The organism is Novipirellula caenicola (genome assembly GCF_039545035.1).
GTDB lineage: Bacteria > Planctomycetota > Planctomycetia > Pirellulales > Pirellulaceae > Novipirellula > Novipirellula caenicola.
In genome coordinates this window covers 634,388-865,073 of sequence record NZ_BAABRO010000002.1, presented here as the reverse complement: position 1 = coordinate 865,073, position 230,686 = coordinate 634,388, and the positions used below count along the sequence as shown (strand labels likewise).

The following is a 230,686-nucleotide window of genomic DNA, read 5'->3' as shown; positions in this document are numbered from 1 at the left end:
AATTTCACCGACGGCCCGAGCGGTTTGGCTTATTACCCCGGCACCGGGTTTGGCGATGACCTGAAGGACACGTTTTTGATTTGCGACTTTCGTGGCACCCCGAGCACCAGCGGCGTGCGGTCGTTCAAGTTGACTCCCCAAGGAGCCACGTACTCGTTTGGCAAGGAAGCACAACCGGTTTGGTCGGTGTTGGCCACCGATGTCGGCTTCGGCCCCGATGGCGCGATGTATGTCAGCGATTGGGTGGATGGATGGGATGGAGTCGGCAAGGGACGCATCTACCGACTAACCCATCCCGAACATCGCGAATCAGAGATTGTCGCCGAAGTCCAATCGATCTTGGCAAGCGATTGGTCCAAGCGACCGGCGGAACAGCTGACAACGGATTTGAGTCATCGTGACCAACGCGTGCGTTTGGAAGCGCAGTGGGAACTTGCCGGCCGAGGCGAATTGGCGGCGTTGTTAGCGGTTGCCACCGATGCCAAGCAATCGATGCTGCCGCGACTGCACGCCATTTGGGGTGCCGATCAAATCGCCCGGCTCGATAGCGCGAAAAAAGGCGAAGTGGTGTCCGCATTGATGCCGCTAGCGACCGACAGCGACGCGGTCCTCCGCGCGGCGGTTGCCAATGTGTTGGGCGAACGGGGTGATGCAAGCTCCGTCCCTGCGCTTGAGAAAATGCTATCCGACGATTCGCTCCGCGTCCGCTATTTTGCCACGATGGCGTTAGCGAAATTGAAAGCGGGATCGGCAATGCCGCTGGTGATTCAAATGATTGCCGAAAACAATCATCGTGATCCCGTGCTACGTCATGCAGGACAAGTCTATTTAGCGAACGGATGCACAGCAGACTCGTTGGTCAAATTAAACAAACACGAAAACGCTGCGGTGCGGCGTAGCGCCGTGGTGGCACTGCGGCGAATGAAGAGCGGTGAAGTCGCTAAATTCCTGGCCGACGAAAGCACCTTGATCACCCTCGAGGCGGCTCGTGCGATTCATGACGAACCGATTCCCGTGGCACTCGCTTCGTTGGCCTCGTTGATCGAAACGCCTTCGGCAAACCTGCCACTACTGCGGCGAGTCATCAACGCGAATTATCGTCTAGGCACTTCCGCCAGCGCGACGGCGCTTGCCAAGTTCGCTTCTCGCATGACCACTCCCGAAGCGATGCGAATCGAAGCGTTGGATGCGTTGGTGAATTGGACCAATCCCGACCCACGCGATCGCGTCCTCAATGACGTTCGGCCATTGACCGAACGCAACGCCGCCGATGCGGTGGCAGCGATCGAATCGCAAATCGACACATTGATGGCATCCAGCGAAGCGGTCCGCGAAAAGACCGTCGATGTCGCGTCGAAGCTTGGCATCAAGAAGATCGCTCCGACCTTGATCGCCCGTGTCAACGACACCACCCAGTCGGTGCGGGCTCGCGGATCGGCGCTTTCGGGGCTGGCGAAACTGGATCCGTCACAAGCCGTGAAATTGGCCAAAGAAATTCGCTTGGTTCCCCCCAGCACGCTGGCCGAAGCCGCGCTGAAGGTCCTGGCGGCACATGACTTGGGGGCTTCGACCGAAGTCTTTATTGCGGCGACTGAAAGCCGCGGCACCGCGCTGCAACAATTGGCGTGGGATACGCTAGCGAAATCCGACGATCCGCGGGCAATCGAAGCCATCCAAGCGGCGGTCAAACGCTATACCTCAGGCGAATTGGATCCCGAGGTACAACTGAATGTGATCGAGGCAGCCGAAGCGTTGCTTGCCAAAGGCAAGTTGCCCGAAACGGTTGGCGAGACATTAAAGAGCTACCAAACCACGCTCGCTGAAAAGGATCCTCTCGGCCCATGGTTGCCTTCGTTACAGGGGGGGAATGTAAACCGAGGCAAGGCATTGTTTGCCAAGACTGAATTATCGTGTGTCCGCTGTCACAAGGTCGATCGCGCCGGTGGCGAAGTCGGTCCTAATTTGACGACCATCGGCAAAGAGAAAGACGCCCGTTATCTGCTAGAAGCAATTTGTTTGCCCAATGCAGCGATCGCAAAGGGGTTTGAAACCGCGGTCATCGCCAACGAGGACGGACAAGTCGTGACGGGAATCGTCAAAAACGAAACCGACGATTTTGTCGAGCTCATCCAAGGGGATGGTGCCCTACAACGTGTGTTTCAAGATGAGATTGTGGCGCGTCGCACGGGAAAATCCGCGATGCCCGATGACTTGCTTAAACAGATGTCGGCACGTCAACTGCGTGACCTTGTCGCGTACTTGGCCAGTCTAAAGGTCGATCCTCGCTCACCAGGCGACGTCGAATAGCCGTGCAGGTGCTCGCGATGCAACTTGATTCTTCGATCTCCGCGGCAAATTTGTAATTTTGTTTGCGTCGTGTCTTAATGTGACTTAGGGTTCTGTAATTCGTTCCAAAGATCGCGAATAAGCGGGGGGGCCGTGCGGATCGATGATGTATTGGGCGAACCATAATGCCGCGGCAGTATTGCCGTGCATGTAACGTCAAGCCCTTTTCTTGACCCGATTGCTGATCGCAACGGAAGATCAGTTTGACGCAGTTTCAGGCGGAACCTTTTTTCCAATGACTTGCCACGAACTTGCTGAACGAATCCACAACCTGCGTCCGGAATTGTCACCCTGTGAAGTGGCCCGGCTCAGCTTGCTGATTCTGACTCAAACCGACGAAATCGACCTGCTCGTCGACGACGATGCGTTTATGCGTGTCTGGAAAAACGCAGCATTTCGGCTCGACGCCGCTGCAGATCAACACGCCGCGGTTGCAGATGAATTGGAACAAATGTGCCACAACGGCCCCGTCCAATTTACTCCCGATCAATTGTGGACACTGCTTCGTGCAGTCAAGGTCCAAAGCCAATTGTTGTCGCTGTATACCGACCAGCCCGCGTTAGCGTGACGGTGGTTACACACTGAAGACAGCCGGGACGCAGCGATTGTCACTGTGATCCCACCGTCTCGGTTTAATCCGCATAAGCGATCGAACCAGACGAAACATTGGATGATCTCGTTCGCGGCTTGTTCATTCAGCCCGCCGCCACCCGTGTCGGTCAATGATGCTAAGCGTTAGTTGACGAAACCGCTTTTTGGACATGGCGACCAAAGCGGACGATAAAAAACGGCGGATCGGCATTCTTTTTTCGACTCCTAGCGAAATTGAAACCTAAGTTTCAGCGTATTGTCTGAAATCTTTCACGCCGAGACTCGCTATGTCATCTGCTCCGATTCCGTGGAAACACGTTCGTAACGTCCTCGTTGTCTTTGCTCCGCTGTGGATGGGCGCGACCGTCTTGTTCGCGTTCGTGGGGGTTTGTTTCGCGTTGTTTAGTAGCGATATCTATTCAGCTCGCCTTCCGCTTGTCGTTCGCAACGAAGCCACCAGCTCGCTGGAACGACTGGGTCGTTTCAGCAGCCAAACGGAATTAAAGTCGGCTCAAGAAACGATTCTCGAGATGACCCAAAATCCCGAAGTGGTCGCCGCGGCGCTGCGTCAAATCGGCCCGGCTTCGGGTAAAGACGATCCCACGTGGCCGTCGCCCGAAGTGGTCGATCGCATCGCAAAGGACGCCGTCAACCTGCTTGCGCCGCAAGGATCCGAGTTTGGCAGCACCGAAGTGGTCTATTTGCAAGTCAAATCGACCGAACAACAACGTGCCGTCGAATTCTGCAAAGCGATGTTCGACAACTTGACGTTGCACCTGCGGAACATTCGCCGCGTACGTGCCGACAGCGTGATTTCGGAATTAACACAAGCCCGTGATCTCGCACAACAAAACCTGGATGCGGCAGCGGCTCGGATGCATGTCTATGAAGTCAAATTTGCCGCGGACCTTGGCGAGCTTCGCAATCTCAACGATGCGATCGCTGGGGATGGGACCAACCGTCGCACGCTCGAAGAAACCGTTCGCGAGCTGCAGATCGCCGAATTGGATCTCGAAAAACTTTACGCACTTCGCGAACTGCTGGTTGTCGGTTCGGAAAACCCCGACCATTTGTTGGCCAGTGGCAGCGACCTGCTGTCGCTACAACCATCTCTGCTTCGGCTGAAAGACGGTTTGATCGACGCTCAGATTCGCAGTAGCGAATTGGCTGCAAACCGCACCGCAAATCATCCGATCTTGCAAAACGCGCAGTCAACCGAACACGAAATCCGCAGCCGAATGCAAGAGGAAGCTCGATTGGCGGTCAAAGCGATGGAACCGACGCTGAAGCAAGAAGCCGAACGGGTGTCGCGTTTGAAAACTCGCAAAGAACAATTAACGTCACGCCTCGAGGCCTTGGCCGCGGCGCGTACCGACTACGCAAACGTGGATGCCGAAGTCAAACATCGCACGACACTGCTTGAAACCGCCGAACAGGCATTGGCCGAAGCTCAAGCCAGCCGCACCGCTGCTCTTTCAACGAACCTAGTCGCGGAACTCGGCCCGCCACAAGTTTCCGATAAACCAATTGGCCCCGGTGGCACGTTGGTGACGTTGGGCTCGGCTTCGGCAGGGTTGTTGTTTGGACTCGGCGCGGTATTCTTGATCGCCCCCGGTCCGTCTGAATCACGCAAAGGACGTCGCTGGAGTGACTACCTGCAACGTGGCGGACGGCGGCACAGCGATCAGGTTGGCAGCGTCGATGTCGCGGCAGTAGCCCCGACGGCGATCGCCGTCGAACGCCGAGCACCACGTTAGAGCGGACACGCGTGAGATCGAGCGCTGGCTAGAACGAATGGCGGGACCGAAATCTGTTTCACATTCATCCAGGACCGCGTGACCGCCACCGCAGGCTATTCCCCATCGCCGTCGGCTTCGTCGACGATGCCCCAGCCGGCTTTTTTGTCGATCACGTATTGAGCGAACGTGTTGTTTTCGATCGCTTGACGTGCTTCGGACATCACGCGTTGGTAATACGTCAAATTGTGAATCGTCAACAAAATTGGTCCCAGCATTTCTTTGGCAACAAACAGATGCCTCAGATACCCCAAACTGTGTCGACATGCTAAGCACGGGCAATGATCTTCGAGGGGCCGCGTCTCTTCGCGATACTTCGCATTGCGAATTTTGACGTTGCCGCGATCGGTAAATGCCATCGCATTGCGTCCATTGCGAGTGGGCATCACGCAGTCGAACAGATCGATGCCACGAGCGACACTTTCGAGCAAATCGATCGGCCGTCCGACTCCCATCAAATACCGTGGTTTGTGTTCGGGCAGATGAGGACAGGTTGCCGCGGTAATCCGATACATCTCGGATGGTGCTTCGCCGACGCTTAACCCGCCTACCGCGAACCCTTCGAAATTCATTGACGACAATTCGCTCGCACATTGAATCCTCAGTTCGGCATCCAAACCACCTTGGACGATGGCAAATCGTGCTTGATCATCACGCGTGGCGGCGTTCAAACAGCGGGCCGCCCAGCGAATGGAACGCTCCATCGCGTCGACAACTTCGGACCGCTTGGCCGGCAGCGCCACGACGTGGTCCAGCACCATCGCGACGTCGCTGCCCAGCGACTCTTGGATTTCGATGCTGTGCTCCGGCGTCAGTTGCACGATCGATCCATCGATGTGACTTCGGAATGTCGCTTGCTGCTCATTGATTTCGCGGATCGACTCGAGGCTGAAGATTTGGAAACCGCCGCTGTCGGTCAGGATCGGGCCTTCCCACAGCGTCATCCCATGCAATCCCCCCAATCGACGCACCGTTTCGTGGCCGGGTCGAAGCGCCAGATGGTACGTGTTGCCCAGAATCATCTCCGCGCCGGTGGCCGCCACTTGATCGATCGTGACCCCTTTGACCGTGCCCTGCGTTCCCACGGGCATGAAACCAGGCGTCTGGACCGTGCCATGAGGTGTCGAGAAAACACCGCGTCGGGCGCCGGTTTCCGCATCGCGATGTAAAAGTTCGTAAGAGAAATGGCTCATCTAAGCTCACGCGTGACTGGATTCAATTCTAGGGCGATGGATTCGGCAACCGGCAGCAGAACCACCTCAATGCGGTTGTGCTTAAAACCCAAGGCTGCCGCTAGCCTCTCGTTTAGATCTCTGTTTTGACAAACCGATCTAGATGTGGAAAGGTGAGCCAGCCAAGTTTTTCGCGTTCTGCCGCGGCCGTCTCGCACCCAATGCCATCCACTTTAGTAATGCCGGGTGATTTTCTCAGCGGTGCGGCGTGAGCCGCCCGGTCAAATTCGAACGTTTTACCCGCCGCATCGGGGCGTCCCTCGCCGCCCCCCCTAACCAAAGTGGATGACATAGCGCTCGGCCCCCTCGCGTCTTGGGATCCACTAGAATAGTCGTCCGCACCCCGCCGGCAGTCACACTGCTCGACCTACCTTTCCCCCCGCCACCTTCCTCCCAAGCGATGCTCCAATGAAGAACCGAATCTTTAACGTGGCCATCTTAGCCACCACGCTGACTCTCTTAGCGACTTCCACTGCTTTGGCTGAACTGCATGTGGGAGCGGCGATCGTCGATGTCTCGCCAACTCAGTTCCCGGTATTGGTCAACGGCGGGATGACTTCAAAAACCGCCGAGCAGATCAAGACCCCGGTCAGTTCACGCGCCATCGTGATCAGCGACGGCAGTGAATCGATCGCGTTGGTCGTGGTCGATAGCTGCATGATCCCCAAAGTCTTGTTGGACGACGCTAAAAACCGCGCCGCCAAACGCACCAAGTTGAAACCCGATCACATCATGATCTCGGCCACGCATACCCACACGGCGCCGTCGGCGTTCGGCGCGTTGGGGACCGACGCCGACCTGACCTACATCCCGCTATTACGAGAACGGATCGTCGAGTCGATCGTCAATGCCGAAGCCAACCTGCAGCCTGCACGAGTCGGGTGGGGGTCCGCCGATGCACCGGAATTCACGGCGCTTCGTCGCTGGATTCGCCGCCCCGACCGGATCGACGACGATCCCTTTGGCAACCCCACCGTGCGAGCCAACATGCACGCGGCACGCAACCCCGAAAACGTCACCGGCGAATCGGGACCTGAAGATCCCGAGTTGTCGATGATTGCGTTCGAATCGCACAAAGGGGTTCCCATCGCGGTGCTGTCGAATTTCTCGATGCACTACTTTGGCGACTCTCCGCCCATCAGTGCCGATTACTACGGACTGTTTTGCAACGGCATGCAAAACTTCATCCAGCAAAAATACCCGGACGCTAAGAACGTCGTGGCTACCATGTCACACGGATGCAGCGGCGATATTTGGCGACGCGATTATGCCGCGTCCGAACCAAGTCCCTATGAGAACATTGAAACCTATACCGACGCGTTGCTCGGCATCGCCACCGACACGCTCCAAACAATCGAGTACGCCGACGCGGATACGATCGACATGGCGGAAACACGGTTTCGTTTGAACTACCGAGTTCCCGACCATCAGCGGCTTCAGTGGGCGCAGCAGATCGTCGAAACGCTCAATGGCGAGTTGCCCAAAACCACGACCGAGGTCTACGCTCGCGAACAAGTCTTGCTGCATGATTTGCAATCGACCGAGGTGGTCGTGCAAGCAATGCGAATCGGCGATATCGTGATCGCAACCACACCGAACGAAACCTACGCGATCTCCGGATTAAAGTTGAAACAGCAAAGTCCGCTCGAAAAAACGATGGTGATCGAACTTGCCAACGGTGCCGACGGTTACATTCCGCCTGCAGAACAACATCCGCTTGGTGGCTACAACACGTGGGCGGCGCGATCGGCGGGACTTGAAGTGCACGCGGAACCCAAAATCGTGGCGGCGGCGATGCGGCTGATCGAACAGGTCTCAGGAAAACCGCGACGACCTCTCGCTCAATCCAAAGGACCAGCGTGCCAAGCCACCTTGGCGACGAATCCGCTCGCCTATTGGCGGCTGGACGAAATGGAAGCTCCGATTGCTCGTGACAGCACCGCGAATCACCGCGATGCGATGTACGAACCCGGCGTTGTGTTTTATTTAGAAGGCCCAGCGTCGACGTCGTTGGCGGCCGCAGGCGAAGTGAACCGCTGTGCCCATTTTGCGGGCGGACGATTGCGATCGGCAATCGGAAACTCGCAAGCGAACTACAGCGTTTCGATGTGGTTTTGGAACGGAATGCCCAACGATGCTCGAGCGATATCTGGTTGGCTCTTTTCTCGAGACCACGCCCATGGCATCACCGAGTTCGGCGAGCATGTCGGAATCGTCGGCAATGGCGAGCATGCGGGACGCTTGATTTTCAAACAGGGAACCGAAAACGAAACGCTGGTCGGCGAAACCGTGATCCCGCGTTGGACATGGAACCACCTCGTGCTCGTCCGCGACGGCTCGACCGTGCGAGTGTACCTCAATGGAAACGAGGCCCCCGAAATCGAGAGCGACTCCGTTAAGATTCCCTCAACAGCGGTCGACCAGATTTTTGTGGGTGGACGCAGCGACAACGATTCCAATTGGGAAGGCCGGCTTGATGAGGTCGCGTTTTTCGATCGCGCACTGAGCGCGGACGAGGTAAAACGACTCTCGGCTAAATGACGTCTCGGCTGAGTTGCGCGCCGCGACTAAGTTACGCCCCGCAGAGTAAACACCTAGCCAACAAGCGAACGCAACACGTTACCTCGGATGTTGGTGTGTGATGCTGTCCATTTCGTCACGCTCGCCGAAACAGGCGGGCGGGCTGGTGGCTTCGATCGCGACGATCGGCTCGATCACTCGATAGCGATGCGGAGCCCCTTCGGGCACAAGCCACGAGTCGCCGGCTTCCACGGTGGCGGTTCCACCATCCAATTCGATTTCGATCACCCCGCGCATTAAAAAGCCAACGGTTTCGTAATCTCGGCAATGTGACTGCGAAAATCCACCGGGTTCCGCTCGCCATTGCCGCATCGCAATTTGCTTTCCTGCGGCCAGATGAATCTGGCCCATCGTACCGGTAGCGCCATCCGTTTCGGATTGAACTTGGGGAATATCCATGGTCAATGTTCCATTGAAGAGTTTGGCGTTTACTGAAGAAAGGTCGGTATCGGAACAAACAAACTGCGGAACTAAGTCGTCAGTCGATCACTGCCACTTCGCGAAAACAACAGCAGCAGAACGACCGCGCCGACGATCGATCCGATCCATCCCGAGGCTTGCAGAGGTTCGCCTCCCATGATCAGGTAGCCTGCGAAGCCGCCGACAAACGAGCCGACGATTCCCAATAACATCGTCCGCAACAGCCCAATCGCTTGACGGCCCGGAACGAGGGCTCGCGCGATCAAACCGATGATCAATCCCGAAATCATCCAACCAATAATTGGTATCAACATTTTGTATTTCCTTTTAAGAAACAAGCGTGGTGTATTGCTCTACCTGTAAAGCGAATCATGTGCCGATTCGGATTCACAAGCAAAATGATTCGCTGCGGGCGATCCATTCGAATTCAGCCCGTTTCACCGCATTTTGCCCGCTTACTGCGATGGTCTTGCCTGCGAGTCACGTCGCACTTGCCACGCAAAATGCTCGCTAAAGATGCACGGTGCTTGACCAGCGAACAGGGGCGGTCAGCGAGAGAAGAACCGCTTGCCTTCGAACTTTTCGGCAAACCCCAACGCAGTTTTGGGTTGAGAACTTCTGTATCTAAGTCCGTTCAATCGATTCGACGACATGCACGGCATGATGTTCGGGACGCACCCCGTTGCCGTAGCGAACAGCGTAAACCTGGCTGCACTCAGCACCAAACAACGCGATCATCGATGTGTAGTAAACCCACACCAACAGCACCGCAATCGATGCGGCAGCAGAGCTCAATTGGGCACCGGGGGTGGCGAAGGAGAAATACCAATCCAGTGCAAAGCGACCGATCAAAAACAAAACGGTGCTGATCACGGCGCCCACCATCACTTCACGCCACTGGACCTTGACGTCCGGCATGAACTTGTAAATCGATGCGAACACCGCCAACACGATCAGCGCTTGCACCAGATAACTAAGTCCGCTGACCAAGCCCAACCGAACGCCCATCATCTCTGTCAATCGTTCACCGGCGGCCACGACCACCGAAGACGCAATCAACGACACAAGCAGCAGGAATCCCAACCCAAGAATCATCAAGAACGACGTTACTCGTTTGCGGAGCATGATCTTCATTCCCGACTTGTCGGGGTCCGGCCGGACCGCCCAAACCTGATTCAACGCGTCCTGCAGTGCCGCCACCACGCCGGTGGCTCCGAGCACGATCCCGGCGAAACTGAGCAATGTTTTCCACCACTTGCCCGACGTTTCATCGTTACTTTTGAGGATCCCAGAAATCTCTTGGCTGATCGATTCGTTCCCAATCAACTGCGCCGTCTGAGTGGTTAGAACCTCATGCGCCTCGGCCTTGGCCTGTTCCGAATCGTAAGCAAGCGACATTCCGAATGTCAGAATCGTCAACAACAAATACAGCAGCGGCGGCAGCGCAAACGCCGTGTAGTAGGCCAACGCGGCAGCGAGCGTTGTGCAACGATCCTGTGAAAATTCGGCGAAGGTCTGCTTCCAATATTCCATCGGATCCGTCGGGGATAAAAAGACATGTCATCGGCAACGTCGCATCGCCGTTCATTCGGCTTAGCAAAAAAACCGCAAACCGCATGCCGTGTCCCGAAGGTCAATGATCATGCTGATGTATCAATGTCGATTCACCCGAGCCAAATCGATCCTCGTCCACAATCATCCACGTATGATCGTCTCGCCGCGGTCGTATCACATGCGTTCCGGTGAATTCGCCGATCGCCGGCAAGACAAAACAACGATTGGAGAGCCAAAAACAGGGCAGTTTGCCAAAGTCCTCGCCACCGACAGCAAAACGAACCGCCGGATGAAGATGGCCACACAACAACAGCGATGCCCCTGCGGGCACTGCCGTGGGATGGTGTCCAATCGCGATCGGCCCAACCCGCTGGCCTGGGTTCACCACCTCGATCGGCCACGACGATGGCAGTGGACCGACCTGCGTGTCGTGGTTGCCCCGCACCAAGGTGAACTGGATCTGACCATGCTTCGCAAAAAAGGCTTCCAATAATTCGCAAACTTTGGGCGTCAGCGAGGATCGTGCATGAAACATGTCTCCCAAAATGATCAACCGCGTCGCCTGCGTTTTTTCAAGCAACGAATCGATTTTGCCCAACGTCCCGGAGGTGCTGCCACGAGGCACGGGAATGCCGTGACGCCGAAAGGTTGCCGCTTTTCCGAAATGAGTGTCCGCGACAAACAACGCCCGCTGCTGTCGCCAAAACACGGCTCGCTCGGCATGCAATTGCAATTCGATCCCCGCGACGTCCACATCCATGGTTTGCGTCATCCTCGATCACCCCTTGTCCGCTTCTTTTTCCAACTGCGACTGCAATCGCCGAATTCGATCCGCTAGTGTTTCGCTGCTGATGCGGTCTCGCAACTTATCGACTAGCAAAGAAAACGAAAGCGGAGTGACCTTCGGCGGCTCCATGACCACAATCTCGCTTCGTTCGATCCGATCGAGTGCATCGAGCATGCGAGATGACTCGAGTTGAAACTCGAGCACCTCGCGGCGGCTCTGCTCTAACAACAAATTATCGGGGTCGTACTGGCTGAAAACGTCGAAAAACAGATTGCTGCTGGCTTGGATATGGCTGGTGCTTTTGCCTTGTCCGGGAAATCCTTGTTGAATCAACCCGGCCACCCGAGCGATTTGCCGGAATTGACGTTTCGCCATCTCCGTCGAATTCATGCTATTCATGATGTCGTTGACAAGCGAGTCGGATGAGAAGAGTTTTCGTTCAATTGCATCATGGATGTCGACCGCATGCGGCGACTGCAAAACGATGCCATAGTCGTTGCACGCCATCGTGAACGTTGTTTTTTGAAATCGTGATATTCGATATGCAAACAACGCGGCCAACCCTTCGTGAACCAGTCGTCCTTCGAACGGGAACAAAAACAATTGATGACCGCCTCGCGTTTCAATCCGTTCGATCAAAAATTGGTCACCTCGCGGCAGCAGGCTCCAACGCTGTTGGATTTCGAACAAACGTCGCAACGCTTTCATCTCGCGTCCCACCAAATTGCCCGTCGACGCTTGCTGGATTTTCAATCGCAGTTCGGCACTTAGCTCACTGGACAACGGCAACCGGCCGCCCATCCAACGGGGCACGGAATCGGGTTCTCCCGATGCGCGGCGAACATACGCGACATTGTCACGAACTCGAACCAAGGCAACCAAACGTCCCGCAAACAGAAACCGATCACCAGGATTCAGCTTCGACAAAAAATGCTCTTCGGCGGTCCCCAGCGTCTTGCCTTTCATGAATTTGACCTTCATCGAGGCATCCGAGACGATCGTCCCGATGTTCATTCGGTGGGCAGTGATCCGCCGTCGATCTTCGACGATGTAACGACCGGCATGCACATTGACTCGGTGAAAATCGGGATAGGCTTCGAGCGAGCTTCCGCCACGTACAACAAAATCCAGCACCCATTGCCACTCATGATCGCTGAGCGTTTGATAGGCACACGTCGTCCGCACCTCGCGTAGGAGTTCATCCGCCCCGAATCCGCCGCCGATCGCGATCGTCACAACATGTTGTGCCAATACGTCAAGCGGTTTACGCAGTAGCGGTCTGGCTTCGAGATGTCCCTTGCCAATGGCATCTTGCGCCGCGGCTAGCTCGATCAACTCGATCGCATTGGTGGGCACGAACGCCAAGCGGCTTTCGGCATCGGGTTGATGACCGCTGCGACCGGCACGCTGCAGCAATCGAGCGGCACCTTTGGGACTGCCGATTTGAATGACCAGGTCGACCGCCGTAAAATCAACCCCCAAATCCAAACTGCTGGTACAGACCACCGCTCGCACCGATCCATCACGCAATCCGTTTTCGACCCAGCGACGAACGCTCGCGTCGAGCGATCCGTGGTGCAGTGCGATCTCGCCGGCCCAATCAGGTCGCTGCTTCAAAAGATGTTGGTACCAAATCTCGGTTTGCGAACGTGTGTTGGCAAACACCAAAACACTTTTGACCTTGGCAATCAACTCCGCCACTTGGGGAACCATTTTGGTCCCAATGTGCCCTGTCCAAGGGAACCGTTCCATGTTGGCGGGAATCAACGATTCGAGTTTCAATCGCTTCTTGGTATACCCTTGAATTAAACGAACCTGATTCGGCGGGTCAACGCCGAATAACGATTCTTGGGCTTCGTCTAGATTGCCCAGCGTTGCCGAGACACCCCAGGTGCGAAGCTGAGGATTGAGTTTCCGCAACCGCGCCAATCCCAATTCAGTTTGAATACCACGCTTCGTCCCTAACAACTCGTGCCATTCATCGACGACGACCGCTTCGAGTCCCTGCAATTGTTCGAGCAGCCGCTGATGCGTCAACATCAACGACAAACTCTCGGGGGTCGTCACCAACGCGGTAGGCAAACGTTTATTCTGTCTCGCTTTCGCACTTGCCTTGCTGTCGCCGGTGCGTGATTCGAGCAACCACGGTAACCCAAGCCCTTCGATCGGAGCGCGCAGCGACGCCTCGGTGTCGCCAGCCAGTGCTCGCAGCGGTGTGATCCACAACACGCGAACCGGCGGCGGACGTTTCGGGTTCCATTTCGTGCGATCGGGGTTCTCTTTGATCCATTTCAAAATTGGCCCCATCCACACCGCCAACGTCTTGCCCGTTCCGGTGGCCGAGTGAACCAGTCCGCTGGCGCCATTGGCGTAGGCCCGCCACGCCGATCGCTGGAAACGGAACGGTTTCCAGCCGATGGATGCAAAGTAGCGATCCACCGCTTGCGAGGGCGTTTCGGTTTGCGGTCGAGGTTGCAGCATTGTGAATGAAAATGGGGTAAACGGCTTGTTGATTTAATCCAAATGTAATTCGCAACAGTGAGCCGTGGGCCGTAAGGCACCGGGGCATGCGTGGGCCCCGGCCGCTGACGCGTCGCGGCTCCGAAAATCAACAAGCCGTCAAGACTTTTGCGACGGGGGATTTAGTTTGGCAACAGGGCTAGTAGTTCACTCAATTGGTTCGCGTCCTCGGGTTTCTTGTCGTGACGCCAGCGAACGATTCGCGGGAAGCGAGTCGCGATGCCGCTTTTGTGTCGCGGCGATCGCTGCAGTCCCTCAAACGCCAACTCCATCACCAACGTCGGCGTCACGCTACGCACCGGCCCGAACGACTCCTTTGTATTGCGGCGGACGAAATGATCGACTTTCCGGATCTCTTTGTCATCCAAACCACTGTACGCTTTGGCAAAGGGCACCAGCGTCCCCCCATCCCACAACGCAAACGTATAATCGGTATACAAACTTGCTCGTTTCCCGTGACCTTTTTGGGCATACAGCAGTACCGCGTCGATCGTGTACGGCGCGACTTTCCACTTCCACCACGTTCCTCGTACGCGGCCGACATCGTACTTGCCGTCTTTGCGTTTCAGCATCAATCCTTCGGCATTTTGGTCTCGACTGCCTTCGCGAATTTTAGCCCATTCGTCCCACGACGCGGCATCGATCAAGTTGGTCACACACAAACTTGGATGCGTCACATCGCTTAGCAGTGTTTCCAATGCAGCACGTCGCTCGATGAACGGACGGTCGCGAACATCGACACCGTCCTGTTCAACAACGTCAAAGGCATGAAAGACGACCGGGACCTCTTCGAGCAATTTTTTGCCCACCGTTTTTCGGGCGATTCGTCGTTGCAATTGAGCGAACGGCAGCACTTGTCCGTCCTCTCTCGCCGCTAAAATTTCACCGTCCAGCACCGTGCCATTGGGCAGTAACGCCGCCGCCGCTTCGATTTCCGGCCACCGATTCTCCATCAATTCTTCGCCACGCGACCAAATGAACGTTTGGTCGCTGCGACGAATCACTTGCCCGCGAATACCGTCCCATTTCCACTCGGCCACATAGTCCTGCGAATGGCCAAGCGTCTCGGGGCCTTCGTGAATATCGATCGGATGAGCCAAACAAAATGGATAGGGATGGCTCGCCACGGTGTCTTGGACGTCGGGATCGATCAACTTCTCAAAGAACGCTGCAGTCGGTTTCCAATTTCCCATCAAGCGATGCGAAATCACATCCGCCGAGACTCCCGATTGCATCGCGATCGCCCGCGTCACCAACCGTTTGCTCACTCCGACTCGAAAGGCACCGGTGACCAATTTCATGATCACGAACCGCATTGTCGGGGTGGACTGACGCCAAATCTTGGTGATCGCTTCACGCTGTTCGGCTTCGTCCATCGATCGAAGAGGCAACAAGCGTGTTTCCATCCAAGTGGCGAGCGACAAATCATCAACCAACTCGCCGGGCGGCACGACGAGGGCAAGCGATTCCGCCAAATCGCCCACTGCATGGTACGACTCCTCAAACAACCACAATGGGATATTCGCTTCTTCGGCTGCCCACAACCGCAGCAGTTTTGTCGGCACCAATTGACGCGGTTTATTGCCAGCCAAAAAGTAGGTCGCCCAGGCTGCATCGGCAGCGGACGCCTTGGCAAAATAGTCCGCCATCGCGGCAATTTTCTCGTTGGTCTTGGTCGTCGAATCCAAGGCAGCGAATAGGGCTGCAAATCGAATCATGACGAATCCTCTTGGTCCATAGCCGCCGCAGCAGCGTCTTCATCGGTTTCGCCGCGACCTCGCGAATCGATCACGCGGGCGGCACGACCGTTCTCTTGCAAATAGCGAGCCACCGCGGCGGTATAGCCGTGCGTGACCCAAACCATCTCGGGATCACACAACTGAACTGCCTGTAACAACGAAGGCCAATCCACGTGATCGCTGAGCACAAATCCACGATCGACCGACCGTCGCCGCCGTGCTCCGCGTACCGCCATCCATCCGCTCGCCATGGCCGTACGAACGCCACCGAACCGGCGCATCCATGGAGTCCCATGAGCACTCGGCACCGCCACGACCATCGCCCCACGGTAGTCATGTTTCCCCTGAACCGAGCCGACGTACGTGGTCGGCGGCAGCGACACGCCGGTTCGGCGGTATGCCTCGGTCCCCTTTTCAACCGCGCCATGCGTATAGATTGGTCCGATGCTCGGATCCAGCCCCGCGATCAATCGTTGGCTCTTTCCCACCGCGTAGCCATATAACACACAGCATCGTGCTTCATCGCGGGTTTCACGCCACCACTGGTTGATCAACGCGAACGTCGTCGATTCGGGGTCCCAGCGGTAAACAGGCAAACCGAACGTCGATTCAGTGACCAACAAATCGCACCGGATCGGTTCCCACGGTTCACAGGTCGGATCGGTTCCAAGTTTGTAGTCGCCCGTCACCACGGCAACTTTGCCTCGATGTTCCAACCGCACCTGAGCGGAGCCGAGCATGTGACCGGCGGGATGAAAGCTGACATTCACCCCTCGGATCGTGATCGATTCACCATACGGAAGGAATTGGAACTCGGCATCCTCGTTCATTCGCATCCGCAACAAATGTTCGCTTGGCTCGGCGGCCAAGTAACGACGACAGCCCCAGCGAGCGTGATCGGTATGCGCATGCGTGACCACCGCGCGATCGACGGCTTGTTGCGGATCGACGAAAAAATCGCCTGCCTCGCAATACAATCCTTTGGGTGTGGTTGCTAATAATTCGTTCATGTTTTTCTCATTGGTCGCGTCCGCAAAACGGGGGGCTTATCATCAGTAGGTAGGCATATTCCGTTCCGCAAATTTTGTTTAAAGGATGCGATCAGCTAGTTTTCCCGACAAATCCTGACGCGACGGGTTTTGATGAAATTGAAACTTCAATACTCACGCGCCGGGTTGTATTTTTTATTGCCGGTCGCACACGTGTCACGGCTCCGAACTCAACCTGCTTCACTGTCTATTGATCGAGTGTCAAAGCTAGGTCGGCAATAAATTGTTGGTGCTTCTGAGCTCGTCGATCCGGATTGGGCATCCGCAGAATTGCGGCCGGATGCCACGTTGCGATCGTGCGAGGGCACCAATCCGTAGCGATCACCTCACCGCGCCGCTGCGTAACGCGAAAATCGCGTCCGAACAACGCCGACGCAGGCGTCGCGCCCAGACAGAGGATCGTGTCTGGACGGATCGCCGCAATTTCCGCTTCCAACCAAGGTCGGCAGGCAAAAATTTCTCGCGAGTTGGGTTTCTTGTGCAGACGCTGTTTACCGCGTTCGGTGAATTTGAAATGCTTGACCACATTGGTGATGTAAACTTCGTTGCGATCGATTCGAAGCGTTTGCAAAGCCTCGTCAAGCAGTTGCCCTGCAGGTCCCACAAACGGTCGTCCTTCGATGTCTTCACGATCGCCCGGTTGTTCGCCGACGATGACAATCCGTGCGGACGGGGTGCCTTCGCCAAACACCATCTGCGTTGCGCATTGATGCAAATCGCAGGCACGACAATGTCTCGCAGCCGATCTCAGTGAATCCAGCGAACCGTCGGTGGGCATGTAGTGCGCGGCAGTTTCCGCGAACCCTTCGTTTTTCGCGATCATCTCGCTGACACGCGTGGACGCTTGCTGAAGCAAGTCAGGAATCAAATCGGTTTCGGGCAACGTGGCCCAGTGCCGCACCGGCATCTCGCGCTTCATCATTGCCACTTTGACACGTGCAGGATTAAAGATCGATGCGTAATAGGTCTTCCAAAGATCCTCGAGCGAATCCGCATCCGGCGCCTCGCTAACAGGAACCCCCGGTCCATATTTCAGTTCCAATTGATCCCATGAAACCGATTCGTCCGGCGTCAATATCGTCCAATTCATCGCCTTAAAACGGCGTGCAAAAAAAGGAGCGGCCAACGATACGATGCGGTGGTCTGGGCGATGCCAAGCAATGTAATTGGTCAGTGCCTCGGGTTGCGTCTGCGTGTCTTGCAAATCCGAGGACGCAACCACTTTGCGAAACCGCACAAACGCTTTCATTTTATGCACATCGCGAGTGACGGCTTTCTTCATTTGATTTAGCGCAAATACATCCTCATCGGTCGACATCTCCAGCAGATGTCGCTGGCCATGCGTCAATCGCCACAGCGTGCGGTACAACAATTCCCACCGATTGGCGTCTCGATGACATGCAACGTGCTTGGCCATTTCAAGAAACGCGGATGGCACCGTGGGCGCGACCTCGTTGGATTTAGCCGGCATCTCTGGTGCGGCAGCATCAAACAGCGACGGTTGGTCGGCGCCACTCGAAAAGTGAACCTCTGACGGTGCGACGCCGCGGACCAACAACGCACGTGCTTCCTGACGCCACTGGGTGAACGTTTCGACATGCAAGAAAAACGTCATCGCCCCGATTACACCTCGCCTGTCAACGCCGAACTTGCTGCATCAAACAACATCAGTTGTCTTGACTTTGGAGCGACCTGTTTTCCCAGGTTCAACTTGTCCAAATCTGCAACGCCCGGATTGTGATCAGCGGTCAACACAAACACTTTGGCTCGATTCCATGCGACTCGCAATTTTCGCAGGTCCGCAGTCCGAAGCGGTCGGTGCCGACGCAGGCTTACAATCCGTTGCACGTTCCGCACCCCAATCCCAGGGATCCGCAGCAATTCTTCTTGGCTGGCCCGATTCACATCGACAGGAAAAAAGTGGCGATTCGCCAACGCCCAAGCCAACTTGGGGTCGATCTCAAGCGACAGATTGTGGTCCTTTTCGGCAACAATCTCGTTCGCACTAAAACCATAAAACCTCATCAACCAATCGGCTTGATACAATCGGTGTTCGCGAATCAGCGGTGGTGATTGCCCAGGCAGTCGTGCGTCCGCATGCGGGATCGGACTGTATGCCGAGTAATAAACACGTCGCAATTTTTGCCCCGTGTACAGCTCCGATGCAGTTTTTAGCACTTCCAAATCGGGCGTCTCGGTCGCTCCGACGATCATTTGGGTACTTTGACCAGCAGGCGCGAACGAAGGTGGCTTGAATCCAGATGCCTGCTCGTGTTTCGTTTCATCGATCTTTTCGCGAATACCGTGCATCGCACTAACAATCTGAGGCTTTTTCTTTTCAGGAGCCAGTTTGTAGAGGTCGCCTTCGGTGGGCAGTTCAATATTTACACTTAACCGATCCGCCCATTTGCCCGCCTCTTCGATCAACGATTGTGACGCGTTGGGGATCGTCTTCAGATGGATGTAGCCGCCGTAGTGTTGGTCGGTGCGGAGCGTTTTAGCGACAGCAATCAACTGCTCCATCGTGTAGTCCGAATTTTGGATGATCCCCGAACTCAGAAACAAACCTTCGACGTAGTTGCGTTTGTAAAACTCCATCGTCAACGACACGACTTCCTCGACCGTAAAACGAGCCCGCGGCGTATCGCTCGAAACGCGATTGACACAGTATTGGCAGTCGTAGATGCAATAGTTCGTCAGCAGGATTTTTAGCAGCGAAATACAGCGTCCATCTGGGGTGTAGCTGTGACAGATCCCCATGCCCTCGGTGCTGCCGATTTGGCTACCGGCGCGAGTGCTCTTGGCACCGCTGCTGGCGCACGAAGCATCGTATTTGGCTGCGTCAGCAAGGATCGCGAGTTTGTCGCGTACGTCCATGGAAACTCGGTCAGATGAGGGCGAATGAGCAGACAGCAAGGCAGCGCAGGGGCGAACCCCGCAAGCACAGCATTGTGCGAAGGAGGCAAATGCCGAGCCAAAAATACCGGCACGAGACACATCAGCGGCGCCGCAGCGCAATCGTGCCATGGCGTCTTAACCGCAGATCGCGGGGGGAATTCACGAAGCGAAGAGTGAATTTGGAAAAAATTCACGAGAGTCGACGCGAGCAAGAAGCAAATCACAATCCGAAATGTGAATTTTGATGTTGTGCCATCGTTGTTTTTCCCAGCAGATCCCAACCCGAAGCGTCAGTTTTGAAATTGCGCTTTTAGACGTTCTTCGGGCCAAAAGGCCCAGCAATTTGCCTAGCCGCCCTCATTAAGTCCCAGTAAACGGACGGACCTTTGGCCCTACAATTCAATGGTTTTCTTGGTCCCAGCCCGTTGGGCTGGGCTAGGTAAACGTCCGGGGCTTTGCCCCTAAGTACAAACGCGCAACTTCGAAACGCGTCAGCGAGGGAGCACGCCCAGCTTCGGGGGAAGCATCTCCCAAGGCAGAATCTCTGAAGGCATCTGCGACGCATAATCACCGAAGCCCCCCGGCCGGTCTACCAGCGGTCGATGGGACGGTCGAGAATCTCGCGGAGCAAGACCGCTTGCTGGATCCCTTCGGGACTTTGCAACAAACGAATCAGATCAGCGGCGACATTGCCCGTCATTTGCGGTCCGGGGGCCATTGGAGCTGGCGAAGCGGTGCCTCCCTTTTTGACCTTTGCAAACGCTTTGGCGGCCGCGGATTCGGCTTCGGCGGCTGCACGTTTTGCTTCCTCGATCTTTCGTTGACGCTCCTGCCAAGGACTTGGTTCATCCTCGACCACTTCGGCGACATAAATTTCTTCTTCGACCTCGCGGACCATTCGCTCGGTGCGATGGTTGCTGTACTGAGGCCGCTTACGCTGCTCGGGAACTGCAGGGTGGGACGCGGCAGGACGAGCCGCCGGCGGCTGGTTGCGATTCCCCGCGTTGGCTTGGCGTCGTTGGGCGGCACGCCGCAAAAAGTCTTCGAGATCACCCGCCATGTTCGTTTCTTTGGTTTCTGAGTTTCTCGGTTTTGATTTCGCTCGGGTCCGCGCCGACTCGGTTCAACAAGTGGGCGAGCTGAACGGACTATCCGTCTGATACAGCTATCTTACCATCCCGGCGAACGGGTCAGGGGGCGAAAAATGGAGCGTGATCGCTGACTGCAATGAATGCCCGCCAAGGCAATCAAATCCTTCACCGCAGCGAGAAACCGGCGACGCGTCCCGTCGTCGTCCGCGTCCGGACCGTCGTCCCGCTACCGGCCCTTAGTCTTTACCGTAGTTGGTTTCGACCACGTGGCGTCCTGTGCCGGCAATCGTTTTCCGCATTTCGGTGTCGGCGCTGACGTTCTGTAGTTTGTAGTAATCCAGGATATGCAGGTTGCCGCTGCGGAATGCTTCGGCCATTGCCTCGGGCACCGATGCTTGAGCCAAGACCAACGACGCGCGGCTCTCTTCGATCTTGGCCTGCATCTCTTGTTCTTCGGCCACTGCGGATGCTCGTTTGCCTTCGGCCCGTGCTCGTGCGACTTGCGTGTCCGCTTCGGCTTGGTCCGCCTGCAAGCGAGCGCCGATGTTCGCCCCAACGTCGATATCTGCGATGTCGATTGAAACGATCTCGAATGCGGTTTGCGAATCAAGCCGTTTGGCAAGCACCGCTTTACTGATCACGTCGGGGTTTTCCAACACCGCTTTGTGGCTGGTGGCACTACCGATCGCGCTTACGATCCCTTCACCAACACGTGCGATGATCGTTTCTTCGGTCGCACCGCCGATCAATTGCTGCAAGTTTGCCCGCACCGTCACCCGTGCTTTGACTTTCAACTGGATACCGTCTTTGGCGACCGCATCCAGCGATGGTTTGACGGCACCACGCGGCGGGCAATCGATCACCTTTGGATAAACACTGGTTTGCACCGACTCTAAAACATCACGTCCGGCCAAGTCGATTGCCGTGGCTTCACGAAAGGTCAACGAGATTGTCTTTGCCTTCTTTGCCGCGATCAGCGCTCGGATGACTTGCTGGACATTCCCGCCAGCCAAGTAGTGGGCTTCGAGCGCTTCGCCGGTGATCTCTGGATCTTCGAGTCCCGCCTGAGTCGCCATGATTTTGCTACGGACGATGCTGCGAGCGTTAACCTTTCGGAACGTCATCCCCAACAGATTGAAGATCGAGATGTTCGCACCAGTCAGTTGCGATTGAATCCACAAACCGAAATAGCTTGCGAATACAAAGAGCAGCACCATCATCCCGGCGAACAATACCAGCGCACCGATCAAAATTGGCACGGTCGCGCTAGGCAATTCTTGAGCGAGAAGGGCAAGTTTCAACATCGGGTGCAGTTCCAAAAGGGAGGCAAGCTCAGGCTAAAACACTTGCGGTGTCAGAGCAAATCGATCAAGGAGGCATCACTGCCCCCTAATGTCCCGCTCCGCGAGAGCAATGTCAACTATAGCAATGCCCTGGAACGCTCGATCTAGCAAGCTTCCATGCCACGAGAACCGAATCAATTGGGGCTCGAATCGAGATCCATCGTATCAAAATCGAACGATTCAGGTGGATTTTCAAGCGACGGTGGAGACACCGGCGGTTCCGATGCATTTGGCGAGGCCGCGGCCTGTTCCGCTGCCGCACGTTCGGCTTCACTGATCGGACGAACGTAGACCTTTCCCGCATTGACCTTGGTCACAATGATCGACTGCCCCGCGTCGATCGGCATCCCCAAACTGACGGCGTCCAACCGCACGTCATCCACCTTGACCAACCCGCTTGGCAACAGATTGGTTTTGGCGATTCCAATGTGCCCCACCAATGCATCCAGCGGCGTGCCATTGGAAAGCGTCCGCTTGGCGCGTCCTTCGCTCGTCTGGCCCGGTCGCCGATTGAGAATGCGGCGACCGATCGGCGTGTGGGGCCAGACGCGGATCACGGCAACAAAAATCAACGGCGTTGTGATTGCGACGATGATCAACAAGGTAAACCCGGCGGTCATGCTATGAGCAAACGCGACTGCCAACGCCGAGATGATCGTCACGACCGCAGCGATTCCAACCAATCCGCCCGTCGGAATCATAAACTCCAAGACCAGCAGAATGTAGAACAGCAACAGCAGTCCGTACGCGTAGTAGAGCGGCATTAACTTTCTACCGCCTCGACCACGATCCGCGTTCCATGGATCTCAAATACTCGCACCGGATCCCCCGCTGCGATCGGAGTCCCATCACTGACCACTTGCACGATCTGGTCACCAAACCGGGCCTTGCCCGCCGGACGTAGCGGGGTGGTGGCGGTTCCCATCTGGCCTTGCAAATGAGTGTAATCGGCAAGCTTTTCGGCTTCGTTCACCGCTGCGGTATCGGGCGGTTCCATCGTCAAACCGCCCAGCAGCGGAACGTGCGGCATCAACATCCGAAATGCAATAAACCCGCCGATCAAACCGAAACCGGCAAACAATGCGGTCCAGATGCTTTGCGTTAATACTTGCAACTGATAGACGTTACGCGGCACGATAAACGTCTGGCTCATCAACACAATCCCCAGCACAGTCAATCCGATACCGCCGATTCCAAACACCCCGAACCCCGGCACCACGAACACTTCGATGGCGATACAGATCAATCCGAGTGAAAACGCCAACAGTTCGAGCCATTCGGCGGTCCCCGCCAAAAATTTGATCCAAAAATACATTGCGAAACAAATCACGGCGACGAATCCGGGGATGCCCAAACCAGGAGCGTTGGCTTCGGTCGACAACGCTGCAAAACCGATGAACAACAGCAAAAACGCCAAGGCATGACTGCGGCCCAGCTTTTCAACGAAACGAACCATCTTGCGATCGGTCACCGGTGGCGGCGTCCCGCTCAGTCCGACGCGGCGCGAAACATCATCGACCGACGCCGATTCACCATCGGCTAACCCCAACGCAATCGCTTGCGCCGACGTCAAACCCGCAGCCAATTCGATCCGTTCGCCACGTTGCCATCGATCGCGTTCGACTTCCACGTCGGCCGCGCCTTCGATCAAATCCGATTCGGTCGCATAACGAATTCGCCCCGTTTTTCGATTGGTGTAACGGTAGACCTCGAGATTCGGGTCCAATAACCCACGGATCAAAGCCGCTGGCCGCTTGCTCGCGCGGGCAATCTGCTCGATCAATTCATCATTGCGAATGACCATCGCCGCATCGATCGCTTCGGCGCCGGGACCGCCAAGTTTGGCGTTGGGGTTCATGTACATCGGCCGACACGCAATCGCAATTAACGCCGCGTCACCACGCGCCTCGCCTTGCACATATCCCGCTACGGTCTGCAGCGGAGTTTCGGGTTGAGCGAACCAAGCGGCCAAGGTTGCACTTTGGCTGAGACTGCCGCCGGGTGAGTCGATGGCGACGACCCACGTATTGATCTCACCCGATTCGAGCGTTGCCGTTAAATTGCTTTGCCACCGGCGTGAGCGGCCGGAATTGATCGAACCGACCATTTCCAATAACACGCCAACCGGATCCCCAAGCGTCTGTTTCGCATCGAGCGGATGAATCGCGGCAAGGTCAAGCAGTTCGGCAGCCTGGTCGTCGCGATTGACGATCCCCGATGCAATTCGTGAGGCACGGAGTTGATTGGCATCGATCCGCAGCGGACTTTCCGCAGTGGACCAAATCGCTTCGCTGGTGATCTGCCCCCCGGCACGCAATTCCGCCAACGCTTCGCCAGCGGCAAACACCTCGCTGCCGTCGAGCTTGGTGACGCGAGCCAATTCCATTCCGGGATCGACCAACGCACTGACCACCTCGGGCGGAAACAACCCTCGCCGCGCCGCAATCGATCGATAGCTGACCTCGATCGTTTCATCCGTACTCGTTTCGTTTTTCGTCGCATCGGCGATCACCCCGGCGGCTGAGACAATCAAAAGATCCGACGCCAAAATCGGCAGCACCAAATGCCCCTCGACCGTCCCTTGGACCCACGAAACCACACGCACGCGGCGTAGGTCGGGCCCCGTCATCGCTCGTGCTAATCGCAGTGCGTCCTCGAACCCCGTTTCGCCGGTCAACGTTTGGCGATCGTTGTCGTCACCCGCAGCGTAGCGAATCACCACGGTGACCCGAGACTCGTCGCTCGACGATTCAGCCAAACGATTCAGCTGAGCCAAAATCGATGCGGTGCCATCGGCCGTCAAACTGGCCGGCATGTCGATCACATACCCGACTTTGACTCGATTGGCTTTGGAATCCGGGTCATCGGCTTTTGCATCGGCTGCCCACGCCGCCGATGACGCAAGCGTCAAAAGCCCAGTCAATAGAAAAGGCACGATGCCCCGCCCTAGGGCAACGCAAGCGGAAATCGTCTCGCCCCATTTCGTTGCATCTTTCATTGCTGCTTTTCCATCAATCGACGAAAGACTCCAAAGTCGCCACGGGTCTACGATTTCCAGAGCCGCACGGCCCGGGTCCCCCTCGCTGCTGAATCTGCTCAGCTCAATTATAGGACCAAAGCCAACCAACGGGTAACCAATCGCCCCGCATCCGACGCACGAAATCGAGGACTCGCGAATCGGTCCCAAAAAAACACTCGGTTTGGCATCGGGGTCGGTCGCCACCGAACGAAAGTCTTGACGACTTCCGCTACGCTAAACTTGCGCAAACTGTATAAGAAAAATGCGTCGCCGGGACGGCCAAAACGGCCGGCGTGATCCGTTGTCTGAGAAATAAGCGGGAGAAGACGTCGCTACCACGGCCCTTCCCCCACTGGTCTGGCGGCGGAAGAGGCGGATTTCGGTGATTCCACGGAAAGAATTGTCGCATTTAGCCCCGCGGCAATGCGTCCGCTGGTACCGCTCGTGAAAAATCCGGCATAGGATGGACGCTTGCAAGCCGACACGTCGTCCAATGCGATGCCACGTCCTAGGGCGTTCGAATGAAACAAATCATCACCACGGTACGTCCCCATCTTGCCGAGCAAGTGCTGGCGAGCCTGCGTCGCGCCCCGCTGGAAGCCCTCAGCGTGATGGAAGTCAAGGGTTACGGCCGCCAAAAGAGCTATTTGAACGAATACAAAGAAACCGAATATTCGCAGGCCTTTGTCCCTAAAGTGGAAATCACGCTGTGGGTCGATGATTCTCGCTGCGAAGAAATCTTGCAGAAAATCGTTTCGGTCACCCGCACTGGCCGCATCGGCGACGGCAAAATCTTGGTGTTGCCGGTTTCCGAATACCTGTAGATCCGTCAAATGCACGCGGTGAAGGGTTTTCGGGTGGCTCGCTTCACGCGAAAATAGAGATTTGCGTCACTGTGGCAACCATCCACCCGCTGGCCAGCGTGGCAACAAGCAATCATGCTCTCGCGAGCGTGGCTTCAAAACGCGGGGCTCTCCGCTCAATCCGTCCGGGGGGATGGGCGTGGCGACCGTCCCAAACCACCTTGACGCGGCAGCCCGAAACTCTTTACTAAACGCTGCCCTCCGTTTTCGCTAACGCGGTCGGCCGAGTCCGTTCGCTGCTCTCCCAACAGCAATTTCCTTCCTTTCAACGCAGGATCGCAGATGTTCCGAATGTTCATGATCGCAGTCGCTTTGACCATGCTTCCCACCGTTGTTTCGGCGGCACAACCGCCACACACAGCGGCAACGATGACGCCCGCGAACGAAATCGTGCGTTATCAATTGAAGGATTGGAAGGCAAAGCATATCCACGATGCCAAGAAAGCCGACACGATCGCCAAAACGCTTAAAAAGCTTGGTTGCGAAGTCAAAACCGATCAGCACAACGGCCACCTGGACGTCAAATATCGCTGCCCTGAATGGCACGAATTGAAACTGGATTCGCACGAAGACGCTCATAAGTGGGAAAAATGGCTCAAAGAATTCCACTTCACCACTGAACACAAGCACTGAGACAGTCGATTGACTTCCCCCATTACCACGGCGCGGCTCGCGATCGAAGCGGCAAGTTTTGCCAGCCAAATGGTTGGCGAACTGGCTAGCGGCGTGTCCAACGCGATCGGATTCGACGAAGTGCTGCAGAGCGGTTCGGCGAGTGACGAGCCCGTCAGCGAATCGAAACTGCGCTTGATGATCGATCAGGTCGCCTCCGCGATCCGTTCGCGGCTCGAGGCGGCCGGGATTGGCGTGAACCCGCCGGTCGAAGTCGCTGTCAGTGATCCTGGGCAAACCGGCGGTAGCAGTGTGACGGTTTCTTCGTCTCACGATCGAGCCGCCGAGATCGAATCGATGTTGATGTCCGAATCCACCATCGTGGATCAACTGCAGCGAATCCGGGCTGCGTCCGGCATCGATCGAATCGTCGTTTCGGATCGCAGTTAAGCCGTGCCGGTAAAATTGGATCGGAATCAAAATAGCAGCGTCAGCCACACTTGACGCAGACCGTAATCAAAGCGAATATACCGCGTAGCGATCAAAATCGCAGAGCCGGAGGATAAGCGAATGGCTAGCAGGCTGATTCGAAATCAGTTGCCCGGAAACGGGTTGCGGGTTCGAGTCCCGTGTCCTCCGCTTTAAAAGAAAACGCCCCGTGAGACCATGTGTTTCGCGGGGCGTTTTTTTGTTGGCACCGAATTTTTATCGGCAGCCGTTCGTCGCCCGGATGCCTGGGCGTCCCCACCATCCTCTTCCAGCTTCCCGAAACGGGAATCATTCCCTCTCTGCCCGCGGCGATCCAGCGCGACTCACGCAGGCGGCTTGGAAAGCCGTGCGACGGTCACCCGACTGAGACAGCAAGGAGGACTGGGGTGATCGTGCCGGTTTTGGCGGCTTAGGGGACGTGCGTTGCCAATTTGCAACGGTTGTAGCGTCAAATAAACAGACCAGGATAAATGGCGAATTTAGCCGTCGCCACAGCGAGCAAAAGTGTGTTTTTTTCGGTGTTTTGACTACTTTTTTCTCAAGTCTTGCCTACTCTTGAAGGTGGAACCTAAACATGCGATTGATTGCGGGGGTGTGCTAGTACCACGCCTGGATCGGAATTGGTACAAAAAATGTACCGACATGCCCTCATCAAAAGCTCCATACAGTTGATCCACACAGTGACTGATCTACGCAGTGACTGATCCATACAGTGACTTCGTCCTTCGAACGAAAATAATCATGAAACGACGACTCTTCTTAACGACTCTCCTGTTCGCAACCGCTTCGACTTGGTCGGCTGCGAATGTGGAAGCTCAGGATGCGTGCTGTTTTGAACCCACTTACCGGCTGCAGTGCGAAACCGTCATGCAACCCGAGACGGTTCAGCGGTTTCGGCTGACCTATGAAACCAGTTACGTCGAAGAGGAAGTTACAAGTTATCGCCCGGTGCTGAAGACGCGGACCGAGGAACGTGAATACAAGGTCGCCAAACCGGTCGTCGAAACCAATTACCGCGAAGAGCGATACACGCTTTGGAAACCCGTGGTCGAGACTTCGTATCGCGATGAAACCGTAACCCAAACTCGTTACGTGACCGAAACGTCCGAGCGAGAAGAACAGTACACGACCTATAAACCCGTCGTGGAAACCAGCTATCAACAACAACAGTACGCGGTGCAGCGGCCCGTTACCGAAACGCAGTATTACGAGCAAAAGTACGCGGTTCAGCGACCGGTCACCGAAACACAGCTGCAGACTCAGCAGTACACCACGCTGCGTCCTGTCACGACGATGCAAACGCAAACCGTCGATGCCGGTGGCTATGTTGCTCAGCAAGTCGTTACGCCGGGCCAACTGCAATATGGCACTCAGTACATTCCAAACGCGTATGCAACCCCAGGTCCGCTAGGCATCTTTGCTCGTGTTCGTGGTGCCTATGCGGTCACACCGATGGTCACGCCACCCACTGTGCAAACCCAAATGGCGTATCGGCCGAACTACATCCAACAACAAGTCGCCCAGACGAGCTACGTGCCTCAGGTGCAACAGGTGCAAGTTCCGGTTCAAGTGCAACGCATGCAAACCGAAGTTGTGACCCAAAAAGTCCCCGTCCAAACGACTCGCATGGAAACCGAGATGGTGACGCAAAGCGTCCCCGTCCAAACCACTCGCATGGTTCCCACGACCGAGGTTCGCAAGATCCCTGTGGTCGTTCAGCGTCCGATCACCGAAACCACCACTCGCAAGGTCCCCGTTGAGCAAAAGCGCTGGGTCGCCGAAGAACAAGTGCGAAAGGTGCCAGTGCAAACGACTCGCATGGTCTACGAAACACGGCGCGAGCCTGTGGAAGTGCAGTACTACGAACAGGAAGCCTACACTCACAAAGTCCGTCGCCCTGTGACGATGCAAAAGTATGTGCCGTACACCGAAACACGTATGGTACCAAAACAAGTCGTTCAGCGGGTTCCGCTGTCCTACTACGATCCGTTTAGCCCCGCGATCGTTAGCGGCTATTCGTCATTCTCGGTGCCAAGCACGATCAGCAGCACGCCGATCATCACCACTCCGTCGGTAAGCTCGCCATCGGATTCTCAACCAACCGAAGCACGTCGCCCGGCGGATGAAGATTCCAACGGTCACTCGGTGCTGTCGCCGCCGAAGGACGATAGCGAGATGGACGAACCCAAAACGCGATTGAAGAGTATCGAAATCGGCCCTCCCACCAATTCGCCAAGCGATGCGAACTCGAGCGACACCGATTCAAGCGACGACGCGGATTCGAGTTCCGATTCGGCGATCGATCCCGAGGACGAAGAAATGCTGCCGGCACCGTCACTGAACGCAAGCGAGGCAGGGTTCCGGATCAAGTGGAATCCCGTCTACGCTCGCGAAACCTAATTCGGCAGTCACAATTCGTTGCCGATTTGATCGGGGGCTCTTCAAGCGGCTTGTAGCACGCCGTGACTGGTTTCCAGCAGACCATCTTGCATGCGATAGCACACGTCTGCTTTTTCTGCGATCGCGTCATCGTGCGTGATCATCACGATTGTCAGGTTTTCTTGTTGGTTTAAATCCACCAACAAGTTGAGGATCGATTCGCCTGTTTCGGTATCCAGGTTCCCTGTCGGCTCATCGGCAAGCAGCAGCGAAGGATCGGTCATCAACGCGCGGGCAATTGCCGCACGCTGCATCTCTCCGCCACTCATTTCCGCCGGACGGTGGGTGGATCGGTGGGCGAGCCCGACGCGATCGAGCATCTCTTCGGCACGGCGGCGAATTTCTTTGCGGTTGCGGAAATAGCCCAACAAACTCTGGCTGATCATCATCGGTGCCAACACGTTTTCGAGTGCCGTCAACTCGGGCAGCAAATGATAGAACTGGAAAATGATTCCGATGTCATGGTTGCGATACGAATCGCGTTCGGCTCGCGAGGCGTTGTCGATCCGCTTGCCTTGGAAATAGATCTCTCCGGCATCGGGGGTGTCCAATGTAGCTAACAGATGCATCAGCGTGCTTTTGCCGCTGCCGGATCGTCCCACCAACGCGTTGATCTTGCCCGCGGTGATATCGACGTCAACGCCGCGAAGCACGGGGACTTCGATCTTGTTTTTGTGATAGCTCTTGTAGATGCCGCTTGCTTGAAGGACAAATTCAGCGTTCATGTGGGAGTCTTCTGAGGAGGGAGGGGCAAAAAGGCGTCGGACACCCTTTTTCTTATTCGAAGCGAAGGGCTTTGACCGGATGCATACGAGCGGCCCGCAGTGCCGGCAAAACGCTGGCAAGCGCCGCGATCGCAACCGCTCCCGCCATCACCCAGCACAATGTGAACGGATGGATGATCGTGGGGATCTCGGTGAAGTAATACACGGTCGGATCAAAGACCTCTTGCCCGGTGACTTTTTCGATCACCGCCGCAATCTCGTTGATCTTGCTGACAAAAATCAATCCGCCGATCAGCCCCGCACCACTGCCGACAAACCCCAGCAGCAGTCCGTAGCTTAGAAAGATGCTCATCACTCCCTTGCCCGAGGCTCCGAGCGCTTTCAAGGTTCCGATGTCGCGAGTTTTTTCGACCACGATCATAAAGAAGGTGGCCAGGATGCCGAATCCAGCAACGGCGATGATCAAGAACAGCAGGATATTCAAGATCGTGGTTTCCAATCGCACCGCAGCCAGCAGCGGTCCTTGCATGTCACGCCACGTTTGGATGTTGTAGGCGAACATGTCTGGTGGGAAGCGGCGACGAAGCGCGTCACGCACTTCGTTCAAGTTCGCACCTTCGATCAGCTTTAATTGAATGGTGGTTACGCTGCGGGTTCCGGTTTGCGGATCGATCATGCCCCGGAACGTTTGCAGTTGATCGAGACGACAAAACGCAAACGTGCTGTCGTATTCGCTCATACCCGATTCATACAAATCGACAACGGTGAATTTTTGATTGACGACCTTGGTGTTCTCAGATGCATTTGGAAACATCATCCGTACATCGTCGCCAGGGCGGCAATAGTAATGATCGCGAACGACATCGTCGGCGTCCCGCATCTTGCTGCTGCAGGTCGAAATCCCAAGGATGATGCCAGGATATTGCTCTTCGGCCGGATTGAATACTTTGGGGGCTTCGCCACCGCTGTCTTGTAGCAGTTCAGGCGAAAAGACGGCCGAAAACGTCGGCTCATCCTGACTCGGGGCTGCGGCTGGCGAAGTCGTGGGTTCTGAACCAGCGGACGTGTTATCGCTGGCCAATTGAGGCGTGGTCTGCTGAGTTTGTTTTGCTTTCAAAGCGTCGATGCGGTCACGTTCAAACTGCAGCGCTTTTTCGTAGGCGGCACGGGCGCGGCGATAACGCCATCCGGATGCAGGAAAGCCATCGCGGTCCGGCGCAAAACCGTCTTCGCGAAGATCAAAGCTGACGCCGGTTTGGTTTTCCGGGTGCAGCAGGAATTGCCCAAACTGGCTGACGGTGTTGTACGTTTCGGGGTCGAGTCCGACGAGATTGACGTGCCGGGCAATTTGTTGCCCGTTGAAATCGATCCCCAGCATACTGGGGACATGCACGCTGACCGAGGCGCCGGCGATTTGGTCACCACACACCTTATTGATCTCGCGCAAATGCCCTTCGGGATCAGGCATCCCACCGCTGGCGTGGCATTCGATCAGGATGTCCGACGCCAAACCGTGCAGCCGATCATGCATTTCGGCTGAAAACCCCGCCATCACACTGTTGACCACAATCAGCGTGGCGACGCCGAGCGTGACACTGATGATCGAAGCTAACGCGATATAACGAGTCCGCAAGTAGCGAAAACAGAGCAACCAACGATACATAGCCGTTCCTTCGGCGGGGAATTTACAGGCATCCTTCCTGAATCTTCGCAGTCTAGAGCAACAGGGTGGTTAGCGTAAACGTCAATCGGAGGCGGTTTCACGCGACTTCCGCAATCCAGGGTGACACCGCTATACTTTTCAGCATGAAACAACGCAATGATTCGAATCGACGCAAGAAAAACGTCACTTCCACCTCCGCACGCGGTGGCTCTGGAAAACCGCGATCCGCTGGACGGTCACGCTCGGAGCTGAAAAGCAACAAGGCCAACGCGACAAAATTGCGGGTCATCGGCGGCGATATGCGAGGACGCCACATCTTTTATCACGGCGAGGCGTTCACGCGGCCAATGAAAGATAGCGTTCGTGAGAACCTGTTCAATATTCTTGGACGAGCCGTTCGGGGGGCAATCGCATTCGATTTGTTTGCCGGCACCGGAGCGTTGGCAATCGAATCGATCAGCCGCGGCGCGGTCGAAGCCGTGGCGATCGAGCAATCCAATCGCGCCGCCGGGCATATCCGCGAAACCAGCAAATCGCTGGGCATCGAATCCAAAATGAAAGTCCTGGTGGGCGATGCATTCCGCTGGAGCGAAACTTCGCTGGTCGCTCCCGAAGACCCCGACGATCCCAAGATTGGCGTCCCCTGGATCGTCTTTTTGTCGCCTCCCTATGTGATGTGGGAAGAAGAACTCGACAAGCTCAATGCCGTGATCAACCAAGTGCTACGGCAAGCGCCCCCCGGCAGCGTGCTGGTCGCCGAGACCGAAGATACGTTTGACGCGACGCGATTGCCACCAGGCGAATGGGACCTCCGCGTGTACGGCAACGTCCAGTTGGCATTTATCGAGCCGGCGACCCAGTGCGGGCTAAGGTGCTAAGCGAGTCGCCGCAGCTAAATTGCAGTTCGCCGTTTTGGCCAACCCTGGAAAAGCCTTTCGTAGCGAAACTCGTCAAGAGTTTCGGGGGGGCATACGTTAATCGAACGAAACTCGTCAACGGCTTGTTGAATTAATCCAATTGCAAATCGAAATGGTGAGCCGTGGGCCGTGAGACACCGGGTAACGCGTGGGACCCGGCCGCTGACGCGTCGCGGCTCATTAAATCAACAAGCCGTCAAGAGCTTCGTGGTCATTCGTTAATCGAACGAAAGTCGTTGACGGCTTGTTGATTTAATGAAGTTTCCTTCGGCGAGGGGTGCAGGATGGACTTTCTAGTCCGTCGATGACGTATTCGACGGACTCGGAAGTCCATCGTACGACTAAAACAACAAGCCGCCCGCGACTTCCGCTACGCTGCACGCGCATAAAAAATGCTCGGCCTCCCCCCGAAGGCCGAGCATTAAACTTCTTAACGCTTTGATCATGACTGCGCCGGGCGAGTCAGCGGCTTTGCTGGCGATCGTCTTGAACCGAAAACACCGGCTCCCGATGGTTCAAAGACGATTCGTCAAGCCACTCGCGTGACGCAGACTTGATTAAGACGATGCCAAGAAGTCCCGCTTTGAAAGTGCGGCGGTTAACAAGCCAAAGTTAAAGTCTTCGGCCGATGTCTGCTCATCTAATCCCAGCGATGCAAACACATTGTCGACGTCATTGATCGTCGACGTGGCGTTGGTTCCGGCTTGCTCGCCACCATCTCGCAAGTTCGATGGACGATCAATTCGTTGCAAACGATACGCCGACCCCGCTAACAAATTCTCAAACGAGTACTGTCCGTTGGCGTCGGTTGTGTCCGTCAAATTGACGGTGTTGCCAAACGCGTCGGTTCCAGTCAATTGGATCTGCACCCCTTGGACGGGTGTTTCGCCCGCATCAAAGACGTTGTTGTTGTTCGCATCGACAAACACGAACCCGTCGATTCGCGATGTCGCCGGATCAACGTCGGTGGTGGCGGTTGCGGTGTTGTTGGCTGTATTCGAATCACTTGTCGACGAGCTGACTGTGACCGTGTTGACTTGGTCCGCAGTGACGCCTGTATTCACCGTCGCATTGATCGTGAAGCTGAAACTGGCTCCCGATGCAAGCGTACCACCGTTCACGGTCACCACCCCATTGGTAGCGGACAACGTGGTGTTATTGGGGCCGGTGCCACTGACAAAGGTGACTCCCGCCGGCAGCGTGTCGACGGCTTGTACCGATGCCGCAGGCGACGGGCCATTATTGGTTACCGTGATCGTGTATTGAAGCGAATCTCCGATTTCGGCGTTGGCCTTGTCCACCGTCTTGGTCACGACGATATCGGCAACCGGAGTGACCGTGATCACGGCGTCGTCGCTGTTGTTCGTGACGTCGTTCTCACCGTCGGCCGACAGATCGGGCACTTGAGCGGTATTCACGATCTGGCCGCTGGCGGTTCCATTGACCGTAAACGTCAACGTCGCTGTCAACGCGTTGCCAGTCCCGGCGAGCACGTCCATCGCTGGGAAGGTGATGTTCGATCCAGTCAACGTCGCAGCTTGGCCGTTCATCGTGCCGCTGACGAAGGTCAATCCGGTCGGGACCGCGTCACTGAGCACGACGTCGCTAGCGAGGCTCGGTCCTTCGTTGGTCACGGTAACCGTGTACGTCACCGTGCTGCCCGGTGCCGGGGTGGCATTGTTGACCGTTTTGTCGACGATGATGTCGAAATCGGGTTGAACCGTGACAGCGGCAGTATCCGAGTTATTGGTGATGTCGTTTTCACCTGCTGCAGCCATATCCGGAACACTTGCGGTGTTGGTGATTTGGCCAGTCGCTCCCGCGTTTACCGTGAAGGTCAACGTGGCGACCTTGGCATTGGCAGTTCCGCTGTCGATGGAAACACCAGGGAACGTCACGATCCCGTTGGAAAGCGTTCCCGCGACCCCATCGAGCGTTCCGCTGACGAACGTCAATCCCGTCGGGACAACATCGGTCAGCACGACGTTGGTGGCCGCACTTGGGCCTTCGTTGGTCAATGTTACGGTGTAGACGATGGTTTCATTTGGCCTGGGCGTTGCGTTATCGACGGTCTTGTCGACAACCACGTCAAAGTCCGGATCGATGGTTAACGTGGCGTTGTCCGAGTTGTTGGTGACGTCGCTTTCGCCATCGGCGGACATATCAGGAACACTCGCCGTGTTGACGATTTGTCCTGTTGCGTCGGAGTTGACCGTGAAGGTCAGCGTCGCCGTAAGCGCATTCGCTGTTCCATTGTCGATCGAAACCGCAGGGAACGAGACGGTGCTTCCGTTCAGCGTTCCGGCTTGACCGTTGAGCGTGCCGCTGACGAACGTCAATCCCGCAGGCACCGCATCGCTAAGAACAACGTTCGTCGCGGTGCTTGGCCCATTGTTGGTCAACGTCACGGTATAGGTGACCGTGTCGTTGGGCTGAGCATTGGTGACGTCAGCCGTCTTGTCCACGACGATGTCGAAAACCGGCATGACGGTGATGGATGCGTCGTCCGAGTTGTTGGTGATGTCATTTTCACCATCGGCCGACATGTCCGGTACACTCGCGGTATTATCGATCGTACCGCTGGCGTCTGAATCGACCGTGAACGTCAACGTCGCAGTGACCGCGTTGGCGACTCCGCTGGCGATCGAGACGCCTGGGAATGTGATGTTGCTGCCGGTGACGGTTCCATTGGTGCCATTCATGACTGCCGAAACCAGCGTCAAGCCACTAGGAATCACGTCGGTCAGAACGACGTCGTCGGCAGTGCTGGGGCCGTCATTGGTCAGCGTGACCGTATAGACCACCGTGTCGCCTGGACGCACCGTGGTCACATCTGCGGTCTTGTCGACCACGATGTCAAAGTCCGGAGTCACCGTGATCACGGCATCATCCGAGTTGTTGGAGATGTCGTTTTCACCATCCGCCGACATGTCCGGCACGCTGGCGGTGTTCGTGATTTGGCCGACGGCCAACGCATCGACGGTGAACACCAAGGTCGCGGTCACGGCATTGGCCGCACCGGCGCCGACAGTGATTGCAGGGAAGGTCACGGTGGAACCGCTGAGCGTTGCAGCGTTGCCATTCATCGTACCGCTGACAAACGTCAATCCCGTCGGAACGATGTCGCTAAGCACCACCCCGTCGGCCGAACTAGGACCGTCGTTGGTCAGGGTTACGGTATACGTCACCGTGTCGGTGGGCTGGACGGTTGCGTTGTCGACCGTTTTGTCCACGACGATATCAAAGTCAGGATCGACAATGACATCCGCATCGCTGCTGTTGTTGGAGGTGTCAAAATCGAATTCCGCTCCCGTAACCGTCGCGGTGTTGGTGATGTTGGTCAATCCATCCACGTCCACCGTCGTCACGACTTGAAAGGAAAGCTGGCCGCTGGCAGGGATTGTTCCCAAAATGACTTCGAGGCTCGATCCGTTGACATTTTGTGACATGCCCGCGGGACCGTTTTGCGTCCGCACAAAAGTCAAACCGCTTGGAATGACGTCTTGAACGCGAACATCGGTCGCGGTTAAAGGTCCGTTATTGGTAACAACAATGTCAAAGACCGCGGTGCTGCCCGCGGTGACATTCGACGGCGGAGCCCCTTCGAGTGTTTTGCTGATATCGAGATCAATCTGCGGAACGACACCAAAGTCGAGAGTCGAGTTTGTGTTGGCATCGTCACCGTCATTGGTCGGTTCGGTTCCACTGGCAAGCGTGATGACGCCGCTCGCGATGCCAGCACCTGTAACGCCGGTTCCATTGTCATCGGAATCAACGTCGTCGTCGGGGTCGGCTGCGGGATCGTTCCCCGTGCTCGAAGCGAACCCGACCAACGGGCCGCCTGCATCAAACATCGATTGTGGAATTACGACAAAGTAGTTGCCGGGAACGATATTGGCAAACGAATAGGCGCCGCTGGACGTGACGGTCGTTGCCACAGGAGTATCGGTGCCCGCTGTTTGGCCTTCTTGGTACAATTCGACCGTGATCGGATTGGTTACCAGCGGCTCGCTTGCATCGCGAACTCCGTTGTTCTGGTCAGGGGCCGTACCGTTATCGACAAAGATTTCTCCGGCAAGTGCGAGCGGCTGAATGTTCGCCAGATTGGTCACTTGTGCATCGGGACGCAGGGCTTCGACGATCGAAACTCGAATGTCGTTGTCACCGGTCAAGTTGCTCAATGCTTCGATCGCACCGACATTGCGGAAATCGGCTCCCGTTCCGCTGGCTACCGTGAACGAATCAAATCGAACAAAGGTCTCTAGAAAGCTGGTGGCGTCCACCGGGACTGGCACCACGGTTTCGGAATAATTGGTCGCATCGGTGTAGACGCGAATCGTCAATTCTTCCCCCGCATCCGCCGCACGCGTCCGTACGAACAATCCAGCACCTGGATACGCACGCTGCGTCCCCGAGGGATCCAGCGGATCCAACGGCAACTCACCTGACAGCGAAACGCCACCCAAGCCAACGGCATCCAATGTGATGTCGTTGTCGATACCGTCGTACTGCACCAACGCAGTGCCGACACCGCCACCACCCGAGGAGATGGTCAGCGCGTCTTGGCCTGTGTCGACTTCGACCAAAATGTTGCCTGATCCGCTCGTGCGGACGGCTTGGATGTCACGGCTGCCGCCGATCGCTTCGGACGCATTGGTTGAATCGGTGTTGGTAGGATTTGTTGCATTCGCTAGTACCGAAACCGCAGTCGTCGCGAAATCGTCAATCAACTGTGTTCGAATCCCGTCGTCATCCGTATCGCTAATCGTGATCAACACGGGATCCGGAGCGGTTTGCCCGGGCACTGCACTTTGAACGACAAAGTAGTCACCCGGTGAAAGGCCTTCGAAACGAAATTCGCCTGGAACCTTGACTGGTTGGCCAACACCGGCGGGCGTCGAGTTATCGGTGATGTCGGTCGACACCAATGGGTCAGCATTGGCTCCGGTCGTCACCAGTGTTCCGGTGTTCCCCGTCCCGCTGTCACGGAACAATTGGACCTGGACGTCTTCGAGTCGTACTTCGCCTACATCCAATTGACCGTTGCCATCGGCGTCAGTAAACGCAATCCCGCTGATCGCCCCCAAATCCGAAGCCATCAACTCACGGCGTGCCAAATGTTCCAACAACAAACGGCGATTCGACTTCTTGCGGGTGACGTTTTTTGATTTGCGACCGAGACGGTTGATAAGTCGTTCAAAGACCATCATCGTTGTCCTGTTGGGGGCGAAACGCCGCGGGCATCGTCTCGACGTCATCGGTCGGTGGACGGTGCCTGGGCATCGAACGGTTGATTTTGCTGGCGCGCAATGGATGAGTCATCACAGCGCGATGTGTACAAAGTTATCGGATGTCCATTGCAGTTCGCTTGACTGTTACCGCCAAAATCGAACCTCACAGCCTCGGTTGCAGCGGGCAACTCCGCCGTCAGCAGAGCCCTACCAACGGTATTCCAAGCCGGCGTTGATTCCTTGAGCCCAGTAATCAACCGAGTCGAATGCGAAACCAGGTCGCGCGGCCCCCGTTAACGGGTCCTCGGCCGGTGCCAATTGGCTTGGGTTTAGGTCACGCGAGATCTGCTCTCCGGGACGGACCACGTTGGACCAGTACAGGAACGTGTAACCGACCATCACCCGCCAGTTCTTGTTCAAACGGTAGCCAAGATTGATATCAAACTCGGGAACCACTGCGAATTCATCGCGTTTGTACGTTCCAATGTTCGACGCTTGAGCTAGCAAGCCGCCTTGGTAAGTCTGGCTGCCCGCTGCGGTCGGGTCACCCGAAATTGTGGTTTGACCATTGATCGAAACGGTTTGGTGAGTTGTCCCCAAAGCCAGACGAATGGTGCTGTCGAGCGTCCAATTGCCACGATTCTGAGTGTAGAACCAACCAAGGTCGACGCCATTGAACTGGTTTCGAGTTCGGAAACTATCATTGATATCAAAGTTGCCGACAGGGTTGATTCCGGTCAAACGCTCTTGGATGACCACGCCTTCGGTAAGTTGCAAGTGACGGTATCCGATCAACGCTTCGGTACGTGAGCAGAATTGTTGCGGGCAACCAAACAATCCCCATGTGTTGCAGCCTTCGTTAGAAGCTCGCAAGTTGCGAAAGTGGAAGCCGGCACCGAGCAATTCGCTTTCCGCTACCGCCGATACCGAACCCGAAACACGAACGTTTCCCGTACCGCCAAAAGCGACCAATTCCGAGTCTTCACGAGCACTGCCGGTCGTCGGATTCACATTGAAAAAGGGGCGAGCCAAAACGGGGTCGCCATTGCTGTTTGCGAAGAACGATTCGCTTTCGCTACCAATTTTGAAGTATTCACCGGCGATCGCCCAGGTGTGACAGCGGTCCAACCACAGCCCCATACGCAAGCGGCCACCATCGAATTGATCCGTCAAAACCTCGTCGCCGCCAAACAGGATACGCGTGGTCGATTGACCAAGGACACCGGCTTGAGCTTGAGCCACGTTGGCATCGGTGCTTGTCGTCACCAGCGGAGGCAGACTCATGCCGTCTTGCCACCACGATAGATATTCAAACGAAACCCAGCCGTCTTGCGGAACGCACAGCGTCACGCAAGGACGCCAACCATTGGCTCCGCACGGTTCCTCGCATGCACCATAACCGCAGCTGCCCATCGAATCGCAGCCGCCATCACAGCTCATCGATCCGCAACCACATCCAACGCCGCCGGGCATGGCGTCGCACGCCACCGAGCCGCCGTGGAAGGGTTCCAATTCGACATAGCCGTCGCTAGGACCGTGAATGATCGGTTCTTCGATAATCGAATGCGGTGGGTAGGATGGATCGATCACCTCATGACCGGTTTGCTGAACATGACTCGCCTGACGAACAGCCGAGTTGCTAGCAGCCGGTGAGGTCTTCTTGGCAGTTGTTTGGGAAGCCGATTTGCTTGCACTAACGAAGCCCGCATCGGCGTCGGTCAGATTAGACTTTCGCACTGGCTGCCAATTCGCTCGTGCAGTTCGCTCGTTCTTGCGAAGTGTACGTTGGCTTGAGCTGGTGGTCTGAGCGTCGGCGTCAGTCGCGAGCAGCGTCCCCAACATCAACGTGGCGACGAAAAAGGAGAGTTGTCTAACGGAAGGCATTGGCTTCACCAATTAGGATCCTGGAAAGCGAAACGCAAGCAACCTGACTACAAGCTTTACAGGTCGCCAGCGAATCATCGCTGAAGTGGTATCACCCCCCCGGGTTAACCATTGTTCCCATGGACGCCGAGCACGCTCGGTCCAGGAACAGGTCGTTCCTTAGCGATATCGACCCGAACGACAGAAACACTAAAGCCAATTCCGGAAAAACCGAAAAAATCCTCAGAGTCAGCCTAACCGGTAAAGTTTAACAGGAGGTTGATCGTGAACTTGGTGCGGCCAACCAGACTTCACCCTCCTTGTGGGAGGGTCGGCCGCACGAAGCGGCCGGGGAGGGTTGGTGGCACTACACAGGCATCGTCCATTTCTAACACCGCGAGCCCCACCCAGAGCCGGCTACCGCCGACTCTGACCTCCCCAAAGGGGAGGTAAAGCGGAGTTCACCCTCCCTCCGGGAGGGTCGGCCGCAGGATGCGGTCAGGGAGGGATGGTGACTTCTCGCTTGCACCGACCACTTCCAACACCGCCCCCCCCAAGAAACCAAACAACCAAAACTCATTGCGTCTCCGACGTGCTCTGGTGTTTCGTGCGGGATTTAATGAACGCGAACAACGCTTCGGCCAGTTCGGCCGCGGTTTGGTAGCGATAATCCACCGACGGATGGAGCGCCCGCAACATGATACGCTCGAGCGTTTTACTGAACGTCGACTTGACCTTGGTAGGGCGACGGACGGGCCCATGCGCGATCTCGGCAATCGTCTGCTGACGATCCTGGGCAGTGATGTGATGCGGATGCTGTTTCAACAGCAACATGTACAAAATGATCCCCACCGAGTAGATGTCGCTGCGTTGATCCAGTGACGCGATTTCGCCGCGGGCCTGTTCCGGCGACATGAACAACGGAGTGCCAACAACACATCCGTCCACGGTGCGTGACAGATCTTCGCTGGGCGCCACAAACATCGATTTGCCCAACCCAAAATCGACGAGCTTAGGCTCTCCCGATTCGGTCACCATGATATTAGACATTTTTACATCGCGGTGGATGATGCCACGCTCATGAGCGTGTTGCAGCCCCATGCAAACTTGGGCGATCAGCCGAATCACCGCCAACGGGGCGAGTTGATGTTGACGAACGTACTGGTACAACGTCCCTCCGTTGACCAAGTCCATTGCGTAATAACCGAGTGTCGAATCGATATGGCTATCGTAGATTTTGGCTAGGTAGGGATGATCGAACTCTTGCATCACCTTGATTTCATTGGCAAATCGGTTGAACACTTTTTCCGTTGCCAAATCGACTCGCAATACCTTCAGTGCCACCGGTCGCTGAGTGGCCACTTGCACTGCTTCCCAAACGGTCGCAAAGGCGCCTTGGCCGAGGACTTGCTTGACTTCGTAACCCTCCACTCTTGGCCGTGACCATCCTTCCGGTGGAATCGCTTCGATGATTCGTCGTGCTGCCGTGAGTCGCCGTTTTAGAAGATCCAAATCGGCTGGCTTGGTCATGTACTCATCCGCACCTGCATCCAACCCCGTGACGACGTCCTCTTTGGTATCGCGACCGGACAACAGCATGACGTAGGTGTACGGTCGCGCTGAGTCTTCTTTGATGCGGCGGCAAACTTCGATGCCATCAACTTTGGGTATCTGCCAATCCAACACGGCGATGCGAGGCGCATCATCGCTTGCGAGATGTCGCAGCGCCTCTTCACCGTCTTCGGTAACCACAGGAACAAATCCCCATGACCGGACGTTGGTCTGGATCACCTTTAACCACAACGGATTGTCTTCTGCAATCAATAGCTTCATGCCGCATATTGTATCGCATGCCATCCAATGCAAGCAGTAGCAATTCGTTGAATTCGATGTCGAAGTTCTAGACGTCGTCCACCGCAACATGCCCCGAGCAAGAGCAGAGTGAGACACGGCGAAATCAAATCGATAGCGCGGTGGGGTGACATGATTAGCCGGATGCCGTCGGCTTCGAGGTCCACCGGACGAGTCGCAGAATCCATGCCTACCGTTTTATTCGGTATGCTCTTCCGCCAAATAGTCGTTCAACGCGTTGGACAATCCGGCAGTCATCCGGCAAACCACTTGGAACTGAGTTTCGACGTGACGAAGTTCGTTTCGCTCGCCCATCTTCTCCAGTCTCAAAACTTCCTCGATACACCCAGACGCTCCAAACAACGCGACGGATCCTTTGAACACATGCGCCGCTGATTTGATCATCTGACCGTCGCGTGCTTCGACCGCATCGGCAATGGCCGACAGCTGGCGACGCGATTCAATTTGAAACATCTCAATCAACTTGCGTACAAACACACGATCTCCACCCGTGTTCTGCAACATTGCATCACGATCAAAATCAACCGAATCAGTGCCTGGTTTGTCCGGCAACACGCTGTCTCTCTTTTTTCTACTATTTAGGATTGATTCAATCGCCACACGCAACTCGGTCATCGAAACCGAACTCAGCAACCGGTGCCGAATCCAATCCGTGGATGGTTCGGAGGGCTCAGGATTATCATCGGCAGCCGCCACTAGGATAACCGGTACTTTGCCGATGGTTGGGTCGTTCTCGATTTGTTGAACCCATTCACGCCCCATTTCCTCTAAAACGCCCGCACTTAGCAGCACCAAATCGTACTCGGCTCGGGCTTCTTTGACACGCCGCAATTCGCGGACCAGCGTCTTGCCGCTGGCGCAGGGAATTGTCGACAGCGACCACTGCGACAATCGATCGCACCACCATTGCGATTGGACGAGATCGTCGCCCACCACCAACACGTTTCGGCCCCGGAATTTTGAGATACATTGCCTCCTTTAGGCATCGCTCCGCCGTGCTTGTTCGGCATAGATTCGCAATTGTTCGATCAACGTCCCCAGCTCGCGTGCGGCTTGAGGCAGCAGCGTATCGCAGTGCTCATTCATATCCGCAAGCGGGCCTCGCAAGTCGTCGCAAACCTTGGACACTTCAATCGTCCAGGAACGAAGTTGCCGTCGTTTGTCTTCGCAATAGCGGAGCCGGCGTTCGGCCTTCTGAACACGAGCGACCGCCTCGCTGGCGGCCGGGCGGTCTTCGGGGCGAAGTGAAGCTCGTTTGCGAGCGAGATCATCTTTGGCCTCGTTGATCTCACGCTCGGCCAATTGCAATTGATGCCGCCAATACTGAGGTTGAGTCTGCGAAAAATATTCTTCCGCACGCTGGACCATCGACCTCAATTCCTGGACCGTCTTGGACCAATCGTCCGACAACCGCACCATGCCAGCCTGCATCGCGGCAAGCGAATCGATGTTGCGGACATTACTGGCGGACATGATTGTCACCGATGATCAGAGAAATAGGGGGCGCCAATGTTCAAAAACGGCTAGCGTCCAAGGTAGGCATCAATTTGTTCTGCTTTCCGCATCAAATAAGGCACATGTTCTTCGGTCGATTGGATCAATCTCGAAATTTGACGCATCTGAGTCGTGAACTCTTCGCCAAATTTGCGTTGTTGTTCGTCACGCCACGTTTGTTCGAGTTGGTTCATTTGAGATGCAAGCATGGTCGAACGCTGCTTCATCTCTTCAGCGAAACGATGCAGGTGCGCTGCAAATTGACGCAACTGTTCGGGATCGACAACGGCTTGATTCATTACGATAGACCTTCGAGTGCAGAGACCATTAAGCGTGTTTCTTCTTTGCTGCGGCAGAGAGTTTGGCGATGTCCTGTTGGACGATCGCCAAGTGTCGTCGGTAGTGCTCGAGCGTCAGATCCAATCCAAGTCGTTCCGCGGTTTCGCACAACAGTTTCAGCGCGGCGAATCGAACCGGCAACGGTCCCACGACGGCGCGGCGAAGTCCAGCAGCACGCAGCGCTGCCATCGCTTGCACATCCTGACCGAGACTGAGTAAACACTTTCCCTTCAATAAATAAGCCTGCGGTGAAAACTCGTCATACTGCACGAGTTCATCAATCTCGTTGATCGCTTTGTCATGTTGGTCCGAATCGATGTAGGCTTCGGCTAACACCAAACGCAGGTGACGCAGCGATGGATCACGAGCCAAACGAGCGTTACAGACTTCGATGCGGCGATACGCCCAATCCTCGCGGCTTCGCTTCATCTCGCGTTCGACTTCGCTTGTCTTCAAACGCGCCGCCAAATCGCTAACCTCGCGATATTGTTGCAGCGAGCGAGCTAGCTTTGCCTCTTCCAATTCCCACAACAACGACATGTCTTCGGGAAAGATGCGTACCGCTTCGGTAAGCACGCGTTTGGCCTCGTGCGGCCGATCTTCTTTGCGATAGATCGCTGCCAATTCGCGGAACGCATCCTGATCTGTCGGGCACGATCGCAAATGGACTTCGAGTTCTTGGCGACGCTGGCGAATCAATTTTGGGTTGTCTGGCAGCTCACTCGGCGACTCGTCGACAACCGCATTTTTTCGCAAAAGTTCCTCCGGTCGCACCGGTCGCCACTGTCCGCCATCCATCGGGTTCGATTCTGTGGTGACCGCAGGACGAGTCTCGCTGGGCAAGGCAGCGGCAGCAGTACCCGACGCAGGCTCTTCGGCTGACGTACTCGGTGATCGTTCTTGATCGGATCGCTCCGTGGGTTGTGACATGCCGATCCGCACCCTTGCGATGAATTGATGAAGCGAGAGAAGATGCGTTCATTGTGATCGATTGGCAGCCTAAGAGCAACTTGCCCAATCTCGCCCGCCGCTCACGTGATCCGAAGGACTAACGGTTCTTTCGCTGGTCCGGTCGTGGTCAGAACCAATCCCCCCAATTGCTCGAGCAATCGCGGCTAGGATGCCATTTCCGGCCCCGCCGCGAGTTCCTGAATTGATGACGAGTGGTTTGCGTCTCAATGGCTAGCGATTTCTGTCACGAATGATCGCGAATTCACGCTTGCGCGGCGACCATGTTTTGCATGCTTTCGTCGACCAATCGCTCGACCCCCGGTGAATAGTCAAACACTTCGACGCTGACCCAGCCGTCATACCCCACCTTGTCCAGCGTGGCAAAAAGGGGACGGAAATCAATTTCCCCCATCCCCGGCCCCAGCAAATTAGGGTCATTTGCGTGAAAATGGATCATCCAATCCGCGTTGTCTTCAATCACCTTGGTGATCGGATCCGGCTCGGTGCTCATCGCTTTGACGTCCAAATGCAACCCAACCTGCGGGCTGCCGATCATCGCTTGCAATTCCCTCGCCTCGGCAGCGGTGTTCAAAAAATTGCCTTCTTGAGGCCCCAGCGGTTCCAACGCAATTTTAACGTCCAGCTCTTTCAACAAATCGACGCATCCGGAAATCACCTCGGCTGCATTTTCCATTGCCTGCTGCATCGTTTGCCCCTCGGTCAAATTCCGCTGCTGCGGCGACCCCAACACCATCAACCGTCCTCCCAGATCGCCACACAACTGAACCAGATCCCTCATGTAGGCCGCAGTTCGTTTGCGGGTTTCCGCATCCGGCGTGGTCAGGTGGTATCCTTCGGTTTTGGCTAACAACCAATGCAACCCGACGATCTCGAGCCCCGCCGAGGTGACGGTGTCGCGATAGGCATCACGCTGGTCCTTGCCGAACGAACGGATGTCGTCGGCCAGCATAAAGGGAGCGACCTCCCACCCTGTGTATCCCGCCTCCTTGGCATACTGCACCGCTCGCTCGAGAGGCCAATCTTGGAACGTTTCATTACAAATTGCGTAGCGTCGCGTCATTTCCATCCTACCTATCCCGGCTGAGTGAACTCGTACGAAAGTATCTTGCCGTCTGAAAAGCGATAGCGATACCCCCAGCGATACCGCGTTCAATCGCAGCCACCCCGTGGGTGCAAACGATCCAGCAAATCGCTCCTTCGGCAACCCGAAATCATCCAGTGCGGTGCTAGCGTCCTGCCATCGACGTTTGCGCGACACGGGTCGATTTGGTCGCGGAGTGTTAGCAAGGTAGATGGCGTTGGGGCCGGCCACTCAGACCGCCCGCACCGAGGCCTATTTACCCCAGTGTCCCTTGCTCGCAAATCTTTTTCCAAATTCCGACCAGATTTCTAAATCAATTTATCTTATGCTAGCAAAATTCACTAAACCTTAAACAGCAAACCACTTACGGATTTTTGGCCAGCAAAAAGGGCATCCGACGGCTTGCGAAGGGATGTTTGTAAACCATTGGCCAGTCATGACTTAACGATCAATCAAAATTCGGTTTGACACGCCTCTCGCAATCCCTAAGATTCGCGAGTCGCCCACATGTAGTGTGGTTTCGCCGCATTCGGCACTACGGGTAGTGATGGCATTAACGTTTATAGTGACACTGCGTCACGAGCTGGGATAACGGGTTGAACCGGTTAATCCCCCCGATGAACGAAAAACAGGCACCACGCTCTTGTAGGCGACAAAAGTTCATTTCTCATATCAATTTGGTGAGTATCCGACGTTTCGCGAGGATCGCGACAAAATCTTGGCGATCGGTACAAGCCCCACGGACGAACCCCTCTAGGAGTCTCAAAGCGATGGCATCGGTTCTATCTGAACGCACCCACGAAAGCTCAAGCTCGACCGCGAATGACCCTGCATTGCAGCGAGTCAACGAGCAGCACGGCGTGGAGTATGCGCGATCAAAGTTTGGCAAAAAGCTCCGCTCGCGAAACGGTGCCGATGTCTCGGAGGGGCTGAAAATCGATTCCGTTTTTTGTCCCGATGACGGAGAGACGCCGTTTGCGACAACCCGTTGGGAATTGCGAAGCGCGACGATCAAAGACGAAAGCGGCAGTGCGCTGTTCGAGCAGAACGATTGTGAAATCCCTGCCAGCTGGACTCAGCTCGCCACCAACGTCGTCGTTTCGAAATACTTCTACGGCGACCCCAAAAACCCAGGCGAGCGAGAGCGAAGTGTTCGCCAACTGATCCACCGCGTCACCCGGACCATCACCGATTGGGGACTCGAAGACGGATACTTTGATTCGCCCGAAGACGGCGAACGTTTCTATCGCGATTTGACTTGGCTTTGCTTGCATCAGCATGGTGCGTTCAACAGCCCCGTCTGGTTCAACGTCGGCCTGCATGCCCAATACAACGTTGTCGGATCCAAGTGCAATTGGCACTGGAACGAAGCCGAGCAAGACACCGCTCAACCCGAAAACCCCTACGAATATCCTCAGGGCTCGGCATGTTTCATCCAATCCGTCGATGACAACATGGAAGACATCATGCGGTTGGCGTGCAGCGAAGCGATGCTGTTCAAATTTGGCAGCGGCACCGGTACCGACTTGTCGACCATCCGATCGCAACGTGAAAAACTTTCGGGCGGCGGAACGCCATCGGGCCCGTTGTCGTTCATGCGAGTTTACGACTCGATCGCGGGCGTCGTGAAGAGCGGCGGCAAAACCCGTCGCGCTGCGAAAATGCAGTCGCTAAAGGTTTGGCATCCCGATGTCCTCGAGTTCGTCGAGTGCAAATGGAACGAAGAAAAGAAAGCTCACGCGTTGATCCGCGAAGGCTACGAGTCGAATTTCAACGGCGAAGCCTACGGCAGCGTTTGCTTCCAAAACGCCAACCTTTCGGTTCGTGTGACCGACGATTTCATGGAATCGGTTCGCGACAACAAGCGTTGGCAAACCCGCTGGGTTAGCGACAAGGTCACCGACACCCCACCCGAGTACGATGCGCGTGAACTGCTGAACAAGATGGCCGAATGTGCATGGCACTGTGGCGATCCAGGCGTTCAGTACGACACCACGATCAATAAGTGGCACACCTGCCCGAATAGCGGCGCGATCAACGCCAGCAACCCATGCTCGGAATACATGTTCCTGGATGACACCGCATGTAACCTGGCTTCGATCAACTTGATGAAGTTCGTCAGCAAGACCGACGGTACGTTCAACGTCGAGCGTTTCCGAGCGGCTTCGCGATTGTTCTTCATCGCTCAAGAAATCTTGGTCGACCACGCCAGCTACCCGACCGAGCCGATCGCTCGCAATAGCCACAAATATCGTCCTCTCGGACTCGGTTATTCGAACCTCGGCAGCGTGATCATGACGTCGGGCTTGGCCTACGATTCGGACGCGGCACGCGGTTTGTGTGGATCGTTGACCGCACTGCTGCACGGCGAAGCCAATCGCACCAGTGCCGAAATCGCGGGGGTTGTCGGACCATTCGAAGGCTACGCGTCCAACCAAGAACCGATGCTTGGCGTCATGCGGATGCACCGCGAGGCGTGTGACCAGATTCACGACGATGGTCCACCTGAGCTCAAAGAAGCCGCCCGTGAACTTTGGGACCAAGTGCTCAAAATCGGCGAGAAGTACGGCTTCCGCAACGCGCAAGCCACCGTGCTCGCTCCGACCGGCACGATCAGCTTCATGATGGATTGTGACACGACCGGAATCGAACCCGATATCGCCTTGGTCAAATACAAGCAGTTGGCCGGTGGCGGCATGCTAAAGATCGTCAACCAAACGGTTCGCTACGGACTGGAAAAACTCGGTTATGACGAAGCTCAAATCGAAGGCATTTTGGCCTTCATCGATGAAAACGACACGATCGAAGGGGCTCCGGATCTGGATCCGGAACACTTGAAAGTGTTTGATTGTGCGTTCAAACCCAACGGCGGCGTTCGCAGCATCGCATGGCAGGCTCACGTCACGATGATGGCGGCGGCTCAGCCTTTCCTATCCGGTGCGATCAGCAAGACCGTCAACATGCCGACGGACGTCACGGCCAAAGACATCGCGGACGCGTATTTCTGGGGCTGGGAACTGGGACTCAAAGCCATCGCGATCTATCGCGACGGCAGCAAGCAGTCGCAGCCGCTGAACACCAAGAAGAGCGACGAAAAGGGAGCCGCGGAAGCGGCAACCACGATCACCAAAACGATCGAAAAAGTCGTCTTCAAACCGCGTCGCGAGCGTTTGCAAGACACCCGCCAAAGCTTGACCCACAAGTTCAGCATCGCTGGTCACGAAGGCTACTTGTGCGTTGGTTTGTATCCCGATGGACGCCCTGGCGAGATCTTCATCACGATGGCCAAAGAGGGATCCACGATCGGCGGCATCATGGACAGCTTCGGCACCGCGCTTTCGATCGCACTGCAATACGGTGTGCCACTCGAAGTACTGGTGAACAAGTTCAGCCACACTCGGTTCGAGCCGATGGGGATGACCAGCAACAAGGACATTCGTATCGCCAAGAGTGTCGTCGATTACATCGCCCGATGGTTGGGATTGACCTTCATGAGTGGTCACGGTGACTATTCACCATCGGCGGTCACAAGCGAAGCGGGCGACACGACCAGCAACGGGAACGGTCCCGTTGTCGCATCGCCGAATCGGGCAACGCAGGAGTTGAAAGAAGACGCCGGAGCCGCAGTGGCGATTGTCGAACGAGCGACGTTTTTGGCAAGTCTGCAAGATTCCGGGGCCACCAATGGCAACGGACACACGCAAACCGAAACGACTGCGGCGTCCCAGGAGCAGCAGTTTGCTCGCTTCCAAATCGACGCTCCCTCGTGTGACAACTGTGGCTCGATCACGGTTCGCAACGGCAACTGCTACCTCTGTCACAACTGTGGCAACAGCATGGGCTGCAGCTAAGTCGATCGCAGCCAACGGCCCCCGGCAACCTGAGCCGCGGGCCGTCAGGCCAATAGCGCTAAATTGACATATCTAAAAAGTCGCATTTCCCCGCATGATTGTGGTGTCTAAGCCCAATCCCGCAAAGGAAATGCGACATGTTTTAGAATGTTGAGCCGTCACTGAAGGATTCCGCCCGACTTCGTGGTCTCGACGCGTCCTCTCACAAAAGGCGATCCAGCGTAGCATCCGCGACCATCTTAAAACTCGCTACTGCTAATGTCGACAACCAACAGCTGGTCTGGCTCATCGTGGGCTTGGGGCTCTTTCCTGCGAAGCAGTATCGACAAATCTTCCGGCTTTTGGCCGCTCACTGGGTGCCCGTCCCCTCTTCGGCCACGATCACGATGGCACGCAAACGACTCTCCGCCAGCGTGTTGGAAAAAGCTCGGCGTGTCGGTCGTCAAGCTTTTAGCAAGCTCTCCAGACGAGCGTTCATTTGCCTACGACAAGGGCCTGCGGATGATGGGCATTGATGGCACGCTGCTGGACTGTCCCGATACCGATGCGAATCGAAAAGCCTTTGGCCGGCCGTCCAATCAAACCTCTAACGGTGCCTTTCCCAAAGCCCGCGTGGTCTCGTTGTGCGAACTGGCAACCCGAGTACTCTGGCGAAGCGTCATTGGCAGCTACCACCAAAACGAACAGAAGCTGACGCAGGCACTGCTGCAGCATCTGACGCCCAGCATGTTACTGCTGGCGGATCGACACTTTGGTGTCGCACCCATTATCTACCCGCTTCTAAAGCGGCGGATTGAGTTTCTAATTCGAGCGAAGAAATCCCAGCTTTTTGTAGTCGAAAAGCTGCCGCCGCGGGCAAATCGAATTAACCCCCGCAAGGTGTGGAAACGCAGTCAAGCTTGGCCCACCAAACGCGACTGCGACCGCAATCCGCCTCCGCCCAATGGCACCTTCGCCGACCAGGTGGAAATGTCGATTTAGCGGTATTGGCCTTACGGCCCACGGCTCACCGTTGCGAATTGCAATTGGATTAAATCAACAAGCCGCGAAGACTTTCGGTCACGTTGGGCGGACGTAAGAGAAGCAATTGAGAGCGGACGAAACTCTTGGCGAGTTTCGCTACCTCGAATTGGCTTTTTTACTGCGCCGCTTCGCCTTCTTTGACGCTTGCGAAGTCGCCTGCGATCGCCATCACCAACTTTTCGGGTTGGATGTAGTTTCGAATCGCTTCGTTGACCGATTCGAGCGTTGCTGCTTGAATCTGAGCCTCGTGCTCGGCTTCATACGCCATCGTTCGTTCATTGAACAACGTGCTGAGCAGATCCGATGCAAGCGACGAATCGTCCGCGCGGCTCACTCGGTTTCGCTGCAGGTAGGCCTCTTTGGCCTTGGCGAGTTCATCCGAGGTGATGCCGTCTTTGCGAATCCGGTCGATCTCTTCGCGAATCACGCGAATCAACTTTTCGCGATTGGCGGGATTGGTGATCGCATAGAGCGTAAAGTCGACGCGATTGTCTTTGGCTCGCGCGATCACACTGCTCCGCACACCGTAGGACAAACCTTCCTGTTGACGCACGCGATCCGCTAATCGGCTGCTGAGGCTGCCGCCGCCGAGGATGAAGTTGCCCAACACAAGCGATGCGTACGACGGATCGGCGTCACTCAGTTCGTATTGCTCACTGGAGTAGAAAAACGCGTTCGCTTTGTCCGGCGTTTCAATCAATTCCAGCGAACCTTCGATGCCAGGATACGGGTTGCGATCCACGCGAACATACGGCTCGTCGACTTTCCAATCCGCAAGTTCGCTTGAGAGCATCGATTTGAGCTGTTCGGCATCAAAGTCACCCACCGCGGCGACTTCGCCTGCGTGGTTGCCGATGAAATTTGCATGCAGTTCTTGAATCTGCTCGGCAGTCACATTCTTGTACATCTCGATTTGTTCATCGATCGATTGCACGTACAGCACATGATCGGGATCGTAGGGTGACAATCGTTTTCGTACCGAGAGTGGTGCGAGGGCTTGCGGCTCATTTTCGCTCTGCTGCAAACTGGTCACGACTTGACGGCGAATCACTTCGAGTTCGTCGGCGGACAGTCGTGGATCACGCAAAACGTCGCCCAGTAGCTCCACCACTTCGGGCAGAAATTCGCGTTTCGTTTTGACTTGAAGCTGCAGCAGACCGACGGTGCTGTTCATCGTCAATTCAGCACGCAGACGCGTCAATTCGTCTTGGAATGCTTGGTAATCAAGCTCTTTTGTGCCTTTGGACATCAACATCCCAAGCAGTTCGGCCGCACCGACCCGCCCCTTCAGCGTGTCGCCGGTTCCAAAGCGGAACGTCATGTTCAGCGTGACCGCTCCACCGCGAGTTTTCTTGGGCAGCAGGGCATAACGAATCCCGCCGACCAAATCGCCTCGCTCGGTGCGTTCTTCGATCGCCAGTGGCGACGTGTCGATCATTTCACCCGCGGCGATCGCTTCACGGCCTTCGTAATCTTTAAACAGCTCGGCCAAATTAGGCGACTCGGGGATCGAGACGCGTTGCGATTCTTCGCTTGGGATGAACAATCCGACGGTGCGGTTGTTGCGGACAAAGTAGCGCTCGGCAGCCTGCTGGACTTGCTCGACCGTCAAGTTTTCAATCCGGTCGCGGTACAACAGGTACAATCGCCAATCGCCTTGAGCGGCCCAATCGCTCAGCGCCACCGCGATTTTGTCGGTATCAGACGCAGCCAGTTCACGCTCTTTCAGAATCTGTTGTCTGGCGCGTTCAACTTCCTGCTCCGTGATGGGGTTTTCCGATAGCGATTTCTCGATGACATCCAACAGCGTTTGACGAGCTTGCTCGATTGAGTTCGCTTTGGGGATCTCGGCGATTGCCATGAACATGCCAGGTTCGGTCAACCCGTACGCCAACGTGAACACGTTGCTGGCGATCTCGGTTTCGACCATTTGTTTGTACAGACGGCCGCTCGGTTCGTCGCCCAATACGTACACCAGGGTTTTCATTGCCGCGTAGTCTTCGTGGCTGCCCGAGGGAATGTGGTACGCCGAACCGACGTATTGCACATCACCCACGCGTCGCAGCACGACCGTTCGTTCGCCATCCTGTGGCGGTTCGGTCGTGTAGGTTTGGTCGATCGGAGTGTCGGGCGACTTCAGAACCCCAAATGTTTCTTGGATCTGTTGCAGCGCAAATTCGGGATCGAACTTGCCCGCCACAATCAGCATCACGTTATCGGGGCGATAATACTTTTTGTAGAATTGGCGAAGCTTCACCACAGGCACTCGCTCGATGTCGCTGCGATTGCCGATCGTGGATTGACCGTAATTGTGCCAATCGTACGCAGCCGATTGCATTCGCTGCATCAACACGCGAATGGGCGAGTTTTCGCCGCGTTCAAATTCGTTGCGAACGACCGTCATTTCGCTCGCCAAGTCTTCGCCACGCACAAAACTGTTGAGCAGTCGGTCGGATTCAAGTTCCAATGCGAAGCGAAGATTTTCCTCGCTGGCGGGCAGTGTTTCGTAGTAATTTGTGCGGTCCAACCAAGTCGTGCCGTTGAAACGAGCCCCGCGATCGGTCAACGCCTTGGGGACTTCGGGAAAGGTTGGCGTTCCCTTGAACAGCATGTGTTCCAACAAGTGAGCCATCCCGGCTTCGCCATAACCTTCGTGTCGCGATCCGACAAACAGCGTCATGTTGACCGTCACCACTTCCTTGCTGTCGTCGGGAAACAACAGAACGCGGACTCCGTTGTCGAGTACGTATTCGGAGATTCCTTCGAGTTCGATTACTTTTTTCGGCACAGGGCTGTGGCTTTCCGTCGAGTTGGTTTGAGATTCTTTTGAGTCGGAGGGAGTGTCGGCAAAGCTGGGAGACGCCGCCGCGAACGCCAGCAGCATCGTCATCACGCCAAGACTCGTCGTTAGGCTGCGACTCTTCATTAGGCTAAGACTCTTCATTAGGCTAAGACACAGTGAGCTTGTGCGGTGAACGCCAGCCAAGGGAAGGCTGATTGAGTGAGGACCGGTCAAGGGTGGTATCGCCGAGCGAGTCGTGGCCGTGTGAGAAACGGCCGCTTGAGAACCGCCGCTCAGGCAGGCTCGGATCGAATCAACGGGGTGTCTGAAATCCATCGCAACAATTGCTCCGTGGGGGCGTTTCCATGGGTTACCTAAGATTGCGGTTAATTGTAACGTTTGATTCGGATCGTTGATAATGGGCTATGGGAGCCTGCCGAACGCCCCCTCGAGCCCCCATCGGCTCGAGAGTGCTGTGCATTAATAAGGCTCCGGCCAATAAAAATACGGCCTGGCCAATCCGTAGGCCCCTTCATTCACAAGATTGTCCGCAGCAGAAAATCGGCGTCCCAAACGCTACCGCTACGAATCATTTGAGGATCATTGGATGCAAAATCACGTGCACAACTGGATCGATGTTGCGGCAGAAGAGGATTGTGTCGAAGGCCACGCAATCGAGGTGTTGGTCGAAGGCGAATTGATTGCGGTTTTTCACGACCAAGGCCAATGGTATGCCATGGACGGAATGTGCGCGCATCAGGGTGGTCCGATCGCGCAAGGCCACGTGGCCGATGGTTGCGTGACCTGCCCGTGGCACGGTTGGCAATATGAGTTGTCGACCGGAATTCAAACCATCAACCGTCAACCGCTTCAAAAAACGTATGCGGTGCGTGCGATTGATGGGCGAGTCGAAATCGACATGAATTCGTAGAACTCTCTGAACGCTGGAATCGCAAAACGCTCGTTTCAAGCCGCCTGTGTTGCAACGCACCGCTTCGCAGGTTCACCGGCGAACGTGTTCACCGGCTAACGTGGCGGTGCTGGTTCGGCAGACGGAAGTTGGTGGACCAGTTGTCGAAGAAAATACCGATGGGGGGGCAGCATGAGCGATAGGAAGGTCGACCGGATTGCACCGACGCGGCGACCTGCCGGCCGCAGTGATGGTACCCAATCGTGGCAGTCGCTGTTGTTCATGCATTGGCGAGTCCCGGTCGAAACGCTGTCGCGGGCGATTCCAGCCTCTTTGGAACTGGATACGTTCGACGGCACCGCCTACCTCGGAATTGTGCCGTTTCAAATGCGAGACGTCCGGCCTCGCTGGCTGCCAAGATCCATGGCGTTCAATTTCTTAGAGACGAATGTTCGCACCTATGTCGTCCACCGCGGGCGTCCGGGCGTCTTTTTTTTCTCGTTGGACGCCAGTTCACGATTAGCGGTCATGGCAGCCCGTTTGGGGTGGTCGCTGCCGTATTATTACGCCCGAATGCGTCATCACATCGATTCGGGTACGATTCGCTATGAAAGTTCTCGAGCGTCAGGGGTAAAGCATGAAGTGTCGTTTCGCTTTGGCAACGACGAGGCGGTTTCCCAGCCCGGGACGCTCGAGCATTTTCTATTTGAGCGATACTTATTGTTTGTCGAGCGTCGCGGCAAAGTCCATGTCGGGCAGGTCCATCACGATCCGTATCGCGTCCGCAGTGCTGAAATCGATTCCGTCCGCGATGACCTCGCTCGGGCGGCCAGAGTCGTGCTGCCTGAGGGGATGCCTGACCTTGCCCACTATTGTGACGGAGTGGACGTCGAGGTGTTCGGAATCCAGCCCGCTGCCAATTAATCACGCTCCAGCGCGGCACGAAACGGGGTGAGATCCCCGCCAAACCTCATTTTGAGACGTTTGGGCGATGGCGATCGATCGGAAACGCCGTCAAAGGTGGGGGGCGGGAAACGGGCGAGCTAGCAAATAAGAGCTGGCCAGGGCCCGAGACATCGGCGTTTGGGCCTTCCATCTAGGGGGTGACGCGTAAATTCCCAGTTCTATCGGGGAACTTTCGACGACGCAACTCGTCCAAAGCTGCACGCGATTATGTGGATTTTTCCGCCACCATGCTGATTCCGTCGGGGGGCTGGGGGAATCGTTCCCGCTTGGATGCCCTCATTTTCGCTACGACCTGTTTGCACAACCTGGATAGGAAAGTGACCAGCAATATGCCTCCAAGCATTTATTTGAAGGCAAATATCGCGCAACTATACTCGGCCAAAGGGTTTCGAGACTCGGCTGCGCGCAGCGGTGCGCGGCAGGCCGGGTTGCGGGGTTCCACTAATCGTTTTTTAACCATTTGCCTCGTCGAACGACCTATGTTTCGTCGGGGCCAGACTCAACTTACATCATCCTCCATCTCCCTAAAGCACAACGGAATTGGCTTTGGGGTTCGCCCGGAAGGTTCGGTCTATGACCTCGCGTAAGCGACATTTATCGTCATCGTCTTTGTCCGTTTCGAAATCAGAACTTCAGCGATCTGCTAAGAAGTCGAAGTCTTCGCATAAGAATTCGCGAAAGAAGGCTCGTCGTCAGCACATTCTGGAGACGCTCGAATCACGTCAATTGTTGGCTGGGCCACAGTTGATCGGCATTCAGCCCAACGATGGTGATTTGATCGTCGATGGTTCGGTTCGTGACAGCGCCCCGAGCGTTTTGACGTTCCGATTCGACCAAGATCAACAGATCGACGCCAATACGCTCGATGGCATCCGGATCACCCGTCCTGGCGAAGACGGCATCTTCCAAACGGCGGACGATCTACAGATCACGCCGGGTTTGGTCACGCTGGGCGATCCCAACGAAAACGAAGTCGTCGTCCGCTTTGCCGAATCGCTGCCGGATGATGACTATCGCGTCGAGGTCTTTGGGTATGACGATCCTGGGTTGGGGATCAGCGGGCTACGCAACATCGAGAACGAATTTCTCGTGCCTCGTACCGCGGGTCAGCGATCCGAAGTCATCAATTTCAGCTTGCGTCTCGGTGCTTTGATCGAGGCCGTGGTGCCGCAGCCGGTTGTTCGGCTCGCGGACGGTTCGCTGCAACAGAACCGCAACGAGATCGTCGTTTACTTCAATGAAGATCCGTTGTTTGTTGAAAACGACGACAATGGAAATCCAACAGAGCGATCGGCCGAGAACCCTCGCTTCTATCAGCTGTTGCTAACCGATGAAACAGCGCGAACGACCGACGATTTGTTGTTCCACCCCGATTCGGTCGAATACGACGCAACGACGCATACCGCCCGCTTGTTCTTTAGCGGCGATATCAACGATCTTCCCGGAGTACCGCTCGGCGGCGGCACGTTCCGTTTGCGAATCGGTTCGGCGGTCGACAATCGAGTGGATTTGATCATCCAGCCGACCGACGTGGCAGTGGCTCCAGTCGCGGTCAGAGATTTTGGCGTTCAGGGGCTTCGCGTCAGCTTTGTATCCAAGTCGATCGGTGAAGCGGCCTCAGGTCGCAACGTGCGATTCGAAGATGTCGGAGCCGCCGGGCTATCGGTCCGCGCGGAAACCGACGGTACGGTCGTGTTCAATTTCGGCGGCGACTCGCCAACGTTGACGGATCTGCGAACCGTGGTATTAAGCGAGCCAACAGTCAACTCGCTGATCGAAGTCAAATGGACGCTCAATGGCAACGCGAATCAAGGCGGCAGCACTTTGGTGCCACGCAGTCTGATCGGGGCTCCTGCACTCGTGCTGAGCGCTGTTGGCGACACGCTCGGTACCTCGCTTGACATCGGTGTGTTTGGTCGTGACGAGCAATTGACCAGCTTGATTTTCGAAGAATCGATCGATGCGCAACCGTTCTTGATCGAACTGCCAGGCGGCAATGATGATCCAGGCCATCGCGAGTTGGACGAGGTCGCTGGTGCGCTGCTGCAACACATCAACGATAACTTCGGTCCCGATACTCAGAACGGGATCACCGAAATCGCGTACAACTTTAGCCCGATCTTTGACACCAGCCCGACGGGCGTCCCGTTCCAAAACCAAATCACCGAGCGGCAAAAGACTCGCATCCGCGAAGCGCTTGGGTTGTGGGCGAGCGAGATCGGGGTACAGTTCCGCGAAACTGCCGACAGTGGGATCACGTTTGCGTTGGGCGACGTTTCGAATTTGCAGGCCGGTGCGTTGCCTGATACCTCGGTCGTGTCGCAAAGCGTGCTCAATGCGCGGGTTCGCATCGATCCTACCTTTACCGAATCCGCCTTGGTGTTTAGCAACCAGGTGACGTTCAACACCGCCTACGGCGAAGACTTCCTTCGCAAAGCGACCGCCGGGATTGGTTTGATCTTGGGGCTCGAACAGACGCCGGACTTGCCATCACAAACGTTGATGAGTCTGAACAGCACCTATTTGAACAACTCGATCAATTCACGCCCGGATGAAGAACCGGTGTTCCCGGGCAACTTCGACGTGCTGCATGGCCAATACGTACATCGTCCCGACAGCATCGATGTCGACCTGTATCGATTCCAAGTCGACTTGGATGACGTGGACCGCCTCGGCCAATTGACAGTCGAGACCTTCGCCGAGCGTTTGCCGGATTCAAGTTTGTTGGATACCACGCTGACGCTGTACCAAGAAGTCAAGGCATCGGCCATGACGGATTTTGGTGTGGGTGGTGATTTGCAAGTTCGATTTGATTCGTTGCTCGAAGGCCGTTTGGGCAACAATCTGCGAATTGACTTCATTCAAACTGATCGTGCCGCCGGCGATACCGTCGTTCGCGTCACTCAGCCGACCGATTCGACCGGCCAACCGATTGCCAATGCGATTTTGGTGGATCTGCCACGCCGTGGCGCCAATGTTTCCAGCGTGCCGGTGCAATCGATCGTTGATGCTGTGAATGCCAGCCCCTTCGCCAGTTCGATCGTGCGAGCTACGCGAGTGGCCGGAGCGGCAACAACCGATGTCAGCGGCAGTGCACTGAATTTCTCGCCGATCTTGTTGAGCGGTGGCGGGATCGTGCAATTGGGCCGAAACGACGACTACTTTAGCGAAGATTCTCGTTTGACCGCGTCGCTTGGCGAAGGCACCTACTACGTCGGTGTCGCAGCGAGTGGAAACGACAACTACGACCCGACGATCGCGGGCAGCGGGTACGGCGGATTGACCCAAGGCAAGTACGAATTGCATGTGAAATTCGAGCCGCAGGTCGATGAAACCGACGTGATTCGCGATTTGGACAGCGACCGTGTCGGGGTGCCTGGCACGATCCTTGATGGCGACGGCGATGGACAACCCGGCGGCGCTCATAACTTCTGGTTCCAAACGCGTCCGCTGAATCGAACCCTAACCTTTACCGACAACGGTGACGCAATCACCATCGGTCAAACGATCAAGGTCACCGGTGCGGCCGGAGTGGTTCGTACGTTTGAATTTGTGCCGATCGGTAGCACTGCGAAACCAGGAAACGTGGCTGTGCTGTACAGTCCCGGCAGCCCCAATTTCCCGACCCCATCGGGCACGTTAGCGACGACGCTGCAAACGGCGATCAACAGCCGCCAAAACGAAACCGGTGTGACCGCGACGATCAGCGGCAACAGCGTCATTTTGATGGGCGAACGCGAAATCGAACTGTCGACCAATACGCGGGCGTTGGAAGCATCCGGCCGCAATATCTTTGTCGACAAGACGGCAGGACCAAACGCCGACGGTAGCTTGGATCATCCGTTTAATAACATCAGCAACTCCAACGTGGCGAACGCCTTCGATGCTGCGTTGCCCAATGACATCGTGCGGATCGTTGGTAACGGTGGTGTTGATAAGAATATGGCGACCGAAGCCGACAACTTTAGCTACAAGATCGGTATTCCGGACGTCGGAGGTGGATTCCTCGAAGACGGCCGCGTGATGGAAGTGCCCAAAGAGGTCACGACCATGATCGACGCGGGAGCCGTGTTCAAGGTGCGTGGATCATGGATCGGCGTGGGCAGTAGCACGGTTCAAGTCGATCGCAGCAATGGTGTCCTGCAAGTCTTGGGGACGCCTCGTTTGGTTGATCTGAGCGATCCGAGCACCACGACGTTGTTGGGCAACGATGACGCCGATCGCCCAGGCTACGATGACGGTAGCGTCATCTTTACGAGTTTCCGCGATCGCAACGTCGACGCGTCGGCGGTCGGTAACAGCCCCGCAGTATCGCCTGGGAACTGGGGTGGTTTGATCTTCCGCCGAGACATTGACCAAGCCGAAGGGCGTCAAAATCTCGAAGATCAAGGCATCTTCCTGAACCAAGTCAATCATGCTGAGATCCGCTACGGCGGCAGCAGCAACGTGTTGATCGATTCGGTTCAGCAATTGGTCAATCCGATCCAGATCGTCAATCTGCGGCCAACGATCTCGTTCAGTGAGATCACCAGCAGTGCGGACGCGGCGATCAGTGCGTCGCCCGATAGTTTCGAGGAAACCAGTTACCAATCGCCTCGTTTCCAACAAGCCGGCGCCTACACCGCCGACTATGACCGTGTCGGTCCCGATATTCACAACAACCAACTGTTTGAAAACAGTATCAATGGATTGTTCGTTCGTGTTGGCACGACATCGATCGATCCGCCACGGGCTTTGACCGTGGCTGGGCGTTTTGATGATACCAGCGTGGTTCACTTCGTTGCCGAAAACATCGTCGTGGCCGCCAATCCCGGTGGTTCGATCGAAGATGGTTTCGCTCCGTCAACTTCGTTGATTTCCGCGCAAGCACTACGCGGTGGAACGTTCACACCCGGAACGTATTTGTACAAGATGACGTTCGTCGATAGCGATGGATTCGAATCGCTCGCCAGCACGGATCAGTTCTCGTTCACCGTCAGCAGTTCCAACACCTCGATTGAATTGACCGGGTTGCCGCAGGTTCAAACCGGGTCGGGATATGTTTCACGTCGTCTGTACCGCGCTGTCAACGTGGGTGGAACTCCGGTCTACAAGTTGGTGGCGGATTTAGATGCGTCGTCGATTTCCTACATTGACAATGGCTCGTCAACCGACGGAGTGCTGGACCTTAGTTTGCAAGGCATTCGTGGGCGGCTCGATGCATCGTTGGTGATCGATCCAGGCACGGTCGTGAAGATTCGCGGCGCACGATTCGAACTGGGCTACGGAACCCAATTGTTGGCCGAAGGTACCGAGAGCAATCCCGTTGTCTTTACCAGCGTGTTTGACGATCGTTTTGGTGCTGGCGGAACGTTTGATACCAACAACGATGGACAAGGCAACGGCGGTGGAACGTCGCCGAATTACGGCGATTGGTCGGGGATCTACGCAGGACCAACGTCGAATGTCAGCTTTGATCACGCTACCGTGGCGTACGCGGGCGGCATCAGTTTGCTCGAAGGTGGGCAGGCACGCGGCTTCAACGCGTTGGAATTGCAACAGGCCGATGGACGGATCACCAATTCCCGATTCGAATTTAACGAAGATGGGCAGGACGGTGCGGGGCCGGCGGGCCGATTTGGTCGTTTGATCAATACGCCGTCGACCATCTTTGTGCGTGGTTCTCAACCGATCATCGTGGGCACGACGTTCACCGATAACCGCGGTTCGATCATTGACATCGACAGCGAATCGATGACCGGCGAACGTTTGATCGATGCCGGCCGACAAACCGGAAACAGCGATCGGCTCAGCGAGTTGGACGACAACTACGGTCCGATGATTCGATTTAACCGTTACGAAGACACGGTTACCGAAGGCAATTCGACACTACGCCAATTGTCAGGATTGGAAATTCGTGGCGGTACGCTGACCACCGAAAGCGTGTGGGACGACACCGACATCGTGCATATGTTGTTCGACGGATTGACGGTTGAAAATTTCCACAGCTCCGGCGGTTTGCGATTGTTGAGCCGAGTGGATGAAAGCTTGGTTGTGAAATTGACCGGGGCGGGCACTGCCAACAGTGCAACGCTGGGGACCGGCATCACCGCAACCGGTTCGATCGGTGACATCCAAGACCGCATTGGCGGTGCGATTCACATCATCGGCCAACCTGGTCGACCCGTCGTTTTGACTAGCCTTCAAGACGATACCGTCGGTGCTGGATTGAAGCCGGATGGGTCACAGTTCACCGATACCAACGGCGATGGCATCCAATCACGCCCTGAGTCCAACGATTGGCGAAGCGTTTTCTTGGATCAATACAGCAACGACCGCAACGTTGACGTGATCACCGAGTTTGAATTGCCGACCGAAGTGGCGCCGGGGCTCAACGGAGCGATTGAAAACGCTCAGCTGCTCGGCGAACTGGCTCCGAATCTGTTCTCGGGTGACGAAAACCTACGACACGGATTCGAGGTCGAAGGTTATCTCAGCAGCGAAACCGATGTCGATACCTATACCTTCACCGGAACGCCGGGAACCGAGATCTGGGTCGACATTGATCGCACCACTTACACGCTCGATTCGGTCATCGAATTGCTTGACGAAAATGGTCAAGTCTTGGCGCGTAGCGATAACTCGTTCGAGGAAACCTCGGGCGATGCGTCGGTGGTCGTATTGGATCCGAGTTTGCTCAGCAGTACCACGTCGCTGCAAGCGGCGGCCGAAGAGTACACCGAGCGTGGTGCGGGTGGATTGTATGAGGACTTTGGTTCGACCAACCCACGTGACGCCGGCATCCACTTTACGTTGCCTGGCAATTCGGCCAATCCTTCGGCGCGAAGCGTGTTCTTCTTCCGCGTTCGCAGTGCGTCGGTCAATCCTGACGACCTTCAAGGGGGTTTGACCTACGGTGGCTATCGTTTCCAAGTGCGTTTGACCGAGGAACAAGAGTTCCCGGGCAGCGTGATTCGCTATACCGATATTCGCTATGCCAATCACGGCATTCATACGCGCGGATTACCGAGTTCGTCACCGTTGGTCGGTGAAGCGGGCGAAAACGAAGGTCTCGGTTTCTTCAACGCCAGCAACGACCGTATCGACACTTCGCCAGGTTTGTTCAGCGACAACACGCCGCTCGGACAACGTCCACAGAACATCGGCAACTTGGTCGGCAACAAGAACGGCGTGATCAGTGTCGCGGGTTCGCTAAGCAGCACTTTTGATGTCGACTTCTACCAATTCGACGTCGACTACAGCGTGGGTGACGGATCGTTGCTGCGTTCGACTGTGTTTGATATCGACTATGCCGATGGATTCAATCGTCCCAACACAACCGTCAGCGTCTTTTACGATCCCGATGGCGAACAAGGCATTCAATTGCCACGTTTGGTGCTGTTCGGTGAAGACGCCAATATTCTGGACGATTTGACAAGTCCTAACGGCGAGAACTCGTCGCTCGAAAAACTGCTGCGTGGTTCGATCGGAAACGGAGATGCCTTTATCGGTCCGGTTTCGTTGCCCGAGGGAACGTATTACGTCGCGGTCACCGCCGATGGAACGGTGCCGTTTGAATTGACCAACAACGACTTGGTGCGTCGCGAACCGATTAACTCGGTGCATCGAATTGTCGAAGATCGTATCAATCCCGCGACGCCAAGCACCGCGACCCAGGCCGATCTGATCAAACTGTTCTCGGATGCAACGATCGCCGCCGGTGGTTTTGTCGAAGAGATCGAAACCAACCCCGGGCATGGTAAACCAACCCACTTTGATGGTTCCAACGGCGTCACGTCGACGGGAGCTCCGCGGATTCCAGAATTTACGGTTGCCGGTGGCGATGCGCCCAACAATGTCGGCGGGGGCAACGCAGCGAATCTCGACGCACTTGATTTCTCGTTGATCGATGACTCGGAAATTGGCGGACGCTTTATCGGTAGCCAATTCTCGGGCGGCGTCTCGGAAAACACTTCGGTGTACATTCCTCACGTTTCGATCGCCGGGAATCTGCAATCCGATTTGGCGGATTTCTACCAATTCACGCTCAATGACGATGGTCATCGCGTGATCATCGATTTGGACAACGGCTACAATCCGTTCCAAGGAGTCAACGACACGGATCCGCTGACGCCAACGTACAATTTTGATCCCACCAGCGTGGATACCGACTTTGTCCTTTTGCGACTCGATCCGGCCAACCCAGGCCAGTTGCAGTTCGTTCCTGGGACAGGCCGTATCACCACGTCCAGCGCCGACGATGGTCGATTAGGAAGTGCGCCGGGCGACAATGGTGGCGCCAGTTTGGACCCGTTCATTGACATGACGCTCAACGCGGGCACTTACTTCATTGGCGTATTGCCGTCGAACACGACGTTCGCGTTTAACCAGAATGGTGGAACGACGCTCACGAACGACGCGATTAGCAATAACGCACAAACCTATACGCTGCACGTTTCGATCGAAGACCATGTGTTGCCGCTCGGAACCGGCGTCAATACGGCGCTGCATTACGACCGTTTGACGAACTCAACTCCGGGCACGATCACCAGTGAACCGTTTAGTTTGGCGGGTTACGTTGCTGCGGACTTGCCGACGTTCTACTACAACTACAAATTTGATCCTTCCTCGGGCGACTCCGTTTCGCTACGAATTTTCAGTGCTGAAAATCCGGTGGGGGTGACCACGAATGCGACTCCGAATTCGGACGCCGAGTGGTATCAAAATCGGCTTTCGCTTGAACAGTTCGCAGGCCACACGGACATCCAGTTCGAATTCACTTACACGCCAAACGGCGGCGGCACGGTGATTGGCACTGGCGAAGGTTTGTTCTTGGACGATTTTATCGTCGGCTTTGCCGAGCGTGGTGAAACTATCTTCAACGCTCGCAGCGGCGAAGATCGATTTACAGGATTCGGTTCGGGTGAATCGGGCGAATACCAATTAGAGATGCGTCCGGGAACTCAGTACGCCACGCCGACCGCGGCGGGCACCGTGCTGAATCTTGATTTCGATACCAACGATCGTCACAGCGAAACGATCACGATCGTCGCTCCGGCGGGCGACCAGATCGTCGATGGGGACACCTTCATCATCAGCGATGGCAGTGTCAGCCAGACGTTTGAATTCACGACGACCGCGGGAACCGTCCGCTTTGGCAACACCCCGGTGCTGTTCTCGGCCAGCGATGACCCGAGCGACGTTGCCCAGTCGATTCGCACCGCCATTCGCACGCAGACGCGGATCAGTGTCGAGGCTTCTTCGGCTGCCGGACAAGACACTAACGGGATGACCGATGGCCGTTTGGCATTGGTCGGCGCTCGCGGGGGTTCGTTCGTCGGCGTCGCCAACGTCAACCAAGTACCACCTGCGGGAACCCGTTTGGACTTGGATGCCAATGGCAATTTGGAATTGCCGGTGATTTTCAACCAAGGTCTCGGCGACTTCAATTACGAACGACGTCAATCTCAACTGGTGATTCAGAACAACAAGATCAGCGACGTCCATGCGATCGGAATTTGGAGCGAGCCTGGATTGCGTGATACCGATCCAGAAGATGTTCGTCAGGATCCACGTTTTGGAAACTTCAATCCGTTCAACCCGTCGACGATCACCCAGCCGCATCCGTTCATGCAGCAGCCACCGGTTGGCAATCCGCAGCCCGGAGTTGCACGAAATCTACCGACGCTCAATGACGAAGTGATTGGTGGTTTGATGCCGGGCGTTGTCGTTCGCAACAACACGATCGACCAAGCCGGTTACACCGGGATCAAAGTCGAAGGGGAAACGCGTCCTTGGATGATTGAAATTGGCGACGGTGATGACGTTGCCGATGGCGTGACCATGGCGATTGACTCGGGTGGAACGCGTGTCGTGTTCGAATTCGAAGACATCGGTGGTACCCCGACGACTGCCAGCGGTTCGGGCGTCCAAGGTGGTGACGGCGTGGCCGATGGACACGTGCCGATTTATTATCGTCGAACGCACGCATCGAACTTGACCTACAACGGTCGGGCCGGTGCCAATGCCTACACGTCCATCGAAATGGCGATGGCGATCATGCAGTCGATTCAAGGCAGCATCTTGGTCACCAACGATGCTGCGGAATTGGTCACACCGTATGTCGGTCCATCCTTGTTGACCGATGACGAATTTGCCAACGCGAACGCTCGTGTGCCGATGGACTTCACCACGGCTGCGGTCTATCTAACCGGCGTCAGCAATATCTATATCTCGACACGAGTCGCGGAAACGCCACGTGTTGCAAATATCACCACGACGTTGGCGCCTGTGGCGGAACCGCTGCAGCCGTTTTCACGGATCGTCAATAACACGATCTACGGTGCCGACGGTACCGAAGGCTTGTTCCCTGAATCGGCTGATCGCGAAGGCGATGACACGATCGCCACCGCGATTGATACCAAGATCGGTCGCAGCCATGTCGGCGCCTATGTCGACACCGGAACGATCGGCGACAACAGTGGGCCGATTGGTGCGGCCGGCGATGTCGATTTCTACCGAGTCGAAATGGAAGTCGGCGATCGTTTGATTGTCGATATCGATACCAGCAATGCGCTTGATACCGTGTTGCAAATCTTTGACGCGGGCGGAGTCGCTCAGACCTTGGCGAATGGTTTGACCGTGATGGATAACGCCACGGCACCGAGCTATTTGAATCCTGGTTCAACGGTGGCCAATCCGACCAACGATGTGGTCAACAACCGCGACCCGTTTGTTGACTTCACCGCCTTGTCGACCGGAACGTACTACATCGCGGTCAGCAGCAAGGGCAACGAGTCGTTTGATCCTGCTGATTTGTCCGGCCGACAACTGGGGACCGGTGGCACCGGCGACTACACGATCTCGATCGAGAACTACACGGCGCGTGGGTTCGTGATGAGCATCAACAATGGTGCCATCAACGATGGTGGCGGGGTCCGAGGTGCTGATTTGGTTGGAACCACGTTCACCGTGACCCAAATTCCGGACGTGCCCAATGCTGCGACCAATCAAGTCACGTTCACCTTCTCTAATACTGGCGGCGTCGGCAATGTTGTGGTGGCGGACGGCGATCATATGCCCGATATCATCACGGCGATCCGCACGGCGATTAACAACCATCCGTTGTTGGTCAACCACACCCAAGGCAATGGTCCAGGCGGAATTAGCGGTCCGATCCAGCACGCTTCGGCATTGGCGCTGGGCGGCAGCGACGGCGACAACGGTGGCATCGAGAACTTGACGCTGCGTTATCCTGGGCCGCTATTGCTCGACACGCTCGGATCCAGTTCGGGATTGGCCCCGGTATTGAACGAAAAGGGATCCTCGCTTTGGAACAGTAACGATCTGGATGAATTGCCCGAACGCAATCAATTGCCTGGAAATCGCATGCTTCATGCGTTGGCCGGTAACACGACCGATTTCCAATCGGGCTATGGTCACAACCGTTTGTCGACACCTGGGAACGGGACGACCGAGTTGTACGTGGCCATCAACAATGTTGCCAAGATCGAACTCAGTGCCGAGGCACAAAACGCCGGCTTGACGCTTGATCCGGTAGCCGGACGGGATACCGATCAAGTGCTAAACGAAACCGGGGTGATGATCGCGGGCGGTTCAAGTCCTGCGATTTTGAACAACGTGTTCGTCAATCTGCACGAAAGCGTCGTGATCGAGGAAACCAACGCGCTTGGGTTTGGACAAAACATCAATTCGCATCCTAAACCGATGACTCAGGACACGGTCGTGGTCGGTTCGGTGTTCCAATTCGATCAACCGAACCAAACGGCATTCAACAGTCAGATGTCGTTTATCGCGAATTCGACTGGAATCACGACGGGCAACAACGAGCCGAGCAACCTAAATGGTGGCACGGACGACTTTAACGTGACGCTGGGTAATTTTGATCCATCGCTCGAATACGCGGCCGGAAATAACTTCCTGCCGATCGGAGACTCGCTGCTGGTCGATTCGTCGGTCAATTCGTTGACCGATCGGGATACGTTCAAAGCACTCAAAGCCTCGGTGGGCATCCCCGAGAGCAACGTGCTGGCACCGATTCGTGATGTCAACGGAATCTTGCGAGCGGACAACCCGTTCTTCCAGCCGCCGGGTACCGTTGGCGAATCGATCTTCCGTGATCGTGGCTCCAACGAACTTGCCGACTTTGTGGGCCCCGTCGCGATTGCCGAGATCCCACGCGATAACGATGCCGAAGGCATTGATTCGGATCCCGCGGTTAGCTTCATCAATTTGACCGGGGGCACTTACAAAGAATTCCGAATCCAATTGCGTGACAACGGCGATGCTTCGGATCCGTTTCCTGGTATCGGAATCGATGACAACACCGTCGTGGTGCCCGAGATCGAAGGGCTTCGCCCCAGCGGTGCGAATGTGACGCTATTCGAAGATGATCGTTTGCTCGAAGAAGGCATCGATTACATCTTCAGCTATGACGTGACGAAGAACCTGATCACGTTGACGCCATTGGCAGGAATTTGGCAGGACGATCGTTCGTACCGCATTGCACTGAATAATCGCGACCGTACTGTGTTGTCGGCGCCGGAGGGACGAAGTCTCGCCGACGGTGATCAGATCACCATCACCGACGCTAACGGTGGTGACATCGTTTTCGAATTCGAAACGGGTTATCAGCTGCAGTTGCCTGAAACGATCTCGCTGATCGTGCCTCAAGTGGGCACCAATTTTGGTGGGCTCAGCGATGGGGATATCTTCCAGATCGATGACGGTGTCAATCCGGTCGTCGTCTTTGAACTTGATAGCGATGGAGCTCAGTTGCCAAGCAGCGTTGTGGTTCCATTGCCATCGGAACGACCACCAACCGATCCGGCCGCACTGCGTACGTTCCTAAACGGAATCGCGCTGAACATTCAAGCCGCGATCGATGCCGAAGTGGCCGCCGGTCGTTTGAATGTCGAAACCAAGGTGGATTCACTTAGCGATCCCAACGGCGATCCGTTCCGCGTCGTGATTGGAGCCGAACCCGGCACCACCGCGACCACTAGCGGAAGTGGGTTGCTGCAAGATGCACGAACGCTTGCGTTGCGTGTCCCTGAGGTTGGTTCCGCATTCGGCGGTGTCGTCGATGGTGACACCTTTGTGGTCAATGACGGCACGCAGGCGATCACGTTTGAGTTCGAAATCAGCGGTGGCCTTGTCGACCCAGCGAACACGGCGGTCGCGATTGCCAGCGATTTGACGGCGAACCAAGTGGCCGTGGCGATCCAGCAAGCGATTTTGGCTTCGTCCTTGCGATTAAACGCTCGCGTCGATGCGGACTCGGTCTACTTGAACCTGCCGGTGGACGGTTCGGCGAATGTTCCCTTTGGTCAATTGACGCTAGTGGGACTCAGTCGCACGCCAACCGATGGCGACTTGATCACGTTCTCGCCCAACAATGGTGCTGACCCGATCAGCATCGAGATCAATCGTACCGACGAGCCCAGCGCGGTACTCGGCACCACGATTGACGATGGCGTGACGGTGCCAAATATCCCAGTAAACATCACCCGTTTGACAACGGCGAGTGAGTTGGCTGAAAAGATTGTCGCCGCGATCCAGTCGACCAAGGTCAACGGGGTTGACCGCATTGTTGGGCTCGACACCGATCAAGTGACCGTGATCGACGGCAGCCAAGTTTCGATCGGCGGCGAGCAAGGTCTCGGCGTCGGTGTGACCGGCACCTCGCTTGAAGTCGTGGGCAGCCCGGATGTTACCGGTGCGTCGACGATCGAGGTGTTTGGACCGCTGTTGTTGAATCTGCCGCTTGTCGGCGGTGGTGGTTTCCAAGACGGCAGCGTGCTGATCTTGCGAGACAACCTCGGCAACGATGTGGTCTTTGAGTTCAACCTGATCAACACTCAGCAAAGCGTTGCCAACGCGATTCCAGTCACGTTCAACACCTTTGATACGGTCGACATCTTGGCCGATACGTTGGTGACGGCGATCAATGGTTCGACCGCCGGTATCACGGCACAGAACCTGTTGAACGGCCGCATCTCGCTAGGACGTATCGCTGCGGATCGAGTCGATCTCGATGGGATTCCTGCTGATCCAACCATTCCTGGCTCGGGATCGCCTGGGGTTTCGCAGATCGCGATTCGTCGCGGCATCGTCAGCGACGGCGAAGTGCTTACGCTGCGACAAGGCACCGTGTCCGTGTCGTTCGAATTTGAATCGGTCAACAATGGGGGGGGCGTTGTTCCTGGAAACGTCGCGATTCCATTCCAACCGACCAGCACGATTGGGGACATTGCGGTTTCCTTGGCTGCGGCGATCAATAACAACCGCGGTTCGCTGCGAGTCTCGGCGACTGCCGATTTGGACTTGCAAGGCGAACCGACCGGAACAGTATCGCTTGACGATTTGCCGGGAACCGTCGTCGATGCTTCGCAAGCACCGACGTTGAATGTGATCGGGGTGCCGGGCGGAGCGATTGCGATTCCGATCGAGCCCAACTTCACCGCTGAACAGATTAAGACGGCGTTGTTGCAATCGATCAACGGTGTGAATCAACCGGGACAACCGGCGTTGACGAACCTGGTGGCCGAAGACCGCGGCGGAGGAACCTTCTTTGTCGAAAACGGACAAATCTTCCAAGGACCGATTTCAACCTTCTTCTTGCCTGGCATCAAGGATCAAGTCGGCAATCCGCTGGAACCGAACCGTGACGATCAAAGCACTCAGTTCACCATTTTGATGCCCACCGTGGGACTCGATTTCGGTGACGCTCCGGATCCGGTCAGCGGCATTGCGGGACGTTATCCCACGACGCTTGCCAACGATGGTCCTCGCCACGTCGTGGGCGACGAGATCATGCTTGGAACCAAGGTCGACGTCGATGTCAATGGAATGCCCGGCGCTGCCGCCCGTGGTGACAACGATACGATTTCGGCTTCGACCACCGGCAGCTTGTTTGCTGTGAACATCGTCGATGGCCGTGTCGAAGTCACGGTAAACGCCAGCGTCGATGCATCGACACGTGATGGCGATACCATCACGATCGACACCGGCGTGGACATTGTCACGCTTGAATTCGATATCAACGGTCGCTTTAACGAGGACCATTTCGCGATTCGTGCGACGACGAATACGCCCGAGGCGATTGCCGCAGCGATCGTGGCTGCCATCGAAGAAAGTCCGCTGCGTCCGGCCGCCGTGTCTAGCGAAGGAGCGGTCGTCACGGTTGATGGGAATGACGAAGATGGTGTCGATTTTGTCAGCGATCTGAATCCCAACGGAATTCTCAATCGCAGTGTCGGTGTGACTCGCGTTGACGCAAATGGTGATCTGATCCTTGACGACAACGGCAACGTTGCGATCTTCATGCCGATCAAGGTCACGGGAACCGGAGTGTTGGATGCCTGGATCGATTTCGCCGCCGATGGCGATTTCACCGACGTGGGCGACCAAATCATTACTGGCGCGATCCTCAATGGCGAAGAACAAACGTTCTACGTTCCATTCCCGTCTAATGCACCTAATCCGGTCACGGCAACGGACACCTATGCTCGGTTCCGCGTGTCGCGTAACGGTGGGTTGCAACCGACCGGTTTGGCACTGAGCGGTGAAGTCGAAGATTATCGATTGCGTTTGTTGCCTGGATCGGCTCCGGCCGTTGGCAACCAACAAGCCAATCGCACTTACACGGTCGAAGAAAATCGTCCGCTTCAAGTTCTCGATAGCACCGGATCGTTGACCCCGTCCAACTCGGGTGATGACGGCATCTTGGTAGGCGTCGTCGACGCGGACAACGATGACGTGGCCATCTATGCTCCGGACGTACGCCAAGAAACGCTGTTCGTCAGCGGTGTCGAAGCGGGGGAATTGGATCTGCGTAGCGATGGAACGTTCACGTTTGTGCCGGCACAAGATTTCAACGGGCAGGTCACGTTTAGCGCTCGGGTGACCGACGTGAAACCACTGAATCCGGCAAGTGAATTGCTCAGTGCACGGCCGATTTTGGTGACGATCAATGTCACGCCAGTGAACAATCCACCGGTGCTGATTGCCCCCAACCCAGGCACGTCGGTGCGGATCGACGAGGACACGGTGACAACGTTTACCAAGGCCCAATTGATCGATCCGTTCTACAGCCCCGGCCCGGCGAACGAAGCGAACCAGCCATTGATCTTCCAATCGGTTGGTAGTGTGCGTGGCCCATTCTTGTCGTCGCTCGGCGGGATCATTGCGATCTCCAGCGACCAACAAAGTTTGATCTACACACCGCCGGTTGATTACAACGGATCCCAAGCCGATACGTTCACGTACGTGGTCGCGGATGTTCCCGGTACGGGACAGACGCCCGAAAACGCTGCGGTTCCTGGGGTGGTCACGATCAACTTCAACTCGGTGAACGATGCACCTCGATTGGTCAACGACACCTACACCGCACAGGAAGATCAAGCATTGATCATTCCACTGCGAACGACCGACAACCGAGGCATTTTGGATAATGACGCTGCGGGGCCGGCTGACGAAGTCAATCCGCCGCAAAGTCAAACGATCAGCTTGGTGACGTCCAACTTCCCGCAGCGGACTTTCCGAGGCGGCAATGTGGTGCTCGAAAATGGAAATCTTCGTTACACGCCGCCAAGCCAATTCAGCGGTGTTGACCAGTTCAACTATTCCGTTGTCGATAGTGAAGGAGCGTCGTCTTCGGCACTGGTGATCATCAACGTCGGCGGTCAAAACGATGCACCTCAGTTCATCGGCATCAATGGAAATGCCAATGAGACCTCGTTGACGTTTGACGAGAGCAAAGACGACGCGAGAACGGTGCAGTTCGATTTGTCGACCTGGTTTAGCGATCCCGAAAACGACGAGATCAGCTATACCGTGACGTCATCCAATTCGTCGATCGTCGCCGCACGCGTCTTGGCGGATACGTTGATCTTGGATCTGCCGCCCTATGCGTTTGGCAATGCGACGCTCAGCATTACCGCGGTCGACACCAGTGGTGCGACCGTCGTCACCCAAATTCCGGTGACGGTCAACGATACGCCGGATCCGCCGACTTTGGTGGGTACGTTCAATCCGCTAAGCGGTGTCGAAGACCAATTGGTGACCGCGAATTTGTCGACGGTGTTTGCTGATCCCGATGGCGAGCCGCTGAACTATTCGGTTGCTCGGATTGGAAACATCACAAACCCAACCACGGCACAAATTGCACAGCACCCGTTGGTCCAATCGGTCAGTTTCGTCAACGGCGAAATGCAAATCCAATTGAAACCGAACCAATCGGGCAGCGTGGAGCTTGAAGTTGCCGCGACCGATGGCAGTTTCCGGATCAGTGACGCGTTCACCTTGACCGTCACCGCGACCCCGGACGCTCCGGTCGCCCGCAACGATGGCTACAACGTTCCGGTTGGAACTCAGTTGCAGGTGCTTAACCCTGCGGAAGGTTTGCTGGGTAATGATGTTGATGCGGACGGCGATACGTTGTCGATCGATCTCAATTCGGTAACGCCGACGAGTGCTGATTTCAACCTGAACGCCGATGGAACGTTTACCTTCAAGGCGAGCACAGGCAATGTCGGTGATACGATCACGTTCTCGTACAACGTGGTCGATTCGACTGGGTTGGTTAGCAACACCGCAACCGTCACCTTCACGTTGAACAAATCGCGTTACCAAAACCCGATTGCTTCGTTGGTGACGGACGTGAATGCCGACGGGGCCATCTCGGCGCTGGATGCGTTGCGAATCATCAACCTGTTGAACCAGCGATTGACCGGTTCTGCGTCGTCCTTGCCAGTCGAGGCGATCGGCACCCCGCCGCCGGACTATGTCGACGTCAGCGGTGACGGTTTCGTCTCGGCGTTTGACGCACTGTTGGTGATCAACGCGTTGGAATTGCGAGGCGGTCAGCCGATCGGCCAAGGTGAAGCGGTTGCCGAAGGCGAATTTGCCGTGCAAACCGACGCCGTGACGACCGACGCCAACCTTGCCGCCTCGGTATCCTACGCTTCGCCATCGGCGGCCAACCTGCCGGTTCGCAACGCGGTTGCGGTCGCGGCCGAGGGGGAATCGGCGACATCGATGGTCGATCCACGCGATGCGATTTTGCAAGCCGGATTCGAAATTGGCCGCTCGGTAGTTGAAAACGTCGTCGATCAATTCGGAGACGTTGATTCGGACGCCGCGACTTCGGATTCTTCGAGTGTCGATTTGGCGATCGCATCGCTGCTAGAAGACTCCTTTATCGATGGAGATTTGCGGTGAGTCGTACTCCAAAATCCCAGGCTGGCGAATTCGCCAGCCGAGTTTCATCGCCATTGCCCCACGATTCGGTTAGAACGGTGGTAGCAGCCGGCAAATTCAATCAGGGCAAATTCACTCATGGCATCATCGAGAACGCAAATGCGATCTCGGGGTCGCCCATGGAATTAGCCTTGCGATCATCCCCATTCCGCTTTGACCGCCCTGCGGTCGCTGCGGTTGAGCCTTAGTAAACACGTCGTGATTCCGTTTAGCCGTCGAGACTTGACCCGCGATTGACATTGACCCCGGCTAGACACCACGCATTTGACTTTTATTTTTTTCACGACTGTCCCAATATTCCTTCCAATACGATCCCTCGAGGTTCGGGCGAACATGACTCAGCGACGAAACTTTCGCAAATCCTCCCCGCTGTCGAAAAACACTTCACGTCGTTTGCATCACGAGACGCTTGAGCGTCGCGAGTTGTTGGCTGCTGAAATTGGAATGGTGGGTCAGAGCGATACCAAGGCTCTTGTTTCCTTAGCCCAAGCGTCCAACGATTTGACTGGCTTTGATCCGGTTGCCTCGTTCGCAATGGAATCGTCGCAAGGCGGTCTCGATGCCACCGCAAGTGGTTCGTCGGTTGCATCGGCAAACTCGCTTCAGGTGCTTGATTCAAGCGGTACTCAGATTGCCGTGGGGACATCGTTTGACGACATCACGCTACACCCCCATGCGATCTTTGCCGAAGGGACTCCCGACGACGTGGTCGAGCGGTGGGAAGACCACACAAGTGCCGGTCACAGCAGCAACGGGATCAATGTGCCTGGGGCCCGCTGGAGCACGGCGGCCAGCGGGACGAGTGCCATGATCGGGGATTCGATCACGTTGACGTGGAGCATCGTGCCCGATGGAACCCCGACCTCCGGTACCGATACCCCTGGTGCGACGAGCAACTTGATCGCCTTTCTCGACGGGATCTACGGTGGTGGCGGAAACACCGTGGCCGAGCGTCCGTGGTTTCCGCTGATTCAAAAGGCGTATGACAGTTGGAGTGCGCTCAGCGGAGTCGAATTTGTCTACGAACCCAATGATGATGGGCTCGCACAAAGCGGTGCTGCCGTCGGCGAACTCGGAGTCCGTGGTGATTTTCGTGTCGCCGGTTCGTTGATCGATGGCGACTTTGGGGTGTTGGCGTTTAACTATTTCCCCGGCGGAAGTGGGCTGTCGGGTGATATGGTTATCGACACCGGCGATATCTTCTATCAAAACAATTCCAACGGAGCGACCGGCGACAATCTTGCGTTGTACAACGTGCTGATGCACGAGATCGGTCACGGTTTGGGGCTTGGGCACGTTCAACCCGTCGAGCAGACGAAGTTGATGGAACCGTTTGTGAGCACCCGTTTCCGCGGGGCGCAGCATGACGATATTCTCGCGGTCCAAAGTTTGTATGGCGATCGATTCGACGATAATGACGTTGCCGCCAACGCGATTGACATCGGTGTCGTTGACACGACGGCGCTTCGGGTCAATGACGTTTCGTTGGACCGAGACAGCGATGTCGATTGGTACAGCTTTGACGCGGCGGCTGATTCCGTCGTCACCGTCATCCTTGCCCCCGATGGGCAAGTTTACAATATCGGTCCCGACGGAGGGACGATTCGTCCGTTTGATTCCACGCAGTTGAGCGATCTGCGATTCGAGTTGTATGGACCCGATGGGTTGCTGATCGAGAGCGTGGATGCGGGACTGTTGGGACGGCCGGAATTCATTTCGGGCGTGCGGTTGAGCGAAGCGGGAACCTACAAGATCGGCGTTTTCGGCCGCTCGGTCTATGGGCCCACGCTCGATGACGTGACCGAATCGCAGCTGTATTCGCTGACGGTCAGCCCCAGCAATGTGTCGGATCCGCGGCTGATTGCGGTCGCGCCTAATGGCAGCGATTTGTTCGATCTCGATCCCTCGGACCAACCCAACGCAAACGTTCGTCAAACCGCGCCGACCGAATTGTTGTTGACCTTCGGCGGGATCGATTCGATCGATCCATCAACGCTCGATGCGATCGAAGTCTATTACAGCGAGACGGGGAACTTCGAGGCGAATGCGGAATTGGTTCCGATTGGCTATCGAGGCGTCGAGTCCGATGGACACAACGTCACGCTGCGGTTCGCCGAGAATTTGAAAGATGGTTTCTACCAGCTGTCGATTACAAACGATTTGACCAGTGTCGCGGGCGCATTGTTCTTGCCGACCAATCCGCAAACCGTTCCTGGTGATCCGACCAAGATGCGAGACGTCATCGGATTCGAATTGGAATTGGGCGGCAAGGTCACCGCGGTTGTACCACAGCCAATCGACAACGGCGTTTCGCGACCTGATCAAATCGACGTCTACTTTGACGACCTCGATTTGTTCCGGGGTGGATCGACCGTCGATAACCCTGCGTTTTACCAACTGATCAATACGCAAGGGACCGTCACCAGCGAAGACGATGTCGTGATTCCCGTCGCCAGCGTCACCAAGGTTGATGCTGAGCGTAAAGTCACGTTGACCTTCGGCGACAACCTCGACACCAATGTCAGTGGCGGCAGTACCCTGCGGCTGCGAATCGGTGACAGCACCAATTTGAGCGCGATCAGCGTGACCGAGCATACGGTTGCCAACACCATCGCCACCGATCCTGGGTTGACCGCTGCCGGTGCGAATACGATCCCGACCGCGTTGACGGGAAGCTGGTCGACCGTGGTCGTAGGTCAAGAAATTCGCAACACAACTGCTCGCGGCATTTCACCATTGGTCGATAATGCGGGCGGCATTCAAGAGCCAGGCCACCGCGATATCGAAGTCGAAGACCATTATCTGTTTCCTGGGTTCCGCGATTTCGATAACTCGATCTCGGCGATGCCCTACACGTTCTTGCACAACACGTCCTACGGAACCAGCAGTAGCGGCAGGGCGTTGTTCACGGATATCACTCCGGACCAGGAAGAGCGATTCCGCGAAGTGTTGGAATTGTATGAGTCGATGTTAGGAATCGACTTCTATGAAACCGAAGCAACCGGGTTGGCCTTGATCGTCGGCGACCTCAGCACGGCGGATCCTACGATCACCAGCGGGGTTGGTGGCGTGTTGGGTCTGGGCGGTCCGGGACGCGTCACGATGGACTCGCTTGATTTTCAAAACCAAGCATCCAATCGCTTTGGCGGATCGTTCTTTGAAACGGCCTTGCACGAAGTTGGCCACGCCATCGGTCTGGGGCACACTTACGATTTGCCGCCGGGAACGATTCAGGGGGCCGAAAACGAGTACCCCGATACCGATCGCTCCGGTCCGTTCATTCCGGAATGGGCATTCCCAGGCGACAACGATCTAGTCCATGGGTTGTACCTGCATCAACAGGAATCGCTCGATGTCGATCTGTACCGCGTCAATGTCACCGAGACGGGCGTACTGAAGGCGCAAACGTTTGCTCAGCGTTTGTCCGATTCCAGCACCTTGGACACTCGTTTGTCGCTATTCCGACAAGTGGGGTCAAATCTTGAATTGATCTCTAGCAACGAAGATTACTTCGGCAGCGATTCGTTTGTGGAATTCGCCGTCACTCCGGGGACCTACTTTGTTGGTGTCGCCGCCGAGGGCAATGACGACTATGACCCCAATTCAGGCGTCTCATCGGCTGGCGGTGTGAGCGAGGGTAAGTATGAATTACGCGTTGATTTCAGTTCCGATGTCGGGCTGGCGATCACCGATGCGGGCGGCAGTGAATTGGATGGCGATCGCGATGGTGTCGCCGGTGGCAATTATGACTTCTGGTTCAAACCGTCTGGAGCCAACACGGTCTATGTCAATAAATCGTCCGGCGCAGGAAGCGGATTGCTCGGTTCGCAAACGAACCCGTTCGACAACATTCCCGACGCGCTTGCCGCCGCCAAAGCGTTGGTTGACGGCGGTGCCAAAGATGTCGTCGTGCGTTTGCTGCCCAATGGAGGTGCCGATGCAGACATCAGCACGCCGCTTGACAATGTGGCGTACGAAATTGGAGCCATTGATGCGTTAAGTCAAACGCTTGACGATGGCCGCAATCTCGTACTGCCCGGCGGAATCCAGCTCGTGATCGATGCTGGGGTGGTGATGAAATTCTTGGACAGCCGAATTTCGATTGGCAGTGATGACGACGGCGTCGATCGCAGCCAAAGTTCAATCCAAGTTCAGGGTAAACCTGATCTGCCCGTCTACTTCACCAGCTACAACGACCGCAGTTTGGGCGTTAACAGCAATCCGCTTTTGACGGTGCAACCTGCGTCGGGGAACTGGGGCGGGATCGAAATCCGCAACGACGTCGACCGCCTGCAAGGTCGTAGCGATGCCGAACGGCAAGGCATTTTTGACAACTACATCAATCACGCTCAGTTCACGTTTGGCGGTGGCGAGGTTTCAACGATCAATCGAGTGATCGATCCAATCCATTTGTCGGAAGCTCGCGCCGAGATTTCCTACAACGTGATCGAGCAAAATTCGCGAGCCATTTCGGCGGATCCAAACACCTTTGCGATCACGACCTTCACCGAGCCGCGGTTCCAAAAACAATCGATTTCCGGAGCCGGATTTGCAACTGACTACGTTCGTGTCGGTCCAAGCATCCATGGCAACTTGATCACCGAAAATGCGACCAACGGGCTATTCGTTCGTATCGATACACCCACCGGCGGGTCGCTTGAGCAATTGGTCGTTCCGGCTCGCTTTGACGATACCGATATCGTTCACGTGTTAGGCGAAAACTTGCTGCTCGATGGATCGCCTGGCGGATTGTTCGAAGAATCGACCCGTCCGAGCCCGATCATCGGCTTGGCCAAACAGCCTGGCGCCGGTGCGTTGCCCGCTGGGAATTATCAGTACAGCTATACCTTTATCGATGCCTACGGATTTGAAAGTCCAGGTTCGCTTGCCCAATCGGTAACGAGCGTGGCATCCGGCAGTGCCGTCAAACTGTCCAACATTCCCGCGGCGACGGGCAATTATGTCGGTCGAATCCTGTACCGCAGTTACAACGGTGGCCCATTCCTAAAGGTCGCCCAGCTGGATAAATCCTCACGCGATTACATCGATACCCTGGCCACCCCGGCCGCTGCCGCGCCGTCCTTGGACGTCAGTATCGCGACGGTGCGTCAAGGCCGCTTGGACGCTAGCTTGGTGATCGATCCAGGCATGATCATCAAGAACCAAGGCGCGCGAATTGAACTCGGTTTCGGTACGACCTTGTTGGCCGAAGGCAACGAGGGGAACGAGGTCATCTTTACCTCGCGTGCGGACGATCGCTACGGTGCAGGCGGTACTTTCGATACCAATGGTGACGACTTCGGTACCGGCAGTGCCGGCCAGTGGGCAGGCATCTACGCTTCGCCAACAAGTCGGTTGAGTTTGGATCACGCGTTGGTTGCATTCGCAGGCGGGATCACCGGAGTCGGCGGCGGAACAGCGGCGTTCAACCCGATTCAAATACATCAAGCCGAAACCCGTATTGCCAACAGTGTGTTTGAGCAGAATGAGGATGGGACCGGCGGCTCGCAAATTGGGGCTCGGAATGCGTTCGCACCCAACTCAGCGGCCACGATTCATGTCACCGCAGCGCAGCCGACTTTGGTTGGCAACACGTTTGTCGACAACAACGGCGCGGTGATCGATATCAACGTCAATTCATTGAATTCCGAACTCAACAGAGACCGTGGGCGTCAAACCGGTTCGATTGACCTGTACTCGATCCCGCCGGCCAACCAGGGGCCCGTCGTTCGTGGCAACCAGTTGGAAAACAACGAAATCAACGGGATGGTGATTCGCGGTGAAGTGTTAACCACCGAAGTCGTCTGGGATGACACCGACATCGTTCATGTCCTGGACAGCGATATCGAAATTCCCGATCTGCATACCTATGGCGGGATGCGACTCGAGAGTAGTTCGACCGAGTCGTTGGTCGTCAAAGTGGACGGCGCCGAGATTTTGGCGACCGGGCGATCCCTTGATATTGACGATCGCATCGGTGGTCGCTTGATGGTGCTCGGCCAACCCGGTTTCCCGGTCGTGATGACAAGCATCAACGATGATACGGTCGGTGCCGGTTTCACCCCAAGTGGTGCGGTGCAAACCGATACAATCCGCGGCGTGGGATCTGCCAGTCCTGGCGATTGGCAAGGATTGAAATTTGATCCCTACAGCCACGATCGAAACGTCGCAGTGGCGACTGAGCGTGAAGGTCTGATTGGCGGTGTCGGCGACTTGAACGCCAATATCGGACAACACCAAGAACTCGGAACGTTGGCTACCGATGAAAAGTCGGGCGACGAAAATATCCGCCTTGGTTTCGAAGTGCACGGCGCTATCGCGGCCCCCCGTGACCAGGACTTGTATAGCTTCGAAGGCACCGCAGGTACGATGGTTTGGTTCGACGTCGATCGCACCGACGCTCAGCTCGACACGGTCCTCGAATTGCTCGATGGCCAAGGGCGTGTGTTGGCATTGAGCCAAAATTCGCGGTTCGAATCTCAAAACGGTCAATTGACCTATGTGAATAGCTCGCTGGTGCGGGACGGCTACGCGTTGCCGATGCAGTTGGACCATGACGCGCAGCTCAATGTGACCGGCGAGTATCGCGATCTGTACAGCCAAAATGACGGCGATTCAGGGATGCGAGTCGTGTTGCCGGGTACCACGGGAACGCGGAATACGTTCTATGTGCGAATTCGCAGCAGTAACCCTGCAGCAGACCTGACGACGCTTAACGGAATCAATGCAAGTCTATTGACCGGCGGTACAACCCAAGGTGGATATCAATTCCAAATTCGACTGAGCGAAACCGACGAGTTCCCCGGCAGCGTGGTTCGTTATGCCGATCTTCGCTACGCCACCGATGCGATTGTTGCAATTGGGTTGCCCGCTCACTCGCCATTGGCTGGCGAGCTGTTCAATCCAGGCGGCACGATTGACCTAGGAAGCCTTAGCAATACCGATCGCGGCGCCATCTCGATCGCCGGGGTCGCCGATAACACTGTCGATGTTTATACCTTCACCGTCGATCGTGACTCGTTGCAAGGACTCGATCCGACGCCGAACAAGGTTTCCACGGTGTTTGATATCGATTGGGCCGATGGTTTGACCCGACCCGATACGAATTTGTATTTGTTCGACGGTAACAACCTGATTGCGATCGGAACCAACTCGAACATCTTGGACGACCAGATCACTCCGATCGTGCCGGGGCAACCGACGACCGAGGCCGATTTGTCGCGTGGCTCTCAGGGCACGCGCGACGCCTACATCGGGCCGTTGGAATTGAACCCCGATGGCGATTATCAAGTGATCGTCGGGACGACAGGCCAAATGCCTGCGGATATGACGCAGTTCACTCAGATCAATCCCGTCAATACCAATGCTCGGCTCGAACCGCTCGATCCGACCGTGCTGATCATCGACGATCGCTTTGATTACGCTCCGACCACCAACAACAGCGCAAACGAAGGAACGCCGGTTCAGCCGCGTTTCGATCAAGAGACTGTTTCGTTGCAAGTTGGATTCGAAGATGACGGCAGCAACATCCTGCCATGGCAATTCGGTGACATTCCACTTCTGGCGATTCGCGAGAATGTCAATGCAAACGCCGCCTCGCGGTTGTCGATTTACAATCCATTCACCGGACGTCACGATGCAATTATCGAAGAGGCGACTTCGGTTCCCATTGGCGCCGTGGCCCAATCGGCTCGTGGCGACATCATCGCCATCCGCAACGAAGGCAACGCAACCCGAAACGATGGCAATACGTCGACCACCTATAGCGTTGACGCCGAGGGCGTCTTTACGGCGATTGGGGCGACCGGAATCGAAACTTACGAATGGGCGCTTAACAACGCAAATCCGCCGGTCGCGGTCAACAATCGCGACAACGAAGGGATGGTGTTTGATAGTCTGGCTTATTACAGCAGCGGCACGACGGAGGCTCGGTTCCTATATGGACTCGCCAATCGTGGCACCTTTACCGGAACCAATGTCGGCACGAATGGAACCAATGATACGATCGGGGCGGCGGAACCGAATCTGGATGCTAACAACCTGATTTATCGACTCGACCCCAATGATGGAACGGCGATCAGTCGTGCGGGTCGCGATATGACGGGTGGCTTCGAATCGGCCAACCCGCTGGATCCACGGATCCAGAACAACTACAACAACTTCAATTTCCCCGCGGAAACGCCTTGGGCCGGTACCAATATCGTCGCCCAAATTCAGATCCCAACGATCTCGCCCAACACGTTGTTGCCCACCGGCAACGTCACCGATTTGGTAACCGACATCAATGGTGGCCAATTTTTATATGCCTTTACCGACACCGGGGCTGTGTGGCGAGCTAGCTTCAGCGAAAACAGCAACACCACCTACGCCAGCGGGGACATCCGCGGGTTTGCGACACTGATCGTCGATCCGACCGCCGCCGATGTACCGGGAGCGCACGAAGGTGTCGATTACGTAGCCGGCGTCGATTTCATTACCGATTCGAACGGTAATAAATTGGTGCTCGAACGCGTCAGTGTGGGACCCGAGAATTTCCGCGACATCAACGACACGATCGGAATTTCGAATCTTTACTTCGGTGTCGGACGCGCGACAACGCCTGGAACGCCGGTCAATTCCTCGACGCCTCTGCGTTACTACGCATTCGATTTGACGACCCGCACGGCACAACCGATCTTTGAATTTGGTGCCGACAGTATTTTGGTTGACAACACGGCGACCTCTGGCGAGTTTGCTGGTTTGTTCTTTAGTTCGCTCGATTCGACGCTGTGGCATCTGAGCGACACGCTACGAAGTGAGCCTGGACATGGCGTGAACGCGCTTGATGACCGTGCCGGTCTGATCGGTGGCGGATCCATTCGATTCGGGTTCGATGACTTGAGCGATGATTTCAATCATCTGTCGCACCTTGATTTGGATGGCGACGGCCGAGTGAGTGACAACTCGGACGGCAACAACGATTTGGATGCCGACGATCTTCAAGGTTTCTCGGGATACAACTTCCTGGGCGGTGCCCACGGTAGCGTGCAGAGTAACTCGCTCGATCTTTCCGGATTCTCCGCGAATGATCTGCCGATGTTGTACTTCACCTACTTGCTTGACACCGAGAACACCAACGCGGACGACAATGTCACGACCAACAGTGACGCTGGTCTTGATGACGTCATGCGTGATTCGCTGCGTGTGATGGTGGCCGGTGACGACGGTGAGTGGCAACTGGTTGCAACGAATAACTTTGATGATTCGATCAACAACCGCGTCTGGGACGATATTCGCGGTCCCGAACACGAATACGACCCGGTTGGCAGCAATGGGTATACCAACGTCTTTGAACAACGATTCGTGCAAGAATTGTTTGACGACGACGTCTTCCGCCAAGCACGCATCGACCTTGGTCCTTGGGCGGGTCAACAAGATGTGAAGATCCGCTTTGAGTTTTCAACCGCCGGAGAGGCGCGGCCGGACCAAAGCGAGATTCAAGCGATCGCTGGCTATAAATTGACCGACGGACAAACTCTAATCGTTTCGGGCGAGATGCCTGATCGGCTTGTGACCAATCAGGGCGACGCGTTGCCAACGCTGAGCAAATCGTTCGAATTTGATCTTGGTTTGGTGGTCCAGATGCCTGCGGGCAGCCAGGTCACCGCGCCTTTGACGCTGCAGCGACCCGATGGCAGCACGATTGTTGAATTGGTGCCTGGCATCGCCGGCCTCGGTCAAATCAGCGTTTCGCCGCTGGATACCGCGACCGACGTGGCGCAAAAAGTGGCCCAGTTCATCGCACTGGATGGCGATCCGGCGACGACCGCGGTCACCAGTGCCAACAAACCGGCTTGGGTGAATTTCACGAGTGAAACTCAATCGGGAACCTATACGTTTGATGGATTGGAATCGCTGATCGAAAGCACGCCTGGCGTTGGCACGGGTGCGGTTGCTATTGATGTTGATATTTCGATGACTCCCGTCCAAGTGCGGGACGCGATCCAATTCTCGTTGGCCAACGAGATCCATTATCTCGATGCTCTGCCAAGTCTTGCAGCGTTCCCCGTCGTGGGCACCACCAACGCGGTTCGTCTGTACGACTTGGCCATTAGTCAAGCAAGCGGCCAAGGAATCATTTCGCTGCCTGGAAACGACACGCTCGGGACGGCGCAAAATCTAGACGGAGAATCTTGGAGTCTGTCGCTTAATACCAGCATCGCCAACAGCCTGGCTCGACCTCACGTCACCGTGAACGGCGTCGGCGATGGAACGTACGACTATTTCTCGTTTACCGTCGACAACCCTGGTACGACGGCGACGTTTGACATCGATAGCTCAAGCGATGACTTCCAATTGTTCCTCTATGATTCGTCGGGTAATCTGCTTGCCGCAAATGATGATGCTGGGAATGATCCGGGAAGCAATAGCTCGCTCGATCCGTACATCACGTATACCTTCACCCAGCCCGGCACCTACGTGATCGGTGTCTCAGAGTTTTTCTCGTTTGATAATCCGCCCAATGGGATCGCTGGTGCTACGGTTTCAACCGGCGACACTTATAGCTTGCATGTTTCGGTCGATGGAAAGCCGGTTGCTTCGACGAACAGCTTTACTCCGTTGACGCTGATCAACGGAGAAAACGCTGGTGGATCCAATCTGCCTGGTTCTGACTACGGTGTCTACAGCGGCAGCCGCAGCGTCTCGGGACTATTGCGAGCCGGTGAACGCTCGCGTGGCCTTGGCGGGGCACACGGTGTTTACATCGACGATATTGTGATCGGATTGGCCGAACGTGGCGAAAGCTTTACCGGCGGCACGCAAGGCACCGCGTTGGCGGACAATCCTTACTTTGAAGCTCGATACTACAACCCGATTACCGGGATCGTTGGTCCGGTTCAACAAGAGATCACCGCAGGGGCGTATCAGCTAGAAATTCGCTTGGGACAAGAGTACCTGGGCCCTAACAATATTGGCAAAGACACTCGATTCGATGTGAATCAGCGTCTTGCCGACGGTTTGAATGTGATTGTGCAAAGCAGCGGTAGCGACATCATCGATGGTGATACCTTTACCATTTCGAACGGCTTCGAAACGTTGCGGTTCGAATTCAACGATATCACCATTCCTTCGCTGACGACCCCAGCGGATACCGACAATGTGGTCATTGAGTATCGCGTTTCGGACACCGCAGCCCAGGTGGCCCAGACCATTCGCAACGCGATCAACAGCGGATCCGTTCGCGCGGCACTCGGTATCGAAGTCACAACCAGTAGCGGCACGCTTGCCGATGGTACCGATCCGGTGATCGTGTTCCACGGCTATGCCGCGGCAAACAACCTTGGCAGCAGTGATTTCAGCTCGCCCGAAAGCGGACGGATTCATTTGTTGGGAGTCATCACGGGCCAAGATGTTGTGCTCGGTGAGGACAACGGCGACCGAAATCGGCATCGTGATCAAGGTCAATTCATTGTGGATTCGAACGTGATCAGTTTCTCGTCGGGAACGGCGTTGAATCTATCGGCCGGCGATACGGCGGCTGGTAACAAGGTGCCAAGTGAAGGCGATCGTCCTAAACCAGGAGCGGTTCAGCATTTCCCGACGCTCAACAGCGAGCAACTGATTCCCGGCGCGATCGTCCAGAACAATCTGTTGATCAATAACAACAACGGGATCTTGTTAGCGGGCGATACGTCCTCGGGCGCACCTTCGGCGTTCTCGCGTGTCGTCAACAACACCATCGTCAATTCCTTCTTGGGGATTGAAGTTCGTAATGGTGCCGCGCCGACGCTGCTAAACAATGTTTTGGTTGGCAACGCGATCGGTCTGTTCGCCCAAAATGCTGGGCCGACGGTGGTGCGAGGAACGCTGTACCAAGGTAACGGCGCGCCAACGATCGGAATCGGAACGGGTACCGAAGCGATCGTCAATCCGCCAGGACCGTTGTTTGTCAATCCCAACGTGGGCGTGTTTGATTTGGCGGCGGGCAGCCCGAACTTCTACCCGGCCGCCGGCAGCCCCTTGATCGATAGCAGTATCGAAAGCCAAGTGGATCGGCCTTCGATCGTTTCGGTGAAGAATTCGGTGGGGATCTCGCAGAGTCCGATCGTGGTGACCGAACGTGACTTGGCGGGACAGATTCGCAAGAATAGTTCGACCAGCACTGGACAAGGTAACAACGTTGATATCGATCGCGGTGCACTTGATCGCTCCGATACAACCGGACCCAAGGCACAGCTGATCTCGCCCAATGACAACGATGCAGAGAATATCGATGTCGACCCGAGTCAGACGTTCTTGCAGTTGACCCGCGGGGTTTACGAGTTCTTTGAAATTCTGATCACCGAAGGCTCGGGAATTGGTCCTGATGCGTCGACGATCAGTTCGGATCAGATCCGTTTGATTGAAAATGGAATCGAGTTGCTTCCAGGAATCGATTACACGATCGGCTACAACACGGCAACTCGCACGTTGCGGTTGACGCCAATCAGTGGTATTTGGCGGCCTGATGCGACCTACCAAATCATTTTGAACAATGAGGATGCGTTGCAGAGCGACGGCACCACGATCCGAGCAATCTCGGACTTGGCGGGCAATCCGTTGCAACCGAATCGGGCGACCGGCGAGACTCGCTTCACCATTTTGATGCCGGACGTCAAGTTGGACTATGGCGATGCACCGGTGTCCTACGGAACGCTATTGAGCGACTCGGGAGCCCGGCACACGCTCAATAACGATCGTCAGCCTCGACTCGGCCAATACGTCGACGTCGACATCAACGGCAATCCGTCACCGGCGTCCGATGACGATTTGGTATCGGTGTCGGTCACTTCATCGAGTTCGGTATTTACGATTACCGGTTCGGCTGCCAATGCGACCCAAAGTGTAACGCTCAATGCGGTTCCAACCGGTGGCGAAGTGCTGACGATCGACATCGATGGCGTCGTCACGAAGCTCGAGTTGATCACCGGTTCGCTCGTACCAAGTTCCAACAATGTTGCGGTCGCGTTTGATGTGACCGATACCGTCGACGAAGTCGTGGGCAAATTGTTAAACGCGATTCTGACTCGCGTCGCCGCATCGGGCGATTCCGTCGTGGTCGCGCTCGACAGCAGCCAATCCGCTACGTTGACGATTACCGCTATTGACGACGAAGACGGCGTTGCGACGGGGATCTATACGGCCCCCAACGGCTCGGCCGTTCGCGTCTTTACCATTCCGGGGGCAGGTCCCGGTGCGGTTACCGCAGATGAAACGCTTGGTTACATCAATCCGCTGGATCCCGCAGGCACCAACGTGTATGTCGAGGTCATCGGCAGCGGACTGCTGGACGCATGGATCGACTTCAACCAAAATGGCACCTTCGAGACGAATGAACAGATTTTCGCCGGCACCCCGGTGATCGAAGGCGGCAACTTGCTGACGATTCCAGGCGATTCCGCAGCGTATGCGGCGGCCTTTGATGGCGAAACGTGGATGCGATTCCGCATCAGTGCCGAAGGAAACCTCGGCCCAACCGGAGTGGCCGTCGGCGGAGAGGTCGAAGATTATCCAATCTCGGTGCGTAGCATTGCCCTGCCTACCCCGATCGACGATACGTTCAACGCGGTTGAGGATACCGTGCTTGACGTGTTGGCCGGTGGAGCACAGGGGACACTGTTTGACAACGATACCGGTTTGTCCGGCCAATTGTTCCCGGTTCGCTATTTCCTTGGGGCGTTGCCACAAAATGGAACAATCGAGATCGTCGACCGCTTTACCGGCGAATTCCGTTACACGCCTAACGAGGATTTTTATGGTGAAGACACCTTCACCTATCGGTTGAGCACGCAAGAGAACATCAGCCAACATGCGACCAACGTGTCGACGTTCGCGACAGTGACAATCAACATTGCTCCGGTCAATGATCCGCCGGCGGCGATGGATCAATCGTTCGTGACGACCGAAGACAACACGTTGATCATCACCGCAGCAGAATTGCTTGTCGGTGCAGCGGGGCATGAAAATCCGGCGATCCCACAAGCTCCGTTTGATGAATCCAATCAAACGCTGAGAGTGATTTCGATTACCGGAGGCGATCTTGCCACCGGAACCACGATCGACCAATCCAACGCATCGACCACGGCGATTACTGTCGAAGGCGGAACGTTGACCGCGACGTTTGACGTCGATGGATCACTCATCGAGGTCCAATACACGCCGAAATTGAACTTCAACAGTGACAACCTACCTCCGAATCCCGGCGAGTTCCGGTTGGACGAGTTCCTGTTCACGGTCGAGGATGACGGCGTCCTGGTATTGCCCGACGGATCGATTGATCCCGCCTTTCCTAATCCACTGACCACGGTGGCAACCGCTTCGATTCGGGTCACGCCACAGAACGACGCACCGTTCTTGGCGACTGACTCCGTATCGATCGACAACCCTGCGTTCGTCGACTACTACACCACGCGTGGTTTGACCGCTCCGGTACCAACCGAAGATCAATCGTTGGTAATTCCGGCTGAATTCTTGTTGGAAAATGACTTGCGAGGCCCACAGGATGCCGCGGACGAAAACCAAGCCATTCGTGGTAACGATGGTGTGATCAGTTTGGTTGGCCCCGTCGGCTTGGTGGACCCGAGCTTGGGAACGCTGACGATCAGCGCCGGCGGTGACTTGTTGTTCACTCCGACAGCGGATGTTTATGGCGAGGTGTTGTTCACCTACACGGTGATTGACCAAGGTGTTGACGAAGCGGTCGATGGAACGCGAACCAGTGCTCCGTTGACGTCCACCGTGACCTCGACGATTTTCCTCGAGCCTGTCAATGATGCCCCTGTGGCATTTGACCGGTCGTTGACTTTGGACGAAGTCGCCGAGCCTGCTGCTCCGGCTGTGTTGACATTCACCGCCGACAATCTGATCAACGGCACGGTCGGTGAACAGCCGAGCGTCGGCGGCAGTTTTGCGGCCTCGTTGCCGGCTCCGTACAACGAGACAAACCAAGCACTTCGCGTGGTCGCGTTCAGCTCCAATTCGAACACCGTTGATGTGGACAGCTTGCCGGGCGGAAGTGGCCAATTGTCGCTGACGACCAGCATTGGTGGGGTTTTGACGTTCAATTTCGCGAACGGTGCATTCGTCGACGGTACCTACCAACCGCCAGTCGATTACAACGAACGTGCTCCGTTTGATCCCAACGACACCTTCACCTTTACGATCGCCGATGACGGAGCGACCGTGTTCGGCGGGGCTATCCCTGATCGCGACCTAACCGATGTTCGTTCGACAACACCGGCGACGGTGACGTTGACGGTCACCGAGACCAACGATCCGCCGGTTTTCCAAAACCTCCCTGTGGTCGACATTCTCGAGCGTGATGATTCGCTCTCGACCACCGTGCCTGCGTTTGTGTTCAACCAAGCGGCCGGTCCTGCGACGGCACTCGACGAAATCGACGTGCAAACGCTGACGTTCACGATTGTTGATTCGCTTTCAACCGTTCCGGCGGGATTGATGTTGCAAAGCCCTCGCGTGTTGGCCGATGGCAGCTTGGAAGTGTTCCCCGCGCCCGACCAATTCGGCACGGCAACCTACGTTGTTCGAGCAACCGATGCGGAACCGAACAACCCATCGTTTAACGATCCACGATCGACCGACAAAACCTTTGTCTTGAACGTGCGTCCGGTTAACGATGCTCCGCGATTGAACACCAGCGTGCTCGGTACCAGCGACCAAGTCGTGCCGGCAGGAGCCAACCCGATCATCGACCAAGCGTATGCGGTCGCCGGGGACGGCACGATCACGTACACGCTGCGTGAAGACAATACGCAAGCACTCGGCGACACGTCACAGCCGTTCTTCATTCCGATCAACCGCCCGTCGGCAACTTCGGGTTACAGCCAAATCGGATTGTTGGATGTCTTTACTCCCGGACCGAGCAATGAAATCGCTGCACTGCCCGGCGGATCGCAAACGCTCGAGCTGTTCGATTTCCCTGAAACCACCGACTTGGGCGGTCAATTGACCAGCGTGTTTAGCGGCGGCGTGCTGATCGGCGTGAACTATATCCCGCCGACCAATTTCAATAACGTGATCGGCGCCGCCGATACGTTCACCTACACCGTGCGTGACAAGAGTGGTACCGGTAACGAAACCTACTCGCTCGCCGCAGGAGCGTTGGTGCCGGATCGATTGACTTCGATCAATCAAGTGCGGTTGAATTTGAACCCGGTCAATGACCGACCCGAGTTCGAAATCAGCCGACCCGTTATCGAAGTCCCCGAGGATGGTGCGGCCGTAACGATCAATAACTATGCGTTCAATATCAACGCCGGCCCGCCGTTCAACGCGTTCGACGAAATCGACCCGAACACGGGACAAAACGTCACGTTTACGGTGACTGCATTGGGCATGCCGACCAACCAAGCGGCACAGTTCTTTTCGCAGTTCCCATCGATTGATTCCAACGGACGTTTGACCTTCCGTCCGGCAGCCAATGTGTTCGGCGAGTTCCAGTTCGAAATTGTCGCCACTGACGATGGGCCTGGAAACGCAACACGTGGCGACTTGATTTCGTCGCTTGCGAAAACCATGACGATTCAGGTTCAACCGGTTAACGATCCGCCTCAGATCAACCCCGCCGTCAACCCGCTTCAATTCACGATGCTGGAAGATGGCGAAATTGAAATCCGCGTCCGCGGCGACAGCACGAACCCAGGCTTGTTGGACGTGTTTGCAGTCGGACCGGCCAACGAAGCCGCCAATGTGACGCCTGGTGGCAATCAAACGTTGTCGCTTGGTACCCCGATTCCGGTCACTTCGCTTAATGGCGGAACGTTGACACAAGTGCTCGGCGGCAATGGCGAAGTGATCGCACTTCGCTACAAGCCTCGTGCGAATTACTCAGGGATGGACTCGATCATTTACACCGTCACCGACGATGGGGTGACCGTCGATGTGGGCACCGGCGGGGCCATTCGAAATAACCCTCGAATTGCCTCCAACACCGTTGCCATCAATGTGTTGCCGGTCAACGATGCACCCATCTTCAGCGGTGCAGGTGACGTGGTGTCAATCGAAGATCAAGACACCGGTCTCGGACGCGGCGTGGTGCAGGTGCCCGATTGGGCGACCAATGTCCAAGCCGGACCGTCCACCGCGCTGGACGAACTTAACGGCACCGCAACCGTTGCCGCTCAGCAGACTGAGTTTGTGATCACGCAGATCAGCGGAAACACTTCGCTGTTCTCGGTCGCACCTCACGCGATCATCAACGGATCGTCCGCAACGTTGGCTTACACGTTGGCACCGGATGCAGCGGGGCAAGCGGTCTTCACGGCCCAGTTGCGTGACAACGGACCGACCGACGCCGCGATCGGCGACGATGCCGTTGGCGACACGCAAACGTTTACGATCAGCGTGACGGCGGTCAATGATCCGCCGACGTTTGTGAGTGCGGGCGATGTTACCGTCGACGAAGATAGCGGTCCTTACAACGCAGTGTGGGCATCGCAAATCTCGCCGGGACCTGCGGACGAAAGCAGCCAAACGGTTGTCTTCAACGTCACGATCCCCGACGCGTCCAAGGCCCTATTTGCATCGCTTCCCGTGATTAGCGAATCCGGTGTGTTGCGATTCACGCCGGCATTGAATGCGGTGGGCACGGCTACGATCGAAGTCAGTGCAACCGATAGCGGCGACGCCACTTCGTCACCCATCACATTCCAAATCACGATCGGCGAGGTCAACGACCCGCCACGACCGTTGTCGGATGTTTTGAATCCATCGGATGAAGACACCGTGCTGACGATTTCTGCTGATCAATTGCTCGCCAACGACGGGGATCCCGACAAATTGACCAACCCAAGCGAAGTGCTGACGTTGGTGATGCCTGCCGAATCGACCTCGGTCAGCGGAGCAAGTGTGAAGTTTAATGCTGCGACCAAGACAATCACCTACAATCCGTTGACATCATCGGTCTTGCAGGCTCTCGCACCCGGTGAGAGTTTGACTGACTCGTTCTCGTACACCGTGCGTGACGCCGCGGGCGTGACCAGTGCTCCGGTGGTGGTTCGCGTCGTGATCAATGGAATCAACGATGCCCCAACGTTGGTGGCGGATAATCCAGTGCTCGCAGCTTCGGGAGCCACGATCATTCGTCCATTGGACAATGATTCGGATATCGATGGCGAAATTGATTCGACATCGGTTCGTCTCGAATTGCAGCCCGTGTTCGGCTCGGTGCAAATCGACTTGAACGGAGTGATTACTTACACACCATTTGCCAGTTTCTCGGGCAATGACACGTTTTCGTATAGCGTCGCGGATAATCTTGGGCTGCGAAGTCAGCCTGCGGTGATCACGATTGATGCCAACCCGGCACCAATCGCCAAATCGGACGTCGCAGGCACGTTTGTCGACGAAGCCGTCGTGATCAACGTCGCGGCTAATGACAGCGACGATGTGAATGGATCGCTGAACCTCGCGAGCATCCGAATCGTCACCGCGCCAAACCGTGGTGAAGCGGTACCGCTCGGCGATGGTACGATTCGCTACATCCCGGCCTCTGGGTTTGTCGGACGAGATTCGTTTACCTACTCCATCGCGGACAACGAAGGTCGGTTCAGCACGCCTGCGACCGTTTCGGTTCAGGTCGTCGCAAGCCGACTGCAGAACCCCAATGATTTCTCGGACGTCAACGCCGACGGTGACGTGTCCGCACTCGATGCGTTGTTGGTCATCAACAAACTGATGCTGGCCGGTGGCAATGTTTCGAGCATCCCGGTACAGCCTGGAGATCGAGGCCCGAACTACTTTGACGTCTCCGGTGACCGCCAAATCTCGGCACTTGATGCGTTGCAAGTCATCAACCAATTGATGCTGCGTGGGCCGGTACCGGCGAGCGGTTCAGGTGAAATGGCACAAGGCGAAAGCATTGCCGCCGCTGCGGTCACTGCAACGCCGTTTGCGATGATGACGAGCGAGACTGTGGCAGTGATGGCCGAGCCTGATTCGGCGTTCGCGCTCGCCCCAGGGCTTGATAAACAGTTTGCCAACGCAAACGACGACGTGCCGGTCGTGGAGGTGCTTGATTCCAGTGTGGATCTGGACGCTTATGACTGGATCAACAGCGATACGGTCGATCTGATCGCCGACGACCGAGAAGCGGACAGCTTGGCAGATGATTCGCTTTCGGCTCTCGATTCCGCTCTGTTGGAGTTCGAGTGATCAGAGGAGCCATCGTGATGTGTTTCAAGCGAGAGCATCACGACGGCATCGTGTAAATAACCGAGGGGGGCAGACGTCGTGTGGCGTCTGCCCCTCTTTTTCATGCGCGAATCATTCGCATAACCACTGCGTCAGTTTAGGTGGCGCTGTTAGGCCCCCCCACTGCATGGTTCGGCAAACGGAAATTGCAAGGAAATTTCTAGTTTGGTGGGAACTTTTACAGTTAATGCAGCGTCGCGTGCGGATTTTGGTCGGAGGCCAATTGTATCTTTTTTTTTTGTTGTAGGAATCAAACGGTGGATTTCCGCCCCACCCAATTACTCTATAGTGCAATAAATATGTTGTAATGGACGACTTCATCTCGTCTCAAAAATAGTATCCCCCGCAATTTTTGATCCCCCCGGAATATAGATCCATGACCCTCCGACCTTTTCGTTCGTTTCTCGGAAAAAAAGCCCCTCGTCGATCTGCCCGTAAAAATCAAGTTCATCGCGACCAATCACGCAAGATGCTCACCCAGCAGCTTGAAGATCGTCGCCTGTTGGCGGGGCCCGAACTGATCGCAATTCGGCCGGACGCGGGTGCTCTGTTGCAGTCGGGTGATACGCTGAACATCGCACCTCGCGAGTTCAATTTGTTGTTCAAAGGAGGCGCGGATCTTGCGGAGTCGACGATCAACGCCAACTCGGTTCGTTTGGTTCGCAGCGGTGGGGATGGAACGTTTGGTGACGGTAACGAACAACAGATTGCGTTGGGGTATGTGGGGCTCGACGAACCCGGCAGCACGGATCCGGACGCGTTGCAGCGGATCGTGTTCCGCACCGCCAGTTCCGCGTCGCACAATCCCACAGACGATCTCACGGATCCCGCGGCGGTTTTGAATTCGTTCCCCGATGACACCTATCGCATCGAGATCATCGGTGCCGGCGGAAACGCACTGGAGAACAACGCCGGCGAAGCGTTCAACAACGGCGTCAACTACGCCTTGCCGTTTACGCTTGATCGCGGCCCGCAAATTGTTGCGGTCGTGCCGCAACCAATCGAACGGACTCCCGTTGGTGTGGGAGTCAATGCTCGGCAAACATTGGTTCAACACAGCGACAAGATCGTTGTTTACTTTGACAATCAAGTTCTCGATCAGGACGATGCAGAAGATCCTCGGTTTTATCGGCTGATTGATACATCGACGACAATCGCAGCGGGGGATGATGTCACGTTGATCCCAAAGAGTGCTGTCTATGATCCGACGGCCAACTCAGTAACCTTGACGTTTGATAGTGATTTGCCCGAGGGAACCTATCGGCTCGATGTAGGGTACGCGGTCGACGGAAACGTTGCTAACAACGGCGACGTTCAAGTGGGCAGTTTGTTCAGTGATAGTGCATCGACAAGTAGCGGGGTCAGCAGCGGATTTGTTGTCAACAGTTTTCTTGGGGACCAGAATGGAAGCAACAACGACTTAAACGACGTCGATACTTACGCTTTGCGTGTCGAGAATGCAGGGGCGACCATCAATGCCCAGGTCAAGCCTCAGCCAGGATTGGCTGTCAAGGTTTCGCTGTTGGATTCGACGGGGGCATTAGTGGGTGTGCCGGTTAGTGGTGTCGATGGTGCTACGGTGTTGTTATCGACTGCGGTCGCAGCCATTGGTACCTATACGGTCAAGATTGAAAGTAATGGCGGCACACGGGGAACGGGGTCTTATGTTCTAAATACAAACTTGGCGGCTGCCGGTTTGGTCATTAATGATAACAACTCGGACGTTGCCAACGCCACAAAACTGGGGCTGTTGGGCGCCGCCGGGATCAAGGTAAGTTCGACCATTCAGCCTCAGGGGGCATTGGGTATAACGTTGCCGCCCTATCCGGGCGGCAACGACGAACCTGGCCATCGAGAGATTCAGCGTGAAGCACATATTAATTCTACTGGGACCACGTTGACGTCGCCGACCGCGATTACGACAAGAGGATATTACTTTCCCGACAATATTGGCACGAATTCCGTCGGCCAACCTTTCCCCAACCTGATCACCGAAGAGGAAAAGCGGATTGTCCGTGGCCTCTTTGATGTGCTGGCGAAAGTATCAGGTTTCGAATTTGTTGAGACGACCAATTCTGGTGGGGGCGGTACGTCCATCGGAGTCGGCGACTTGCGTGCCATCGATCCGACTCTCAGTCCGACGGCCGTCGCTGGTAAGGGCGGTCCAAGTCAAGTTGTAGTTGATCGCGCTACGTATCCAGGACAATCCGAGTATGGCGACGGTTTTACCGACACGATGCTGCACGAAATCCTGCACGCACTCGACTTGACTCACGCCTACGACTTGCCAGCGGTGATGAGCGATATCCCGCTGCCTAACGACGTCCTTCCCGGTGATCATGATGTCGTGCACTTGCAGCGTATCGTTCCGCCCAACAGCACCGATGTGGACCTGTACCAATTTGAGCTTCAAGAATCAGGCAAGTGGTCGGCGGAAACCGTGGCCGAACGGCTTGAAACGAGTCCCAGCAAACTTGATTCGGTGCTCACGTTATATCGACGCAATGATAGTGACCCGAACAAGTATGATCTGATCGCCCGCAATGACCGCTACTATGGAAACGATTCCTTCTTGGAATTGGAACTCGGGCCGGGCACCTATTTTGTCGGTGTCACCAGTACCGGTAATGATCAATGGGATCCTAAAGTTCCTAATTCAGGGTACGGCGGGACGACTGACGGTGCCTATGAATTAAAGCTTTCGTTCGAAGCGGATCGCGGAGATGCGGGACTGCGCGATGCCAATGGTACACCGCTCGATGGCGACGGCGATGGTGCTCCTGGCGGAGTTCATTCGTTCTGGTTCCAAGCCAGCGATCAAGCATCGACTATTTTTGTGGACCGCACAAACGATAACAATCTAAGCAGTCCGGATGGCGACGGTTCCATCGGCAATCCTATCGACGAGATTGACGCAGCAATCGATCTTGCCAAAAACCGCATTGTGGTGCCGAAGGATGCGGGCACGAAAATCGTCGCCGGTGATTCGTTCACGGTCAACGATGGCGTCAATCCAGTGGCCACCTTTACCTTCGGGAGCGGAGCAGGAGAGATTGCCTTTGCGGGGCTGACTCCATCGCAAATCGCTGCGAACATTGCCGGTGCGATCAATACATCCGCTGCCGGGACTGCATTGTCGAGTTCGGTTAACGCTGCAATCGGTGCGAGTGGCCGAGTGGTCCAGATATCGGGAGTCGATTTGATCGATGTCGAGGGTACTGAGACACTCATCAACGCGCCGAACCTGATTCGCGTCGTCGGCAATGGTGGCTTGGATGGCGATATCAGCACATCTGGTGACAACGTGCCCTATTTGGTGGGTGTCAAGAGTGACAATTCGGCCTTGCGAGACGGCAGAGATCTGTTGGTTCCACAAGGAACGACTTTGATGATCGATGCAGGTGCGCTGATCAAATTGCGAAAAGCGAATATCGACATTGGAACGTCGTCAATCAACATCAGCCGCGCTGGATCAGCAATTCAAGTTCTTGGGACGCCTGAAGACCCCGTCTACATGCGGTCCTACAACAATGACGCGTTCGGCGGCGATTCAAACGGCAATGGTAGTGCAGGGCCTGGAGACTTTGGCGGGGTGGTCATTCGTGATGACTCGGATTTAGAGGATCGAGGCATCTATCTGAACTATGTCAACCATTTGGATATCAACAATGGTGGCGGCAAGGTATTTGTAGATGCTGACGAATTGACGTTTACTCCGATTCACGTTACCGGTGCGCGCCCCACAATCAGTTTCAACCATATTTCCAACAGCCAAAACGCAGCCATCTCGGCAAGCCCCAATAGTTTCGATGACTCGATGGGACGGATCGGTCCAGACATTCATGGAAACTTTTTGGTCCAAAATAAAATCGATGGCTTGAATGTGCGTGTCAATATTTCGAACGGTTCGCCGATCGAGCGTTTGACAGTGCCTGGTCGTTTTGACGATTCCGACATCGCTCACGTTTTGACACAGAGTTTGATCATCTCTGGTAATCCCGGCGGTTTTGAGACAAACGCCAGCGGTGCTTTGACAGCGCGGGCGGCGGGGCGTTTGATGATCGACCCCGGCGTGGTGGTCAAACTCAGCAATGCACGAATTGAGGCAGAGCGAGGCGCATCGGCTGTGATCGCCGAAGGAACTGAGAACCGTCCGATCGTCTTCACTTCGTTGTTTGATGATCGCTTTGGGGGCAGTGGTACTTTTAATACCGATGGCGGCGCTAGCAGCACAGGCACCGCTGGCGATTGGGCGGGGCTGTTTTTTGGTGAAGTCTCCTCGGGCAACATCGACCACGCATTGATCTCTTTCGCAGGTGGTGATTCGCCAATCGAAGGTGGTTCAGCAAACTTCAATCCAATCGAAGTACATCAGGCGGAGTTGCGGATTGCCAATTCGGTAATCAAAGACAACGCTGCCAATGTCAACGGGACACGTAACGGGCGTGGGGCAAGCCAAGCTGCGACGATCTATGTTCGCGGCGCTCAGCCGATCATCGTAAACAATATGATCGTCGATAACGCCGGCACCGCGATCAGCATCAATGCCAATGCTTTGCGTTTTGAAACTCAGGTGGATGCGGGAAGATCGACTGGAGGAATTGCGCGTTACAGTCAGTTCGACGACAATTCGGGGCCATTGGTTCGGTTGAATCAAATGGACAATAACGAGACGAACGGGATGACCGTGCGCGGCGAATTTTTGACGACGGAAACCATTTGGGATGATACGGATATTGTTCATGTATTACGTAGTGAAATCACGGTTGACAACCATCACACCTATAGCGGGCTGACGCTTCAAAGCAGCAATTTCGAAAGTTTGGTAGTGAAGCTTTTCGACAATAATGCTGGTTTTACGGCCACCGGTACTCCGATCGAAACGATTGATCGCATCGGTGGTACGATTCATGTTCTCGGAACTCCAGGACATCCTGTGGTGCTCACGTCGTTGATGGACGACACCATTGGCGCCGGTTTCGCCCCGGACGGAACCGTGTTGAAGAACACCAACAATTCGCCCAATCCAACCGTTGGCTCAGCGGGAGACTGGCGTGGTTTCAAATTTGATGAATGGAGCAATGACCGAAATGTGGCAGTCGTCCGCGAACGTGAAAATCCACTAACCGGCGGTCGCGATGTAAACGGCAACCGTGACAATGCCCAACCGCTTGGTGCATTGGCACGTGATGAAAAGAGCGCCGATGAAAACGACCGAGTCGGATTTGAAGTCAACGGTTTCATCAGTCCTGATGATCCGAACGACGTTGACGTTTACAGCTTTACCGGCCGAGTCGGAACACCAATCTGGATTGATATCGATCGTACCGATACCGCACTGGATGCGATTGTTGAAGTGGTAAACTCGGTCGGCACGGTTGTAGCGCGATCGGTCAGTTCGAGCAACCTTGCGAATCCAGGCAATGTCAACGCCTTGCCGTTGACGCAGAACCCGCTGCTTGGTGGGGATTTTTATACTCAGAATTTCCGCGACCCGGGAATGTATTTCGAGTTGCCCGGAACTCCCGGCAGCGACGGTATCTTTTTTGTGCGAGTTCGTTCCGCACCTAGGGGAGCGAATGCCGCATTGATCGACGGCCAAAGCAGCGGCAAATACCAATTGCAAATCCGTGGACGACAAGTCGACGAATTTCCTGGTTCCACAGTTCAGTTTGCCGATATTCGAGACGCCATTACCGCGATCGATGTACGAGGATTACCAGCACATAGCCAACTGGTGGCCGAAGCTGGGGAGATTGAAGGTATCGGTGATACGTTCGCGAGTGCTCAAAATCTCGTCAATTTGCTTGAAACCGACCTAGCTGCGATTGGACTCTCGGGCCGTTTGTCCAATGACACCGACGTTGATTGGTACAAGTTCAATCTTGAGCATACCGGTATTCAAGTGATTGCCGGCGTCAACGACGCTCCCGGTACGGTGGCGATTGTTTTGGATCTTGATTATGCCGACCAAGCGCTTCGCGCTGATACGACGGTCGCAGTCTACGATGATAGTGGTCGATTGATCTATGTCAGTCGCGAAGGTGATATTGAAGACGACCAACCTGTTGGTGCGGGCCCGACGCTTGATGATTTGAGTCGCGGATCGCTTGGCGACAAAGACCCGTACATTGGTCCGATCCACATTACGCCCGTCGCTGGAGTGGACAATCATTATTATGTCGCAGTGATGAGCAATCGAAACCTGCCCACATCACTGATGGGTGCATTTCAAGGCGACATGACCAACGATGCCAATCGGTTAGTACGACTTGAGCCGGTCAATTCGGTCACTCGCATTGTCGAAGACCACATTGGATTCCAAGGCTACCGATCACAGGGTGGCGTGATCGAGCCAATGGTTGCCCAAGGGATTTTGGATATCAGCAGTGAGTTGAGTCTCGAGAATCACGTCAAGCCATTTGATCTTTCCAATGTCGTTACCTACGTGATCACGGATGCTCCCGGAGATAGCATCGGCGACGATTTATACACTGCGAGTATCCGTGAAGCTCAGAATTATCTGACAAAAGTGCGAGATAATATCTCGGCTGGCAATGACGACTTTCAAGATCTAGTCGTTCGTTCTGACGGGGCAATGTTTGCCTACCGTCGACTGAGTAACGGCAACGGTTCGGTGGGTCAATTAGTTCAGCTTCGAAACAACGATTCCGTTCCTGTCACCGAGCCAAATTATGGGCAATTGATCGAAGACAACTCGCAGAATGACAATATTGCGGGCGATGGAGTCACTCCGAATGTCAATGTCTACAATGCCTTCACCGTGCCTGATCGGGCAGAGCAATTTACGACGTCGGATGATGTGGACGCCGTCACTTTCCAACGTCGCGGCGACACCGGGACAAGCAGTCCTGATCCGTTTTACAGCGTCTACTACAGTGTCCGTGAATCGGATACCACATCCAAGCTCTATCGAGGACGCGAAAACGGTGACGCGACACCGCTGAACGCGACCGGCGGTAATCCACGCTATGGCTACCTCGGCGATATTCAACCTGCGGGTGTCACGTTTGCGACCCTCGAGTGGACGGTCCGTGACCGTGCAACTCCCAACAACAATGTTTCGACCATTCGGTTTGAGTCAAAGCTTCCTGGTGAGCGAGGCAATGATATTCGTATCAATGTCACTTATCTACAAGCCGGTGCAACATCGGCTACGGTGACAAACGCAACGTCCGCAAATTCAGTCAACCCGACCATCAGCCTCACATTGAGATATACCGTCGACAATAACGGTGTCATAAATGGCATGCCGACGGCTGGTGATATCGCGGATGCCATCAACAACGATACGGGGACCGGAACCATCGCGCGTGATCTTTTGACGGCGGTGGTTACCGGCGGGAACTCGGGAACACAGGCCCTTAGCGGGATTCCGACCACAGGCTTTCCTGTCGCATTGACCGGCGGCCAAGACGGAGCAGTGGGGCCTCTGGCTGGTCGCGTCACCGGGCTGTCGTACAACAACTTCAGCAGCACCGGCAATTTGTACGGAGTGACGAACGCGGGCGAGTTCTTGGAAATCAATCCTGACAATGGTCAAGTGCTTAATGTCCGGGTCATCTACGATTCAGCCGGCCAGCCATTCAATTTTCAAGGTCTCTCGCTCGGTCCACAAAACGTTAGTGATGGAGTCGATTCGTCGACGCGTGGCATTTATAAAAACACGATGTTTGCGGTCACGAACTCGGCACAGATCATTGCACTCGATCGTGCAGGCGATCCGATCTTCGCGTTTGATTCGAACAATAGCTCTCAATTGATCACGGTCACGGGCAGCCCCGACAATGACAGCTACTTTACGTTGACATTCGATCGCAATGGCAATCGACAAACAACCGAGCCAATCAAATCCGATGCGCCGTACACGGCCAGCGTCAATGAGAAACAGACGATCTCGACCGTCGCATACGGCGGTGATTTCACATTGACGTTTGAGAAGAACCAGGGCGCCGCCAGCGCACTGCTGACCGCGATCACCACCGCGCCGGCGCCCGGCACCGTTGAGAACATTCAAGTTCAAAACGTGTCGGATCAAGCGTTTACTGAACAATGGCCGGCGACGCCGTTTGTAATTCAGGTGGGTAGCGAACAGATGCTCGTTACTAACATGGCGGGCAACACGTTCACGGTTGAGCGTGGATTCCACGGTACTGCCACGGCAGCACACCCAGACACGACAAGTGTGTACGAGGTCGTTACGTCAATTTTACAAACGTCAATGACCCAAACGGCTAGTTCGCCGTTGACGTTGAGCGAATTGTTGACCGTTAGCACTCCGCTGACGATCAGCTCGCCGCTGACCAACACAATTTCCAGCTCAATCTTGCGATTGACTGTTGACGATATCTCTGCGTTCCCTGCCGCACCATTTACGATTCGCGTTAACAATGAGCAAATGCTCGTCAGCGCCGTCAACATTGCCGCAAAAGAGTTGACGATCACTCGGGGTGAAAATTCGACAACGGCCGCGCAACACCTTGCCGGCAGCCAAGTTCAGGTCGTGCCGCCGCAAATTGGTGGTCTTTTCGGCATCGATAATCAAGCAACCAGCACGACGCTTCGCGTCGTCGACGCGTCAGTCTTTCCTACGCTTCCGTTCAGTATCCAATTGGATGCGGAAGAGATGACGGTCACTGGAATCGACCCTGCTACAAATGAATTGACGGTCGTTCGAGCCGAAAATGGTACCGCTATTGCCAATCACAACATCGGAGCATCTGTTCGCGTGTTACCGATCGCTGGAACGACGGTCGGTGCAAGTATTACGCCAACGGCTACGGTGTTCGAAGTCGTTGACGCAGGAACCTACCCAACTGCGCCGTTTACCATACGTGTTGCAGACGAAGAGATGCGGGTAACTGCGGTTGATACGACGCTGAATCTTTTAACCGTAACGCGCGCTCAGAACGGTACCGTTGCTGCGACGCATGTTTTGGGCAGCCCAGTACAGATTATCCCGACTCCGGGTACTGGGTTCCCGGCGATGGATGCGTTGCAGACTACGCTGCGGGTCGTCGACGTAGACGAATTCCCCCCCACGACGCCGTTCAACATCCGCATCGGTGACGAAGTAATGGTCGTGACTGCGGTCGACCCAATCTTGGATGAGTTGACCGTCACCCGAGGCGCGTTAGGAACAAGTGCAACGACGCACGCGTTGGCGGATCCGGTCGAGGTTCTGCTGGCGCAATCGAGCGCATTGACGGTCGAGATTGACAACAGCCAGTTTTCCAACACGATGACTGTCTTTGATGCCACGGTATTCCCGGCGACACCGTTTACCATCCGAGTGAACGAGGAGGAAATGTTAGTCACTGCGGTCAACACGACGACCAATGAATTGACCGTGGTGCGAGGTCGTAACGGTACGGCGATTGATTTCCATTACGTGCCGCAGGTTGCCGAGGTGGTCAGTGACACATTGACCGTTGTCAGCGACGCACCGTTCCCCACCGTCACTCCGTTTAATATCCGTATCGGCGACGAAGATTTGCGTGTGATTAGCCGAACGGGCAACCAGTTCGATGTGATCCGCGCCATCAACGGTACCCAGCGGGCCGAACATCTAACAGGTGAATTGGTTCGTAACATCCAAACCACTGCTCCGATTCCGTACAATGCGACGGTCGATCAAGTCCGTGCTGCACTTGTTGGATTGCAGGAAATTCAGACGGGCGATATTACCATCTCGCCATTTGATGGTCCCTTGACCGGCGACGCATCAGGCTCGATCACAATCGAGTTCACCAATAACTTGGGCAAAAAGGATCTGCTGCCGCTGACGACGGATCCGACGGGATTGCGGGCTAACGAGCTGCAACAGATTACGCTTGATCCTGCGATCGAGTCAGGGACGTTTGTGCTTCGTTTTGCAGGCCTAAACACTGCGCCGATTGCATATGATGCTACCGCTGCGGATGTGCAAAGTGCGCTCGAAGCATTACCCAATATCGGTCGAGGCAATGTGGTCGTCACCGGAGGGGATCTGCCGGGGACGCCGCTGTTGGTTGAATTCGACGAGACGTTACGCAACCAGAATATTTTGTCGCTGATCTCGATTCCGCCCGCGACTGAACTTTTGGAAAACAACGAACGATTGCGTCTCACACTTACCGGCGGGCCGACGGGCGGCAATTTCAGGATCAATGCCAGCGGGGGTGGGTTAACTGGGAGCTCGGGGGATATTGCTTGGAATGCGAATGCGGCGGCCGTGCAATCAGCACTCGAGAATATCAACGGCATTGCGGCTGGCGATGTCGTTGTTACGGCGCTATCCGGCACCAATTTACCTGGAGCCGTATTTCAAATTGAATTTGTTAACGGACTTGCGGATACAGACGTCGCCGACCTCACGACTTCGGATACGTTGACCGGAGGAACAGGTCCCAATGCCGCATTGACGGTTTTGGTACAGGGCGACGTAAAACCAGCCACCGTAACCGTACTCGATGGCTCAGCTGTTTCTGCGACGATTACGCCTGAGGTCGACGGTGTCCGTAGTGTGCGTGATGCCATTGTTGGATTGACCAACATTGGCGACACAGAGGTCCAGGTCGTAGGCGACTTGCAGGGGGCCGGCGTCGTCGTTCAGTTCACCGGCGGACTAGGGGCAGCCGATTGGCCGTTGTTGCAGGTGGATAATGCTCAAATGACGGGCGGGATTGTCAGTGTCTCGGAAAATGGTGTCGTCGGCGACGGTGTTCCGGATGCCTTTATCAGCGGTGTGACGGGATTGGATGCAAGTCCGCGGGGCATTGCATTCTCGCCATTGGATTTCAACCTTTGGCACGTGACGACGCGGCGTGGTAACGATGCGGGGCACGGGGTCAACGCGGCGGCCGATGGCAGCCGTAATCCGGGCAGTGAGGCAATTACAGTCACCAACCCTGGTGATCAGCCCGACCGGACTCGCAGCGAAGCGAATGGTGGTGCTAGTTTCTACTTTGGCTTTGAACAATGGGTGCAAAATCCCAATAGCAATACCAACAGCTACGTGACGTATCAGGGAGGCACGAATGCTCAGATGGGCATTCTCAACACACTTCAGCATGCTGACCTCAGCAGCAACCCTGATATTGTCAAGGCAGGCGGAACCGGCACATACAATTTCCTTGGTGGAGCACTTGGATCGTTAGAAACCAATGGTTTCAGTTTGGCATCGGCGAAACCGACGGATCGCCCTACGTTGTACTTCAATTATTTCTTGGAAACCGAAAATGATGACGGAGCGCGTGACGATAATAACGCGAACGATCCGTTCCGCGATTCCGCGCGTGTGTTTGCCTCGCGTGACAACGGTGTGACTTGGGAGTTGTTGGCCACCAATAATTCGACTCTCAGCGCCGCGAGTCCTAACGGTGCGAAAGCCGAGTTGCCAGGATTCCTATCGCACCTATCCGACGCCGGACTCAATGCCAGTGTCGAGCGAGTTGAGAGCCACCAGTTGATCCAGGAAATGCACGACAATACAGGCGTGTGGCGTCAGGCTCGCATCGATCTGTCAACATTTGCCGGAGAAACAAACGAAATTCGTTTGCGTTTCGATTTCAGCACCGCTGGGGCTATGAACGACGCTTCGTTGCGTGACGGGATAGGACGTTCGTTGGAAGCCAACTTTGGTGAATATCGCAATGACAATCGTTCCATTGGAAGCCTAAGTAATCATTTTGAGGGCTTCTACATTGACGACATCATCGTCGGTTACGCCGAGCGTGGCGAAATGGTCACCGGGGCGCCGGTAGACACCTCCATTACTGATCTAAACCAGGGACGAACTAACGACCCCGATACCTCTCAACCCGACATTCTCAATGGCCCTTACCAAATTGAGATTCGGCGGACAGGGGAATACGCCGCGATGGACGAAGCGGGAATCAGTATTGCCACGACGTTTAATACGAATGATCGGCACGTGGTCGAACCGAGTGAGGTTTCGCTCCAGGATTTCGAAAGCGGATTCACTCCGTGGGCACCTCCTGCGGCGGGCTACGAGTTACTGGGGACCAACATCCCTGCATTTGCGATAGTGCCTTGGAGCGTTACCTCCAATATGCCGTTCGCGGGAAGCAACAGTTTGCAATCCGGTGTGATTGCCGGGACTCAGCCGGTGTCGATTTATGAAGCGACTACAGCGGATCTTGGCGGCACCACAGGGGCCGGTGTCATTCAATTCACGTTCAAAGTCGACTCCGTTGAAGACGAATATGGTCTGCGGTTCTTTATTGACGGTCGTCCGCAGACGCTGCTGCCCACTGCCAGTGACGAAAATACGGTTGTGAGGGATCTGACCTTCGCGTCAGGCGACTTGGGCTATCGGACCATCAGCATTCCTTTCAGCAGTGGTGCCCATACATTTACGTGGGTCCATATGCCTGCGAATGGCACCGTGGGCATTGGCGGCGCTGGCAGTGCCTACATCGATAACATCGCATTGTTACAAGGTGGTACGGGCCTTTTGGCTGATCGCAACCGTGAACGTGTCCAAGGCATGTTCATTATTGATTCGAACATTATCCGCAATTCATCGACCGTGGGGATCAATGTTCAGCCCGGTACCGCGCAAGGCCAAGGAGGTGGTTTACCACATCAAGGTTCCACGGTTAACTTTGCCCAACCCGATTCGAAACGGCTGATCCCAGGCGTCGTGATCCAAAACAATATTGTCACCGGTGCATCGGCAATTCGATTCGCTGGTTCGAACGGAGTCGATCCAAGTTTGCCGGTTCCGTTTGGACGTATTGTCAACAATACGTTGGTCGGCGATGGGCCTGCCGCCGGAACCGGGGTTGCAGTGGTTGGCTATGCCAGTCCTACCATCATGAACAACATCATCACCGGCTTTAATCTCGGCATTGCGGATCCACAAATCAGCAACGTGGATGTGATCGTCCGGTCAAACTATTTCCAAGGAAACAATTACAATGGTGCCACCGGTACCGATTCGCAAATCGCAGCGAGTGGTACGCCGTTGTTTGTTGATGCTGCGAATGACAATTATTATTTGGTCGACACCTCGGTAGCACTCGATAGTTCTCTCGATCAATTGGAAGATCGATTCGACTTTGTCAATTTCAAGAACCGACTTGGCTTGGCGGCTTCCAATATCGATTCGCCCGATCGCGACGTGTTTGGCCAACTACGCATCAACTCGTCCAACAATCCCGGTGGTGGTGGTACCAGCGTATTTAAAGATCGTGGTGCGGTTGACCGTTCGGACTTTGATCAACCGTTTGCAGAGTTGACCGTGCCCGTCGATTTTCTGAACATTGACCGCGAGGATGCGGATCCGAATGCTACGGTTGTGCATTTGAAGCAACCGATCGTTAACAATTTCTCGATCCTGCTGAACGATGGCCAAGGTATCAACGCGCCCTTCGAAGGCACCGGAATCAACCCGGCCACGGTCAATTCGTCGACCGTGACTGTGCGTCGAAACAACGTGACTTTGGTTGAAGGGGTGGACTATACGCTCGGGTACAACGAGTACACCGGCGAATTGCGACTGACTCCCTTCTCGTCGCTTTGGGAGCCTGCGGGCGTCTACGAGATCATCCTCGACAATAACGTGATCGCCGATAACGCCGGCAATTTGCTGCTCAACAATCAAGCCGATGGAACGACGAAGTTCACGATCATTCTGCCCGAAGTGCCTTTGGACTTTGGCGATGCTAAACTGAGCGGTAGTGCCAACGTGTATGGCACGCTGCTGGTCAATGACGGTGCACGGCATGCGATCATCAACGATGCATCGCCGCGTTTGGGCAGCTACGTCGATTCGGAAAATGATTCGGCTCTGCTCGCCGGCGGGCTCGATGATACGCCAGCGACCGTCGTCGCGATCTCGCCAAGTGCGTCGGCGATCTTCGATATCCAACCGCATGCAACGGCGGTGGGCGGGACCACGATCCGCATCGATTCGATCATCAATCCGCCCATGGCCGGCGATGTGATCTCGATCGATATCGGTCGCGTTGCCAAGCAGTTCGAGCTTGTTCCAGCCGGAATCGCTCCGGGCGTTGGAAACATCGCGGTTCGCTTTTCGGCAAGCGATACCGCGGATCAAATCGCTGCGAAACTGATCGCCAAAATCAATGAGGAAATGAACGCGGCTGGCGAATCGTTGGTCGTCCAAACGGTTGCGGGAAGTCCCGATACGATCGAGATCTTCAATCGTGATGATGAAGACGGTGTCAATGTCGGCCGCTACAACGATGGAACCACCAATTACATCGTCTTCTTGAAGCCTGGAGTGACGGGCACCACGACGAATAAAGAGGACATTCTCGGTTTCTTGAATCCTCAAGACCCCACCGGCGCCCAGATTCCGGTCAGCGTTACTGGAACGGGGTATGTCAGTGCGTGGATTGACTTTGACGGTAACGGCGTGTTCCATCCGACGCTGGAAAAAGTGATCGACAATGTGTTGATCAGCGATGCTGCGAATCCGACGATCTTCAACGTCGTCACACCGGCGGGTACGACGGACAAACTGACTTGGGCACGCTTCCGAATTTCACCCGAAGGTGGATTGCAGCCGACCGGATTGGCCGTCGGTGGGGAAGTCGAAGATTATCAGGTGCAGATTTACAATGCACCGCTGCCAGTGCCAGTGGATGATCCCGCATCGCCATCGACGCTGTACACGATCAACGAAGATAGCACGCTCGATACGAACGATTCGCCCAACGTCATCCCGTCGGTACTCGATAACGACGTGATCAGCCCGTTGGTGTTTACGCCCGTTACCGTGATACTCGATCAAGATGTTGCCAACGGTACTTTGGTGCTTGATTCGGCAACCGGTAACTTTGTTTACACGCCGAACTCCGATTTTGTCGGAATCGATACGTTCACCTATCGGCTAGCAACCCAGCAGAGCGCGATCGATACAGCATTGCCGTCGACTTTGTATGGGACGGTGACCATCGAGGTTCAACCGGTTAACGACGCGCCTCAGGCGGTCGATCAAACGATCGTATTGCTCGAAGATACGACTCGAACGGTGTTGGAGTCCGAGCTGTTGGCCAACGCGACCGCCGATGCGGTACCTTCGTATCCCGTGGGGGCGCCAACGTCGCCTTGGGATGAATCGGGGCAAGTATTGCACGTGGTATCGCTGCATGTTGGTACCACGACGATCAATGCGGCCACGCCGATTGGCGATTTCCCGATCGCCACGTCGCGAGGCGAAATCCTGTCAGCGACATTCGATACGTCGGATCCAGCGAATCCTTTCCTGGTCAGTTTCGAATACCGAGCCAACGAGGACCTGAATCGCGACAACCTGCGATTGCCTGCCGGCCCGGCGATCTTTGATGAGATCACGTACACGATCAGCGATGACGGCAAATCCGATGACCCGAACGTCTTGGGCGATGGCGGAACCGATGATGAGATTGGCGTCCTCGATCCTGTTAACGGACGATTGACCCACACCGCTAAGATCTCGTTTGACGTACGGCCGCAAAACGATGATCCGATCGCCAATGACGACGCGATCAGCAAGACGTCGACGCGGTGGATGTCGTATTGGTCCGGGCAAGGCTTGCCGATGCCGGTTCCGACCGAGGATCAATCGCTAACCATTCCAATCGAGTTCCTGCTATCGAACGACGTTAACGCGCGTTCAACTGCGGCAGACGAGCTAGCCGATCTGAATGACGGTTCGTTAGTGATTCCCGACCCTGGCACCGTGTTGACCACGACGCTCGGCGGCACCGTGACCTTTAATAATGACGGCACGTTCACCTATCGGGCGCCTGATCATTTCTACGGCGAAGATACGTTTACCTACACCGCGCAAGACGTCGGAATCAATGAAGACGTCAGTGGCAACCGCGTTAACGGATTCCTAACGGACACCGCTGTGGTGACGATTTTTGTCGAACCCATCAACGACAATCCCGTTGCCTTCCCACGTGAGTTGCTAGTCGATGAGGTCGTTGAATACGATGCATTTGGGAACCTTGTGAACAACGATCGCAAGGTTGCGTTTGACGCGGAATTCTTGCTGCAGCAATTCGGCGTGAACCCCGTGCTGCCCGGAAGTCCGGACACCGGCTTGATTGCTCCATACGACGAGTCGAATCAAACGCTCCGCGTGGTCGCGTTTACCGACGCCGACGAAACGGTGGATGTGCAAACCGACTTGGCGGCAAGCGGAGGCACCGGAACGCTGACAATGACCACGCCAAGCGGTGGAGTGTTGTCGTTTAACTTCAATGCCTTCGCATTTGTTGACGGGTATTACGAGCCGGCCGTTGACTACAACGGATTGGCGCCGCACGAAGCTGATCCGCTGAATCCGCTCGAGTTCTTCAACTACATCGTTTCGGATGATGGCACGGTCGTGCTGCCACCGGTGCCACCGGGAACGGCCTACACGCCTGATCCGTTCGTCGAAGCTCGCTCGTTACCTACACGCGTTTCGTTGACGGTGGCGGATAAAAACGATGCTCCGGAATTCCCCGCCTTCGCGACGGTGACGTTCCCCGAAGACATCCAAGCCGACGGAACCGCGGTCTACTATGACATCTACGCGGGCGCTCGGATCGCCAACTACGATCCGTTGACGCCGCGGCCCACCGTAATTTTCCCAGGGCTTAGCACCGCACGCGACGAACGCGCGACCGAGTCGTTGTCGTTCAGCTATGTGACGACCTTCGAACCGGCTGGGATGTTCTCGGCAACGCCCGTGTTGGATCAATTCGGGGTGTTGACGCTGAAACCAAATCCGGATGCATTTGGGTATGCGGTGTTTGAAATCACCGCGACCGATAATGGTCAAAGCTTCAATGCGACCACGGGGCTGTACGAAGATGATTTCCGCAGTACGACTCGCACCTTGACCGTCCACATCACCCCGGTCAATGACCAACCTGTGACGCAGGATCGTGCGTTGACGGTGGCCGAAGTGGTGGACACTGATCCATTGACGGGATTGCCCAATGGCAATCAGGCCATCCTGCCGATTCTGCCCGAAGACTTGCTGCGTCAATCGACGGTCAACGATCCTGCGATCCTCACACAGCAACCGTCACGTGAAAGTGATTTTGCCGATGGTTCGCAGTCGATCTACGACGAACATGAACAGGATCTGCGGGTAGTGGTCTTTGGAATTCCCAATGGATTTGGCGGATTCACCACGGTAACGGCTGCCGATAGTGGCACGGTCTTTACGACCATCAATGGCGGAACATTGATGTTCAACTTTGATGCTTCGGGAGCCTTCAGTGGTGGTGAGTATCGTCCTGCGGTCGATTACAACCGTTTGCCACCGTTTAACCCAACCGAACTGTTTACGTACATCGTCGAAGACTTCGGTGCGACGACGATTCCGGGTGCCGATCAAGTCACGCCTGCGGCTCAGTCGCCGATTGACTATACCGCCGTGCCCGATCCGTTTGGCAACGTCAACAATCGGTCGGTTGCCAAGACCGTTCAAATCACGGTGACCGAGGTCAATGACCCGCCGTTCATCCCCGACTTTGATACCGGAGCGACGATCGTTGATGGCACCCTCATCGATTACACTCCGAACTCCATCTCGTTTGATGAACGCGAGCGTACCGATGCTCCGTCGATGACGTTTGATCTCTACCAGATTACAGGAGTGGAAATCAAACCCGGGCCGCTGACCGCGCTGGATGAACTTGCTTCCCAAAGTCTGACCAGCATCATCATCCAACCTGCGGTTGACCTTTCGGGGAATTCGCTAGTCCCAGCGGGGATGATGGCGACGAATCCGATCTTGACCGCAGATGGACGCATCACCATTTCGCCGACGCCCGACGCGTTCGGAATTGGCGTCTTTGACGTGATCGTGACCGATAATGGATCGGGGGTCGCCCCCAACCAGAACGTTTCGATTCGCAAATTGACGATCGCGATCAACGCGGTTAATGATGTTCCGCAGGCCGCCGACCAAACGCTCGACCTTGTGATCGAATCGGTCGAACGTGACAGCAATGGCGACGTGATCACGCCTGTGCCGGTTTCGAGCATCACGTTTGACAAGGCTCAATTGTTGCGAAATGCCGTTCCCGGCGTGTTCGCGCCGACGTTAAATCCGAGTTTCAACGAGAGTGAACAAGAGCTGCGAGTGGTCGCGTTCCGTATCCCTGGGGTGCCCGCCATGGTGGACGCCTTGGTGGACGAACCCGGACTTTCCGGAGGCAATGGAACGGTAACCCGTACCACGCTTACCAACGCAACCCTGTCCTTCACGTTTGCCGGCGGCGAGTTCGTTAGCGGTACCTACACGCCGAGCGTCGATTACAACCGTCGCACGCCGTTTGCCGCCGAGGATCAATTCGAGTTCAAGATCGAAGACCGCGGCTTGGTAACGATTCCTGGATCCAATCCGCTCGTAACCGAGGATACGGGTTCGTTGCGGTCGGCCTATGCCAACGCAACGATCACGACGATTGAGCAAAACGATCCTCCGGAGTTCAACTTCCAGCCGGTCGTCAATGTGCTTGAACGCGACGACAACGGTGAGACGGTCGTGCCGAATTGGGCAACGGATATCCAAGCCGGACCGTCCACGGCGCTGGATGAACTGGAACGAGAATCGGTGCAATTTACCTTGGTTCCGGCGTTGTCGACCATTCCACAAGGCTTGTTCCGGTTGCCGCCCAAGGTTGCCAACAACGGCACCCTGTCGGTATTCCCATCACCCGATGCCGTAGGAACAGCCACCATTGTGATCGAGGCGACGGATCTCGATCCGTCCACGCCAGGGTTTGTTTCCGCATCCCACTTCGTGACGTTCACATTGAATGTCCAACCCGTCAATGATGCACCGCGATTGAACCCAGCGGTCATCAATACATCCGATGTGTCGGTGACCGATCCCGATTTGTCGTATTCAGTAGGAACCGATGGCACGATCACCTACACGCTGCGTGAAGACAATACTCAGCCGGGCGGCAATGCCACGACGGCATACTTCATCCCGCTGGTTCAAGGTGCGGTGCCGTCGCCGAATGGATTCGACTCGCTGGGACTGCTGGATGTTTTCAATGTCGGGCCGGCGAACGAGGCGACTGGGGCGCCAGGTGGATCACAGATTTTGCAGCTTGCTAGTTTCCCGCGAACGACTCAGCGTGGGGGCAGTTTGAGTGAAGTGTTCCAAAATGGCCAACGTGTCGGACTGAACTACACCCCGCCGATCAACTACAATTCGGCGATCGGAGCCGATGATGGGTTTACCTATTCGGTGAACGACAACTCGATCGTCAACGGAGATCCGACCGCTGGCGAAACGTATTCGTTGACCCAAGGCACGTTGTTTGAAGATCAACGCTCGGCGGTGAATCGCGTTCGCTTGCGAATGAGTCCCGTCAACGATCGACCAGAATTCGAAACGTCGACCCTCAGCGTCGAATCGGCGGAAGATGCCGGATTGGTCACCAAGAACGGATTCGCATTCAATATCACGGGTGGCCCACGAACGACCGCCACCGACGAATCGGTACAAACGTTGACATTCGACGTCCAACCGGTTGGCAATGCGAATACCTTCTTTACGACGGCGCCAACGATTTCGCCGACCGGACGGTTGACCTACCAAGCGGCTGCAGATGTGTTTGGGGCGTTTGAATTCACGGTCGTGTTGCGTGACAACGGAGCGGTGCAAACCGCAACCCGTGGCGATTTGTTCGAAAGCGTGCCGGTCACGATGACGATCAACGTGCGACCGGTGAACGATGCTCCGGTTCCGGTCAACAACGCTCCGAATTTGATCTACCAGGTTGGCGAAGATGGTTCGGTCGTGATTCCGTTTGTCGGGAACGCAGCGGACAACCCAGGTCTGTTGGACTTTTTCCGAGTCGGACCGAGTAACGAAACGTCGGCGCTCGTTGGCGGTGGTCAATCCATTGACGTAGCAACTCCCTATCCTGCCACTTCCGTGGGCGGCGGTTCTCTTGTACCGGTGCTTGACGGAAACAACGTGGTGATTGGACTGCGATACACCCCGACGATAAATTTCGCTGGGACTGACAAGTTCACCTACACCATCACCGACGATGGCGTTACCGTCGCACTGGGGTCCGGCGGTGTCGCGACTAACGATTTCAAATCGGTCACCAACGAAGTCACGATCAGCGTGATCTCGGTCAATGATCCTCCGCAATTCAGCGGCGGTGGTGATGTGAATTCGGTCGAAGACCAAGGCCCTGTGGTGGTTCCAAATTGGGCCACCGCGGTTCAAGCCGGACCCGATGATGCGATCGACGAACTACAAGGCGACGGAACGAATCCGGCACAAACCGTGTCGTTCGTGCTGAATCAAATCAGTGGCAGCCCGTCGCTGTTCGCAGTGCCGCCGACCGTCACGATTTCCGGCAGCACCGCTAGTTTGTCCTACACCACCGCAGACGATGCGAATGGTGACGCGACGTTTGAAGTGACGCTGCAAGATAATGGCACGCCAAGCCAATCGGTGACCAAGACGTTCACGATTAGCGTGGCTCCGGTCAATGACGCACCAACCTTCACACCCGGCGGTATCGTCAACGTTGACGAAGACAGTGATGTTTACTCGGAAGTTTGGGCTACCAACATTTCGCAAGGACCGGCCGACGAGACAGGACCCCCGGTTCGTTTCGAAGTCACCGTTCCTACTGCATCGCAAGGGCTGTTTGAAACGCTGCCGACGATTGATTCCAACGGCGTGCTGCGGTTCAAACCTGCAGAAAATGCCAGCGGTTCGGCTAGCCTGCAAGTGACTGCGTTTGATTCGCAAGACGCCGCATCGGCCGTGGCAACGCTGCAAATCAACATCGGCGAAATCAATGACCGCCCGGTTGCCGTCAGTGACCAATTGGATACCGACGAAGACGCCATTGTTTTGATCGATAGTATCGATTTGACCGAGAACGATGTGGATCCCGATTTGGCGTCCAACCCGTTGGAAACATTGACGGTTGTGCTGCCCGCAAGCTCCACCACACAGCTAGGGGCACGTTTGACCTACGATTCGGTAAGTGGCCAGATCACCTACGATCCAACGCTTGCCGAGGCACTGCAACGCATGAAGCCCGGCGATGTCCTTGTCGATACGTTCTTGTATTCGGTCAGGGATGCCAGTGGCGCAGAAAGTGATCCTGTCGAAGTCACGGTCACGGTCCAAGGTGTCAATGATGCACCCGTCTTGACCCCCGACACGGTCGTCGTCAATGCCACCGGTACCACCCAGTTCCGGCCGCAGGATAACGATGTCGATGTCGACGGTACGATCGTGCCAACCAGCATCGTGATTACTTCGCAACCGACTTCGGGCTCGCTTTCGATCGAAGAGGATGGAACGCTCGTCTATACCCCGTTTGCAAGTTTCAATGGTCAGGATCAATTCCGCTACACGGTCGCTGACAACTTGGGACAACAGAGCCAGCAAGCAACCGTGATCCTGACGATAAGCCGGCAGCCAATCGTGCCCGACTTTGAGGATGTGATCGCCACGTCCAAGGACACCACGATCGTGGATGTCGGGGCTGCTGCTCAAGCTGTCGAAGGCCAATTAGATTTGACCAGCCTGAGCATCGTCTCGGGACCGGCAAACGGAACCGCTACGGCGAACGCGGATGGAACGATCTCGTATCGAGCCAACGCAGGACACCTGGGGCCTGATTCGATTCAGGTCACCATCACCGACTCGGCTGGCCGGGTTAGCGAACCGGCGACCATCCAATTCAATGTGGTGGCGTTCCGATTGCAAAATCCGAATCCGTCACTGTTTAGTGACGTCAACGGCAGCGGTACGGTGACCACGCTTGATGCGTTGTTGATCATCAATCGTATCGGGCTGGCTCCGAACAATACGTCTAGCATTCCTGTCACCGCGGCGGATCGTGGTCCGTTGTACTTTGACGTGAATGGTGACGATATGATCTCGGCACTCGATGCGTTGCAGGTGATCAACCAGTTGTCGTTGCAGGGTTCGCCAGCGGTTAGCGAAGACGCCCGCGGTCAAGGATCCGCAGAACAAGTTCCTCTGCTATCCTCGTTGGCCCAGTCGGCGGTTTCGCAATCCTCGACGTTCGATGTGGCTCCACCGGTTGAAACCATCGAAACGCCTGCCAAGGTCGTCGACAGCTCGCTACCAAACCGCGAGCCTAAGGACTTCTTGGATTTGATCGCCGAAAGCCATGAAGCGACCGAGGGCGATGAAAACGAGGAACGCTTGAGTGCCTTGGACGTCGCGTTTGCCGATCTGCTGTAATGCGGATCGCCCTGGGGGGGCGACGTTGGTCGCCCCCCGCGGTTTTGGCATCGCTTCGCGGCGTCTCGGACGCCCGAATGGATGGGGTGTGGCATGAATACGAATGCCACAATCAACTGCCGGCGATGGCGATCACGGTCCGGTTTTGCCGATTAGGTTAATTGTGCCGACGAGAATGCCGATAAAAGACTGAAGGTACGGTTCTTTCGGTCAATTGAGACATCGGTATGGGCCTTCTCGGCACGATCCAGCAATCCAAAGGCGCACTCGATGCGGCCCAAATCGGCCTTCAGGTCGTGGGCAACAACGTCGCCAATGCGAATACTCCTGGCTATATTCGCCAGGAGCTGCAGCAGGCGTCTGCGGTAGCCGTTCGCGAGGGCAACTTGATCTCCGGGCACGGAGTTCGCCCCACGGGCATCGTCCAAGTCGTTGACGAAGCGCTGTTCGAGCGGATGATCGACGCCAAAACCGCGTTGGCCGGAGCCGAATCGCTCGAAAGTGCCTATGCTCAACTCGAAGAGCTCTCGACCGACCTGGACAATACGGGGCTGAGCCAGCAGTTTTCGTTGTTTAACAACGCGGTTCATGAATTATCGACCCAACCGGGGGACGCCTCGCTCCGTGAATTTGTGATTTTGCAGGGCCAGACGTTAGCGGAAAATATTCGCAACGTTCGCAGCAAAGCGACCGATCGCCAACAAGCTTGGGATGGCGATCTAAAGGACGCTGCTAGCGACATCAATCGTTTGACCCAACGCATTGCTGAGCTGAATCTCGAGATTGCCACGATCGAAGGGGGCGGGCTAATCAATAGCGACGCCACCGGGCTAAGAGATCAGCGATACAGCTATCTCGAAGAACTTGCGTCCTATGTCGATTTGAATATCCAGGAACAGCCAAGCGGAGCCGTTTCGGTATTTGTAGGGGGCGATTACCTCGTCAACGACGGAATCAGCCGCGACGTCTATAGCCATTACAGCGAGGAGTTCGAGGCCCAGGAAATCCGGATCATCGAAACCGATTCGCCGCTCGATGCGACCGGCGGTCAAGTTGGCGCGATTGTCAAAGCACGCGATGAAGTCTTTGGTGACTACATCACCGGGATCGACCGTATGGCTTCGGCGTTGATTCGCAGTGTCAACGAAGTGCACTCGCAGGGACAAGGTCGAGAAGGGTTTCAGGAATTGCTTTCCAGCGTCCGATCAGACGCCTTTGTACCGCTGGATCAGGCCGGTTTGCCGTGGACGCCCACCAACGGCACCTTTGACATGAACCTGGTCGATGCATCGGGCGATGTGATCTCGACTCACCGAATCAAAGTAAGAAATCTAGGCGATGTCACCGATTCGACAGTCAATTCAATCGTCGCCGATATTGATGCGATTGATGGTATTTCGGCCAGCGTGACCAGCAGCGGGCAAATCGAAATCCTGTCCGACTCGCCAACGTCGTCGTTTACGTTCGGAGAAGACACCAGTGGTTTCTTGGCGGCTGCTGGCATCAATACTTTCTTTGTCGGTCGCAATGCCGTTGATATCAATGTCAACGACACGCTGAAAAACGACAGCGATTTTCTCGCGATCAGCGCAGGCGGTATCGGCGAAGACACCGACGTGTTGTCCAGCATGTTGGACTTGGTGGACCGGCCGATGTCGGAGCTCGAAGGTCGATCGATTCGAGGGATCTATGAATCGACCATCGCCACCATGGCTCAGAAGATTAGCTTGCAAGGAAGTGAGGCCGATGGTCTTCGCGACTTTTATGCCACGCTTCAAAGCCAGCATCTTGCCATCACCGGGGTCAATATCGATGAGGAATCAATCAAGCTGATTGCCTACCAGCGCGCGTTTCAAGCTTCGTCGCGAGTGATCGCGACCGCCACCGAAATGCTCGACATCTTGATGACGCTGTAGCCGCCACGAATGCGGATTGGGCCGCCGACCCAATGCCATCGACTCTTTGCCCAAGTTTTGAAGCTGCACGTTTCTCCCAACTGATGCGTGAGTTCTGAAGTTGCGCGCTTAGACGTTCTTCGGGAAAAAGGCCGGCCATTTGCTAGCTGCCCTCATCAAGTCCCAGCAAACGGCCGGACCGTTGGCCCTACAATTCATTGGTTTTCTTGGTCCCAGCCCGTTGGGCTGGGCTAGGCAAACGTCCGGGGCTTTGCCCCTAAATACAAACGCGCAACTTCAAAACGCCCACGCCGGGATGTTGTCTTCGCGGAGCGTTAACCCAAGCCGATGCCAATGGCCGCCAGCATTTCGTGTGCTCGTGATGGAGTGGCAACCTCGATCAATCAATGCTTTCTTTGACGCGGTCACAGCGAGTGCCGGATCCGAATTGCAGCGAAATCTCGTTCGCTTTGCGGCGATGACTCGCCTCCGTCGCCCCGCACCCTCATGTTCGGAAAACAGAAGGTGCATTGTCGGTTTAGCACCCAAATAGCCCGTCTGCGTCTTCATAATCGGGCATTTTTGCCAATGGTTAAGGTGGCTGGCGATCGCATAAACGTCATAAAACGCGGGATTATAGGACCCTTGGGCTTGGCGGACGCCGATTGTTAAGAGAGCGTTAATTATTGGTTAGCAAAGGTTCCGGCGGGCGAATGGGGGGACTACAACTGGGCTCAAAAGTTTCAGATCGCCTCCCCGGTAACCAGTAAGAGTCCCATTGTGAACAAAACAGCGTTTCGCTTTTGTTGTCTCACCGCCCTCACGGTTTTGGTCGGTTGCAACGCTTCGAGCACATCGAGTTCCTCGCCCGGCGGTGACTCTGGTTCGGCAGCCCAGAACATCAAATTGCAAGGCTCTGGGGCGAGTTTCCCTGCTCCGCTGTATGGTCGTTGGTTCAAAGAGTACAGTGCCGCGACCGAAGGCGTGAAGGTGGATTACCAAGCCAAGGGAAGTGGCGGCGGGATCAAGGATTTCATTGGTCACACGGTTGATTTTGCAGCCAGTGACGCGGCGATGAACGACAGCGAAATCGCTCAAGTCGACGACGGCGTGGTATTGCTGCCGATGACCGCCGGTAGCGTGGTGTTGGCTTACAACCTGCCAAAGTTGAAGAAGCCTTTGGTGCTGTCGCGAGACGCCTACAGCAAGATCTTCTTGGGCAAAATTGCCAAGTGGAATGACGAGGCGATCACCGCGACCAACGAAGGAGTGGATCTTCCTGATTTGCCCGTCACGGTCGTCCGGCGTGCGGACAGCAGCGGAACCACGTTTGTGTTCACCAACCATCTTAGTGCCATCAGCAAGGAGTTCGCAGACGGCCCCGGCGTTGGGAAATCGGTCAGTTGGCCCGAGAGCGATAAGTTTATCGCCGCACCGAAAAACGATGGCGTCACCGCAACCATCATGCAAACCCCTGGTGCGATCGGCTATGTCGAGTTCGGTTTCGCCGATCAAGCCAAGCTGCCAATGGCGACCTTGCAGAACGCTGCAGGAAAATTCATCGAGCCCACGCTCGAAAACGCAACCGCAGCTTTGGCAGGCGTTGAGATGCCCGAAGATTTGCGTGCTTGGTTGCCAGACCCTACCGGCGATAACGCGTACCCGATTGTTAGTTACACATGGCTGCTGTGCTACGAAAAGTACGAGGATTCATCCAAAGCCGCGGCGCTGAAGAGTCTTGTCAAATGGTGTTTGCATCAGGGGCAAGAGTCGAGTGCGGAAATGGGATACATCCCGCTGCCGGAAAACGTCGTCGCAACAGTGACTGAAAAACTAGAGAGCATCCAATAGTTTGCCAGCCCAAGATGCCGTGATGGACGACTCGTCCATCACGACAGTCGATCGCTAAAGCGATTGATTTGATTTTGTTGTTCTTTATCTAGGCGATCTCATGGCCAATGCCACGCTTTCCGATCTGGCGGAATCGGCGTCAATCTCCTCGCCTCCATCAACGATGGAGATTGCGAAGGATCGTGTGTTCCGTGGATTGACACGCGGCTTTGCTTGGTTGACGGTGTTGGTGGTGTTTTTGGTGGTGTATGAAGTTGCCACCAAAGCCATGCCGGCGATCAGCGAGCACGGGTTCCGTTTTGTGACCTCGTCGACTTGGGATGTGCAGAACGAAGAGTTCGGCGTATTGCCCGAGATTTGGGGGACGCTCTACAGTTCGCTTTTAGCGCTGCTGATTGGCGGTTTCTTTGGCGTTTCGATCGCGATCTTTCTAACGCAAGACTTCTTGCCGCATCGGGTCGAGTGGGCATTCAAGAACATTGTTGAATTGTTGGCCGCGATTCCCAGCGTGGTTTACGGTTTGTGGGGCATCTTTGTCGTGATCCCGATGTTGCGTCCGGTGGCCGGTTGGTTGCACGAGAACTTGGGCTGGATTCCATTCTTCAAAACCTCGCTTTCCGGCCCAGGAATGTTGCCGGCCGCATTGGTTTTGTCGATCATGATTTTGCCCACGGTTTCGGCAATTTCTCGCGACGCGTTGAGCAACGTGCCGCGGAAATTAAAAGAAGCGGCCTTTGGGTTGGGGGCCACACGCTGGGAAGCGATCATCGGAGTGATCGTCCCCACGGCATCGACCGGCATCTTCGGAGCTCTGGTGCTTGGGTTTGGCCGAGCTTTGGGCGAGACGATGGCGCTGGCGATGTTGGTCGGAAATTCCAATCAGATGAGTCTGTCGCTCTTTTCGCCTGGAAACACGTTGGCTTCGCTGTTGGCGAACCATTTCCCCGAAGCCGGTGAACGCGAAGAACCGGTGTTGATGTACGCCGCGTTGATCCTGTTGGCGATCACGTTGTTGGTGAACATCTGCGGCGCGTTTGTATTGAAGCACGCGTCGGCTCGCATGCGTGGAGCTACAAAATGAACACGGCCGAAATCGCGACCGAATTTAGCGATGTTGATTTCCCTCGTCTCGAGCGTTCGCTGCGTCATCCGCGAACCTTGTTCAGTATCGTATTGAGCATCGGAACCGGGGTGGCCACGATCATCGCGTGTGTGCCTCTGTTCAGCGTGTTGATCATGTTGATCTATCGAGGTGGCAAAAAGCTTTCGCTGGCCTTGTTCACCGAATTGCCCCCGACGGCATTCGAAGAGGGGGGGGGCTTTGGCAACGCGATCGTCGGCACGATCGTGATCGTATCGATCGCCGCGGCGATCGCGATTCCCGTTGGTATCTTGACCGCCGTTTTCTTGGCCGAGTTCGGTCCGCAGAGTAAGACAGCGTCGATCGCTCGTTTCTGTGCGAAGACGTTGACCGGGTTGCCGTCGATTTTGGCAGGCGTGTTCGCCTACGCCGCGATCGTGCTAGCGACTGGCGGTTATTCCGCGCCGGCCGGCGGGGTGGCATTGGCGTTACTGATGTTACCGACCGTGATTTTGACCGCCGAAGAATCGATGCGAATGGTTCCGGTGAAAATGAAAGAGGCGGCGATTGGGATGGGCTGCACCCCGACTCAGGTGGCTTGGAAAATCGTCTTGCCCACCGCATTGCCCGGCATCTTGACCGGCGTGATGTTGGCCGTTGCCCGCGCCGCCGGAGAAACTGCACCGCTGCTGTTTACCGCATTGTTTAGTAATTACTGGATCTTTGAGGACGGAAGTTCTCAGGTCATGGAGCCGACCGCCTCGCTTGCTGTGTTCATTTACAACTTTTCGGGCATGCCGTTTGAGAACCAAATCGAAATGGCATGGGCCGCATCCTTGATCTTGGTGTTGATGGTTTTGACGATCAACATTATCGGTCAAATCATTTCGAGTCGCGCCAAAGTCTCCTAGGAAAAAACACGTGATTGCTTCAGCTAAAGTTGAAAACGATGTCCTCGCCAACGGCAATGGTTCGTTGTTGTTGGACTGTAATATCGAAAATTTGTATTACGGAAACTTCCGTGCGGTTCGTGACAGCCGGATTCCGATTCATCGCGGTTCGATCACCGCGTTCATCGGTCCGTCGGGATGTGGCAAAAGTAGTGCACTGCGTTGCTTGAACCGAATGAACGATTTGGTACGTGGGTTTCGCTTTGAAGGCCATGTTCATTTTCGTGGCAAAGACATTTATCACGCCAAAGTCGATCCGGTAGCAGTGCGTCGTTATATCGGAATGGTGTTCCAGCAACCCAATCCGTTTGCAATGAGCATCTATAACAACGTGGCCTTTGGTTTGCGATTGAATCGCTATCGCGGCGACATCGCCGAGAAGGTGGAAAAGGCATTGCGAGGTGCGGCGCTGTGGGACGAGGTCAAGGATAAACTGAAAAACAGCGGTCTTTCGCTCTCAGGTGGACAACAGCAACGGCTTTGTATTGCACGTGCGATTGCGACGGAGCCCGAAGTGTTGTTGATGGATGAACCGTGTTCGGCGCTGGACCCGATCGCCACACGACGCATCGAGGATTTGATGCAAGAATTGAAAGAAAACTACACGATTGCGATCGTGACCCACAATCTGCAGCAAGCGAAGCGTGTGGCGGACCAAACCGCTTTCATGTATGTCGATACCAGCGGCGGTGGACGAACCGGTTACTTGGTCGAGTTTGGCGAAACCAACGAACTGTTCGATTCGCCACGCGAAGATGCGACAAAACAATACATCAGCGGCGAGTTTAGCTAAGATGATGGGGGAAGCACTGTATTCACGTATCCGAGACGAGATCTTGGATTCGATTGATGAAGAGCTCGAACTGGAACGCGAAGATGCGATGACCGAGGACGCGCGTCCCAATTTGGCGGACCGTAAGTCACGGTTTCGCCGTCGCTACTTTGTCGAGCTGCTAAGGCTGCAGGAGGAACTGGTCAAGCTGCAAGATTGGGTGGTTGCCACCGGCACGCGTGTCGCCGTATTGTTCGAAGGGCGTGACGCGGCGGGCAAAGGAGGCGTAATCAAGCGAATCACCCAGCGATTGAATCCACGCGTGTGCCGTGTCGTCGCGCTGCCGGCCCCCAACGAGCGAGAAAAGACCCAGTGGTATTTTCAGCGTTACGTCAACCATCTTCCCGGCGCCGGTGAAATCGCCCTGTTCGATCGCAGTTGGTACAACCGCGCCGGAGTCGAGCGAGTGATGGGGTTTTGTACCGACAACGAATATGAGCATTTTCTTCGCACTGCTCCCGAGTTCGAACGAATGTTGGTCGATTCGGGAATCATTCTGATCAAATACTGGCTTTCGATCACCGACGAAGAGCAGCAGTTTCGCTTTCAATGCCGCATTCACGACCCATTGAAACAGTGGAAATTGAGTCCGATGGATTTGGAATCACGCAAACGCTGGGAACAGTACACGATCGCAAAAGAAATCATGCTCGAGCGAACGCATACCGCTCATGCACCATGGTGGATCGTGGATGCGGTAGACAAGAAGCGAGCAAGACTTAATTGCATCACCCACTTTTTGAGCCAAGTGCCCTACACCGAGGTGCAAACCGAGAGTATTGAATTGCCGCAGCGCGAACGAAGCGACGATTACCAACGCATCCAAATGCCTGAGCGAATGTTTGTGCCAAGTCTGTTTTAAGTGGCAGCCGAATTCCGCCCAGCGCGTCCCATGCGTGTCCGGCGCTAACGTACGCGGCGCATGTAGGTCAGAAATTGTTTGTCGAGCTTTTCGAGCGTGGTGTCAAACGCCGTTTCAAACATCGCAATGCGTTCGCGTTTACTTAACTCGACAAGCGGTTTGACTTCGCTGAGCTGTCGCAGGTAGTTGACGAATTCTTCGCGGTGCGTCTTGAGCAGGAAATAGGTCAACGCCCAGCCTTCGCCATACGCATCGGCGGCTGTGGCGGGGCTGCGGAATCGCGAGTCATCGGCGATCAGCGTCGCCAGCGATTCATCGGGGCGGGTTGGCAGATAGCTGTTCCAGCGTGCTAGGTTTTTTTGGTTGACGCGTCCAATGCCTCGCCATCCCTTCGCATTACGACGGTCGGGTGATTCAAAAAACATCGCCAAGCCTTCGCTGACCCACATCGGGTTGTCAGCAAAACGCCGCTGCAGGCCACAGTTGTAGGCGAGTTGATGGGTCGCTTCATGAATGATCGTGGCAATGTTTCGCTCCCAATTAGGAACATTAAACGTGGTCATCCGGTTGCTGGCGAGATGGTAATAACCGATGACCGAATTTGCCGATTCACCAATTTCGTTTTTTGCGTGCTGTAGGAACGAATCGTGGTCATCCAACAACAACGCGACCAAGGGAAACCGCGGTTCAGGCAATTCCCACCGCTGATTTTTCCAGTAGGAAAAAAAACTGCGATACAATTGTTCGAACAAACTTCCCACCAACCGGGCGTGATTTTCGTCAGTGTTATGAATGATCAAATAGTTTGCCGTTTGATAAACCGAAAATCCCGGCGGCATCTCTTTGGTCATTCGCTGGATCATCTGCTCGTCACTGATCGGGACGAGAGGGTCTGAGTTGCTTGTGCGTTTGATTAAATTTTCGGGCTGGATCGTCCAGATCCGTCCGTCGTCTGCCTGAACCAACAGCCCCCCATCCTGTGCCTCGACCAACAACTCCCCTACCACCGTGCGGGGCGGAGCGGTGTCATCGGATCCTGTCCCAGGTTTGAACTGGATCGTCTCGAAGCCGCACGCATTGCCGCTGCCGAGCATGATCAGGAGAGAGCCGATGAATAGAAGTGGGGTGACGGTTTGAAGCATCCGTGACGTGTTCCTTCGATGACCTTGAAGACGAGCAGCGAAAGCTTGATCAGCGAACCGATCAAGCGAACTCTACCTCATTGTAGTCGTGGTCACGTCGATCTCGCCAGACAACCAAGTTGTGGGGGGAACGCAGGCGGCATTGCTGAGAGAAATCCGTGCAGCGAAAATCCGCGATTTTTAGCGTCCGTTCGACAAATCGTTGGAAAATGTGACGCCCAGGTCCTCGTTTTTTATCTCCGAAAACTCCGCTTTCCACTGTTCCACATTGCTGCCGCTGATCTCCATTTTCTGCACTCGATTGGCGGCCATTGCCGCGATTTGGGACATTTCGGTGAACTTGCTGATGTTCAGCAAATCGGGAGCGTCACGGTTTGTAATCGGCAGATCTGCCAAAGAGAGTTTGTTGACTCGGTCGTTGAATAGGCTGGCCAGTAGCGACCAAGCGGCTGATTCCGCTCGGCCGTGGAGCGTCCATTTCGCGGATTCAAACGCAGGCAATGTCTCAATCGCCTGCAACGCTCGAAGCACGTCATAAATTTGCATTCCCGCTGCGGTTTGGCCGAGCAACATGAAACGTCGGCGGATGTGAGTCCGGCGAACCGGATCACGTGTCCATTCGGTGAATCCCACCCCGCGAGGAGCCACGTAGACCGTGGGCGCGACTAGCGAGTCGTCTCGCAATTGTTTCCACGTTTCGTTATCGGCTGTGACGCCGCGAAACCGCTGCGGCATCGCAACGGCCAATCCCGTGGCGACGCGTTGCCACGATTGTTGGTCCAAGACAACCACGTTCACCATCGTCGCCTGTTCCGATGACGCTGGGGCCACCGTGAACAGGGGCAAACGGTAGGGCGACTGCGAGGTGAACTCGATTGCAGCGACGTTCATCCCATCGATTTGTTGTTCTGCGATCGTTTTCGTATCGAGCGATTCGGCGACGGCGGGCCAACCGCCAAACGTTTTGCTTTTCAAAAGTGAAATGCACTGATCATGCTGCTCCGATGTTGACTTGTTGGTTTTTCCAGAGGTTTTGGAATCCCATTGGGGGACAAATGTTTCGTCGATACTGGTAACCCGCTCATCGTGCGGCAGCGAATCGAACACCTTTAACTGCTCGATTTCAAACAGCGGCGTCGCGGTCGTGTTGATCAGCGCGTTGTCAGATCTCAGATGGCGATTGAACCACCGAAACGCGTGGATACGAAGTTCCTGAGTATCGGTGTGAGGGCCTTCGGTGATGTGCAACCCAATGTTCTTTTCCTGGTCGTATAGCTTGTAGATCGAACGTACCTTGGAATAGACGTCGACTACTCCGTCGAGCGGAAAGATCGAGTCTTTGTCGGTATTCGAGATCAACAACGGACGTGGCGCGATCAGCGCGGCGACCATCGGATAATCCCATCGGTAGGTGTTGACCATGTACATGCAATCGCAATGACCTTCGACACAACCATCGACAACATGATTTTCAAGCGAGGTGATGCCGGCCACGGGGACAGCGGCCTTCACGCGTTCGTCCAAGGCGGCGATGTACCACGAATAAGCCCCGCCTCCGCTGCGACCTGTCACCCCTAGCCGTTCGCCGTCGACCTCAGGCCGAGACTGTAAATAATCCAGTGCCCGAATCCCGTTCCAAGCTTCGACACCGGCGGGGGTGTAGCCGCGATTGTTCCACCACCACGCCCCTTCACGATACGTGCCATGATGAATCCCTTCGATTTCGCCCAACTGAATCGTGTCGATGGTCAAACATACATAGCCGTTACGGGCAAACCAGCCGCCATGATATTGGTAGTAGGTTTTGTTGCCGTAACTGATTCCGTCCTTCTTTACTTTGCCATGCCCGCAAACGTACAGGATCGCTGGAAGTGGGCCGTCCTGTTTCGCGGGCCGGTAAAGGTTTCCGGTCACGTACAGGCCTGGCATCGATTGAAAATGGACATTCTCGACCACCACGTCCTCGGCGGTCGCTGAACCGGTGACCACAGGCGATAACGGCGTGCGTTCGGGTAGCGGCGAGAGTCCGAGCATCTCGTGCAGTTGATCGCGGTAACCATCACGGCGTTGTTCCCAATCGTCGAGTGTTTTGATGTCCGCAAACGTGGTGGCACTGATGAATTCGGTTTCGCGGCGAAAGTATTCATTGACAAGTTGATCGCCACGACCGGTGTCCACGATTGATTCAGTGTCTACGATCGTTTTAGTGTCGGGCTTGTTCGCGGTATCACGGGGATCGGCTGCGTTGGCGTAAGCAGCGAAAAAAAGCAGGCAATAGGCGGCTGCGGTGCGAATTCGTGAGTGCATGGCGAGTCAGATTGAAGGAAGGGGGGAAATTGGAACGATAGGACCGGCAAAGAGCAGGACCGGCCAAGGCAGGATTTGGAGGAGGCTGGATTGGGGGAAATAATGGCGTGCGGCAAGCTCGGGTAGGCCAATCGGCCGAAAGTCTATACACCACGGTTCATTGGATTCTATCAGATCGGAAGCGGGTCAAGGTGCGAACCAGCGTGATCCCAAGCCCGATGAAGCCTAGATACCACAGCGCCAACGCGGCTTCCTGGTATCGAGCCCCGCTGTGCAGCAATCCAAACAGCCGGGTTCCCACGGTCGACACCCCGGGCGGAGCGACTGGCAACGTGACCGGAACGTCGCCCGATGCGATGATGCCTGCGGCCAGCATGGCAATGACGACGCTTCGCGCCATCAAGGGGCGATCGACCTGCCAGACCCGACGCCCGAGACTCAGGTCCAATCTCGCACTAAGCCATACGCTATCGGCAATGCCGTGGTAACCGGATCGCAGAATCCAATAGGCAATCGTGAGGGCGCGGACCGACATCGCCAACACCGTCGGCAGGATCGTGGTTTCATAGAGAAAGCGAAAACCGGGGATCGGAAACTGAAACGTCTGGACAACCAACATTCCAATCAAGGGACCGGGGATACAGAAAAGCAGGATCGTCAATGCGTCGACAACGGATTCGAAACGGGGGCGTTGGCGACCGACCGCGGCAAGCGGCCAAGCGATCAGCGTGGCGAAGATGCCGGTGCAGATTCCCAATATCGCCGTCCATTGATATTCCGAGGCAAACGTTGTCGGCGCGGCAGCCAATTCGTGCAGCGATCGCGACATCGACCAATAGGCAACCCGTTGCTCGCCATCGACAATCACATCGTGCCCCACTTTGGCTACCAATCCGGCGACTGGTAACACAAACATCACAACGACGCACATGGTCAAAATGACCGCTGCAATGATTTGAACCCCGCGTGACGGGCGGTCGAACAGATTCGGTGTGCTGGGCCATCTGCCATGCTCGCCGCGATAGTCCGTTTGGCGTGTTCGCATGCGACCAAGCAGCACGGTGACTAGCGCGACCGCAAAACCGAGCGGCAGCGCGGTGGTGGTAGCGATCGAAACGAGATCCGGATTGACGGCATACAACAGATAAAATTGGTCGGCAATGGTGCGATAGCTATACAGATTGACGACGGTCATCTCGGTAGCGGCAAGCGACGCGTTCAAAATCGTCGCGGCGAGCACCCAGGGCCACGCCAGCGGCAACTGGATCGTCCACCAACATCGCAGCGACGTGGTATCGATCGACGCGTTTTCGAGAATCGATACGGGGACCCGCGATGTGCCGTGCCATGTGGCGATCGCGACAATCGCGGCACCAAAGACGCTATGGATCCAACCGCAAGCGACCAGACCTGCAAATCCGCCCCACGACTGCGTTGCCGTTTGAGTCAGCGGCAGCCAGCCGAATTTTCCCGCCGTTGCTTCCCAGGCGGCGGCATGCAAAATCATGGGAATCGCGATCGCCGCGATCGCCGCCATCACGAACCCCTTGGCAACAATCTGGCCCGACCGGCCGCAGCGGGCCAGCGTCGACGCCGCCCACGCCGCGGGCACCCCGATGGCGAGCGAACCAACGATTGTGACGGTTATGAGCCGCAAAGTCGATAAAAGCGGTTCCCACCAATCCAAAGACAAGATCTCCTGTTAAACAGCGAATGGTTTTAGAGTGTTTCACATTAGAATGGTGTGAATGTAGCAAAGTCCCCCTAGGCAGTGGGAATGGTTGGCGTTTTGCCACCGCTGCCCCCCGTTTTCCTGCGCATCACTTTCCCTCACCGATCGGCGTTTCGTTTTGTTAATGAAAATCACTGCCATCCCGCAGCTGTACCGCAATTTGAAGCGGTGGCGAGAGATCTTGGCGGTGCTGCGTCGCTATGGTCTGGCCGATTGGCTGAGCCGTTATCAAAGTTTGCCGTTTCGCGATTCGTTCAAGGATTCTAGCGGAGTACCGCTGTCGCAATACTCGAGCGAAGAACGGGTGCGGATGGCGTTGACCGATCTTGGCCCGACCTTTATCAAGCTGGGCCAAATCTTGGCGGCACGACCCGATATCGTCGGTCCGCAGTTGGGGAACGAACTAAAGCGACTGCGCGCGGATGTTCAGCCTGATGCGATCGAAAAAGTGCGTCAGACGCTGACCAAGGAATTGGGCGAACAATACCTTAGCCAATTTCAATTCATCGATCCCAATCCGCTTGCCACCGCGTCGATCGGACAAGTCCATCGCGCAACGCTGAACGATGGTCGCCACGTCGTGATCAAAGTCCAACGCGCCGATATCGAACGCACCGTTCGGCAAGACATGGAAGTGCTTGGCGGTCTTGCCCAGCTCGCCGAACGGGTCGAGGGGTTCGCCGCTTGGGGGCCATGCCAAATGGTGTCCCAGATGTCCACCATGTTGCAGCGTGAATTGGACTTCGGACGCGAACGACAAAACCTCGAGGTATTCGCCGAGATGCTTTCGTCGCAAAGCACCAAGGTGGTGGTTCCAAAGCCCGTCCGCGAACTCTGCACCCGACGCGTGTTGGTGATGGACGAATTGGCTGGCGAGCCACTTTCGAAAGTTTTGTCCGACAGCCATCACGGGGGTGTATTGACGGTCGATGCTACGCTTGATGGTGAGCGGCACCAGCTTTCCGAATCGATCGCCCGCATCTACTTGACGATGATTTTTGATGAGGGGCTATTTCACGCGGATCCTCACCTCGGAAACCTGTTGTTGCTCCGCGACGGGCGGTTGGGGATCCTCGACTTTGGGATGGTCGGCCGCATCGATGAAACGCTTCGCGAAAGCATCGAAGAGATGATGGGCTGTATTGCCACCGGTGACCAGAACCGGTTGACTCGGTTGATTCGCCGTATCGGAGACGCTCCGCCCACGTTGGACGAATCGTTGTTAGCGATTGACGTTGCCGAATTTGTGGGGACGTATGGGCGGCAACATCTAAGCGACTTTGATTTGACCGGTGCGTTAAACGAATTGAGTGACATTTTGCATCGGCATGCAATTCAATTGCCCAGCCAATCGGCGTTGTTGTTGAAGATGTTGATCTCGTTGGAAGGGACGCTACGCGAGTTGGGGGCCGGATTTGACTCGCTCGATATCGTGCACCAATTTGTTCGTAAATCGATGCTGCGACGACTCAGTCCGCGGCGACGAGTGCGTCAAGCAAGACGGATCTATCTCGAAGCCGAGCACTTTTTCGAGGTGGTTCCGGACGAGGTGCTGACGCTGCTGCAGCAAGCACGCCGAGGCGAAATGCGGCTGACGCTGGAACATCAACGGATCGGACCAACAGTCAACCGGATGGTGTTGGGGTTGATGGCAAGCGCGGTGTTCTTGGGATCCTCCCTGCTTTTGGCGATGAAGGTGCCCCCACTGCTGTTCCCCGAGCAATCAGTGTTGGGTATGAAAGAAATGAGCGTTTTCGGTTTGCTGGGGATGATGATGAGTTTTTCAGTGATGATGTGGTTGTTGTTGGCGATCAATCGAAGTGGCCATTTGACTCGCAGCAACGAAGATTGATCGCCACTGTGGCAAAATATTTCTTATAATGGAAACGCCAACCTACCCGCGCTCTCCCCATCCCACCCTGCGAGTACGAATGATCGAGTTCGTTTTCAATACGATCGCGAATCGGCTTCCTATGGCCGGTCGGCGAATCAGTCTGGTCGTGATCGCGGTCTTATCGCTTGCGGTTTCGGTTGACGCCGACGATCCGTCCAATGAAGCGACGTTTCGTGATGACTTGATGCCGCTGTTACGCACGTATTGTTTTGACTGTCACGATTCGGGCAGCGAGTTGTCGTTGGTCGATGACGATTCGGCAGCCAAGATGCAATCGAATCGCAGCTTGTGGAAACGCGTGATCGCGCAAGTCCAACTCGGCAGCATGCCGCCCGAAGATGGTGACGTCATGGACGCGGCAACGCGTCAGCGAATGATCACGCTATTGGACCAGGTCGCAAATGCGGTCAACTGTGTGCAAAATCCCAACGCGGGAAAGGTCGTGCTGCGGCGGCTGAACCGTCAGGAATACCGAAACACGATCCGAGATTTGACGGGAGTGGACTACCAACCGGCTTTCGGATTCCCCGGAGACGATGTGGGGTATGGTTTTGACAATATCGGCGATGTGCTCTCTTTGCCGCCGATCTTGTTAGAAAAATACTTGGACGCCGCCGAGACGATTTCAGGTGAAACCATTCGCACGCCGTTGCCGCCCCGAATCTATGAACTCGATGTGGCCGCGACCGCGTTGGATGGAGCGGACAAGTACAAACGTGGTCACCGGATCAGCATGTCCAGCCACGGTTCGGTGACGCTCGAAGTTGAGGCTCCTTTTACGGGACAGTACACGTTGACGCTTTCCGCAGGTGGAGATCAGGGCGGCGACGAACCGGTGAAAATCAAGGTCGATGACGGCAGGAAAAGCCAAGTCGTCGATATCCCTAGTGAAAAGATGGAGAAGTATGACGTCGAGTTTCGTCTGATCCGCGGCACGCGAAAAATCGAGATCAGCTTTATCAACGATTTTTACGTGGCGGGCAAAATCGATCGCAACTTTCATCTGTATCACGTGCATGTGTCTGCTCAAGAGGAATCGTCGCTGCCGGTTTCCGTCGGTGAGTTGCCGGCGATGCACAAGAAAATCATATTCACGCGGCCGAGCAGTAAGGTTTCGCCCGAGCAAGCGACGGCTCAAGTGTTAGCCCCGTTGGCCAGCCGCGCGTTTCGACGTCCCGCGACCAAGAACGAAGTGTGGCGGTTGGCCGAACTTGCCGCGCAGGTCCGTGCCGACGGAGGCAGTTTTGAAGAATCAATCCAAGTAGCGCTGCAGGCAATTTTGGTGTCGCCGCACTTCTTGTTCAAAGTCGAACGACACGCGGTGCCCGATGCGTCGGGCGAACTGCCGCTGATCAATCAATACGAATTGGCAACCCGCATTTCGTATTTTTTATGGAGCAGCATGCCGGACGACGAGTTGTTGTCGATGGCCCATCAAAACAAACTTCGTGACCGCCGCGAGCTGTTGCGTAAGGTGGGTGACATGATTGTCGATCCTCGTGCGAATCAGTTCATTGAAAACTTTGCTGGACAATGGTTGCAGCTGCGAAACCTCGACGCGGTCAATCCGGATGAACGTCAATTCCCTGAGTTCGACGATGAGATGCGGCACTGGATGCGGCGAGAAACGCTGACCTTTGTCGCTGCGGTGATGCGAGGTAATCTGCCCGTGACCACGCTGCTCGACGGCAAGTTCAGTTACATGAACGAGGATCTGGCAAAATTTTATGGAATCAAAGGCGTCAGCGGATCTCAGTTTCGCAAAGTCTCGCTCGAGGGCACTCCACGCGGCGGTTTGTTGACCCATGCAAGTGTGTTGACGGTGACCAGTAACCCAACGCGAACCAGTCCTGTCAAACGAGGCAAATGGATCTTAGACAATTTGCTGAACACCCCGCCACCGCCAGCGCCCCCAAACGTTCCCGAGTTAGACAAAGGCAAATTGAGCGGCACGCTGCGTGAGCGGATGGAACAGCATCGCGAAAACCCCGCCTGTGCCGCGTGTCACAACATGATGGATCCGCTGGGGTTTGCGCTCGAGAATTTTGATGCGATCGGGCAATGGCGAACTCGCGACGGAGGCGACACGATTGATCCATCGGGAAAATTGCCCGATGGAACTCAGTTCAATGGTGTGGACGATCTTCGCAAACTGCTTTCGAGTCAGCGGAGTGAACAATTTGTTCGCTGTTTGGCTGAGAAGATGCTGATTTATGCGACCGGCCGCGGCACCGAATATTATGATAAATGCGCCATCGACAAGATCGTCCAGGAATTGAAGGACAATCAATACCGGTTCGCTTATCTGATGGTCGCGATCATCCAAAGCGAGCCTTTCCAACGGCAAGGTTCACGCGAATAGCGACCTTGGTTTTTGCAAGCGTACACGTTCCCACCCTACTTAACGAGAAGCGATCCAAAATGTTGAAATCACTTTCGCGACGAACGCTGTTACGCGGCATGGGCGCCTCGATGGCACTTCCGTTATTGGATTCGATGTCATCGACGCGGTTGTTGGCGGCGACATCCAATCCTGCGGACGTCCCGCTCAGGATGGGCTTCTTCTACGTTCCCAACGGGATGCACATGCCGGATTGGAAACCGATCGAAGGAGGCGACAAGTACACGATGACGCCGACGTTGCAGCGGTTGGCCGAACATCGATCGAAATTCAATGTGTTGACAGGTTTGACGCTTGATGGCGCTCGGTCGCATGGTGACGGTGGCGGCGATCATGCGCGCAGCGTCGCTGCGTTTCTAACCGGAGCTCATCCTAAAAAGACTAACGGCGCGGATATCCAAAACGGTGTCTCGGTCGACCAAGTGGCGGCGGAACAGATTGGCGGTCAATCGCGATTCGGTTCGCTCGAACTCGGACTCGAAGCAAGTGCGCAAGCAGGCAATTGCGACAGCGGTTACAGCTGTGCGTACGCATCGAACATGTCGTGGCGAGGTCCGACCAATCCGATGGCCAAAGAAGTGGATCCCGGCGCCGTGTTCGATCGGCTGTTCGCCGGACAAACGACGAAAGAAACTCGCCGAGCGAAAAGCGTTCGTGAGAAGTACCGAAAAAGTGTGCTCGATTTTGTGCTCGAAGATGCCAAGCAACTGCACAAGACACTTCCCGAAATCGATCGACGAAAATTGGACGAATACTTGTACGCCGTCCGTGATGTCGAAAAGCGGTTGGCGGGTGCCGAACGACTGCGTATTTCGGAGGATGGAGTCCCCGACTACCCTCGACCCAGCGGGGTGCCACAAGAGTTAAAGGAGCACTCCGAATTGATGATGGATATGATCACGCTTGCGATTCAAACCGACAGCACACGAATCATTTCGTTCATGTTTACCAATGCCGGCAGCAATCGAAGCTATCCCGACATTGACGTCAAAGAGGGCCATCATGAATTGTCGCATCATGGCAAAAGTGAACACAAGCAGGCACAGATTGCCAAGATCAATCGATACCATATTGATCGATTTGGCTACCTGCTCAAGCGGTTGAGTTCGATCAGCGAAGGCGATGGAACGCTCTTGGACCATTGCATGTTGGTTTACGGCAGCGGGATCAGTGACGGGGATCGGCACAATCACGATGACTTGCCGATTTTGTTGGCCGGCAATGGCAATGGCCGGATTCAAACAGGGCGTCACATCCGCTACGAAAATCACACGCCGCTGTGCAATCTGTATCTATGGATGCTGCAAGAGATGGGCGTCAAGGCGGACAAGTTTGGCGACAGCAACGGTGTGCTGAAGAATCTCGGCTAACGCATCGTTATCGTAGATGAAATCGAGGCAAACCAAGGTAGCGAAACTCGCCACGAGTTTTGTTCGTCGCATTGATTTCGCCAATGCCTTTTTTCGACGACTCGCGAATCTCGTAGGCAGGAATCAGAACCGTCGCTCGGTGACCGCTTCGTGTCCAAGCGGCGTTCGTCCGATCGCGACCGCTGATAGCGCCCCAGCGGCAAATCCACCGATATGGGCCCACCATGCAACGCCGGTTGCCGCACCACCGGCCACCGCGCTGATGCCGCTGTACGTTTGCAGCGCGAACCATATTCCCAAGAACAAGGGGGCCGGCACCACGATCACGTAAAAGATGATGATCAACGGGATCAACGCTTGGACTTTGGCATGTGGATACAGCCATGCGTAGGCCCCCATCACCCCCGCGATCGCACCGCTTGCGCCAATCGTCGGCATCGGGCTAGCAGGATCGGTAATGAAATGGGACAGCGACGCTGCGATCCCCGTACCGAGATACATCAACGCGTAACCGAAGTGCCCCAACCGGTCTTCGACGTTGTCGCCAAAGATGTACAGAAACCACATGTTGCCAAGAAAGTGCATCCAACCGCCATGCAGAAACATGCAAGTAAGCAACGTCATCCATGCCGGAATCGGCGACGGCGCTAGTTCGCGGGTGATCGTACGGACTTCGATCCCAAACGGAGTTTGGATGCCGACGCGTTCGCTGATCACGGGATCGACATCAGCGTTGGACAATCGCGCGGGCACCATGCCATAGCGTTCGGCGATTCGGCCGCCACGGCCCTCGGACACCAATTGGGCCATAAACGAAGCTGTGCATAACACAATGATCAGGTAATTGATCACGGGTATCGTGCGGCTCGGTATGCTGTCGCGTAGTGGTATCATCGCTTTTGATTATCATGGGATGTCAAGCAAAGACAACCCTCCCTCCATCTCCCTCCAACAACTTGCCAAGGAACCACACATGCGAAAAACAGTGGTCGCTTTCCCAGGCCCCATTCTAGGGCGAATTCTGTTTCTGGTTCTGCTGATTGCGGCAACCCCCGCGCTAGCTGCCGAGTCGTATCCGCTACACCCCGACTCGCAAACCCAACCCGGCGTTCCCGAAGGCCGTGTCGAGTCGTATCGCTTCACAAGCAGTCGGGTGTTCCCCGGAACCGAGCGTGACTATTTCGTCTACGTTCCCGCTCAATACGATGCCGACAAGCCTGCGGCGTTGATGGTGTTTCAAGACGGTGGTGGGTACTTCAAGCGGAATGGGAATTGGCGAGTGCCGGTCGTGTTTGACAACTTGATTCACAAAGGCGACATGCCCGTTACGATCGCGGTGATGGTCAACCCCGGTATCGTGCCGGGCGGTGATGACGCGCAGTCGCGTTTCAATCGCAGTTACGAATACGACAGCGTCAGCGATCGCTACGCCACGTTTTTAATTGACGAATTGTTGCCGGTCGTCAAGCAAAAATACAACATCACGGACGATCCAAATTTGAGGGGGATCGGCGGCAGCAGCAGCGGCGCGATTGCCGCATTTGGAGTTGCATGGCATCGACCCGATCAATTCCGCCGCGTCTTCAGCACGGTTGGGACGTACGTGGGATTGCGTGGCGGTAACGAGTATCCAACGCTCGTTCGCAAGACCGAACCGAAGCCGCTTCGTGTCTTTTTACAAGACGGTCGCAACGATCTCGACATCTACGGCGGCAGTTGGTGGAACGCCAATCAAACCATGCTCTCGGCGCTGCAGTGGGCCGGGTATCAAGTCAAGAACCAGTGGGGTGACGGAGGTCACAATGGCAAGCACGGTGCGGCGATCATGCCGGATGCGTTGCGTTGGCTTTGGCAAGACGTTGACAAGCCGATCGAGGTCAACATCGGCGAGCATCCCGAATTAAAAGATCGTTTGATTCCCGGCGAGACATGGGAACTGGTGAGCCAGGGGCATCGCTATACCGAAGGCCCCGCGGTTGCGCCCGATGGTAGCGTCTATTTCGTTGACGGCCCGGCCGGAGAGATATGGAAGGTCAACGCCGATGGCAAAGGTGCCTCGAAATTCGTCGATGGCATCAGCGGAGTCAGCGGGTTGATGTTCGATGCCAAAGGCAACTTGTACGCGGCGCGAAACGGCGAGCGAAAGATCTCGCGGATTGCACCCGATGGAACGCAAACCGTGATTGCATCAGACGTCGGCTGCAACGACCTTGTCGTGCTTGACGATGGAATCTATTTCACGGACCCCTTGAAGCCTGCGGTTTGGTACCTGCCTCACGGCGGCAAGCCGGCCGTGGTCGCCGGCGGCAAGTCAGACGCGATACCCGGCAAGCCCAACGGCATTGCCGTGACGCCCGATAAACGTTTCTTAGTGGTGGTCGATGCGGTGGGCCGTTACGTGTGGTCGTACCGGATCGAGCAACCCGGAAAATTGTCATTTGGTCAGCCGTACTACTACGTTCACCAACCCCAGGATGAGTTGAATACCGGAGCCGATGGCGTCACGATGGCCAAAGACGGTTCACTATTGGTTGCATCATCGCTTGGGGTGCAAGTGTTTGATCAACCGGGACGTGTGCATGTCATCATCGACCGGCCGCATTCGCAAGGCCGTTTGTCCAATTGCGTGTTCGCGGGACCGGATGCAAAGACGCTGTACGTGACATGTGGCACACGGGTATTTCGCCGCAAGACACAGATCGAAGGGTTTGCGCCGTGGCAAGATTCAGTCGTGCCAGCGAAGCCGCGATTGTAGAGTGAGACGCCGGTAGAGAGACGTCGCGGCAAAAAAAAACGCGAGCTGGCATTGCGTCGTGCGCCGCCAGCTTCGCGATTTACTATTCGACGTTCGGGTCGGTTGGTGATCCTTCGCCAATCGATCGTGCGTCTGTCGTGTTGAATAACAATGAAGCCGTAAACGATTTCGATTCAACGCAACGAAACAGTAAAAAAATGGGAGCGACATCCATGTACATGAGTTGTGGGCGACTCATTTCGCAATCGATCCATCAGTGGAAGCTCCCAATTGCTTGTCGTTAGGTTCCTTCTTAACGATTTGCGATACCCTGATTCATTCGGGGTACGTAGTTATCTGAGTTGGATTTCGAAGTAAGGGGTGATTCAAACACATCAACGCAACGCTAAGTCCTTCGCTTTGTTTGATGGTTCTAGGCAACCCTGCTAGTGATTAGTTGTGGTCGATAAGGGGTGATCCGAGTGACAAGTATACTTAGATCATTCTGACGCTGCATCAAGAGCTGTCGGACAAATTGTTTAAGAAAAGTCATGTGCAAGCAACTCTTAATCGTCGTGTTGATCAGTGATGTTAAGTCAACGTTCAGATCGAGCGTGAATGTGGCGACACTCGCTCGCCATGTCAACAACAATCCGGAAAGAGTTTTGAAGAGACACCGCTGATGATGACGAAAGTTCCGCAAAATACACGTGTTGATCACACAAACTTTTTTTTGGATTGTATGCTCTACAGAGTTCGCTTGATCCGTGGGACGAAGTGCATTCAAAACCGAACTGCATGTGTTGACATGACGACCCTGGGTGCAGTCATGCTTTGATGACAAAGATTCGCGATCAGCGTTACTTAGAACATGAAAGCTAGCAGCGCGAGCGTGTCGTTTTTTATCAATCATGATTGTGTTTATTCGGCCGTGAATCCGAGTGCGGTTCGTCAGCGTGTCAAACAACGATGGCAATGGTTGTGGCGGCATGGTCGTCACCTCACGATCCTGCGGCGTCACTAAAGCATAGCGTCATTAAATTGGGTTTTGTTGATGGTGAAATTTTTTTTCGTGAATGCCAACCCAAGCAGCAAGCCACTCGCTATAAATGTGTCCGCGGTGCTATATCTGTCGTTCATCAACGGTTCTTTGGTTGGTGATACTGTGCGGTCATGCAAGTACGGTCATGCAAGTGCGGTGATGCGACAGGGAAGTCGGTTGATCGTGAGTGCGTCGGTCGCCGCTAAGCCCGACGTGTGTCTGTTGTTTGTCGGTCGGTTGATCTACCCTCTGGTCTGCTTGTAAGTGGCTTCCGTCAACACACTGCATCGCAACATTGTGCATCACATGACGTGTACCCCACGCGAGGTTTGTCGTTACATGTTTTGTAACAAAGATGGGTTGCGATGGAGGTGCGGATATCCGCAAACTGACTGGCTTTTTTGGGCCTGCGAAACACCTTCAGGCACAGCAAGCAAACGTTCCGCACGTAGTGATCCAGCAGTTCACACCGACCCATTTACAGGCGACGGCGCCGCATTGACGCCGCGAGCGACTGCAACGGCGAAGTCCTTGGTTGCGATTCTGTGCAGCGGAGCGTGTCGACTGTCCGCGTTTCATCGCAACACACTCGCGATCGCTTGGTTCGCATCCGAATCCGCGGTCCGTAGGTTCGTCTTCCTCGCGTCCAAGCGAGTCTAATCAGCCAGTCCCCGATCGCCATAAAGCGTCGCGATCAAAACGATGTTGCCTGAGGGGTCACGGCTGCCACTTGCGAGGGGTTTTGCGGCGTTGGTTCGGCGAAACAGGGGATTTTTGTGCATTCCGTTCTGTCGGGGGGAGGGAGGAAAGTTGCCCCGGGTGAGCCGAAAGTCGCGAAATGCTTGACCCTGCTCTTCGCGGGCGGTTAAAATTTACGAAGCGGCAATGCGGGAACACGTTTCTTCTGCTCCGTGTCATACCTGCACCTATTCTCACCCTATGCCGTCGCGTTGTTCACATTCACGGAGGCTTTCCATGGCTACAGTCGTATCGACCGTCAGTTCAGCGAAGAAGACGCTCGTGGTCAATTCCGCTTTTCTTCAGGAGATTAAAGAGAGTCATCCTGAATTTTGGCATACGCTTCACCATGTGCGTCAAATTTGTGAAGACGTGGAACAGCCTTCCCATGTCACGCGAGATTTAGTTCGGTTGTTGAATGAGCTTCGAGATAAGATGGCTCTGCAGTTTGCCCTTGAAGAGGCCTACGGGTATATCGAAGTCGCACCCGAGTTTAGTTCGTGTAAAGTGAATGCGGCCGAAAAAATAATGGCCCAGCATTGTTCCCTGTACTTACAATTAAGCGAATTGATCGAGAAAGCCGAAGAGCTTCAGTATCGAGGTGCGATTGCGGCTTGTGTCCAAGAGCTGGTTGATCAAACTCAGGCGTTTGACGCAAAATTGCAAGAGCACGAGCAAGCCGAGAATGGATTGATCGAGAATTCGCATCACGCGGGTTGAACCCGTTTCACAAGATTAAATATTGGAGCTTTTTTCCATGCATTCAGGCTCACGTTTCAAGCCGATGGAGATCTTGTTGGTCGAGGATGGCCTAATGGATGCACGTGTTACGATTCATTCACTTCGCCGTAGCCAGGTTCATCACCGATTGACGTTGGTGCGGTGTGTCAGCGAAGCGATCAAATTTTTGCGACAAGAAGGGGTCTTCGCACGTGCACCAAGACCGGATCTGCTGTTGCTCGATCTCAATCTACCCGACGGCTCGGGAATCGATGTGATCGAGTTGTTGCAAAACAGCGACGTCAACACCGACGCGCTGACCACGGTGGTTTTGACGGCGAACGAAGATGAGTGCATTCGCCAGCGATGCAATGCCCTTGGTGTCCACGATTACATTCGCAAACCGGTGCATGAGGACGAGTTCATGCGTGTGGTGCGTGATCACAAGCGATTGATGGTCCACTCGACGCCAGTGCTGGCGTAACGCAGACGCGGCGATCGCGGGTTATTTTTCAAACCACTTGCGGATCGCGTACAGCGTGGTGGCACGGCCTGTTCTGGCAATCGACGTGGTCAGCGGAATTTCTTTCGGGCATACCGCCACGCAGTTCTGAGCATTGCCACAGACCTGGATCCCGCCTGGTCCGGTGAGCGCTTCAAGGCGTTCATCGGCAAGCGTTTTTCCGGTGGGGTGGTTGTTGAATAGCATCGCTTGCGAGATCGCATGCGGGCCGACAAAGCTCTCGTCGAATTCGGCATCCTTGCGTGCTTGGTAGGCTTCGTCCGATTCCCCCTCTTTCCGTTCCGGTTCCACCTTCAAAAATTGCGGGCAAGCTTCCAAACAGCAACCGCAGCTCATGCATTGGCTCAGTGGATAGTTTCGTTCTTGGTCTTCGCGTGATACCCGTTCGCCGGGGCCCATGTCGTAATAGCCGTCCACCGGCACCCAAGCCTTGACTCGCGACAAGTTGTGGAACAGACGTTCTCGGTCGACTTGCAGGTCACGGATGACCGGAAACTTGCTCATCGGTTCGAGCACAAGTTCGTCACCGTTTTCCGCCAGCAGGCGATCCACCAACGCACTGCAGCTTTGTCGTACACGGCCATTGATGACCATCGTGCATGCGCCGCAAACCTCTTCGAGGCATCCGCAATCCCACGCGACTGGATTGACCTTTTTGCCGTCGGACGTCTTGGCCTGAGCAGCGATCCGCTGCAACACGCTGATCACGTTCAATTCGGGTTCGTACTTGATCTTGTGAAGTTCCCAGTAGGGTTCTTTCCCCGGAGCGTCTTGGCGACGAACGCGAACGTTGATGAACTCGGGACGTTTCTTCAAATTGGGTTCGAGGGCATTCATCCGTCGATCCTAACAATGGCAAAAATGGTGAATTCGAATTTCAGTGAGACAATAATATTCTAGCTTGGCAATCAAGTCATGCAGGTTCGCGGTGACGCCGATCCTGACTCGCGTTTCCACGCGATCGAGCGGTCAATTGCACGTTGCGTGCGGTGTGGTTACTGGGCGACCGCGGCTTTGGCTCGCTCGTTCCAAACCTTTTCGATCTCTTCGGCGCCAACCAAACCGTACAGCCGTGGTCGCGGCGGAATCAGTGAGGTGTCGACGTCTTCGTAGACGATGTCGGGCATCTTGGTGTTTGCATTCCACGATGCCACTGTCGACTTCAGGTACTTGCGGTTGTTTTCTTCAAACGCATCACACCAAGCCTCGGCTTGCTGACGTCGCTCGACGGGATCATCCGATGTTAGGGACGGTTTTTGGAAGTCGGGTTTGTAGTGGGCTCCGCGGCATTCGTCACGCTGCAACGCACCTTTCAAGATTGTTTTCGCAAGCGGGAACATGTCTTGAAGTGCTTTGGCAAAGATCACGTTCTGGTTGGTCCAGCTGCCGGTGTCCGATAGATTCACTCGCATGGCACGCTCGTGTAGCGTTTGGATCTTTTCGATCGCATCGGCGAGTTGGTCGTTGCGGCGAACCACCGTCGCGACGCGTGTCATCAAATCGCCCAATTCTTGATGAATTAGGTACGGGTTTTCATCGCTGCCGGGGTTGCCGTTTAGCAAATCTTGGTGTCGTTTCTTCTGAGCATCGACTGCCGCATCGATCACCGCCGCAGGCACGTCGTTGCCGCCGCTGGTTTGGCTGTTGGCGTAGTTCAAAATCGATGGGCCGGTGAACAAGCCGGTGAAGATGCATGACAGAAGCGAGTTGGCACCGAGCCGGTTTGCGCCATGGTAGTGGTAATCACACTCACCAATCGCGTACAAGCCAGGGATGTTGGTCATGTGATTCTGCGGTGCACCGGGTTCGAGCCCGCCGTTGTCGCTCTTGACATAATCGGCCCACAATCCGCCCATGCTGTAGTGGACGGCGGGGAAGATTCGCATCGGTTCGTCGCGAGGGTCGACGCCTTGGAATTTTTCGTAGATCTCTAAGATGCCACCGAGTTTACGGTCAAGTTCCGAGCGTTCGATGTGGGTCAGGTCGAGGTAGACGCACATCTTGTCGGGGTCAACGCTCAAACCATCATTGACACAGATGTCAAAGATTTCGCGGGTCGCAATGTCACGCGGAACAAGGTTGCCGTATTCAGGATAGCGTTCTTCGAGGAAGTAGTAACGCTCGTTTTCAGGAATCTGTTTTGGTTCGCGAGGATCTTGTGGTTTTCGCGGAACCCACACCCGTCCTCCTTCACCACGCGCCGATTCGCTCATCAATCGCAGTTTGTCACTGCCTGGGATGGCGGTGGGGTGAACTTGGATGAATTCGCCGTTCGCATACTTGGCACCTGCTTGGAAACATCGGCTTGCGGCGCTGCCGGTACAGAAGACGCTCATCGTGCTGCGGCCGTAGACCAATCCGCAGCCACCGGTCGCGACGACGACCGCATCGGCTGGGAACGCTTTGATTTCCATTGAAACCATGTCTTGCGCGACCGCGCCGCGGCAGCGTCCGTCATCGTCTTTGATCGGAGCAAGGAAATCCCAAAACTCATACTTCTTGACCATGCCGTCGTTTTCGGCGCGACGCACTTGTTCGTCCAACGCGTACAGCAACTGTTGACCCGTGGTTGCACCCGCGAACGCGGTTCGCTTGTAAAGCGTGCCACCGAAACGCCGACGATCGATAAAACCTTCGCCCGTACGGTTAAACGGGACGCCAAGACGGTCCATCAAATCGATGACTTTCGGAGCCCAATAGGCCATCTCTTTGACAGGCGGTTGGTGATTCAAAAAGTCACCGCCGTAGACGGTGTCATCCAAGTGTTTCCACTCGTCATCGCCAAGTTGCCGAGTCGCGTCGTTGCAGCTGTTGATGCCGCCTTGCGCACACACACTATGCGAGCGTTTCACCGGAGTCAGGCTGAGCAAATCAACCTTTACCCCCAGCTCCGTCAACTTCATGGTGGCTGCGAGTCCGGCAAGTCCACCACCAATTACGACAACACGATGCTCAGACATAATTCAAATCAAACAGTTTTTTGTGGAAGTTGCTTAAGGGGTCTTGCGACGCCAACTTGGATGGGGATGGTCAAGTTGCGTCATCGAGGATTGGGGCGATTATTGAACGGAATCCGTCTCGCTTGCGTCGGCGTCCGCCGTGGGGGATGATGTCTCGGGCGTCAACGAAGCTTCGGTCGCCGGTTCTTCATAGCGTTTTTCGGGAATATCCGAGATCACGCCCGACTCGAGGTTTGCCTCGTACATGCGGTTTTCGATCTCACGGTATCGAACCGCGTCTTCGGGGCTTGGTGCCACTGCGGCCCACCATGCGCTCAAAGCAATAACCGTAAGAACGGCACCAAACACCACCGAAACTTTTGATGCTCGCTTCTGTGCAGCGGGTGTGATCCACAGACCCCAGGTGATGCCCGCGGTCCATAGCCCGTTTGCCAAGTGATAGACGCAGCACATCACGCCAACGAGGTAAAACGCAGGCCACACAAACCCGCCCCATTGGTTCATCGATTCAACCAGGGTGCTGGCGGCGTTGTAAGGCTTGAATGCGGCAAACTGCAGCGGGCGGATGACTTCCAAATAGGGGCCAAAGTGGAACCAGCCATGCAAATGCAAAATGTGAAAGAACAAATACACTAACGCGACAATCCCGGTGTATCGCTGCCATGCATAACGGCGGTTGCCAGTAAAACGATAGTGGCCAGTGTTCAGTTTGGCGTTTTTTGCGATCCACACGCCAAGAATGCCGTGGAACAACAGTGGAATAAAAATTCCAACCCATTCGATGAGCGGCAACGCCTTGCCTGCGCTGTGGATCATATAGACCGCACGCTGAAAGCTTTCAGGGCTGTTCATCAGGCTGGCGTTGGTCGTCAAGTGAATGACCATGTACAGCCCGAGAGGCACGATCCCAATCAAGGAATGGAATCGGCGAATCGCGAACTCGTGCCGAAGATAGAACGATGGGTTGGTAGTCAAGTTAGCCACGTCGGTCGTCTTGCTTTGCATGTGAAAGAGGTTAGGCCGCAACAAGTGCGATTTGACGGATTATTGCAGCATTCCGTCTCTGCTTGACAAATATCGTAGCCGCTTCGCAACGACCTGCCACGTAATGGTAGGATGGGCACGCTTGCTCGTCCTATAAGGGTGAGCAAATGGGCTCACCCCACATGGCAACTCATTTTTCGGTCGGTTTGCTAAAGCGTCGGACGACGCTGGCAAGCGACGGCGGCACGCGGTTGCATGTCGGGTGTTCTGCGGCTTTTTGTACTGGAATTCCAGTAGCCGTGTCAATTTAAGGCGATACGGCACCGTCGCCAAGGACAGCATCATCCCAGGAAGTCGATATTGGACACAATGCCACACATGTTTGGTCAATTATTTGCGCATTCGGGCACCGCGATCGCAAACATCACCGCTTCAGCAATAGACGTCTGCGAGCCGATTTCCGCCCAGGCTTCCGGATGGAACACTGGAATCGATGTTTGGTGGGTGGTCGCCTTTTCGGTGGTGGTCGTCTTGGTGGCCATTCTGGTGTTTCGTCTTCACGCTTTCCTCACCTTGTTGTTGGCCGGTTTGTTGGTGGCGAGTTTGTCGAGCCACGCCAGTTTGGATCGTTATGCCCAAACGCAACTTGCCAGTGGTAAAATGACCGCAAAAGCAGCGGAATCATTCACAGCCCAGTCGCCACAATCTCGTTTGGCGACGGCGTTTGGCGAGACGGCAGGCAAGATTGGGATCCTGATCGCATTGGCCAGCATCATTGGTCAATGTCTGCTTGAATCGGGCGCAGCATCGCGAATCGTGGATTCGATTCTCAGTATGACAGGCCAACGGCGAGCGGCCGAGGCGATCGCGGCCAGCTCGTTTGTGATCGGGATACCCGTTTATTTTGATACGGTCTTCTATCTGATGGTCCCGCTCGCACGGTCGCTTCGCCGCAAACTTGGCAAAGACTACGTGCTTTTTCTGATGGCGATTATGGCGGGCGGATCGATCGCACATTCGTTGGTGCCGCCCACGCCGGGGCCACTGCAAGTCGCTGAGATTATCGGGGTCGATATCGCAACGATGATGATTGCCGGGCTTGCGATTGGCGGTTGCAGCAGCGTGTTCTCGTTGATGGCGGCCCGTATCATCAATCATCTCGTGGATGTCCCGCTGCGATCGATCGACCAGGGGGATTCCGACGCCTCTGAGGATGAACTCTCAAACGTTGATCGCGAAACACCACGCCCCTCATTGATCGCGTCGGTGTTGCCGATCGTTGTTCCGGTAGCGATGATTGGCATCGGATCGGTGGGTGGCTATTTCAGCGAAGCCGGCTGGATCGAATCCGCTGGGGTTGCTCGGTCGCTTGAGTTCCTGGGCGATAAAAATATCGCGATCGCGGTGGGGGCGGCGTTGGCGATGTCGCTGATTCGGTATTGTCCCGATGGACAACGAAAATCACTCGTGAATCGTTCGTTGAGCTCTGCTGGGAATATTATCTTGATCACCGCAGCCGGCGGTGCCTTCGGAGCGATGCTGTATCAAGCCGGAATCGCACAAGCGGTCGCGGAGTTGGCGGGCGATGTGCCTGGGCTGCTGTTGCTGCCGCTCGCGTTTCTTGTCACCACGTCGATTCGCACGCTGCAGGGATCGGCGACCATTGCCATGATCACGGCCGCAGGAGTATTGCAAGGGTTTGCAAATTCCGATTCGCTGCCGTTTCATCCGGTCTATTTGGCGATGGCCATTGGTGCCGGAAGCAAGCCGATTTCGTGGATGACCGACAGCGGGTTTTGGGTGATCACCCGCATGAGTGGGATGACTGAATCCGAGGGACTTCGCGTGATCTCGCCGATGTCGGCAGCGATGGGGATTTCGGCATTGTTTTTTACAATCCTGTTCGCCTATTGCTTTCCGGGCATTAGCTAGCGATCAGATAAATTGTTAGCCTAGAGGTTGCTCCCCAGCTCATCTAAGTTTTCAGTTCCTGCTTCTCGCTCCTTTAACGTTTCTTTGATTATGAATGCTTCCGTTCTTGCTGGCTTTCCCAATAAAAATCCGTCTCTGTACCGACGAATTCATGTGCCATTGGGTGACCCCGCTGCCTGGGTCGACTTGGGGGGGCACACGATTGCCCTGGTCCGCGATCTTGAAATGGATCGAGTCCGCAAACACAGTGGAGTTGATCATGTGACCTGCCCCGCCGAGCACGAGCCCCCGCTTGGGTTGAGTGCGGACCGCGAAACCGCAACCGCGCAAGCGCTGGTTCAAGTGTTGCGATCCAAACGCGTTGAACGCGTCAGGGCAGACCGTTCGTTGCCATTCATTTTTGCCTGGCATCTGCAGCAGGCCGAAATTGAATTAGAGTACGACGAAGATCTCGGTGTGCTCGATCGACGGGTGAAATCGGACCAGGAAATCGAATACCTTCGCAAAGCTCAAGCGGTCACCGAAGAGGTGATGCGAATGATGTGCGAGCGAATCGCCAACGCGAGCGTCAATGCGCAGGGCCAGCTCTACCATGGCGGCGAAGTGTTGACCAGCGAATCGATCCGAAGCCTTGCAGCGCTCGAGTTCATGAAGCGTGGCTTCAGCATGTCGCACGGTGCGATCGTGGCATCGGCACCCGAAGTTGCCGATTGTCATCACAGCGGAACCGGGCCGCTTTTGACCGAGCAGCCGATTATCGTCGACCTGTACCCGCGTGATGAAACAACCTATTACAACGGGGATTGCACGCGGACCGTGGTCAACGGTCAAGTGTCGGAAACCGTCGCGGCAATGCACAATGCGGTCGTCCTCGCTCGAGTCAATTCCGCGAAATTGTTGGTTGCCGGCAATTCCGCGAACGACGTCAATCAAGCAGCTGAAGACGTGTTGAAGCAGCACGGCTACAAGCTTTCACGCGGCAAGATCACGGACGAAGCGAGCATCCAGCATGGTTTGGGGCACGGCATCGGGCTGGATGTTCACGAGCCCATTCTGCTTGACCACGGCGGAGGCGAATTGCTCGAGGGTGAGGTGTTCACGATCGAACCAGGTCTATACGGTCGCAAAGTCGGCGGCGTCCGAGTGGAGGACATGTTGGTTGTCACCGAAGGCCAACCGGAGTGCTTGAACCAGTTGCCCTATGGGCTTGATTGGACGACCTGATTCACTCGCCGTTTTCGGCGTGCAAAACCTTGTGACGTAAAAAATTTGACCTAGCGAGCTCGGGTGGGTATCCTTTGCTTCTCGCGGCAGGGGACGCCTGTTTGCGGTTCGCTCTCAGGTGAAATGTTATGTCGCAATTTGCGTGTCCTGCGTGTCGTCGTGTGCTGAAGTCCAAGCCCGAATTGGCGGGAAAGCAAGTCAAATGCACTTGTGGGCAACAATTTCGCGTCCCCAGCGTCGGCGGATCCGCGGGCGCTGGATCGGGTGCGATTCGTAACGTAGCCGCGACCAACGGTAAATTGACGCAATCGTTCGGGTGCGGCAAACGCTTGGCGGCTCCGCTGTCAGCGCGTGGCAAATCGGTTCGTTGTCCCTGCGGCCAAGTCAACAAGGTGCCGCTCGGGGACGCTCACGCGGGCTCGGTTGCCGTCGCCGCCCCGGTGGTGGCGACTTCTCCGGCACCGACTTCCCCAGCGCCGACTTCTTTGGCCGCGGCTGCCAGCAATGACTGGTTGGACGATCTGCCGGTCCATCCGGCTGCGGCTTTTTCATCGGCCTCAGGCATGGCGATGCAGGCTCATGCGAACCCATACGCCAGTCCAGCTGCAGTGCACCCGGGATCTTATGCATCTCAAACTCCGGCCAGCGCGACCGCCAATTCGCACCTTGCCGAGGCGCAGCGGCAGATTGCCAAAGATCGCCGAAACGGAAGTAGCGGCGACCGCGGTGGCAGCTCGTTTTTTAGCGGCGGTACGATGGGCGGGCTGTTGATGATGATCATCGCGTTGGTCTGGTTTTTTGGTGGGCTCGCCGCAGGCGTGATCTTCTTTTACCCACCTGTCTTGTTTGTGCTGGGCTTTATCGCGTTAATCAAAGCCGCGATGGGCGATGATTGATTTGCGATGATTGACCTGTCTGTAGGGCAGTCATTCAGTAAAGCACCACGGGGGCTGTTGAAATCGGGCATCCGTTGACGTGATCACGCTTCCTCGCCTTGTCGAGAATAGTCTTGACCGATCGGTCTATACCCGTATAGTGAATGGGGCCCGCAAATTGGCTTTGGCGGGACAAGGAGCCGAGCATGCGAGCGAGACGCGAGGTTCCTCCCTTTTTTTACCCTGGTTTTGACCGACCAGTCAAATTGATTTGGAGATAGAAGCGATGACCGATTTTGCAGTGCACTCGATCGAAGACGCTGGTGAGAGCAAGCCTCTTTTGGAAAAAAGCAAGAAGGCGTACGGATTTGTACCGAACTTGCATGCGGTAATGGCGGAATCGCCGGCGCTGCTGGAAGCGTACCGAACGGTTGCCGAGATTTTTGACAACAAGACGAATTTGAGTCCAACTGAGCGCCAGATCATTGCCATGACCAACAATCGGCTCAACGGATGCACGTACTGCATGGCCGCTCACACGTCGATCATGCAGGGATTGAATATCGACGAAGACGTGATCACCTCGCTTCGCGAAGGCACTCCGATCGCGGATCCCAAGCTCGAAGCCCTGCGGGTTTATGCCGAGAAGGTCAACCTCAGTCGTGGTTGGCCCGACGAAAGTGACGTCGAAGCCCTATTGGCCGCTGGCTACACGAAGCAAACGGTTTTCGATGTGATTGTCGGCACCGCGTACAAGGTATTGTCGAACTACACCAATCACGTTGCGCAAACGCCGCTTGATAAAGCGTTTGCCAAGAACCAGTGGAGTGCCGACGCGCAACCCGCCAATTGAACACGGGGTAGCATCGCAAAAATCGACAAGCGTTTCGGCCGAGGCTGATCGCGGCCGCAATGACGTCCAAGTCGATTGAATCAGCCTTGGTTCAATCCGAAGCGAACCAAAATTGGGAAAGCTGTTTTTTTCAAAAATGTCGAGCGTGTGTGTCGGATGCAAGACGGCTTTCCTCATTGAACCAGAACCATTGGGACCACGTCCCAATCGCGGTGGCCCAAGTCTTTCGTTCATGGAAGGCCGATTTTGGCACGAGGGTTCGACGATTCACACTTACTCGCACGAAAGAATGGCATGAAATTTAAAATTGCATTACTGGCTCTTGCTTTATTGGCTTTGGAATTTACCGGTAATGGCACGTCGGCGCAAGTTGCCGTTGCTGATGAAGGCGTCGAGCATCAAGCTAAATCAGAGTCAGTCATGCCTCGGCCCAAGGTGATCATCTTTGATGTGAACGAAACGCTACTTGATCTTGCTCCGCTGAAAACATCCGTTGGAAAAGCGCTCGGCGGCCGCGAAGATCTATTGCCGCTGTGGTTCTCGACGATGCTTCATTATTCATTGGTCGAAACGTTGAGCGGCGAGTATCACAGTTTCGGTGAAATCGGCACCGCCGCGCTGATGATGGTTGCGAAAACACAAGGGATTGACCTTGAGTATGATCAAGCCAAAACGGCGATCGTGACACCGCTTCGCTCGCTGCCACCACACCCGGATGTTGTCGCGGGGTTGCAGACGCTCAAGACCGATGGCTACCAAATCGTCAGCCTGACGAATTCGTCCTACATGGGCGTTGCAACTCAATTTCAAAACGCCGGCCTGACCGAATTTTTCGAGAGGCGATACAGCGTCGAGTCCATCAAAAAGTACAAACCGCACCCCGACACTTATCGCATGGTTCTTGCCGATTTGGATGTCGCACCGGAAGACGTGTTGATGGTGGCCGCTCATGCCTGGGACTTGGCTGGAGCCAAGAACGTCGGACTGCAAACCACCTTCATTGCTCGCCCTGGCAAGGCACTCTATCCGAACGTGGCACGTCCCGACTATGTCGTAAGCGATCTACAGGAGCTTGTCGATGTCCTGCAGAAAGCCGATCCATCAGCTCGCGGTGAGTGACACGAAGTAAGCGTCCTACACGCCTTCTTCTCCTCGCCCCCTCGCGTCTCACTCGCCTCGGTTGACGCGAGACATTTCCTTCGCAGCAGTACGGAGCTGGATCGATCGCATGGCCCTGGACCACTCGCAAGGCACGCGTTGCCGCGTGTTTTGCGAATTGGCATGGCAATTGCTTCATTGGCCTATCATCAAAACATCGAACCCAAAAACATGGTGTAGATGGAAGGAGGGTAAAGTCATGCCAGATGGAAAACGCAAACGACGACACAGTCAGAATCGTGCGAAACGAGCGTGGTACGCATACTATCGCGCCTTGCGATTTAATCATCGATTCGGCTTGGTAGCCTGAATGCCGCGAGCCTTAATGTCGTGACTTTACTGGGCTGCCGTTTTGGTGGTACTCGCTGCGATGATCGGCTCCGCAGCCGATCATTCCAAAATTCGCTCGAAATTTTTGGGGCTTCATCAACTTAGCATCGACTCAGCAAATCTTGATCGGTTCACTGTGACGCTGTGAAGCCTTTTTTGTAGCTACCTTCACCAGAAGGTGGTGAATCACCTGTTCTTGTAGCTACCTTCGCCAGAAGGTGGTGATTTGCTCGTCCGTGATCAAACTGATCGTTGAACAAGTCCATCGGTCATCAAAATCGCGTCGGCGAGAATGGGGCCGCATCGATGTGGGGCGGTTGTTCGGTAACCAGTTCTGTGATCAGTCGTCCCGTGCTTGGTGCTAAGCTCAAACCCAGCATGTTGTGCCCGGTCGCCAGAAACGCGTTGTCCAAATTGGGCGTAGCACCGATGATCGGCAGACTGTCCCACGTCATTGGTCGCCAACCGTACCAGGTTTCTTTTGCTTCGCCATCGACCGAAGCCACCAGGTACGGACGGGCCGAGTCACGAAGTTGGTTGATGCGTTGGCTGCGGATCGAAGTGTCGTAGCCAGCAAACTCCATCATCGATCCAAGACGTAGTCCGGTTTCGAAAGGCGAAACGCCCACTTTGTGTTCTGGAAACAGGATCGGATGCGTGGGCAGATTCTCGACTCGGTTCATGGTCACCGAGTAGCCTTTTCCTGGTTCGATGGGAATCGAACAGTGCAGTTCATTCGACCAACGTGTGCTCCATGCCCCCATCGCGAACACATAATGATCCGCTTGCAATTCGCCATGCGTTGTCGAAAGGTGGGAGATGTGTCCCGCGGATTTGTCCACGTGGGTGAGCTCGCAGTGTTCGATAAACTGCACTCCGTTGGCACGTAAGCGATCGGCCCATTGTTGGTTCAATCGGTCCGGTCGAACCGAGGTGTCTTTGGGGTAGTGAAACGCGCCGGCGAGTCCCGATTTCAATCCTGGCTCGAATTCAGGAAGCTGGTCGCCTTCGATTCGATTTGCTGACACACCAAAGTGTTCGGTCAGCATCTTGTCGTTTTTGGCAAACGCATCCATGCCACGCTGCGTTTGCAAGACATACAGCAGTCCGTTCTCTTTCCATTCACAGTCGAGTGATTCTTGTTGAACCAGATTTTGATATTCGTCCATCGACGCGTCGAGGATCATCTGCAGGTGTTTCCCTGCAGTGAGGACTTGGCGGTGATTGCAGCGACGAGCAAATTGCCACATCCAATTCCACATCGCCGGGCTTAATCGCGGCTTCACCCGAAACGCGGCTTGCGGGTTAAACAGCGACTTTAAAGCGACGGCAAACGCGCCAGGTTCGGTCAACGGCGGCACGTGGCTCGGACAGATGTATCCGCAATTTCCATGCGAGCAGGCCGACGCAACCGTGCCGCGGTCAATGACCGTGACTTTCAATCCTGCCTTGTTTAGATAGTGAGCACAGGCGATTCCGATGGTTCCTGCGCCGACGACGATCACCGACCCTCCGTATGCGTTGCGGATCATACAAGCCTTTCTTCGGATTCATTTGCGGCGGTGCATCGAATCCCGCTGGTAAACGGATCGAGTGGTTGACGTATCAGGTTGCCTTCGCTGCAGATGAACGCATGCCCCATGACCGTAGGCACGATGTTGTGTTCGTCGATTCGTGCATAGTTGGCGGTGAATCGGCTGCCAATGATGCTTTCTTGGATCCATGGCTGGCCGGGCTGCAGTTTGCCATCTGCGGCCAAGCAAGCGAGTTTCGCGCTGGTACCCGTTCCGCAGGGTGACCGGTCATATTGGCCGCCGGGACAGTACACAAAGTTCCGGCTGTCGGCGTCGGCGGCGTGCGGTGGTCCAAAAAATTCGATGTGGTCAATCTCGGCACCATCGGTGCCGGTGATTCCATTGCGGTGCAGTGCGTTTCGGATGCGGCCCGCTGCGGTGGTCAGCGCGTCGACGTTATCAAGGATCAGTTCGGCAGGGCTTTCGCCAATCAAAAAGAACCAATTGCCACCCCAAGCGACGTCGCCGACCACGGTTCCAATGCCGTCGACTTCCACTTCGACGCCGCGGTGAAGTCGGTAGCTCGGTACGTTCTCGATGGATGCTCGGTTGGGAGTTTGCAAATCAATTTCGATGATCCCCACAGGGGTTTCGAGACGATGGCGTCCGAGATCGATTTTGCCGAGGTAGTGAAGCGCCACGGCAACGCCGACCGCACCGTGGCCGCACATTCCAAGGTAGCCGGCGTTATTAAAAAAAATCACCCCCGCAGCGCACGTTGGATCAGTCGGTTCACACAACAATGCGCCGACGACCGCGTCCCAGCCGCGTGGTTCAAGGATCACGCATTGCCGGAAATCGTCCGCGGACTTGGCAAAGCGAGCCACTCGCTCGGGCAGCGGTCCGTTGCCTAGCTCGGGACCACCATCGTGGATGATCCGCGTCGGTTCGCCTTCGGTGTGAGCGTCGACAAATCCAATCTTGTTCAAGATTCTCTCCCGGACCAGTTGTCCCACCAAGTGCGGAACAGTTTCCATTGGCCTTCGAGGAATGCTCGTTGCGACGTCGACAATGCGTCAGAGGGATTCAGTTGCAGTGCGTATTCCGGGCTGCCTTCTAAAACCATTAGATATTTGTAATGAAGGACCAAGTCCGGTCCATCATCAAACTTCGCCAACACGGCAAGCGCGTTATCGAGTTCTTCGGCGAGTCGTCGTGCTTGGACGTCGCCTGCGGCGGCTTGTTGGCACAGTTCGACCAATCGCAAGATCGGGCCTGGCAGCGCGTTGCCGACGCCGGTGATCGCGCCGGCGGCGCCACAGCGAACAAAACCGTGGAAGACTTGCGTGTCCACGCCAACCATCAGCGTCAGATCGGGATCGCCGCTGGTGATGTGTTCGGCGGCATAGCTAAGTGAGGCGGCTCCGCCAAATTCCTTGAATCCGACGAGGTTAGAAAACTCGGCGCGTAAGTCAAAAAACAGATCGGCCTTGGTTTCAAACCCATAATACGGGCTGTTGTAAATGACCGATGGGATGCCCTCGCCTGCCTTCAAAATACCGGCAAAGTGAGCACGCTGGGCCGCCGGCGAGGTGCCCCGGGAAAGCACGCGTGGAATGACCATCAACCCCGCCGCACCGACTTGCTTGGCGTGGGCTGCGTGTTCGGCAGCAAGCTGAGGATTCTGGGCGCCGGTTCCGACGACGACGGGAACGCCTGCTTCGGCAAGCAGTCGAACGCCCTCTTGACGCTGTGCATCGGTCAACAGCGGCCAATCGCCCATCGACCCGCAATAAACCACCGCGCTCATCCCCAAGTCGATGAGTTCACGACCTTTGCGAACAAGTGCATCAAAGTCGGGTTTGCGATCGGCATTGCAGGGGGTCATCAACGCAGGTATGCAACCACGAAAAATTGTTGATCGATCAGGCACGCATCTCTCCAGTAAATTTTTTTTGAGGACGCCGCGAGGCGTTCAGTGGGATTCAAATAATGACGGGGGTGGCTATCAAGTCAGTGGCTTCAGCCATCAGGCGAAGCCGACGCTCTAGGATAGGAACGCCAGCCTTGATTTGCTTGGCGTATTTCGTCTGCGAATATAACGATTCGCGCATAGTATGTAGACACGACAAACCAGCGGTCGCTACGACTCGCGGGTGTAGACACCGTTGACCATTCGCATGATGCAACGCGGATTGGCGTCTTGTAGTTCGGGGGGCAAGTGATCGTTCGGGAAATCTTGGAAGCACAGTGGGCGAGTAAAACGCTTGATCGCTGCTGGCCCGATCGACGTGAAGTGAGCATCGCTGGTCGCGGGATAGGGGCCGCCATGGACCATCGCGTGGCAAACTTCGATGCCAGTGGGGAAACCGTTGAAAATCAATCGGCCCACTTTGGTTTCAAGCGATCGAATCAGCGATGGATGCTCGGATAATTCGCTGTCACTGCCATGCAGCGTGGCGGTCAGTTGTCCTTCAATGGCTTGTGCAACTTCGACCATTTCGTCTGCGTTTTCGTAACGAACAATCGTCGAACAGGGGCCAAAAATCTCTTCCATGAGCGAACGCTCGCGTCGGAGTGTCGCAACGTCGGTCACCGCGATGGTGCAGCACGCTTGATCGCTCGGTCCTTCGGTCTGTGATAGCAGCTGCACACCGCTGGTTTCCTTGATGCGGGCAACTCCCTTGTTGAACGCATCGTGGATCCCCGCATGCAGCATCGTTCCTGGTGCCGCCGCGGCGGCATTCGCTGCAATCAATTGGATTAATCGGTCGCCTTGTTCGCCGCTGGGGATCAGGATCAAACCGGGGTTGGTGCAAAATTGGCCCACGCCCATCGTCAACGAACCAATAAACGCTTGGGCAATTTGTTCCGCGCGTTCTTCGATCGCGCCGGGCAAGACAAAAACGGGATTGATGCTGCCCATTTCCGCATACACGGGAATGGGATTGCGTCGGCGGTTTGCGGTGTCAAACAACGCTCGGCCGCCTGCGATCGAGCCCGTGAACGCCACCGCTGCGGTCGCCGGATGTTCGACCAGGGCGTGTCCGACTTCGTGAGACTGTCCTTGCAGCAACGAAAAAATTCCGGCAGGCAAACCAGTCGCTTTGACAGCATCGGCGATGATGTTGCCAATCATTTCGCAGGTCCCGGGATGGGCCGGATGCGCTTTGCAGACGACCGGACATCCTGCGGCAAAGGCCGTGGTGGTATCGGTTCCGGCGACCGAAATCGCCAACGGAAAGTTGCTGGCTCCGAAAACAACCACGGGGCCGATGCTGATCAGCATGCTGCGAACATCGGGTTTCGGAGCAGGAGTGCGGTCGGCGTCGCCGTGGTCGATTTTGGCTTCGACCCACGACCCCTCGCGAATCATTTCGGCGAACATGCGGGTCTGGTTGACCGTTCTCGCTCGTTCTCCGACCAGCCGATTCATCGGAAGAGCGGTTTCCGCGTGGCAGCGGTCCAGAAGCTCTTGCCCCGCGTCCATCAACCCGTCGGCAATCGCTTCGAGCAGTTTTGCACGGGTTTCGTAGGAAGTGTTCGAGAAAAATTCCGCCGACTCGCTCGCCAGCGTCATCGCGCGATCGACTTCTTCGCCGTTTGCTTCATGAAAGGGGGGATCCAGCGGCGTACCTGTGCCAGGGTTGGTGGCAACAAACGTTTTGGCGTTCGTGGCAGACCCCTCGGCACCGATCAGCTGTTTCCCTTGGATGCGTGCAGTTGGCATGTTTATGGTTGTCATGTCTAGAGGACGTTTGTGTTCAATTCGCTACGCTAGTTATACTTCCAAATCGCGCATCGTTGATTGCCAGTGTGTAAAGCAACCGCTGGAAAATGCGCATAGTTTCGCAATAGGGTGTGGGCGATGATTGCTGAAGTTTTAAGTCAGTTGGGAGAACCGTTCACGGGCGAGGAGTTGTTCGACCATCTCTCGGATTGTGTGTTCTTTATCAAAAATACCGAGGGGCAGTATCTGGTGGTCAACAAAACGCTGGTGGATCGTTGCGGGGTCCAGAGCAAGCAAGATCTGATCGGACGTACCGCCGAGCAATTGCTGCGTGCTCCGCTGGGAGCTCGGTTTACGGACCAAGACCAGCGGGTGCTTCGCACAGGGAAGCCGTTATTGTCCCAATTGGAACTGCACGTCTATCCGTCCGGGGCGGTCGGGTGGTGCATGACCACAAAATTGCCGTTAAAGAAGCCTAGTGGTGCGGTGGTGGGGCTTGTCGGGGTGTCGCAGGACCTCCGTGTGCCAAATAACGAAGCGGAAGAGTACAGCCAGATCGCCGCGGCACTGAAGCATGCAAAAGAAAACCTATCGGCGCCGCCTTCGGTGGCAGCGTTGGCATCGATTGCGGGTATGTCGCGGTATCAGCTCGATCGACGGATGCGCCGAATTTTTGGGATCACGGCCGGGCAATGGTTGATGAAGGCGCGGATCGACTTGGCCGAAGGTCTGCTGGCGGAAACGAACACTCCGATCGCCGCGGTTGCGTTAGAGGCTGGCTATTCCGATCAAAGTGCGTTCACGCGTCAGTTTCGTATGACCACGGGCCTCTCTCCGCGTGAATATCGCGTGGCAAGATCGTCGAAAGAATAACATCGCGGACGGTGGCCTGGTGCTAGAACGCGGTTTTAGGGTCTAGGTTCTGTTTAGGATCTAGGTCCTGCCTTCGGCGATGTCGATCAGTACGTTCATTGCTTCGGCGGCACGTTCGCTCGGTACAAAGAGGTGATCGTGAAAGTAGGCTGAGATTGCATTCACGCTGATGCCTCGCTGGGCGAGTTTATCGGTCACCACAGCCAAAAATCCAACGGCTTCGAGGCTGGAGTGGACTTTCAAGGTGATCATTCTGCATGGAAACGCGAAGTCGAGTCCCTTGGTTTCGGCTTCATCTTTCGCCAGGATCAGCGTCAGGCCTTCTGGTTCAAGGAATTGACCGATCGCGGAAAGACGCAGCTTTGATGCGGCTTCCGAGGGCATGCTGCAAAACACGAACTCGCCCGTCTGCAATTCGGGCTTCATCTTTTTCAGCAAGGTTTGCAGGTGAGTTTCGCCGTTCATCGGAAATACAGGGAAGGAGTTTGCCGGCAGAGCATGACACGACTAGGAAATCAAACGCATGGCTTGCTTGGCGATTTGCTGCAGCGCGGCTTTGTCGAAACTGCCACGGCCCATCACTCGCATGCCCACCACCATTGCAAACAGTGCTCGGGCAGTGGGACGCGGCGAGACGGTTGTGGGGATTTGGTTTCGCTTTTGACCTAGCTTGATTTGTCGCTCAAAGAATTGAGTGAACTCCTTCAGCGCCGACGATACGATCGCTTGCGCTTGTTCGTCATGGTCGTGCAGCGTCAGCGACGTATTGATCAAGAAGCATCCCTTTTTCTGAGGGTCTTCGAGCGACTGCTGCACAATGGCATCAAACAAGACAGAGAACGCCTTCAGCGGATCATCGATCGCTTCGAGCTGCTTTATCATGCCGCATCGCTGCTCGGTGTCATACTTCAGCAGCGATCTGGCAAACAGTTCCTGCTTGCCAGTAAACGCGTTGTAGAGACTGCCGCGTTGAATTCCGGTCGCCGTCGTCAGATCCGAAATGGAGGTGGCTGTGTACCCCTTTTCCCAAAAAACGTGCATCGCTTTATCGATGACATCTTTTTCGTCGAATGATTTTTCCCACGGCATCGAGAGCTTGTTCCTTGGTGAAGTTGACAGCACCGATTGTAGCTTGTTTGTACCTATCGGTCAAATTGACTCGGGGAGCCAGCGGCAATCGACTGGACCAGAGTCTGCTCGCCGCATTTCGCTGCCTGCTTTGCAAGCCGATCTATTTTTCTTTGCTCGGAAACGGTCTGAGCCCAAGAAGCATCTCCGCCCGCTCGCTAAGCGGTTTTGCGGTACATTGCGGGTCGGTGTATTCAGCGAGCTGGCTGGCGACAAGAGCGTAGACGGTTTGGCGATCGAGGCTGGTGTCGATTTCAATGCACTTTTGCAGGCTTTTGAATAATTCGACGGTCGGCAGCGTCTCGGCTTTGTAGGTGTCAAATCGAAGTTTCAAGCTGTCGACATTGTCGTCACTTCTGCCGCTGTACTTGGCACGCGCTAAGACGCGTTTTTCCAAGACGGCGTAAGGGCACTCAAAGTACAGCATCTTGGGCAATTCCGAATCACGGCCAAAGATCTCGTACCACGCTTCGAGGTTCGCTAGTGAGCGGGGGAAGCCATCAAGCAGAAAATTGATCTTTCCCGTCGTTCGTGTCACCCGCTCCATCGCGTCTTTGAGCAGCGTGACAATGATTTCGTTGGGGACCAATTGGCCAGCCGTGATGAATTTGTCGATGATCGCCGCAGTCGGCCCGCCGGACTGTTGCTCGTCGCGGAGCAGGTCGCCGGTGGAAAGGTGAGTCCATCCGAGCTGCGATTCGGCTAGCTCGCACATCGTCCCTTTGCCGGCGCCGGGGCCACCGAGGACGAAGACGACATTTGGTTTGGGACAGGGCTGTCGCGGGTCGAAGTGATGCAGAACCAGTTTGGGGGCGGGGGCGACCCCTTTTTTGTAAACGTGCCATTCGCGATCGGTTGGCGGCAGATCATCATCGCATGTCATGTCGTAGGCGAGATGCCCATCGAGCCGGCAAATTCTCCAGGATCGGTAGCTATTGGAATAAGAGATTGCAGGGCTGCGAGCCGATTTTCCGTCCGCACGGTCCCAGGCCATCTTGCCGTTCCAATAGCCGAGGCTGGAAACGGTACCCGATTCCGATTTAGTCGGAGGGGCCGTCGACGGGACAAAAAGTCCGTCCACTTCGGGAAGTCCCGCTCCAGAAACTTCAATATAGAAGGTGTTCGGTGGGCATTGGTTGGTTTCAGCCATGGTCTTTTCCGACGATTGAATGACGGCATTGCAAGAGAGCGTTCGCTCTGATCATAACCTTTCTTGACTTGTGGCGGATCCATCGCCGTATCGGCCACCATCGACCCACGCTGTCGTCATGGCGATGGTTGCCCGCTACGCTGGCGTGTTACTGGAGGGATCTCCGATGACAACCAAGTCAAAAAAACGATTTTCTTTGCGCCCCTTCGCCATTTTTTCAGTGCCAGTCAAACGTTGGGGCACGCGCGGCCGGTTGGCCCGCGTGTTCATGGTATGCTGATGACGCGTAGCCCGTTAGAATGAAACCGCTAGACGTCGAAAGCCGCTAGAGGTGGAGCGAACCAACAGGGAAAGACAGTTCGAGGGTGCAAAATTTCCTCGAAACCCGCGGTCATCCGATTTTCCGCATCTTATTTCAATCTCGTTTGATACACGGTAGGCACATGGGACTCTTTGACAAGCTTCGTGGCGAACTGATCGACATCATCGAATGGATCGATGATTCCAACCACACCTTGGTTTGGCGGTTCCCTCGCTACAACAATGAAATCAAAAATGGGGCTCATCTGATCGTCCGTCCTGGGCAAGTCGCGGTGTTGGTGCACGATGGCGAGATCGCGGACTTGTATCAGCCGGGGCATTACGAGTTGACGACTCAAAACATGCCGATCATGACGACGTTGGCAAGTTGGAAATATGGATTCGAAAGTCCATTCAAAGCCGAAGTCTATTTTGTTAGCACTCGGCAAATCACCGATCTGAAATGGGGGACACCTAACCCGATCATGATGCGGGATTCCGAGTTCGGGCCGATTCGGATTCGAGCCTTTGGAACCTATGCGCTCAAAGCGATCGAACCCAAAGCGTTGCTTCGCGAGATTGTTGGTACCGATGGTGATTTCCAATCGGACGAGATCACCGGGCTGCTGCGTTCGATGATCACGTCGTCGTTTTCCGATGTGATCGGCAAACTAAACATCCCCGCACTCGATCTTGCGTCGCGTTACCAAGAGATTGCCGCGGCGGTGCGAGCCGAGGTGGTAGAGCAGATCGACGATGAGTATGGACTCGATTGTCCCCAGTTGATTGTCGTCAATATTTCGCTTCCCGAAGCGGTCGAAAAAGCGCTCGACACGCGTACCAGTATGGGCGTGATCGGCGATATGAATCGTTTCCAGCAGTACCAGATGGGACAAGCGATGACGGCTGCCGCAGAAAACCCAGGCGGCGGAGGTGCTGCCGAGGGAATGGGGTTGGGGATGGGGTTCGCCATGGCCAACCGCATGATGCCGCAAATGGGTGCTGCCGCACCCGCGGCCGGCGGTGCTCCACCGCCGCCGCCTCCATCGGTCGCGTGGCATATCGCGGTGAACGGAGAAACCCGCGGCCCGTTTACGATGCAACAGATGGCCGCGGGGGTCAGCAGTGGCGAAGTGAAAGCCGACACTGCGGTTTGGTCCGCAGGCATGCAAGCTTGGGCGGCGGCATCGACGGTGCCTCAATTAGCGAGCCTCTTTGCTGCGGCAACCCCGCCACCTCCACCGCCGCCAGCCTAGGGCCGCCGGGTCTTGTGAGCGTGGGCGATAAGGCACCGGGTAACGCGAGAATTTGATTTACAACCGCCGCCGCACATGCCCAATGCCATCTACTTTAGTAGCGATGCGGCGCAAGCCGCCCGGTTGCGGCGAGTAAAATGTTCGATCTTTAACGGGCGGCTCGCGCCGCACCGCTATAAAAAACACCCCGTTTGGGACGAAAGTAGATGGCATTGGCCGCAAGCCGTCCCGCAGTCGCAAGCAAAACGTCCAAACGAGACCGAAGGGCTCACGTCCTTCCGCTAACAAGAAACCATCACTGATTCGCAACATGAAAACCGCAGCGCACGACGTGCCATCCATTCCGAAGTTCGATCAACCGCTTGCCGTGTCGGCACGGGTGGGGACCGAGTGGATCGTGGATGCGTATGGATGCAGCGAGGCGGCGTTGCGAAATCTTGAAATCGTCGGGGGCATTTGCCGCGATGTGGTTGCCGAACTCGGGTTGCGAGTCGTCGGCGAGCCACAGCAGCATGCCTTTCCTGGCCACGGCGGCGTCACGGCGATGTACATGCTTAGCGAATCGCATCTCGCTTGCCATACCTATCCCGAGCATCGCTTGGCTACCTTTAATCTGTATTGCTGCAGCGATCGCCCGGCATGGGATTGGAAACAGCAATTGGCGACGCGTCTGCATGCTAGCGAGGTGGTGCTGCGAAAGGTCGTGCGAGGTAACCATGCGGCGGATCCAGCGAGGACCACCCATCGCTGCGATCACGCTGCCAATGATGTCGTCAGTGACAATGTACAGCGAGAGCAGGGATGAAGCATCGCAGCGCAGCATGTCCATCGTGTGGTGGCCCCGTCGAATTCAAAACCGGTTCATCGCTGGTCACGATTTGTGACTTTTGTCAAACCGCCGTAGCGCGAGGCGACAAAGAGGTTGCAGATTTCGGCAAGGTTGCCGACGTGGGTGAAACCAACTCGGGACTGCGTCTTGGATTATCAGGAACATTCAATAAACGCGGATTCTATATTTCGGGTCGCGTCCGTTATTCGCATCCCGCCGGTGGCATTTGGGACGAATGGTATTTGGTGTTCCCAGGCGAAAAGTGGGGATGGTTGACCGAGGCGCAAGGCAAGTTTTACTTGATGTTCGAACGCGAACTCACAAGCAAAATCAAATTGCCTGAATACGATTCGCTGACGCTCGGCGGTCAGGTGGAACTTGGACGCAGCCAGTTTTCGGTTCGCGAGAAAGGGATTGCGTCGGTGGCGGCTGCCGAAGGCGAAATTCCGTGGGCGGTGCATCCCGGCGCCGACCACAAGTTCGTTGATTTGCAAGGACTCGAAGGGACGTTTGCAACGCTCGAATATGGCGAGCGAACGAGCGTGTATATCGGCAAAGAAATCTTGTTGGCCGATTTGGGCGTCGACACCAGCGGAGCCGATCCGGAAAGCGAAAAATTGCCGGTTGCGGCGCTGCAGTTGAACTGCCCGCATTGTGGTGGAACGTTGTTGCTGCGGACGCCCGATGAGACCGAGCGTGTGACCTGCCAAAATTGCCATTCGCTGCTGGATGCCAATCACGGCAAACTTGCCTACCTGCAAACGCTAAAGGCCAAAGAGATCTATCCAGTCGTTCCGATTGGCAGCGAGGGCAAGTTCTTTGGCGACCAATACACCGTGATTGGAATCATGGAACGCTTTGCCTTGTACGAAGGCAAAACGTATCCATGGACCGAGTACTTGCTGCACAATCACAAACTCGGGTTCCGTTGGTTGGTGGAAAACCAGAACCATTGGTCGTTCGTCGAGCCCGCGTCGTACATGGGGAGTACGTTTGGAAACCGTGTGACTTACAATGGCGATTCGTATCGCATTTTCGATCGCGGAACGGCGTATGTGCGGTACGTGGTGGGCGAGTTTTATTGGCGAGTCACGGTGGGCGATGCGGTGCAAACGGCGGACTACATCTCGCCGCCGAAGATGTTGTCGATCGAAGAATCAAAAACTAAATCGTCCGAGGAACGCAACGTCTCGCAGGGCACCTACTTGTACGCTGAACAGATCGAAGCGGCATTTGGAATCTCTGGGGTTCGGCGTCCTTGGGGCGTGGGGCCGATGCAGCCAGGTCCGAAATTAGGGAAATCGTTCTATCTGAGCTGGGCTGGCTTTCTGGGACTGATCCTGTTGGTCCAACTTGTGTTCATCATGCGTGCCGATGGTTGGATGACGTTTTATGCGATGTTGTTTGTTTCGTTGCCAATCATTGCGTTCCACTTTTATGCCCACAACTTTGAGCGGCAACGCTGGTCCGAAAGCGATTACAACCCCTACGCCAGCAGCGATTAAGCAAAGCATTTAAATAAACGAAGGCTCACAAAACTCGGTGGAATCGGCTCGTTTGCCAAAGAGAATGGATTATGAAAAAAGTAATGCTCATCATTTACCTCAGTTTTGGAATGAGCGTTTGCGCATGGTATTCGGTTGCGGCGGCTAAAGGTTGGCAGGCGCCCAACCTTGGATTTGTAGATGGGTTTGCGGCCGGGCGAGTGTCCGGCGGCGGCTATGGTCGATCGTACGGTGGTTCTTGGGGAGGCGGGAAATAGTGTTGGGAATTCAAATGAGTATGCATTCGTTGTTGTTGGTCACCGCGCAAGCGGCGGAGAGTTCGATGAATTTATTAGGAGTTCACCTCGTCGCTGCGATTTTGTTCGCAGTCGTCGGGATCTTGGTTTTGTTCGCGTCGTTGTGGATCATGGAAAAGTTGACTCCATTTTCGATCGTCAAGGAAATCGAAGAGGACCACAATCAAGCGTTGGCGACGATCGTCGGTGCGATTGTGTTGGGGATTTCGGTGATCATTGCCGCCGCGATTCTGGGTTAAACAACGTCGATGAATCGTGCTCCGCTCGCCTTGCTGTATCTCAACGTGCTCGTCATTGCGACCTGCGGGCTGATCTACGAATTGCTTGCCGGGACGCTGGCCAGCTACTTGTTGGGCGATTCGGTCACTCAGTTTTCGCTGGTGATTGGCGTCTACTTGTCGGCGCTTGGGATCGGATCGTGGTTGTCGCAGTACATCGAAGAAAAACTGGCGAAAACGTTTATCGAAGTCGAGCTGGCCCTTGCACTGGTGGGCGGTTTGTCGGCTCCGTTTTTGTTTGTCGCGTTTGCATGGATCGAGTGGTTTCGAGTCTCGCTGTTTGGGCTTGTGCTTCTGATTGGCACCTTGGTCGGGCTCGAACTGCCGCTACTGATGCGGATTTTGAAAGAACATCTCGATTTCAGCGACCTGGTTTCTCGTGTGCTGACGTTTGATTACATCGGTGCGCTGCTTGCCTCGCTGTTGTTTCCGATCTTGTTGGTGCCGCAATTAGGTTTGGTGCGAACCTCGCTGCTATTTGGCATCTTGAACGCACTGGTCGGTTTATGGGGCACCTATTTGCTGCGGCCGATTTTAAGCAGCAAAGGACTCGGGGGGCTGCGTGGACGCGCGGTCTTGGTGGTGGGGCTTTTGGTCGTCGGATTCATCAAGGCGGATTCGTTGACCACGATCGCCGAGGAAAGGATGTTGTCGCATCCGATTGTCTACGCCAAACAAACGCCTTACCAACGAATCGTTGTCACGCAGAACCAACAAGGGTTTCAGCTGCATTTGAATGGGCATTTGCAGTTTAATTCGGCCGACGAATACCGCTATCACGAAGCCTTGGTGCACCCGGTCATGTCGGCGGCGGTGGATCCGAAACATGTGCTCGTGCTCGGCGGCGGCGACGGACTGGCGGTTCGCGAAATTCTCAAATACCCGTCCGTTGAAACGGTAACGCTGGTCGATATTGATCCGGAAATCACCTCGCTTGCCAAAACGTTTGGTTTGATGGTCGATTTGAATCGAGGTGCGTTGCTCGATCCGCGAGTCACGGTCATCAATCAAGATGCATTCATCTGGGTACGCGACACGAAACAACAATTTGATGTCGCGGTCATCGACTTTCCCGACCCCAGCGGCTATTCGGTGGGGAAATTGTACACAAGTCGATTTTTTCAAATGTTGAAACAACATCTGAGCGATTCGGCTCGGATTAGCATCCAGTGCACCTCGCCGTTGGTCGCGCCGAATTCGTATTGGTGCGTTCTCAACACGCTCAAAGCAACGGGGTTTGATGCGATTCCGTATTGCGCGTCGGTTCCTTCGTTTGGTGTTTGGGGATTCGCCTATGCCACGATGACGCCGTCCGACGGGGCTCCGGCCGAGTTGTCCGATGCGGTGGGCGAGCTGCGGTTTCTGAATCCATCGCAGTTCAAGGCGATGTTTGATTTGCCATCGGATATCCAGCCGATGCAAACCGAGTTGAACCGATTGAACAATCAGGCGCTTGTGCGTTATTACGACCAAGAATGGAGTCGCAGCGAGTGAGCGATTCGCCCCCGATGTTAAATCGTCGCGATCTGATGACGCTGTTGCTTGGATCCGGTGTCGCCGCAACGGTTGGATGTTCTCGGCAATCGCTGCCACCGGAGGGCGAATTGCTGAGTCCCGACCTCTCGGTGGGGCACCGCATTCGTGACGGATGGCGCCCGGTTTTTGATCCGAGTGCCAGCGAGCATGTGGACGTGTTGATCGTGGGGGGCGGTATCGCGGGGCTGTCGACGGCTTGGCGTTTGAAGCAAGCGGGGTTCGAGGATTTTCGTCTGCTTGAAATTGAAAAGGTCTTTGGTGGCACGTCACGCAGCGGACAAACCCCAGCGTTCGAGTTCCCCTGGGGAGCCCACTATGTGCCCGCGCCGATGAAAGAGAATCGGGCGTTGCTGACGCTGCTCGAAGAGATGAGCGTGGTGGTGGGCAAAAACGATGACGGTTCACCACAAGTCGCGGAGCAGTACCTGTGCCGCGACCCCGAAGAACGTGTGTTCGTCGACGGTGAATGGATCGAGGGACTGTATCCCTATTCGGGTGCGTCTGCCGAGGATCTGCATCAGCTAAAGAGGTTCCAGGCCGAAATCGACGCCTGGGTTGCCCGCCGCGACGATCAAGGCCGAAGGATGTTTGCGATTCCTATCGCGACGGCATCCGATGGTGATGTGATTAGATCGTTGGATCAAATTTCGATGCAGCAGTGGATGGACGAGCATGATTTTTCGTCGCCGCGATTGCGATGGCTCGTTGATTATTCGTGCCGCGATGACTATGGATTGACGACCGATCAGACGAGTGCATGGGCCGGAATTTTCTATTTCGCGTCGCGAGCACAAACGACCAGCACATCGACTCAGGATGTGATGACGTGGCCAGAGGGAAACGGTCGCTTTGTCAAGCATTTTGTCAATCGCGTGCAGGATCATCTGCGACCTGCAACCGCCGTTTGTGACATCCAGCTCGATCCAGCGGAGAACGACGCCGCGAAGATCACCGCGTGGGACAGCGTCGCGGATCACAGCGTCAACTACGATGCCGAGCACGTTGTCTTTGCTGCTCCGCAATTTTTGGCACCCTATTTGATCCGCGATTTTCAGCGGATCGCCGATCGATCGACTCGGTCCTTTTGGTACGGTTCATGGGTGGTGGCGAATGTTCATCTGCGTGACCGTCCACAAGAAGACGGCATGCCGATGTGCTGGGACAATGTGATCTACGAAAGTAAGTCGCTCGGCTACGTGACGTCGACCCATCAAACGGGACTCGATCACGGGGCCACTGTGTTGACGTGGTACTATCCGCTGACGCAGCACGAAGGCAAGCTTTCACGCCAACAGTTGCTGGGGATGACATGGTCCGATTGGGCCGAGATTGTGATGGCCGACTTGTCGCGTCCGCATCCCGAGATCGCTTCGTTGATCGCTCGCATCGATATCATGCGGTGGGGGCATGCGATGATCCAGCCTCGGCCTGGGTTTGTATTCAGTGATGACCGGCGACAGGCGTCCAAACCGATCGGCAACCTGCATTTCGCCGGGACCGATCTCAGTGGGGTCGCATTGATGGAAGAGGCTTTTTATCACGGCGTGCGGGCGGCCGAAGAAGTGCTGGCCAAACAAAACCATCCTTTCGAGTCGCTATTGTAAGGTGATGGTCACGGTGTCCGAACAAGCGAGCGGCGAATCGATCCCTTGGCTATTTTCGCCGCGGGTGGATTTGCTTGCGTTCTTGGGCAGCGCCCTGATTGCGTTTGCGCTATTGGCGATTGGCATTCCGTTCGGTTGGTTGCATTCGGACACGCCTGAGTGGGCCTGGATCGTGGCGATCTTGTTGATTGATGTCGCCCATGTCTACGCCACAGGGTTTCGCGTCTATTTTGATCGTGCCGAACTGCGTCGTCGTCCCTGGTTGTATGGGTTAACACCGGTGTTGGCGTTTGTCATAAGCTGGGCCATTTACAGCGAAAGCGTCGTGGGGTTTTGGCGAGCACTTGCGTATTTGGCGGTGTTCCACTTCATTCGTCAACAATACGGCTGGGTCGCACTGTATCGGTCTCGCGGGGGCGAGACGAGCCGGATCGGGTGGTGGATCGACGCCAGCGCCATTTATCTCGCGACGATCTATCCGCTGGTTTATTGGCACACGCATCTACCTCGCCGTTTTTGGTGGTTTCGTGAAGGTGACTTCGCCACGATTTCGGTTGACATTGCGATCGGGATCGCGCCGTTGTATTGGGCGTCGCTGATCGCGTATGCGGCGCGTTCGATCTTCCGTGGGGTCGTCAAAGGCCAATTTTCGCCGGGGAAGGATATCGTGGTTTTTTCGACCGCGCTGTGCTGGTATGTAGGCATCATCGCATTGAATTCCGATTACGCATTCACCGTGACCAACGTGATCATCCACGGCGTGCCCTACATGGTGCTGGTTTATTGGTACCGCTGGCGTTCGGCAGATTCGGCCGATGGGCACCCAAAGCGAGCCGCTGCAACGCGAGTGGCCAAGTTCTTGGGGCTCGTGTGGCTGCTGGCTTATGCCGAAGAATTGCTCTGGGACAGCGGGATGTGGCAAGAGCGAACGTGGTTGTGGGGCTCGAGTGTTTTCAGTGCTTTGGGCAACATCGAGGGGATCGATATCGCATTGGTTCCGTTATTGGCCGTGCCACAAATTACCCATTATGTCCTGGACGGATTCATATGGCGACGAAGATCGAGCCGGCGTCTAGCCGAGATGGTCTCCTGAGCGACGTGCCCCACCAGACTACTGCGAAACGTTTTCGGCCGGCGCCATTCTTTTCCCCCACTCCCCACTCCCCACTCCCCACTCCCCACTCCCCACTCCCCACTCCCCACTCCCCACTCCTCACTCCTCACTCCTCACTCCTCACTTTCCCTTCCCCTTTCACCCACCCCGCGTGCTTGCTTTGCCTACGTGACATGCTTATTGTAATGGCACTGAATCTTCCTCCATTTCTCAGTTAATGCGGCCGAGACCCCCGTGGCGAAGCTTTCTCAGATTCAACTTGCTGCTCTGCTTGAAGAAATCGCCAGCGCCATGCGCCGCGATGTCTCGGTCGCAGACGCGCTGCGGCGATTGCAGCGAAGTCGCCTTGGGCGGGTCGGACGTGTGGCAGGTGAGGTGGCCGATCGGCTAGAACAGGGGCAAAGCATCTCGAGTGCACTTGATTCGCTTGCGTTGCCCAACCGGCCTCAGTTGGTGGCATGTGTAAGGACGTCCGAGCAAACGGGCGACGCTCGGTTGTTGGTGCGGCTCGCTCGTTTGATACGCAAGCAAGCCGATTACCGACGTAACGTCCGATTGGCGTGGGTGTACCCGGTGATGCTGGTCGTGTTGGCCTATCTCGTATTGGTGTTGTTCATGACACGGATGGTACTCAGTGAGGAGACCCCCGATATCCACTGGCCCGCTGCGGTGGTTCAATTTAGCGAGTGGTTGTCGGAATATTGGATCTGGCCCGCACTCATCTTTGCCGCCGTGATGGTTTTCGCAGCGATTCGATTTCGCAGTCGGATTCCGTTTCCCAAGAGCGTGCGGCTCGGTTTGTTTTGCGAATCGTTAGCTGACCAAATTGCACTGGACGTACCCGATGATGTCGCGATCAAAAATGCAGCGGCGCTCTCCGGGGCGAATTCGTTTGCATCCATCTCTAACCCCAGCATGCAGAGTCCCGAGATCGTATCGATGCTGTCTCGCGTTACCATGGAAACGATGGACGTTCCTGAGGTCGCGGCAAAAGAGGTGTTGGTCGCTCGTCTTCGCTACCTCGCCACCATTCATCTAGAACGTGCACGACGCCAACGTTATTGGTGGACGCATCTCGTGCCGCGATTAGCGATCGTCTCGTTTGGGACGCTGTTTGTGTTTTCGTATATCGTTTGGGTGATCGGGCCTGTGTATCGACAGGTGGCGCAGTGGTAAGAAAACTTGACGCTGTAGCCGAACGCTTGATGGCGTCTGGCACCGAACACGAAGCCAGTGCGCTGCAGTGGTTGGACGGACAACAGCAACGTCGCAACATGACAAAACGGGCAATCTGGTCAACCACCAGCGGGTGGTTGTTTGTGATTGCATCGGGGTTTATCGCAAGTCTCGTGGCAATCAAAATTTCGGCGGATGTGCGAGCCATAACGACCACCACCCAGGACATGTGGGGTGAGGTCGACACGCCGCAGCGTGTGTTGTGGGTTCCTTATGTCACGGTTGCGATCTCGATTCTGTTGATCGGATTTGCGGTGGTGTCAATCATTCGCGGTGGATTGCCTGGATATCGATCGACACAATCGGCAATCCAGTGGGCTGCGGCTAGCGATGCGGTGTCTCGTTTGCTGGAATCGGGCTGCACTTATTCCGAAGCGTTCACGGTGACGGGCAAGGTGGTTAAACCAGGAGCGGCGAAGGGATGGTTGCAGGATGCGGTGCGGCGATTAGAGCGGGGCGAATCCGACGTAGGGTTAACGGCGTGGTCACGCGGCGACGCGGCTTTATTGGAAGCGATCATTGATGGAGCCACCTCGCGGCCCGAACAACAGTGGCAAATTGCGTCGGATCATTTCAGCGAGGTCGCTCAGCGCCGTTTGGTCTTGTTGACTCAATTGATGCCGATGTTCTCGACCGTGGTAGCAGGCGGATTGATTTGGATCGCGGTGGCGACCACGCTCGGTTGGTTCTGGTACACCGTGTCCAGCATGATCGGAGGCCTGACATGAACACCTATCTTGCCGCCGGTCTACGGACTTTTGGTTACTTTGTCCTCTTCGTCATCTTGCTGTTGGTATTGCCAACGCCGATCAGCGTCCTGTTCGCCACCTTGGTGATCGTGGGGGTCGAAGATTTTCGGCGACGCCGCTGGCAACATGCCACTCGGACGTTCAACGAGATGATTTGTTCGATTCAGCAGCATGATGGTCGTATCGAGAACGTGGTCGCTGCGTTCTCGCGATCGGGGCCTTTGCGAAACCAATGTCGGCAATATCTGTACCGACTGCGGGCGGGACAGGATCCGGTTCACGCTGCCGAAGCATCCGGCGTTCCGCTGTCGTTTTCCACCGCAATCGCATTGCGGACGATTCGCAGGCCGTCGACCAACGCGACGCGAGCCATGCCCGTTTCGCATGACCGATGGGTTCAACATTCGGACGAACTGTCGGATATCGATTCCAACGACATTCCGGCGTACGGGCAATTCATTTATCTGATTACCGTTGCTTTGATGGTCTATCTTTGTTTGACCTTTCTCGCGTTATTCATCACGCCAACGCTCGAAAAAATGCTCGAAGAATTTGGTCGAGATTTCGAAGCTTCGAGGTTGCTCTTGAGTAATTTTGCAGCAGGATGGGTATTGGTAGGGTTGTTGGTCGTATGCGGGATGATCGTTCCGGTGCTCAGCCGCGGACGGATTTTTGGTCTGCGGCTTCCCCAGTGGATTCCAATGCTTCCGCATCGTGCGAATCGAAAAGCGGAAGTGCTCAATGGATTCGCCGACGCGATCGAATTGGGCATGCCGATGGATCAGGCGGTTCGCATCGGGCATTCGATCGCACGTTGGGCGTCGCAACGAAATGAGATGCACCAGGCCTACGTGCGACTCGAATTCGGTAACTCGATCGCTGCGGTGATGCGGCAAGCAAGGTGGTTGACGCCGACCGAAGCCAAGTGGATCGAAGGGGCGTCGCCGGATCGCATGAGTGAATTGTTACGCTCCATTGCCGATCAAAACGTTCGCAATGCCAATGCGAACAGCCGTTGGTTACTAGGGATCTTTTTTCCCGTGGTGATCGTTTTATTGGGGGTGCTCGTGCTTGCGTATGGAATTGGATTGTTCGCGTCGTTGTCGGAGATCATCCATGGGATCGCTTAGCCATCGCCATACTCGACGTCGCGGCAGTTTGATCGTGGAAGCGGCGATCTGCTTTGTCTTGCTCGCAACGGCTGTCGTGGCACTAATGAAGTTAGCACAAGGCAGTTCCCGGCTGTCCAAGCAGGCGGACCAGCGGCTTGTGGCGACACTTGCCGCCGAGAACACGCTCGAGCGTCTTCAGCACGTGGGTACTGACGCGCTCAAGTCCCGTGCGGAAGAGATTGCTGCGGCGATCGCCGAGCAAACCCGTTGCGACGTCCAGGTGACGGTCGAGGATTTTCAGTCGCAATTGCGATCCGGGACCCATCTTCGCGTCGAAGCGAGCTGTTCGCCGGAAGTTCGCATCACCCTTCACGATTGGCGGTTGGATGATGATAATTGAAGTGCGCCGAATCGACAGAAAACCACGACGTGCCGTCACCTTGATCGAAGTGATTGGAACGCTTTCCGTTTTGCTCGCGATCGGGATCTCCGCGGCGACGATCATGTCGTCGGTCACAAAAATTGGACAGCGTGGCAACACTTCGGTTCAGCAGCGGCAAGCGATCCAGCGATTTGCCACGCAGTTTCGCGCCGATTTTCATCAAGCCATCGCAGTCCAGTCGCAACCGGAAGGCTGGCCATTGGAATTGCAGAGCGACGATTTTGGCGTGCGGTACGATTTCAGTGCGGAACAAGGGACATTGCGACGGACAACATTGAAATCGAACCAAGTGACGAGTGTCGAATCGTTTGAAATCGGCACGCAGCGAAAACCGACACTGAAAACGGACGAGAATCGCGTGACCGTTTCCATCGACACCGAGCCTTCGTCGTACCCGTTTATTGTCGAGGCTGTGCAATGAGTGGCAACCAAAGATCAAAACGGAGTGTTCGCCGAGGAGCCGCCTTTCTGCTGTTGGTGGTCGTGGTGCTGATGGTGGTGGTCGAGGCGACTCGGACGATGTTGGTCGGCGAGTTTTCGCTGCGAAAATCCGAGACGGAACGCACGCGAGTTCGCACGATGATCGCCGCAATCGATGCGGTTGGTGCACTCGGCGAAGGATCGGTCGATTTGCCGGTCAATGAAGCAAATCAAGAACGGATCGTCGTCTCCTTGGGCGAAGATCAACAAATTACCGCACGTTGGATGCGGGGCGACCATGTGGTCGATCAGTTGACAAGACAGCAGCAAGAATCGGAGTCCGAAGAATGACACAATCCCGTAGCGGAACTCGTCAAGAGTTTCGGTCAGTCTCGTTATACGCCCCCGAGCCGAGCGACTTCGCGAGGGTCGCAATTTCCCAGCGACGTCGGCGTCGTGGTTTCACGTTGGTCGAGCTGTTGGTGGTGATCGCAATCATCGGCGTGCTGGTCGGATTGGCACTTCCCGCGATGCAAAACATGCGTGAACTGGCTCGCCGCACCGCGTGCCAACAAAACCTGACACAGCTGTCGCTTGCGTTGTCCTCTTATTCGCTTCGCAACGTTCACTATCCGATGGGCACGGTCAATCCGACGGGCCCGATCCAAAACGAGGCGGTTGGGTACCACCACAATTGGATCAGCGGGTTGCTGCCGATGATGGACGCGCAAAGTGTTTACGAAGCAATCGATCGCAGCAAAAGTGTTTATGCACCGGCCAATGCTGACGTGCGGAGTTTGTCGATACCGACGCTACAATGTCCATCGCAAACGGGCATGCGTGAAAACACGACTTGTTACGCCGGCATCCATGCCTCCAGCGAAACTCCGATTGATGAAGACAACGACGGGGTGATGTTTCTGAACATCCCCGTCACCGATTCGGATATCACCGATGGTTTGGCGTATACCGCGTTTGTTGGCGAAAAACTCTCTCGGTTCGAAGAGGACTTGGGCTGGATCAGCGGCACGCGATCAAGTCTTCGCAACACCGGGCATGCGATCAATGCGGAACTAACGCGGATCCGCGGTCCTCAGGGGCCTGAACAAGAGGTCTCGGAGACCTACGTTGGTGGGATCGCCAGCGATCATCCCAACGGAGCGAATGTGCTGTTGGGCAACGGTAGCTACCGATTTTGTAATCCGTCGATGGACGCCACGATTCGGAGACAGCTCGGTTCACGCTCCGATGGTGAGATCCCCACGGAGTGGAAATCGGACGAACCCTATGCCGAGCCTCGATCGGCTTCCGAAACGCAATCCGCGACGGAGTCGACCACCAACAACGCCGTTGAGTCAAGCGACAACGAGCCCAGCGAAACAAGCAACGAGGATTCCGAATGACATCCTCGACGGGGCGAACTTTGAATCTCGCCGCGCCGAATCAGCTCAAGCATTGTTATCGCACGGCACGCCGCTGCGGTTTCACGACGGTTGAGCTGTTTGGCGTGTTGCTGATCATCACCGTATTGGTTTGGATGTTGTTGCCGGCGGTGCAAGCAGCACGAGAACAGGCACGGCGAACGAGTTGTGCCAACAATCTGATGCAAGTCGGGCTGGGCGTGCAGGCCTACCACGAGGCGTTCACGCAGTTTCCGGTGCAGTTGTCGGGGACCGACAGTGGTGCCGCGGCAGGCAAAGACAACGATCGCCGGCTCAGCATCTTTGTCGGATTGTTGCCGTTTTTGGACCAACAGGCGGCCTGGGACGAGATCCAGAAAACTCGCCCGTTTGATGATTCTTTCGGCTACGGCATGATGTCGATGTATCCCGACGATGAATCGATGTATCCCGAGGACGAATTCGAAAGCGAGTCAGAGTCAAACGAACCGTGGGTAGCCGGTGGCCCGGAACCGTTCGTGGGTGAGTACGAACCGTGGCATTGGGAGATTGCGGTGTACCGTTGTCCAAGCGACCCGGGCACGGGCGAGCCTGGGTTTGGCCGGACCAATTACGCCGCCTGTTTCGGCGATGGCATGGTGGCCGCAGATTCAGGGCCACTGCGAAAGGTCGACGAGACGTTTGTGTACGATGAAACGTTGGCCGAGCAAACTCAAGCTGCGATGCGTGGTGTGTTCGTGCCACGCGTGGTGACGCGACGTAGTGATATCACCGATGGTTTGGCCAACACCATCTTGTTAGGTGAAATCGCCACCGATCTTGGTGATAAAGATATTCGAACGTCGCCGATATCAGGTCCCGGTCCGGAGCTGCGAGATCATCCCAATTGGGCGCGTGACATGGCCATGTTGGTGGATCCCGAACGTCCTCAGTTTTGGTTGGTGCAAGCGGGGACAACCGAGCTCAGTTTGGTTGGCGACGTGGGGCGAGGATTTCGTTGGGCCGATGGGATGCCGTTGTATTCGGGGTTCAACACGATTCTGCCCCCCAATCGCGAAATCACCTTGGAACAAGACAAGGACGACAGTTGGGGCGTGTTAACGGCCAGCAGTCGTCATCAAGGTGGCGTTCACGTTTGCTTTGCGGATAACAGTGTGCGGTTTATCAGCGACAACATCGACGCGGGCAACGACAGCAATCCTTCGGTGTACGCTGGCAGCCCCAATCCGGCTGGCAGCAAGAGTCCGTACGGTTTGTGGGGAGCACTGGGAACACGTTCCAGTAGCGAGCTGAGCTTGTTGCCCCCCGCGTCCGCAATCCCATAGCGAACCTTATCCCGTAGCGAACGTTATCTCGTAGCGAATCTCGCCAAGCGTTCCAGCGTCCCATTGTCGCTCGGCTTTCCAAGCCGTTGGCGTGCAAAGCGATTACCCGTTCATGCTGGCTCGAGTCGGGCGCCCATGTGATTTGGATTTCCCGCTTGATGCAACGGTTCCAGCTTGGAAAGCTGGCCGACTATGTATGGTGAACGCAGCGGCCGAATCAAGTCGCGTTTAAACGCGAAGATCCGTTGTACCGCCTACAAACCGTCCAGTGCCACGCCGCCGGTGTGATGTGCAAGTTTGATCAAGTCATCGTTTTGTTCTTCGACTACGAACACGTGCAGCATGATGCCTTTTAATTCCTCCGGCCGGACGTTGATGCCGTGGTCGCCGTCGGTCACGATGATCAATTCGGGCTGCTCGGACTCTTGATCGTCAACCAAATTCTTGATGCGTTTGATGCCTTCACGCAGCGCCAAATTGATGTCGGTGTCGTCCCCGGTAAAGAACTCATAGTGCATCCGCCGGATCTCTTCGCGGGCCTCGGCGACTTCGCGGACGATCACCTCTTCGTGAACCACGGAGTCGAAAAAACTGTACCCTAGAATCGCTTCGCGTCGCCCCACGGCCCGCAATCGATTCAACAAAATGGCGAGCAACTTATAAATTCGTTCGCCTTGCTGCATCGATTTGGATCGATCGAGCATTGCGTAGAAGAACTGTTTTTTGTCGCTACGTTTAATCTTCTCGCGAACCATAAAACTTTTTGTGGCCAAGCGATAACGAAAGTATTTTGGCGCGGCCACTTTTAACGCCCAAGCGGCGGGGGCCAACTTGGGCAGCTCATCGTATGATTGCATCATCCGCATTCGCGTTTGATCTCCATCGACCGCCGGCGTCATTTTCTTTTCGAACCGCGGCTGAAACGCGACATATTCGTTGGCAATCCGCGAGATTCGTAACAGTGCTTCCATACCCGGTTCGGCCAACAGCCGCGAGGCGACATCGAGCCGACGGACCGACAACGGATGCGTTTCCTTTTTTTCGGTTTCTCGCCGGACACCGCCAAAGCAATCGGCGAACAGCGACGCAATCTTGCCTCGCGTGTCGATGTTGTCGACCAATGCGATTGATGAAATACCGCGGTCGCGAGCCATTTGCTCATGGTCGATTTTGTCCGCCGACTTAAGCATGCTTTCGTCTGGCAAACATTCGAGCAATTCGACTTCGTCCGCCTCCAAACCGCCGACCTGTTTTAATGCCCAATTGATTTGCCACGTGATCGTGTCGGGCGGAATCCCCTGCGCGAGCGATCGTTTGGCCGTGGCGATGATGGCGATGTTGGCGATCGCTCGGTCGACATCCGTGCGTCCTTTGATATGCTCGAAATCGACCTCGCGAAGCGCTTGCGCCAATTGCAGGTAGAGTTCCACATCGCGAGCGGACCAGCTGAACACTTCGTCGATCCACGTGGCGATCTTCCACATTCGCATGCGATAGGTCAAACGGACGCGTCGCTCGATCTCGTTCGCGCCGGCCAAACGTCCTTCGTCGACCAAGTGCACGCCGTCCCAGATGATGGGCACATGAACGTGCCCCATGCCGATCGCGTCCAGTTTCTTGACCACCTCGGCGGTATTGATTTGCTGACGTCGTTCGCTCGATTCGGGATAGGTGATGTGTGTGTGAAAGCGAATGAAATCGCGAAATTTGCGGGCGACATGAACTTGCGTCATCGTCTATCTCCCCGCCTCGATCTCCGCAGCAACCTCGTCGACTGCAGCTTCAGAGCGTTTTTTCCATTTGATCAGCATCGGGTCCGAGACTTCGATGCTGAACAATTCATGTTTCAGTGCATCCATGGTGCTCATCAAATCGACCATGTCCGAGATCGCTTCGTCATTAACGTCGCCGCGCGCTTCGTCGTCGAGATCTTTGGCGGAGGTGAATTTCAGATTGATATCTTGCATCTTGCCACGCAGTTGTCGGGCTCGCTCGTCGATGTCGCTTAGCAAAACCTCGACACCGCCTTCGCGTAACGCCGCACGAATCAGCGATTCAACGTCTTTTTTGTAAGACTCCATTCCCTGAACGTTGCGGATGGTCAAAATGTCATCGACGATCATCTTTTTTCGTTGATGACGACCGACGCTGTTGGCTGCGAGTCGCAGTCCCCCAAGCGCAATTCGCGGAGAGATTTGAAAGCCGCTGTCTCGATCGTCATTCAAATTGGCGATCACGTGCGCGTAGATGCGGTTGAGTTTGCGGCGGTCAGGGCCCGCATCGGGATTGGTTTTGCTGAACAATGCCTCGTAGTCCGCTTGATCATACGAGGGCCAGCGGACTTCTAATTGCAGCGGAAATCGTTCAAGCAGTGCTTTGACCGCATCGCTGTCCTTGGCGAATTGCCGAGGGTCTTTGTTGGTGCAAGCGACAATCGCCTGGGATCGCATCGGCACGGACTTGTTGCCATTCATGAAAACGCGACGCGTCAAAACATCTTTTAGCGGCAACAGTGCTTGCGACGACGCGTCGAGAATCTCTTCGAGGATGACGACTTCGAACGGCAGGAACGAGCGGTCGGTATCGTATTCCAAGCACTCGTCCAGCTTGGCAATATTGGGGCCGCCCCACAAACGATCTTCGGTCATTCCTTCGCCAAAGGATTGCAAGAAAATTTCGTTTTCGAGATACCCCAATTTTTTCAGCGCCGTCATCACCATGTCGGATTTGCCGTGACCGCCCGGGCCCCACAGCAACACATTGCAAGGTTGGAAGAACGCGTGCGTCAACACTTGGACGATTTCGTCACAGTGGATAAAACGCGACGAAAGGCTTTCCGAAATGAGGGCGGGAATTTGATTGCGAGGTGTTTTGAGAGGCCCGTCGTCGTGGTGCGTAAAATCGGCTTCGGTCAGGCGGATGCTGATTTTTTCGTCTGGCAATTGCCGCTCAATCCGTCTCGCTAGATCGGCCGTATACGACTGCATCCCTTGTACAAATCGAATGCTCTGGAAGGCTTCGGCGGTAATCGTCATGTCGCCATGAATCTTTGCCGCGTTGCTGACGACTTCGAGGGACTGGATCGCCATGCGAGGCGACATGATGAACGTTTTCTCTTCGTTGAGTCCTGCGATCACCTTGGACAGCATCGTTTGCAATTGTTTGCCGCCCATGCTCGACCCTCGGCGTACTTTGGCGAACAGTTCGCGATAATGTTTGGCTTCGTAGCCGGGCCAGCGGACTTCCTTTTGCAGCAGAAAACGCTCCATCAACGCCTGTACCGCATCGCTGCCTTCGGCGAATTCACGCGGATCTTTGTTCGTGCACGCGATCACCACCTTGGCCGACATCTCGACTCGCTCGGTTCCGTTCATGAACGCGCGACGTGTCAACACATCTTTTAGTGGCAGCAGGGCTTGGGCCGGAGCGTCAAACAACTCTTCAAAGATGACGACTTTGTATTGCGGTGCCAGGAACGAGCGGGTCGTGTCATAGCGGACACAAGTGTCAAGCGACGCCATGTCAGGGCCGCCCCACAACCGGTCTTCGCTCATCCCTTCGCCAAAGGATTGAATGAAAATCTCTTCGTCTCGCAGCCCGAGAGCGCGCAGGGCCGTGACCGCCATCTCGGATTTGCCATGGCCCCCGGGCCCCCACAGCAGCACGTTGCACGGTTCGTAACAGGCCGCCGACAATAGGTCTGCGATTACGTCACAGAATACGAAGCGTTTCCGCAGCGCCGCCTGGATCGTTGGCAGGATGTCTTTGCGTGGGGTTGGCAACCATGCCCATTCATTTGCGGCCAAGGCAAGAACGCTCCGAAACAAGAAAAGGTTGAGGCCGAGACAGCATGTCGCGGTGTATAGAAGTTTACCGGATCTCAACCGTGTCTGGGCACTGCGTTCCCGTTTCGGCACGTGACATAGGCTTCTAGCCTGTCATCAAGTTCGTGCTGTTGCTTGCAGGATCTTTAGCAAGATCCACTACGGGAAGGACGTTGTGATCGCGGAGCGAACAACGACATTGGGAAGATCTTTTCGTAGCGAAACTCGCCAAGAGTTTCGGGCGGGGGGAAAAGTGGACGAAAGTCTTCGCGACTTTCGCTACGAGGGAGGTGGGGTGGGCTTCTAGCCTGTCGAGAGTGCTTATGACAGGCTGGAAGCTTATCCCACATGATCGCGGATCGATCAACGACATTTGGGGCGTTATTTCGCGGTTTCGGTAAATCGTGATTCACGCAGCACGGTGACCTTGATTTCGCCAGGATAGGTCAGCTCTTTCTCGAACGCCTTGGCGATGTTGCGACAAATCGTGGCCGCCTCTTCATCGCTCGTGCGGTCGCTGTTAACGATCACTCGAAGTTCACGACCCGCGCTGATCGCAAACGCTTGTCGAACGCCGTTAAAGCGAGTCGCAATCGACTCGAGTTCTTCCATCCGTTTGATGTAGCGCTCGAGCGATTCGCGTCTCGCACCCGGACGGCTGGCACTGCAAGCATCGCCGGTGGCCACCAACATCGTATAGGGATGCTCGGTAACGATATCGTCGTGATGCCCCAAGGCTGCGTGCACGACTTCGGGGCCCTCGTTGGAGCGTCGTAGAATATCGGCGCCGATCTTGGGGTGGCCGCCTTCGAGTTCATGATCGGCTGCTTTTCCGATGTCATGCAGCAATCCACAGCGACGAGCCAAATCGCCATCCATTCCCAACATCTCGGCAAGCAAGCCGGAAATGAAGGCGACTTCGACACTGTGGCGGAGCACATTTTGGCTGTACGAAGTACGGAAATGCAATCGACCGAGCATTTGGATCACACGATCGTGCAATCCGCTGACATTCACCTCATCGGCGGCTTCACGCCCCTTTTGGATGATCATGTCGTCGATCTCTTTGGTCGTTTCCTCGACGACGTCCTCGATGCGTGATGGGTGGATGCGACCGTCGCTGATCAGCCGTGTCAGCGATTGACGAGCGATCTCGCGGCGAACCGGATCAAACCCGCTGACGATCACCACACCGGGCGTATCATCGATAATGACATCGACGCCGGTGGCCTTTTCAAACGCGCGGATATTACGGCCTTCGCGACCGATGATCCGGCCTTTCATGTCGTCGCTGGGCACATCGACCGTGCTGGTGGTGGATTCGGCGGTATGAGCCGATGCGAATCGCTGGATCGCGGTCAACAGCATCTCGCGTCCTTGCGCCTTGACGGTCTCGCTAAGTCGTTTCTGATGCTTCAGCAGGACTGAACCGATTTCCGATTCAAGGTCCTGTTCCAACGACGAAAGCAAGGTCTGCGACGCCTCTTCGCGAGTCATCCCACTTGCCTTTTCCAGCAACGCTTGCTGTTCTTTGATCGTCTTTTCGAGCCGGTTTCGCTGTTCGGTGGCCGCGCGCAGCTGCGCATCGAGTCGCTGCTGAGTGCTTTCGAGTCCGCGTTGTTGCTTTCTCAGCCCGTCTTCTTGCTGTTCCAGCGTCTCTTCGCGACGGTCAAGTTTGGCTTCTCGCTGAAGCAATTGTTTGCGTTCGGCGGCGATTTCCCGTTCGGCTTCGGCCTTGATGCTAAGCACCGATTCTTTGCCATCGACAATCGCTTGGTTGCGAAGCGTTTCGCCTTCGCGGCGAGCCGCTTCGACTAGCTTTTCAGCCGCCTGTTGCTGGACCGTGCGTCGAACCGCATTGATTCGTTGGGTGATGCCCCAAACGATCGCGGCCCCGACCAAAAACGAAAAGGCCGAGTAAAGAATCGTGGTTTCGGAAGATGCGAGCATGTATATGTCCTCGGTACCGAGAACAATAGAATCTGCCTTTGCGATTCCCAGACTGATTCACACGTTCAGAGGACAGACGTGTTTTTAACCGCGGCGGAGAGGGGCGGTGTTCGGTGGGGATACTCCACTCGCAAGTTCCTCGGTTCTCTCTAAGCTCGGCAAAGCAGAGGATATGCTTGACTGCCAATTCGGCACGAACGAGCAACGACCCCGCCGAAGCAAGCTGCTTCCACGTGGTCACTCGAGCGATTAGCAGGACGATGAGAGGGAACATGATCGAGAAGAGGGTGATTCTGTTGTTCAGAGGAGTCGATGTTAAGTCTTGTTTATTTACAGTCAGCTCTGAAAATCCAGTCGCATCCGTTATGATTCGGTGCAAATGGTCTCAGGATGTCTCAGATTAACAGCTGTCGAGGGTCCGCGAAACAGATTCAAAACAAAGTTTCCCAGATGGGGACAAGTTCCCATTTGTGACGTGACTTTATGTATACGTGTTGCGTTTTTGGGTCCGTCGAACGAGGGGGCAGGGTTCGCCGCTTGATGGGCATGCGGGGCGTGGCAGTTCCGCTGAATAAAATCCTGATCGCCCCTGTTTCGCGGATTCGAATGCCTGTTCCGCGTCACCCGATCGTCGCCACCTGCCTACCTGACCTGCCGAAGCCCCCGAACTCGACCCGCGCCCCAGTGTGTCCATGACTGCCAACTCGCCCCCCCCGGAAATCTGGGATCAATTATGCCAATCGATTCTGCGGGCGTGGCCTCGATTTCGTTGGTCCGGCGTCGGCGTCGTGATTGGTTGTAGCGGAGGTGCCGACAGTGTGGCGCTAGTGCGAGCGATGCATCATTTGCGACAGCAACCTGGGGCCGATCCGCCCAGCGGATTTTTGACGATTGCTCATTTCAATCATGCCACTCGCGGAGCGGAGTCGGATCGTGATGAGTCGTTCGTCCGATCATTGGCCGACCAGCTCGATTTGCCGATCGTCGCGCAGCGGTCGGAGCAAACCGACGCTCGCGACGAGGAATCGCTGCGAAAAATGCGGCTGCGATTTCTACAAGAAACGGCCGAACAGCAGGGAGCTCGCTATGTCGCGGTGGCGCATTCGTCGGACGACAATGTCGAAACGGTCCTGCACCACCTGCTCAGAGGGACGGGGCCGACCGGGTTGGCAGGGATCCGGCCGTACCGATCCTTAGGACAGGATACGGTATTGATTCGCCCGTTGCTGAGCGTCTCGCGAGATTGCATTCGGACGGCACTCGGTGCAATTCACCAGCCGTGGTGTGAAGATTCAAGCAATGCAAGTCGGGATTACCGACGCAATTGGATTCGACACGAATTAATCCCGCTGATCCAGTCGCAGTATCCCGATGCGAGTGAAGCGATTTCCAGAGCCGCTGCGACCCAGCGTGATTGGGTCCAGACGATCGAATCGATGGCCGATGATTGGCGAATGCAGCACGTGCACGTCGGTGACACGGTGGTGATCGACCGCGATCGAGAAACCGACCCCAGTGTGATCATCAGGGCGATGCAGCAATTGTGGTCGACACAGGGGTGGCCGATGCAAGGCATGTCGCACTCGCATTGGCAGCGGATATTTCAGTACGTGTCCGAAACCCAGGCCGGTGTTTGTATGCTGCCGGGCGCGATCCGAATGGAGTCCACCGACGAATGCGTTGTCTTGCAACGCGATGGCTGACGCTGCGGATCTCGAATCCCACGTCACGCCCCAAGTCGTTTTTTTCGCGACGCGGAAGCGGCCGGGAACGAGCGTGAAGCAACGTTCGATTTTGACCGGGCGGCTTGCGCCGCTCCGCTATACAAAAACAAAACTACCCGTCCAGTGCCACCGTTGGTGGCATTGATCCGACGGGCTACGGCTGAGGACTCTGCGAATCTCTTCAGGCGACCAACAGTTCTCGGTTCACTTTGGCGTTGCGGATCCATTCGCCGACTTCTTCCTTGTCGGGAAGCTTGCCGCCGCGAATGATCCGTTTGCCTTCACGACTGCGGCTGATCGGGTCCACTCGGCCGAACAGTTCCTCGACCTCTTGGTCCGCCAATTCTTCGGGACTGGTGATCTCGGCTGCGACCAGCAGTTGTGCATCATGTCCGCGAAGCATCGGGATCCGGCAAACCAGCGTCGCCTGTTGTTGCCAAGCCAACACGATGTCGCCATCGATGCGGCGATTGCCAAGTTTGTCTGCGACGCGATCTGGATCGGCGTTCAGCAAATCGTCAACCGTATGGATTCCAATCTTGCTCAAACGGTCGGCCATACGTGGGCCAATCGATGGTGCGTCCACGACCGGGCTGTCTCGTTGTAGGTAAAAGCGAAGCTCCGATTCGGTGTCGCGAGGTTCACGCGATTTGACGGCTCGCGTCTCGGATCGATCTCGCATCGAACGCGATTCGCGTCGCTCATGAGATTCACGTAGCTCACGTGATTCACGAGGCTCGCGGTCGCTGCGGTCAAAGGAACGCGACTCAGGCTGGGCTTCACGGTCGGACAAACGGACGACATCGCGTTTGGACGTTGAACCGTCGCGGTTCGAGCGGCGACGACGCGATCGTTCGCCACGCGACGACTGACTTGATTCCCCGTGAGTTGTTTGGTCAGAGTTGTATCCGTCGCGGTTTCGCGAGTCACGGTAATTCGATTCCTCATTCGAATCGGCTTGTCGGGTTTCGCGGTTGCCCGAGCGAGCACTCAGACCCGCCAGACGCGATGATCGGTCGTCGTTGGATTCCGAGTAACGGCGACGATTTGATTCCGTGGTGCGGCCGCGGCGAAGCGAACGAGTCGTACCCGATCGCATCGAGCTGGAACGCCGCGAGCTGGATCGTGCTGAGCTGGATCGAGTCGAGTCGGATCGGGCTGAGTCGGATCGGGCTGAGTCGGATCGGGCTGAGCGGTCGCGGGCAACACGCAGACCGTCGTGGTCGCGACGGTACCCGTTGATCGTCACAATGCCGTAACGGACTTCGGCATCGTCCAGATCGTCGTAGCCGAGGCCTTGGTGATCACTGAATTGCGAGCGATCGCTAGTGCGACGCGATTGACGATTGGTTTTTCGAATCGCTCGGCCATCGACATAGCGGGGGCCTTTTTCGGGACCCCAGCTGTTAGCCGCGGCAATCCAGCTGGTGATTCGTGAAAGTTCACGACTGCTGCCGCTCAGCAATACCTTTTGGCCCTGCTCGGTCGCCAAGAAATCTTCGACACGTTGCAGCAAGTCGGTGGGATGGATCGACGCTAGCTGCGCGGGATCGGTCACTCCGCAGCCAACCAACACGCGAGCGTCAAAACCGCGAAGCTTGGGCACGCGGCAAACCAACCGGCACTCACTTTGCCAACGACGGATGGTCGAAGCATCCACGCTTGCCAATCCCAACGCGTCGGACAAACGATTGGGATCTTGCTGCATCAAATGGGTGATGTGCGTCACCATCAATCCCCGCAGTCGGGCGGCGGCGACGGCATCGATCGAGGGCGCCTGATCAATAGGGCTGTCGACTGTTAAAAAAAAAGCAGGATCTGACGACTCGCCATGACGCATCACATTCAATTGGCCGCGGTCGGTGACGATACGATCTTGGGGCACGCTGTTTCGCCGCGGCACCACCGTGGCGTCGATCGAGTGCGGAGCGGATGTCGTGTAGGTGTCGGCGTAGTAGTAGCCATCGCGGAACATGGCTCCGTCACGAGCCGCATCGGTTCGCACGGGATGGCTGCCGTAAAACTGATTCGCAGCGCGATGGTGCGATGGGGCAGCGGCCTCGGCGTTAACGCTTGCCCCGTAGGTTTCTCGCCAAGCCATGTCGAGATCACGGTTGATATCGTTCACGCGATAATCGTCGGTTTGATAGGAAGGGTGTTCACCCACGAGGTGGTCGCCATAAGTATGAGGATGCGGGCCGATATATTGCTCCGTCGCATAGTGCGGTTTCCACAGTGGACGGTGAGCATGCACCACGCGGTCGGCTCGCAATGCAAAGCAGCGGCCACCAACACGAGCCAGCTCGTCTGTCAAATTTTGGTCACTGGTTAGCAACACGATCTGACGGCCTGCGCCGGCATAATCGCGAAGCGCCGCGGCGATCGGATGATTCAAACGACCATCGTGACTGTGGTGATAAAACGAGGTATCCGCGGTGGCTGCAGGTCGATCACCGTCGATGGAATGATTGACATAGGCTGGCAACGAACGAGGAATCTCAAGCACCACAGGAACCGGTTTGCCGAGCCGGGCAAGCAGTTCGCCCGCTGCCATTCGGACCGCGATCACGGTCAACGCACGCTGGGTATTGCTGCAGCGTGATTCGTCGCGTCCGTCAATGAACACGCGAGTGATGTCGTGCACCGTCGCAGCCGACTGACTGGGGGGCGCTACCGGATCGTTCAGCAACGGTTGCGAAATACGCTCGGTTTGCCAGGAAACGCTGCGAAGGCGTCCGCCGGACAAACGGACCAGCCAACGGCTTGCGGTTTGGGCAAGCGGTGATGCGGTTTGTACCGGGGTTCGCATCGCACGCAGCTGATCTCGCAGTTCCTTGGCCCGGCTCCGAAGCCAGCGAACACGCGATAGCCGTGCCAATTTGCTGTCGAGGATACGCAACTCTTGCACGATGGCTTCGCGAGCGATTGCGTCTTGTCGTTCGGCTTGGCGTGCCGCGTCGGCGGCGATGGATTCTTGGGCATGACGACGCAGACGAGCCACGTCGGCCAAACAGGATTCGAGTTCACGCGAGGTGCGGTCCAGTTCAGCGACACGCTCCGCACGCTCGTTTTGATAACGCCATTGTAACAATTCTCGGTGGCGCGCCCAATCCTGAGTCTCTTTCATCTCCGACGGAGTGTAGCGGTTCAACATCCATTCGCGATGTTGCATCATTTGGTCGATCGCGTTGACCAACCACTTTTCGCTACGGTCGAGTTCGCGAAGATCGTCGGCCGTCGCTGGGCTGAGCGTCGCCGACGGCACGGCGTGACCATGCAGCGAGTCCCATTTCTGATTCACAGCGTGACGTGAAGCATGAACCAAGTCATTGCGGATCGTACGCAGCGTTTCTTCGAGCGTGGTTCCGCCAAACGCTGACGATTCGCCCGCCTGCTGGTACCATTGATGATCAACGTGCTCGTTGCTGGCATATCGTTGCAGCAACCAATCGATTTGACGCGTCGCGGATTCGACGCGTTGATCGAGTTCGTCGAGTGAGTGGATCGGATCGATCGCTCGGCCGCTGCGCGAGTAACGGACGTCCGCTTCACTGCGAACACGCGAAGCGTGGTGCAGATCGTCAGCATAATACGCGTCGCTATAGAATTCGTTCCATCCACGCGACGGATCAAAGCGATCGATCGCATCGAGAAAACCGTCCAACCGACGGCGTCGCAGGATCGCTTCGTCTCGAGGACCGAAGTCCGTTGCGTAGGCGTGGCCGGTTGATCGCAGGTGTTGCCGCGTCGCCAAAATTGCGTCGCGGAGACCGCGGACTTCCAATAGTGCACGACGCCAACGGATCATTTGGGCATCAAGATCATCCAATTGGCGACGAAGCGTTTCGTCACGCATCGCCCAATGTTGTTTGTAGTTGTCGGTCACGGAATCGGTCGGATTCACGTTGTTGGCGTGCAGCTGCGAATCAAGATCGGCAACCCAGCGACGAAGCTCGTTTTGACGAGCTCGCAGATGAGTAGCGCGATCGTGCATGTCGGCCAAACGTCGTTCAATGTGTTCGCGATCGTGACGGGGGGCTGCCGTCGCGGTGCGAGTGCTTCGGCGGTTGAGTTGTTGAGTCAATTCATCGCGACGCGCCAACAACGATTCTTCTTGCAGCGGTGTGGGTTCCAAACGGGATAGTTCCAATTCCACATCGGCCAATTGAGCACGCAGTGAGCGAGCTTGGCGATCATTTGCCGGCATCGGCGGTGCGTCGAATCGGTCATACCCAGCGGCGGCGGTGGGATGGTCAAGGTGAGCGTTTTGAAACGGCAGTGAGCGATAGGTTTGTGGTGAATCGAGCCCACAGCGAATGCAAGCCGATACCACGCGAGCGACTTGAGTGATCGCAGTGTCGGTGATCACGGCGTCAATGATGGCCTCGGGAAGCTGGATCGAATGGACGGCGCGGGTGGCAGCGGATTCCACGCCATGCAGCGATGCGGGATGCTGTGGACCGCCATCAACAACCGATCCGAGCCATGGATGATCATGGAGGTAGCTGTCATACGACGAACCGCCTCGCGATTCGAATTCGATCGAACGGCGACCCTGTTTGGAACCATCTTGTTCGCGGCGGCAATGCAGCAGCCCATTGCGATCGGCCCACACGACGCGTCCCGAAGAGGAACTCATCATGCCGAGCGGGTATTCGCGGTCGAGGATCGAGTCGCGAACGAAGCGTGCGATCGCGGTTTTGCCAGAGCCTTCGGGGCCAAAGACGACGTTCAGATGTTCCGAGAACGGGCCAAGTTCGACACGATTTAGCGGACCGTGTGCATCAATATCGATTCGTTCTAATAACATGGTCTGGCGCCTCCATGGCCACGTGAGTCATTCAAAGGAATGGTTCTGTTTGAGGAGCCATCGTCATGCGGCCCTGCCTAATCCGAACGAACCATCCTGGTACATTTGCGGGATGTGCAGGGGACTTTAATCGAAATGCCCATTTTCCTGAAATAGAGAAAATCGTGAAACTCGCCCACGTTTGACCAAATTACTGCAAAATTCTTACGATTTCGCCGTGAAACGCGGGAGACGATGGTCTGCAAAAAGAATTTTGCGGACTGGCAGCACGACAGCAAAGCGCCGATCTTGGCGGAACACACCGCCGCACGGATGTTTCTAGGCCTTAGGGTCCGAATCGCTACCCGTCGGATCATTGTCCGACGGTGAATCGGGATTCGGCGGAGCATTGCCATCGTCGTAGCGGCCCTGGTCTGTATCGCCGCCAAATTCGCCGCGGCTCGGATCATCGTTGGTGCCGGATGATCCATCAGCAGGACCGATAGGGTTGCCGGGAAATTCGGCAGGGTTGCCGGTTTGCTGTTGCCGACGCTGTTCGAGCTGCTTGACCGCGCCTTTGAGTGAATCGAGCAAGCGAGGGACTTGCCCTGCCGCCACAAAGACTCGCGAGCTGACGGCACTTTGTGGAAAGAAGCTTGTTAGAAAATCCAAGCCAAATTCACTCGCCCCGTGGCCGATCATCACGCCGTTTGCGTAGACACCGCTGAGCACGTGATCGGGCATCTTTAAATCATCGTAGATCTCTTGGGGAGTTGGGCGACGCGACTGGTTTTGTTGTGGGTTGGCCGGTGGCGTCGGAGGGTCTCCGAAGCGATTTCGATACAAATCAAGGTTGGTTTGCAAAGCGTCGATGAATTGCGGCATCACCGGATGAGGAATCACCACGCGTGAGGCAACGCGATGCGGTCGGCCAATCGTTTGTAGGAAATCGATAATGAATTCGCTCGGTCCGGTCATCACAATCGCGCCGGTACTGAAGCAGCCTTCGGCAACGTGATCGGGCACTCGGGCGCGAAGCGCTGGGTTGGCGTCGGCGGGATCGGGAGTCGAATCGGATTCGGATGTCATGCGAAGCAAGCCGTTGGGTGAGATGAAGTCATCGATGGATCGCGTGCATTGCCAAGCTTAGGATACCGCGATGGTCGTCACGGTCATCCGCTCGCTCGATTTCAGTGCATCGCTGGCGTGAAGGTGAATTCTACTTGGTTTGACGCGTCTGTTCAGGGGGACGCTGTCTTGTTTTGTTCCCGCTGGACCTGTTCCGGAGTCTCGGTGCGTCGCGGCATGACGGTACGAGGCATTGTCAGTAAACAGACGATAAAGGCGAGCGTTACCGAAGCAGCGACGCTGAAGACCTCGAGATTTCGTACCGTTCCACTCGGTGTGGCTTCGGCCAGCGTCCATACCCAATTGGTGATTTGCCAATGTGAGTACGAGTAGTTTCGATAGTCGTTTAAATGCAAACCGATCGAATAGGGCACCAACGCGGATAGAACCATTACCGTGACCATCGCGGCCAGACCAATCTCGACACGTGGATGGTTGTTGATGCGTACCAAGGCGACAATCCAGCGGACGGCAATCAATCCGGCTACCAGGTAACTCGAAAACAGAATGCTCAGGCGAAACAACGCTTGTAGGTCCGACGCGCGGAGGTTGGTCGGTTGCTGCCGCTGTTCGAAAAGACCAAACACCACAAAACTGGTCAATACCACGATATTGATGCTGGCAAAAACAAGCCCGGTCGCGGGGCCGGGAGTCAGCCAAGTCAAGGCAACGCGTGCGAAAAAACTCTGTGGTAATTCGCGGCGTATCCGCGGCGTCATCACGGGCGATTCGGCGGCCAGCATGCTGCCAAAGATGGTCCACAGCACCGCCAAAGTGACTGCGATCATGACAAAGATGTTTTCGCTTGGATCGAGCCCTCTAACCGCATAGGCCCCGATGGTGATCAAGATCATCGACAGGATCATCATCGAGATACGCAGATTCGTCGAGCGGTTTTCGCTCTCTGGGGTCAATTGCGCCGCCGTTGCGGTCAGCAACAAGTGACCCGACGACAACGACACCAGCACAGTCGAGGTGCAGAGGAAAAAGATCCAATCGCTGGTAAATGGATTGCCGTTGAGAATCAGATCGATCACGAGGTAGCCGATCGTGTATTCGGCGAACAACAAAATCATCATCAACATCAGCAGCGTGGCGATACGCCCGGTCCTGCTCTGTGCCAACGGAGCAAGGAATAACGCCGCCACGGTTAGCATCAATCCGGCCACCAACAACGCCGCGATGATGATCAATGTGGTCGGTAAATCGACGCCGCGAAGTGTGTAGGCGTATGCCATGCACGGAAACAAGGCGACGAAATAGATCATCATCTGCAGTGACGCGCTCGCGAGTTTTCCCAGCACGATTTGCCAGGGACTCAGCGCCGTGATCGACAATAACTCGAGGGTGCCATCGTCAATTTCGCCTTCCAATGAACGATAGGCCGCCAGCGGCACGACCAACAACATGGGAATCGCCAGCACCACGTAGTAGCCAATCATCAAACGAGCCGCCGAAGGGGTCGTATAGATTTGTGGCATTTGTGACAAACTGCCGACCACGGTCCATGCGAATGCGGCGAACAGCAGCACCGAAAACGTGACGACAAATTGGCGGCTTTTCAGCGCCTGGCGAGTCTCTTTGACCAGAATCGGGTTCAGCCGATCCCCCATTTTCTCGCACCAAGCATCGAATTGGTCCCAGCGATTGGTTGCGTTGACGTTGGGCATCGATCCGGTAGCGACGGATACACTTCCATTCATTGGACAAGCCCTTCGGTGACCTGCAAGAAAACATCCTCGAGACTCTTTTTATGCGACGCAACTTCGACCACACGATAGCCGCGTCCGATGATCCACGCGACTAGATCGGCTTGGTCAGACGCGTCGCCCTCGAATTCAAACCGCAGAAATTCGCCATCAATGATCATCTTTTCGACACTTTGCTGTGTTGAAATCTCCGCCGCACATTCGTTGACCCGGTCGAGCAAACGGATCGATAGTTCGCGATGCGTTTCCCGTTGGCGTTGAATTTGTTCCACGCTTCCGGTCGCCAACAGCGAGCCTTGTTCGATGATCCCGACCGAATCGCACATCTCAGCAAGCTCGGTCAGAATGTGGCTGCTAATCAGCACCGTTTTGCCTCGGTCGGCTAATTCACGAATCATTTTGCGAAGCTCGATTCGTGCGCGTGGATCGAGTCCGGCTGCGGGTTCGTCCAAAATCATGACAGACGGGTCATGAATCAGGGCGCGTCCTAAACACAGTCGCTGCTTCATGCCCTTGCTTAAACCACGGATCGGTTTTTCGGCCATGCCTTTGGTGCCGGTAAATTCGAGCACCCAATCCAGGCGTTGATTCCGCTCTCGCCCCACCAATCCGTTGGCGCGTGCAAAAAAATCCAAGTACTCTTTGCAATTGACATCGCGATAGGTGCCAAACGAATCGGGCATGAATCCGAGTCGTCGACGGACGAGTTCCGGGTCGTTGACCACCGAGAATCCGTCAACGAATGCGTCGCCATAACTCGGTAAATCAAGCGTCGCCAAGATCCGCATCGACGTCGTTTTGCCCGCACCATTTGGGCCGATGTAACCAAAGACATGACCGCGAGCCACCGAGAACGAAATGTCGTTGACCGCTTTCGTTTTACCAAAAAAACGATGCAGCCGGCGAAGCTCGATGCAATCGGTCGATCCCTGGTGCACGCCTCCAGTCGCGGTCGATGGCGTGGTCAAATCGTTGTTCGCGTCGGAACCGGGGGCCGCAAACGAAGAAGTCATTTTCATTTGAGTGTTCCAAACACGTAGCGGACGCTGTCGACAAGTTCCGTTCCTGAAACCAAAACCACATCGCTGCTGACGTCCGAGACAGCAACGAAATGATAATGTGGAATCTCTCCTTCCAATTGCATCCGTTGATTCAACCAGCTTTCAAAGGAACCTGATAACACTTCGGATTGTGACATCGATTGATGTTGAATTTGATCGCTAATGTTGACCATCAAGTCTCGCGTCATGCGGCGATAACTTCGTTGCTGCGATCGATAAATGGTCTGTTCCATTGGTCGGTGTCGGTTGTACAGGTCGCCAATGATTTTCGACGATGTCGATCGTTCAATCGTATCGCAGGGAATTGCTTCGCTATTGCCAGGCACAAATTCGGCGAACCAGTAGTCACCGTCGGCATCGCGAATGATGCAATCCCGGAGCGCAAAATCGAAGCGGTTGGTGATCGTTGCCGTAGGAGCCAGCGGATCCGCTTTTTGGGTTTCGATCGACAGATTGCCGATGTTCTCGCGAGGTTGATGGACAATGAATTGACGCTGTTGACGTGATGGCAGAAACGCACTGTCAAATATTTGCTGTTGGGCTTCCACGCGAACGTTTCCAAGGATCGCGGGACTCCGCTCGGCCAATTCTTCCCACGACCCGTCACTGCCGTCGGTGTAACGCATCACCTCGGCATCGCCGGCAAATGACAAACCTTCGGTCGGTCGAAGACCGGCAAAATAAGTCGATTGGACTCGTTCCCCCGCGTTTCCCGACGCACCGTCGACCCAAGTCATTTGGCGGACGCGTGCGGAGGTACCAAAGCCGTCCGAGAGGATGCCATAGGTGAACATCAGCGCCGTGGTCACGATTGCCAACACGGGGGCAATCAAAAACATCAAGTACGTCCGTCCTCGTTTCGCTGTGCTGCGATACGCCACCGGACCGACCAGGATGACGAACAAACCAAGCAGCGTCATGAACGTGTACACCGGCGGTTGTGCGACACCGGGAATTAACCAACGGCTGAACCGGCGGTCGCCGAGAATGGGGTCAACGCCTCGCCGCAACATCGGCGAAACACGATGTCCCAGCGTGTGTTCGACGATCCACCAATGCCGCGAACTGGGGAATTCACCGTCATTGAGTTTCTGTAAGCCAAAGACGATGCCTGCACCGAGGGGCCGCAACCAAATTTTTTGGTTCCAGCCCTCGTCGACTGGTTTGAGGATGTTTTCGTTGAACATCTGTTCGCGCGACAGCGCATTGAGCGACAAGGACTTGGGGCGATCGGCCGTCAAACTCAGCATATCGACAAATGATTGCTCGGATTCGCTGTCGTAAAGTGCGATCGATCCGCCATTGAGCACCCATTGCTGAATCGCTTTGAAATTGCCGTTTTCGATCGCGGCTTGTGCGGCCGACGGATCAAAGATAATCAGGTCAAAATGTTGATAGCCCCGCCAATCCGTGGGCAACTCGGATTGCCCGGCCACTGCGTCAGGACCGTTGCGAAACGCGGATTCATAAAAGCGAGGGTCATCACGGGGGGCACCGATCGAGTTGCGAAACGAGGAGGTTGCGAATCGAGAATCGCGTAGCATCAACGGACGCAGGTCAGGAAGTTTGGTGTAATCGACGTCGTCGGTGTCGGTGATCAGCAGCCAATTCAATCGTTGTTCGTTCCGATACACATCGGTATCAAACGAGCCTATTTTGGCAACGCAATCTTCCAGCGGTCGCCCCTGTTCGTAGACCGCAATACGGTACTGGTAGCCAGCCGAGAATTTTGGCAGATAGCGAGTGACGCGCGCCGTCGTGGCTCCCTGGGGAAGCAGCAGCGGTACATCAACAAGCAATCCATTGGTGGGCGGCATTTGGCCTTCGGGGTCCGAGCGAAAACGCAGCGTCAATCGGCGGTCTGCCGCAAACGTGCTGGTCGAACGCGCCACAATATTGACAGGGACACTGCCCGCCAAAGGCTGTTGCACCAGTTCGATGTCCAATGTGAACCCCAGCGTATTGGCCTTGGTCGTAGGCAATCGCACGGTGCCGGTGGTCGGTGGCAACAACGAGTCCATCGACCAAGTCAGCTGGGGCGAAGTCGCGGTGGGCGTTGCGGCGGCGACTTCCACGGATGCATCGGATTGATTGTTATCGGCCCTCGCAACCGATGACGCCGCGGACACGGTGACACAAACCATCACCATCACCGATGCAAGCCATCGTCGATGGGGCATGACTACGGGCGATGCAAAGTGAGATTGGCGATTGCCGATCATGCGTTGGGCTCCCGTGGAGGCATGATTTGCGGTGGCAATTGCCCGGCGGCAAAGGGGCTGCCCTTTAACGTTTGTTCATCTTCGCCTTCAAACCACAGCGAGGAAATGGCCCAGGCAAACAGAAACGTCAGCGCGAATAATGCAAAACAGATCAACGGAACCGCAAAACCCACGATGGCGGCGGTGGCGAGGGCGCCACCGTTTCCCGCTTGACGAGCCACGGCCGCAATCACCGCTGCCAATGTCGTGACCGCAAAAACAAAGCGAAATGAGATGCGAGGTAGCAATCGGCTGCGCACGACCGGTTGCGCCGAAGAGGGTTTCGCACTAGGCATGAAAGATTAGATGACAATCGAGTGAGAATGAGAGGGAAACTCTGGCTCGATAAGTATAATGGTTTCGGGAACCCCAGGTGTGCTGTTTTTGCGCTCACTGATACGTTTTTTGCCGCTTTGAAACATGTGATCATGTGATCGCCGTGCTACGTTTGCTGGCCGGCGTAACGCAAACTACGAATGATCATTTCGTGAGCCTCTTCCGCATCCACATCGACGGCGACTTCCATATTGATCGGCCATTCGGGCCGTAGTCGCTGGTCAAACACCGTGACGCCACGCGTCAATTCGCCGCGTGTTTCGACCTTGCCCGCCATGGATTTCCACGTGAACAGATCGGGTTCGATCAGCGATAAGATGGTCGTTGCATCGTACAGCGGGACCAATTCGCGTCCGAGTAATTGGTGTGCCGCGCGGAACGCAAAGGGAATCAATTTGTGTAACAAGTTTCCGGCGCGTGAGTAACGGGCTGGCAATTTTTCTAGCAGATCCACCCCGAAACTCATTGCATCGGTGATATCCAGCGGGATCAAGCTTTTGGTCGTGGCGGATTCGAACACGTCATGGGCGGCCGCTGGGTCAAAGTACATGTTGAACTCGGCCGACGCCGTCACATTGCCCGAATGAGAGACCGATCCGCCGCCGATCACGATTTTGTCTAGCAGCGGCAAGATCGCCGGATCGCGTCGACAGATGCGAGCAATGTTCGTTGTCGGCCCTAGACACACCACCGTGACTTCGTTGGGGTACTTACGAGCCAGTTCGGCGATGACTTTTTCGCTTGTCGGCAAATGTTGACGCGCCGACTCGGGGAAATTGCAATCGCCTAGCCCGTCGTTGCCGTTGAGATGCCGATCGTCCACCACCGGAGCGTCTTCCGGGGGCCCTGCTTTGCCAATTCGCGGGTATTTGATGGGGTCAAGCTGTTGGACCACCGCGATCACGTTAGAGGTTGCCTGATCCGCATCGACCGTGCCCGCAGTGGCGGTAATCGCCAGCACCTCTAAACGCGGGTCGAAAAGTGCCATGCACAATGCCGTGGCGTCATCGATACCGGGATCACAATCGATAATGATTTTGCGTGTCATGGAAATTCTTTGGTTTCAATAACGTGGCGTGAGCTCTGGGGGGCGTCGCAGCATGAGCGGAAAGGATATCGTATCATGGCAACGAAACCCAGTATAAACTTGACGTCACTTCAATTCTCTTCCTCCCCTCTTTTTGGTTGAACCCTCAAACTTCGCCATGGCATCACTTTTTCAGGCCGCAATCGTACAAGCTAATTCCGGGATCGATTTGGACGAAGATCAAACCAGCGAGTTGATTGATGCGATGCTGCGGGGCGAAGCGGAGGAGCGAGACGTCGCAAATTTATTGCTTGCACTGAAGGAAAAAGGGGAATCGGTCAGCGAGTTGGTGGGGGCTTCGCGTGCGATGCGTCGTCACATGACGCGAATTCCGCATTCTCACCCAGTGTTGCTGGACACCTGTGGAACGGGCGGCAGCGGCAGCGGGACGTTCAATATCAGTACCGCCGTGGCAATTGTTGCTGCAGCCGCCGGTGTGGCCGTTGCCAAACATGGAAATCGTCGCGCGACAAGTTTGACGGGATCAGCTGACGTGCTCGAAGTTTTGGGAGTGCCGATCGAATGCGACGCCGAGTCGGTCGCCCAGCGGTTGGATCGTGACGGCATTTGTTTCTGTTTTGCAGCCAAGTTGCATCCGGCAATGCGGCATGTGATCGGAGTGCGGCGACAATTAGGGGTTAAAACGCTGTTCAACTTGCTCGGCCCCCTCTGTAATCCCGCCGGAGCGACCCACCAATTGCTGGGAACCTCGACTCCGGAAACACAATCGATGGTGGCTGCCGCGATTGGAGCCTTGGGAACCACCCGCACCTTTGTCGTGCATGGCGCCGACGGGCAAGACGAAGTTTCACTCGACGGGGCAACGCATGTCATCGATGTGCAATCCTCGACGAGTGAACAATATCAATGGACGCCCGACGATTTTGGGCTTCAACCGGCCAGCCGTGATGCATTGTCCGCAGCCGATCCCAATGAAAGTGCCGAAATTATTCGCCGCGTTTTTGCTGGGGAACCAGGCCCTTGCCGCGACGCCGTGTTGGCCGGGACTGCCGCAGCACTTGTCTTGGTGGGGGCCGCCAACGACATCCGTGACGGAGTCGCCAAGGCAGCGCAAACCATCGACTCAGGAGCTGCAAAAGACAAGCTGGCGTCCTTAGTCGGTCACTAGGGGCTTCATCGCGCCCCCCTTTTCCACGCAGGTTTGCAGTGCTGCGTTTGTAGTTAAACTCGCACGTCCCCTTTGTCGGACGCCGCTGCGGTTTCGCAATCGTAGCGTTGTCGTGGGCTGCGAATTTTTTGGGGTAACCAAGGAATCTTTGCAGCTTCAAATGCATCGGAGCGACATTTTTTTGCGTAATTGAATTAGACTGTTGGCTTCCAGCCTTTTACTTCCCTCCCAGGACCCCACCCATGAAAAAAACGTTTGCCTCGCTTGCCTTGACCCTGCTGACGTTGTTTGCAAACGGCGTTGTACAAGCCGAAGCCCCTCCAGAAGGTTATCGTGCGATCTTCGATGGCAAGACCCTTGACGGTTGGCAAGCTCGTCCTCACTTCAACCCCACCGAGTTGGCTAATATGCCAGCCGAGGAGCGAGACGCGAAGCTAACGCAGTGGATGACCGAAGCCAAGCAGCACTGGACGATCGAAAACGGTGAATTGGTCAATGACGGCAAAGGGCCCTACCTGACCACGAACGACAACTTTCGTGACTACGAGTTGTTGCTTGAATACAAGACCGTGCCTCGCGCCGACAGTGGCATCTATTTGAAAGGCACCCCTCAAGTTCAAATTTGGGACTCGACCGAAGAAGCCAAGTTCAAAATCGGTGCAGGACTGGGCAGCGGTGGACTTTGGAACAACAGCCCCGGCGCCCCAGGCAAGGACCCGGCCAAGTTAGCCGACAAGCCGTTTGGCGAGTGGAACTCGTTCAAAATTCGCCAAATTGGTGCCCGCACCAGTGTTTGGCTCAACGGCGAAAAGGTCGTCGACAATGCGATCATGGAAAACTATTGGGATCGCAAATCGCCGCTGGCAGTAGAGGGCCCGATTCAATTGCAAACCCACGGTGGCGAAATCCGCTGGCGTAATCTCTTCGTCCGCGAGTTCAGTGGTGACGAAGCAAACGAAATCCTCAGCCGCCAAGACAACGATTCCTTCAAGTCGCTCTTCAACGGCGAAAATCTGGACGGGTGGCAAGGTGCCGTTGATAACTACGAAGTCGTTGACGGTGCGATCCGCTGTAAAGCCGGCCACGGTGGTTTGTTGTTGACCGACGACCAATACAGCAACTTCGTTGCTCGTGTTGAATTCCGTTTGCCACCCGGTGGAAACAACGGCTTGGCAATTCGCTCGCCGCTTACCGGTGATGCCGCTTATCAAGCGATGACCGAGTTGCAAGTGCTTGATAACGAGCATCCCAAGTACGCCAAGCTTGACCCCCGTCAATATCACGGCAGCGTCTACGGAATGATCGCAGCAAAACGTGGTTATTTGCGAGAAACCGGCCAATGGAATTTCCAAGAGGTGACCGTCAACGGTAGCCGAATCAAGGTCGAGCTAAACGGCAACGTGATTCTCGACGCCGACGTGGCGGATGTCACCGAATTCATGGCAGGGCGACCGCATCCCGGCAAGGATCGTAAGACAGGTTACTTTGGTTTCGCCGGTCACAATGATCCGGTTGAATTCCGTAGCGTTTCGATCCGCGAATTGCCTGCCACGCCGGAAGCGTCAAACTAAGGTTGTCGACGTAATCATTAGAGTCCACGCCCTCTCGTGGCGTGGACTCGCAGCAAATCCGGATTGTGTGAACCATTCTTCCGCCTAGAGCTTGCCTCGGCGGAGGTGGCAGATGTTTGTAGCGGAGCATCTTGACCCGAGTGTCGTAAGGCACCGGGTGATGCGTGAGACCCGGCCGCTTACGCGTCGCGGCTCAATGACTCACCAGCCACGCTGCGAGTGGCGCTGCCGTGTTAATTGCGATACTGATCATGGCACTTGGTGCATAGGGTGCCCATTCGATGGAGGTGACGATTGGCTGCGGCGTGGTCGTTGCTTCGGATTGCGTTTTCGAGGTCGGCCGCGACGTTTTCAGCCGCAAGCATTTGCCGCCAGTAGGCGTCGTCGTATGGTTCCGCGTCGTGATGTTCCGCACCCTCAGGTTTGGATTTCGATCTTAGTCGCACGGATTCTCGGAAACATTCGCGAAGCAGTGCAGCTTCTGCCGCGGGGCGTAGGTCCGGGTGCGATTCGAGTCGTGTCCAGTCCTGTTCGGCAAACTGGCTGAGATGTTCGTTTGCTTGATCGATGGCCACCATCAGTGACGCCATCGAGTTGATCGGAGCGATCGGAACCAGCGGCGGCAGTGGCTTGTCATGGGCGGGTATCTCAAAGGATTTGACGTCTCGCCATAATCCCGGGTAGCGATGGCTTGTGCCCGCTTTTTCCAGAATGTCCATTGCCGATTCACGGTCGGCCGAACCATCGGCGATGCAGGCGATGGCGGCTGCGGTGGGGCCACGATGTTTGCCGTGATGACAATGAATGTAAAACGGACCCTCGGCCGTTTTGACAAGGTTGACGATCGATTCGCTCGCGTTCGAGCCCAGCCCGTCGTAGCCGATCGGAATATGCACGTAACGCAGTCCCGCACGCTGGGCGGCTTCCACATCAGGCCGTGCCCCATCGACGCTGACGATCGTGCGAATCCCCATTTTGGCAATCTCTGCAAATGCCGCCTCGTCCTCGGGTTGAGCCCCCGAATAAATCCGCTCGGTCAATTGAAATAGATTGTGAAGATGGGTTCGCGAATCAGGCGAAGCAGGTTGGATTATTAGCGGCAGAGGCGAAGTGGGGCGTTCCGGTTTGGGTGATGTCGCGGTCTCTTCGCCCACGCAATCGCCTGGGCGAATCAGGCTGCAGAATAGAATGCACAGAAAGATGGCGAAGAGGTGAGTTACCGTTGTTTTCATCGGATCCGACGGAGGTAGCAAGTCATTGCGGTGAGGAAACAAGTTCATGCATCATAGCCACTGCGGCGACGCCCGCGCAGCCCCAACCGGCACTGCGTTCGCCCCCCGTGGCAAAACGAGTCATTCGCAAAGCACGCCATGCATTTCATCCACGCGAATCAATCGGAAGCATTTCGAGTCTCCCCTAACAATTTAAATATCTTGCCCTATCCCCGCCTTAACCACGATGCAGACTTACCCCAACACACGGCTTAGTTGTTGCATTGTTTCACGCTGCCGTTTTTCGACGAATTTGCGTGCCTGGGCAGCTTTTTCTTTTGCCGCCGCTGGGTTCTTCGCCATTTCCAAGACTGTCGCTGGAAGCTGTTGCCGGCGTGGTTCGTCGTCCAGATCAAACAGCCAATCGCCCAGCCCAATGTCCTCCCACATCCAGCCCTTGCTGGTCTGTTCTTCGAATCGGCAGACGATGGCAGGGACTCCGTGCCCGATGCACATGATCGGAGAATGCATTTCGTTGCCAAACAGTCCCGCACTGCGGATATACGTGCTGATCGCTTCGCCAGTCAACCAGTAGTCGGGCCGCCACGCGATTCGCGATAAGATCGCCGGTGGCAATTTGTCGTAAATCATTTCTTTGCCAACTTGCATTTGCGTGCGATCCTCGGGGCAAACCAGTACCTTCAGGTCGGTTTGCTTGACGATTTTGATGATTGCTTCGCGAAGTGGCGCGTGATCGTGCTCCTTCATCATCTCGTTGCGTCGGTGTTTAACGGGATCGAATTTTGAATTCTCTTTGATCGTCCAGTACGGGGTATAGCGAAGCCGCGGAATGCAGCAAAGAAATTTGCCGGCTTCAAGATCGTGTTTCTGCAAGAATGCTTCTGCTTTTTCGTCGTCACGTAAATCGCAGGCAAAGGCCGCATCCGGCCCAAACTCCATCACCGGACTTTTCACCCCGAGTTGTCGTGCGAACGCAAGCGATTTCGAATCGCGGAAATAGACAAAACTCGCCCCGCTGAGAATGTCAACCGTTTTCTGTAGCGAGCTCGCCGACGTCGCTGTGGTGGCGTGTGACATCTTCGGCGGCAGGGTGATCCCGTAGATACCGTACGGCTTGCCCGTTTTTTCACGCCAATCACGAACGTCCTTTTCTGCCACGAGTGACGCCCCTGAACCGTGCAACAAGAAGTCACATGTTTGATAGGCTTCAGCGAGCTGGCGGGATCCCTTTTTGGCGATTTCCAATTTTGGAAACCGCGATCGCAATAACGCTTCTACCCCGTTATCGACATTGCTTGGGCACAGGACGATCTCGGCATCGGGAAGATGCGTTTCGAGGATTCGCAGCAAACCGGGCGTGTGAGCGATATCGCCGATATTGACGGTCTGCCACGATGATCGAAGCAGGATGCGTTTGGGTTGGGTGTCGCCGGCGAACGCGGCGCCGAGACGAATGCCCGATGAAACGCCGATTGCGGCAGCAGCGGATTGAGCCAGGAAGTGGCGGCGGTTGTGATTCATTGCGAGAGACTCGAGCGGGGGATAGCGGGGGATCAGGAGGGCATCGCATAAACATGGATGCGGTGGGGAAAGGGGCGAACGGGCAGCACCCCATTCTGATCGATATTCGACCTCCGATCCACAATCCTGGACTCACCGAGTTCGCGTTTCTGCTCGATTTTTTTCCTCGCGTGTTTATCCGCGAGAAGCCGCGATCACTGCATGCCGCTTACGGCGTCGGCTATGAATTACGCTAACGTTTGTAGCGCCGCAATCACCTCGTCGGGTTCCGCTCGAGTACGGTAGTCGACATTGGCGTATTGCCAAGCCACGACGCCATCGCGTGAGAGCACAAACGTGGCGGGGATCGGCAACATGCTGCCGTTGCCGTTGTTGATTTCTGCCAAATCAAGGCCGCGGTCGTTTCGCATGTGATCAAGAATCAGCTCGGGGACTTGCCATGCCACACCATACGTCGCGGCAACACGGGCGTCTTGGTCGGACAGCACCGTAAATCCAAGCTCATCATGCTCAGTTTTCGTCAGCGAGCCATCGGGGGCTTGAGGGCTGATTGCAACCATCTGCGCTCCGAGATCACGGATCTCCGGCACGCGAGCTTGCATCGCCTTGAGCTGCAGATTGCAGTAAGGACACCAGCTTCCGCGGTAAAACATCAGAACCACCGGGCCGTCGGCCAGCAGATCGGAAAGGGCAACCGTTTTGCCATGGGCGTCGGGCAACGCAAACGCCGGTGCTGGTTGCCCCACGGCGATCGCCTCGCCGCCTTCTTGGAAATCTCGAGCCTTCGCGAGTAAGGTGTCAATCTCTTGGGCGAACCCTGGTTTAGCTTGACGCGTTTTCGCAAACTGCGCATCGGTTTGTTGCTTCAGAGTGGTCAATTTGGTTTCTGCTCTGCAATTAATGGTGATGAACGTGCTTTGGCCAATAACGCCACGAGTCGTTTGCACTCTGCTTCGGTCATGCCTTCACAAACACTTTGATGAAGTGCTGCAACGGGTTCGTCCATTTTTGCAAGCAGTTTGCTGCCGCTGGCCGTAATCGAGATAAACCACACTCGCCGATCTTGATTGCAGCGTTTGCGTGCAATCAGTTTCTTTTTCTCAAGCTTGTCGAGCAGGTTGGTGATCGCGGGCGTGATTGCGATTAACCGAGCGGCGACTTCGAGCGAGGGCAGCGGCTCACCGGCGGCGCGAAGGATCCGCAGCACGTTGTATTGCGGTTCGGTCAGTCCGTATTCGCGAAACAGTCGTCCGAAATGATACTGGAACTGATCGTCGGTCCGACGCAAATCGACCACTACCGTTTCTTGGATCGTACCCAATTCACGCCATTTTTCGGTCGACCGTTTCTGACCCTTCTTCGCCAACACTTCCGCCTGTCAAAAGAAATTAGCCCAACTGTTAAATTTAGTTTAGCGCTAATCTAATTCGAAGGCAAGTAGGTGCTGTCGGGATACGCTGTGGGCAATGCCATCGAAGTTTGATTAGCGGCGCGTGCTGCGCCGCTGGAGACACCTGGGCTGCGGTGGCATGGAAATGGGGGCGCTGGTCATCTTGTCATCCTTATCGCACGATCCTTGTTGCATTGGGATCACAGCAAAATAAGACCCCAATCAGGACGGGTCCAAGGTGTTCATGGGACGCTCCGACATGGACGCATTTTTCGCGCTCGCGCGGCTGCGAAGTTTTCGCCGCAACCATTTCTCAAACCCGACAATCATGTAAGTCGCCAATCCGGTGAGCAGGATTCGCCACCACGCATCCCAGCCAATCGGTGCGCTGTGAAAAATGCGATTCATCACTGGCAGATGAGTGAACGCGATCTGCAGTACCACCATGGTGGCGACGCCGAGACCGATCCAGCGGTTGGACATGACGCCGAGTTCGAACATCGATTTCGTTAACGAGCGACAGTTGAATAAATAAATGACTTCGACCATCACAAACACGTTCACCGCGATGGTACGCGCGACCGTCTCGCTATAGCCTCGTCCGATCGCCCATTCGAACGAGCCAAAGGCGCCTACCAACATGACCAAGGCGACCAAGACGATTCGGCCAATCAAATCGCCGGTTAAGATCGGAGCCTGCGGATCGCGGGGGGCGCGCGTCATGATGTCGTCTTCTTTGGGCTCAAACGCTAACATCAATCCCAATAAGACCGCGGTGGTCATGTTGACCCACAGAATTTGGACCGGCAAGATCGGCAGCGCCACGCCGACAAAGATTGCTGCCAAGATCACCAGCCCTTCGCCCATGTTGGTGGGCAGCGTCCAGACGATGAACTTGGTCAGATTGTCGAACACACCTCGGCCTTCTTCGACCGCCGCTTTGATCGAGGCAAAATTGTCGTCGGTCAACACCATATCGGCGGCTTCTTTGGCGACTTCGGTCCCCGTGATCCCCATGGCGACCCCGATGTCGGCTTGTTTCAGCGCCGGCGCATCGTTAACGCCGTCACCAGTCATCGCGACAATGTGTCCGTTGGCCTGCAAGGCGCGAACGAGACGCAATTTCAGCTCGGGGGTGGCTCGCGCGAACACCGCCACTTGATCGGCTATCTCGATCAGCTGTTGGTCGCTTGTCTTTGCCAGGTCATTGGCGGTCTTGACGATCGGAGCCTGCTCGTTGTCTTGGTGCACGCCATCAAGCCCAAGTTGAATTGCAATCGCTTGCGCCGTTTTGGCGTGATCGCCGGTGATCATTTTCACCCGGATGCCGGCGGTTTGGCAGGCTTTGATCGCGGCGATCGCTTCGCTCCGTGGCGGATCGATCATGCCCTGCAGTCCATAGAAAACGAGGTCACAGGTGTCTTCGTGGCGAATTTCGTTGGTGGTTGGTGGCAACGGCTTGCCTGCAAACGCCAGCACTCGCAGCCCTTTCGCGGCCATTGCTTCGACTTGCCGATGCACCAACGCGACGTCCAGCGGACCGGTCTCTCCCGATCGCGTCATGGCCAGCGGGCACTTCGACAGCAGGACTTCCACCGCTCCTTTGACGTACAAGTGCCGCGGCTGACCCGCCACATTCTCGTGTAGCGTCGCCATGTATTGGTGCTGGGATTCGAATGGAATCGTGTCCAAGCGAGGCGATTCGGCTTCGAGTTGGCTGCCATCCAATCCCGCTTTGCCTGCGACGGCGATCAATGCACCCTCGGTCGGATCGCCTTGAACCTTCCATCCCGATTCGGTGTTGATCAATTGCGAGTCGTTGCATTGGATGCCAGCCTGTAGACAATGACGCACCGCGGGACTGGCCAACACTTCGGCGTGATCCTCGCCACCGACTTCGATGCGTCCGTCGGGTTCGTAACCGCTTCCCGATGTCCTCAATTGCTGTCCCGCCGACCAGATTTCCAGCACCGTCATCTGGTTTACCGTCAAGGTGCCTGTTTTATCCGAACAAACGACCGTGGTGCTGCCGAGTGTTTCTACCGCTGGCAATTTGCGGATGATCGCGCGGCGTCGAGCCATTCGCGACACACCGATCGCCAGCGTAATCGTGACTGCGGCAGGCAAGCCTTCGGGGATCGCACCGACCGCCAACGCGACCGCCGCCATAAACATCTCGAATTTCGCTTGCCCCCGCGACACGCCGACGATGAAGGTGACGGCAGCCAACAACAGAATCACGACCAACAGCAGGCGGCTGAATTTGGCGATTTTTCGTGTCAGAGGCGTCTCGAGTACATCCGCCAGCGAAATGAGTTCCGAGATGCGGCCGACCTCGGTGTTGCCTGCGGTCGCGACCACCACGCCGCGGCCTTGGCCGTACGTCACAAGGGTCGACGCGTAAGCCATGTTGCGGCGTTCGGCCAGCGGTGTTTCTAGCTGCAGGTCAATCGCCTTTTTTTCGACCGGTACCGACTCGCCGGTTAACGCCGACTCATCCACCTGCAAATCTCGCGACCTCAGCAATCGTAAATCCGCGGGAACTTTGTCGCCGGATTGCAGCAACACCACATCACCGGGCACCAATTCGGTCGATGGGATGTTTCGCGTCTCTCCCGATCGAATCACGCGTGCTTCGGTCAATGTCGTCCTGGCTAATGCCTCGAGCGCTTTGGCGGCTTTGGATTCTTGCAAATAGCCGATGATGGCGTTGACCAGCACGACGCCGAAAATGACCGATGCATCAACCCACTCGTCCAATAACGCCGTGATCACGGCGGCGATCAACAGAATGTAAAGCAGCGGTTGATGAAACTGAATCAGAAAGCGGACCAACGGACCAGGACCGCTGCGAGCGGGAAGCGAATTGGGACCATATTCCCGTTGCCTCGCCTCAATTTCGAAACGATCCAATCCACGATTGGAATCGCTTTTCAGCAATTCAACGACTTCGTCCGCAGGCGTTCGATGCCATAGGCGTTCATTCAGCGTTTCCATGCGTTCTTCCTACGACGATCCCCACGCGATCAATCCCGTTCGATACTCTCTCGTCATGTTGAGGCTCTAGGTATGCCAACAGATGCGATGATTGTGAAGCAATGTTGACATTACATTCATCCAACTTGGAAATTGGCTTCCATCGGACCGACAAAGGATGACGAAGTTTGTCGTGTGATGAATCGCACACGTGTGACATGGTGTCTCGCTAACCGTTTCCAAAACCGTGCGATTGTTCCGGTGAGCGACTGACAGCTTGATGCCAACGTTTGATGAACGTTTCTCCGTGCTCGGATTCAAGCCGCTGTCGTTCGGCGTGAACCTTCTCTAAAACCTTAGGCCACCACACCGTGTCGAGGTACTCGAGACGACGCTTCTTTTCCTCTTCTGAAATTCCTTCGGCATTGGGATCCATATCGGCATGATCAAATTGCATCTGCCGCCAACAGTCGCCTTTGGCGGGCACGTAGCCGGTCGCATCCTGCGGAAACTGGTCTCCAAAATGCTCTAACTTGGATTTGTGAAACATTTCGTTTTCTCACTTTCTTAGCCGCAGCGATTGGATTGTGAATGGGGATCGCTAACTCTATTGTACGTGGCGGCGGTCGCTAGCAACAATTCAGAGCGAGGGGGCGGTTTGAGAATGCCGAGGTGCAATTATCGCAATCTTGGCCGGAATTGACTCGTCGTCAGTCCCGCAATACCAGCACGGGACAGTGAGCCAAACGGACCACCCGCTCGGCGGTCGAGCCAATCAACAGCCGCGTGATCCCGGTGCGTCCGTGCGATGGCAGCACGATCAGATCGAAACCATTTTGTTGGGCAAAGTCGGTGATGCCGTGAGCCGGTTCGTTGACAACCGTTTCGTAATTCAATCCGTGATGAGCATCGTCGTTGAACTCTGCCTGCAACATTTTTAAGGCACGCTGCTGGTGGTCTCCGTCGATTTCGGCGGCGAGACCCGCGTTGGGCATTCCAAAACCTCCACCGCCAAGTTCGATACCGTTGTCTGCGGAATAGCCGTACAGTGGAACGGGTTCAACGACGTGTAATACCGTGATGTTCTCGTTCTTGCTGGCGATCTTCATCGCCGTTTCAACCGCCGGAAGCGAGAATTGCGAGAAGTCATACGGAACAAGGATTTTTGCGTTATCAAAGTGGTTCATGATGTCCTCAGGCAGGTGTGGCGGCGAGGATTTTTCGCATGTGTTTTGCGGGTTGCAAAAAGATGAATGCACACGCTGTGCCAATCGGCATCGCAGTGTGCATCATGAAGACAAGAATGCGAGCGAGCGACGTCTGGCTGAATTCGTAAACGTTTTGGTCAGCGTTTTGGTCAGCGCTGCGAAGTGGCTTCGCTGAAGAGGGGGGGATTTAGCGAAGCGGAGTCCATCAAAATGTTCACCAATGGCGTGTGCTTCGCGAAACTCATGGCAAGTCATGGTAAAAAACGCTTCACCGCGTTGCGTTTTAATGCAGGCTCGAGTGCCGTCTGGATCTAACCTAGCCGAGTCGGCAGATCGTCAAGGACGGCTTTGGGCGATAGACTAGCATGGATAGCTTGGGAGCAATCTTCAGAAAGGCTCGGCGGCTAGTGTGAGGCGGTTTGTCTGCGATGGATGAACTCGACCAATCACGTTGTCCCTGCATCCGCGAAAAACATTGAAGCCATGATTCAAATCGGCAGCACGTATTCTCTCGAGGTGGTCAAAGACACCGAATTCGGGTTCTTTTTGGACGCCGAAAATCTAGGTGAGATTCTGCTCCCTGCAAAACATGCTCCGGACGATTTGAATGTTGGTGATACGGTCGAAGTCTTCCTCTACTTGGACTCGGAAGATCGCCCCATCGCGACCACTCAAACTCCGAAAGCGGAGGTTGGCGAATTCGCGTATCTAAAGGTCAAAGACAATACTTCGATCGGTGCGTTCTTGGACTGGGGATTGGACAAAGATGTCTTGGTCCCGTTTGCGGAACAGCATCGGCCGATGATCGTGGGTAAATCCTACATTGTCTACTTGTATCTTGATAACCAAGATCGGATCGCGGCGACTTCAAAGATTGATAAAGTCGTGCTGGAAGACGATGAGCACGATTTTCATCCGCAGCAAAAGGTCGATTTGATTATCGCAAACAGCACCGAATTGGGCTTCAAAGCGATTGTGGATCAAAGCTATTGGGGATTGCTGTACAAAGACGAAGTCAATCGACGACTCAGTTTTGGTCAAAGCATCCAAGGCTATATCAAACAGATTCGCAAGGACGGCAAAATTGACTTGAGCCTGAAAAGTGGTCAGGAAATCCGCGACAACTACAGTCAAGTCATTCAAGATTACTTACGCGATCACAACGGATTCGCGCCGGTTCATGACAAGTCTCCTCCTGCTCAAATCTCTGAACTGTTCGGGATGAGCAAAGGGCAGTTCAAAAAAACGATCGGTGCCCTGTATAAACAAAGAGTCATCACGATTGAAAAGAACGGAATACGATCGGTCTGAATCTTTTTTAAAGAGGTCGATGTTGGGCGGGGTGACAGGAGTGAGTTCAATTCCTAAAGATCTGTTCGCCGTTTCGTGTGAAGCCCCCGTCTCAAACTAAACTCTTTCACCAGCCTAATATCATCATGAGCCATTTCTATCGGTACGAAAAAAGACAGCGGCGGACTGCGATGCTGCTTGTGGTCAATATGGTGGTACTGCTTGCGATGTATCTGGCCGCTCGCAAGTTCATTCAGCCAAGCGAGGCAGGCGAGCAGTTGTTTTATTGGATGAATATTGCCTTGCCGATCGTTGAACTCGGTCTACTCGTTTTTGCGGTTTTGTTTTGGATTCAAGATGGGACTTTCAAAATAGCGGTGGACGCCGACCATTTTGAAATCGCCGATCCCCTTTCCGAGAAAGCTTCGTTCTGTGTTTCGGTCAAGGAAATTGTCGAGATCAGTCAAACTCACGAGAAACATGTCGGGGTCAGCAAGATCACGATGCTGATGAAATCGGGCGAACGGATTCCGATCTTGCAGAACTACAACTACAGCCGAGGCAAGCTGTACGCCGCATTGGCGAAAGCAAACTCCAACATCCGTTTGCCGGAACATACGTTTCGGTTCAAGCAGGTTTAGCGAAAACAAAGCGTCCGGTGACGGTCTCGTTTTCGAGAAAGGGTCTGAACTTGATTGACCGCAAATGACGCGAGAATGGACTTCGTTGCCCACTTATGCAGTATCCGGGTCGGCCAACGCATTCGGGTCGGCCAAAGCGTGCATCAGGATCGCGGTGGCGACGGCGACATTCAGACTGTCCGTTCCTAGTTGCATCGGGATGGTGACGCGGTCCGACGCAAATCTTTGAATGGCGGTGTCCACGCCGCTGGCTTCGTTGCCGACGATCAGCAGTGCGGGTTGGCTGTTGACGTCGAGATCCTTTAAGCGGGTGGCGGGCGGTTGCAGCGTCGATGCGATCGTGCGAATCGCGGTGCTTGTCGTCAGTCGCTGTAGATCGCTCAGCGGATCGTCTAGCCGAAACAGACGATGTTTGAATACTGCGGCCATGCTGACTCGAATCACTCGCCGGTGGAATGGATCAATGGTTTTTCGATCGACGAAGAGGTGGTCGATGCCCAACGCGGCGGCACTGCGAAAGATACTGCCGACGTTCTCTGGTTCCGATACCCCCAGCAGCGCCACGCTGAGTTTCGGGATCTCGGGAAGTGCAATGAAATCGTCGATCGTCGCAATCTGCGGGCGCACTCCACACGCCAAGACGCCACGGTGGAACTCGAACCCAATCAATTGAGAGATGTCGGTATCCGAAAGCGTGTAGATCGGCACCTCGGCAGGGACGATTTGAGCGTACTCGTCGCTGCGGTGCTGCTGGACCAAGATCGATTCGATTTCGTAATCGCTTTCGATCAAGCGGCGGACCACCCAATTGCCTTCGACAACAAAGTGGTTGCCGTTTTTCGATAACTCGCGATGACGCAAGTCGCGATAGATGGCAATCCGAGGATCGTCGATTCCGGTCGCCTGGATCACGCGAGATGAGTTCATCGATAGAGGGTGGAGGATGCGGAAAAAGGAGAGAATGCTGTAAAGGAGAGAATGCGGACTGGCGGATTGGGGCGGATGACAGACCGGAAGCCTATCCCACATTGCAGGAAGTCTATTCGACGTTTTGTGCTTTGGGATACGACCCTAACACATCGAGTCGCTTGGCTTGCTTGGATAGGGTGGCGATCGCATCGGCTACCGATTCGTCGTCACGGTGGCCGCTCAATTCGACAAAGAACAAGTACTCGTTGCGAGTTTCAGGACAGGGAAACGATTCGATCCAGGTCATGTTCAATTGGTTGGTCTTGAAAATCATCATCACGTCGGCGAGTGCACCAGGTTGATGATTGATTTGAAACAGCAGCGAGGTCTTGTCGTCCCCGGTCCGTTGAGGCCGGTCTTTGCCCAGCACGGCAAATCGGGTGACATTGTTGGGGTTGTCTTCGATGCTGGCCCCGAGCACTTCCAAGTTATATTGCCGGCCTGCTTCGAGGCTGGCGACCGCCGCCACGCCGGGTTGTTCCGACGCGGCCTGCGCCGCCGCAGTGGTGCTGGTCGTTTCGACCAAACGAGCTCGCGGATAATGCGTCGCCAGATAGCCGCGGCACTGCGAAAGCGCTTGCGGTTTACTATGAATTTCGCTGATCGATTCACGCGGCGATGCGGAAAGCAGATTGTGATGGATCGGCAGCACCACTTCGCCACAAATCTGCATCTGCAATCGAATGAACATGCCAAGCGTATCGACGATGCCGCCATCGGTGCTGTTTTCGATCGGAACCACTCCGGTCGCCAGATCGCCGCGTGAGACCGCTTCAAACACCGCGGGGATCGAATTCAGGGGGGCAAAATCGGCGGCTTGGCCAAAGTACTTCAGTGACGCCAAGTGGCTGTAGCTGTACTCGGGACCAAGAAAGGCCACGCGGATCGGCTGGACTGCGGCAAGACAAACGCTGGCGATGTGACGCAAAATATCACGTTTGGATTGAGCCGGGATCGCGTTTGGCGACGCCCCCAGATCACCCATCGCAGCGATCAGTCGATCGATTTGATGACTCGACAACGCAACCGGCCCGGTGTTGGACGCTTGCATGTTGGGTTTGCTCGCTTGGGCACCCTGGATCACCAACGCGGCTCGTTGGTCCACCAGCCTGAGGATGTCGCGGTCGATTGCATCGATCTGGTCTTGGTTCGGATTTGGCATGAGGTGTGAGGGGTTCGCAGGAAGAGCGTGGCAACGCTTGAAAGCAATTCGAATACTGTCATTTTGACACCGCCCCGAAAACTGGATCGAGTCGATCACGAGGCGTCTGCCAGAAATTACTCGGTTCGAGTCGATGTCGTCGACTGGAAAAACGAGTTTAGCGAGAAAAACCGGGCTTTTCTTGGCTGCCAAGAAAAAACTGGGGGCTTAGACGCCAGTTCGGCACAGGCTTTGCCAATCTACCGATCGTCTCGCCTCAAGCTGACGAATCGACAACCAGATCCAGTGGGGCAATGACCCAACCTATCCAATTGAAACTTGTCACCTAAACCGAATCGGTTGACGCGACAAACGAACGAATCGAGAGACAGGAGAATTTAGTAATGGCTCAAGGCGAAAAGATTATCGGCATCGACCTCGGCACCACCAACAGCGTGGTTGCGGTCATGGAAGGCAGCGAACCGAAGGTCATTCCGAACCCTGAAGGAAACCGCTTGACCCCCAGTGTCGTCGCGTTTACGGACAAAGAAGACACCATTGTGGGCGAACCTGCACGTCGCCAAGCGGTCACCAACCCTAAACGCACCGTGTATTCGGCCAAACGCTTCATGGGCCGCCGTCACAATGAAGTGGAATCCGAAGAAAAGATGGTTCCCTACGGCGTGACCGGTGCCGCATCGGAATACGTCAAAATCAAAGTTGGCGACAAAGAGTACACGCCACAAGAAATCTCGGCCAAGGTCCTTCGCAAGCTCAAAGAGTCGGCCGAGTCTTACCTCGGTCACAAGGTCAACAAGGCCGTAATCACCGTTCCGGCCTACTTTAACGACGCACAACGTCAAGCCACCAAAGACGCTGGTCAGATCGCGGGCTTGGAAGTCGCTCGGATCATCAACGAGCCGACCGCCGCAGCATTGGCTTACGGGTTGGACAAGAAGAAAGACGAAAAGATCATCGTTTTTGACCTTGGGGGCGGTACGTTTGACGTTTCGGTTCTGGAAGTTGCCGACAGCGGTGACGAAGAGCAAGAGAGCCGCGTCTTCCAAGTGGTCAGTACTTCGGGGAACACCCACCTCGGGGGCGATGACTTTGACGAAACCTTGATTAACTACGTTGCCGACGAGTTCAAAAAGGACAACGCAATCGATTTGCGTAACGATCCGATGGCGCTGCAACGGTTGCAAGAAGCGTGTGAAAAGGCCAAGAAAGAGCTTAGTTCGCTACCAGAAACCGACATCAATCTGCCGTTTATCACGATGGATCAGTCGGGGCCGAAGCACTTGACGATGAAGATCACTCGCAGCAAGTTCGAAGAGTTAATCGATCATTTGGTCGAACAGTGTAAGAAACCGGTTTTGCAAGCGCTCGAAGACGCCGGCATGAAGCCAAGTGACATCGACGAAATCGTTTTGGTCGGTGGTAGCACCCGTGTGCCTAAGGTCCGCCAGATCGTCAAAGAGATCTTCGGCAAAGAGCCTCACCAAGGCGTGAACCCGGATGAAGTGGTTGCCGTGGGCGCCGCGATCCAAGGTAGCGTGTTGGCGGGCGAACGAACCGACGTGTTGTTGTTGGACGTGACCCCGTTGACGCTTGGTATCGAAACCGAAGGCGGTGTGATGACACCGTTGGTCGAGCGAAATACCACGATCCCGGTGGAAAAGAAGAATGTCTTCAGCACCGCGGCGGACAACCAAACGGCCGTCACCGTTCGCGTGTTCCAAGGGGAACGCAAGATGGCGGCGAGCAACCGTTTGCTCGGCGAGTTCAATCTCGAAGGCATCCCGCCGCAACCCCGTGGCGTTCCTCAGATCGAAGTCAAATTCGACATTGACCAAAACGGTATCCTTGCGGTTTCCGCGAAAGAGCTGAAGACCGGTAAAGAGGCTTCGGTGCAAATCAAGGAAGCGGGAGCGCTCGGCGAAGACGAGATCGAGCAAATGCGAAAGGATGCCGAAACCAACGCCGAAGAAGACAAGCGTCAATTCGAGTTGGTCGAAGCGAAGAACAAAGCACATCAGCAGGTTTATCAACTTGAAAAACTGATGACCGAAAACAAGGACAAGCTGAGTGATTCGGATACCGAACCGATGAACAAGGCGATCGAAAAGGTCAAGACGGCTGCCGAAGGTTCCGATACGGCTGCGATCAAGCAGGCGACCGAAGAGTTGGATGCCGCTTCGCAAGCGTTCAGCAAAGTGCTGTATGAAAAGACCGAAGCGGCTGGCCCTGCGGCCGGTGACGGCGGTGCTAAAGCTTCCGGTGCCGCGGCGGCGTCGAGCGAAGATGACGACGCAATCGATGCCGATTTCGAAGTCAAAGACTAAACGATCTGTCAAAGACTAAGCGAACTCGCTGAGTTTGACTCAGCGAATGTTCCAACATCAATAGCGGGTGAAGCCCTCCGCGTAGGGCTCACCCGCTATCCAAGCCAAAACAAATTTAGCAAAAAAATGCCTGCCAAAGGATTTTGATCCGGCGATGGCGCAATGGCATCTACTTCCGTGACAATGCGGCAAAGGCCGCCCGGTTGCAGCGAGTAAGCAGCGAGTAATACGTTCGAATCCGACCGAGCGGTCTTTTGCCGCATCGCTATAAAAACACACCCGCTTAGCAAAGTAGCTCTGGCATTGAGCCGCGGTGCTCGACGAAATCAGCTACGGCAGTGTTCAACCGCTCATTGCTTAGCACACGTTCATTCTTGGGGGGGATGCGTGTTGGGATCCTCCCCCGGCCACAACCTGCGATCCACGCTGGAGCAAGATGTGGTGCTGCTTCTATAGTTGAGGAGTTTTCTGTCATGGCGTTTCGATTTGATAAGCTCACCACGAAGGCACAATCGCTGGTAGCGGAGGCCCAGGCCCAGGCCGCATCGTCTGGAAATCCTGAGATTTTGCCGCTGCATCTATTGGCCGCGATGTTAGACGAAAGCGATGGCATCACGCGACCGATGCTAAAGAAGATGAACGCCGATGCCGGTAAGCTAAAGGAGTTGGTGCAAAGCGAATTGGGCAAAGTGCCGTCGGTTTCCGGTGGTCGCCAACCCGGGATATCGCCCGCGTTGCAGCGCACCTTCGACGCCGCAGCCGATGTGGCGGCACAATTGAAAGACGAATACGTCAGCACCGAGCATCTGTTGCTTGGGATCGCCAAAGTCGAGAGCAAGGCGAACAACCTGTTGAAACTGATCGGCGTCGACGACGCCGACGTGCTCAAAGCGATGAGCGAAGTGCGCGGCTCGGCGCGTGTGACCGATCAAAACGCCGAAGACACTTACCAGGCGCTTGAAAAATACGGAATCGATCTGACGCAGTTGGCGGCCAAGGGGACGTTGGATCCGGTGATCGGCCGTGACAACGAAATTCGACGTGTGATTCAAGTTTTGTCGCGACGAACCAAAAACAACCCTGTTCTGATCGGCCAGCCTGGGGTGGGGAAAACCGCGATCGCCGAAGGCTTGGCGCTGCGTATTTTTGAAGGCGATGTTCCGCAAAGTCTTAAAGACAAACGAGTCATTTCGCTCGATATGGGGGCGTTGGTCGCCGGAGCCAAATTTCGAGGCGACTTCGAAGAACGACTCAAAGCCGTGCTCCGCGAGGTCAAAGATGCCAATGGACAAGTGATCTTGTTCATTGATGAATTGCATCTTGTCGTCGGCGCCGGCAAAGCCGAAGGATCGCCGGACGCGGCGAACCTGCTAAAGCCGGAACTCGCCCGCGGTGTGTTGCGATGCATCGGAGCGACGACGCTGGACGAGTATCGTCAGAACATCGAAAAGGATGCCGCGCTAGAACGTCGTTTCCAACCGGTTTACGTTGGTGAACCGACGGTCGACGACACGATTGCGATTTTGCGAGGTCTGAAATCTCGCTATGAATCGCACCACGGCGTTCGGATCACCGATAGCGCGTTGGTGGCCGCTGCGAATCTATCCAACCGCTACATCGCCGATCGTTTTTTGCCGGACAAGGCGATCGACTTGGTCGACGAAGCAGCCAGCCGTTTGGCGATGGAAAAAGAAAGTGTGCCCGAGCCAATCGATCGACTGCAGCGTCGTTTGCGTCAACTCGAACTCGCCCATCGGCAACTTGTCGATGAAACCGAAGAATCCGCAGTGGAGAAACGCGAAGAAGTGGAAAGTGAGATGGAATCACTGAACCATGAATTGGCGAGTCTGCGTGAGCAGTGGGATGCGGAAAAAATGGGACTCGACGACGTTCAATCGGTGCGTCAAGAGGTCGAGCGACTCGAGCATCGTTTTACCACACTGGATTCGGAAGCCAAACAAAAACAATTGCGTGGCGAAAGTCCCGAAGATGTTTATCGCGAGATGCTCGAGGTCCGCGCTCGTTTGACCGAATTGCAATCCAAACTCGATGACGCCGAACAACGCGATGCGGTTCCCAAAGAGGACGTCGAGAGCCACGAGGATAAACGTCGGCTATTGCGCCATGATGTCACCGAGGAAGAGATTGCTGAAGTGGTCAGCGCGTGGACCGGAGTCCCACTGAGCCGGATGCTTGAAACCGAACGTGCGAAATTGTTGGTCATGGAAGAACGGCTTCATCAACGCGTGATCGGTCAAGACGAAGCGGTGAAATCTGTCTCGGACGCCGTGCGGCGTAGCCGTAGTGGGTTGCAAGACCCGAATCGTCCGATCGGTTCGTTCCTGTTCCTCGGGCCCACCGGAGTCGGTAAAACCGAATTATGTAAAGCGCTCGCCGAAGTGATGTTCGATGATGAACAAGCGATGGTGCGAATTGACATGAGCGAGTTTATGGAGCGGCACAGCGTTGCGCGTTTGATCGGCGCCCCTCCGGGATACGTCGGTTACGAAGAAGGAGGCAAGTTGACCGAAGCGGTTCGGCGACGTCCCTACGGAGTCGTCTTGCTTGACGAGATGGAGAAAGCGCACCCGGACGTGTTTAACATCCTGTTGCAAGTGCTTGACGATGGCCGGTTGACCGATGGTCATGGACGCACCGTCGATTTTTCGAATTCCGTCATCGTGATGACTAGCAACGCGGGTAGCCAAGTGATTCAACAGGTCACCGAACAAGGTGGCGACGAGCAAGAGATGCAGGAAGCGGTTCAAGAATCGCTGCGTGCACGGTTTTTGCCAGAGTTTTTGAATCGAATCGACGACATCGTCATCTTCAAGCCGCTCAATCGCCAAGAGATTCGTCAGATTGTTAAGCTGCAGCTGCGAGCGCTAGGAACTCGACTCGAGCAGAATGGTTTGCGATTGGACGTGTCCGAAGCAGCGATCGATGAGATCGCATCGGTGGGATACGATCCGGTGTACGGTGCACGGCCGCTGAAACGCGTGATCCAGAACGAGGTTCAGAACCGATTGGCCAGCGCGCTGCTGAAAAGTTCGTATCCCGAAGGCACCACGGTGCGAGTCGATTTCCAGGACGGCGAGTACGTGTTTTCGGGAAGCTAGCGATTTGAATGGCAGCCTCAGAATAGAAATGGCTGTGATTAATGAGGCCCGAGACTGAAACTCGGGCTGATGGGTTTGCGACAGCGGCAACGCGATTCGGTGCCGCTGTTATTTTCCGCATAACACGACCAGCGTCTCTAATCCGTGTGGCTCGTACAAACCCTAGTGACTCGCTATTACTTCAACTCGTTCACGGCGATTCGGCGAATCGTTGGCGACATGGATTGGGTTCTAAGCTATCCCTTCATCAGCGTCTCTCACTCTGCTGATGTTGGTCCATGAATACTCAATCAAAGCGAGCTGGTTTGTGTCGATCGCGATCTCACCGAGGTCTCGCGATGGTCGATGTGATCCTGCTGCTGGCTCTTTCCGTGGTGGTATTGGCGGTCGGGTTTGCGGTGCAGGCACGATTTGTCGAGCGATCGCGAGTCGCCAATGCGTTTGATTATCTCGAGGATATTCAGTTTTCGCAGCATCGGCACTTTGTGCGAACCGGCCGTTACGCGACCCGTCTTGCCGATCTCGATCTTTCGATTCCTTCGCCAGCCTATTTTGCGGTAGGCGAGATCAAGGTGTCGAAGTTCGACGGGCGGTTTTCGGGATGGGAACTGCGGTTGCATCGCGTTGGTGCTGCGCCCCTATTCGGCCCCTACGCGATCACCTTTAACGGCGATGGTTTTGACGCTACTGAATCGTCTGTCTCTGCATCGATCTTGCCCCACGACGCGGAACACGTGCGAATCAATCGTGTCTCGACGCTTGCCGTTTTGCGTTAATTCCTTCGCTACTTACTTTGCGGTTGAACTCATTCCATGTCTGTATCAATCAATGCTGTGGGGCCCGTCGAATTGATCGAAGACGGATCCATCGAGGACGCCGATTTTTCGGGACTTGCCGCTGATGTCGAAGTCCAACGCCGCGACGTCACCACCGAACTCGCTCAACAGTATGCGAAGTATTACGCACTTCCCTTTTTTGATCCTCCCGAGGATGCACCGCTGCCGATTGATCCCGGCATCGCGGAACGATTGCCAAGCCAATGGTGTTTTCGGAACCAAGTGGCACCGCTAAGTGATGATGGAAAGATTGTCGAAGTCGCAGTGGTCGAGCCTGATGGTTTGCTGTTGGCTGACGAAATCCGTCGCTTGACTGGTCGCCAAATGCAGCCGCTATTTGCGACCGCGACCGTGATGGATCGCTTGATCAATACATTGTATGGCGACGAGTTAAGCACGACGGACGCCGCAAAGCGATCGGCAACCGAGTCGGTGCGTGAACCGGTTGTGCAACCCTCGCCGCTGTCGATGCCGATCTCGCCCGATGATTCGTCAAAGGCGATGGCGTCGAAAAATCCACTGTCCCATATTCTGCGTCCGTTGGTGCAAGAATTGGTCACTCAGATCGTCATCGAACCGCATCAGCACGCGTTTCGGGTCCGAGCCAGGGGGCCCAAAGGCATGTATGTGTTACAAAGTCTAAGTCGGGTCGAAGGGAACGAGATTCTGGCTCAAGTCGCGTCGCGAATGAATTTGCCAGATCGCGAGCGAGCGAGTCTGCGATCCACATCGGCATCGGGTGAATTCCGCGTTCGATTAGGCGCGAAACGCGTTTCGATCTTCGCTTCGTTTTGTCCGGCCACCTCGGGCACGATGCTCAATCTGACGCGTACGATCAGCCAATCCGTGCCCGTGGACATCGATCAACTCGGGCTTCAACGTTCGCAACGAGAAGTGGTTCGAAGTGTCCTGAAAAAACGAAGCGGATTGATCGTGTTGGCAGGGCCACGACAAAGCGGCAAGACGACGACGCTGTATTCGTTGTTGGCGGAATTGAATGATCCAAGCCTATTGATTTGCACGCTAGAGGATTCTGTTTCGATTCCCTGCGAAGGGATCAATCAGCTATCGCTGTGTAAGCATGCGGGATTGGACAAGATGTCGGCGATTGACTCGTTAGCACGGCAATCTCCGGATGTGATTGCGATCGACAAGCTTGACAACCACGACGTCGCTCGAGCGGCAGTGTATGAAGCGGCAATGGGCCGATTAGTGATTGCGACGATCGAAAGCGCCGACCCCGCGATGACACCCGTCCGGTTGAAACAACTCGGTTTGGAAGAACAAGAGTTGAACCAAGTTTTATCTGCCGTGATTTCGCATCACAAGCTAAATCGATTATGTCGTCAATGTAGCCAATCGCAGCCGATCGACCCCGAAGACGCAGAGCGTTTGGGCTTGGAAAGCGACATGATGGTTTCAGCTCCAAGCGGTTGTGCATCGTGTCGCGACACCGGCTATGACGGAAACATCATTGCGTATGAAGTGCGACATAGCGAACCCGCGTGCGAAACACGGATTGCGGATGTCGTCGCATCGCACGTCTTGGCAGGCTCGGTCGCCGCGGACTCGCTGCGATAACATCATCGAGCGTTCGGCAAGTAAGATTAGCGGGCAAGTTCCGCGGACAGTACAGGCTTTCCCCGCACCGATCTCAAGAACCGGTCTCAAAACTCACAGCGAGCTGACGCAGACTAGGCTCTGTCTGAAACCGTAGCGGAAGTCGTCAAGACTTTCGGCAGCATGACATAAGTCATTGGGATATCGAAATTCTTCACGACTTGTTGATTTATTGAGCCGTGACGCGTCAGCGGCCGGGTCCCACGCAGTACCCGGTGCCTTACGGCCCACGGCTCATTGTTGCGCTTTGCATTTGGATTAATTCAACAAGCCGTTCACGAATTCCGCTACCAGGTTTCCGCCTCTGATGCGTTCTCAGACAGTGCCTAGGGCGTGGCCCAGCGAATGTCACCTTTGCGTTGGCGAGCTTCCCATTTCTTGATCGCTTGACCACGTCGTGCCGCATTGTCCTGTTCAGGGCGGAAACTGAGCGTCACGCCGGTGATTTTTCGCAAATTTTCCAATGCGAGTGCACGGACCGACATGGATGGCGAATCAAGGCTGCGAACCAGCAGCGCGTCGGCGCCTTCTTCGAGCTGTTTTTGTGAAAAACCAACCAGCAATTGGAACAACGTTTTGGCATTGCCCTGGTCCATCCGCTCGATCGCCTGTTTGACTTGTTCCGCAGTACTCGCGTCACGGTCGATCGCGTTTTGCAGTGCGACGTAGTGATCGCTCCAATACGAACGCTGGTCCGCTTGGCTGAGCATTCCGTCGCCACCAAAGAATACATCGGGGCGTCCCAGTGCCAACAACGTCCGAGCGGCCAAGGCACCCGCCTCGCTGCGTCGGAACATCGTTGCTTCACGCAGCGAAATTTCAACCGGCTGGTCCGGAATCATCAAACCCAGCAACGCTTCTCGCGCCGACGATTCGAGCGATTGGTCATTCGGATCCGGCGGAATGATCCAATCGAGTGGGGTTTTCGACTCTGATGTGACGGCGGGTTCATCACCGCGTTGCACCCAACGCTGCCCCGTCGCCAGATCGGTCGTATTCTCGCCGTCGGACAATCCAACGCTGCCCTGAGCGACGAACACCCCCACGGTATTGATGTGATTTTCTTTCTTTAACGGATCAAAACCGGGCGCCCGAAAATGGACCATGGTCATGGCGACGAGCGATTCGATCCCGGGGAACTTGAGCGTCAGCGATTTGCCATTGATCCGCACGTCAATCGAAGCGCCTGGTTTGATCGCCTCGAGCAAGATGCGGCCGTGATCAACATGCAGCAGCGGTTTTTCGCTGCCATCGCGAGTCCACTGTACCTTGGCCGGACCGACCAAAGTCACCGCCATGTCGTCGACGGTGTCTATCCGAACACGATAGGTCGGAGCACAGACGATGGACTGCTGCGTCTGGATCACGTCATCCTTGTTGATTTGAACTGGGGTTTCATCATCGCCGATTGCAAAAACGAGTGCGGTATCCGTCGTCACCTTGGCAACAGCCACTTTCGCAGCCTTCGCGGTGTCGGCAGCGGGAACCTTGGGATCGCTGATTTCTTCTACCGTGGGCGGAGCGCCGCCGTCCGGATCGGCGGCCATCGTTTCAGATGGGGAATCACCCGCGGTGCTGTCGGTGGCCGAATCGGCTACCGCAGGTGACTCACCGGCAGGCAGTTCGGTCACGGCCGGGATGTCGACATCGCTGCGAGGTGCAGGAGAACTAGGGCTGCCGGTGACTCCTGCGGTCGCGTCACTTTTGACCTCCGAATCAGGTTTGATCGGCGAATCCGATTTGACCGAGGTCTCGGAGTCGATCTGGGGCTTGGGCGGTGGCATCACTTCGCTGGTTCCGCCAGGCCGTGAATCGGTGCCGACACTGGCGGGAGCCGGTGGTGCCATCGGATCACTTTCGGCACTTGGTGCCTCTGGCGTCGCGTTGCCCACCGGTGCTGGCAGCGTCGAGGACGCAGGCAGGTTCTCGGTGGGCGAGGTTCCGCTGCGCGACTCGGCGTCCGGGGTCATCTCGCGTCCCGGAGTGCCGACGGGAACCATCGCCGGCGCATCGCTTGCCGAAACTTCGATCTCCTTGCTGGGCTCGGTGATCGGTTCGACGGGCGACGGCGAATCATCCGTTTGCAAGTCGGTCCACGTCGGCCCCAAATCCGCGTCGGCGACGGTGGATCGATTCACGAGCGGTTCAAAGATGCGGACAAGTGCAAATAGCAACACCGCGGCAAGTGCCAATGAAACCAACCATGGCGCGATCCGGCTGGTTCGTATCGAGCCGCCGTACATCTGTGCCGCCTCGAGCGCCGATCGCGGGCGACCCGTGTGCATCATGGCGTCACGCCGACGAACCTCTAACGCGTCCGATTGACGGATTCGAGTCGGTGCATCGGAAACCCCTGAATCGCCAGGTCCGACCGGTTGGACAACTCCGCCGGGATGTGCTGTGTTGGACTGAGTCGCCGCTTCGTGGATCGCATCGAGTTCGGATTGCTGGTCTCCCGTCGGCACTTCAATATCCGATACCGGCTGAGGACTGACCTGCGTCGGCTCGGCATCGGGCAATGCCACCGATGAAAAACTGCCTGCGGTCGCCAAATCCGCGATGTCGCGATCGGGCAACGCGTAGATCCGTTGACGCAGCTCGGGCGATACCTCGGCTGTTTTGCCCAACACCAAAGTCAGAATTTGATGACATGCCGCCGCTTCGGCGAGCTGTTGGTCCGACTCGAGACACGCTCGTTCGATTTCCGATATCTGTTCCGCTGACAACGTGCTGTCCAGGTATTCGCTGATCACGTTGGCTTCTTCGATCGGGCCGACCGCATCGGGAGCGGGAGCGGACAAGTTGGGCTTGGCCAAATTGGTACGAATCCGCTGGACCAATTGCCCCGCAAAACTGCTCTCGGCAACCTTCACTCGCAGCGATTCGGCGTCCGTTGGGTCGAGGGTGTTGTCCAGGTAAGCCAGCAGGGTGCGAAGGGTCAATCGCATGATCGTCAACTCGATTGGGGTGTCCCGAGCGTTGTGTACGTATCCCAAAGGACGAAAATCCCAATGGACGGAAACGGCTTGGGGGGGGCAGCGGTGATGAAATTCAGTACTCTGTAATGGTTAGTGACATCCCAGCCCGAGATCCGTGCAACAATCGGCAAAATTTTCAAAAGAAAATCGTGCAAACGGATTTGCTCGCCCAATTTACAGTGAAAAAATCATGCTCACCTCGCTCCTTGCTCTCATTAGCTGGTCCGCGTCGCACCCATTGGTTGCCGCGAACACGCAAAAATGCTTCGGATTGTCACCGCCTGCCCGTAGATCGAACCGTTCCGCAGCGATTAGGATGTCGGACGCCGTTTCGAGTCTTCGCAGGCGTATTCATCGGCAGTCATGATTTCATTGGCAGCCATGGTCGACAAACGCGATCGGCAGAACCGATCGTTAACCCAATCGCCGTGATCTTCCCGTGTGGATTGGTCCGGCCGTGATTGCCCACGGATCGCTTCGAATCTTGAAACCCACCACCTAACCGCTCGTCCCAAATAACCCACCCGGATGAATGATGAGAAACGTGATTTTGAACTCCTTTGTGATGCTTGCTGCTATGACTTTGATTCCATCGACCGGCCAAGCCGCTCCGCCGGATCGTGAGCTGTACGAAGTTCGCTCGTATCTACTTGGCGACAAGGGGGATGCCAAAGCGATTGACGCTTATCTGAAAGATGCCTTGATTCCGGCACTGAATCGACACGGCATCAAACCAGTCGGCGTATTCACAAATTCGGAAAACGACGAAAGCGGCAGCGAGCGAATTGTCGTGGTCATTCCCTATTCGGATGCCGCTCAGATTCTCGCAACCCGCACCGCATTGGCCGGTGATTCGCAGTACCTCGCCGATGCCAAGAGCTATTTGGATCGCGAACCAAAGAATGCTCCGTACCAGCGGATTACATCGGAGCTGCTTTCGGCGATGGATTGTATGCCCAACGCCAACGTTCCCGAGGGGACATTGGCCAACGATGATCGCGTCTACGAACTGCGATTGTACGAAAGTCCCAACGAGCGACTCGGCGAATTGAAGGTCGACATGTTCAATTCAGGCGAAGTGCCAATTTTTCTTGACAGCGGTATTCAGCCTTTGTTTATCGGCCAATGCTTGATCGGCCCCAACACACCCAGCTTGACCTACTTGACCGTCTATCCAAACGAAGAGGCTCGTAAGAAGGCGTGGGACGCGTTTCGCGCCCACAAGGACTGGGCCGTGCTTAGCAAGGTCGAAAAGTATCAAGGCACGGTTTCGCACATCGACAAGTACGTGTTGGTGGCCAAGCCCTACTCGCAGATGTAGCTGCTGGGGCCGCCAAGGAGGCCAACGCGTGCCCGCTAGCGGAGCCGCACGGTTTCTCTAACCCGCATCGTTGGCTTACGCGGAATCGGCAGGATCCGCCGAGGTTTCATTCCTTGAATTTAGCCTTGGGATGACTTTTCTCGCATCGTCGTGCGAGTTAGGATTTGCGTCATGACACCAATGATGAAACAGTATCATGAAGCAAAAGCCGCCTGTGGCGATGCGCTTTTGTTCTTTCGAATGGGCGACTTTTACGAGTTGTTCCTCGATGATGCAAAAACAGCCGCCCAGTTGCTGGGTTTGACTCTGACCAGCCGTGATCGAGACAGCGATAACCCCACCGCGATGGCGGGGTTTCCGCATCATCAGCTCGATTCGTATTTGAACAAGCTGATCCGGGCGGGGTATCGTGCTGCGGTCTGTGAACAGGTCGAAGACCCCAAACAAGCCAAGGGGCTGGTTCGACGCGAAATCACCCGGGTGGTTAGTGCCGGCACGCTCACTGACGATGGATTGCTGGATCCTCGCGAAGCCAACTTTCTGGCGGCGGTTTATTTGGTTCCGGTCAAATCATCGGGCAAGAAATCTGGTGGCGAACCCGCCGAGCCGCAAGCCGGAATTGCCTGGGCCGAACTTTCCAGCGGACGATTTGAATCCGGCGTCTTTCCGGTTTCGCGGATCGAAGATGAATTGGCGCGCATTGGGCCTGCTGAGGTGCTGTATCGCGAAGACGACGCACGATTCAGTCCCGATACCACCGCCCCTTGGTCATGGACTTCGCGACCGGCGTGGTCGTTTGCCGAGGATGCATCCCGCGACGCACTGTGCAAACAATTCGAAGTTCATAATCTCGAAGGTTTCGGTTTTGGCGACGCAGATGGACCGGCGATTCGGGCTGCCGGTGCGGTATTGGCGTATTTGCAGGAAACGCAGCAAGGAGGGCTCGACCATTTTCGCCAAATCTGTGCCCATCATCGCTCGCCGGTGTTGCAGATTGATGCGTCAACTCGGCGGAGTCTCGAGGTCACTCGCACGATGCGAACCGGATCACGCGATGGTTCGCTGTTGGGCGTGATCGATCGCACTTGCACTCCGATGGGCGCACGATTGCTGGCCGATTGGATGGCGGCTCCGTTGGTGGATCGGAATGCGATCGAAGCTCGGCTGGACGCCGTCTCGGAACTGGTCAACGATTCGCGGCTGCGAGGTGACGTCCGCACGACGCTCAAACGAACGTTTGATTTGACGCGTTTGTTGGCCCGCATCGCCACGGGACGAACGGGACCGCGGGACCTGCAACAGGTCTCTCGCACGCTCGAAAATCTTCCTGAATTGAAAGCCAAGCTGACTGATCGCAAGGCCGAGCGGTTGGGATTTGTCGAAGCTCATTTGCACCTTTGTCCCGAACTGCGTTCTCAGCTTGAAAACGCGTTGGCTGATGAGTGTCCGCTGAATGCCGCCGATGGCAATTTCATTCGTGAAGGCTTTGACGAAGAGCTAGATAGTCTACGGAAGTTAGCGGCAGGCGGAAAAGAATGGATTGCCGCCTATCAGCAGAAACAAATGGAAACCACGGGGATCACCAATTTGAAGGTGGGGTACAACCGCGTCTTCGGTTATTTCCTCGAGGTGACCAACGCCAATAAAGATAAGATTCCCACCGAATACATTCGCAAACAAACGCTCAAGAACTGCGAGCGCTTCATCACGCCGGAGCTGAAGGAATACGAAGAAAAGGTTCTCGCGGCCGACGATAAAGCTGCCTCGCGTGAACAGTTGTTGTTTCAAAATCTACGGCATGAAACTCATCGTCACTTGAATATTCTGCAAGAGGTGGCGGTAGCGATGGCCGAGCTTGACGTGTTGGCCGCGCTCGCTGAAATCGCAACCCAGCGAAAATGGGTGCGTCCGGAATTGACCGAGGACTCGGTGCTGCGGATCGACGCAGGCCGCCATCCGGTGCTCGACGTGACGTTGCCTCAAGGAGAGTTTGTTCCCAATGACTGCGTGCATTCGCCCGAGTCAGGTATGATCTTGTTGATCACGGGGCCAAACATGGCGGGCAAAAGTACTTACATTCGCCAAGTCGCGTTGATCACGCTGATGGCACAAGCCGGTTCCTTTGTGCCAGCCGATTACGCTTTGGTGGGAATCGCCGATCGCATCTTTGCACGTGTCGGTGCGAGTGACGAATTGAGTCGCGGTCAAAGTACGTTCATGGTCGAGATGGTCGAAACCGCACGGATCTTGAACACCGCGACCTCGCGGAGTCTGGTGATTTTGGACGAAATCGGGCGTGGGACCAGCACCTATGACGGATTGTCCTTGGCATGGGCGATCACCGAACACCTTCACGAACAAGTCGGATGTCGCACGCTGTTTGCCACCCACTACCACGAGTTGACCCAGCTCGAAGAAACCTTGCCGCGTGTCGCCAACTTGAACGTTGCGGTCAAAGAGTGGAATGACGAAGTGGTGTTCTTGCACCGCATCGTCAGCGGAGGTGCCGACAAGAGTTACGGGATTCACGTCGCTCGCTTGGCCGGCATCCCCAAGGCTGTCAACGAACGTGCCAAGGATGTATTGGCGCAACTGGAACACGAACATCGCGATGCGCTGGATCGACCGAAATTAGGTGGCCCCGCGCAAGCCGACAGCAATGGGAAATTCCAGTTGACCTTGTTTGGTTTCGCCGACCATCCGCTCTTGGACGACATTCAAAAACTGGATGTCAACGCGATGACGCCAATTGATGCACTGCAGTTCTTGCAGTCAGCCAAAGAGCAGCTGAAAACCAACGTCTAGTCGCCGAGGCCAGCCATCGTCGCACGGCTTTCCAAGCCGTTAGCGAGCCTTACGCGTGACCGTCGACCCGCGAGCCACCGCGTTTTATTCCAATCGAACGGTCACCGAACCGCTGCCAGCTTGGAAAGCTGGGCGACAATCGCACTGCGAGGATCAGCCAATGTCGCACGGCTTTCCAAGCCGTTAGCGAGCCTCGCGCGTGACCGTCGACCCGTCAGCCACCACGTTCGTTGCCAATCGAACGGTCACCGAAAACGCATCCAGCTTGGAAAGCTGGGCGACAATCGCACTGCGGAGGCCAGCCATTGTCGCACGGCTTTCCAAGCCGTTAGCGTGAGTCACGCTTGATCGTCGACCCGCGAGCCGCCACGTTCGTTGCCAATCAAACGGTCATCGAAAACGCTGCCAGCTTGGAAAGCTGGGCGACAATCGCACTGCGGAGGCCAGCCATTGTCGCACGGCTTTCCAAGCCGTTAGCGAGCGCCACGCATGACCGCCGACCCGCGAGCCACCGCGTTCGTTTCCAATCAAACGGTCACCGAAAACGCTTCCAGCTTGGAAAGCTGGGCGACAATCGCTCTGCGGGGGATCAGCCATCGTCGCACGGCTTTCCAAGCCGTTAGTGAGCGTCACGCTTGAACGTCGAACCGCAAGCCGCCACGTTCGTTGCCAATCAAACGGTCACCGAAAACGCTGCCAGCTTGGAAAGCTGGGCGACAATCTGCTTGCGCCGCAACTTCGCGCTGGTGCGGTCTCGCCTCCGGAGTCGCCGGAATGAGTTATCATAGACCCCGACGCGACTGATTGTCGACGCTCGTTTTCTCGCCTTGCACTCCCCTTCCCCAGGATCCCCTGCCAATGCAAAAGCCTAATCGTACGAACCGACGTGATTTTCTTGCCGCTTCGGCCTCCGCCGCCGCGATTGCAACGCCCTACTTTGTTTCTTCACGTTCGCTCGGTGCGGCCGAGCACGTTGCACCGTCTGAAAAAATCACCCTAGGCGTGATTGGGATGGGACCGAGATGCACGTACGACATGAAGTCGATTTTGCAGCTTGGTGATGTCCAGTGTGTTGCCATCGCCGATGTTCAGCAGTCACGTCGCGATGCCGGCAAGCAACTTGTCGATCAGCATTATGGTAACACTGATTGCCAACTCGTCAGTGATTTTCGTGAGTTACTTGCCCGCGACGACATTGACGCGGTGATCATCGCCACCGGTGATCGGTGGCACGCGGCTGCGTCCATTTTGGCTGCGGAAGCCGGCAAAGATGTGTACAGCGAGAAGCCTTGCGGAATCACCATCGGCGACTGCCAAAATATCTCGAAGACGTTCGCAAAGACCGAACGGATCTTTCAAGCGGGAACCCAGCGACGAAGTGTTCCCAATTTCCAGACGGCGGTTCAGTTAGCACAAACCGGTCGACTCGGAAAAATCGAAACGCTGTACGCGTCAGTCTATATTCCGACACTGAAAAATGAATGGTTACCGGGCGAGCCAACGCCATCCAAGGAGGTGTGCGATTGGAACATGTGGCTCGGCCCCGCGCCGTGGCGTCCTTACAACTCGAGCTACGTTAACGGTCGATGGCGAGGTGAATACGATTTCGACAGCGGGGCACGGCTATTGGACTGGGGGGCTCATACCGTCGACCTGTGTCAATGGGCAAACCAGTCTGACGATACGCTACCCATTCATTACGAGCCGACGGACGAAAACATCGTCTGCACGTATGCCAACGGAGTCAAACTGGTGATCGATTTTCTTGCTGATCCGTTCGGCGATCGGGGGCCTCGCTGGATCACCCGACTTGGCACTTGTCCCGTTCGGTTTGTCGGTAGCGAAGGCTCGGTCGAAACCGGCGACGAAGGCGAGATCGTGGCAAGCTCGGCGACGCTGAACGACGAACTGGCGCAAAACAAACGCGTCCGCGGGCTCGATGTTTCCGCTCACGCCCGCAACTTTTTTGATTGCGTCAAGAGTCGCCAACAAACGGTTTGCAATCCGACCGTGATGCGTCGGTCGCACGTCGCCTGTCACGCAGCCGCATTGTCATGGATTCTAAAACGCAAACTCACCATCAATCCCAAAACCGAAGAATTTATTGCGGACGATGAAGCCAACCGGTTGCGTTTCCGCAGCCCCCGTGTTTGGTCGTAATCAAGATTATCCGCAGGTTTGTAAAAGACCAAGAAAAAACGGCGGGCGACTTGGTCGCTCCGCCGTTTTTCATGGTCACGCATTATTTGTCTGATCGATCAACCGAGATTGCTCTCGATGAACCGACGCCGATGCAGAACCGCTTACACTTGTTCTCGGGTGATTGTGATTCCTTCGAACTCGTTGGAATTGAGATCGCTGGTCTCAGGCTCGGTGTTCCGCAGCTCCGGGTTTTCATCGAGGAATTGATTTAATTCTTCAATCTCGGTGGTCCTCCCCTCGCCGCTATTGGCAGCCCCGCAGCCAGCGGTTGTGACGAAGCAACCGGCCACCAATAGTGATGCCAAACAGTGACTGAGTTTCGATCGGAATTCGACGTGTTTCATTTCGTTCATCTTCTTAACTTCTCGTATAAGTGGGATGGCTTGCGGGCCGTTTAGAAATCTTCGTCAATCGTTTCGTTGGCAGCACGTGTGCCCAATTTACCCCACAAACCAAAGGGGCTTTTCGAACCAGGCTTGACGGACGAACCCTCGTAAACTTGGGCTGAATTACTGTTACCCGCTTCGATCGAGTCGGTGACAAACTTGACCGCACCGTCTCCCATCAAAACATGAACACCCCCTTGGTGACGACTGCTCGGCGGCGCAATCAGTGAGTTGCCGTGATAGTTTTGGTCGATACAAATCTCACGGTTCGGAGGCAAGATGGTGTTGATCTGGGCGTACAGTGGACGTCCCGAGGCCCACTTGTAGCCGCGTCGCTGTTCAGAGTTGCCCACGCCGGTTCCCGAAGCCCAGAATTGAGGCCGTTCAGGGTCTTTGAAACTTTCGCACGAAAGTGCGCCGCCGGCCAATCGAATGCCTTGCCCGGAGTCACTCTTGGTCAGAGTGGAACGTTTCGCGCGAGTTCGAACGTCCTCGTCACCGAGATCGGTGGTGATTTCCCCCATGCAGATGGTGTTGGCAAGCCCATCGAGCACGTCGCGGAAACGCATCGTTTTACGCCCGATAAACATGCCGCGTTGTGCGGCTCGCGACAGCGTCGCAAAATTATTCACGCCGTTGTCTCGCAAGGCTCCCCAATTGCTCAGGTAAGCCGAGTCGCCGGTACAGAAGGCGTAATTGGATCGTGCCGCGGCCGGCAATCCGACCCCCGGATCGCTCGGGCAACGCATCGCGGGGACTTCGGTGAGCCATGGTTGGTAGGTGTTGACCGCATGGTGGCTGGCGTTCATCAAGGGCGTTCCTCCCATCGGCGGCCACACATCGTTGGTGGTCGCGGGATTGCCATCAGCATCCAAGGGGTTGCTGATACTTTCCCAAAGCGCTTGCTGTTCGAAAAAGGGCAGCATGCCCACCATCGCACTGAGCCCCAAGCGGTTGTGTCCCGTGGCGGCGATGACAAAGTTTCCAGGACCATAGGTCCCCGTCATCAATTTGGGCAACTGCTTGTAAGCGGCATGATAATTGTGAACCGCCAATCCGAGCTGCTTCACGTTGTTGCTGCAACTCATTCGCCTCGCTGCCTCGCGAGCGGCCTGGACGGCGGGCAACAACAACCCGACGAGTACACCAATGATTGCGATCACCACCAAAAGCTCCACCAAAGTGAAGCCCGCTTTCGGTTTTGTCTGCATCTCTCTGAACTCCAATGAACAAGCGTGAAAAGATTGCTCGTCCAAGGCGGCCACGAATTAACGGGGGATAAAAGCTCGTTTGGACCACCCGAACGTGCATGATGTACCTGCAACCTTAGCGGATGGGGGACACCCATGCGAACGTTTTGGTGGGTGTCACCGCGAGATTTTCGAATTGGTTTGAGACAAATGACCAGCGGTGTACAGATGATGCGTGACCCAAATCTATAGACGTTTTTCAATCTCTATAGCTTTTTGCCAACGGGGGGCGAGTGGATCGGTAGGGGGACAACTGCGTATTGGCGGTGGCAAATAGGGGACAAAACGACCGTTTGGCGGGATGGTAGACGTATAGACTTCTGCAGTTTTTACGATCCAAGTCTAAGCTCATTTTCCGCCGGTCCTGCGGTTGATTCTCCGGTTGGGTGGCAGCGAGTGTCGGCCTCGGTGATGCAGAGAAAACTTTTTTTCGCTTGGGATTTTGCGATCAATGCTCCGCGCTGCATCTCGCAGTGAATACACGAGGGCGGAAATCAAAGCCGGGACATTGTTGAAACACGCAAGATAAAACGGCGGGCGACTTGATCGCTCCGCCGTAAGGGGTTCTCTCCCTTGCACTTCCCGCGTATGCGAAGTGTGCAAGGTGACGCGGTCGCTATTGGATCAAGCGTCGCTTGGCCGTGCCTGTTGTTTCGCTGGCGGCGCCTCAGGCTTGGATGCCTTTTCTTCCTCGCCAGACTCGTCGGTCAATTCCGGGTGCTCCTGGATAAACCTCGAGATTTCATCGCTTCCGGCGATCACGCCTGCGTCTCCGCCGTCGCCACAACCGGTAACGGCTGCCATGCATCCGATGGCGAGAAAGGTCAAGCGAAAGCGGTTTTGCGTGTAGCCGCGTCGTGGGATTAGTTTGCTCATGGATTTAAGATTCCTTGGTCTGATTTGAAATGGGGCCGGTTCGACCTGTTCCCCCGAGAGGGAACCGTGATACTGACATTGCGAATAATGGCTTGTTAAAAGTCGGCCGAGATGGTTTCTTTGCTGGCACGGGTTCCAAGTGCGCCCCATAGCCCGAATGGACTTTGCGCTCCCTGGGCGATTGGGCCGCCTTCGTAAACTTGGGCGCTGTTGCTGTTGCCTGCTTCGATCGAATTGGTGATGAATTTCACAGCACCATCGGTCAACAGCACGTGGCATCCACCTTGATGACGACTGCTTGGTGGGAAAATCCCCGAGGTGCCGTGGTAGGTGTTGGACATGCACAGTTCCGAATTGGGCGGCAGGATCGTGTTGACGCTTCCGTACATCGGGCGGCCGAGTGCCCATTTGTAACCGCGTCGTTGCTCAGAGGATCCAACCATCGTGATGCCGGCTTTCCAGAACTGGGGACGGGCGGGATCGATCAGAGTTCGGCATGAAACCGCACCGCCGGCGTTGTACATTGGGTTGCCACCATCGGTGCCGTTCATCGTGCTTTGTGCCGCATAACCACGAACATCTGAGTCACCAAGGTCGGTGATGATTTCGCCTGAGCAAATCGTATTGGCAAGTCCATCGAGAACGTCACGAAACTTCATCGTCTTTCTCGAGACGAACACACCGCGACATGCGGCGCGAACGCCGGTGGAACGGGTCGAGTCGGTGGTGCCGTTATTGGCCAGCGCGCCTTCGTTAGCGCGAAAGTGCGAGTCGCCAATGCAAGCGCCATAGTTGGTACGGCCTTGTGCCGGCAATCCCGTTCCGGGGTCACTTGGACAGCGAAACGAAGGAACTTCGGTCAACCATGGATCGTATTGGGTCACCGAATGGCCTCCGCCGCCGGTCAATCCCTTCATCGGGCAAGGCCCCATCGCCGCGAAGGCTCCATTGCCCAACGGATCGTTAAAGGGATTGCTGATCTGTTCCCATAACGCTTGCTGTTCGATAAATGGCGTCAAGCCAACAAGCCAGCTCAATTCGAGCCGGTTGTGTGATTTTGCAGGCGGGTCACCAAAGAATTCGTCGACCGTCGTGGATCCCTGTTTGGTGCCAGTCATTTGAGTCGGCAACTGATCGTAGGCTGCGTGGTAATTGTGCAGTCCCAACCCAATCTGCTTGAAATTGTTGCTGCAGCTCATTCGGCGCGCCGCTTCACGTGCCGCTTGCACAGCGGGAAGCAGCAGTCCAACCAATACTCCGATGATTGCGATAACAACCAACAGTTCCACCAGCGTGAAACCAGAACGCGATCTTTCTTGCATCTTTAAAACTCCGAAATAAGTCAAACGGGATTGGAAAAGCGATTTGTCTATAGACGGATCTGTCTATAGAGAGCGGCTGTGTGCCTGGCGTGCGAGCGTATTTGAGGCGGTTTCCTCGATGCGGATTGGACCTACAGACGCATTTCGAGTGCGGTGATTCCGAGAGTTAACCACGGAAAAAAGGGTGGCGTTGGTGGATCTCCCAAGGAAGAGCTATGGGAGCGAAGGGAGGGGAAGAGGTTCTCTTTGTGGTTGTCAAACTCACATCGCGGCGTGGCCGGGGGGCACACACTTACTTCACAAAGTGTAGTTCACCTATGGAACCCTTGGCAATCTATGGAGTTTCGAAATTTTTACTTTTTAATCGTTCCAGTCGCTCGGCAGTGGTTCGCTGTGCGTCGGCCTCGGCCATCCGTCCCAAGCTTTCGTAGATGGCTTCCAAAGCTCGCCGCGCCGCAACTTGCGAGGGATCGATCTCGAGTGACTGCAGTAACGCTTCGATGGCCTTTTCCGAGTTGCCATCGTTCTGCTGGGCCAATCCCAAGAAATACGAGTCGCTCGCATCGACGTGAAGCTGTTGCAACATTTGGTAAAGTGGGATCGCCTTGCGACTCTCACCCCGATCCAAGTAAATTCGAGCCAAGCTGTGGGCGGCAACGATACGCGCATCCGTGTCAGTTTCGGTTGTCAGAACTGTTTTCGCCAAATCTTCGGCAATGGGAATCGCACCCTGTTCGCGTGCCAACCAAATCAAGGCCGCATCGACATCGGCATCGGCGTTGCCTTGTTGTTTGATTTGGATCAATGATTCGGTCGCATTCAGCATCAGTTCGGCAAACTTCGGATCGCCGCCTCGACGTCGATACAGTTCGTACTTGCTGAGTGCCGCAAGTCGTTGACGCTCGACGGCACTGAGATGGCTGATGTCTAAGATCGGCGCGACTTTGTTCGTGCTGGGATCAGGCACTGCTGCGAGTTTGAGGTTCGTTCGGGGATAGATCCCAATTTGATGATTGCTTAGTGCGAAATGAGCCACGTCGGTATCGCGGCGGGGCATGTGGCAATCGGTGCAGTCATTTTCGTTGGTCGCGATTCGCTGCGGATGAGGTTCACCGCAGGCGTCGTCACCGTGGCACTGGTAGCATTTTTTGCGATGGTACTCGACCTTGTTGTCGGAGGTCGGCGGATCATGGGGATCGTGACACGTGATGCACGTCAGCGTCTCGGTTTGCGTATAGCATCGGCTGCGGTGCAATTGTTCGACATGACCGACCAAGCTGTTCGAGCCACCGGTCGTTTGTAACTGATAATCGACTCGGAAATCGGTCAAGCGTAACCCAGGGCGGAAATCCCAGCTGTTTTTGCCCACGGTCTCGAGTTCGAAGATGCCTTGGCAATGGCATTGTTGGCAAATCGCTTCGGACAATTCGCGGTTTAGTGCGCGAGGATTGACGATGGTTTCATCGTACCCGGTGGTGTCAGAGGTGGTTGCGTTTTCACGGTGATGTTTCGCATGTAATTCACCCGGCCCATGACAACGTTCACAACCAATCGTTGCTTCCACGATTTCGAACTTGTACTGATCGTGCTTCGCCTGTTTGATCGATCCGACGTGGCAGAACACGCAGTTCACCGTTACCTCGCGGCGAAACGATTGATGGTCGGCGACGTCGTAGCCCGGAGAAATTCCCCATGATCGATGATC

Annotated in this window: 130 protein-coding genes and 1 tRNA gene (2 of these 131 cut by a window edge); 66 read left to right on the top strand and 65 right to left on the bottom strand. The window is 55.6% G+C overall.

Annotation, left to right across the window (positions count from 1 at the left end):
• From ABEA92_RS07030 to ABEA92_RS07020, 3 genes are all read left to right on the top strand, one after another.
• Positions 1-2,307 carry the 3' portion of a PVC-type heme-binding CxxCH protein gene (locus ABEA92_RS07030; protein WP_345683094.1) on the top strand. The gene continues 1,062 nt to the left of window position 1, outside the view, so 2,307 of the gene's 3,369 nt are visible here — the last part of the coding sequence; its start codon lies off the left edge, out of view; it ends in the stop codon at positions 2,305-2,307.
• Between the two features lie 274 nt (positions 2,308-2,581).
• Positions 2,582-2,914: a hypothetical protein gene (locus ABEA92_RS07025; RefSeq protein ID WP_345683093.1), complete on the top strand. Its 333-nt coding sequence runs from the start codon at positions 2,582-2,584 to the stop codon at positions 2,912-2,914.
• 310 nt (positions 2,915-3,224) lie between these two features.
• Positions 3,225-4,694 carry a GumC domain-containing protein gene (locus ABEA92_RS07020; protein WP_345683092.1) on the top strand — a complete coding sequence of 490 codons (1,470 nt, stop codon included), beginning with the start codon at positions 3,225-3,227 and terminating at the stop codon, positions 4,692-4,694.
• 95 nt (positions 4,695-4,789) lie between these two features.
• Here ABEA92_RS07020 and tgt read toward each other — a convergent pair whose 3' ends face one another.
• Positions 4,790-5,926 (bottom strand): tRNA guanosine(34) transglycosylase Tgt, encoded by a 1,137-nt coding sequence (gene tgt, locus ABEA92_RS07015; RefSeq protein WP_345683091.1) that lies wholly within the window; start codon positions 5,924-5,926, stop codon positions 4,790-4,792.
• 447 nt (positions 5,927-6,373) lie between these two features.
• On the opposite strand from tgt, the gene ABEA92_RS07010 reads away from it, so the two are divergent.
• Positions 6,374-8,506 (top strand): LamG-like jellyroll fold domain-containing protein, encoded by a 2,133-nt coding sequence (locus tag ABEA92_RS07010; protein WP_345683090.1) that lies wholly within the window; start codon positions 6,374-6,376, stop codon positions 8,504-8,506.
• A 78-nt stretch (positions 8,507-8,584) separates the two neighbouring features.
• Here the strand turns inward: ABEA92_RS07010 and ABEA92_RS07005 are convergent, their stop codons facing one another.
• From ABEA92_RS07005 to ABEA92_RS06945, 13 genes are all read right to left on the bottom strand, one after another.
• Positions 8,585-8,944 carry a cupin domain-containing protein gene (locus ABEA92_RS07005; protein WP_345683089.1) on the bottom strand — a complete coding sequence of 120 codons (360 nt, stop codon included), beginning with the start codon at positions 8,942-8,944 and terminating at the stop codon, positions 8,585-8,587.
• 71 nt (positions 8,945-9,015) lie between these two features.
• Positions 9,016-9,279 (bottom strand): GlsB/YeaQ/YmgE family stress response membrane protein, encoded by a 264-nt coding sequence (locus ABEA92_RS07000; protein WP_345683088.1) that lies wholly within the window; start codon positions 9,277-9,279, stop codon positions 9,016-9,018.
• Positions 9,280-9,589: 310 nt separating this feature from the next.
• On the bottom strand, positions 9,590-10,498 hold the full coding sequence (locus tag ABEA92_RS06995) for a YihY/virulence factor BrkB family protein (protein WP_345683087.1): 909 nt from the start codon (positions 10,496-10,498) through the stop codon (positions 9,590-9,592).
• A gap of 100 nt (positions 10,499-10,598) precedes the next feature.
• On the bottom strand, positions 10,599-11,291 hold the full coding sequence (gene pdeM / locus ABEA92_RS06990) for a ligase-associated DNA damage response endonuclease PdeM (RefSeq protein ID WP_345683086.1): 693 nt from the start codon (positions 11,289-11,291) through the stop codon (positions 10,599-10,601).
• A gap of 6 nt (positions 11,292-11,297) precedes the next feature.
• The gene (locus ABEA92_RS06985; protein ID WP_345683085.1) at positions 11,298-13,787 is read right to left on the bottom strand and encodes a ligase-associated DNA damage response DEXH box helicase; all 2,490 of its coding nucleotides are present in this window, start codon (positions 13,785-13,787) and stop codon (positions 11,298-11,300) included.
• A gap of 161 nt (positions 13,788-13,948) precedes the next feature.
• Positions 13,949-15,544 carry an ATP-dependent DNA ligase gene (locus ABEA92_RS06980; RefSeq protein WP_345683084.1) on the bottom strand — a complete coding sequence of 532 codons (1,596 nt, stop codon included), beginning with the start codon at positions 15,542-15,544 and terminating at the stop codon, positions 13,949-13,951.
• Positions 15,541-16,575, bottom strand: a complete 1,035-nt coding sequence (locus tag ABEA92_RS06975; RefSeq protein ID WP_345683083.1) for a ligase-associated DNA damage response exonuclease — start codon at positions 16,573-16,575, stop codon at positions 15,541-15,543. The genes ABEA92_RS06980 and ABEA92_RS06975 overlap by 4 nt, the downstream gene beginning before the upstream one ends.
• Positions 16,576-16,801: 226 nt before the next feature.
• Positions 16,802-18,229, bottom strand: a complete 1,428-nt coding sequence (locus ABEA92_RS06970) for a UdgX family uracil-DNA binding protein (RefSeq protein ID WP_345683082.1) — start codon at positions 18,227-18,229, stop codon at positions 16,802-16,804.
• An 8-nt stretch (positions 18,230-18,237) separates the two neighbouring features.
• Entirely contained in the window at positions 18,238-19,491 is a 1,254-nt protein-coding gene (locus ABEA92_RS06965; protein ID WP_345683081.1) for a putative DNA modification/repair radical SAM protein, read from the bottom strand.
• Positions 19,492-20,101: 610 nt separating this feature from the next.
• Positions 20,102-20,572: a hypothetical protein gene (locus ABEA92_RS06960; protein ID WP_345683080.1), complete on the bottom strand. Its 471-nt coding sequence runs from the start codon at positions 20,570-20,572 to the stop codon at positions 20,102-20,104.
• A gap of 267 nt (positions 20,573-20,839) precedes the next feature.
• Entirely contained in the window at positions 20,840-21,907 is a 1,068-nt protein-coding gene (gene floA, locus ABEA92_RS06955) for a flotillin-like protein FloA (RefSeq protein ID WP_345683079.1), read from the bottom strand.
• Positions 21,908-22,080: 173 nt separating this feature from the next.
• Positions 22,081-22,710, bottom strand: coding sequence for an NfeD family protein (locus tag ABEA92_RS06950; protein WP_345683078.1), 630 nt, complete (start codon positions 22,708-22,710; stop codon positions 22,081-22,083).
• Positions 22,710-24,944, bottom strand: a complete 2,235-nt coding sequence (locus tag ABEA92_RS06945) for an NfeD family protein (protein WP_345683077.1) — start codon at positions 24,942-24,944, stop codon at positions 22,710-22,712. The genes ABEA92_RS06950 and ABEA92_RS06945 overlap by 1 nt, the downstream gene beginning before the upstream one ends.
• A 542-nt stretch (positions 24,945-25,486) precedes the next feature.
• Here ABEA92_RS06945 and ABEA92_RS06940 point away from each other — a divergent pair.
• The 5 genes from ABEA92_RS06940 (at position 25,487) to ABEA92_RS06920 (ending at position 29,329) form a co-directional block, all read left to right on the top strand.
• Complete coding sequence (locus tag ABEA92_RS06940) at positions 25,487-25,789, top strand: P-II family nitrogen regulator (protein ID WP_008707122.1); 303 nt, start codon at positions 25,487-25,489, stop codon at positions 25,787-25,789.
• 321 nt (positions 25,790-26,110) lie between these two features.
• Positions 26,111-26,461, top strand: a complete 351-nt coding sequence (locus tag ABEA92_RS06935) for a hypothetical protein (protein WP_345683076.1) — start codon at positions 26,111-26,113, stop codon at positions 26,459-26,461.
• Positions 26,462-26,470: 9 nt separating this feature from the next.
• Positions 26,471-26,890, top strand: a complete 420-nt coding sequence (locus tag ABEA92_RS06930) for a hypothetical protein (protein ID WP_345683075.1) — start codon at positions 26,471-26,473, stop codon at positions 26,888-26,890.
• 107 nt (positions 26,891-26,997) lie between these two features.
• Positions 26,998-27,079, top strand: a tRNA-Ser gene (locus ABEA92_RS06925).
• Positions 27,080-27,670: 591 nt separating this feature from the next.
• Positions 27,671-29,329: a hypothetical protein gene (locus ABEA92_RS06920; protein WP_345683074.1), complete on the top strand. Its 1,659-nt coding sequence runs from the start codon at positions 27,671-27,673 to the stop codon at positions 29,327-29,329.
• Between the two features lie 41 nt (positions 29,330-29,370).
• Here ABEA92_RS06920 and ABEA92_RS06915 read toward each other — a convergent pair whose 3' ends face one another.
• On the bottom strand, positions 29,371-30,093 hold the full coding sequence (locus ABEA92_RS06915) for an ABC transporter ATP-binding protein (RefSeq protein ID WP_345683073.1): 723 nt from the start codon (positions 30,091-30,093) through the stop codon (positions 29,371-29,373).
• 52 nt (positions 30,094-30,145) lie between these two features.
• Complete coding sequence (locus ABEA92_RS06910; RefSeq protein ID WP_345683072.1) at positions 30,146-31,756, bottom strand: ABC transporter permease; 1,611 nt, start codon at positions 31,754-31,756, stop codon at positions 30,146-30,148.
• A 143-nt stretch (positions 31,757-31,899) separates the two neighbouring features.
• Here ABEA92_RS06910 and ABEA92_RS06905 point away from each other — a divergent pair, with 143 nt between their 5' ends.
• A complete protein-coding gene (locus tag ABEA92_RS06905) occupies positions 31,900-32,634 on the top strand; it encodes an RsmD family RNA methyltransferase (RefSeq protein ID WP_345683071.1) in 735 nt (244 codons plus the stop codon).
• Between the two features lie 596 nt (positions 32,635-33,230).
• On the opposite strand, the gene ABEA92_RS06900 is transcribed toward ABEA92_RS06905, so the two are convergent.
• From ABEA92_RS06900 to ABEA92_RS06865, 8 genes are all read right to left on the bottom strand, one after another.
• On the bottom strand, positions 33,231-37,883 hold the full coding sequence (locus ABEA92_RS06900; protein WP_345683070.1) for a beta strand repeat-containing protein: 4,653 nt from the start codon (positions 37,881-37,883) through the stop codon (positions 33,231-33,233).
• Positions 37,884-38,111: 228 nt separating this feature from the next.
• Positions 38,112-39,788: a BBP7 family outer membrane beta-barrel protein gene (locus ABEA92_RS06895; protein ID WP_345683069.1), complete on the bottom strand. Its 1,677-nt coding sequence runs from the start codon at positions 39,786-39,788 to the stop codon at positions 38,112-38,114.
• Positions 39,789-40,343: 555 nt separating this feature from the next.
• Entirely contained in the window at positions 40,344-41,600 is a 1,257-nt protein-coding gene (locus ABEA92_RS06890; protein ID WP_345683068.1) for a protein kinase domain-containing protein, read from the bottom strand.
• Between the two features lie 216 nt (positions 41,601-41,816).
• Positions 41,817-42,572 carry an Hpt domain-containing protein gene (locus ABEA92_RS06885; RefSeq protein ID WP_345683067.1) on the bottom strand — a complete coding sequence of 252 codons (756 nt, stop codon included), beginning with the start codon at positions 42,570-42,572 and terminating at the stop codon, positions 41,817-41,819.
• 45 nt (positions 42,573-42,617) lie between these two features.
• Positions 42,618-43,112, bottom strand: a complete 495-nt coding sequence (locus ABEA92_RS06880) for a hypothetical protein (RefSeq protein ID WP_345683066.1) — start codon at positions 43,110-43,112, stop codon at positions 42,618-42,620.
• A 50-nt stretch (positions 43,113-43,162) separates the two neighbouring features.
• Positions 43,163-43,432, bottom strand: coding sequence for a WXG100 family type VII secretion target (locus ABEA92_RS06875; protein ID WP_008692616.1), 270 nt, complete (start codon positions 43,430-43,432; stop codon positions 43,163-43,165).
• Positions 43,433-43,460: 28 nt separating this feature from the next.
• A complete protein-coding gene (locus tag ABEA92_RS06870; protein ID WP_345683065.1) occupies positions 43,461-44,402 on the bottom strand; it encodes a tetratricopeptide repeat protein in 942 nt (313 codons plus the stop codon).
• 283 nt (positions 44,403-44,685) lie between these two features.
• Positions 44,686-45,504, bottom strand: a complete 819-nt coding sequence (locus ABEA92_RS06865; protein ID WP_345683064.1) for a sugar phosphate isomerase/epimerase family protein — start codon at positions 45,502-45,504, stop codon at positions 44,686-44,688.
• Positions 45,505-46,295: 791 nt separating this feature from the next.
• Here ABEA92_RS06865 and ABEA92_RS06860 point away from each other — a divergent pair.
• The 3 genes from ABEA92_RS06860 to ABEA92_RS06855 all read left to right on the top strand — a co-directional run bounded on the left by ABEA92_RS06860 (position 46,296) and on the right by ABEA92_RS06855 (position 50,357).
• Positions 46,296-49,376 carry a vitamin B12-dependent ribonucleotide reductase gene (locus ABEA92_RS06860; protein WP_345683063.1) on the top strand — a complete coding sequence of 1,027 codons (3,081 nt, stop codon included), beginning with the start codon at positions 46,296-46,298 and terminating at the stop codon, positions 49,374-49,376.
• Positions 49,377-49,537: 161 nt separating this feature from the next.
• Positions 49,538-49,891, top strand: coding sequence for a transposase domain-containing protein (locus tag ABEA92_RS31355; protein WP_425572403.1), 354 nt, complete (start codon positions 49,538-49,540; stop codon positions 49,889-49,891).
• A complete protein-coding gene (locus ABEA92_RS06855) occupies positions 49,878-50,357 on the top strand; it encodes a transposase (protein WP_345683062.1) in 480 nt (159 codons plus the stop codon). Before ABEA92_RS31355 ends, ABEA92_RS06855 begins: the two co-directional genes overlap by 14 nt.
• 157 nt (positions 50,358-50,514) lie before the next feature.
• On the opposite strand, the gene ABEA92_RS06850 is transcribed toward ABEA92_RS06855, so the two are convergent.
• Complete coding sequence (locus ABEA92_RS06850) at positions 50,515-53,325, bottom strand: M16 family metallopeptidase (RefSeq protein WP_345683061.1); 2,811 nt, start codon at positions 53,323-53,325, stop codon at positions 50,515-50,517.
• 463 nt (positions 53,326-53,788) lie between these two features.
• Here ABEA92_RS06850 and ABEA92_RS06845 point away from each other — a divergent pair, with 463 nt between their 5' ends.
• From ABEA92_RS06845 to ppk2, 13 genes are all read left to right on the top strand, one after another.
• Positions 53,789-54,112, top strand: a complete 324-nt coding sequence (locus tag ABEA92_RS06845) for a Rieske (2Fe-2S) protein (RefSeq protein ID WP_345683060.1) — start codon at positions 53,789-53,791, stop codon at positions 54,110-54,112.
• A gap of 171 nt (positions 54,113-54,283) precedes the next feature.
• Positions 54,284-55,015 (top strand): YqjF family protein, encoded by a 732-nt coding sequence (locus ABEA92_RS06840; protein WP_345683059.1) that lies wholly within the window; start codon positions 54,284-54,286, stop codon positions 55,013-55,015.
• Between the two features lie 768 nt (positions 55,016-55,783).
• On the top strand, positions 55,784-73,279 hold the full coding sequence (locus tag ABEA92_RS06835) for a tandem-95 repeat protein (RefSeq protein ID WP_345683058.1): 17,496 nt from the start codon (positions 55,784-55,786) through the stop codon (positions 73,277-73,279).
• Positions 73,276-73,506, top strand: a complete 231-nt coding sequence (locus tag ABEA92_RS06830; RefSeq protein ID WP_345683057.1) for a hypothetical protein — start codon at positions 73,276-73,278, stop codon at positions 73,504-73,506. Before ABEA92_RS06835 ends, ABEA92_RS06830 begins: the two co-directional genes overlap by 4 nt.
• A 145-nt stretch (positions 73,507-73,651) precedes the next feature.
• On the top strand, positions 73,652-92,509 hold the full coding sequence (locus ABEA92_RS06825; protein ID WP_345683056.1) for a tandem-95 repeat protein: 18,858 nt from the start codon (positions 73,652-73,654) through the stop codon (positions 92,507-92,509).
• Between the two features lie 415 nt (positions 92,510-92,924).
• A complete protein-coding gene (locus ABEA92_RS06820) occupies positions 92,925-114,797 on the top strand; it encodes a tandem-95 repeat protein (RefSeq protein WP_345683055.1) in 21,873 nt (7,290 codons plus the stop codon).
• A complete protein-coding gene (locus ABEA92_RS06815; protein WP_345683054.1) occupies positions 114,797-114,958 on the top strand; it encodes a hypothetical protein in 162 nt (53 codons plus the stop codon). The genes ABEA92_RS06820 and ABEA92_RS06815 overlap by 1 nt, the downstream gene beginning before the upstream one ends.
• Positions 114,959-115,024: 66 nt before the next feature.
• Positions 115,025-116,713 (top strand): flagellar hook-associated protein FlgK, encoded by a 1,689-nt coding sequence (gene flgK / locus ABEA92_RS06810; RefSeq protein WP_345683053.1) that lies wholly within the window; start codon positions 115,025-115,027, stop codon positions 116,711-116,713.
• Positions 116,714-117,472: 759 nt separating this feature from the next.
• The gene (gene pstS / locus ABEA92_RS06805) at positions 117,473-118,543 is read left to right on the top strand and encodes a phosphate ABC transporter substrate-binding protein PstS (RefSeq protein ID WP_345683052.1); all 1,071 of its coding nucleotides are present in this window, start codon (positions 117,473-117,475) and stop codon (positions 118,541-118,543) included.
• Positions 118,544-118,643: 100 nt separating this feature from the next.
• Positions 118,644-119,624, top strand: coding sequence for a phosphate ABC transporter permease subunit PstC (gene pstC, locus ABEA92_RS06800; protein WP_345683051.1), 981 nt, complete (start codon positions 118,644-118,646; stop codon positions 119,622-119,624).
• Positions 119,621-120,535 carry a phosphate ABC transporter permease PstA gene (pstA, locus tag ABEA92_RS06795; protein ID WP_345683050.1) on the top strand — a complete coding sequence of 305 codons (915 nt, stop codon included), beginning with the start codon at positions 119,621-119,623 and terminating at the stop codon, positions 120,533-120,535. Before pstC ends, pstA begins: the two co-directional genes overlap by 4 nt.
• Positions 120,536-120,545: 10 nt before the next feature.
• The gene (pstB, locus tag ABEA92_RS06790; RefSeq protein WP_425572400.1) at positions 120,546-121,367 is read left to right on the top strand and encodes a phosphate ABC transporter ATP-binding protein PstB; all 822 of its coding nucleotides are present in this window, start codon (positions 120,546-120,548) and stop codon (positions 121,365-121,367) included.
• Positions 121,368-121,371: 4 nt separating this feature from the next.
• Positions 121,372-122,268: a polyphosphate kinase 2 gene (gene ppk2 / locus ABEA92_RS06785; RefSeq protein WP_345683204.1), complete on the top strand. Its 897-nt coding sequence runs from the start codon at positions 121,372-121,374 to the stop codon at positions 122,266-122,268.
• 44 nt (positions 122,269-122,312) lie between these two features.
• On the opposite strand, the gene ABEA92_RS06780 is transcribed toward ppk2, so the two are convergent.
• From ABEA92_RS06780 to ABEA92_RS06770, 3 genes are all read right to left on the bottom strand, one after another.
• On the bottom strand, positions 122,313-123,410 hold the full coding sequence (locus ABEA92_RS06780) for a DUF1570 domain-containing protein (RefSeq protein WP_345683049.1): 1,098 nt from the start codon (positions 123,408-123,410) through the stop codon (positions 122,313-122,315).
• Positions 123,411-123,590: 180 nt separating this feature from the next.
• Positions 123,591-125,717: an alpha/beta hydrolase family protein gene (locus ABEA92_RS06775; protein WP_345683048.1), complete on the bottom strand. Its 2,127-nt coding sequence runs from the start codon at positions 125,715-125,717 to the stop codon at positions 123,591-123,593.
• Positions 125,718-125,874: 157 nt separating this feature from the next.
• Complete coding sequence (locus ABEA92_RS06770) at positions 125,875-127,374, bottom strand: ABC transporter permease (RefSeq protein WP_345683047.1); 1,500 nt, start codon at positions 127,372-127,374, stop codon at positions 125,875-125,877.
• Positions 127,375-127,573: 199 nt separating this feature from the next.
• Here ABEA92_RS06770 and ABEA92_RS06765 point away from each other — a divergent pair, with 199 nt between their 5' ends.
• The 3 genes from ABEA92_RS06765 (at position 127,574) to ABEA92_RS06755 (ending at position 133,114) form a co-directional block, all read left to right on the top strand.
• Positions 127,574-129,301, top strand: a complete 1,728-nt coding sequence (locus ABEA92_RS06765; RefSeq protein ID WP_345683046.1) for an ABC1 kinase family protein — start codon at positions 127,574-127,576, stop codon at positions 129,299-129,301.
• 79 nt (positions 129,302-129,380) lie between these two features.
• Complete coding sequence (locus ABEA92_RS06760) at positions 129,381-131,705, top strand: DUF1592 domain-containing protein (RefSeq protein ID WP_345683045.1); 2,325 nt, start codon at positions 129,381-129,383, stop codon at positions 131,703-131,705.
• 59 nt (positions 131,706-131,764) lie between these two features.
• The gene (locus ABEA92_RS06755; protein WP_345683044.1) at positions 131,765-133,114 is read left to right on the top strand and encodes a DUF1552 domain-containing protein; all 1,350 of its coding nucleotides are present in this window, start codon (positions 131,765-131,767) and stop codon (positions 133,112-133,114) included.
• A 123-nt stretch (positions 133,115-133,237) separates the two neighbouring features.
• Here ABEA92_RS06755 and ABEA92_RS06750 read toward each other — a convergent pair whose 3' ends face one another.
• Positions 133,238-134,008 (bottom strand): rhomboid family intramembrane serine protease, encoded by a 771-nt coding sequence (locus ABEA92_RS06750; protein WP_345683043.1) that lies wholly within the window; start codon positions 134,006-134,008, stop codon positions 133,238-133,240.
• Between the two features lie 79 nt (positions 134,009-134,087).
• On the opposite strand from ABEA92_RS06750, the gene ABEA92_RS06745 reads away from it, so the two are divergent.
• The 3 genes from ABEA92_RS06745 to ABEA92_RS06735 all read left to right on the top strand — a co-directional run bounded on the left by ABEA92_RS06745 (position 134,088) and on the right by ABEA92_RS06735 (position 138,832).
• Positions 134,088-135,869, top strand: coding sequence for an SMP-30/gluconolactonase/LRE family protein (locus ABEA92_RS06745; protein ID WP_345683042.1), 1,782 nt, complete (start codon positions 134,088-134,090; stop codon positions 135,867-135,869).
• 1,996 nt (positions 135,870-137,865) lie between these two features.
• On the top strand, positions 137,866-138,348 hold the full coding sequence (locus tag ABEA92_RS06740) for a hypothetical protein (RefSeq protein ID WP_345683041.1): 483 nt from the start codon (positions 137,866-137,868) through the stop codon (positions 138,346-138,348).
• Positions 138,349-138,385: 37 nt separating this feature from the next.
• Complete coding sequence (locus ABEA92_RS06735; protein WP_345683040.1) at positions 138,386-138,832, top strand: response regulator; 447 nt, start codon at positions 138,386-138,388, stop codon at positions 138,830-138,832.
• Between the two features lie 21 nt (positions 138,833-138,853).
• On the opposite strand, the gene sdhB is transcribed toward ABEA92_RS06735, so the two are convergent.
• The 3 genes from sdhB to ABEA92_RS06720 form a co-directional block, all read right to left on the bottom strand.
• Positions 138,854-139,708, bottom strand: coding sequence for a succinate dehydrogenase iron-sulfur subunit (sdhB, locus tag ABEA92_RS06730; protein WP_345683039.1), 855 nt, complete (start codon positions 139,706-139,708; stop codon positions 138,854-138,856).
• 158 nt (positions 139,709-139,866) lie between these two features.
• Positions 139,867-141,831, bottom strand: a complete 1,965-nt coding sequence (sdhA, locus tag ABEA92_RS06725) for a succinate dehydrogenase flavoprotein subunit (RefSeq protein WP_345683038.1) — start codon at positions 141,829-141,831, stop codon at positions 139,867-139,869.
• A 99-nt stretch (positions 141,832-141,930) separates the two neighbouring features.
• Entirely contained in the window at positions 141,931-142,815 is an 885-nt protein-coding gene (locus ABEA92_RS06720) for a succinate dehydrogenase cytochrome b558 subunit (RefSeq protein WP_345683037.1), read from the bottom strand.
• Positions 142,816-143,193: 378 nt separating this feature from the next.
• On the opposite strand from ABEA92_RS06720, the gene ABEA92_RS06715 reads away from it, so the two are divergent.
• From ABEA92_RS06715 to ABEA92_RS06695, 5 genes are all read left to right on the top strand, one after another.
• Positions 143,194-144,747: a GntP family permease gene (locus ABEA92_RS06715; RefSeq protein ID WP_345683036.1), complete on the top strand. Its 1,554-nt coding sequence runs from the start codon at positions 143,194-143,196 to the stop codon at positions 144,745-144,747.
• A 90-nt stretch (positions 144,748-144,837) separates the two neighbouring features.
• The gene (locus tag ABEA92_RS06710) at positions 144,838-145,971 is read left to right on the top strand and encodes a M24 family metallopeptidase (protein WP_345683035.1); all 1,134 of its coding nucleotides are present in this window, start codon (positions 144,838-144,840) and stop codon (positions 145,969-145,971) included.
• A gap of 128 nt (positions 145,972-146,099) precedes the next feature.
• Positions 146,100-146,867, top strand: a complete 768-nt coding sequence (locus ABEA92_RS06705) for a hypothetical protein (protein WP_345683034.1) — start codon at positions 146,100-146,102, stop codon at positions 146,865-146,867.
• A 265-nt stretch (positions 146,868-147,132) separates the two neighbouring features.
• Positions 147,133-147,699: a carboxymuconolactone decarboxylase family protein gene (locus ABEA92_RS06700; RefSeq protein WP_345683033.1), complete on the top strand. Its 567-nt coding sequence runs from the start codon at positions 147,133-147,135 to the stop codon at positions 147,697-147,699.
• Between the two features lie 294 nt (positions 147,700-147,993).
• Positions 147,994-148,818 (top strand): haloacid dehalogenase type II, encoded by an 825-nt coding sequence (locus tag ABEA92_RS06695; RefSeq protein WP_425572399.1) that lies wholly within the window; start codon positions 147,994-147,996, stop codon positions 148,816-148,818.
• A 641-nt stretch (positions 148,819-149,459) separates the two neighbouring features.
• On the opposite strand, the gene ABEA92_RS06690 is transcribed toward ABEA92_RS06695, so the two are convergent.
• The 4 genes from ABEA92_RS06690 to ABEA92_RS06675 form a co-directional block, all read right to left on the bottom strand.
• Positions 149,460-150,719 carry an NAD(P)/FAD-dependent oxidoreductase gene (locus ABEA92_RS06690; protein WP_345683032.1) on the bottom strand — a complete coding sequence of 420 codons (1,260 nt, stop codon included), beginning with the start codon at positions 150,717-150,719 and terminating at the stop codon, positions 149,460-149,462.
• Positions 150,716-151,690, bottom strand: coding sequence for a proline racemase family protein (locus ABEA92_RS06685; RefSeq protein WP_345683031.1), 975 nt, complete (start codon positions 151,688-151,690; stop codon positions 150,716-150,718). The genes ABEA92_RS06690 and ABEA92_RS06685 overlap by 4 nt, the downstream gene beginning before the upstream one ends.
• Positions 151,687-152,646, bottom strand: a complete 960-nt coding sequence (locus tag ABEA92_RS06680) for a dihydrodipicolinate synthase family protein (protein WP_345683202.1) — start codon at positions 152,644-152,646, stop codon at positions 151,687-151,689. Before ABEA92_RS06680 ends, ABEA92_RS06685 begins: the two co-directional genes overlap by 4 nt.
• Before the next feature lie 198 nt (positions 152,647-152,844).
• A complete protein-coding gene (locus tag ABEA92_RS06675; RefSeq protein WP_345683030.1) occupies positions 152,845-154,431 on the bottom strand; it encodes an aldehyde dehydrogenase (NADP(+)) in 1,587 nt (528 codons plus the stop codon).
• A 138-nt stretch (positions 154,432-154,569) separates the two neighbouring features.
• Between ABEA92_RS06675 and ABEA92_RS06670 the strand changes: the two genes are divergently transcribed.
• Positions 154,570-155,304 carry an AraC family transcriptional regulator gene (locus ABEA92_RS06670; RefSeq protein ID WP_345683029.1) on the top strand — a complete coding sequence of 245 codons (735 nt, stop codon included), beginning with the start codon at positions 154,570-154,572 and terminating at the stop codon, positions 155,302-155,304.
• Positions 155,305-155,364: 60 nt separating this feature from the next.
• Here ABEA92_RS06670 and ABEA92_RS06665 read toward each other — a convergent pair whose 3' ends face one another.
• From ABEA92_RS06665 to ABEA92_RS06655, 3 genes are all read right to left on the bottom strand, one after another.
• Positions 155,365-155,769, bottom strand: coding sequence for an ACT domain-containing protein (locus ABEA92_RS06665; RefSeq protein WP_345683028.1), 405 nt, complete (start codon positions 155,767-155,769; stop codon positions 155,365-155,367).
• A 42-nt stretch (positions 155,770-155,811) separates the two neighbouring features.
• On the bottom strand, positions 155,812-156,393 hold the full coding sequence (locus ABEA92_RS06660; RefSeq protein WP_345683027.1) for a TetR/AcrR family transcriptional regulator: 582 nt from the start codon (positions 156,391-156,393) through the stop codon (positions 155,812-155,814).
• A gap of 142 nt (positions 156,394-156,535) precedes the next feature.
• On the bottom strand, positions 156,536-157,582 hold the full coding sequence (locus tag ABEA92_RS06655; RefSeq protein ID WP_345683026.1) for a nucleoside monophosphate kinase: 1,047 nt from the start codon (positions 157,580-157,582) through the stop codon (positions 156,536-156,538).
• A gap of 443 nt (positions 157,583-158,025) precedes the next feature.
• Here ABEA92_RS06655 and ABEA92_RS06650 point away from each other — a divergent pair, with 443 nt between their 5' ends.
• From ABEA92_RS06650 to ABEA92_RS06580, 15 genes are all read left to right on the top strand, one after another.
• Positions 158,026-159,138: an SPFH domain-containing protein gene (locus ABEA92_RS06650; RefSeq protein WP_345683025.1), complete on the top strand. Its 1,113-nt coding sequence runs from the start codon at positions 158,026-158,028 to the stop codon at positions 159,136-159,138.
• Positions 159,139-159,448: 310 nt separating this feature from the next.
• Positions 159,449-159,943, top strand: coding sequence for an S-adenosylmethionine decarboxylase family protein (locus ABEA92_RS06645; RefSeq protein ID WP_345683024.1), 495 nt, complete (start codon positions 159,449-159,451; stop codon positions 159,941-159,943).
• Positions 159,940-161,472, top strand: coding sequence for a DUF4178 domain-containing protein (locus ABEA92_RS06640; RefSeq protein WP_345683023.1), 1,533 nt, complete (start codon positions 159,940-159,942; stop codon positions 161,470-161,472). The genes ABEA92_RS06645 and ABEA92_RS06640 overlap by 4 nt, the downstream gene beginning before the upstream one ends.
• Positions 161,473-161,743: 271 nt before the next feature.
• A complete protein-coding gene (locus ABEA92_RS06635) occupies positions 161,744-162,007 on the top strand; it encodes a DUF350 domain-containing protein (RefSeq protein WP_345683022.1) in 264 nt (87 codons plus the stop codon).
• A gap of 9 nt (positions 162,008-162,016) precedes the next feature.
• On the top strand, positions 162,017-163,540 hold the full coding sequence (locus tag ABEA92_RS06630) for a polyamine aminopropyltransferase (protein ID WP_345683021.1): 1,524 nt from the start codon (positions 162,017-162,019) through the stop codon (positions 163,538-163,540).
• A complete protein-coding gene (locus tag ABEA92_RS06625; protein ID WP_345683020.1) occupies positions 163,537-165,186 on the top strand; it encodes a flavin monoamine oxidase family protein in 1,650 nt (549 codons plus the stop codon). Before ABEA92_RS06630 ends, ABEA92_RS06625 begins: the two co-directional genes overlap by 4 nt.
• A gap of 4 nt (positions 165,187-165,190) precedes the next feature.
• On the top strand, positions 165,191-166,279 hold the full coding sequence (locus ABEA92_RS06620; protein ID WP_345683019.1) for a hypothetical protein: 1,089 nt from the start codon (positions 165,191-165,193) through the stop codon (positions 166,277-166,279).
• A gap of 255 nt (positions 166,280-166,534) precedes the next feature.
• Positions 166,535-167,476, top strand: coding sequence for a type II secretion system F family protein (locus tag ABEA92_RS06615; RefSeq protein WP_345683018.1), 942 nt, complete (start codon positions 166,535-166,537; stop codon positions 167,474-167,476).
• Between the two features lie 29 nt (positions 167,477-167,505).
• Positions 167,506-168,264 (top strand): hypothetical protein, encoded by a 759-nt coding sequence (locus tag ABEA92_RS06610; RefSeq protein ID WP_345683017.1) that lies wholly within the window; start codon positions 167,506-167,508, stop codon positions 168,262-168,264.
• Complete coding sequence (locus ABEA92_RS06605) at positions 168,261-169,415, top strand: type II secretion system F family protein (protein WP_345683016.1); 1,155 nt, start codon at positions 168,261-168,263, stop codon at positions 169,413-169,415. The genes ABEA92_RS06610 and ABEA92_RS06605 overlap by 4 nt, the downstream gene beginning before the upstream one ends.
• A complete protein-coding gene (locus ABEA92_RS06600) occupies positions 169,402-169,797 on the top strand; it encodes a hypothetical protein (RefSeq protein ID WP_345683015.1) in 396 nt (131 codons plus the stop codon). Before ABEA92_RS06605 ends, ABEA92_RS06600 begins: the two co-directional genes overlap by 14 nt.
• Positions 169,784-170,260, top strand: coding sequence for a type II secretion system protein (locus ABEA92_RS06595; RefSeq protein ID WP_345683014.1), 477 nt, complete (start codon positions 169,784-169,786; stop codon positions 170,258-170,260). Before ABEA92_RS06600 ends, ABEA92_RS06595 begins: the two co-directional genes overlap by 14 nt.
• Positions 170,257-170,610 (top strand): hypothetical protein, encoded by a 354-nt coding sequence (locus ABEA92_RS06590; protein WP_345683013.1) that lies wholly within the window; start codon positions 170,257-170,259, stop codon positions 170,608-170,610. Before ABEA92_RS06595 ends, ABEA92_RS06590 begins: the two co-directional genes overlap by 4 nt.
• Entirely contained in the window at positions 170,607-171,662 is a 1,056-nt protein-coding gene (locus tag ABEA92_RS06585) for a DUF1559 family PulG-like putative transporter (RefSeq protein WP_345683012.1), read from the top strand. The genes ABEA92_RS06590 and ABEA92_RS06585 overlap by 4 nt, the downstream gene beginning before the upstream one ends.
• Positions 171,659-172,984, top strand: coding sequence for a DUF1559 domain-containing protein (locus ABEA92_RS06580; protein ID WP_345683011.1), 1,326 nt, complete (start codon positions 171,659-171,661; stop codon positions 172,982-172,984). Before ABEA92_RS06585 ends, ABEA92_RS06580 begins: the two co-directional genes overlap by 4 nt.
• 254 nt (positions 172,985-173,238) lie before the next feature.
• On the opposite strand, the gene ABEA92_RS06575 is transcribed toward ABEA92_RS06580, so the two are convergent.
• The 3 genes from ABEA92_RS06575 to rny all read right to left on the bottom strand — a co-directional run bounded on the left by ABEA92_RS06575 (position 173,239) and on the right by rny (position 178,758).
• Positions 173,239-174,717: a hypothetical protein gene (locus ABEA92_RS06575; RefSeq protein WP_345683010.1), complete on the bottom strand. Its 1,479-nt coding sequence runs from the start codon at positions 174,715-174,717 to the stop codon at positions 173,239-173,241.
• Positions 174,718-174,720: 3 nt separating this feature from the next.
• Positions 174,721-176,790 (bottom strand): AAA family ATPase, encoded by a 2,070-nt coding sequence (locus ABEA92_RS06570; protein ID WP_345683009.1) that lies wholly within the window; start codon positions 176,788-176,790, stop codon positions 174,721-174,723.
• A gap of 399 nt (positions 176,791-177,189) precedes the next feature.
• Positions 177,190-178,758, bottom strand: a complete 1,569-nt coding sequence (gene rny, locus ABEA92_RS06565; protein WP_345683008.1) for a ribonuclease Y — start codon at positions 178,756-178,758, stop codon at positions 177,190-177,192.
• Between the two features lie 692 nt (positions 178,759-179,450).
• On the opposite strand from rny, the gene tilS reads away from it, so the two are divergent.
• Entirely contained in the window at positions 179,451-180,461 is a 1,011-nt protein-coding gene (tilS, locus tag ABEA92_RS06560) for a tRNA lysidine(34) synthetase TilS (protein ID WP_345683007.1), read from the top strand.
• Positions 180,462-180,663: 202 nt separating this feature from the next.
• Here the strand turns inward: tilS and ABEA92_RS06555 are convergent, their stop codons facing one another.
• The 7 genes from ABEA92_RS06555 to ABEA92_RS06525 all read right to left on the bottom strand — a co-directional run bounded on the left by ABEA92_RS06555 (position 180,664) and on the right by ABEA92_RS06525 (position 192,814).
• Complete coding sequence (locus tag ABEA92_RS06555) at positions 180,664-185,292, bottom strand: DUF4332 domain-containing protein (protein ID WP_345683006.1); 4,629 nt, start codon at positions 185,290-185,292, stop codon at positions 180,664-180,666.
• Positions 185,293-185,610: 318 nt separating this feature from the next.
• The gene (locus tag ABEA92_RS06550) at positions 185,611-186,360 is read right to left on the bottom strand and encodes a DUF3467 domain-containing protein (RefSeq protein ID WP_345683005.1); all 750 of its coding nucleotides are present in this window, start codon (positions 186,358-186,360) and stop codon (positions 185,611-185,613) included.
• Positions 186,361-186,512: 152 nt separating this feature from the next.
• Entirely contained in the window at positions 186,513-188,102 is a 1,590-nt protein-coding gene (locus ABEA92_RS06545) for an ABC transporter permease (RefSeq protein WP_345683004.1), read from the bottom strand.
• Entirely contained in the window at positions 188,099-189,127 is a 1,029-nt protein-coding gene (locus tag ABEA92_RS06540) for an ABC transporter ATP-binding protein (protein ID WP_345683003.1), read from the bottom strand. Before ABEA92_RS06540 ends, ABEA92_RS06545 begins: the two co-directional genes overlap by 4 nt.
• A complete protein-coding gene (locus ABEA92_RS06535) occupies positions 189,124-191,349 on the bottom strand; it encodes a hypothetical protein (RefSeq protein WP_345683002.1) in 2,226 nt (741 codons plus the stop codon). Before ABEA92_RS06535 ends, ABEA92_RS06540 begins: the two co-directional genes overlap by 4 nt.
• 38 nt (positions 191,350-191,387) lie before the next feature.
• Entirely contained in the window at positions 191,388-191,726 is a 339-nt protein-coding gene (locus ABEA92_RS06530; protein ID WP_345683001.1) for a hypothetical protein, read from the bottom strand.
• A gap of 146 nt (positions 191,727-191,872) precedes the next feature.
• Complete coding sequence (locus tag ABEA92_RS06525) at positions 191,873-192,814, bottom strand: nucleoside hydrolase (protein WP_345683000.1); 942 nt, start codon at positions 192,812-192,814, stop codon at positions 191,873-191,875.
• Between the two features lie 157 nt (positions 192,815-192,971).
• Here ABEA92_RS06525 and trpD point away from each other — a divergent pair, with 157 nt between their 5' ends.
• Together trpD and ABEA92_RS06515 are read left to right on the top strand one after the other, a co-directional pair.
• Positions 192,972-193,982, top strand: a complete 1,011-nt coding sequence (gene trpD, locus ABEA92_RS06520) for an anthranilate phosphoribosyltransferase (protein ID WP_345682999.1) — start codon at positions 192,972-192,974, stop codon at positions 193,980-193,982.
• Between the two features lie 242 nt (positions 193,983-194,224).
• Entirely contained in the window at positions 194,225-195,553 is a 1,329-nt protein-coding gene (locus tag ABEA92_RS06515; RefSeq protein ID WP_345682998.1) for a 3-keto-disaccharide hydrolase, read from the top strand.
• Between the two features lie 233 nt (positions 195,554-195,786).
• Here the strand turns inward: ABEA92_RS06515 and ABEA92_RS06510 are convergent, their stop codons facing one another.
• Together ABEA92_RS06510 and ABEA92_RS06505 are read right to left on the bottom strand one after the other, a co-directional pair.
• Positions 195,787-196,833 carry a phosphatase domain-containing putative toxin gene (locus tag ABEA92_RS06510; protein ID WP_345682997.1) on the bottom strand — a complete coding sequence of 349 codons (1,047 nt, stop codon included), beginning with the start codon at positions 196,831-196,833 and terminating at the stop codon, positions 195,787-195,789.
• Positions 196,834-197,019: 186 nt separating this feature from the next.
• Positions 197,020-198,306 carry a polysaccharide pyruvyl transferase family protein gene (locus ABEA92_RS06505; RefSeq protein WP_345682996.1) on the bottom strand — a complete coding sequence of 429 codons (1,287 nt, stop codon included), beginning with the start codon at positions 198,304-198,306 and terminating at the stop codon, positions 197,020-197,022.
• Positions 198,307-198,359: 53 nt separating this feature from the next.
• Between ABEA92_RS06505 and ABEA92_RS06500 the strand changes: the two genes are divergently transcribed.
• The gene (locus ABEA92_RS06500; protein ID WP_345682995.1) at positions 198,360-198,542 is read left to right on the top strand and encodes a hypothetical protein; all 183 of its coding nucleotides are present in this window, start codon (positions 198,360-198,362) and stop codon (positions 198,540-198,542) included.
• On the opposite strand, the gene ABEA92_RS06495 is transcribed toward ABEA92_RS06500, so the two are convergent.
• The 5 genes from ABEA92_RS06495 to ABEA92_RS06475 form a co-directional block, all read right to left on the bottom strand.
• Complete coding sequence (locus ABEA92_RS06495; RefSeq protein ID WP_345682994.1) at positions 198,534-199,184, bottom strand: peroxiredoxin-like family protein; 651 nt, start codon at positions 199,182-199,184, stop codon at positions 198,534-198,536. The two genes, ABEA92_RS06500 and ABEA92_RS06495, sit on opposite strands and share 9 nt — an antisense overlap.
• Positions 199,181-199,675, bottom strand: coding sequence for a MarR family winged helix-turn-helix transcriptional regulator (locus ABEA92_RS06490; RefSeq protein ID WP_345682993.1), 495 nt, complete (start codon positions 199,673-199,675; stop codon positions 199,181-199,183). Before ABEA92_RS06490 ends, ABEA92_RS06495 begins: the two co-directional genes overlap by 4 nt.
• A gap of 243 nt (positions 199,676-199,918) precedes the next feature.
• On the bottom strand, positions 199,919-202,693 hold the full coding sequence (locus tag ABEA92_RS06485; protein ID WP_345682992.1) for a cation-transporting P-type ATPase: 2,775 nt from the start codon (positions 202,691-202,693) through the stop codon (positions 199,919-199,921).
• A gap of 208 nt (positions 202,694-202,901) precedes the next feature.
• Entirely contained in the window at positions 202,902-203,222 is a 321-nt protein-coding gene (locus ABEA92_RS06480; RefSeq protein ID WP_345682991.1) for a hypothetical protein, read from the bottom strand.
• Between the two features lie 160 nt (positions 203,223-203,382).
• On the bottom strand, positions 203,383-203,859 hold the full coding sequence (locus ABEA92_RS06475; protein WP_345682990.1) for a universal stress protein: 477 nt from the start codon (positions 203,857-203,859) through the stop codon (positions 203,383-203,385).
• A 453-nt stretch (positions 203,860-204,312) separates the two neighbouring features.
• On the opposite strand from ABEA92_RS06475, the gene ABEA92_RS06470 reads away from it, so the two are divergent.
• Together ABEA92_RS06470 and ABEA92_RS06465 are read left to right on the top strand one after the other, a co-directional pair.
• Entirely contained in the window at positions 204,313-205,191 is an 879-nt protein-coding gene (locus ABEA92_RS06470; RefSeq protein WP_345682989.1) for a CvfB family protein, read from the top strand.
• Positions 205,192-205,316: 125 nt separating this feature from the next.
• A complete protein-coding gene (locus ABEA92_RS06465) occupies positions 205,317-205,811 on the top strand; it encodes a hypothetical protein (protein WP_345682988.1) in 495 nt (164 codons plus the stop codon).
• A gap of 93 nt (positions 205,812-205,904) precedes the next feature.
• Here the strand turns inward: ABEA92_RS06465 and ABEA92_RS06460 are convergent, their stop codons facing one another.
• Entirely contained in the window at positions 205,905-206,738 is an 834-nt protein-coding gene (locus ABEA92_RS06460) for a TrmH family RNA methyltransferase (protein WP_345682987.1), read from the bottom strand.
• A 112-nt stretch (positions 206,739-206,850) separates the two neighbouring features.
• Positions 206,851-207,942: a prephenate dehydratase gene (pheA, locus tag ABEA92_RS06455; RefSeq protein WP_345682986.1), complete on the bottom strand. Its 1,092-nt coding sequence runs from the start codon at positions 207,940-207,942 to the stop codon at positions 206,851-206,853.
• A gap of 383 nt (positions 207,943-208,325) precedes the next feature.
• On the opposite strand from pheA, the gene dnaK reads away from it, so the two are divergent.
• The 4 genes from dnaK (at position 208,326) to ABEA92_RS06435 (ending at position 215,802) form a co-directional block, all read left to right on the top strand.
• Complete coding sequence (gene dnaK, locus ABEA92_RS06450) at positions 208,326-210,266, top strand: molecular chaperone DnaK (protein ID WP_345682985.1); 1,941 nt, start codon at positions 208,326-208,328, stop codon at positions 210,264-210,266.
• Positions 210,267-210,739: 473 nt separating this feature from the next.
• A complete protein-coding gene (gene clpB, locus ABEA92_RS06445; protein ID WP_345682984.1) occupies positions 210,740-213,385 on the top strand; it encodes an ATP-dependent chaperone ClpB in 2,646 nt (881 codons plus the stop codon).
• A gap of 338 nt (positions 213,386-213,723) precedes the next feature.
• Positions 213,724-214,161: a hypothetical protein gene (locus ABEA92_RS06440; protein WP_345682983.1), complete on the top strand. Its 438-nt coding sequence runs from the start codon at positions 213,724-213,726 to the stop codon at positions 214,159-214,161.
• A 36-nt stretch (positions 214,162-214,197) separates the two neighbouring features.
• Positions 214,198-215,802: a GspE/PulE family protein gene (locus ABEA92_RS06435; protein ID WP_345682982.1), complete on the top strand. Its 1,605-nt coding sequence runs from the start codon at positions 214,198-214,200 to the stop codon at positions 215,800-215,802.
• A gap of 365 nt (positions 215,803-216,167) precedes the next feature.
• Here the strand turns inward: ABEA92_RS06435 and ABEA92_RS06430 are convergent, their stop codons facing one another.
• On the bottom strand, positions 216,168-218,789 hold the full coding sequence (locus tag ABEA92_RS06430) for a hypothetical protein (RefSeq protein ID WP_345682981.1): 2,622 nt from the start codon (positions 218,787-218,789) through the stop codon (positions 216,168-216,170).
• Between the two features lie 607 nt (positions 218,790-219,396).
• On the opposite strand from ABEA92_RS06430, the gene ABEA92_RS06425 reads away from it, so the two are divergent.
• Positions 219,397-220,140: an NIPSNAP family protein gene (locus ABEA92_RS06425; protein WP_345682980.1), complete on the top strand. Its 744-nt coding sequence runs from the start codon at positions 219,397-219,399 to the stop codon at positions 220,138-220,140.
• Positions 220,141-220,311: 171 nt separating this feature from the next.
• The gene (gene mutS / locus ABEA92_RS06420; RefSeq protein WP_345682979.1) at positions 220,312-222,945 is read left to right on the top strand and encodes a DNA mismatch repair protein MutS; all 2,634 of its coding nucleotides are present in this window, start codon (positions 220,312-220,314) and stop codon (positions 222,943-222,945) included.
• A 183-nt stretch (positions 222,946-223,128) separates the two neighbouring features.
• On the opposite strand, the gene ABEA92_RS06415 is transcribed toward mutS, so the two are convergent.
• A complete protein-coding gene (locus tag ABEA92_RS06415) occupies positions 223,129-223,287 on the bottom strand; it encodes a hypothetical protein (RefSeq protein ID WP_345682978.1) in 159 nt (52 codons plus the stop codon).
• A gap of 516 nt (positions 223,288-223,803) precedes the next feature.
• Here ABEA92_RS06415 and ABEA92_RS06410 point away from each other — a divergent pair.
• Positions 223,804-225,105, top strand: coding sequence for a Gfo/Idh/MocA family protein (locus ABEA92_RS06410; protein WP_345682977.1), 1,302 nt, complete (start codon positions 223,804-223,806; stop codon positions 225,103-225,105).
• 143 nt (positions 225,106-225,248) lie between these two features.
• Here ABEA92_RS06410 and ABEA92_RS06405 read toward each other — a convergent pair whose 3' ends face one another.
• From ABEA92_RS06405 to ABEA92_RS06385, 5 genes are all read right to left on the bottom strand, one after another.
• Positions 225,249-225,500 carry a hypothetical protein gene (locus ABEA92_RS06405; RefSeq protein ID WP_345682976.1) on the bottom strand — a complete coding sequence of 84 codons (252 nt, stop codon included), beginning with the start codon at positions 225,498-225,500 and terminating at the stop codon, positions 225,249-225,251.
• A gap of 41 nt (positions 225,501-225,541) precedes the next feature.
• A complete protein-coding gene (locus ABEA92_RS06400; protein ID WP_345682975.1) occupies positions 225,542-226,744 on the bottom strand; it encodes a DUF1559 family PulG-like putative transporter in 1,203 nt (400 codons plus the stop codon).
• A gap of 663 nt (positions 226,745-227,407) precedes the next feature.
• Positions 227,408-227,659, bottom strand: a complete 252-nt coding sequence (locus tag ABEA92_RS06395; RefSeq protein WP_345682974.1) for a hypothetical protein — start codon at positions 227,657-227,659, stop codon at positions 227,408-227,410.
• A gap of 95 nt (positions 227,660-227,754) precedes the next feature.
• Positions 227,755-228,981, bottom strand: coding sequence for a DUF1559 family PulG-like putative transporter (locus ABEA92_RS06390; RefSeq protein WP_345682973.1), 1,227 nt, complete (start codon positions 228,979-228,981; stop codon positions 227,755-227,757).
• A gap of 334 nt (positions 228,982-229,315) precedes the next feature.
• Positions 229,316-230,686: the 3' portion of a hypothetical protein gene (locus ABEA92_RS06385; protein WP_345682972.1), read on the bottom strand. Its footprint extends 417 nt past the window's final position; only the last 1,371 of its 1,788 coding nucleotides appear in the window; its start codon lies off the right edge, out of view; the stop codon is at positions 229,316-229,318.

Bases quoted from the DNA above. Each gene is read 5' to 3' on its own strand.
- ABEA92_RS06640 (WP_345683023.1), top strand. From the start codon at position 159,940: ATGAAGCATCGCAGCGCAGCATGTCCATCGTGTGGTGGCCCCGTCGAA.
- ABEA92_RS06465 (WP_345682988.1), top strand. From the start codon at position 205,317: ATGAGCCATTTCTATCGGTACGAAAAAAGACAGCGGCGGACTGCGATG.
- ABEA92_RS06515 (WP_345682998.1), top strand. From the start codon at position 194,225: ATGAAAAAAACGTTTGCCTCGCTTGCCTTGACCCTGCTGACGTTGTTT.
- ABEA92_RS06425 (WP_345682980.1), top strand. From the start codon at position 219,397: ATGACTTTGATTCCATCGACCGGCCAAGCCGCTCCGCCGGATCGTGAG.
- ABEA92_RS06665 (WP_345683028.1), bottom strand. From the start codon at position 155,769: ATGAACGGCGAAACTCACCTGCAAACCTTGCTGAAAAAGATGAAGCCC.
- ABEA92_RS06595 (WP_345683014.1), top strand. From the start codon at position 169,784: ATGATGATAATTGAAGTGCGCCGAATCGACAGAAAACCACGACGTGCC.
- ABEA92_RS06435 (WP_345682982.1), top strand. From the start codon at position 214,198: ATGTCTGTATCAATCAATGCTGTGGGGCCCGTCGAATTGATCGAAGAC.
- ABEA92_RS06995 (WP_345683087.1), bottom strand. From the start codon at position 10,498: ATGGAATATTGGAAGCAGACCTTCGCCGAATTTTCACAGGATCGTTGC.
- ABEA92_RS06875 (WP_008692616.1), bottom strand. From the start codon at position 43,432: ATGAATCAAGCCGTTGTCGATCCCGAACAGTTGCGTCAATTTGCAGCG.
- ABEA92_RS06950 (WP_345683078.1), bottom strand. From the start codon at position 22,710: ATGCCGCTCTACTACGCGTACGGACTGCTGTTGCTGTTCTACATTCTG.
- sdhB (WP_345683039.1), bottom strand. From the start codon at position 139,708: ATGAATGCCCTCGAACCCAATTTGAAGAAACGTCCCGAGTTCATCAAC.
- ABEA92_RS06510 (WP_345682997.1), bottom strand. From the start codon at position 196,833: ATGAACTTGTTTCCTCACCGCAATGACTTGCTACCTCCGTCGGATCCG.
- ABEA92_RS06765 (WP_345683046.1), top strand. From the start codon at position 127,574: ATGAAAATCACTGCCATCCCGCAGCTGTACCGCAATTTGAAGCGGTGG.
- ABEA92_RS07020 (WP_345683092.1), top strand. From the start codon at position 3,225: ATGTCATCTGCTCCGATTCCGTGGAAACACGTTCGTAACGTCCTCGTT.
- sdhA (WP_345683038.1), bottom strand. From the start codon at position 141,831: ATGTCTGAGCATCGTGTTGTCGTAATTGGTGGTGGACTTGCCGGACTC.
- mutS (WP_345682979.1), top strand. From the start codon at position 220,312: ATGACACCAATGATGAAACAGTATCATGAAGCAAAAGCCGCCTGTGGC.
- ABEA92_RS06545 (WP_345683004.1), bottom strand. From the start codon at position 188,102: ATGAATGGAAGTGTATCCGTCGCTACCGGATCGATGCCCAACGTCAAC.
- ABEA92_RS06905 (WP_345683071.1), top strand. From the start codon at position 31,900: ATGAAACAACGCAATGATTCGAATCGACGCAAGAAAAACGTCACTTCC.
- ABEA92_RS06915 (WP_345683073.1), bottom strand. From the start codon at position 30,093: ATGAACGCTGAATTTGTCCTTCAAGCAAGCGGCATCTACAAGAGCTAT.
- ABEA92_RS06430 (WP_345682981.1), bottom strand. From the start codon at position 218,789: ATGCGATTGACCCTTCGCACCCTGCTGGCTTACCTGGACAACACCCTC.
- ABEA92_RS06675 (WP_345683030.1), bottom strand. From the start codon at position 154,431: ATGCCAACTGCACGCATCCAAGGGAAACAGCTGATCGGTGCCGAGGGG.
- ABEA92_RS06865 (WP_345683064.1), bottom strand. From the start codon at position 45,504: ATGACGCGACGCTACGCAATTTGTAATGAAACGTTCCAAGATTGGCCT.
- ABEA92_RS06870 (WP_345683065.1), bottom strand. From the start codon at position 44,402: ATGTCACAACCCACGGAGCGATCCGATCAAGAACGATCACCGAGTACG.
- ABEA92_RS06655 (WP_345683026.1), bottom strand. From the start codon at position 157,582: ATGGCTGAAACCAACCAATGCCCACCGAACACCTTCTATATTGAAGTT.
- ABEA92_RS06700 (WP_345683033.1), top strand. From the start codon at position 147,133: ATGACCGATTTTGCAGTGCACTCGATCGAAGACGCTGGTGAGAGCAAG.
- ABEA92_RS06940 (WP_008707122.1), top strand. From the start codon at position 25,487: ATGAAACAAATCATCACCACGGTACGTCCCCATCTTGCCGAGCAAGTG.
- ABEA92_RS06605 (WP_345683016.1), top strand. From the start codon at position 168,261: ATGAACACCTATCTTGCCGCCGGTCTACGGACTTTTGGTTACTTTGTC.
- ABEA92_RS07010 (WP_345683090.1), top strand. From the start codon at position 6,374: ATGAAGAACCGAATCTTTAACGTGGCCATCTTAGCCACCACGCTGACT.
- ABEA92_RS06845 (WP_345683060.1), top strand. From the start codon at position 53,789: ATGCAAAATCACGTGCACAACTGGATCGATGTTGCGGCAGAAGAGGAT.
- ABEA92_RS06900 (WP_345683070.1), bottom strand. From the start codon at position 37,883: ATGATGGTCTTTGAACGACTTATCAACCGTCTCGGTCGCAAATCAAAA.
- floA (WP_345683079.1), bottom strand. From the start codon at position 21,907: ATGTTGAAACTTGCCCTTCTCGCTCAAGAATTGCCTAGCGCGACCGTG.
- pstA (WP_345683050.1), top strand. From the start codon at position 119,621: ATGAACACGGCCGAAATCGCGACCGAATTTAGCGATGTTGATTTCCCT.
- ABEA92_RS06470 (WP_345682989.1), top strand. From the start codon at position 204,313: ATGAACTCGACCAATCACGTTGTCCCTGCATCCGCGAAAAACATTGAA.
- tgt (WP_345683091.1), bottom strand. From the start codon at position 5,926: ATGAGCCATTTCTCTTACGAACTTTTACATCGCGATGCGGAAACCGGC.
- ABEA92_RS06750 (WP_345683043.1), bottom strand. From the start codon at position 134,008: ATGATACCACTACGCGACAGCATACCGAGCCGCACGATACCCGTGATC.
- ABEA92_RS06760 (WP_345683045.1), top strand. From the start codon at position 129,381: ATGATCGAGTTCGTTTTCAATACGATCGCGAATCGGCTTCCTATGGCC.
- ABEA92_RS07005 (WP_345683089.1), bottom strand. From the start codon at position 8,944: ATGGATATTCCCCAAGTTCAATCCGAAACGGATGGCGCTACCGGTACG.
- ABEA92_RS06555 (WP_345683006.1), bottom strand. From the start codon at position 185,292: ATGTTATTAGAACGAATCGATATTGATGCACACGGTCCGCTAAATCGT.
- ABEA92_RS06815 (WP_345683054.1), top strand. From the start codon at position 114,797: ATGCGGATCGCCCTGGGGGGGCGACGTTGGTCGCCCCCCGCGGTTTTG.
- ABEA92_RS06610 (WP_345683017.1), top strand. From the start codon at position 167,506: ATGGCGTCTGGCACCGAACACGAAGCCAGTGCGCTGCAGTGGTTGGAC.
- ABEA92_RS06475 (WP_345682990.1), bottom strand. From the start codon at position 203,859: ATGAACCACTTTGATAACGCAAAAATCCTTGTTCCGTATGACTTCTCG.
- ABEA92_RS06630 (WP_345683021.1), top strand. From the start codon at position 162,017: ATGAATCGTGCTCCGCTCGCCTTGCTGTATCTCAACGTGCTCGTCATT.
- ABEA92_RS06740 (WP_345683041.1), top strand. From the start codon at position 137,866: ATGGCTACAGTCGTATCGACCGTCAGTTCAGCGAAGAAGACGCTCGTG.
- ppk2 (WP_345683204.1), top strand. From the start codon at position 121,372: ATGGGGGAAGCACTGTATTCACGTATCCGAGACGAGATCTTGGATTCG.
- ABEA92_RS06575 (WP_345683010.1), bottom strand. From the start codon at position 174,717: ATGACGCAAGTTCATGTCGCCCGCAAATTTCGCGATTTCATTCGCTTT.
- pdeM (WP_345683086.1), bottom strand. From the start codon at position 11,291: ATGACGCAAACCATGGATGTGGACGTCGCGGGGATCGAATTGCAATTG.
- ABEA92_RS06970 (WP_345683082.1), bottom strand. From the start codon at position 18,229: ATGACGTTTTTCTTGCATGTCGAAACGTTCACCCAGTGGCGTCAGGAA.
- ABEA92_RS06590 (WP_345683013.1), top strand. From the start codon at position 170,257: ATGAGTGGCAACCAAAGATCAAAACGGAGTGTTCGCCGAGGAGCCGCC.
- ABEA92_RS06920 (WP_345683074.1), top strand. From the start codon at position 27,671: ATGAAACGACGACTCTTCTTAACGACTCTCCTGTTCGCAACCGCTTCG.
- ABEA92_RS06960 (WP_345683080.1), bottom strand. From the start codon at position 20,572: ATGGCGGGTGATCTCGAAGACTTTTTGCGGCGTGCCGCCCAACGACGC.
- ABEA92_RS06985 (WP_345683085.1), bottom strand. From the start codon at position 13,787: ATGCTGCAACCTCGACCGCAAACCGAAACGCCCTCGCAAGCGGTGGAT.
- ABEA92_RS06690 (WP_345683032.1), bottom strand. From the start codon at position 150,719: ATGATCCGCAACGCATACGGAGGGTCGGTGATCGTCGTCGGCGCAGGA.
- ABEA92_RS06540 (WP_345683003.1), bottom strand. From the start codon at position 189,127: ATGAAAATGACTTCTTCGTTTGCGGCCCCCGGTTCCGACGCGAACAAC.
- flgK (WP_345683053.1), top strand. From the start codon at position 115,025: ATGGGCCTTCTCGGCACGATCCAGCAATCCAAAGGCGCACTCGATGCG.
- ABEA92_RS06775 (WP_345683048.1), bottom strand. From the start codon at position 125,717: ATGCACTCACGAATTCGCACCGCAGCCGCCTATTGCCTGCTTTTTTTC.
- ABEA92_RS06650 (WP_345683025.1), top strand. From the start codon at position 158,026: ATGGGACTCTTTGACAAGCTTCGTGGCGAACTGATCGACATCATCGAA.
- ABEA92_RS06880 (WP_345683066.1), bottom strand. From the start codon at position 43,112: ATGTCCGCCAGTAATGTCCGCAACATCGATTCGCTTGCCGCGATGCAG.
- ABEA92_RS06530 (WP_345683001.1), bottom strand. From the start codon at position 191,726: ATGCCTAGTGCGAAACCCTCTTCGGCGCAACCGGTCGTGCGCAGCCGA.
- ABEA92_RS06855 (WP_345683062.1), top strand. From the start codon at position 49,878: ATGATGGGCATTGATGGCACGCTGCTGGACTGTCCCGATACCGATGCG.
- ABEA92_RS06485 (WP_345682992.1), bottom strand. From the start codon at position 202,693: ATGGAAACGCTGAATGAACGCCTATGGCATCGAACGCCTGCGGACGAA.
- ABEA92_RS06910 (WP_345683072.1), bottom strand. From the start codon at position 31,756: ATGTATCGTTGGTTGCTCTGTTTTCGCTACTTGCGGACTCGTTATATC.
- clpB (WP_345682984.1), top strand. From the start codon at position 210,740: ATGGCGTTTCGATTTGATAAGCTCACCACGAAGGCACAATCGCTGGTA.
- ABEA92_RS06480 (WP_345682991.1), bottom strand. From the start codon at position 203,222: ATGTTTCACAAATCCAAGTTAGAGCATTTTGGAGACCAGTTTCCGCAG.
- ABEA92_RS06695 (WP_425572399.1), top strand. From the start codon at position 147,994: ATGAAATTTAAAATTGCATTACTGGCTCTTGCTTTATTGGCTTTGGAA.
- ABEA92_RS06390 (WP_345682973.1), bottom strand. From the start codon at position 228,981: ATGCAAGAAAGATCGCGTTCTGGTTTCACGCTGGTGGAACTGTTGGTT.
- ABEA92_RS06980 (WP_345683084.1), bottom strand. From the start codon at position 15,544: ATGATTCGATTTGCAGCCCTATTCGCTGCCTTGGATTCGACGACCAAG.
- pheA (WP_345682986.1), bottom strand. From the start codon at position 207,942: ATGCCAAATCCGAACCAAGACCAGATCGATGCAATCGACCGCGACATC.
- ABEA92_RS07025 (WP_345683093.1), top strand. From the start codon at position 2,582: ATGACTTGCCACGAACTTGCTGAACGAATCCACAACCTGCGTCCGGAA.
- ABEA92_RS06895 (WP_345683069.1), bottom strand. From the start codon at position 39,788: ATGCCTTCCGTTAGACAACTCTCCTTTTTCGTCGCCACGTTGATGTTG.
- ABEA92_RS06840 (WP_345683059.1), top strand. From the start codon at position 54,284: ATGAGCGATAGGAAGGTCGACCGGATTGCACCGACGCGGCGACCTGCC.
- ABEA92_RS06635 (WP_345683022.1), top strand. From the start codon at position 161,744: ATGAGTATGCATTCGTTGTTGTTGGTCACCGCGCAAGCGGCGGAGAGT.
- ABEA92_RS06500 (WP_345682995.1), top strand. From the start codon at position 198,360: ATGGATGCGGTGGGGAAAGGGGCGAACGGGCAGCACCCCATTCTGATC.
- ABEA92_RS06975 (WP_345683083.1), bottom strand. From the start codon at position 16,575: ATGAACGAATTATTAGCAACCACACCCAAAGGATTGTATTGCGAGGCA.
- tilS (WP_345683007.1), top strand. From the start codon at position 179,451: ATGACTGCCAACTCGCCCCCCCCGGAAATCTGGGATCAATTATGCCAA.
- ABEA92_RS06585 (WP_345683012.1), top strand. From the start codon at position 170,607: ATGACACAATCCCGTAGCGGAACTCGTCAAGAGTTTCGGTCAGTCTCG.
- ABEA92_RS07000 (WP_345683088.1), bottom strand. From the start codon at position 9,279: ATGTTGATACCAATTATTGGTTGGATGATTTCGGGATTGATCATCGGT.
- ABEA92_RS06410 (WP_345682977.1), top strand. From the start codon at position 223,804: ATGCAAAAGCCTAATCGTACGAACCGACGTGATTTTCTTGCCGCTTCG.
- ABEA92_RS06600 (WP_345683015.1), top strand. From the start codon at position 169,402: ATGGGATCGCTTAGCCATCGCCATACTCGACGTCGCGGCAGTTTGATC.
- ABEA92_RS06745 (WP_345683042.1), top strand. From the start codon at position 134,088: ATGCGAAAAACAGTGGTCGCTTTCCCAGGCCCCATTCTAGGGCGAATT.
- ABEA92_RS06850 (WP_345683061.1), bottom strand. From the start codon at position 53,325: ATGAAGAGTCGCAGCCTAACGACGAGTCTTGGCGTGATGACGATGCTG.
- ABEA92_RS06550 (WP_345683005.1), bottom strand. From the start codon at position 186,360: ATGACATCCGAATCCGATTCGACTCCCGATCCCGCCGACGCCAACCCA.
- dnaK (WP_345682985.1), top strand. From the start codon at position 208,326: ATGGCTCAAGGCGAAAAGATTATCGGCATCGACCTCGGCACCACCAAC.
- ABEA92_RS06525 (WP_345683000.1), bottom strand. From the start codon at position 192,814: ATGACACGCAAAATCATTATCGATTGTGATCCCGGTATCGATGACGCC.
- ABEA92_RS06670 (WP_345683029.1), top strand. From the start codon at position 154,570: ATGATTGCTGAAGTTTTAAGTCAGTTGGGAGAACCGTTCACGGGCGAG.
- ABEA92_RS06620 (WP_345683019.1), top strand. From the start codon at position 165,191: ATGGTCACGGTGTCCGAACAAGCGAGCGGCGAATCGATCCCTTGGCTA.
- ABEA92_RS06400 (WP_345682975.1), bottom strand. From the start codon at position 226,744: ATGCAGACAAAACCGAAAGCGGGCTTCACTTTGGTGGAGCTTTTGGTG.
- ABEA92_RS06505 (WP_345682996.1), bottom strand. From the start codon at position 198,306: ATGAATCACAACCGCCGCCACTTCCTGGCTCAATCCGCTGCTGCCGCA.
- ABEA92_RS06460 (WP_345682987.1), bottom strand. From the start codon at position 206,738: ATGAACTCATCTCGCGTGATCCAGGCGACCGGAATCGACGATCCTCGG.
- ABEA92_RS06715 (WP_345683036.1), top strand. From the start codon at position 143,194: ATGTTTGGTCAATTATTTGCGCATTCGGGCACCGCGATCGCAAACATC.
- ABEA92_RS06645 (WP_345683024.1), top strand. From the start codon at position 159,449: ATGAAAACCGCAGCGCACGACGTGCCATCCATTCCGAAGTTCGATCAA.
- ABEA92_RS06440 (WP_345682983.1), top strand. From the start codon at position 213,724: ATGGTCGATGTGATCCTGCTGCTGGCTCTTTCCGTGGTGGTATTGGCG.
- ABEA92_RS06660 (WP_345683027.1), bottom strand. From the start codon at position 156,393: ATGCCGTGGGAAAAATCATTCGACGAAAAAGATGTCATCGATAAAGCG.
- rny (WP_345683008.1), bottom strand. From the start codon at position 178,758: ATGCTCGCATCTTCCGAAACCACGATTCTTTACTCGGCCTTTTCGTTT.
- ABEA92_RS06945 (WP_345683077.1), bottom strand. From the start codon at position 24,944: ATGAAAGATGCAACGAAATGGGGCGAGACGATTTCCGCTTGCGTTGCC.
- ABEA92_RS06780 (WP_345683049.1), bottom strand. From the start codon at position 123,410: ATGCTTCAAACCGTCACCCCACTTCTATTCATCGGCTCTCTCCTGATC.
- ABEA92_RS06710 (WP_345683035.1), top strand. From the start codon at position 144,838: ATGAATGCTTCCGTTCTTGCTGGCTTTCCCAATAAAAATCCGTCTCTG.
- ABEA92_RS06820 (WP_345683055.1), top strand. From the start codon at position 92,925: ATGACCCTCCGACCTTTTCGTTCGTTTCTCGGAAAAAAAGCCCCTCGT.
- ABEA92_RS06535 (WP_345683002.1), bottom strand. From the start codon at position 191,349: ATGCCCCATCGACGATGGCTTGCATCGGTGATGGTGATGGTTTGTGTC.
- ABEA92_RS06935 (WP_345683076.1), top strand. From the start codon at position 26,111: ATGTTCCGAATGTTCATGATCGCAGTCGCTTTGACCATGCTTCCCACC.
- ABEA92_RS06705 (WP_345683034.1), top strand. From the start codon at position 146,100: ATGTCGCAATTTGCGTGTCCTGCGTGTCGTCGTGTGCTGAAGTCCAAG.
- ABEA92_RS06395 (WP_345682974.1), bottom strand. From the start codon at position 227,659: ATGAGCAAACTAATCCCACGACGCGGCTACACGCAAAACCGCTTTCGC.
- ABEA92_RS06735 (WP_345683040.1), top strand. From the start codon at position 138,386: ATGCATTCAGGCTCACGTTTCAAGCCGATGGAGATCTTGTTGGTCGAG.
- ABEA92_RS06965 (WP_345683081.1), bottom strand. From the start codon at position 19,491: ATGGACGTACGCGACAAACTCGCGATCCTTGCTGACGCAGCCAAATAC.
- ABEA92_RS06755 (WP_345683044.1), top strand. From the start codon at position 131,765: ATGTTGAAATCACTTTCGCGACGAACGCTGTTACGCGGCATGGGCGCC.
- ABEA92_RS06405 (WP_345682976.1), bottom strand. From the start codon at position 225,500: ATGAACGAAATGAAACACGTCGAATTCCGATCGAAACTCAGTCACTGT.
- ABEA92_RS06860 (WP_345683063.1), top strand. From the start codon at position 46,296: ATGGCATCGGTTCTATCTGAACGCACCCACGAAAGCTCAAGCTCGACC.
- trpD (WP_345682999.1), top strand. From the start codon at position 192,972: ATGGCATCACTTTTTCAGGCCGCAATCGTACAAGCTAATTCCGGGATC.
- ABEA92_RS06825 (WP_345683056.1), top strand. From the start codon at position 73,652: ATGACTCAGCGACGAAACTTTCGCAAATCCTCCCCGCTGTCGAAAAAC.
- pstC (WP_345683051.1), top strand. From the start codon at position 118,644: ATGGCCAATGCCACGCTTTCCGATCTGGCGGAATCGGCGTCAATCTCC.
- ABEA92_RS06890 (WP_345683068.1), bottom strand. From the start codon at position 41,600: ATGAAGCTATTGATTGCAGAAGACAATCCGTTGTGGTTAAAGGTGATC.
- ABEA92_RS06580 (WP_345683011.1), top strand. From the start codon at position 171,659: ATGACATCCTCGACGGGGCGAACTTTGAATCTCGCCGCGCCGAATCAG.